General features: G+C 71.7%; 198 protein-coding genes, 1 tRNA gene, 1 other RNA gene and 4 pseudogenes (1 of these 204 running past the window's edge). 97 read left to right on the plus strand and 107 right to left on the minus strand.

Going from position 1 to position 228,197, the window contains the following annotated elements; all coding sequences use genetic code 11:
• Positions 1–146: 146 nt before the first annotated feature.
• The 5 genes from fabF to fasR all read right to left on the minus strand — a co-directional run bounded on the left by fabF (position 147) and on the right by fasR (position 5,121).
• Positions 147–1,409, minus strand: a complete 1,263-nt coding sequence (fabF, locus tag IEZ11_RS00005; RefSeq protein ID WP_189260408.1) for a beta-ketoacyl-ACP synthase II — start codon at positions 1,407–1,409, stop codon at positions 147–149.
• An 85-nt stretch (positions 1,410–1,494) separates the two neighbouring features.
• Complete coding sequence (locus IEZ11_RS00010) at positions 1,495–1,743, minus strand: acyl carrier protein (RefSeq protein WP_046425089.1); 249 nt, start codon at positions 1,741–1,743, stop codon at positions 1,495–1,497.
• Positions 1,744–1,832: 89 nt separating this feature from the next.
• A complete protein-coding gene (locus tag IEZ11_RS00015; RefSeq protein WP_189260409.1) occupies positions 1,833–2,864 on the minus strand; it encodes a ketoacyl-ACP synthase III in 1,032 nt (343 codons plus the stop codon).
• Positions 2,865–2,881: 17 nt separating this feature from the next.
• Positions 2,882–3,826 carry an ACP S-malonyltransferase gene (locus IEZ11_RS00020; protein ID WP_189260410.1) on the minus strand — a complete coding sequence of 315 codons (945 nt, stop codon included), beginning with the start codon at positions 3,824–3,826 and terminating at the stop codon, positions 2,882–2,884.
• Positions 3,827–3,915: 89 nt separating this feature from the next.
• Positions 3,916–5,121 carry a fatty acid biosynthesis transcriptional regulator FasR gene (gene fasR / locus IEZ11_RS00025; protein WP_189260411.1) on the minus strand — a complete coding sequence of 402 codons (1,206 nt, stop codon included), beginning with the start codon at positions 5,119–5,121 and terminating at the stop codon, positions 3,916–3,918.
• 73 nt (positions 5,122–5,194) lie between these two features.
• On the opposite strand from fasR, the gene IEZ11_RS00030 reads away from it, so the two are divergent.
• Positions 5,195–5,848, plus strand: coding sequence for a pirin family protein (locus tag IEZ11_RS00030; protein ID WP_189261072.1), 654 nt, complete (start codon positions 5,195–5,197; stop codon positions 5,846–5,848).
• A gap of 86 nt (positions 5,849–5,934) precedes the next feature.
• Here the strand turns inward: IEZ11_RS00030 and IEZ11_RS00035 are convergent, their stop codons facing one another.
• Positions 5,935–6,759 (minus strand): serine hydrolase domain-containing protein, encoded by an 825-nt coding sequence (locus IEZ11_RS00035; RefSeq protein WP_189260412.1) that lies wholly within the window; start codon positions 6,757–6,759, stop codon positions 5,935–5,937.
• A 194-nt stretch (positions 6,760–6,953) separates the two neighbouring features.
• Positions 6,954–7,424: a GNAT family N-acetyltransferase gene (locus tag IEZ11_RS00040; RefSeq protein ID WP_189260413.1), complete on the minus strand. Its 471-nt coding sequence runs from the start codon at positions 7,422–7,424 to the stop codon at positions 6,954–6,956.
• 97 nt (positions 7,425–7,521) lie between these two features.
• On the opposite strand from IEZ11_RS00040, the gene IEZ11_RS00045 reads away from it, so the two are divergent.
• Complete coding sequence (locus IEZ11_RS00045; RefSeq protein ID WP_189260414.1) at positions 7,522–7,989, plus strand: MerR family transcriptional regulator; 468 nt, start codon at positions 7,522–7,524, stop codon at positions 7,987–7,989.
• A gap of 80 nt (positions 7,990–8,069) precedes the next feature.
• On the opposite strand, the gene IEZ11_RS00050 is transcribed toward IEZ11_RS00045, so the two are convergent.
• The 3 genes from IEZ11_RS00050 to IEZ11_RS00060 form a co-directional block, all read right to left on the minus strand.
• Positions 8,070–8,921, minus strand: coding sequence for a DUF4429 domain-containing protein (locus IEZ11_RS00050; protein WP_189260415.1), 852 nt, complete (start codon positions 8,919–8,921; stop codon positions 8,070–8,072).
• 67 nt (positions 8,922–8,988) lie between these two features.
• Positions 8,989–10,206, minus strand: a complete 1,218-nt coding sequence (locus tag IEZ11_RS00055; RefSeq protein WP_189260416.1) for an alpha/beta hydrolase — start codon at positions 10,204–10,206, stop codon at positions 8,989–8,991.
• 82 nt (positions 10,207–10,288) lie between these two features.
• Entirely contained in the window at positions 10,289–10,957 is a 669-nt protein-coding gene (locus IEZ11_RS00060; protein WP_189260417.1) for a TetR family transcriptional regulator, read from the minus strand.
• Positions 10,958–11,023: 66 nt separating this feature from the next.
• On the opposite strand from IEZ11_RS00060, the gene IEZ11_RS00065 reads away from it, so the two are divergent.
• Together IEZ11_RS00065 and IEZ11_RS00070 are read left to right on the plus strand one after the other, a co-directional pair.
• Entirely contained in the window at positions 11,024–11,275 is a 252-nt protein-coding gene (locus tag IEZ11_RS00065) for a hypothetical protein (protein WP_189261118.1), read from the plus strand.
• Positions 11,276–11,497: 222 nt separating this feature from the next.
• Positions 11,498–11,782 (plus strand): small hydrophobic protein, encoded by a 285-nt coding sequence (locus tag IEZ11_RS00070; protein WP_189260418.1) that lies wholly within the window; start codon positions 11,498–11,500, stop codon positions 11,780–11,782.
• Positions 11,783–11,894: 112 nt separating this feature from the next.
• Here IEZ11_RS00070 and IEZ11_RS00075 read toward each other — a convergent pair whose 3' ends face one another.
• Positions 11,895–12,734, minus strand: coding sequence for a potassium channel family protein (locus IEZ11_RS00075; RefSeq protein WP_189260419.1), 840 nt, complete (start codon positions 12,732–12,734; stop codon positions 11,895–11,897).
• Positions 12,735–12,873: 139 nt separating this feature from the next.
• Entirely contained in the window at positions 12,874–15,621 is a 2,748-nt protein-coding gene (aceE, locus tag IEZ11_RS00080; RefSeq protein WP_189260420.1) for a pyruvate dehydrogenase (acetyl-transferring), homodimeric type, read from the minus strand.
• A gap of 432 nt (positions 15,622–16,053) precedes the next feature.
• Here aceE and IEZ11_RS00085 point away from each other — a divergent pair, with 432 nt between their 5' ends.
• The 6 genes from IEZ11_RS00085 (at position 16,054) to IEZ11_RS00110 (ending at position 20,630) form a co-directional block, all read left to right on the plus strand.
• Entirely contained in the window at positions 16,054–16,491 is a 438-nt protein-coding gene (locus IEZ11_RS00085; RefSeq protein ID WP_189260421.1) for a DUF3052 domain-containing protein, read from the plus strand.
• Between the two features lie 118 nt (positions 16,492–16,609).
• Complete coding sequence (locus IEZ11_RS00090) at positions 16,610–17,068, plus strand: peroxiredoxin (protein ID WP_189260422.1); 459 nt, start codon at positions 16,610–16,612, stop codon at positions 17,066–17,068.
• A gap of 166 nt (positions 17,069–17,234) precedes the next feature.
• Positions 17,235–17,810: a TerD family protein gene (locus IEZ11_RS00095; protein ID WP_189260423.1), complete on the plus strand. Its 576-nt coding sequence runs from the start codon at positions 17,235–17,237 to the stop codon at positions 17,808–17,810.
• 117 nt (positions 17,811–17,927) lie between these two features.
• Positions 17,928–18,503 carry a TerD family protein gene (locus IEZ11_RS00100; RefSeq protein ID WP_189260424.1) on the plus strand — a complete coding sequence of 192 codons (576 nt, stop codon included), beginning with the start codon at positions 17,928–17,930 and terminating at the stop codon, positions 18,501–18,503.
• Between the two features lie 127 nt (positions 18,504–18,630).
• Positions 18,631–19,776, plus strand: a complete 1,146-nt coding sequence (locus IEZ11_RS00105) for a DUF475 domain-containing protein (protein ID WP_189260425.1) — start codon at positions 18,631–18,633, stop codon at positions 19,774–19,776.
• 119 nt (positions 19,777–19,895) lie between these two features.
• On the plus strand, positions 19,896–20,630 hold the full coding sequence (locus IEZ11_RS00110; protein WP_189261073.1) for a TerD family protein: 735 nt from the start codon (positions 19,896–19,898) through the stop codon (positions 20,628–20,630).
• 94 nt (positions 20,631–20,724) lie between these two features.
• Here IEZ11_RS00110 and IEZ11_RS00115 read toward each other — a convergent pair whose 3' ends face one another.
• On the minus strand, positions 20,725–21,489 hold the full coding sequence (locus IEZ11_RS00115) for a TerD family protein (RefSeq protein WP_189260426.1): 765 nt from the start codon (positions 21,487–21,489) through the stop codon (positions 20,725–20,727).
• 177 nt (positions 21,490–21,666) lie between these two features.
• Here IEZ11_RS00115 and IEZ11_RS00120 point away from each other — a divergent pair, with 177 nt between their 5' ends.
• The 3 genes from IEZ11_RS00120 to IEZ11_RS00130 are packed head-to-tail and all read left to right on the plus strand — an operon-like array spanning position 21,667 to position 26,269.
• The gene (locus tag IEZ11_RS00120; protein WP_189260427.1) at positions 21,667–22,839 is read left to right on the plus strand and encodes an HpcH/HpaI aldolase/citrate lyase family protein; all 1,173 of its coding nucleotides are present in this window, start codon (positions 21,667–21,669) and stop codon (positions 22,837–22,839) included.
• Positions 22,840–22,868: 29 nt separating this feature from the next.
• Positions 22,869–25,457: a phosphoribosyltransferase gene (locus IEZ11_RS00125; protein WP_189260428.1), complete on the plus strand. Its 2,589-nt coding sequence runs from the start codon at positions 22,869–22,871 to the stop codon at positions 25,455–25,457.
• Positions 25,457–26,269: an HAD family hydrolase gene (locus IEZ11_RS00130; protein ID WP_189260429.1), complete on the plus strand. Its 813-nt coding sequence runs from the start codon at positions 25,457–25,459 to the stop codon at positions 26,267–26,269. Before IEZ11_RS00125 ends, IEZ11_RS00130 begins: the two co-directional genes overlap by 1 nt.
• Here IEZ11_RS00130 and IEZ11_RS00135 read toward each other — a convergent pair.
• Positions 26,266–26,487 carry an FmdB family zinc ribbon protein gene (locus IEZ11_RS00135; protein ID WP_189260430.1) on the minus strand — a complete coding sequence of 74 codons (222 nt, stop codon included), beginning with the start codon at positions 26,485–26,487 and terminating at the stop codon, positions 26,266–26,268. The genes IEZ11_RS00130 and IEZ11_RS00135 overlap by 4 nt on opposite strands.
• 594 nt (positions 26,488–27,081) lie before the next feature.
• On the opposite strand from IEZ11_RS00135, the gene IEZ11_RS00140 reads away from it, so the two are divergent.
• The 3 genes from IEZ11_RS00140 (at position 27,082) to IEZ11_RS00150 (ending at position 31,856) form a co-directional block, all read left to right on the plus strand.
• Positions 27,082–29,190 carry a transglycosylase domain-containing protein gene (locus IEZ11_RS00140; RefSeq protein ID WP_189261074.1) on the plus strand — a complete coding sequence of 703 codons (2,109 nt, stop codon included), beginning with the start codon at positions 27,082–27,084 and terminating at the stop codon, positions 29,188–29,190.
• 52 nt (positions 29,191–29,242) lie between these two features.
• The gene (locus tag IEZ11_RS00145; protein WP_189260431.1) at positions 29,243–30,538 is read left to right on the plus strand and encodes a polysaccharide deacetylase family protein; all 1,296 of its coding nucleotides are present in this window, start codon (positions 29,243–29,245) and stop codon (positions 30,536–30,538) included.
• A 145-nt stretch (positions 30,539–30,683) separates the two neighbouring features.
• Positions 30,684–31,856, plus strand: a complete 1,173-nt coding sequence (locus IEZ11_RS00150) for an amidase domain-containing protein (protein ID WP_189260432.1) — start codon at positions 30,684–30,686, stop codon at positions 31,854–31,856.
• Here the strand turns inward: IEZ11_RS00150 and IEZ11_RS00155 are convergent.
• Complete coding sequence (locus IEZ11_RS00155) at positions 31,844–32,392, minus strand: DUF4383 domain-containing protein (RefSeq protein WP_189260433.1); 549 nt, start codon at positions 32,390–32,392, stop codon at positions 31,844–31,846. The two genes, IEZ11_RS00150 and IEZ11_RS00155, sit on opposite strands and share 13 nt — an antisense overlap.
• 95 nt (positions 32,393–32,487) lie before the next feature.
• Positions 32,488–33,783 (minus strand): hypothetical protein, encoded by a 1,296-nt coding sequence (locus IEZ11_RS00160; RefSeq protein ID WP_229712748.1) that lies wholly within the window; start codon positions 33,781–33,783, stop codon positions 32,488–32,490.
• A 273-nt stretch (positions 33,784–34,056) separates the two neighbouring features.
• On the opposite strand from IEZ11_RS00160, the gene IEZ11_RS00165 reads away from it, so the two are divergent.
• A tRNA-Val gene (locus tag IEZ11_RS00165) sits at positions 34,057–34,128 on the plus strand.
• Between the two features lie 47 nt (positions 34,129–34,175).
• Here IEZ11_RS00165 and IEZ11_RS00170 read toward each other — a convergent pair.
• Positions 34,176–34,505 carry a DUF8825 domain-containing protein gene (locus IEZ11_RS00170; RefSeq protein WP_189260435.1) on the minus strand — a complete coding sequence of 110 codons (330 nt, stop codon included), beginning with the start codon at positions 34,503–34,505 and terminating at the stop codon, positions 34,176–34,178.
• Between the two features lie 162 nt (positions 34,506–34,667).
• On the opposite strand from IEZ11_RS00170, the gene IEZ11_RS00175 reads away from it, so the two are divergent.
• A complete protein-coding gene (locus IEZ11_RS00175; RefSeq protein WP_189260436.1) occupies positions 34,668–35,243 on the plus strand; it encodes a phosphoribosylanthranilate isomerase in 576 nt (191 codons plus the stop codon).
• 12 nt (positions 35,244–35,255) lie between these two features.
• Here IEZ11_RS00175 and IEZ11_RS00180 read toward each other — a convergent pair whose 3' ends face one another.
• Entirely contained in the window at positions 35,256–36,230 is a 975-nt protein-coding gene (locus IEZ11_RS00180; RefSeq protein ID WP_189260437.1) for a ketopantoate reductase family protein, read from the minus strand.
• A 91-nt stretch (positions 36,231–36,321) separates the two neighbouring features.
• On the opposite strand from IEZ11_RS00180, the gene IEZ11_RS00185 reads away from it, so the two are divergent.
• Complete coding sequence (locus IEZ11_RS00185; protein ID WP_189260438.1) at positions 36,322–36,552, plus strand: DUF2277 domain-containing protein; 231 nt, start codon at positions 36,322–36,324, stop codon at positions 36,550–36,552.
• A 15-nt stretch (positions 36,553–36,567) separates the two neighbouring features.
• On the opposite strand, the gene IEZ11_RS00190 is transcribed toward IEZ11_RS00185, so the two are convergent.
• From IEZ11_RS00190 to IEZ11_RS00205, 4 genes are all read right to left on the minus strand, one after another.
• Complete coding sequence (locus IEZ11_RS00190; protein ID WP_189260439.1) at positions 36,568–37,185, minus strand: DedA family protein; 618 nt, start codon at positions 37,183–37,185, stop codon at positions 36,568–36,570.
• 168 nt (positions 37,186–37,353) lie between these two features.
• On the minus strand, positions 37,354–39,270 hold the full coding sequence (locus IEZ11_RS00195; protein ID WP_189260440.1) for an FAD/NAD(P)-binding protein: 1,917 nt from the start codon (positions 39,268–39,270) through the stop codon (positions 37,354–37,356).
• Between the two features lie 132 nt (positions 39,271–39,402).
• Complete coding sequence (locus IEZ11_RS00200; RefSeq protein WP_189260441.1) at positions 39,403–41,052, minus strand: alkaline phosphatase D family protein; 1,650 nt, start codon at positions 41,050–41,052, stop codon at positions 39,403–39,405.
• A 172-nt stretch (positions 41,053–41,224) separates the two neighbouring features.
• The gene (locus IEZ11_RS00205) at positions 41,225–41,869 is read right to left on the minus strand and encodes an HNH endonuclease family protein (protein ID WP_189260442.1); all 645 of its coding nucleotides are present in this window, start codon (positions 41,867–41,869) and stop codon (positions 41,225–41,227) included.
• A 422-nt stretch (positions 41,870–42,291) separates the two neighbouring features.
• On the opposite strand from IEZ11_RS00205, the gene IEZ11_RS00210 reads away from it, so the two are divergent.
• A complete protein-coding gene (locus tag IEZ11_RS00210) occupies positions 42,292–42,873 on the plus strand; it encodes a TMEM165/GDT1 family protein (RefSeq protein ID WP_189260443.1) in 582 nt (193 codons plus the stop codon).
• A 220-nt stretch (positions 42,874–43,093) separates the two neighbouring features.
• Entirely contained in the window at positions 43,094–43,756 is a 663-nt protein-coding gene (locus tag IEZ11_RS00215; RefSeq protein ID WP_189260444.1) for an HAD-IA family hydrolase, read from the plus strand.
• Positions 43,757–43,938: 182 nt separating this feature from the next.
• Here the strand turns inward: IEZ11_RS00215 and IEZ11_RS00220 are convergent, their stop codons facing one another.
• Positions 43,939–45,006, minus strand: coding sequence for a peptidoglycan-binding domain-containing protein (locus tag IEZ11_RS00220; RefSeq protein WP_189260445.1), 1,068 nt, complete (start codon positions 45,004–45,006; stop codon positions 43,939–43,941).
• Between the two features lie 161 nt (positions 45,007–45,167).
• Here IEZ11_RS00220 and IEZ11_RS00225 point away from each other — a divergent pair, with 161 nt between their 5' ends.
• Positions 45,168–47,204: an MDR family MFS transporter gene (locus IEZ11_RS00225; RefSeq protein ID WP_229712749.1), complete on the plus strand. Its 2,037-nt coding sequence runs from the start codon at positions 45,168–45,170 to the stop codon at positions 47,202–47,204.
• Here IEZ11_RS00225 and IEZ11_RS00230 read toward each other — a convergent pair.
• The gene (locus tag IEZ11_RS00230) at positions 47,197–47,694 is read right to left on the minus strand and encodes a GNAT family N-acetyltransferase (RefSeq protein WP_189260447.1); all 498 of its coding nucleotides are present in this window, start codon (positions 47,692–47,694) and stop codon (positions 47,197–47,199) included. The two genes, IEZ11_RS00225 and IEZ11_RS00230, sit on opposite strands and share 8 nt — an antisense overlap.
• Before the next feature lie 151 nt (positions 47,695–47,845).
• Between IEZ11_RS00230 and IEZ11_RS00235 the strand changes: the two genes are divergently transcribed.
• Both IEZ11_RS00235 and IEZ11_RS00240 read left to right on the plus strand, forming a co-directional pair.
• Positions 47,846–48,493 (plus strand): hypothetical protein, encoded by a 648-nt coding sequence (locus IEZ11_RS00235; protein WP_189260448.1) that lies wholly within the window; start codon positions 47,846–47,848, stop codon positions 48,491–48,493.
• 5 nt (positions 48,494–48,498) lie between these two features.
• On the plus strand, positions 48,499–49,104 hold the full coding sequence (locus IEZ11_RS00240; protein WP_189260449.1) for a hypothetical protein: 606 nt from the start codon (positions 48,499–48,501) through the stop codon (positions 49,102–49,104).
• Between the two features lies 1 nt (position 49,105).
• Here IEZ11_RS00240 and IEZ11_RS00245 read toward each other — a convergent pair whose 3' ends face one another.
• Positions 49,106–49,549, minus strand: a complete 444-nt coding sequence (locus IEZ11_RS00245) for a DnaJ family domain-containing protein (RefSeq protein WP_189260450.1) — start codon at positions 49,547–49,549, stop codon at positions 49,106–49,108.
• A gap of 91 nt (positions 49,550–49,640) precedes the next feature.
• Between IEZ11_RS00245 and IEZ11_RS00250 the strand changes: the two genes are divergently transcribed.
• Complete coding sequence (locus tag IEZ11_RS00250) at positions 49,641–50,030, plus strand: FHA domain-containing protein (protein WP_189261075.1); 390 nt, start codon at positions 49,641–49,643, stop codon at positions 50,028–50,030.
• A gap of 28 nt (positions 50,031–50,058) precedes the next feature.
• Here IEZ11_RS00250 and IEZ11_RS00255 read toward each other — a convergent pair whose 3' ends face one another.
• From IEZ11_RS00255 to proP, 3 genes are all read right to left on the minus strand, one after another.
• Positions 50,059–50,730 carry an O-methyltransferase gene (locus IEZ11_RS00255; protein WP_189260451.1) on the minus strand — a complete coding sequence of 224 codons (672 nt, stop codon included), beginning with the start codon at positions 50,728–50,730 and terminating at the stop codon, positions 50,059–50,061.
• A gap of 111 nt (positions 50,731–50,841) precedes the next feature.
• Positions 50,842–52,002, minus strand: a complete 1,161-nt coding sequence (locus tag IEZ11_RS00260) for a DUF2330 domain-containing protein (protein WP_189260452.1) — start codon at positions 52,000–52,002, stop codon at positions 50,842–50,844.
• Positions 52,003–52,196: 194 nt separating this feature from the next.
• The gene (proP, locus tag IEZ11_RS00265) at positions 52,197–53,567 is read right to left on the minus strand and encodes a glycine betaine/L-proline transporter ProP (RefSeq protein ID WP_189260453.1); all 1,371 of its coding nucleotides are present in this window, start codon (positions 53,565–53,567) and stop codon (positions 52,197–52,199) included.
• A 374-nt stretch (positions 53,568–53,941) separates the two neighbouring features.
• Here proP and IEZ11_RS00270 point away from each other — a divergent pair, with 374 nt between their 5' ends.
• Positions 53,942–55,978: a bifunctional glycosyltransferase 87/phosphatase PAP2 family protein gene (locus IEZ11_RS00270; protein ID WP_189260454.1), complete on the plus strand. Its 2,037-nt coding sequence runs from the start codon at positions 53,942–53,944 to the stop codon at positions 55,976–55,978.
• Between the two features lie 96 nt (positions 55,979–56,074).
• Here the strand turns inward: IEZ11_RS00270 and IEZ11_RS00275 are convergent, their stop codons facing one another.
• Complete coding sequence (locus tag IEZ11_RS00275) at positions 56,075–57,244, minus strand: steroid 3-ketoacyl-CoA thiolase (RefSeq protein WP_189260455.1); 1,170 nt, start codon at positions 57,242–57,244, stop codon at positions 56,075–56,077.
• Between the two features lie 273 nt (positions 57,245–57,517).
• On the opposite strand from IEZ11_RS00275, the gene IEZ11_RS00280 reads away from it, so the two are divergent.
• Positions 57,518–58,753 (plus strand): cytochrome P450, encoded by a 1,236-nt coding sequence (locus IEZ11_RS00280; RefSeq protein ID WP_189260456.1) that lies wholly within the window; start codon positions 57,518–57,520, stop codon positions 58,751–58,753.
• Between the two features lie 108 nt (positions 58,754–58,861).
• On the opposite strand, the gene IEZ11_RS00285 is transcribed toward IEZ11_RS00280, so the two are convergent.
• From IEZ11_RS00285 to IEZ11_RS00295, 3 genes and pseudogenes are all read right to left on the minus strand, one after another.
• Complete coding sequence (locus IEZ11_RS00285; RefSeq protein ID WP_189260457.1) at positions 58,862–59,548, minus strand: YoaK family protein; 687 nt, start codon at positions 59,546–59,548, stop codon at positions 58,862–58,864.
• Positions 59,549–59,669: 121 nt separating this feature from the next.
• The gene (locus IEZ11_RS00290; protein WP_189260458.1) at positions 59,670–60,083 is read right to left on the minus strand and encodes an aggregation-promoting factor C-terminal-like domain-containing protein; all 414 of its coding nucleotides are present in this window, start codon (positions 60,081–60,083) and stop codon (positions 59,670–59,672) included.
• Between the two features lie 336 nt (positions 60,084–60,419).
• Positions 60,420–60,816: pseudogene (locus IEZ11_RS00295) on the minus strand (ECF transporter S component); the annotation flags it as partial.
• 146 nt (positions 60,817–60,962) lie between these two features.
• Between IEZ11_RS00295 and IEZ11_RS00300 the strand changes: the two are divergent.
• Positions 60,963–61,613, plus strand: coding sequence for a phosphotransferase family protein (locus tag IEZ11_RS00300; RefSeq protein WP_189260459.1), 651 nt, complete (start codon positions 60,963–60,965; stop codon positions 61,611–61,613).
• A gap of 108 nt (positions 61,614–61,721) precedes the next feature.
• Here IEZ11_RS00300 and IEZ11_RS00305 read toward each other — a convergent pair whose 3' ends face one another.
• Positions 61,722–62,753 (minus strand): ATP-grasp domain-containing protein, encoded by a 1,032-nt coding sequence (locus IEZ11_RS00305; RefSeq protein ID WP_189260460.1) that lies wholly within the window; start codon positions 62,751–62,753, stop codon positions 61,722–61,724.
• 257 nt (positions 62,754–63,010) lie between these two features.
• Here IEZ11_RS00305 and IEZ11_RS00310 point away from each other — a divergent pair, with 257 nt between their 5' ends.
• Positions 63,011–63,592, plus strand: a complete 582-nt coding sequence (locus tag IEZ11_RS00310) for an XRE family transcriptional regulator (protein WP_189260461.1) — start codon at positions 63,011–63,013, stop codon at positions 63,590–63,592.
• Between the two features lie 199 nt (positions 63,593–63,791).
• Here IEZ11_RS00310 and IEZ11_RS00315 read toward each other — a convergent pair whose 3' ends face one another.
• Positions 63,792–64,859, minus strand: coding sequence for a Strvi_7410 family MBL fold metallo-hydrolase (locus IEZ11_RS00315; RefSeq protein ID WP_189260462.1), 1,068 nt, complete (start codon positions 64,857–64,859; stop codon positions 63,792–63,794).
• A 320-nt stretch (positions 64,860–65,179) separates the two neighbouring features.
• Here IEZ11_RS00315 and IEZ11_RS00320 point away from each other — a divergent pair, with 320 nt between their 5' ends.
• Complete coding sequence (locus IEZ11_RS00320; RefSeq protein ID WP_189260463.1) at positions 65,180–66,637, plus strand: aldehyde dehydrogenase; 1,458 nt, start codon at positions 65,180–65,182, stop codon at positions 66,635–66,637.
• A gap of 9 nt (positions 66,638–66,646) precedes the next feature.
• Positions 66,647–66,880: a ferredoxin gene (locus IEZ11_RS00325; protein WP_189260464.1), complete on the plus strand. Its 234-nt coding sequence runs from the start codon at positions 66,647–66,649 to the stop codon at positions 66,878–66,880.
• Between the two features lie 34 nt (positions 66,881–66,914).
• On the opposite strand, the gene IEZ11_RS00330 is transcribed toward IEZ11_RS00325, so the two are convergent.
• Together IEZ11_RS00330 and IEZ11_RS00335 are read right to left on the minus strand one after the other, a co-directional pair.
• Positions 66,915–67,541: a maltokinase N-terminal cap-like domain-containing protein gene (locus IEZ11_RS00330; RefSeq protein ID WP_189260465.1), complete on the minus strand. Its 627-nt coding sequence runs from the start codon at positions 67,539–67,541 to the stop codon at positions 66,915–66,917.
• A gap of 321 nt (positions 67,542–67,862) precedes the next feature.
• Positions 67,863–68,504: a TetR family transcriptional regulator gene (locus tag IEZ11_RS00335; protein WP_189260466.1), complete on the minus strand. Its 642-nt coding sequence runs from the start codon at positions 68,502–68,504 to the stop codon at positions 67,863–67,865.
• A 220-nt stretch (positions 68,505–68,724) separates the two neighbouring features.
• Here IEZ11_RS00335 and IEZ11_RS00340 point away from each other — a divergent pair, with 220 nt between their 5' ends.
• Genes IEZ11_RS00340 through IEZ11_RS00350 form a run of 3 tightly spaced genes read left to right on the plus strand, consistent with a single transcriptional unit; the run spans position 68,725 to position 72,034 of the window.
• Positions 68,725–70,185 (plus strand): glycosyltransferase family 4 protein, encoded by a 1,461-nt coding sequence (locus IEZ11_RS00340; protein ID WP_189260467.1) that lies wholly within the window; start codon positions 68,725–68,727, stop codon positions 70,183–70,185.
• The gene (locus IEZ11_RS00345) at positions 70,179–70,967 is read left to right on the plus strand and encodes a class I SAM-dependent methyltransferase (protein ID WP_189260468.1); all 789 of its coding nucleotides are present in this window, start codon (positions 70,179–70,181) and stop codon (positions 70,965–70,967) included. The genes IEZ11_RS00340 and IEZ11_RS00345 overlap by 7 nt, the downstream gene beginning before the upstream one ends.
• Positions 70,964–72,034: a prenyltransferase/squalene oxidase repeat-containing protein gene (locus IEZ11_RS00350; RefSeq protein ID WP_189260469.1), complete on the plus strand. Its 1,071-nt coding sequence runs from the start codon at positions 70,964–70,966 to the stop codon at positions 72,032–72,034. Before IEZ11_RS00345 ends, IEZ11_RS00350 begins: the two co-directional genes overlap by 4 nt.
• A 99-nt stretch (positions 72,035–72,133) precedes the next feature.
• Here IEZ11_RS00350 and IEZ11_RS00355 read toward each other — a convergent pair whose 3' ends face one another.
• Positions 72,134–72,427: a hypothetical protein gene (locus IEZ11_RS00355; RefSeq protein WP_189260470.1), complete on the minus strand. Its 294-nt coding sequence runs from the start codon at positions 72,425–72,427 to the stop codon at positions 72,134–72,136.
• A 136-nt stretch (positions 72,428–72,563) separates the two neighbouring features.
• Between IEZ11_RS00355 and IEZ11_RS00360 the strand changes: the two genes are divergently transcribed.
• Positions 72,564–73,130 (plus strand): hypothetical protein, encoded by a 567-nt coding sequence (locus IEZ11_RS00360; RefSeq protein ID WP_189260471.1) that lies wholly within the window; start codon positions 72,564–72,566, stop codon positions 73,128–73,130.
• Here the strand turns inward: IEZ11_RS00360 and IEZ11_RS00365 are convergent.
• The 4 genes from IEZ11_RS00365 to IEZ11_RS00380 all read right to left on the minus strand — a co-directional run bounded on the left by IEZ11_RS00365 (position 73,127) and on the right by IEZ11_RS00380 (position 76,924).
• Positions 73,127–74,137, minus strand: coding sequence for an LLM class F420-dependent oxidoreductase (locus IEZ11_RS00365; RefSeq protein WP_189260472.1), 1,011 nt, complete (start codon positions 74,135–74,137; stop codon positions 73,127–73,129). The two genes, IEZ11_RS00360 and IEZ11_RS00365, sit on opposite strands and share 4 nt — an antisense overlap.
• Positions 74,138–74,233: 96 nt before the next feature.
• On the minus strand, positions 74,234–75,043 hold the full coding sequence (locus IEZ11_RS00370; RefSeq protein WP_189260473.1) for a hypothetical protein: 810 nt from the start codon (positions 75,041–75,043) through the stop codon (positions 74,234–74,236).
• Between the two features lie 145 nt (positions 75,044–75,188).
• Positions 75,189–76,103, minus strand: a complete 915-nt coding sequence (locus IEZ11_RS00375) for an N-acetylmuramoyl-L-alanine amidase (protein ID WP_189260474.1) — start codon at positions 76,101–76,103, stop codon at positions 75,189–75,191.
• 167 nt (positions 76,104–76,270) lie between these two features.
• Positions 76,271–76,924 carry a class I SAM-dependent methyltransferase gene (locus IEZ11_RS00380; RefSeq protein ID WP_189260475.1) on the minus strand — a complete coding sequence of 218 codons (654 nt, stop codon included), beginning with the start codon at positions 76,922–76,924 and terminating at the stop codon, positions 76,271–76,273.
• 323 nt (positions 76,925–77,247) lie between these two features.
• Here IEZ11_RS00380 and IEZ11_RS00385 point away from each other — a divergent pair, with 323 nt between their 5' ends.
• Positions 77,248–78,300 (plus strand): aldo/keto reductase, encoded by a 1,053-nt coding sequence (locus IEZ11_RS00385; protein ID WP_189260476.1) that lies wholly within the window; start codon positions 77,248–77,250, stop codon positions 78,298–78,300.
• 121 nt (positions 78,301–78,421) lie between these two features.
• Here IEZ11_RS00385 and IEZ11_RS51855 read toward each other — a convergent pair whose 3' ends face one another.
• Entirely contained in the window at positions 78,422–78,550 is a 129-nt protein-coding gene (locus IEZ11_RS51855) for a hypothetical protein (RefSeq protein ID WP_268239891.1), read from the minus strand.
• Between the two features lie 2 nt (positions 78,551–78,552).
• Between IEZ11_RS51855 and IEZ11_RS00390 the strand changes: the two genes are divergently transcribed.
• The gene (locus IEZ11_RS00390) at positions 78,553–79,656 is read left to right on the plus strand and encodes an alpha-hydroxy acid oxidase (protein ID WP_189260477.1); all 1,104 of its coding nucleotides are present in this window, start codon (positions 78,553–78,555) and stop codon (positions 79,654–79,656) included.
• A gap of 377 nt (positions 79,657–80,033) precedes the next feature.
• Here the strand turns inward: IEZ11_RS00390 and IEZ11_RS00395 are convergent, their stop codons facing one another.
• On the minus strand, positions 80,034–81,776 hold the full coding sequence (locus IEZ11_RS00395; RefSeq protein ID WP_189260478.1) for an MFS transporter: 1,743 nt from the start codon (positions 81,774–81,776) through the stop codon (positions 80,034–80,036).
• 214 nt (positions 81,777–81,990) lie between these two features.
• Between IEZ11_RS00395 and IEZ11_RS00400 the strand changes: the two genes are divergently transcribed.
• From IEZ11_RS00400 to IEZ11_RS00415, 4 genes and pseudogenes are all read left to right on the plus strand, one after another.
• Positions 81,991–83,190, plus strand: coding sequence for a lipid-transfer protein (locus IEZ11_RS00400; protein ID WP_189260479.1), 1,200 nt, complete (start codon positions 81,991–81,993; stop codon positions 83,188–83,190).
• Between the two features lie 64 nt (positions 83,191–83,254).
• A pseudogene (locus IEZ11_RS00405) lies at positions 83,255–84,759 on the plus strand (MFS transporter).
• A 9-nt stretch (positions 84,760–84,768) separates the two neighbouring features.
• Positions 84,769–85,308, plus strand: coding sequence for a SigE family RNA polymerase sigma factor (locus IEZ11_RS00410; RefSeq protein ID WP_189260480.1), 540 nt, complete (start codon positions 84,769–84,771; stop codon positions 85,306–85,308).
• Entirely contained in the window at positions 85,308–86,072 is a 765-nt protein-coding gene (locus tag IEZ11_RS00415) for a hypothetical protein (RefSeq protein ID WP_229712750.1), read from the plus strand. Before IEZ11_RS00410 ends, IEZ11_RS00415 begins: the two co-directional genes overlap by 1 nt.
• A gap of 21 nt (positions 86,073–86,093) precedes the next feature.
• Here the strand turns inward: IEZ11_RS00415 and IEZ11_RS00420 are convergent, their stop codons facing one another.
• Complete coding sequence (locus IEZ11_RS00420; RefSeq protein WP_189261077.1) at positions 86,094–86,726, minus strand: response regulator transcription factor; 633 nt, start codon at positions 86,724–86,726, stop codon at positions 86,094–86,096.
• A 258-nt stretch (positions 86,727–86,984) separates the two neighbouring features.
• Between IEZ11_RS00420 and IEZ11_RS00425 the strand changes: the two genes are divergently transcribed.
• Positions 86,985–88,556: an alpha-L-arabinofuranosidase B gene (locus tag IEZ11_RS00425; RefSeq protein WP_189260481.1), complete on the plus strand. Its 1,572-nt coding sequence runs from the start codon at positions 86,985–86,987 to the stop codon at positions 88,554–88,556.
• Here IEZ11_RS00425 and IEZ11_RS00430 read toward each other — a convergent pair.
• Genes IEZ11_RS00430 through IEZ11_RS00440 form a run of 3 tightly spaced genes read right to left on the minus strand, consistent with a single transcriptional unit; the run spans position 88,534 to position 91,490 of the window.
• A complete protein-coding gene (locus IEZ11_RS00430) occupies positions 88,534–89,823 on the minus strand; it encodes a sensor histidine kinase (protein ID WP_189260482.1) in 1,290 nt (429 codons plus the stop codon). The two genes, IEZ11_RS00425 and IEZ11_RS00430, sit on opposite strands and share 23 nt — an antisense overlap.
• A 15-nt stretch (positions 89,824–89,838) precedes the next feature.
• On the minus strand, positions 89,839–90,555 hold the full coding sequence (locus IEZ11_RS00435; protein ID WP_189260483.1) for an ABC transporter permease: 717 nt from the start codon (positions 90,553–90,555) through the stop codon (positions 89,839–89,841).
• Positions 90,555–91,490, minus strand: a complete 936-nt coding sequence (locus IEZ11_RS00440) for an ABC transporter ATP-binding protein (protein WP_189260484.1) — start codon at positions 91,488–91,490, stop codon at positions 90,555–90,557. Before IEZ11_RS00440 ends, IEZ11_RS00435 begins: the two co-directional genes overlap by 1 nt.
• Positions 91,491–91,859: 369 nt before the next feature.
• Between IEZ11_RS00440 and chsH3 the strand changes: the two genes are divergently transcribed.
• Genes chsH3 through IEZ11_RS00455 form a run of 3 tightly spaced genes read left to right on the plus strand, consistent with a single transcriptional unit; the run spans position 91,860 to position 94,796 of the window.
• Positions 91,860–92,717 (plus strand): enoyl-CoA hydratase ChsH3, encoded by an 858-nt coding sequence (gene chsH3 / locus IEZ11_RS00445; RefSeq protein ID WP_189260485.1) that lies wholly within the window; start codon positions 91,860–91,862, stop codon positions 92,715–92,717.
• A 37-nt stretch (positions 92,718–92,754) separates the two neighbouring features.
• Positions 92,755–93,831 (plus strand): Zn-dependent alcohol dehydrogenase, encoded by a 1,077-nt coding sequence (locus IEZ11_RS00450; protein ID WP_189260486.1) that lies wholly within the window; start codon positions 92,755–92,757, stop codon positions 93,829–93,831.
• Positions 93,832–93,845: 14 nt separating this feature from the next.
• A complete protein-coding gene (locus IEZ11_RS00455) occupies positions 93,846–94,796 on the plus strand; it encodes a 3-oxoacyl-ACP reductase (protein WP_189260487.1) in 951 nt (316 codons plus the stop codon).
• Positions 94,797–94,939: 143 nt separating this feature from the next.
• Here the strand turns inward: IEZ11_RS00455 and IEZ11_RS00460 are convergent, their stop codons facing one another.
• Both IEZ11_RS00460 and IEZ11_RS00465 read right to left on the minus strand, forming a co-directional pair.
• The gene (locus IEZ11_RS00460) at positions 94,940–95,092 is read right to left on the minus strand and encodes a hypothetical protein (RefSeq protein ID WP_189260488.1); all 153 of its coding nucleotides are present in this window, start codon (positions 95,090–95,092) and stop codon (positions 94,940–94,942) included.
• Positions 95,093–95,187: 95 nt separating this feature from the next.
• Positions 95,188–96,456 (minus strand): hypothetical protein, encoded by a 1,269-nt coding sequence (locus tag IEZ11_RS00465; RefSeq protein ID WP_189260489.1) that lies wholly within the window; start codon positions 96,454–96,456, stop codon positions 95,188–95,190.
• A gap of 187 nt (positions 96,457–96,643) precedes the next feature.
• On the opposite strand from IEZ11_RS00465, the gene IEZ11_RS00470 reads away from it, so the two are divergent.
• Genes IEZ11_RS00470 through IEZ11_RS00480 form a run of 3 tightly spaced genes read left to right on the plus strand, consistent with a single transcriptional unit; the run spans position 96,644 to position 99,541 of the window.
• Positions 96,644–97,483, plus strand: a complete 840-nt coding sequence (locus IEZ11_RS00470; RefSeq protein WP_189260490.1) for a Nif3-like dinuclear metal center hexameric protein — start codon at positions 96,644–96,646, stop codon at positions 97,481–97,483.
• On the plus strand, positions 97,480–98,223 hold the full coding sequence (locus IEZ11_RS00475) for a zinc ribbon domain-containing protein (RefSeq protein ID WP_189261078.1): 744 nt from the start codon (positions 97,480–97,482) through the stop codon (positions 98,221–98,223). The genes IEZ11_RS00470 and IEZ11_RS00475 overlap by 4 nt, the downstream gene beginning before the upstream one ends.
• Positions 98,224–98,242: 19 nt before the next feature.
• The gene (locus IEZ11_RS00480; RefSeq protein ID WP_189260491.1) at positions 98,243–99,541 is read left to right on the plus strand and encodes a bifunctional RNase H/acid phosphatase; all 1,299 of its coding nucleotides are present in this window, start codon (positions 98,243–98,245) and stop codon (positions 99,539–99,541) included.
• On the opposite strand, the gene eda is transcribed toward IEZ11_RS00480, so the two are convergent.
• On the minus strand, positions 99,513–100,151 hold the full coding sequence (gene eda / locus IEZ11_RS00485) for a bifunctional 4-hydroxy-2-oxoglutarate aldolase/2-dehydro-3-deoxy-phosphogluconate aldolase (protein ID WP_189260492.1): 639 nt from the start codon (positions 100,149–100,151) through the stop codon (positions 99,513–99,515). The genes IEZ11_RS00480 and eda overlap by 29 nt on opposite strands.
• Positions 100,152–100,262: 111 nt before the next feature.
• Positions 100,263–101,045, minus strand: a complete 783-nt coding sequence (yaaA, locus tag IEZ11_RS00490) for a peroxide stress protein YaaA (RefSeq protein WP_189260493.1) — start codon at positions 101,043–101,045, stop codon at positions 100,263–100,265.
• 213 nt (positions 101,046–101,258) lie between these two features.
• On the opposite strand from yaaA, the gene IEZ11_RS00495 reads away from it, so the two are divergent.
• Positions 101,259–102,695 carry an RNB domain-containing ribonuclease gene (locus IEZ11_RS00495; RefSeq protein ID WP_189260494.1) on the plus strand — a complete coding sequence of 479 codons (1,437 nt, stop codon included), beginning with the start codon at positions 101,259–101,261 and terminating at the stop codon, positions 102,693–102,695.
• On the opposite strand, the gene IEZ11_RS00500 is transcribed toward IEZ11_RS00495, so the two are convergent.
• On the minus strand, positions 102,682–102,915 hold the full coding sequence (locus tag IEZ11_RS00500; RefSeq protein ID WP_189260495.1) for a hypothetical protein: 234 nt from the start codon (positions 102,913–102,915) through the stop codon (positions 102,682–102,684). The two genes, IEZ11_RS00495 and IEZ11_RS00500, sit on opposite strands and share 14 nt — an antisense overlap.
• Positions 102,912–104,480, minus strand: a complete 1,569-nt coding sequence (locus tag IEZ11_RS00505; protein ID WP_229712751.1) for an FAD-dependent monooxygenase — start codon at positions 104,478–104,480, stop codon at positions 102,912–102,914. The genes IEZ11_RS00500 and IEZ11_RS00505 overlap by 4 nt, the downstream gene beginning before the upstream one ends.
• Positions 104,481–104,527: 47 nt before the next feature.
• On the opposite strand from IEZ11_RS00505, the gene IEZ11_RS00510 reads away from it, so the two are divergent.
• The 6 genes and pseudogenes from IEZ11_RS00510 to rnpB all read left to right on the plus strand — a co-directional run bounded on the left by IEZ11_RS00510 (position 104,528) and on the right by rnpB (position 108,448).
• Entirely contained in the window at positions 104,528–105,148 is a 621-nt protein-coding gene (locus IEZ11_RS00510; protein ID WP_229712752.1) for a TetR/AcrR family transcriptional regulator, read from the plus strand.
• A gap of 89 nt (positions 105,149–105,237) precedes the next feature.
• Positions 105,238–105,654 carry a DUF4260 family protein gene (locus tag IEZ11_RS00515; RefSeq protein WP_189260496.1) on the plus strand — a complete coding sequence of 139 codons (417 nt, stop codon included), beginning with the start codon at positions 105,238–105,240 and terminating at the stop codon, positions 105,652–105,654.
• Positions 105,655–105,757: 103 nt separating this feature from the next.
• Positions 105,758–106,267 carry a TetR/AcrR family transcriptional regulator gene (locus IEZ11_RS00520; protein ID WP_189261081.1) on the plus strand — a complete coding sequence of 170 codons (510 nt, stop codon included), beginning with the start codon at positions 105,758–105,760 and terminating at the stop codon, positions 106,265–106,267.
• Between the two features lie 78 nt (positions 106,268–106,345).
• Entirely contained in the window at positions 106,346–107,113 is a 768-nt protein-coding gene (locus IEZ11_RS00525; RefSeq protein WP_189261082.1) for a helix-turn-helix transcriptional regulator, read from the plus strand.
• A 16-nt stretch (positions 107,114–107,129) separates the two neighbouring features.
• Positions 107,130–107,912: pseudogene (locus tag IEZ11_RS52345) on the plus strand (DMT family transporter); the annotation flags it as partial.
• Positions 107,913–108,030: 118 nt separating this feature from the next.
• Positions 108,031–108,448, plus strand: an RNA gene (rnpB, locus tag IEZ11_RS00540) — RNase P RNA component class A.
• A gap of 70 nt (positions 108,449–108,518) precedes the next feature.
• Here rnpB and IEZ11_RS00545 read toward each other — a convergent pair.
• The gene (locus IEZ11_RS00545; protein WP_189260498.1) at positions 108,519–110,183 is read right to left on the minus strand and encodes a TIGR04141 family sporadically distributed protein; all 1,665 of its coding nucleotides are present in this window, start codon (positions 110,181–110,183) and stop codon (positions 108,519–108,521) included.
• 250 nt (positions 110,184–110,433) lie between these two features.
• Here IEZ11_RS00545 and IEZ11_RS00550 point away from each other — a divergent pair, with 250 nt between their 5' ends.
• A complete protein-coding gene (locus IEZ11_RS00550; RefSeq protein WP_189260499.1) occupies positions 110,434–112,089 on the plus strand; it encodes an N-6 DNA methylase in 1,656 nt (551 codons plus the stop codon).
• 14 nt (positions 112,090–112,103) lie between these two features.
• On the opposite strand, the gene IEZ11_RS00555 is transcribed toward IEZ11_RS00550, so the two are convergent.
• From IEZ11_RS00555 to IEZ11_RS00585, 7 genes are all read right to left on the minus strand, one after another.
• The gene (locus tag IEZ11_RS00555; RefSeq protein ID WP_189260500.1) at positions 112,104–114,239 is read right to left on the minus strand and encodes a UvrD-helicase domain-containing protein; all 2,136 of its coding nucleotides are present in this window, start codon (positions 114,237–114,239) and stop codon (positions 112,104–112,106) included.
• A 30-nt stretch (positions 114,240–114,269) separates the two neighbouring features.
• Positions 114,270–115,517 (minus strand): McrC family protein, encoded by a 1,248-nt coding sequence (locus tag IEZ11_RS00560; protein WP_189260501.1) that lies wholly within the window; start codon positions 115,515–115,517, stop codon positions 114,270–114,272.
• Positions 115,518–115,519: 2 nt separating this feature from the next.
• Positions 115,520–117,346: a DUF4357 domain-containing protein gene (locus tag IEZ11_RS00565; RefSeq protein ID WP_189260502.1), complete on the minus strand. Its 1,827-nt coding sequence runs from the start codon at positions 117,344–117,346 to the stop codon at positions 115,520–115,522.
• A gap of 679 nt (positions 117,347–118,025) precedes the next feature.
• Entirely contained in the window at positions 118,026–120,524 is a 2,499-nt protein-coding gene (locus IEZ11_RS00570; RefSeq protein WP_189260503.1) for an Hsp70 family protein, read from the minus strand.
• A gap of 174 nt (positions 120,525–120,698) precedes the next feature.
• Positions 120,699–121,334, minus strand: coding sequence for a nucleotide exchange factor GrpE (grpE, locus tag IEZ11_RS00575; RefSeq protein WP_189260504.1), 636 nt, complete (start codon positions 121,332–121,334; stop codon positions 120,699–120,701).
• Entirely contained in the window at positions 121,331–121,618 is a 288-nt protein-coding gene (locus IEZ11_RS00580) for a hypothetical protein (RefSeq protein ID WP_189260505.1), read from the minus strand. Before IEZ11_RS00580 ends, grpE begins: the two co-directional genes overlap by 4 nt.
• Positions 121,615–123,360, minus strand: a complete 1,746-nt coding sequence (locus tag IEZ11_RS00585; protein ID WP_189260506.1) for a hypothetical protein — start codon at positions 123,358–123,360, stop codon at positions 121,615–121,617. The genes IEZ11_RS00580 and IEZ11_RS00585 overlap by 4 nt, the downstream gene beginning before the upstream one ends.
• A 647-nt stretch (positions 123,361–124,007) precedes the next feature.
• On the opposite strand from IEZ11_RS00585, the gene IEZ11_RS00590 reads away from it, so the two are divergent.
• Positions 124,008–124,667: a nucleotidyl transferase AbiEii/AbiGii toxin family protein gene (locus tag IEZ11_RS00590; protein ID WP_189260507.1), complete on the plus strand. Its 660-nt coding sequence runs from the start codon at positions 124,008–124,010 to the stop codon at positions 124,665–124,667.
• A 52-nt stretch (positions 124,668–124,719) separates the two neighbouring features.
• Here IEZ11_RS00590 and IEZ11_RS00595 read toward each other — a convergent pair whose 3' ends face one another.
• Both IEZ11_RS00595 and IEZ11_RS00600 read right to left on the minus strand, forming a co-directional pair.
• Positions 124,720–125,352 carry a DUF6879 family protein gene (locus tag IEZ11_RS00595; protein WP_189260508.1) on the minus strand — a complete coding sequence of 211 codons (633 nt, stop codon included), beginning with the start codon at positions 125,350–125,352 and terminating at the stop codon, positions 124,720–124,722.
• Positions 125,345–125,614, minus strand: a complete 270-nt coding sequence (locus IEZ11_RS00600) for a hypothetical protein (protein ID WP_189260509.1) — start codon at positions 125,612–125,614, stop codon at positions 125,345–125,347. The genes IEZ11_RS00595 and IEZ11_RS00600 overlap by 8 nt, the downstream gene beginning before the upstream one ends.
• A gap of 228 nt (positions 125,615–125,842) precedes the next feature.
• Here IEZ11_RS00600 and IEZ11_RS00605 point away from each other — a divergent pair, with 228 nt between their 5' ends.
• A complete protein-coding gene (locus tag IEZ11_RS00605) occupies positions 125,843–126,253 on the plus strand; it encodes a hypothetical protein (RefSeq protein ID WP_189260510.1) in 411 nt (136 codons plus the stop codon).
• A gap of 8 nt (positions 126,254–126,261) precedes the next feature.
• Positions 126,262–128,400, plus strand: a complete 2,139-nt coding sequence (locus IEZ11_RS00610; protein ID WP_229712753.1) for a tetratricopeptide repeat protein — start codon at positions 126,262–126,264, stop codon at positions 128,398–128,400.
• 59 nt (positions 128,401–128,459) lie between these two features.
• Here IEZ11_RS00610 and IEZ11_RS00615 read toward each other — a convergent pair whose 3' ends face one another.
• Entirely contained in the window at positions 128,460–128,963 is a 504-nt protein-coding gene (locus tag IEZ11_RS00615; protein WP_189260512.1) for an ATP-binding protein, read from the minus strand.
• 168 nt (positions 128,964–129,131) lie between these two features.
• On the opposite strand from IEZ11_RS00615, the gene IEZ11_RS00620 reads away from it, so the two are divergent.
• On the plus strand, positions 129,132–130,013 hold the full coding sequence (locus IEZ11_RS00620; RefSeq protein WP_189260513.1) for a helix-turn-helix domain-containing protein: 882 nt from the start codon (positions 129,132–129,134) through the stop codon (positions 130,011–130,013).
• On the plus strand, positions 130,010–130,195 hold the full coding sequence (locus IEZ11_RS00625) for a DUF397 domain-containing protein (protein WP_189260514.1): 186 nt from the start codon (positions 130,010–130,012) through the stop codon (positions 130,193–130,195). Before IEZ11_RS00620 ends, IEZ11_RS00625 begins: the two co-directional genes overlap by 4 nt.
• Before the next feature lie 51 nt (positions 130,196–130,246).
• Here IEZ11_RS00625 and IEZ11_RS00630 read toward each other — a convergent pair whose 3' ends face one another.
• From IEZ11_RS00630 to IEZ11_RS00645, 4 genes are all read right to left on the minus strand, one after another.
• On the minus strand, positions 130,247–131,263 hold the full coding sequence (locus IEZ11_RS00630; protein WP_229712754.1) for an EcsC family protein: 1,017 nt from the start codon (positions 131,261–131,263) through the stop codon (positions 130,247–130,249).
• A gap of 68 nt (positions 131,264–131,331) precedes the next feature.
• Complete coding sequence (locus IEZ11_RS00635; RefSeq protein WP_189260515.1) at positions 131,332–135,522, minus strand: Eco57I restriction-modification methylase domain-containing protein; 4,191 nt, start codon at positions 135,520–135,522, stop codon at positions 131,332–131,334.
• Complete coding sequence (locus IEZ11_RS00640; protein WP_189260516.1) at positions 135,522–138,473, minus strand: DEAD/DEAH box helicase; 2,952 nt, start codon at positions 138,471–138,473, stop codon at positions 135,522–135,524. The genes IEZ11_RS00635 and IEZ11_RS00640 overlap by 1 nt, the downstream gene beginning before the upstream one ends.
• A 49-nt stretch (positions 138,474–138,522) precedes the next feature.
• Complete coding sequence (locus tag IEZ11_RS00645; RefSeq protein ID WP_189260517.1) at positions 138,523–144,894, minus strand: protein kinase domain-containing protein; 6,372 nt, start codon at positions 144,892–144,894, stop codon at positions 138,523–138,525.
• An 884-nt stretch (positions 144,895–145,778) separates the two neighbouring features.
• On the opposite strand from IEZ11_RS00645, the pseudogene IEZ11_RS00650 reads away from it, so the two are divergent.
• A pseudogene (locus IEZ11_RS00650) lies at positions 145,779–146,853 on the plus strand (PP2C family protein-serine/threonine phosphatase).
• Between the two features lie 74 nt (positions 146,854–146,927).
• Here the strand turns inward: IEZ11_RS00650 and IEZ11_RS00655 are convergent.
• The 3 genes from IEZ11_RS00655 to IEZ11_RS00665 form a co-directional block, all read right to left on the minus strand.
• The gene (locus tag IEZ11_RS00655; RefSeq protein WP_189260518.1) at positions 146,928–147,677 is read right to left on the minus strand and encodes an SDR family NAD(P)-dependent oxidoreductase; all 750 of its coding nucleotides are present in this window, start codon (positions 147,675–147,677) and stop codon (positions 146,928–146,930) included.
• Between the two features lie 236 nt (positions 147,678–147,913).
• Positions 147,914–148,936 carry an LLM class flavin-dependent oxidoreductase gene (locus tag IEZ11_RS00660; RefSeq protein ID WP_189260519.1) on the minus strand — a complete coding sequence of 341 codons (1,023 nt, stop codon included), beginning with the start codon at positions 148,934–148,936 and terminating at the stop codon, positions 147,914–147,916.
• Positions 148,937–149,293: 357 nt separating this feature from the next.
• Positions 149,294–149,692: a MarR family winged helix-turn-helix transcriptional regulator gene (locus IEZ11_RS00665; RefSeq protein ID WP_189261084.1), complete on the minus strand. Its 399-nt coding sequence runs from the start codon at positions 149,690–149,692 to the stop codon at positions 149,294–149,296.
• 508 nt (positions 149,693–150,200) lie between these two features.
• Between IEZ11_RS00665 and IEZ11_RS00670 the strand changes: the two genes are divergently transcribed.
• Positions 150,201–151,040: an NADP-dependent oxidoreductase gene (locus IEZ11_RS00670; protein ID WP_229712755.1), complete on the plus strand. Its 840-nt coding sequence runs from the start codon at positions 150,201–150,203 to the stop codon at positions 151,038–151,040.
• Positions 151,041–151,566: 526 nt separating this feature from the next.
• Here the strand turns inward: IEZ11_RS00670 and IEZ11_RS00675 are convergent.
• From IEZ11_RS00675 to IEZ11_RS00680, 3 genes are all read right to left on the minus strand, one after another.
• Positions 151,567–152,256, minus strand: a complete 690-nt coding sequence (locus IEZ11_RS00675; protein WP_189261085.1) for a DUF4142 domain-containing protein — start codon at positions 152,254–152,256, stop codon at positions 151,567–151,569.
• A 535-nt stretch (positions 152,257–152,791) separates the two neighbouring features.
• Positions 152,792–152,923: a hypothetical protein gene (locus tag IEZ11_RS51860; protein ID WP_268239892.1), complete on the minus strand. Its 132-nt coding sequence runs from the start codon at positions 152,921–152,923 to the stop codon at positions 152,792–152,794.
• A 17-nt stretch (positions 152,924–152,940) separates the two neighbouring features.
• Positions 152,941–153,327: a DUF4760 domain-containing protein gene (locus IEZ11_RS00680; RefSeq protein WP_189260521.1), complete on the minus strand. Its 387-nt coding sequence runs from the start codon at positions 153,325–153,327 to the stop codon at positions 152,941–152,943.
• A gap of 77 nt (positions 153,328–153,404) precedes the next feature.
• Here IEZ11_RS00680 and IEZ11_RS00685 point away from each other — a divergent pair, with 77 nt between their 5' ends.
• The gene (locus IEZ11_RS00685; RefSeq protein WP_189260522.1) at positions 153,405–154,115 is read left to right on the plus strand and encodes a type 1 glutamine amidotransferase; all 711 of its coding nucleotides are present in this window, start codon (positions 153,405–153,407) and stop codon (positions 154,113–154,115) included.
• A 97-nt stretch (positions 154,116–154,212) separates the two neighbouring features.
• On the opposite strand, the gene IEZ11_RS00690 is transcribed toward IEZ11_RS00685, so the two are convergent.
• Positions 154,213–154,860 (minus strand): CBS domain-containing protein, encoded by a 648-nt coding sequence (locus IEZ11_RS00690; RefSeq protein WP_189261119.1) that lies wholly within the window; start codon positions 154,858–154,860, stop codon positions 154,213–154,215.
• A 331-nt stretch (positions 154,861–155,191) separates the two neighbouring features.
• On the opposite strand from IEZ11_RS00690, the gene IEZ11_RS00695 reads away from it, so the two are divergent.
• The 4 genes from IEZ11_RS00695 to IEZ11_RS00710 all read left to right on the plus strand — a co-directional run bounded on the left by IEZ11_RS00695 (position 155,192) and on the right by IEZ11_RS00710 (position 159,998).
• Complete coding sequence (locus tag IEZ11_RS00695; protein ID WP_229712757.1) at positions 155,192–156,202, plus strand: ArsR/SmtB family transcription factor; 1,011 nt, start codon at positions 155,192–155,194, stop codon at positions 156,200–156,202.
• A 132-nt stretch (positions 156,203–156,334) separates the two neighbouring features.
• Complete coding sequence (locus tag IEZ11_RS00700) at positions 156,335–156,691, plus strand: hypothetical protein (RefSeq protein ID WP_189260524.1); 357 nt, start codon at positions 156,335–156,337, stop codon at positions 156,689–156,691.
• A gap of 236 nt (positions 156,692–156,927) precedes the next feature.
• A complete protein-coding gene (locus IEZ11_RS00705) occupies positions 156,928–159,273 on the plus strand; it encodes an FdhF/YdeP family oxidoreductase (protein ID WP_373294794.1) in 2,346 nt (781 codons plus the stop codon).
• A 116-nt stretch (positions 159,274–159,389) separates the two neighbouring features.
• Complete coding sequence (locus tag IEZ11_RS00710; RefSeq protein WP_189260525.1) at positions 159,390–159,998, plus strand: hypothetical protein; 609 nt, start codon at positions 159,390–159,392, stop codon at positions 159,996–159,998.
• Between the two features lie 156 nt (positions 159,999–160,154).
• Here IEZ11_RS00710 and IEZ11_RS00715 read toward each other — a convergent pair whose 3' ends face one another.
• Together IEZ11_RS00715 and IEZ11_RS00720 are read right to left on the minus strand one after the other, a co-directional pair.
• Positions 160,155–160,514, minus strand: coding sequence for a MazG-like family protein (locus IEZ11_RS00715; RefSeq protein ID WP_189260526.1), 360 nt, complete (start codon positions 160,512–160,514; stop codon positions 160,155–160,157).
• A 41-nt stretch (positions 160,515–160,555) separates the two neighbouring features.
• Positions 160,556–161,101, minus strand: coding sequence for a DoxX family membrane protein (locus IEZ11_RS00720; protein ID WP_189260527.1), 546 nt, complete (start codon positions 161,099–161,101; stop codon positions 160,556–160,558).
• 122 nt (positions 161,102–161,223) lie between these two features.
• Here IEZ11_RS00720 and IEZ11_RS00725 point away from each other — a divergent pair, with 122 nt between their 5' ends.
• Both IEZ11_RS00725 and IEZ11_RS00730 read left to right on the plus strand, forming a co-directional pair.
• A complete protein-coding gene (locus IEZ11_RS00725) occupies positions 161,224–161,550 on the plus strand; it encodes a nuclear transport factor 2 family protein (RefSeq protein WP_189260528.1) in 327 nt (108 codons plus the stop codon).
• A gap of 83 nt (positions 161,551–161,633) precedes the next feature.
• On the plus strand, positions 161,634–162,695 hold the full coding sequence (locus tag IEZ11_RS00730; RefSeq protein ID WP_189260529.1) for an aldo/keto reductase: 1,062 nt from the start codon (positions 161,634–161,636) through the stop codon (positions 162,693–162,695).
• 28 nt (positions 162,696–162,723) lie between these two features.
• On the opposite strand, the gene IEZ11_RS00735 is transcribed toward IEZ11_RS00730, so the two are convergent.
• Both IEZ11_RS00735 and IEZ11_RS00740 read right to left on the minus strand, forming a co-directional pair.
• Positions 162,724–163,515 (minus strand): ABC transporter ATP-binding protein, encoded by a 792-nt coding sequence (locus IEZ11_RS00735; RefSeq protein ID WP_229712758.1) that lies wholly within the window; start codon positions 163,513–163,515, stop codon positions 162,724–162,726.
• An 83-nt stretch (positions 163,516–163,598) separates the two neighbouring features.
• The gene (locus IEZ11_RS00740; protein WP_189260530.1) at positions 163,599–165,083 is read right to left on the minus strand and encodes an ABC transporter permease; all 1,485 of its coding nucleotides are present in this window, start codon (positions 165,081–165,083) and stop codon (positions 163,599–163,601) included.
• 200 nt (positions 165,084–165,283) lie between these two features.
• On the opposite strand from IEZ11_RS00740, the gene IEZ11_RS00745 reads away from it, so the two are divergent.
• Entirely contained in the window at positions 165,284–166,564 is a 1,281-nt protein-coding gene (locus IEZ11_RS00745) for a D-alanyl-D-alanine carboxypeptidase family protein (RefSeq protein WP_189260531.1), read from the plus strand.
• 240 nt (positions 166,565–166,804) lie between these two features.
• Here the strand turns inward: IEZ11_RS00745 and IEZ11_RS00750 are convergent, their stop codons facing one another.
• Together IEZ11_RS00750 and IEZ11_RS00755 are read right to left on the minus strand one after the other, a co-directional pair.
• Entirely contained in the window at positions 166,805–167,563 is a 759-nt protein-coding gene (locus IEZ11_RS00750) for an SDR family oxidoreductase (RefSeq protein ID WP_189260532.1), read from the minus strand.
• Positions 167,564–167,724: 161 nt separating this feature from the next.
• The gene (locus tag IEZ11_RS00755; RefSeq protein ID WP_189260533.1) at positions 167,725–168,723 is read right to left on the minus strand and encodes a Gfo/Idh/MocA family protein; all 999 of its coding nucleotides are present in this window, start codon (positions 168,721–168,723) and stop codon (positions 167,725–167,727) included.
• Positions 168,724–168,872: 149 nt separating this feature from the next.
• Here IEZ11_RS00755 and IEZ11_RS00760 point away from each other — a divergent pair, with 149 nt between their 5' ends.
• The 4 genes from IEZ11_RS00760 to IEZ11_RS00775 all read left to right on the plus strand — a co-directional run bounded on the left by IEZ11_RS00760 (position 168,873) and on the right by IEZ11_RS00775 (position 173,222).
• Positions 168,873–170,186: a multidrug effflux MFS transporter gene (locus IEZ11_RS00760; protein WP_189260534.1), complete on the plus strand. Its 1,314-nt coding sequence runs from the start codon at positions 168,873–168,875 to the stop codon at positions 170,184–170,186.
• Positions 170,126–171,319, plus strand: coding sequence for a serine hydrolase domain-containing protein (locus IEZ11_RS00765; RefSeq protein WP_189260535.1), 1,194 nt, complete (start codon positions 170,126–170,128; stop codon positions 171,317–171,319). Before IEZ11_RS00760 ends, IEZ11_RS00765 begins: the two co-directional genes overlap by 61 nt.
• Positions 171,316–172,314 (plus strand): small ribosomal subunit Rsm22 family protein, encoded by a 999-nt coding sequence (locus IEZ11_RS00770; protein ID WP_189260536.1) that lies wholly within the window; start codon positions 171,316–171,318, stop codon positions 172,312–172,314. The genes IEZ11_RS00765 and IEZ11_RS00770 overlap by 4 nt, the downstream gene beginning before the upstream one ends.
• A 176-nt stretch (positions 172,315–172,490) precedes the next feature.
• Positions 172,491–173,222, plus strand: a complete 732-nt coding sequence (locus tag IEZ11_RS00775; RefSeq protein ID WP_189260537.1) for a bifunctional DNA primase/polymerase — start codon at positions 172,491–172,493, stop codon at positions 173,220–173,222.
• A 107-nt stretch (positions 173,223–173,329) separates the two neighbouring features.
• Here IEZ11_RS00775 and IEZ11_RS00780 read toward each other — a convergent pair whose 3' ends face one another.
• The 7 genes from IEZ11_RS00780 to IEZ11_RS00810 all read right to left on the minus strand — a co-directional run bounded on the left by IEZ11_RS00780 (position 173,330) and on the right by IEZ11_RS00810 (position 180,969).
• Entirely contained in the window at positions 173,330–174,346 is a 1,017-nt protein-coding gene (locus tag IEZ11_RS00780; RefSeq protein WP_229712759.1) for an SCO2278 family lipoprotein, read from the minus strand.
• Entirely contained in the window at positions 174,279–175,178 is a 900-nt protein-coding gene (gene efeU, locus IEZ11_RS00785) for an iron uptake transporter permease EfeU (RefSeq protein WP_189260538.1), read from the minus strand. Before efeU ends, IEZ11_RS00780 begins: the two co-directional genes overlap by 68 nt.
• A 3-nt stretch (positions 175,179–175,181) precedes the next feature.
• Positions 175,182–176,462: an iron uptake transporter deferrochelatase/peroxidase subunit gene (efeB, locus tag IEZ11_RS00790; RefSeq protein ID WP_189260539.1), complete on the minus strand. Its 1,281-nt coding sequence runs from the start codon at positions 176,460–176,462 to the stop codon at positions 175,182–175,184.
• 10 nt (positions 176,463–176,472) lie between these two features.
• A complete protein-coding gene (gene efeO, locus IEZ11_RS00795; RefSeq protein WP_189260540.1) occupies positions 176,473–177,606 on the minus strand; it encodes an iron uptake system protein EfeO in 1,134 nt (377 codons plus the stop codon).
• A 161-nt stretch (positions 177,607–177,767) separates the two neighbouring features.
• Positions 177,768–178,589, minus strand: a complete 822-nt coding sequence (locus tag IEZ11_RS00800) for a heme ABC transporter ATP-binding protein (RefSeq protein ID WP_189260541.1) — start codon at positions 178,587–178,589, stop codon at positions 177,768–177,770.
• A 326-nt stretch (positions 178,590–178,915) separates the two neighbouring features.
• Complete coding sequence (locus IEZ11_RS00805) at positions 178,916–179,962, minus strand: FecCD family ABC transporter permease (protein ID WP_189260542.1); 1,047 nt, start codon at positions 179,960–179,962, stop codon at positions 178,916–178,918.
• Positions 179,959–180,969 carry a heme/hemin ABC transporter substrate-binding protein gene (locus tag IEZ11_RS00810; protein ID WP_189260543.1) on the minus strand — a complete coding sequence of 337 codons (1,011 nt, stop codon included), beginning with the start codon at positions 180,967–180,969 and terminating at the stop codon, positions 179,959–179,961. Before IEZ11_RS00810 ends, IEZ11_RS00805 begins: the two co-directional genes overlap by 4 nt.
• A gap of 170 nt (positions 180,970–181,139) precedes the next feature.
• Here IEZ11_RS00810 and IEZ11_RS00815 point away from each other — a divergent pair, with 170 nt between their 5' ends.
• From IEZ11_RS00815 to IEZ11_RS00825, 3 genes are read left to right on the plus strand one after another with little or no spacing between them, the layout of a single operon-like run.
• On the plus strand, positions 181,140–182,576 hold the full coding sequence (locus IEZ11_RS00815; RefSeq protein WP_189260544.1) for an HtaA domain-containing protein: 1,437 nt from the start codon (positions 181,140–181,142) through the stop codon (positions 182,574–182,576).
• Between the two features lie 40 nt (positions 182,577–182,616).
• A complete protein-coding gene (locus IEZ11_RS00820; protein WP_189260545.1) occupies positions 182,617–184,134 on the plus strand; it encodes an HtaA domain-containing protein in 1,518 nt (505 codons plus the stop codon).
• 49 nt (positions 184,135–184,183) lie between these two features.
• On the plus strand, positions 184,184–184,858 hold the full coding sequence (locus IEZ11_RS00825) for a PhzF family phenazine biosynthesis protein (protein WP_189260546.1): 675 nt from the start codon (positions 184,184–184,186) through the stop codon (positions 184,856–184,858).
• On the opposite strand, the gene IEZ11_RS00830 is transcribed toward IEZ11_RS00825, so the two are convergent.
• From IEZ11_RS00830 to IEZ11_RS00840, 3 genes are read right to left on the minus strand one after another with little or no spacing between them, the layout of a single operon-like run.
• Entirely contained in the window at positions 184,844–185,119 is a 276-nt protein-coding gene (locus IEZ11_RS00830; RefSeq protein WP_373294796.1) for a hypothetical protein, read from the minus strand. The genes IEZ11_RS00825 and IEZ11_RS00830 overlap by 15 nt on opposite strands.
• Before the next feature lie 4 nt (positions 185,120–185,123).
• Positions 185,124–185,843, minus strand: a complete 720-nt coding sequence (npdG, locus tag IEZ11_RS00835) for an NADPH-dependent F420 reductase (protein WP_189260548.1) — start codon at positions 185,841–185,843, stop codon at positions 185,124–185,126.
• A gap of 37 nt (positions 185,844–185,880) precedes the next feature.
• Positions 185,881–186,960, minus strand: coding sequence for a sialidase family protein (locus tag IEZ11_RS00840; protein WP_189260549.1), 1,080 nt, complete (start codon positions 186,958–186,960; stop codon positions 185,881–185,883).
• A gap of 80 nt (positions 186,961–187,040) precedes the next feature.
• Between IEZ11_RS00840 and IEZ11_RS00845 the strand changes: the two genes are divergently transcribed.
• Together IEZ11_RS00845 and IEZ11_RS00850 are read left to right on the plus strand one after the other, a co-directional pair.
• The gene (locus IEZ11_RS00845; RefSeq protein WP_189260550.1) at positions 187,041–187,640 is read left to right on the plus strand and encodes a hypothetical protein; all 600 of its coding nucleotides are present in this window, start codon (positions 187,041–187,043) and stop codon (positions 187,638–187,640) included.
• 193 nt (positions 187,641–187,833) lie between these two features.
• Complete coding sequence (locus tag IEZ11_RS00850) at positions 187,834–189,123, plus strand: MFS transporter (protein WP_189260551.1); 1,290 nt, start codon at positions 187,834–187,836, stop codon at positions 189,121–189,123.
• Here IEZ11_RS00850 and IEZ11_RS00855 read toward each other — a convergent pair whose 3' ends face one another.
• Complete coding sequence (locus IEZ11_RS00855) at positions 189,124–189,357, minus strand: hypothetical protein (RefSeq protein WP_189260552.1); 234 nt, start codon at positions 189,355–189,357, stop codon at positions 189,124–189,126.
• A 58-nt stretch (positions 189,358–189,415) separates the two neighbouring features.
• Here IEZ11_RS00855 and map point away from each other — a divergent pair, with 58 nt between their 5' ends.
• Both map and IEZ11_RS00865 read left to right on the plus strand, forming a co-directional pair.
• Positions 189,416–190,273 carry a type I methionyl aminopeptidase gene (map, locus tag IEZ11_RS00860; RefSeq protein ID WP_189260553.1) on the plus strand — a complete coding sequence of 286 codons (858 nt, stop codon included), beginning with the start codon at positions 189,416–189,418 and terminating at the stop codon, positions 190,271–190,273.
• A 172-nt stretch (positions 190,274–190,445) separates the two neighbouring features.
• Positions 190,446–191,093 (plus strand): biliverdin-producing heme oxygenase, encoded by a 648-nt coding sequence (locus IEZ11_RS00865; protein ID WP_189260554.1) that lies wholly within the window; start codon positions 190,446–190,448, stop codon positions 191,091–191,093.
• A 9-nt stretch (positions 191,094–191,102) separates the two neighbouring features.
• On the opposite strand, the gene IEZ11_RS00870 is transcribed toward IEZ11_RS00865, so the two are convergent.
• Positions 191,103–191,903: a site-2 protease family protein gene (locus IEZ11_RS00870; RefSeq protein WP_189260555.1), complete on the minus strand. Its 801-nt coding sequence runs from the start codon at positions 191,901–191,903 to the stop codon at positions 191,103–191,105.
• A 138-nt stretch (positions 191,904–192,041) separates the two neighbouring features.
• Between IEZ11_RS00870 and IEZ11_RS00875 the strand changes: the two genes are divergently transcribed.
• Both IEZ11_RS00875 and IEZ11_RS00880 read left to right on the plus strand, forming a co-directional pair.
• Positions 192,042–192,188: a hypothetical protein gene (locus IEZ11_RS00875; protein ID WP_189260556.1), complete on the plus strand. Its 147-nt coding sequence runs from the start codon at positions 192,042–192,044 to the stop codon at positions 192,186–192,188.
• A 35-nt stretch (positions 192,189–192,223) separates the two neighbouring features.
• On the plus strand, positions 192,224–195,508 hold the full coding sequence (locus tag IEZ11_RS00880; RefSeq protein WP_189260557.1) for an AfsR/SARP family transcriptional regulator: 3,285 nt from the start codon (positions 192,224–192,226) through the stop codon (positions 195,506–195,508).
• 16 nt (positions 195,509–195,524) lie between these two features.
• On the opposite strand, the gene IEZ11_RS00885 is transcribed toward IEZ11_RS00880, so the two are convergent.
• Complete coding sequence (locus IEZ11_RS00885) at positions 195,525–196,337, minus strand: ABC transporter permease (protein ID WP_189260558.1); 813 nt, start codon at positions 196,335–196,337, stop codon at positions 195,525–195,527.
• Complete coding sequence (locus tag IEZ11_RS00890; protein ID WP_189260559.1) at positions 196,334–197,341, minus strand: ATP-binding cassette domain-containing protein; 1,008 nt, start codon at positions 197,339–197,341, stop codon at positions 196,334–196,336. Before IEZ11_RS00890 ends, IEZ11_RS00885 begins: the two co-directional genes overlap by 4 nt.
• Positions 197,342–197,483: 142 nt before the next feature.
• Between IEZ11_RS00890 and IEZ11_RS00895 the strand changes: the two genes are divergently transcribed.
• On the plus strand, positions 197,484–197,990 hold the full coding sequence (locus tag IEZ11_RS00895; protein ID WP_229712760.1) for a GNAT family N-acetyltransferase: 507 nt from the start codon (positions 197,484–197,486) through the stop codon (positions 197,988–197,990).
• 183 nt (positions 197,991–198,173) lie between these two features.
• Here IEZ11_RS00895 and panB read toward each other — a convergent pair whose 3' ends face one another.
• Positions 198,174–199,049: a 3-methyl-2-oxobutanoate hydroxymethyltransferase gene (gene panB, locus IEZ11_RS00900; RefSeq protein WP_189260561.1), complete on the minus strand. Its 876-nt coding sequence runs from the start codon at positions 199,047–199,049 to the stop codon at positions 198,174–198,176.
• Between the two features lie 220 nt (positions 199,050–199,269).
• Between panB and IEZ11_RS00905 the strand changes: the two genes are divergently transcribed.
• The 4 genes from IEZ11_RS00905 to IEZ11_RS00920 all read left to right on the plus strand — a co-directional run bounded on the left by IEZ11_RS00905 (position 199,270) and on the right by IEZ11_RS00920 (position 204,277).
• Complete coding sequence (locus tag IEZ11_RS00905; RefSeq protein WP_189260562.1) at positions 199,270–200,868, plus strand: MFS transporter; 1,599 nt, start codon at positions 199,270–199,272, stop codon at positions 200,866–200,868.
• Between the two features lie 117 nt (positions 200,869–200,985).
• Positions 200,986–201,645: a TetR/AcrR family transcriptional regulator gene (locus tag IEZ11_RS00910; RefSeq protein WP_189260563.1), complete on the plus strand. Its 660-nt coding sequence runs from the start codon at positions 200,986–200,988 to the stop codon at positions 201,643–201,645.
• A 210-nt stretch (positions 201,646–201,855) separates the two neighbouring features.
• Positions 201,856–202,908 carry an endonuclease/exonuclease/phosphatase family protein gene (locus IEZ11_RS00915; RefSeq protein WP_189260564.1) on the plus strand — a complete coding sequence of 351 codons (1,053 nt, stop codon included), beginning with the start codon at positions 201,856–201,858 and terminating at the stop codon, positions 202,906–202,908.
• Between the two features lie 148 nt (positions 202,909–203,056).
• On the plus strand, positions 203,057–204,277 hold the full coding sequence (locus tag IEZ11_RS00920; protein WP_189260565.1) for an MFS transporter: 1,221 nt from the start codon (positions 203,057–203,059) through the stop codon (positions 204,275–204,277).
• Between the two features lie 185 nt (positions 204,278–204,462).
• On the opposite strand, the gene IEZ11_RS51865 is transcribed toward IEZ11_RS00920, so the two are convergent.
• From IEZ11_RS51865 to IEZ11_RS00940, 4 genes are all read right to left on the minus strand, one after another.
• Positions 204,463–205,113: a tetratricopeptide repeat protein gene (locus IEZ11_RS51865; protein WP_189260566.1), complete on the minus strand. Its 651-nt coding sequence runs from the start codon at positions 205,111–205,113 to the stop codon at positions 204,463–204,465.
• Positions 205,114–205,268: 155 nt separating this feature from the next.
• Positions 205,269–207,188 (minus strand): S53 family peptidase, encoded by a 1,920-nt coding sequence (locus IEZ11_RS00930; protein ID WP_189261088.1) that lies wholly within the window; start codon positions 207,186–207,188, stop codon positions 205,269–205,271.
• Positions 207,189–207,540: 352 nt separating this feature from the next.
• Entirely contained in the window at positions 207,541–208,173 is a 633-nt protein-coding gene (locus IEZ11_RS00935; RefSeq protein WP_189260567.1) for a DUF305 domain-containing protein, read from the minus strand.
• A gap of 1 nt (position 208,174) precedes the next feature.
• On the minus strand, positions 208,175–208,846 hold the full coding sequence (locus tag IEZ11_RS00940) for a thioredoxin-like domain-containing protein (RefSeq protein WP_189260568.1): 672 nt from the start codon (positions 208,844–208,846) through the stop codon (positions 208,175–208,177).
• Positions 208,847–209,016: 170 nt separating this feature from the next.
• Between IEZ11_RS00940 and IEZ11_RS00945 the strand changes: the two genes are divergently transcribed.
• Positions 209,017–209,463, plus strand: a complete 447-nt coding sequence (locus IEZ11_RS00945) for an Rrf2 family transcriptional regulator (protein WP_189260569.1) — start codon at positions 209,017–209,019, stop codon at positions 209,461–209,463.
• Positions 209,464–209,687: 224 nt separating this feature from the next.
• On the plus strand, positions 209,688–210,212 hold the full coding sequence (locus IEZ11_RS00950; RefSeq protein WP_189260570.1) for a hypothetical protein: 525 nt from the start codon (positions 209,688–209,690) through the stop codon (positions 210,210–210,212).
• 106 nt (positions 210,213–210,318) lie between these two features.
• On the opposite strand, the gene IEZ11_RS00955 is transcribed toward IEZ11_RS00950, so the two are convergent.
• Positions 210,319–211,593: a globin domain-containing protein gene (locus tag IEZ11_RS00955; protein ID WP_189260571.1), complete on the minus strand. Its 1,275-nt coding sequence runs from the start codon at positions 211,591–211,593 to the stop codon at positions 210,319–210,321.
• A 345-nt stretch (positions 211,594–211,938) separates the two neighbouring features.
• On the opposite strand from IEZ11_RS00955, the gene glnA2 reads away from it, so the two are divergent.
• The 3 genes from glnA2 (at position 211,939) to IEZ11_RS00970 (ending at position 215,147) form a co-directional block, all read left to right on the plus strand.
• Entirely contained in the window at positions 211,939–213,300 is a 1,362-nt protein-coding gene (gene glnA2 / locus IEZ11_RS00960; protein ID WP_189260572.1) for a gamma-glutamylpolyamine synthetase GlnA2, read from the plus strand.
• Between the two features lie 131 nt (positions 213,301–213,431).
• Positions 213,432–214,691 (plus strand): hypothetical protein, encoded by a 1,260-nt coding sequence (locus IEZ11_RS00965; RefSeq protein ID WP_189260573.1) that lies wholly within the window; start codon positions 213,432–213,434, stop codon positions 214,689–214,691.
• 114 nt (positions 214,692–214,805) lie between these two features.
• Positions 214,806–215,147, plus strand: a complete 342-nt coding sequence (locus IEZ11_RS00970; RefSeq protein WP_189260574.1) for a hypothetical protein — start codon at positions 214,806–214,808, stop codon at positions 215,145–215,147.
• Positions 215,148–215,175: 28 nt separating this feature from the next.
• Here the strand turns inward: IEZ11_RS00970 and IEZ11_RS00975 are convergent, their stop codons facing one another.
• Genes IEZ11_RS00975 through IEZ11_RS00985 form a run of 3 tightly spaced genes read right to left on the minus strand, consistent with a single transcriptional unit; the run spans position 215,176 to position 218,505 of the window.
• Positions 215,176–216,195 (minus strand): TolB-like translocation protein, encoded by a 1,020-nt coding sequence (locus IEZ11_RS00975; protein WP_189260575.1) that lies wholly within the window; start codon positions 216,193–216,195, stop codon positions 215,176–215,178.
• Positions 216,192–217,604 (minus strand): MFS transporter, encoded by a 1,413-nt coding sequence (locus tag IEZ11_RS00980; RefSeq protein ID WP_189260576.1) that lies wholly within the window; start codon positions 217,602–217,604, stop codon positions 216,192–216,194. Before IEZ11_RS00980 ends, IEZ11_RS00975 begins: the two co-directional genes overlap by 4 nt.
• A 1-nt stretch (position 217,605) precedes the next feature.
• Positions 217,606–218,505, minus strand: a complete 900-nt coding sequence (locus IEZ11_RS00985) for an alkaline phosphatase family protein (protein WP_229712784.1) — start codon at positions 218,503–218,505, stop codon at positions 217,606–217,608.
• 599 nt (positions 218,506–219,104) lie between these two features.
• On the opposite strand from IEZ11_RS00985, the gene IEZ11_RS00990 reads away from it, so the two are divergent.
• On the plus strand, positions 219,105–222,098 hold the full coding sequence (locus IEZ11_RS00990; RefSeq protein WP_189260578.1) for a bifunctional [glutamine synthetase] adenylyltransferase/[glutamine synthetase]-adenylyl-L-tyrosine phosphorylase: 2,994 nt from the start codon (positions 219,105–219,107) through the stop codon (positions 222,096–222,098).
• 105 nt (positions 222,099–222,203) lie between these two features.
• On the opposite strand, the gene IEZ11_RS00995 is transcribed toward IEZ11_RS00990, so the two are convergent.
• Positions 222,204–222,815, minus strand: coding sequence for a TetR/AcrR family transcriptional regulator (locus IEZ11_RS00995; RefSeq protein ID WP_189260579.1), 612 nt, complete (start codon positions 222,813–222,815; stop codon positions 222,204–222,206).
• Positions 222,816–222,993: 178 nt separating this feature from the next.
• Between IEZ11_RS00995 and IEZ11_RS01000 the strand changes: the two genes are divergently transcribed.
• Complete coding sequence (locus IEZ11_RS01000; RefSeq protein WP_189260580.1) at positions 222,994–224,445, plus strand: APC family permease; 1,452 nt, start codon at positions 222,994–222,996, stop codon at positions 224,443–224,445.
• Between the two features lie 47 nt (positions 224,446–224,492).
• Positions 224,493–226,067 (plus strand): amidohydrolase, encoded by a 1,575-nt coding sequence (locus IEZ11_RS01005; RefSeq protein WP_189260581.1) that lies wholly within the window; start codon positions 224,493–224,495, stop codon positions 226,065–226,067.
• Between the two features lie 408 nt (positions 226,068–226,475).
• Here IEZ11_RS01005 and IEZ11_RS01010 read toward each other — a convergent pair whose 3' ends face one another.
• Both IEZ11_RS01010 and IEZ11_RS01015 read right to left on the minus strand, forming a co-directional pair.
• Positions 226,476–227,333: a phosphatase PAP2 family protein gene (locus IEZ11_RS01010; protein WP_189260582.1), complete on the minus strand. Its 858-nt coding sequence runs from the start codon at positions 227,331–227,333 to the stop codon at positions 226,476–226,478.
• Positions 227,334–227,415: 82 nt separating this feature from the next.
• On the minus strand, positions 227,416–228,197 hold the 3' portion of the coding sequence (locus IEZ11_RS01015) for a LacI family DNA-binding transcriptional regulator (RefSeq protein WP_268239893.1). Its footprint extends 241 nt past the window's final position; the window shows 782 of its 1,023 coding nt (coding positions 242–1,023); its start codon lies beyond the right edge, outside the window — the gene reads right to left on this strand; it ends in the stop codon at positions 227,416–227,418.

Genomic DNA, 228,197 nt, shown 5'->3' on the forward strand with positions numbered 1-228,197 from the left:
CGCAGACTCTCCAAATGAGATGGCCTCTTAGGGGCGCGGGGAACTGCGCGACCAGCCCCCACCGGGCGGTCAGCCGACAACGAAACGCACTGTGGCCCGGACTCCATCCGACGGAGTCCGGGCCACAAGCCTCAGTGCAGCGCTTCTCACACGGTTCTGAACGCCAGTACGACGTTGTGGCCGCCGAAGCCGAACGAGTCGTTCAGCGCGGCGATCCTGCCCTCGGGCAGCTGCCGGGCCTCACCCCGCACCACGTCCGCGTTGACCTCGGGATCGAGGTCGTCGAGGTTGATGGTCGGCGGAGCCGTCCGGTTCACCAGCGCCAGGATCGACGCGACGGTCTCGATACCGCCCGCCCCGCCCAGCAGGTGACCGGTCATCGACTTGGTCGCGGAGATGGCCATGTGGTCGACGTCGTCGCCGAACACCTTCCGCAGCGCCTTGATCTCGGCGACGTCACCCTGCGGCGTCGACGTGGCGTGCGCGTTGACGTGCACGATCTCGGCCGGCTTCAGATCCGTGTTGTCGAGCAGGTTCTGCAGCGCGTGCGCGATCCCGTTGCCGGACGGCTCCGGCTGCGTGATGTGGTGCGCGTCGGCCGAGATGCCCTGGCCGACCGCCTCCGCGTAGATACGCGCCCCGCGCGCCTTCGCGTGGTCCTCGGACTCCAGGACGATCACGCCCGCGCCCTCGCCGAGGACGAAGCCGTCACGGCCGGAGTCGTAGGGACGCGACGCGCCCTCGGGGTCGTCGTTGTTCTTGGACATCGCCATCATGTTGCCGAACGCCACGATGGGCAGCGGGTGGATCGCCGCCTCGGTGCCGCCGGCCACGACGACGTCCGCACGCCCGGTGCGGATCATCTCGATGGCGTACCCGATGGCCTCGGCGCCGGAGGCGCAGGCCGACACGGGGGTGTGCACACCGGCCCGCGCACCCAGCTCGATACCGACGTTGGCGGCCGGCGAGTTGGGCATCAGCATCGGCACGGTGTGCGGGGAGACACGGCGTACGCCCTTCTCCTTGAGCACGTCGTACTGGTCCAGCAGGGTCGTGACACCGCCGATGCCGGAGGCGATGACGGTGCCGACCCGGTCGGGGTCGGCGGACGAGTCCTCACCGGCCCTGGCGGTGAAACCGGCGTCCTTCCAGGCCTCCTTGGCGGCGATCAGCGCGAACTGCGCGGACCGGTCCAGCTTGCGGGCCTGCGGACGCGGGATGATCTCGCTCGGTTCGACGGCGATCTGCGCCGCGATCCGGACGGGCAGGTCGGCCGCCCAGTCCTGCTCCAGGAGGCGGACGCCGGACTTGCCGGCGACCAGGGCCTCCCAGAACGAAGCTGCGTCGCCACCCAGCGGTGTGGTTGCGCCGATACCGGTGACGACCACGGTGCGATTGGTCGGGCTCACGGGAATTCTTTCTCCAACGGATACGGGATTCGACGGCGCCACCGCCGGGTGGCGGGGCATTGCAGCCGGAGGCTAGTTAACTGCCTCAGGCCTGGTGCTTGAGGATGTAGTCGGTCGCGTCGCCGACGGTCTTGAGGTTCTTGACGTCCTCGTCCGGGATCTTGACGTCGAAGCGCTCTTCAGCGGCGACGACGACCTCGACCATGGACAGCGAGTCGACGTCCAGGTCGTCGGTGAAGGACTTGTCCAGCTGGACGTCCTCAACCGGGATGCCGGCGATCTCGTTCACGATCTCGGCGAGACCTTCGACGATCTCTTCCTGAGTGGCGGCCATGTCAGGCGCTCCTTCTTAGATGTTCCAGACGGTTGCTGCGGTGTTGCAGTCGGCGTCCCGCACCGGATGCATGATCCGGCACGGAGTGCCTAGGGGAGGGTAACGACAGTGGCGGCGTAGACGAGACCCGCCCCGAACCCGATGACGAGCGCGGTGTCCCCGCTCTTCGCCTCGCCGGTCGCCAGGAGCCGCTCCATCGCGAGCGGGATCGAGGCGGCCGAGGTGTTGCCGGTGGTGCGGATGTCACGGGCGACCGTGACGTGCTCCGGCAGTTTGAGAGTCTTCACCATCGAGTCGATGATCCGCACGTTGGCCTGGTGCGGGATGAAGACGTCCAGGTCGTCCGCAGTGAGTCCGGCGGCGTCCAGTGCCTCCTTGGCGACCTTCGCCATCTCGAACACGGCCCAGCGGAACACCGCCTGGCCCTCCTGCGTGATCGCCGGGAACTTGATGTTGCCCTGTCTGTCCAGCGGGAGCTCGGTTCTGTCGCCGAAGTGGAGACGGTCCCAGGGGACGGTCTGCTTGATGGTCTCGGACTTGTCGCCCTCGGAGCCCCAGACCGTCGGGCCGATCGCCGGCTCCTTCGAGGGGCCGACCACGACCGCGCCCGCGCCGTCGCCGAACAGGAAGGCGGTGGCCCGGTCCTCCAGGTCGGTGAGGTCGCTGAGCCGCTCCACGCCGATGACGAGCACGTACTCGGCGGAACCCTCCACCACCATGCCCTTGGCGAGCGTCAGGCCGTAGCCGAAGCCCGCGCAGCCCGCGGAGATGTCGAAGGCGGCCGCCTTGTTCGTGCCCAGCTTGTCGGCGATCTCGGTCGCGACGGCCGGGGTCTGGCTGAAGTGCGAGACGGTCGAGACGACCACGGCGCCGATCTGCTCGGCGGAGATACCCGCGTCCGCGATCGCCTTGCCGGAGGCCTCGACGGACATCGCCGCCACGGTCTCGTCCGGGCCCGCCCAGTGCCGGGTCTCGATGCCGGAGCGCGATCGGATCCACTCGTCGGACGAGTCGATCGTCTCCAGGATCACCTCGTTGGGCACCACACGGGTCGGGCGGTAGCCGCCGACACCGAGGATGCGCGCGTACGGGGCACCCTTGCTGGGGTTGATCTTCGACATCGCAGTGGGCTCCTAACTCAGCTGTGCTCGGCGATGAGCTCGCGGGCCGCGTCGAGGTCGTCGGGGGTCTTGAGGGCCAGCGTCCGCACGCCGGGCAGCGCGCGCTTGGCCAGGCCGGTCAGGGTGCCGCCGGGGCACACCTCGAGGAGGGCGGTCACGCCGAGTTCCTTGAACGTCTCCATGCACAGGTCCCAGCGGACCGGGTTGGCCACCTGGCCGACCAGCCGCTCCACGATCTCCTCGCCGGACGTGACGGCCTGCCCGTCCTTGTTGGAGACGTAGGTGAACTTCGGGTCGAGGGGCGCGAGTTCCCTGGCGGCCTCGGCAAGGCTGTCGACCGCGGGGCCCATGTGGTGCGTGTGGAAGGCGCCGGCGACCTTGAGGGCGACGACCTTGCGGACCCCCTCGGGCTTGTCCGCGTCGAGCGCGGCGAGTTGCTCCAGGGTCCCGGCCGCGACGACCTGCCCCGCGCCGTTGATGTTCGCCGGGGTCAGACCGAGCTTCTCCAGGTGCGCGACGGAGACCTCCGGGTCGCCGCCGAGCAGCGCCGACATGCCGGTCCTGGTGATCGCGGCGGCCTCGGCCATCGCCAGCCCGCGCCTGCGCACGAGGGTCAGCGCGGCGATGTCGTCCAGGACGCCCGCGAAGGCGGCGGCGGTGATCTCACCGACGCTGTGCCCCGCGACCGCGCCGGGCGCGATGTCGGCGACCGCCGCGGCAGCGGCTGATGTCTGGGTACCGAGTGCCGCGCCGGACACGAGCCCCGCGGCGACGAGCAGCGGCTGGGCGACCGAGGTGTCCCGGATCTCGTCCGCGTCGGCGTCCGTGCCGTAGTGCACCAGATCGAGACCGATCGCGTCCGACCAGGCACGCAGACGGTCCTCGACACCGGGGAGGGCGAGCCAGGGGGTCAGGAAGCCAGGGGTCTGGGCGCCCTGGCCGGGAGCGACGAGTACGAGCACTCTCACACTCTCTCTTGGGGACGGCCACGGCCGCCCGTGGGGACAGGGACGAAGAACACGAGGGGGTTTTGTGGGGCCCCGACAAAATCCTATGGCTGGAGATCTCCATCGACCAGACGCCCCAGGATCAGCGCGATCCGCAGTGTGAAGGCGGATCGTACATCGGACGGTGACCACCCGGTGACGTCAGTCACACGTCGGAGCCGGTAGCGCACGGTGTTCGGGTGAACGAAGAGCATCCGGGCGGCACCCTCCAGGCTGCTCGCCTGCTCCAGATAGACGCTCAGTGTTTCCAGCAGCGCCGAACCGGCTTCTTCCAGTGGTCTGTAGATCTCCTCCACCAACTGCTCGCGCGCGCTCGGATCGCCCGCGATGGCGCGCTCCGGAAGGAGATCGTCCGCCAGCACCGGCCGCGGCGCGTCCTGCCAGGCGGAACACGCCTTGAGCCCCGCGGCGGCGGCCTGCGCGGACCGGGTGGCGGCCAGCAGGTCCGGCACCACCGGCCCCGCCACGACCGGTCCCGCGGCGTACGGCCCGATCAGTGACTTGGCCACGGCCAGCGGGTTGTCGTTGCCGCCCGCGATGACCACCAGCCGGTCCCCGAGCACCCCGGTCAGCACCTGGAGCTTGGCGTGCCGGGAGGCCCGCCGGATCGCCTCGACGGTCAGTTCGCTGTCTCCGTCGGGCGCGGTACCGAGGACGACGCACACATGGTCGGGCGAGTTCCACCCGAGCGCCGCGGCCCTGCTCACCGCTCCTTCGTCCGCCTCGCCGCTCAGCACGGCGTTGACGACGAGCGACTCCAGCCGGGCGTCCCAGGCACCGCGTGCCTCGGCGGCCTGGGCGTACACCTGGGCGGTGGCGAAGGCGATCTCACGGGCGTACACGAGCAGCGCCTCGCGCAGCACGTTCTCGTCGCCCGGGGCCGCGACCTCGTCGATCGCGCTCTCCATGACCTCGATGGTGGTCCGCACCATCTCCACCGTCTGCCGCAGGGTGATCGCCCGGGTCAGCTCCCGCGGCGCGGTACCGAACACGTCCGTCGAGATCGCCTGCGGGGCGTCCGGGTGCCGGAACCACTCGGTGAAGGCCGCGATGCCCGCCTGGGCGACGAGTCCGATCCACGAGCGGTTCTCCGGTGGCATGGCCCGGTACCACGACAGGGTCTCGTCCATGCGTGCGATGGCCTGGGCGGCGAGGCTGCCGGACGACTTCTCCAGCCGCTTCAGGGTCGCGGAGTGCGGGTGGGCCTGATGAGCCGAGGGGTCGGACTTGCGCGTTACGGGTTCGGGCACGGGGACAAGACTGCCTTATCCGGACGGGAGCCTGCGCCGCCGGGTGCCGACTGCGGTCTACCGTGGTGCCGTGATGGACGTCAGGCGCGCGGCGCAGCGCTATCCGGGAGGCGACCCGGCGACCGGGATCGAGTCGTCGCACGCCTTCTCCTTCGGCCCGCACTACGACCCCGACAACCTGCGCTTCGCGGCGGTGATCGCCTGCAACGAGGAGCGTCTGGCGCCGGGCGCCGGATTCGACGAGCATCCGCACAGCCACACCGAGATCGTGACGTGGGTGGTCGAGGGCGAGCTCACCCACCGCGACTCGGCGGGCAACGAGACGGTGGTCCGGCGCGGCGACGTGCAGCGCCTGAGCGCCGCGGGGGGCGTCCGCCACGTGGAGCGCAACGACGGCGAGCTGCCCCTGACCTTCGTCCAGATGTGGCTGGCCCCGGTGCGGCCCGGGGGCGAACCGGCGTACGACATCGTCCGCGGCATCGCCGACTCCACCCCCTACGCCGTCCCGGAGGCCGCCGCGATGCTGCACGTCCGCCGCCTGGGAGCGGGGGAGCGGACGGCGGTGCCGGACGGGGCGTATGTGTACGTGCACGTGGTGCGGGGGGAAGCGCGGGTCGGTGGGGAGGAGTTGGGGCCAGGGGACTCCGTACGGATCACCGGCGCGAAGGACCTGGAGACGTCGGGGATCACGGAGGCGGAGTTGTTGCTGTGGGAAATGGCGGGGTAGCGACGGTCGTTGTCCGGCCGCGGGCGCTCCCGCCACATCCCCCCGCAGCGGCACCCCGCCGGCGCGGGCGAGTGAAACCCCCTGCCTCAGCCCCGCGGCTCCGCCAGTACCGCGTCCGTGAACACCGGCCACGCCTCGACCGCCCAAGGGCCGAACGCCCGGTCCGTCAGTGCGACACACGCCAGCCCGGCGTCCGGGTCGACCCACAGGAACGTGCCCGCCTGCCCGAAGTGCCCGAACGTCCGCGGCGAGGACGAGGAACCCGTCCAGTGCGGGGTCTTGCCGTCCCGGATCTCGAAGCCCAGTCCCCAGTCGTTCGGGTTCTGGTGGCCGTACCCCGGCAGCACGCCCTTCGTGCCCGGGTACTGGACGGTCAGCGTCGCCTCCGCCACCGTCCGCGGGTCCAGCAGCCGCGGCGCCTGCAGCTCCGCCGCGAAACGCAGCAGGTCCGACACCGAGGACACGCCGTCCTTCGCAGGCGAGCCCGCCAGCGACGTCGACGTCATGCCCAGCGGCTCCAGCACCGCCTGCCGCGCGTACTCGGCGAACGGCATCTCCGTCGCCTTGGCGACATGGTCCCCGAGCACCTCGAACCCCGCGTTGGAGTACAGCCGCCGTTCCCCGGGCGGCGCCGTCACCCGGTGCTCGTCGAAGGCCAGCCCCGAGGTGTGCGCGAGCAGGTGCCGTACCGTCGCCCCCTGCGGCCCCGCCGGCTCGTCGAGTTCGACCGCCCCCTCCTCGTACGCGACGAGCACCGCGTACGCCGCGAGCGGCTTGGTGACGGAGGCGAGCGGGAAGCGGTGGTCCACCGGCCCATGGCCGCCCAGGACCGTCCCGTCGGCCCGCACGGCACCCGCGGCGGCGGTGGGCACGGGCCAGTTCTCGATCGACGCGAGGCTGTTCAGAGACATGCCTGCGAGCCTAGGGCCTGTCGTCACATTCCCGTCTGCCTGGCGACGCCATGCACGCACTCTCGCCGCACCGGGCGCGGACCCGAGTACATCCAGTACGCGGGTCCACGCCCGGCACACCGAGAGCACGCACCTGACGCCGCCAGGCCGCCCTTCGGGCGACGACGGGAATGTGACGACAGGCCCTGTGCGGCTCAGAGCCGCAGGCTCATCGTGGGGTCCGGCTTGTGGACGAAGCCGAGGGCGGCGTAGAGGGGCCGGGCCTCGGCGGACGCGGTCAGCATGACCTGCCCCGCGCCCCGCTGCCGGAACCAGGCCAGCAGCTCCTCCATGCACGCGCGTGCGTACCCGCGCCGGCGGGTGTCCGGGTCGGTGGCCACGCTGAAGACGTACCCGGAGCGGCCGTGCGGGCTGTGCGCCTTGCCGATCCGGTAGTCGACGGTCCCGGCGACCAGCGCCGCCAGCGCCCCCGGCCGGTCCGGATGGTCGACGACGAACGCGGCGAAGTCCCCGTCCGGCTCGCCCAGCCTCTCCTCCAGGGCGGGCCGCGCCCCCGCGTGCCATCCTGTGTCGCCGTCCCCGCCGGGCAGCGAGTCGATCATCACCTGGCGCAGCCGCAGTACTTCCGGAGCGTCCTCGGCCGTGGCACGGCGTACGAGAGTCATGCCCCGCACGCTAGCCACCGCCCGGCCCGCTCGTCGCGCGTATTTCTTACACGGTTCCGCTTGCTTCGAGTGCACTCCAAGGCCATAGCGTGGGCGTATGACGGTGATGCAGACAACGACCGCGGCCCCCACCCAGCAGCCCGACCGCGCGCCCGCCGACATCTGTTCCGCCCCACCCCGGCGGCACCCGCGTCCCGAGGGCCAGGACCGCTACACGATCAGCGAGGTCGTCGCCTTCACCGGCCTGACCGCCCACACCCTGCGCTGGTACGAGCGGATCGGCCTGATGTCCCACATCGACCGCTCCCACACCGGCCAGCGCCGCTACAGCAACCGCGACCTGGACTGGCTGGACTTCGTCACCAAGCTCCGCCTGACCGGAATGCCGGTGGCGGACATGGTGCGCTACGCGGAGCTGGTGAGGGAGGGCGAGACGACCTACCCCGACCGCCGGGAACTCCTCGAACAGACCCGCAGGGACGTGGTGTCGAGGATCGCCGAACTGCACGACACCCTGTCGGTGCTGGACCGAAAGATCAGTTTCTACGAGACAGGCGGTAACTGACAGCGCCCCTCGCACTGGCGCCCCGTGGGGCGCGGGGAACTGCGCGAGCAACCCACCACCGCCCGCACCCGAAAGAACTGCTAAAGCTCCGCCAACAACTCCGCCTTCTTCGCGGCGAACTCCTCATCGGTCACCAGCCCCGCCCGATGCAGCTCCCCCAGATGCCGGATCCGCTCGGCGATGTCGGCGGGGTCCCGCCGCCCCGCCGGCGTCGGCACCGCGGCGGCCCCCTTGGCCCGCACCGCCTCCAGCACGGCCGCGGCGAACGGCAGCGACTCGTGCACCGGGCCGTACCCCAGCCCGAACACCACGGTCGCCGGATCCTGGTCGGCCGGGACCGCGGGCGTCGCCGCCGCGAGGTCGCGCCGCAGCAGTCGCAGATGCCCCTCGAAGACCTCCGGCGACCGCCACTCCACCCCCGCCAGGTCGGCGACGGCGAAGCTCTGGTCGCCGGCCTTCCACTTCGCCGTGGACGCGCCCGTCCACGACCACCGGAAGTGCACGGCCCCGCCGTCGAAGGTCGCCTTCCCGTCGTACGCCTTGAACTGGCGGGGTCCCTCGGGCGCGGCCACCAGGAACCTCTCCGCCGGGCCGGAGGCGGTGAGCAGCGGGCGCAGTTCGTCCGCGTAGTACTCGGCGAGGGTCGCCCGCTCGGCCGGAAGCACCAGGCGGTACGGGTCGCTGCCGTCCTTCAGCTGTCCGGCCGCCGCCTCGAACAGCGGATCCGCGCCGGGGCGCGGCTCGGCCCGGAGTACGACCGTGCCCCGCTTCCCCGGCGTGAGCGTCACGCCCGCCAGCGCGGCCAGTGGCACCCGGCGTTCACCCAGGCTCTGGAACAGCTTGGGTGTTCGAATCCCCCGTTCGTAGCGGATGAGCACGGAGTCGGACTCGAACTCCCAGGCAGCATGAAATCCGGCCAGTACGTCACCCATGCGGCTCATCGTATGCGGCACGTGCTTCCCAGTCCCATCCCCGCGCATACCGCACTTCCTGCTGTCTCTACGCGCGTCCGGCCATCAACGTGCCGGACAAACCCGCCCGGCACCCGTCATCGTCGTGGGCGCAGGTCACCGCGCCGTATGCGCCGACCCCGACGTCCGCGAGGTTGCGCAGGCTGTCCGTGCCCGGCTCGAAGTAGCCGGCGTGTCCCTGGGCGTCGCGCGCCGACAGCACCCGGGCACCGAACGAGGAGGAGACGGGGTCGGCGCCGTGGCCGAGTCCGCCGAGCTCCAGGTAGGGGACGTCCTGGATCCAGTCGGTGGCGTCCCGCATCGCCCACACCCGGGCCGCGGTGCCCAGGTGCGAGGCGTTCTCGACGCGCATCCCGGGACTCGCGGCCACCGCTATGTCGGCCACCCGGTCCGGCATGGCGTGCGCGGCCACCCCGCAGACCACCGAGCCGTAGCTGTGGCAGAACATCGACACCGGCGCGTCGCCGGGCAGCGCCCGCAGCAGCGCGTTGAGGCGTACGGCGCCCTGCTCGGCGGCCATCCCGGTCGCCGCGTCCACGCCGAGGCCGTCGGGCGCGGTGTAGTCGGCCCAGGCGATCACCGCCGTGCGGGTCGCCGGGTCGGCCGTGCGCTCCGCCGTGTACAGCGCCCTGGCCATGCCGACCGGCGCGGTGTACTGGCGGTACGTCTTCTGGAAGGTCAGCAGGTCGGTGTCGACACCGGGGACGACGACGGAGATCCGTGCCGCCCTGTCGAGGTCGCCGAACACCTCCGCGACCCGGCCGCTGCCGTCCGGGTCGAAGGCGAGGATCTGCCGGCCCTTCGCCATCAGCGCCTCGTAGCGGTGCATCCGGCGGCCGGCGTCCTGTTGCCCGGCCGCGCTGAGCCGGGGGTCGTGCATACGTTTCTTCTCGACGGCGCGCTGCCGGCCGAGGGCGATGTCGTTGGCGCGGTAGCGCAGTTCGACCGGGGCGCCGTTCATGTTGCCCACGGCGAGCGGGTAGCGGTGCGCGAGCCGGTCGCGCTCCTGCGCGGTCAGCGACGCGAAGAACCGGGTGAGCCGCGCGGGCGACGCCTGCGGGTCCGGCAGGTGCAGGCCGTGGACACTGCCGTGCTCCCACTTGTCGAGGGAGGCCTGGAGGGCGGTGGTCTCGCGGTGCGTGCGCATGGCGGTCCAGCCGGTGGTCGCGAGCATCACGAACACCACGGCCAGGGCGAGCAGTGCGCGCCAGACGTTGAGCGGCGGGGAGGCGTCGAAGGAAGTCACTGGGAGGACACACTAGGAGAACGAAGGGGTCTCGCGGTAACTGAGTGACTGTTATCACGTTTCGGCAAACGTGAGGCCGGTCTCAGGCCGGTGTGGACGGAGCGGCGGCCGGGTGCGGACGGGTTCCGCCCGCGCGCCAGTTCCCGGCGAGCGCCGGCCCCACCTGATCGAGGTAGGACGCGGTGAGTTCGCGGATCGCGGTGGTGCTGAAGTCCTCGCCGACCGACCAGTGCCGCTCGGCGACCCGGATGACGGCGCCGAACACGGCGACCACGAGCCGCGGCCGGGGGTCGGTGTCCGGGTCGACGCCCTCCCGCTCGGCGATGATCCGGGCGATCTCCTCCTCCGTCTCCGCCTGGCGCCGCAGCCGGGCGGCGAACAGGGCCGGGGTCGCCTCGATCATCTTGTACGTGCGCAGGAACAGCTCGACCGGGACGTAACTCTCGATCGCCTGCTCGATGGTGTCCCAGCTGTCCATGACCGACCGGCGCAGCGCGTCCAGCGGGGTCTCCTCGGGCGGGCGCCGGCGCACCGCCTCGACGTAGTGCTCCTCGGTGAGCCGCGGCACGAAGAAGGCCGCGTCCTCCTTGCCGGCGAAGTAACGGAAGAAGGTGCGCTGCGAGACGTCGACGCGGGCGGCGATCTCGTCGACCGTGGTGTGTTCGTAGCCCTGGGTCACGAACAGTTCGAGCGCGGTGCGCAGCAGCGCGTCCCGGGTGCGCTGCTTCTTGCGTTCGCGCAACGTTTCCATGCCTGACAGTTACTGACTAGTGAATTTGTTTGTCAACTGTCAGAGGCTGTCACTAGCCTCGAACGCATGACTGGGCAGACCACGATCGACACGGCGGGATCGGGGGACAGGGCAGCGGCAGCCCCGCCGGACCAGCCGCCGGTCCCCGGCCTGCGCGGCCATCCCTGGTTCACCCTGACAACCGTCGCGGTCGACGCGCAGCTGGCGCAGGCCTCCGAAGCGGTCCAGGTCGGTGTCGCACCGGTCGCGATCCTGGTCGCGCTGCTCACCAAGCGGGGCGAGAACGCGGGTGCCGACGCGGGCGTGGGCCACATCTGAGGCGTCTTCGGGCGGAGTTCACCTATCAGGGTGACTCCGCTAAAGATTCCTCGCCCCCGGCGCGCGCCGCAGGTCACAGTGGGTCAAGTCCTCCGCAGGGCATGGGAGGACGGCGGGCCGCGGCGCGCTGCCGGAGGGGGGCAGCGCGCGGGCAGGCCTGCCGAGGAGGAACGGGGGTACCCGGTCATCGACGCCGAACAGTCCATGCGGACAGAGGAGTTGATGGTGGCGAGCTTCGGGCGACGGACCCGTGGGTACCCCCGTTCACATGGCCGCACAGGCCCATGGGACGGGCTGGACCGCGACACGCTGGGCATCGTCGGCACGATCTGCGCGGTCGCCGGCTTCTTCACGCTGGGGATCGTGCTGGGGCCGGCGGCACTGGCGTGCGGCTGGCTCTCCATGGGCCGGTCATGGAACCCGAAGAGCTCGGTACCGGCACTGGTGGCGGTCGTACTCGGAGCCATCGACACGCTGTTGGCGCTGCTGTGGCTGGGTGGCGTCTAGCTCTGGCGTGCGAGCCGGTGGGGGCCGATCGCGCAGTTCCTCCCCCAGCCTTCGGCTGGGGGTACCCCCAGCGCCCCTTACGGGGCACTGCCCAGCCGTCGGGGCAGCCACATCAGCTCTCTGTCTGCGGGCAGCCGTGCCGCAGGGGCGCCGCAGGGCGGCACGGGTGGGCGCAGCGGCACCCGGCCAGCGCCGGTGAGCGTGGTCCTGCGCCGGCCCCCGCCCCCGCCCCCTCATGCAAAGCAAGCACCTCGGCCCGCAGCGCCCGTACCTCCTCGGTCAGCAGGGCGATCGCCTCCGTCTGCCGCCGCTCCTCCACGTCGTCCTTCTCGAACCGGGCGATGAACCACGTCGCGATGTTCGCCGTCACCACACCGAGCAGGGCGATCCCGGAGAGCATCAGGCCCACCGCGATCATCCGGCCCAGCCCCGTGGTCGGCGCGTGGTCCCCGTACCCCACCGTCGTCATCGTCGTGAACGACCACCACAGCGCGTCACCCAGCGTCCGGATGTTCCCGTTCGGCGAGTCGCGTTCCACCGACAGCACGGCCAGCGACCCGAACATCAGCAACCCGATGACCGTGCCCACGACATACGTGGTCAGCCGGATCTGCGAGGCCATCCGGGCCCGCCGCCCCACCAGCATCAGCGTCGCGACGAGCCGCAGCAGCCGCAGCGGCTGGAGCAGCGGCAGCACCACCGCGCACAGGTCTATCCAGTGCGTCCGGACGAACTCCCGGCGCCGGGGCGCCACCGCCAGCCGGACCAGGTAGTCGAGGGCGAAGGAACCCCACACCGCCCACTCCGTGACCGTGCACGCGGAGGTGAGGACGTGCCCGGCGGAACGGTCCACGATCGGCAGCGCGTAGGCGACGGCGAAGACCACCGCCAGCGCCAGCAACGGCCGTTGGGTGACCTGCTCCCAACGGGCCTGCGCCGACTGTCGTTCCATGTGAGCATCGTAGGCATCATCCGAGCCCCGAAAGCGCCCCGAAGGGGCGCTGGGGGTACCCCCGGCCGAAGGCTGGGGGAGGAACTGCGCGACCGGCTCCCACCGGCCCGCAGTCGCCCACCGGCCTCCTCGCGGAGCGCTACGCGTCGCCGCCCGCCGCGCCCGGGTGCGCCGCCGTGACGTCCAGCAGCTGGTACCGGTCGATGGCCTGCTTGAGCACCGAGCGGTCGAGCTTGCCCTCACGGGCCAGTTCGGTCAGCACCGCGACCACGATCGACTGCGCGTCGATGTGGAAGAAACGGCGCGCCGCGCCCCGCGTGTCGGCGAAGCCGAACCCGTCGGCGCCCAGCGACTGGTACGTGCCCGGCACCCAGCGCGCGATCTGGTCCGGAACCGATCGCATCCAGTCGGACACGGCCACGAACGGACCCTCGGCGCCGCTCAGCTTCTGCGTCACCCACGGCGTCCGCTGCTCCTCCTCCGGGTGCAGCAGGTTGTGCTGCTCGCAGGCCACGGCCTCGCGCCGCAGCTCGTTCCAGGAGGTGGCGGACCAGACGTCGGCCTTCACGTTCCAGTCCTCGGCGAGGATCCGCTGGGCCTCGATCGCCCAGGGGACCGCCACGCCCGACGCCATGATCTGCGCCGGGACCGTGCCCGCCGTGCCCGCGCCGATCCGGTGGATGCCCTTGAGGATGCCCTCGACGTCCACGTCGGCCGGCTCGGCCGGGTGCTGGATCGGCTCGTTGTAGACGGTCAGGTAGTAGAAGACGTCCTCGCCGTGCGGGTGCTCCGCGTCTCCGCCGTACATCCGGCGCAGGCCGTCCTGGACGATGTGGGCGATCTCGTACGCGTACGCCGGGTCGTAGGCCACGCAGCCCGGGTTCGTCGAGGCGAGCAGCTGGGAGTGGCCGTCGGCGTGCTGGAGACCCTCGCCGGTCAGGGTCGTACGGCCGGCGGTCGCACCCAGGACGAAACCGCGCGCCAGCTGGTCGGCCATCTGCCAGAACTGGTCGCCGGTGCGCTGGAAACCGAACATCGAGTAGAAGACGTAGACCGGGATGAGCGGCTCGCCGTGGGTGGCGTAGGCCGAGCCCGCCGCGATCAGGGAGGCCGTGCAGCCCGCCTCCGAGATGCCGTCGTGCAGCATCTGGCCGGTCGGCGACTCCTTGTAGGCGAGCAGCAGGTCGCGGTCGACCGCCTCGTACTGCTGGCCGAGCGGGTTGTAGATCTTCGCACTCGGGAAGAAGGAGTCCATGCCGAAGGTGCGGTACTCGTCCGGCGCGATCAGGACGAATCGGCGGCCCAGCTCCTTGTCCCGCATGAGGTCCTTGAGGAGGCGGACGAAGGCCATGGTGGTCGCGATGGACTGCTGGCCGGTGCCCTTCTTCACGGTCGCGTACGTCTTGTCGTCCGGCAGGGCGAGCGGTGCGGAGCGTACGACGCGGGTCGGGACGTAGCCGCCGAGGCCCTTGCGCCGGTCGTGCATGTACTGGATCTCCTCCGAGTTCCGGCCCGGGTGGTAGTACGGCGGCAGGCCGGACTCCAGCTCCTTGTCGGAGATCGGCAGGTGCAGGCGGTCCCGGAAGCCCTTGAGGTCGGTGACCGTCAGCTTCTTCATCTGGTGCGTGGCGTTGCGGCCCTCGAAGTTCGGGCCCAGCGTCCAGCCCTTGATCGTCTTGGCCAGGATGACCGTCGGCTGGCCCCGGTGCTCGGTGGCCGCCTTGAACGCCGCGTAGATCTTGCGGTGGTCGTGGCCGCCGCGGCCCAGGTGCAGGATCTGGTCGTCGGTCATGCTCGCGACCATGGCGCGCAGCCGCTGGTCGTCGCCGAAGAAGTGGTCGCGGATGTACGCGCCGGACTCGGTGGCGTAGGTCTGGAACTGTCCGTCCGGGGTGGTGTTCATCCTGTTGACCAGGACGCCGTCGCGGTCCTGGGCGAGCAGCGGGTCCCAGGTGCGGTCCCAGACCAGCTTGATCACGTTCCAGCCGGCGCCCCGGAAGACCGACTCCAGCTCCTGGATGATCTTGCCGTTGCCGCGCACCGGGCCGTCGAGCCGCTGGAGGTTGCAGTTGACGACGAAGGTCAGGTTGTCCAGGCCCTCGCGGGCGGCGATGGACAGCTGGCCGAGCGACTCCGGCTCGTCCATCTCGCCGTCGCCGAGGAACGCCCAGACGTGTGACTTCGACGTGTCGGCGATCCCGCGCGCCTGCATGTAGCGGTTCATCCGCGCCTGGTAGATCGCGCCGATCGGGCCGAGGCCCATCGACACCGTCGGGAACTCCCAGAAGTCCGGCATCGAGCGCGGGTGCGGGTAGCTGGAGAGGCCGTCCGGGTACTTCGACTTCTCCTGGCGGAAGCCGTCCAGCTGGGCCTCGCTGAGCCGGTCGAGCAGGAACGCGCGCGCGTAGATGCCGGGGGAGGCGTGGCCCTGGAAGAAGACCTGGTCGCCGCCGAGGCCGTCGTCCTTGCCGCGGAAGAAGTGGTTGAAGCCGACGTCGTAGAGAGAGGCCGAGGACGCGAAGGTGGCGATGTGGCCGCCGACACCGATACCCGGGCGCTGGGCGCGGGAGACCATCACCGCGGCGTTCCAGCGGGTGGCGTTGAGGACCTTGCGCTCGATCTCCTCGTTGCCCGGGAAGAACGGCTCGGCCCGGGTCGGGATCGTGTTCACGTAGTCCGTGCTGCGCATCTCGGGCACCGCCACGCGCCGCTCGCGCGCGCGCTCGATCAGGCGGAGCATCAGATAACGGGCCCGTTCACGGCCGCGCTCGTCGACGGCGGCGTCGAGCGAGTCGAGCCACTCCTGGGTCTCCTCGGGATCGAAGTCAGGAACCTGACTCGGAAGGCCGCCAATGATGATCGGGTTGCGATCGGATCCGGAAGCCACGCTGTTCCTTACCTGTCAGAGGGGCACTGATTCCCTGTTTTTCGCTGTTTTCGCTGTTTCCAGGCGTTTGGCCTGCGCCGCTGTCCATCGTCCCCCCAGGGGCAGCACACGTCATCTCTACCGCGAGGTAACTCGGGACCGGCCAAAACGCAACGATACGCCCGGGGTGTGACGCGCTTGGCAAACTCGTTCGACCGCCGTATGTGAGGATGATTCCGAAAGGAACATTGCGGGCAAAAGGGAGTGGTGTGTGTCACACCGGTCCGCGATACGGTGCCGGGAGTTGCGGCGACACGGCCGGGATCGTCACCGTTTCGGCGGTCTGAACGGCCGGGTACTTGCGCGATCCGTCCCGCCCGTGTGGACTACGGCCAATGCTTCGCGCACGCGCGTGGCTGAGTTCATCACCAAGACATGATCAGGAGGCAACCCGTGAGCGCGACCGCGGACCACGCGGAGGAGCGGACCACCCCTGCCGTCAGGCTGGGGTTCCAGCCAGACCAGGTGGTCCAGGAGATCGGCTACGACGACGACGTCGACCAGGAGCTCCGCGAGTCCATCGAAGACACCATCGGCACCGAGCTGGTGGACGAGGACTACGACGACGTGGCCGACGCCGTGGTGCTGTGGTTCCGTGAGGAAGACGGCGACCTGACGGACGCGCTGGTCGACGCCCTCGGCTACCTCGAAGAGGGTGGCTCGATCCTGCTGCTGACCCCGAAGACCGGCCGCGACGGCTACGTCGAGCCGAGCGACATCGGTGAGGCGGTCACGACCGCCGGTCTCTCGCAGACCAAGAGCGTCAGTGTGGGCAAGGACTGGAACGGAAGCCGGCTGAACACGCCGAAGGCCGCAGCCAAGAAGCGCTGAGCCCCGTCGCCCGAGCCTCGCCGGCGGACGGACCCGTCCGGGTCCGTCCGCCGGTCCGCCGTGATCGCCGCATAGGGTGTTCCCACCCGAACAGCCCCTGACGATGGGATGCAGGACGATGGCGATCCAGGTCGGCGACAAGGCACCCGACTTCGAGCTCAAGGACAACCACGGCCGGACCGTGCGGCTGTCCGACTTCCGTGGCGAGAAGAACGTGGTGCTGCTCTTCTACCCGTTCGCCTTCACGGGCGTGTGCACGGGCGAGCTGTGCGAGCTGCGCGACAACCTGCCCCGCTTCGAGGACCGCGGCACCCAGCTGCTGGCGGTCTCCAACGACTCCATCCACACCCTGCGCGTCTTCGCCGAGCAGGAGGGCCTGGAGTACCCGCTGCTGAGCGACTTCTGGCCGCACGGCGAGACCTCGAGCGCCTACGGCGTCTTCGACGACGCCAAGGGCTGCGCCGTCCGCGGCACCTTCGTCATCGACAAGGAGGGCGTCGTGCGGTGGACCGTGGTCAACGGGCTGCCGGACGCCCGGGACCTGAACGACTACGTGACGGCGCTCGACGCGCTGTGACCCGCCCCCGCCGTGTCCCCTAGGGGTCGATACGGCCGACACCCCGTGATTGTTCGGGGTCCAGGGCCTGCGTGCGGCGGGAACCCGTCACTAGGATCGAATCGTTGATCCGGTATCCGAAGCACGTCCGGGGCTTCCCGCCCCTGGACCACACATGGGAGGACCCGTGGGAGTCAGCCTCAGCAAGGGCGGCAACGTATCGCTGACGAAGGAGGCCCCCGGCCTGACCGCGGTCCTCGTCGGTCTCGGCTGGGACGTCCGGACCACCACCGGCACCGACTTCGACCTGGACGCCAGCGCCCTGCTGCTGAACGCGGCGGGCAAGGTCGCCAGCGACCAGAACTTCGTCTTCTTCAACAACCTCAAGAGCCCCGAGGGCTCGGTCGAGCACACCGGCGACAACCTCACCGGTGAGGGCGAGGGCGACGACGAGGTGATCAAGGTCAACCTGGCCACGGTCCCCGCCGATGTCGACAAGATCGTCTTTCCCGTGTCGATCTACGACGCGGACAACCGCCAGCAGTCCTTCGGCCAGGTGCGCAACGCGTTCATCCGCGTGGTCAACCAGGCCGGCGGCGCCGAGATCGCCCGCTACGACCTGTCCGAGGACGCCTCCACCGAGACCGCGATGGTCTTCGGCGAGCTCTACCGCAACGGCGCGGAGTGGAAGTTCCGTGCCATCGGCCAGGGCTACGCCTCGGGCCTGCGCGGCATCGCCCAGGACTTCGGCGTCAACGTCTGAGCCAGCTGAACGCCCCGGGGCGTTCGAAAGTCCGCACTGTCCGGCGTCGCACCGTTTACGGTCGGCGCCGGACGTGCAGGACAACCGGAGAAGTACCGCTAGGGGAGGACCAGCATCATGGGCGTCACGCTCGCCAAGGGGGGCAATGTCTCCCTCTCGAAGGCCGCACCGAACCTCACCAACGTCATGATCGGACTCGGCTGGGACGCCCGCTCCACCACCGGCGCCCCCTTCGACCTGGACGCCAGCGCCCTGCTGTGCCAGGGCGGGCGGGTCCTCGGCGACGAGTGGTTCGTCTTCTACAACCAGCTCAAGAGCCCCGAGGGCTCGGTCGAGCACACCGGCGACAACCTCACCGGTGAGGGCGAGGGCGACGACGAATCGATTCTGGTCGACCTGGCCAAGGTGCCGGCCAACTGCGACAAGATCGTGTTCCCGGTCTCCATCCACCTGGCCGACGACCGCGGCCAGACCTTCGGACAGGTCTCCAACGCCTTCATCCGGGTGGTCAACCAGGCCGACGGCCAGGAACTCGCCCGCTACGACCTGTCCGAGGACGCCTCCACCGAGACGGCCATGATCTTCGGCGAGCTCTACCGCTACCAGAGCGAGTGGAAATTCCGGGCCGTCGGCCAGGGGTACGCCTCGGGGCTGCGCGGCATCGCGCTCGACTTCGGCGTGAACGTCTCATAGGACCTTCACCCCGATTTGGGGGCCGACCGAGCCATAGGACACCGGCGCCCTCTAGACTCCGTGGTCAACAGTGAGTAAAGCCGAGTACGGCGCGAGCGAGACCCGTACACACACGATTGGGTAGCCAGTGCTTCTGAAAACCTTCGGCTGGTCGTTCGCGATCACCGCGCTCGGACTGGTCGCCGCGGTCTTCTACGGGGGGTGGGAGGCCTTCGGCATCGTGGCGATCCTCGCCGTCCTCGAAATCTCCCTGTCGTTCGACAACGCGGTCGTCAACGCCGGAATCCTGAAGAAGATGAACGCCTTCTGGCAGAAGATCTTCCTCACGGTCGGCGTCCTCATCGCGGTCTTCGGTATGCGGCTGGTCTTCCCCGTCGTGATCGTCGCGGTCACCGCCAAGATGGGCCCCATCCAGGCCGTCGACCTCGCGCTCAACAACAAGGACCGCTACCAGGAACTGGTCACCGACGCCCACCCGGCGATCGCGGCCTTCGGTGGCATGTTCCTGTTGATGATCTTCCTCGACTTCATCTTCGAGGACCGGGACATCCAGTGGCTGCGCTGGATCGAACGCCCCCTCGCCAAGCTCGGCAAGGTCGACATGCTGGCGGTCTGCATCGCCCTGATCGTCCTGCTGATCACCTCCTTCACCTTCGCCACCCACGCCCACCAGCACGGCGGCGGCCACACCGACAAGGCGCAGACGGTCCTGATCGCCGGCATCGCCGGCCTGATCACCTACATGATCGTCGGCGGCCTCTCCGGCTTCTTCGAGGACCGGCTGGAGGCCGAGGAGGAACGCGAGCACGAGGAGGAGGAAGAGGCCGAGCGCACCGGCAAGAAGAAGCCCGCGGTGGTGCTGGCCGGCCAGGCCGCGTTCTTCATGTTCCTCTACCTGGAGGTCCTGGACGCGTCCTTCTCCTTCGACGGCGTGATCGGCGCGTTCGCCATCACCAACGACATCGTGCTGATGGCCCTCGGCCTCGGCATCGGCGCGATGTACGTCCGGTCGCTCACCGTGTACCTGGTCCGCCAGGGCACCCTGGACGACTACGTCTTCCTGGAGCACGGCGCCCACTACGCGATCGGCGCGCTGGCCGTGATCCTGATGGTCACCATCCAGTACCAGATCAACGAGGTCATCACCGGTCTCGTCGGTGTCGTCCTGATCGGCTGGTCGTTCTGGTCCTCGGTACGGCGCAACCAGCGGCTGGCGGAAGCCGAGGGAAAAGCGGGGTCGGACGAGAAGGCTGAGGTCTCGTCCGGGGTCTGAACCGGCTCGCCGGGCCGAAAACGGAGGGTGTGACGCCCTCCTGGACGAGGAACGCTCTGATGGGGGCGGCCGACCGGTCGGCCGCCCCCAGGCGTCGGCAGGAGTTACTGGGGGCGGGAATGGGTTTCTTCGACGGGCTGCTGGGCGGGAAGGCGGCCGAGTTCGACTCGGGCAGCGCCGCGTCCAACTCCATCGAGCTCACCAGGCGGCACCAGACGGTGTCCCTCACGAAGCAGGGCGCGGCCACCGGCAACCTGCGCGTCAACCTGAGCTGGCGGATGCGTACGTCCGACTTCGACGGGGAGCAGCGGGAGAGCCTGTTCCGGCACCCCTTCAAGGCGCTGCGGCCGCCGGAGGTGATCGGGCACGGGCAGAGCATGGTCAACGTCGACCTCGACCTCGGGGCGCTGTACGAGCTGACCGACGGGACCAAGGGGGTCGTCCAGCCGCTCGGCGGCCTGCTCGGGGACGTGAACGCACCGCCGTACGTCAAGCTCAGCGGCGACGACCGGTTCGGGTCGGCGTCCGGCGAGACAATGTACGTCAACCTCGATCACCGGGACGACATCAAGCGGCTGCTGGTGTTCGTCTACATCTACGACCAGACGCCTGCGTTCGACCGCACCCACGCGATCGTCACGCTGTACCCGAGCAACGGGCCGCGCATCGAGATCGGCCTCGACGAACGGCATCCGCAGGCGCGGTCCTGCGCGGTCGTGATGATCGAGAACGTGAAGGGCGAGCTGATCGTCCGGCGCGAGGTGAAGTTCGTGTACGGGTTCCAGGGGGAGCTGGACCGGTTGTACGGGTGGGGGTTGCAGTGGGGGCGGGGTTACAAGACGGCGGATCGTTAGTCCGCCCACGGCGGCTGGGTTGTGCCGTGGGCGCGCGACTGCTGCGCCGTCGTGGTTGCTCGCGCGGTTCCCCGCGCCCCTGAAGGCGCTTCAGCTAGCGCCCGATGAACTGCGGCCCTTGCGGGGGCAGCCGGAAGTCCGTGTTCGGGATCGTCGCCACCGGGATCGGGGCCGGTGGGGGGTAGCCGTAGCCCGACTGCTGGGGCGGTTGCTGGGTGTACGCGGGCTGGGGGTAGCCGTAGGCCGGCTGGGTGGGTACCGAGGTCGGCTGCTCGGGCGGGAGCGGCATGGAGGCCGACGGCTCCTCCATCGGTTCCGACTCGTCCACCGAGATACCGAAGTCCGTGGCCAGGCCCTTGAGGCCGTTGCTGTAGCCCTCGCCCAGCGCGCGGAACTTCCAGCCGTCGCCCCTGCGGTACAGCTCGCCGCAGATCAGGGCCGTCTCGGCGCCGGTCTCCGGCTTGATGTCGAAATGGGCCAGCGCTTCGGCGTCGGGCGACACCGCGTCGTACAACAGGATGCGCAGCGCCGGTACGTGTTCGAAGGGGACGCCGTCCGCGGATGCGACCAGCAGGATTCGGCCGACGCTGGGCTCGACACCGGGCAGATCTGTCTGGATCGTGTCGGTGAGGCCCTCGGCCACCCGCTTCTTGCCGAGCCGCCAGACCTTCCCGGAGGGATGCCGGGGCTGGTTGTAGAAGACGAAGTCCTCGTCGGAGCGCACGCGTCCGTCGGGGCCGAGGAGCAGCGCGGAGGCATCGACGTCCGGAACTCCCTGTCCGGGCGTCCAGCGCAGCACGGCCCGGACCGTGGTGGCTTCCAGCGGGACGTTCGACCCCTTCAGCATGGCGTGCGTCATGCGGTCATCCTGCCCTCTCGGTCCTGGTCACGACAACGCGGGGGGCCTCGCGACCGACACGGGCGGGTTACCTGAAATTCATGCCCGGCGGGAACCCCGGACATGGCTTTGTACGTACTATTACCGGCCACCCTTTACCAATTTCACAGGCTCGGCCCACCACCACGGGGGAGTTTCATGCGTCATTTCGGGCACATCGCCCCTGAGGTGCGGCGGCGTCTCTTTCACCAGGAGCCGTGCGAGTTCACCGCCGACTCGCCCGCCAGGCTGCTCTCCGCGGCCCTGGGGGCCACCCTGTACAGCCCGGCCACCCGGCCGCGGCTCGCCGACGACATCGTCAAGCAGGCCGCGCTCGGCGTGGTCTCGATGGTGCTGTGCCTGGAGGACTCCATCGGCGACGAGGACGTGGCGGCCGGCGAGGAGAACCTCGTCCGGCAGTTCGCGGACCTGGCCGAGCGCGACCGGGCCGGCGTGGAGCTGCCGCTGCTCTTCATCCGGGTGCGGGAACCCGAGCAGATCCCCGACCTGGTACGCCGGCTGGGCGCGAGCGTGTCGCTGCTGTCCGGGTTCGTCTTCCCGAAGTTCACCGAGGAGCGCGGCATCCCCTTCCTCCAGGCCCTGGACGGCGCCGTGCTGCACAGCGGTCGCCGGCTGTTCGGGATGCCGGTGCTGGAGACGCCCGAGCTGATGTACCGGGAGACGCGCGTGGACGCCCTGGAGGGCATCGCCCGCGCCGTCGACAAGTACCGGGACAAGGTGCTGGCGCTGCGCCTCGGGGTCACCGACTTCTGCTCGTCCTACGGGCTGCGGCGGGCCCCGGACATGACCGCCTACGACGTCCAGATCATCGCCTCCGTCATCGCCGACGTGGTGAACATGCTGGGCCGGGCCGACGGCACCGGATTCACCGTGACCGGGCCGGTGTGGGAGTACTTCCGGGTGCCCGAGCGCATGTTCAAGCCGATGCTGCGGCAGAGCCCGTTCCTCGCCGAGCAGGCCGTGGAGCTGCGCGAGCGGCTCATCGAGCACGCCATGGACGGACTGCTCAGGGAGATCTCCCTGGACCAGGCCAACGGACTGCTGGGCAAGACCTGCATCCACCCGTCCCATGTCATCCCCGTGCACGCGCTGTCCGTCGTCAGTCACGAGGAGTTCTCCGACGCCCAGGACATCCTGCGGCCGGAACGGGGCGGCGGGGGTGTACTTCGCTCGGCCTACACGAACAAGATGAACGAGGTGAAGCCGCACCGCGCCTGGGCCGAGCGGACCATGCTCCGCGCCGAGGTGTTCGGCGTGGCCAACGAGGACGTCGGCTTCGTGGAACTGCTCGCCGCCGGGATACCGGGTTGACAGGCCCTTCGGGACGACACAGGGAACGTATGAACATCGCAGCGAACAACGGGGTCTGGTCCGGCAGCTGGGTCGCTGAGCGGCTCGGCGTCGAACTGGTGGGCGACGACGGTCTGACGGCCCTCCTCGGCCTCGCCCTGCGCCGCAACCCCAGACGGGCCCACCTCCTGGTCTCCAACGTGCTCGGCAAGCACGTGCCGCAGTCGCCGTCGGTGGTGTACGGGCACGGCTTCGCCCTCGGCCGACGGGTGCGGGACCTGCTCGGCGAGCGGGAGGCCGGGCGGGCGGTCGTCCTGGGGTACGCGGAGACGGCGACGGGGCTCGGTCATTCGGTGGCGGACGGGGTCGGCCTCGCCCCCTACCTGCACTCCACGCGCCGGCCGGTCGCCGGGGTCGTCCCCGCGGGCGGCTTCGAGGAGTCCCACTCGCACGCGACCTCGCATCTGCTCCTTCCCGAGGACCCTGCCCTGCTCTCCGGAGACGGCCCCCTGGTCCTGGTCGACGACGAGTTCTCCACCGGCAACACGGTCCTGAACACGATCAGGGACCTGCACGCCCGCTATCCGCGGCAGCGGTACGTCGTGGTGGCCCTGGTGGACATGCGGTCGCCGGCCGACGCCGGTCGTCTGACGGACTTCGCGCGCGAGATCGACGCGCGCGTGGATCTGGTGGCGGCGGCCTCGGGGACGGTGAAGCTGCCGGAGGGGGTCCTGGAGAAGGGCCAGGAACTGGTGGCTCGGTACGAGGAGAGTGCCGCGACAGGTGATCGGCCGGGCGCGGCGCCGTCGGGGCCGGTCGCGCAGTTCCCCGCGCCCCTTCCCGGCGTTGCCTCTCAGGCCGACTTCCAGCGCAACCCCCTGGGGGCGCGGGGAACTGCGCGACCGGCCCCCACGCACCCGCAGACACCCGACACCCGCACCACCCCCCACCTCACCCGCGTCGACCTGCACTGGCCGTACGGCCTCCCCGACGGCGGACGCCACGGTTTCACCCCCGCCCACCGAATACGCCTGGAGTCGGCCCTCCCCACCATGGCCGCGAGGCTCGCCGAAGCCCTGCCCCCCGACGCCCGCCGCGTGCTGACGCTCGGTTTCGAAGAGCTGATGTACACCCCTCTCAGGATCGCCCGCGAGCTGGAGGCGCTGGTCACCGCCGAGGTGCGGTACTCCACCACCACCCGCTCGCCCGTCCTGGCCGTCGACGACCCCGGCTACGCGATCCGCAGCCGCCTCGTCTTCCCGGCCCACGACCACCCCGCCGACGGCCCCGGCGAGCGCTACGCGTACAACGTGGCCGGCGCCGGCTTCGACGCGATCGTCCTGTTCGTCGACTCGGCCGGCGACACCCCCGAACTGCACGCCCCGGACGGCCTGCCGGCCCTGCTCGGCGCGCATGCCCCGCACGTCCTGCTCGCGGTTGTACCGTCGTACGTCCCCGCGCTACCCGAAGAGAGCCCCGCCATGCTGCCCGAGCCCCTCCGTGGCCCCGCCTTCTCCTCGTACCCGGCGGAGGACGTCGGCTGGCTGCTCCAGGACCTCTCGGACGTCACGCTGGAGGCGCCGACCGAGGAGCGCGAGGAGGCCATCCAGAGCGGCGGCGCGCACTACGCCGAGTCGCTGCCGGTGGAGTACCAGCCGAGCGAGCAGTACCAGGCCCTGTTCCACGCGGCCCTGGAGACCTCGGCCGCCCGGATCGCGCAGGCCGTCGGGGTCGTCACCGAGACCGTGCTGGCCGAGCGGTCGCCGCGGCCGGTACTGGTGTCGCTGGCCCGTGCCGGGACGCCCGTGGGCGTGCTGATGCGCCGCTGGGCGCAGTTCCGGTACGGCCTGGACCTGCCGCACTACGCCGTGTCGATCGTGCGCGGCCGCGGCATCGACGCCAACGCGCTGCGCTGGCTGGCCGCCCACCACGACCCGCGGGACGTCGTGTTCGTCGACGGCTGGACCGGCAAGGGCGCCATCACCCGGGAACTCGCCGACGCGATCGAGGAGTTCGAGGAGCGGACGGGGGTCTCCGGCTTCGACCCGGAGATCGCGGTGCTCGCGGACCCCGGGTCGTGCGTACGGACGTACGGCACCCGGGAGGACTTCCTGATCCCCTCCGCCTGCCTCAACTCGACCGTCTCCGGGCTGATCTCGCGGACCGTGCTGCGGGCCGACCTGGTCGGTCCCGACGACTTCCACGGCGCCAAGTTCTACCGCGAGCTGGCCGGGGCCGACGTGTCGGTGGCCTTCCTGGACGCGGTCGCCGCCCGGTTCGAGGAGGTCGTGGACGCGGCGGACGGCGCCGTGAAGGAGCTGGCCGTCGCCGACCGCACGCCGACCTGGGAGGGCTGGGCGGCCGTCGAACGGATCAGCGAGGAGTACGGCATCCACGACGTGAACCTCGTCAAGCCGGGCGTCGGCGAGACCACCCGGGTGCTGCTGCGCCGGGTGCCCTGGAAGATCCTGGCGCGGGCCGGGGCGGGCGTCGACCTCGACCATGTGCGGCTGCTCGCCGAGCAGAGAGGGGTACCGGTGGAGGAGGTCGGCGACCTGCCGTACACCTGTGTCGGGCTGATCCACCCCAGGTACACGCGCGGGGCGACCGGCGCCGACGGCCGGGCGGTGAACGTCTGATGCCGGTGCTGGTGGCCAGCGACCTGGACCGTACGCTCATCTACTCCTCGGCCGCCCTGGCGCTGACCATGCCGGACGCGCGGGCGCCCCGGCTGCTCTGCGTCGAGGTGCACGAGAGCCGGCCGCTGTCGTACATGACGGAGACGGCCGCGCGGCTGCTGGCCGAGCTGGGGGACGCGGCGGTCTTCGTGCCGACCACGACGCGGACCCGTAAGCAGTACGAGCGGATCAACCTGCCGGGGCCCACGCCGAGGTACGCCATCTGTGCCAACGGTGGGCATCTGCTGGTCGACGGGGTGACCGACGCGGACTGGCACGCGCGGGTGCTGGCCCGGCTCGCCGACGAGTGCGCCCCGCTGGAGGAGGTGCGGGCGTATCTGACGGAGCAGGCCGATCCGGTGTGGCTGCGCAAGCACCGGGTCGCCGAGGACCTGTTCGCCTACCTGGTCGTGGAGCGGGAGCTGCTGCCCGAGGAGTGGGTGAAGAGCCTCGGGGAGTGGGCGGAGAACCGCGGCTGGACGGTGTCCCTGCAGGGCCGGAAGATCTACGCCGTGCCGAAGCCGCTGACGAAGAGCGCGGCCATGCGGGAGGTCGCGCGCCGGACCGGGGCCGAGCTGACGGTGGCCGCGGGGGACTCGCTGCTCGACGCCGACCTGCTGCTGGCCGCGGACCGCGGCTGGCGGCCGGGGCACGGGGAGCTGGCCGACGCCGGGTGGACCGGGCCGGCCGTCGCCGCGCTGCCCGAGCGTGGGGTGCTTGCCGGAGAGCGAATTCTGCGGGAATTCCTGAAGACGGCCCGTACGGAGAGCTAGCCGCAGCAGCCGCCGCCGCAACAGCCCCCGCCCGAGCCGGCGGGGGCCGCGGACCGGGCGGTCGCGGTCGCCGTTCCGCCCACGGCTACCGCCGACAAGAGCTTTACCGTGTCTTGATGTCCTTCCGGGCATGCTGCGGGAGCGGATGACTCGGCCATGGGGCGGGACAGTTCGAAGGTGTCGTCGCAGGTGCGGCAGCGATACTCGTAGCGGGGCATGAGGGACAGGCTAGCGGCAGTGATGCGGGAGTGATGGGCATCACTTCACCTCAGAATTTCATGAGTGTTCCTTTCTGTCCGATACTTGTGCGGAGATTTTGAAAAGATCGCTGATAATTTGAGCTGGCCGCGAGGAGCCAAAAGACCGGGGGAAGAGGGGGGCTCGTAGCGCCGCGCCCGCCGCGGCCCTGCCACCCGTCGTGTCTGCCTGCGCGCGCAAGACCGAGTGCGAGGGGAGACGCAGTCGTGACGGACGCAACGGAGCGGACGGGCGACCCGGAGGAAGGCCATGACCAGGCCGGATCCCGGAATCGTAAGCCGTTCGAGCCGGACGCGACCTTGCATCTGAAGGTCGACGACCTGCGTGCGGAGCATGCTCTGTGGCAGAAGGGTGACGACGCTCAGCGTGCGCAGGAGGTCGCGCGGCGCAAGGCGGAGGCCCTGTGGAAGGAACTGCGCACCCCGCGGGCGGAGAACTCCGCCGACACCGCCAAGGCGGGTGCGGACCAGGGAGCGCGGCCGAAGAAGCCGGTACCGCCGCGGCATGACGAGACCCTGCATCTGAATGTGGGCGCCCTGCGGGCGGACGTCACGATGCAGATCCGGGTGCCCGAACAACGGCAGCCGGAGCCGGATGCGGCGGGAGCGGGCGGCCGTGCCGAGCGGCGCCGCAGCGCCCGCCCGACGCCGCGGGAACGGGCGCTGGCGGCGACGGCGGCGGTCCGGGCTCTCGTGGGGCCCCGGCTCGCGCCGCTGGCGCCGTACGCCCGCCGTCTCAGACCTGCCTACCCGCGCCCCGGCCGGACCGGCTGGCGCCGCTGGATGCCGTCCTGGCGGCAGTGGCTGGGCGCCTGGCTGGGGAGCATCGGGCTGACCGGGCTGTTCCTCGTCGTCGCCTACGCGGCCACGGACATACCGTCCAACCTCAACACGTACGCCACCCAGCAGGACAATGTCTACTTCTGGTCCGACGGGACGCCGATGGCCCGGACCGGCTGGGTGCAGCGGCAGGACATGCCGCTCAAGGACATACCCGTGGACGTGCGCTGGGCGGTGCTCGCGGCGGAGAACGAGAGCTTCTACTCCGACCCCGGTATCTCGATGAAGGGCATCGCGCGGGCCCTGTACCGCACGGTCGGCGAAGGGGACACCGAGGGCGGCTCGACCATCACCCAGCAGTACGTGAAGAACGTCTATCTCACGCAGAACCAGACCGTGAGCCGCAAATTCACCGAGGCGATGATCTCCCTCAAGCTCGACAACAAGATGAGCAAGGACCAGATCCTGGAGGGGTACCTCAACACCAGCTGGTTCGGCCGTGGGACGTACGGCATCCAGCGCGCCGCCCAGGCCTACTACGGCAAGGACGTCGGCCAGCTCAACGCCAGCCAGGCCGCCATGCTCGCCTCGCTGCTCAAGGGGGCCGGGCTCTACGACCCGACGCTCAGCAAGGCCAACCACCAGCGGGCGGTGGAGCGCTGGTCCTGGATCCTGGACCGGATGGTCAAGATCGGCAAGCTGTCGCCGGCCGAGCGGGCCAAGTACACCAAGTTCCCCGAGCCCATCGCGACCAACAAGGTCTACGACACCGGCAGCCAGAGCGACTACCTGGTCGAGCTGGCGCAGCAGTACGCGAAGAAGTCCGCGCACATCTCGGACAAGCAGTTCGACCTGGGCGGATACCAGATCTACACCACCTTCGACCGGAAGAAGGAGACGGCCCTCACCAAGGCCGTGGCCAAGGCCCGCAAGGAGGCCAAGGCGAGCGACCCCAAGGCGGCCGCGGCCGCCCACTACGGCGCCGCCTCGGTCACGACCGACGGGCGGATCGTGGCCGTGTACGGCGGACCCGACCACCGGACCCAGGGCTACAACGAGTCCAACGCCACCACCGTCCCGGCCGGCAGCGCCTTCCTGCCCTTCGTCTACGCGGCCGGGCTCCAGAACGGCGCCCACAAGGAACGCGGCGGGGCCGCCACCGCCGTGCTGCCCGGGACGCTCTACGACGGCGACGACAAGGTCCCGGTCACCACGCCCGACGGACCGTACTGGGACCGCAGCGGCAAGAAGGTCTTCGCCAAGAACGACGACGACAGGTCCTACGGGCAGATCACCCTGGACAAGGCCCTCGCCCAGTCGGTGAACACGCCGTTCATGCAACTCGGCGTGGACGCCGGACTCGACAAGGTGCGGGCCACCGCGGTGGCCTCCGGGCTGCTCTCCGAGAGCATGGGAGCCCAGGTGCCCGCGCTGTCCATGGGCAGCTCCACACCGAGCGCGATCCGGATGGCGAGCGGCTACGCCACGTTCGCCGCCGGCGGTGACCACACCGAGCCGTACTCCGTCTCCAAGATCACCCGCAACGGCCGCCGGATCGCCGTGGACACCCCCCGGCCGACCCGCGCGGTCCGCGACGACGTGGCCGAGGACGTCGAGCAGGCGCTCACCGAATCGTTCCGTCTGGCCCACCCGACGGCCGCGCTCACCAGCACGGCGGCCGGGAAGGCCGGCAGCACCTACGCCAGCGGCAAGGACACCGCCGCCTGGTACACCGGCACCCTCTCCAAGGTGACGACGTCCGTCGTCGTCTACCGCATCGACCTGAACAAGTCCCTGGAGCCGCTTCCGCTCCAGGGAGTCGCCGGATCCGGCACCGACAACGTCCCGTACTCGCTCTGGGCCCAGGCCATGGGCCTCGACTGACCCCCGAGGCCCCGCAGCTCCCCACGCCACCCACCCGCAGAATGAGCCCCGCATGAAGCCCCGCACGAAGCCGACAGCAGGCGGCCATCGCCGCAAGGCGCCCACCCGTGACCGCCGTCCAGCCCGCCCGGAGTTCGTGACCCTGGCCGCCTTCCTGGTCGTGGCCTCCCTCGTCGCGGGCTATCTGGTGCTCACCAGACAGGACGACACCGCGCCCACCGCGTCGGGGACCACCAAGTCCAGCCCGTCGCCGTCGGCCTCACCGAAGTGGGACGGCAAGACCAAGATCCTCGGTGACGGCTCGACCTCGTACACGGGGCCGCAGAAGGACCAGCTGAAGGCCGTGAAGCTCAAGCCCGGTGAGAAGCCACCCCAGTTCGTGGTGTTCTCCTGGGACGGCGCGCTCCAGGGCGACGACGAGCTCTTCTCGCACTACCGGGAGATGGCCAAGGAGTACAACGCCCATATGACCTTCTTCCTCACCGGCATCTACCTGCTGCCCAAGAGCAAGAAGGACCTCTACACCGGGCCGATGCACAAGCCCGGCGACGCCGCCATCGACTACGCCACCGACGCGCACATACGCACCACCCTGGAGCAGCTCCGCGAGGCGTACGACCAGGGCAACGAGATCGGCACCCACTTCAACGGCCACTTCTGCGAGGCCAAGGGCGGCGGCGACTGGAGCGTCGCGCAGTGGAAGAGCGAGATCGACCAGTTCTTCGAGTTCGTGGAGCACTGGAAGACCAACACGGGCTACAAGGACATCCCGGCCCTGCCCTTCGACTTCAAGCAGGAGGTCGTCGGCGGCCGCGCCCCCTGCCTGGAGGGCCAGCCCAACCTGCTGAAGGCCCTGCAGAAGTACGGCTACAACTGGAAGTACGACGCCAGCTCCCCCGGCGACCTCCAGGTATGGCCGTCGAAGAAGGACGGTCTCTGGAACTTCCCGCTCCAACTGCTGCCGTACAGCGACAACAACCAGGCCCTCTCGATGGACTTCAACTTCCTCTACAACCAGTCCAACGGCGAGGTCGACGGCGACTCCTCGAAGTACGCCGGGTGGGAACAGCAGGCCGTCGACGCCTATATGAACGGCTTCAACCGCGTCTACTACGGCAGCCGCGCCCCGCTGTTCATCGGCAACCACTTCGAGGACTGGAACGGCGGCATCTACATGAAGGCCATCGACCAGGTCATCCCGAAGATATGCACCAAGAAGGGCGTCAAGTGCGTCTCCTTCAAGGAGCTCGCCGACTGGATGGACGCCCAGGACCCGGCCACCCTGGCCCGGCTGCGCACCCTGGACCCGGCCCAGGCGCCCTCGGACTGGTCGAACATCGTGCAGTGAGCGCCCTACCGATTCCGGGCGGGCAGTTCAACTCGGCACGACAGCAAGCGCATTCCAATTGCGCAACCCCCTTCACAGGAGTCACACACGCCGTGCGAAGATGCCGTCGCCCGGTAGAGGTGTACCGGCGTAGAGGGGAACACCATTGAAATCCAGAAAACTGAGCCGTAAGCGCAGCCGTGCGGCCATAGTCACGGCGACGGCCGCTTCGGTCGTCGCCGGGGTCGCCTTCGCGGCCAACTGGAGCGCGGGCGCGGCCGTCGTCGACGACCCGACCGTGGACGCCGCGACCAAGGCGACCTTCCAGAAGCTCGCGGACGCGGTCTTCACCGACCGCACCCAGGCCCTCGTGAAGGGTGCTTCGCAGAAGCAGCAGACGTCCCGCTTCTCCGGCGACGTCCGGCTCTCCAGCACCCAGTCACGCGACGAGGACGCAGCGCTGACCCAGCTGCGCGGCCGCCAGAACCGCATCGCCAAGGCCGGCGAGACGTACAGCGCCGGCAGCACCCAGGTCACGCTCGACGCGACCCGCGTGACCGGCCGCACCGCCAAGGCCGACGTCACCGAGACCACGACGCTGACCTACGCGAAGGCCACCGGCGGCACGCCGAAGAACACCGGCTTCCAGGCCCACCACGAGCTGACCTTCAAGGCGGACCGGCGGGGCACCTGGCAGCTGACGAACATCGAGGACACCGACGAGGGCGGCCTCGCCGTCAACACGCTGTCCAAGCCCTCGGTGAAGGCGCCCGCCACCGGCGACGACGGCAACACCACGCCGGACGCCCCGCGCGCGGCCATCACGCGCAACCCGGTGGCCGTGCCGAAGACGCTCACCGGCGGCACGTACGACTACAAGGCGATGGCCACCTACGCCGAGACGTACTGGAACAACTACAACACGGCCTACCCGAACTACAACAACGAGACGGCCGGCGGCGACTGCACCAACTTCGTCAGCCAGTCGCTCAAGGCCGGCGGCTGGAAGCACGTCCCGGGCTACGTCTACGACTACACGAAGTGGTTCGGCACCGCCGACATCCAGTCCGACTCGTTCGTCGGCGTCAACGAGTGGTCCTGGTTCGCCCAGAACTCCAAGCGGACCACCCCGCTCGCCAACGTCTTCCAGGCGCAGGTCGGCGACGTCATCCAGATGGACTTCGACCGGGACGGCTCGAAGGACCACACGATGATCGTCACGTACGTGGCCAACGGGATCCCGTACGTGACCTACCACTCCAACAACACCTACCGCAGGTCGCTGGCGAGCCTCGTCGCGTCGTACCCGAACGCGTACTACTACGCCTACCGCACCTGATCCGCTGATTCGGCCCGCTGCTCCGCCTCGGGGTGGCGGGCCCGCCAGTAGGGGTTGTCGTGCGGCAGGTTCGTACTGACCCTGCCGTACATCCCGAACACCATCAGCACCAGACCCACCACGAAACTGAACAGCACGTTCTGGATCTTGAAGGCCAGGAAGTCCGAGTCCGTGTCGAGCAGGCCCAGGAACAGGAAGCCGTTCAGGATGAACAGCACGCCGAGGACCATGTTCAGCGTGGACGCGAAGTTCCCGCCGATCACCATCCCGACGAACAGCAGCAGCCCGACACAGATCGACAGCACGCTCAGCGCGCCGTTGGTGTTCAGGCCGATCGCGCTGTTCCCGCCGGTGTCGAAGAAGCCGATGTTGTCGGTGAGCCCGAGGATCCCGAAGGCGAGCAGGAACAGGCCCATCAGGCCCGCCCCGATCCGGTAGACCCGGTTCAGGCGGTGGTCGACGGGCAGTGCCTCGTCGAAAACGATCTGCCGCCGTGAGGTCCCCGGCGTCCCCGAGTGCGCTGCGTGTGAGGCCATCTCCGCCTCCCCATCTGGACTGCGGGCCCTGATCACGGGCCCCGGTTGCGAGCCGCCCTCCCAATATCCGCCCCCGCCGCGGGGACGGCAACGGCTCACGAGTGGCCGGTGCCCCGGTCCTCCCGGATCCGCGCCACCGTCCGCGCGACCGACTGCCGTACCGCTTCCGTCTCGGTCAGGAAGTGCCAGTAGTCGGGATGCCGCCCCTCCAGCGTCCCGACCGCCCGGTCCAGCCGCGCCACCGCGTCGTCCAGCGGCCGCGCGTGCCGCGGATCCGGGCTGGACCGCCCGGTCATCGCCAGCCGCTGCGCGTCCCGGATCGCGAACCGCGTCCGCTCGACCTCCGCCTGCGGATCCTTCTGCACGGCGTTGAGCCGGCCCAGCCGGTCACCGGCGGCGGAGACGGCCTCGTCCGTACTGTTGAGCAGCGCCCGCACCGTCGACAGCAGCGCGGCGGCGTCCGCCCACCGCTGCGCGTCCCGCGCGGCCTGCGCCTCGCGCAGCTTCACCTCGGCCTGCCGGACGTTCTCCGCGGCCTGCTGCGGCACCTGCTGGAGATCCTGCCAGCAGGCGGCCGAGAACCGCCGCCGCAGCTCGCTCAGCACCGGGTCCACCTGGCCGGCCCGGGTGGTCAGCGCCTGTGCGCGGGTCCGCAGGCTCACCAGCCGGTGATCGATCTCCGCGGCCCGCTCCGGCAGCCGCTCCGCCTCGACCTGGATGGCCTCGGCCTCCCGCTGCACCCGCCCGGCCCGCTCCAGCGTCGCCTGCACGCCGTGCTGTCCCGCGCCCTGGTTGAGCCGGGTCAGCTCGGGCGACAGCGCGGCCAGCCGGGCCGCCAGGTCATCGGCCCTGATCGGGGTCCTGCGCACGGCGTCGAGCGCGTTGCTGGCCGCCAGCAGTGCCTGCCGGGCCCGCTCCACGGCGGGCGCCAGCCGCGCCAGCTGCGTCTCGGCCTTGCCGAGCAGCGGCCCGAGCGACTCCCCGAACCGGTCCAGCTGCCCCTTGACCCGCACCAGCTCGTCCTTGGCCCCGGAGAGCTCCCCGCGCGCCCGCGTCGCCGTGGCGGCCTCCAGGTCGTCCCGGTCCAGGTCGTAGGCGTCGATGGCCTGGATGTACCGGTTGCTCACCTCGTCGATCCGCCGCCCCAGCGCCTCGAAGTCGGAGACGGCACGACGGGCGGCCGGCGAGTCGTCGACGGCGGAGATGGTCTCTATCGAGATCCGCAGGTCCCGCTGGGCGGTGTCCAGCTCGTAGAACGCGGCGGCCGCGGCGTCCTTCGCCGCCTGCGCCTCCGCCCGCTGGGTCTCCGCCCGCCCCCCGAACCACCGGCGGGTCCCGCCGCCGGCGAACGCGCCGGGCACCACCAGCACCGCCAGCAACGGAAGGCCCATGAGCCCGAGGACATCCCGAAGCGGCGTACGCCGGGCCCCTGCGGGAGGCGGGTACGACTGCTCGGATACCGCCGAAGTCGCCGATGTCCCCGTCACTTCTCCCTCTCCCGAACCGCGGTGCGCCCTGTGTCCTGGCGGTCGCTGCAATTCTCCCACTGGTGAAGGACGAACACACGGGCCGGTCAGTTCACGGTCGGCGAGACCGGCTGCCGAGGAGCCGGATACGCGTTTGCGGGACAGTGCCCCGGGCAATGTAGGCTGTCGACTCGTCTCGGGTGCGTAGCTCAGGGGTAGAGCGCCTGCCTTACAAGCAGGATGTCGGCGGTTCGAAACCGTCCGCGCCCACGTGACGAGAGGACCCCGGCCGATGCGGCCGGGGTCCTCTCGCGTTCTCAGTCCGTCTCGTGCGTGTGCTTGAGGCGGCTCCGGGCGTCCGTGCGGTCCGGCGCCGTGACCTCCGCCCAGAAGCGGTGGCCGCTGACGAACACCGCCAGTTCGTGCTCGCGGCGGCGCAGTTTCTCCACCTCCGCCTGTTCGTCCTCGGTCCAGCCCGGGGAGGCGGGGCGCTCCACCTTGCGCCAGCCGCCCTCGTCGCTGAACCCGTCCAGCGGCACGACCGACCAGGGGAGCCGCTTCAGCAGGGCCGACAGCTCGGCCCGGACCTGATGCAGCTCCTCCTGACCGGCGAGGAGGTCACTCGGAAAGTCATAGGTCGCAGCCACGCGGCAATGGTACGCCTGTTCGATTTTAGGTGGCGAGTTCGTTCATGGGGTTCGTGTGTTCGAGTGCGGGTGACGGCGCACCGGCAACACCCCGGCGCGAGGACTGGGAAGCTGGAGGACACGATCGCGTTCCCGCCGGGCGGGAGAACGGAGCAGGGACAGATGAGCGGGCAGCGGCAGCCGACGTTCGTGAAGGTGTGCGGACTCACCCAGGAGCAGCAGATCGACTGGGCCGTCGAGCTGGGGTACGACGCCGTCGGGATCGTCGTGACCCCGAAGAGCAAGCGGTACTGCCCGCCCGAGCGGGCCGTGGCGCTCGCCGACCACGCCCGCGGACGGGTCACCGTCTTCGCCGTGGCCCTGACCCACGCCGAGACGGCCGCCGTCGCCGGGCACGTCGACATCGTCCAGATCTACGAGACGGCCGACATCCCGAACCTCGCCCTCGCCTCCGGCGCCCCGCCCGAGAAGCCGGAGGCCCTGCGGTACTTCTTCTACGACGCCAGCGCCGGCAGCGGCGTGTTCGCGGACATCCCCGACTGGGTCGGCGAGGTGCCGGGAAACGTGGTGATCGCCGGCGGCCTCGACGAGCACAACGTGGCCGATGTCGTCGAGAAGTTCGGGCCCTACGGCGTGGACGTCTCCAGCAGTGTCGAGACCGCGCCGGGGGTCAAGAGCCGCGAGAAGATGGCCGCCTTCCTCGCCGCCGCCCGTGCCCCCGGGCGCAACAGCCGCTGACCGCCGCTGACGTCAGGCCTCGCGCAGCTCCCTGACGATACGGGCCGTCACCGGCACGGGTACGCCGTGCCGGTCCGCCGCGCGCAGCAACGCGCCCCCGATCGCGTCGAGTTCGAGGGGCCGGCCGGCCTCCGCGTCGCGTTGCATCGAGGACTTGGTGGCGGGTGGGAAGGCGTCGTACCGGGCCAGCGCGCGGGCCGGGTCGACGGGGGCACCGCAGGCACGGCTGACCGCCGCCGTCTCCGCCACCAGGGACGCCAGTTCCTCGCGGTGCCGGGTGCGGGCCTCACCGAGGGGGAGGCGATAGCGGGTGGTGAGAAGGGCGAGCGGGGCGAGGAACGCCATCTTCGCCCAGAGGACGGTGGTTTCGTCGTCCAGGACGCGGGTGGCCGGGCCGGCCGAGGTCAGGGCCGCGGCCAGGGCCTCCAGCCGGGGGCCGGGGACCTTGGCGCCGGTCAGGTCGATCTCCACGAAGGGGCTGGTGTGTTCGACCAGGCCGGGTGCCGTGCGGGTGGACTCGACGCGGATCACGGACGGGGCCACCCGGTCGGGGGAGTAGCGGGAGCGCAGCAGCGCGGGGTGCTCCACGCCGTTCAGGAACGGCACGAGGAGGGCGTCGCCGAGGGCCGCGGGCGGGATCCGGGTGAGGGCCGCGTCCAGGGCGGTGGCCTTGACGGTGACCAGGCAGGCGTCGACCGGTTCGCGCAGGGCCGTGTCGGCCTCGACGGGGGCCGTGAAGTCGCCGAACAGGGGGCTGCGGACGCGGATGCCGGTGGTGCGGAGCGTGTGTGCCGTCTCCTCGCCCGCCAGGCAGAGGACGCGGTGGCCGGAGCGGGAGAGCAGGGCCGCGAGCAGGCCGCCGACGCCGCCGGGTCCGAGGACGGCGACGGTGCGGAGGGGACGGGGGCCGGGGGCGTTCGGGTTGCCCGTGTTGTTCGGGCTGCTCGTGTTGTTCGGGCCGTCCGGGCTGTCCGGGCTGTTCGGCATGGAGTTGTCCTCTCGTCGGTCGGCCCCGGGAGCGGTGGCCGCCACGGAAGGATCCTCGCAGGAAAGAGGGGGTCTGCGGGAGACTGGGGACATGTGCCGGAGCATCAAGACCCTGCGTCCGCCTCAGCTGGCCGAGGAGGCCACGGAGGACGAGATCCGTGCTGCCGCGTTGCAGTACGTGCGGAAGGTGTCCGGGTTCCGGGCGCCGGCCGCGCACAACCGGGAGGTGTTCGAGCGGGCCGTGGACGCGGTCGCGAAGGCCACCGCCGAACTGCTCGGGGGACTGGAGGTGCGGGGGCAGGGGGCCGCGGGCGGGAACTGAGGCGCGGGACGCGGATTACGCCGGCCGGCGTCTTCGCATCAGATACCCCGCTCCCGCCCCCGCGCCGAACAGCGCCGCCACCGAGACCGCCGTCGCCAGCCAGGTGCCGCCCAGCCACTGGGCGCCCAGGTAGCCGAGGGCGACGCTGTAGACGGCCCAGGTCAGGCCCGCCAGGGCGGACCAGGGGAGGAAGTCGCGGACGCTGCGGTGGGTCGCGCCGGCGCCGAGGGAGACGATCGAGCGGCCGGCCGGTGCGAAGCGGGCCAGTATCACCAGCGCGCCGCCGCCCCGGGACAGGGCCTCGCCGAGACGTTCCTGCGCACTGCTCAGCCGCCGGGAGCGGGCGATCGCGCGGTCCAGGCGGGCCCCGCCGCGCCGGGCCAGCCGGTAGGCGACCAGGTCGCCGAGGACCGACGCGGTGGCCGCGCAGAGGGTCAGTGCCAGGATGTCCGGCAGGACGTGCGGCGGGACCTGTCCGGCCGACGCGCCGGTGCCCGCCGCCGCCGCGGTGGCCGCGGTGATGACCAGCACCCCGCTCGGCAGGACCGGCAGGAACACATCAAGCAGCACGGAGAGGGCCACCATGGCGTATATCCATGGCCCGGCCTCCAGCGAGCCCATGCTTTCCCACACGACGGTTCCCCCGTGATTGTCCTGTTGCGCCCCCCGACGACAGCCATACAGCGTACGCGGGAGGTGTGACAGCAGTGTCACGGGGGCTTTGTGTGTTGGGCAAAGGGTTATCCGCGATGGGTCGGCCGAGGGCCGTGGGGCGGCCCGGCGCCGAACGGTGGCACGGCGTCATACGGCGACCGGTGTGTTCCGTCCGGCCGCCGTCGGACGCCCCGGGGCCGTCTCCGGCCGGGTTTCCGTCTCGGCCGCCGCCGTCCGCAGGACCGCCCGTGCGATCGCGTCGGCGTCCGACAAGGTCACCGAGTCCACGCCCGGCCGGGCCCCCGCCGCGGTCACCCAGTGCACCCCCTCCGTGGGCACCCCGAAGGCGAACCGCCGTGGGTGCGGGCGGCCGTGACGGCCGATGAGGCGGTACGGGCGCGGCGTCACGTCGACGCCGCCGGTCTCGTGGCCGTCCACCGCGTGCGGGCGGCACGCGCCCTCGCGGAGCAGCCCGGCCAGCAGGCCGTCGGCGGTGCGGCGCAGGTCCGGCTCGGGCAGGCGGGCCTCGACGAGGGTGGTCACCCGGACCGCGGAGCCGGGTATCCCCGGGGAGCGGGCCACCCAGGCGCCGTCCGCGCGGTCCACCTCCAGCCCCGGGCCGAGCACGTCCACCACGCCCGCGGCCACCAGCGCGGCGAGTTCCTCGACACGGCGGCGGGGCGGGCCGATGGACAGGAACGCGTTGAGCGGGGTGTACCAGCCGTCCAGGTGGGCCCGTCGGGAGGAGCCGGTCAGGCCGCCGTGGTCGACGATCAGCCGTATCTCGTTGCGCAGGTCGCGCAGTACGTCCAGGGCGGCCTTGAGCGGGCCGCGCGTATTGCCGAGGGCGGCCTGTGCGGCGTCCTCGCGCAGATATCCCAGGAGCCAGGCCCGCCACTGCGCGGGACCGGTGAACTCCCGTTCCCCGTAAGGGCGCTGGAGGCGCTCCCAGGACCAGCGGGCCGGCTCCGGCACACCGTGGGCGTCGAGCACGGCCGTCTCCGCGGGCCGGCCGGCGGCCGCGAGGAAGCGCTCGGTGACGTCCGGGTCGCCGGTCAGGGCCGCGTAGTAGACCGTCTCCACCTCCTTGGCGACCAGGGGCCAGATCTCCGCGAGGAAGTCGGGCGCCGCGCCGCAGTCCGCGCGGGCGCGGAAGCCCGCGATCACCTCGGGGGTGAGCAGCAGCGGGGTGTGGCGGCCGTACGGGCCCTTGGCGTTGTCGCCGCGTGCCTGGTAGGGGACGCCGCGCCGGGAGCCCGCGTACAGGCGGGGCTCGCGGCCGGAGGGGAGGTAGCGCAGGGCGGTGCCGTCGGGTGTGCGGGTGAAACGGCCGCCCCGGCCGGTGGTCAGCAGGGCCAGGTGGTCGAAGAAGTTGAGGCCCAGGCCGCGCAGCAGCACCGGTTCGCCGGGGGCGAGCGGGGTGAGGTCGACGTCGGCCGGGTTGGCGGGCGCAAGGTGCCGCAGGCCGTGCCGGGCGGCGTGGGCGGCGAGCCGGCGTTCGGACGCGGGCGCGGTCACCGGGAGGTGGCCCTGGGCCAGCACCACCGCCGCCAGGCCGGGCAGGGTGCGGCCGTCGTCCAGGGTGAGCGTCTGATGGCCGCCGGGGCCGTCGTCGAGCCGTACGGCACGGGCGCGGTGTGTCTCGACGCGGACCGCCGCCGGTGCCCGGGAGACCGTCCGGGCGAACACCCACTCCAGGTAACGGCCGTAGTGGGCGCGGGTGGGGTAGTCGTCGGGGCCCAGTTCGCCGCCCGCCCACGCGTGCAGGCTGGGGCCGGGCCGGACGGGGCCCGCGCAGTCCACGCTGTCGTCGGTGAACAGGGTGACCTGGCTCGCCACGGTGTTCATCAGCAGCTCCGCCGACTGCGTCGTTCGCCAGACCCGGCCGGGGCCCGGCGGTGCCGGGTCGATCACATGGACCGTCAGGGGCCGTTCCGGGGGCAGCAGTTCGGGGGCGGAGGCGCAGAGGCGTTCCAGGACGCTGGTGCCGCGCGGGCCGGCGCCGACCAGGGCGACGGAGACCGGCACGGACTCCAGGACCGGCTCCTTGGGGGAGGAGGACAAGGACGTGACTCCCGGGCGGGTGGGGGGCGCAGGGCGGGCACCGTCCGCACGGGATGGGGAAGCGGACGGTCCGCCTCATCATGCCGTCGCGGTCGGCGGTTGCCAACGCGCGCCCCACACAGCTCAGTTGCCTCACAGCTGTCCCGCGCTCGCCCCTCCTGGGGTGGTGAGGACGGACTCCTCCACGGTCTCCAGGGTCCCGTCCCGCCGGGCTCGCTCCAGCCGCAGCCGGGCCGAACGGCCGTGCAGCGTCAGTGTCATGAGCTGGTTGCCGAACCACGGCCCGCCCCGCTTCCGCCAGGTCACGGGCGGCCGCGCACAGCGCCCGTGGCGGGCGAACCGCCGTCCGAGGAACCGCGCGAGCGCGCTCCAGCCGAACCGGAAGCCGATCCGGATCGTCGGCGGCACCGAGTTGTGCACGGGGGAGCAGGTGAGTTGCAGCACACGGGAGTCGGGTGCGGCCCCGGCGGGCCACGCGGGCTCGGCGACGTACGCGTGGTGGACGTCCCCGGAGAGTACGCAGACGGAGGCGGGCGCCCCGGGCCCGGAGCCGGTCCGGGCGAACAGGTCGGCCAGCTCGGCGAAGGACTCCGGGAAGGCCGCCCAGTGCTCCAGGTCGGCCGCGCGCCGCAGCCGTTCCCCGAACTCCGCCCAGCGGGAGCCGCGTTCGCCCCGGCACAGGGCCGCGTCCCAGGCCTCGACATCGTGGATCAGGTGCGGCAGCAGCCAGGGCAGCGAGGTGCCGACCAGGAGATGGTCGTACGACTCCCGGTCGTCCAGGGCCTGTTCGCGCAGCCACTCGGCCTCGCCGGGGTCGAGCATGGCGCGGCTCCGCTCGTCCAGCACCCGGGCCGCCCGGGTGTCCACCATCAGCAGCCGCACCCGTCCGAAGTCACGCCGGTAACTCCATCGCGCCGAGGCCGGGTCGGCGTCCGCCGCGGCGGCGAAGGCGCGCAGTTCGTCGGTGCCGTCGGGGACGGCGCACACGGCCGCGTACAGCGGGTCGGCGGCGAGTTCGGCCGGCGAGAGGTTGCCCAGGTGCTGATGGACCCAGTACGACATCAGCCCGCTCAGCAGCCGCTCCTGCCACCAGGGCGTGGCACGCAGGTCGGCCAGCCAGGCCGCGGAGGTGTTCCAGTCGTCGATGACGTCGTGGTCGTCGAAGATCATGCAGCTGGGCACGGTGGAGAGCAGCCAGCGCACCTCCGGGTCCAGCCAGGACTCGTCGTAGAGGCGGGTGTACTCCTCGTAGTCCGCGACCTCGGCGCCGGGCGGGTCCGCGAGGCCGCGGCGGGCGGCCAGCCAGCGCCGGGTGGCCGCCGAGGTCTCGTCGGCGTACACCTGGTCGCCCAACAGCAGCAGCACGTCCGGCAGTCGGCCACCGGCGGCGAGGCGTGCGGCCAGGCTGTCCAGGGCGTCCGGGCCGACCGGGTCGTGGCCGTCGGCCGGCGGAGCGGCCCAGCGGCAGGAGCCGAAGACGACGTCGAGGCTCTCGCCGGCGGCCGGGGCGCGGATCACCGAGGGCGGGAACCGGGAGCCGGGCGGCGGCCACACGCGGGTGCCGTCCAGCAGGACCTCGTACGACGGTGACGTGCCCGGGGTCAGCCCGGTGACCGGGACCAGGGCGTAGTGGTGGCCCGCCACCTGGAAGGTCCGCGCGGTGCCGGCGGCGCCGTCCGCGCAGCGCACCTCGGCGGTGCACGGACGGCTCGCCTCGACCCAGACGGTCGCCGACGAGCCGTCGGTGTACCTCAGCAGCGGTCCCAGGCGCAGTCCGGCCACGATCGCCCCGTCCTCTTCCTCGGTCGGTTGGCCTCTGTAGCCCCGTACGGTACGGAACGACGGAGGCCGGCGGGGAGGTTCCGACGCCGGAAAGAGGGCCCGGAGGAGATCCGGGAAGGGGCGGGGCGTGGCCGGGACGCGGGGAGGCGGGACCCCTTCGGGGCCGGCCGGTTCAGCAGGCGGAGAGGTAGCTGGTGAGCGCGCTCTTCTCGGCGGAGTCCACCGAGAGGCCGTAGTAGTACTTCACCTGGACCCAGGCACGGACGTAGGTGCAGTAGTACGAGGAGAGCGGCGGCATCCACTCGGCCGGGTCCTTGTCGCCCTTGGACTGGTTCACGTTGTCCGTGACGGCGAGGAGCTGCGGGCGGGTGACGTCGTTGGCGAAGGCCTCGCGCTGGGCGGTGGTCCAGTTGCGGGCACCGGAGTCCCAGGCCTCGGCCAGCGGCACCAGGTGGTCGATGTCGACGTCGGAGGCGGCGGTCCAGGTGGCGCCGTCGTAGACGGAGTACCAGCTGCCGCTGGTGGCGGTGCAGGCGGAGTTGGTGACGACGTTCGTACCGTCGCGCTTGAGGATCCACTCACGGGTGTTGCAGGTGCCGCTGATGGTGTCCCAGGTCGGGAACAGGTCGCGCTCGTAGCCGGTCCTGACCTCGGTCGCCACGGTGAGCGAGGCGAGGTAGGTGCGGGCGGTGGAGGCGCTGACCGGGGTGGGGAGGGCGGCGGAGGCGCTCGGGGAGTTGAAGAGTGCGGCAGAGGCTATGAGTCCGGTAAGGGCGGCGAGTATGCTGACGCGTCGACGCGCGTAGAACTTCGGCATGCGAACTCCCTGGTGGGGTGGGGGTGTTGGAGCACGAGCGAGGGAATGCTCGCGCTGCCGTGTTGCCGTGGGGTGAGCGTTCGGTAAGAAGTTAGTGACGTGTGCATGACACGACAAGACGTGCGACGTGACTCACAGGTCGGAGCTCCGGCCTTGGGATCGATGGCGCGGTCACGTACTCTTGGCCGTGTTGAAGGGGAGTAGCTCTTCGCCGGACCGTCGACATACTGCTCAGCCCGTCTGAGCCGGCGCCCGGAGGCGGATCTCGGCCATCTCGGTCAGGGGACCGCCAGCGAGACCTTCGGCAAGCAGTGCACGCCTGTGCCGTACGGCACAGGTGCCCGTGTGTGCTGCCGTGCCGAGGTGTTCGTCTGCGAAGTGCGGTGCTCTCGGTGGGGTGGCTCCCGACCGATTGAGGACCCTTGATCAGCATCACCGTGACGGCGCTCGTCTTCGGCGTCATCTTCCTCGCCGAACTGCCCGACAAGACCGCGCTCGCCGGCCTCGTCCTGGGCACGCGCTACCGGGCGTCGTACGTCTTCGCCGGTGTCGCCGCGGCCTTCCTGCTGCATGTCGTGCTCGCCGTCGCGGCCGGCAGCGTGCTGACCCTGCTTCCGCAGCAGATCGTGCACGCGCTGACCGGCGTCCTCTTCCTCGGCGGCGCGGCCGTGCTGCTGCTGAAGAAGGGCGAGGAGGAAGAGGAGATCCGCAGGCCGGCCGACCAGTCCTTCTGGAAGGTCGCCGGCACGGGGTTCATGCTCATCCTGGTCGCCGAGTTCGGGGACCTCACGCAGATCATGACGGCGAACCTCGCGGCCCGCTACGACGACCCGCTCTCCGTCGGCCTCGGCGCGGTGCTCGGCCTGTGGGCGGTGGCCGGACTCGGCATCGTCGGCGGCAAGGCGCTGATGAAGAAGGTGCCGCTGCGGCTGATCACGCAGATCGCGGCGGTCCTGATGCTGGTGCTGGGCGTGTGGAGCCTGTGGGAGGCGATCGCGGGCTGAGCCGGTCCGCTCCGGTCCGCTCCGGTCCGCTCCGGCCCGACCGGCCGAGCTGAAGAGTCGGTGAACGCTCGGCGAAGGCGGTGGCGGGATCGGCGTTCTGTTTTGTACCGTAGAGAAACAAAGTGGCTCCCGCCCGTTTTCCCTGACCGGCGGGCGGGGCCGCCTTGTTCTCCCCGGCCTGCCTTCGGCCCGCTTTCGGTCAGTGCATAGGAGCTGCCTGATGACGGTCACCGTCCTCACCGCCCGCGCCCTCCTGCTCGACATGGACGGCACCCTCGTCAACTCCGACGCCGTCGTGGAACGCATCTGGCGGCGCTGGTCCGAGCGGCACGGGCTGGACGGCGACGAGGTCATGAAGGTCGTCCACGGGCGCCAGGGGCACGCGTCCATGGCGGTGCTGCTGCCGGACCGGCCGGTGAAGCAGAACCTCGCGGACAACGCGCGGATGCTCGCGGAGGAGACGGCCGACACGGAGGGCGTGGTGGAGGTGCCGGGCGCCGCGGCCTTCCTCGCCTCCCTCCAGGGGCTGCCGCACGCGCTGGTGACCTCGGCGGACGTGGCGCTGTCCACGGCGCGGATGGCGGCGGCCGGGCTGCCGCTGCCCCAGGTGCGGGTGACCGCGGAGTCGGTGGGCGCCAGCAAGCCGGACCCCGAGGGATTTCTGAAGGGGGCGGCGGAACTGGGGGTCGCCCCGGAGGACTGCGTGGTGTTCGAGGACTCCGGCGCGGGGATCGCGGCGGGGCGGGCGGCCGGGATGCGGGTCGTGGGCATCGGGGCGCGGGCGGGGGCGCACGGGCCGGACGTGGTGGTGCGGGACCTTACGGCGGTACGGGTGGAGGCGGCGGCGGACGGCCTGATCCGGGTGCACGTCGGCGTGTCCTGAGGCCGGGGGTCGGGACGCTCACCGGCGCTTGCGGGGTGCCCCCGCGCCCACCCGTGCCGCCCTGCGGCACGCCTGCCCGCGGCTGGGCAGCGTCCCGTGAGGGGCGCGGGGAACTGCGCGAGCAACCCCCACTCACCCGCACTGATCCACGACCGACCGCAACCCCCCTGTCGGCCCACCCCCTACGGCTTCGTCGTCTCCGACTCCAGTGCCGCTCGGGTGGCCGTTCCGTACACCCCCGACTCGTCGGTCAGGATCCCCCGTGACAGCTGGTACGTCCGTACCGCGTCCTCGGTCCTGCTGTCGTAGTGGCCGTCGGCCTTCCCCGTGTAGAGGTTCAGCTGGGCCAGCCGCTGCTGGAGCTCCGTGACCTGCGCCCCGGTGTCGCCGGGGCGCAGGACCTGGGGCGAGGTGGGCTGGGCGGAGGCCGCCGTGCCGGTCGTCGACACCGACTGGGTCGGCGTGGCCGAGCGGGAGGGCGTCGGGGACGGGGCGGCACTGGACGGCGTGGCGGACGCGGAGCGCGTCGCACTCGGGCTCGCGGACCCGGACGGAGTGGCCGGCGCCGCGGACCCCCGCGAGGTCGCCGGCGCCGCGGCCGGGTGCGACGCCGTGCTCGGGGTCACGTCCGGCACGCTCTCCCGTACGTCCGCCGGTGCCGCCTCGTCCCGCGTCGGCGTCGCACGGGCGAACAGACCGCTCGCGACCCCCGCCACCGCGAGGATTCCGAGCACCGCCCCGGCGATCGACAGGAGCAGCACCCACCGGGGCCGCCGGCGCGGCTCCTGCGGAGCTCCCGGCACGGGCCCGGGGCGGGGACCGGCGCCGTGGTCGGAACCGTGGTCGGGACCGTGGTCGGAGCCGGGGGCGTCGGCGGGCGCCGCCCGCAGCGGCACGGTCGCCTCGGCCGCGACCGGCGCGGTCACGGCCGAAGGGGTCACCGGCAGCGGCGCGGTCTCCGGGGCGCCGGCCAGATCGTCCGCCGCGCCGTCGGCCGGGTCGTCGGCGTCGCCCGCGGTGTCCCCCGCGCCGTCGCCCGCTCCGTCCTCGTCGGCTGCGCTCTCGATGGCGACGTACGGCCGGATCCGCAGCGGGTCGAAGTCCTCCGCGGCCGCCTGCTCGGCCGTACGCGCGTCGCGCAGCGCGTCGGAGGCCCGCCGGTTGCAGTCGCAGGAGGGGGAGCCGTCCGGCCCCTTCGGTGTCCCGCACTGCGGGCACTGATGGCATCCGCTCCCGTTCGTGTCCGTCACAGCGGTCCTCCCTCCCCTCACGAACTCCACAGATTATGCAGAGCACCCCCACGTACGTCCCCCGGAATCCCTCGTCTCAGGAGTTCCGAAAAGGACTCGACGGGCCATACCGGGTGACACCGTCCACGATGGAAGATGGCCGAAAGCCCCGGGAGGTCTCGATGGCCCTGGAAGCGACGCACACTCCGGCGAAGGACGCGGAGCGCGTACCCGGCAATGTGCTGGTCCCGATCGGCGCGCTGCTGCTCGGGCTGCTGCTGGCCGCGCTGGACCAGACGATCGTGGCGACGGCCCTGCCGACCATCGTCAGCGACCTCGGGGGGCTGGAGCACCTGTCGTGGGTGGTCACCGCCTACCTGCTGGCCTCCACCGCCGCCACCCCGCTGTGGGGCAAGCTCGGTGACCAGTACGGGCGCAAGAGGCTGTTCCAGCTGGCGATCGTGATCTTCCTCGTCGGATCGGCGCTGTGCGGGACGGCCCGGAGCATGGGCGAGCTGATCGGCTTCCGCGCCTTGCAGGGGCTGGGCGGCGGCGGGCTCATCGTGCTGTCGATGGCGATCGTCGGGGATCTGGTGCCGCCGCGCGAACGAGGGCGCTACCAGGGGCTGTTCGGTGCCGTCTTCGGCGCCGCCAGCGTGCTCGGGCCGCTGCTCGGCGGGGTGCTCACCGAGCAGCTGAGCTGGCGCTGGGTGTTCTACGTCAACCTGCCCCTCGGCGTCGTCGCGCTCGCCGTGATCGCCGTCGCGCTGCGCATCCCGCGCCGCAGCGCCCGTCATGTCATCGACTACCTCGGCACCTTCCTGATCGCCGCCGTCGCCACCTGCCTGGTGCTGGTGGCCTCGCTGGGCGGGACGACCTGGCGCTGGGGTTCGCCGCAGATCGTCGGGCTCGCGGTGCTCGGGGTCGTCCTCGCCGTCGCGTTCGTGGCCGTCGAGCGGCGGGCCGCCGAACCCGTGCTCCCGCTGCAGCTCTTCGGCATCCGCACCTTCACCCTCGCCGCCCTGATCAGCTTCATCGTCGGGTTCGCGATGTTCGGCGCGATGACCTATCTGCCGACCTTCCTCCAGGTCGTGCACGGCATCTCGCCGACCCTGTCGGGCGTGCACATGCTGCCGATGGTGATCGGCCTGCTGCTGTCGTCCACGCTGTCCGGGCAGATCGTCAGCCGTACCGGGCGCTGGAAGGTGTTCCCGGTCGCCGGCACCGGCGTGACCACCATCGGGCTGCTGCTCCTGCACCGGCTCGACGAGTACAGCTCGACCGCCGAGATGAGCAGCTACTTCTTCGTCTTCGGCCTGGGGCTCGGCCTGGTCATGCAGGTGCTGGTGCTGATCGTGCAGAACTCCGTCTCCTACGAGGACCTCGGCGTCGCCACCTCCGGCGCGACCTTCTTCCGCTCCATCGGGGCCTCCTTCGGCGTCGCCGTCTTCGGCTCGGTCTTCGCGAGCCGGCTCGCCGACAAGCTCGCCGACGCCTTCCGGGGCGTGCGGCTCCCGCCCGGCGCCACCCCGGGCTCCCTCAAGGCCGACCCGCGGGGCATCGCCGGCCTGCCGCCCGCACTGCGTCCGGCGGCGCTGCACGCGTACGCGTCCTCGATCACCGACGTCTTCCTGTACGCCGCGCCGGTCGCCCTGCTCGGCTTCGTCCTCGCCTGGTTCCTCAAGGAGGACCGGCTGCGCGGCTCGGTCACCGCGCCGGACGCGTCCGAGACCATCCCGCCCAACCCGGTCCAGCGGTCGTCGTACGACGAGTGCTCCCGGGCGCTGTCCCTGCTCGGCACCCGGGAGGGGCGCCGGGAGGTCTACCGGAAGATCAACGCGCGGGCCGGGCACGCCGACCTGCTGCCCGCCGCCGGCTGGCTGCTGCTGCGGATCCGCCGGTACGGCTCGGTGGAGCCGGGCCGGCTCGCCGAGCGCGGCCCGGTCCCGATGAACGTCGTCCTGGAGGGCGCCCGCCAGCTGGAGGAGCGGCACCTCGCCGACCGCCTGGGCCTCGACCTGACCCTCACCGCCGAGGGCCGCGAGATCGCCGAACGGCTCGCCGGGGCCCGCGAGGAGTCCCTGGCCGAACTCCTCGGCGACTGGTGGACCCCGGACCGGCCGACCGACCTGGACCGCCTGGTCCGCGAACTGACCGACGAACTCTGCGGCACCGAACGCGAGCAGCCGCAGCACCCGGAGGCACGGCGGATCAGCTGACGAGTTCCTTGCGGAACCAGTGCCCGGCGTAGACGTCGTCGTTGTGCGGCCCGGTCTCCGTGTAGCCGAGCCGCGCGTACAGGGCGCGGGCCTCCACCAGGTCGGTGCGGGTGTCCAGGACGACCCGCGCGGCCCCGAGCGACCGGGCCGCCTGCTCGGCCGCCGAGACCAGGAGCGCGGCGCCGCCCCGGCCGCGCAGCCGCTCGTGCACGAAGACCCGGGTGAGTTCGGCGGTGGCCGGGTCCAGGAGCCGTACGCCCGCGCTGCCGGCCGGCTCGCCGTCGTACCGTGCGATCAGCAACTGTCCGGTGGGCGGCGCCAGTTCGGAGCCCGGCCGGGCGGCGATCTCCCGCTCCAGCTCGGCCGGGTCGGTGCGGCGGCCCTCGTGCAGCAGGTACCAGCGGTCGCTGACCTCCGTGTAGTACGCCCGCCACAGGGCGACGGCGGCCGGGGAGCCGGGGAGTTCGGTGGTGGTCGTCCAGGAGGCCATGGGCCGTAGTCTCCGGCGGACCGGGGCGGTTCGCGCAACCGGATATCGGCGGTCCCGGGCCGGCTCCGTCCCGCCGGGCTGTTTGGGCTCCGCCGCGCGGGTCACCCGGAGAGGGAGACGGCCCGTCGGGCCGAGACACCGGAGGGCAACCATGTCCACAGGCTTGATCATCGCCATCGTGATCGTGGCCGCCGTGGTCGTAGTCGCGGCGGTACTGGCCGTACGCTCCAGGGGCAGCGGCCCGCACGGTCTGAAGCGGCGCTTCGGGCCGGAGTACGAGCGGACGGTGGCCCAGCACGGCGGCGACACCGGCGCGGCCGAGCGGGAACTCGCCGAGCGGGTCCAGCGCCACGGCACACTGCGCGAGCGCGAACTGGAGCCGGCGGAACGCGAACGGTACGCGGCCCGCTGGACCACCGCACAACAGCAGTTCGTCGACTCGCCCCGGGAGTCCGTGGCCGAGATCGACCGGCTGCTCGCCGAACTGGCCGCCGACCGCGGCTTCCCGGCCGGTGCCGAGTACGAGGACCAGGTGGCCGCGCTCTCCGTGCACCACGCCGACCACGTCGACGGCTACCGCCGCGTGCACCGCGCCGCCGAGGCGCCCACGGGCGGGTCGCCGCAGAGCCGGGCCGGCACCGAGGAGATGCGGGCGGCCGTGATCGAGGCCCGCTTCCTCTTCGACGACCTGGTCACCCCGTCGTCCCGCGAGTCCGGCCGCCACCGCGCCGGTGTCGGTGCCGACACCGGCGGCCAACTGCCCTGGTCCGCCGACCAGAGCCGTCCGAAGGAGAGTTGACCGACATGACCGACGCCAGGACCGGATCCGGCCGCCGTCCCATCGGTGGCGACGCGTATCCCGGCGGCACAGCGAGGCCGGGACGTGAGGAGAGGAGCGACCGGGGCGACTCCCCTGTGGGCGGTGTCACCCCGGGGCAGGAGGAACCCGAACGCATGGACGACCGGAGCGACCGGGACGATCGGAGCGACCGGAGTGACCGGGACGACCGGAAGGCGCCCGGTCAGACGGTCCTGGCGGCCGACGAGGACCCCGGTCGCGAGACGCCCGCGGGCCGGGACGACCGGCCGGCCGCCGGGCGCGACGACCCGCCGGCCGCGGATCGCGACGAGCGGCTGATGCCGCGGGAGGAGTGCGGGCAGCTGGAACGGCGGCTGGCGCGCGCGGTCACCGGATTCGTCGACGAGCCGCGCACGGCCGTCGAGGAGGCCGACCGGGCCGTCGAGGAGCTCAGCGCCCGCTTGACCGACGCCGTCGACCGGCGCCGCCGTACCCTGCGCGGCAGTTGGCAGTCCGCCGGTGCGGACGGCCCCGGCGCCGCGGACACCGAGCAGCTCCGGCTGGCCCTGCGCGACTACCGCGAACTGGCGGACCGGCTGCTGCACATGTGAGTCACCCGCGCGCCTGCGGCCCCGCGTCCGGTTCCGTCCCGGCCGCCGCCCTGCGCTCCCGCCACTCGCGTACGACCTCCTCGACGTCGTACGGCTTCTTGCCCAGCGGGGGTCCGGGCGGCGGCTTGAACATCATGTCGCGGATCCGGACGTTGATCTCCTCGATGATCCCGCGGACGATCCGCTCCGAGGGCGCCGCGTAGGCGGCCGCCAGCGCGTCCTCGGCCTCCTTGCGCAGGGCGAGCGTCGGCGGCAGCATCGCCAGGCCCTCACGGGCCAACTTCCTTCTGACCCACCACATCTCGTCGTACGACGTGTCCAGGCCGTCGGGCAACGGCTCGCCCAGGCCCGGTAGTCGATCGAACTCGCCGCGTCGCTGCGCGTCCCCGATCTGCTTGTCGACCCAGGACTCGAACGGCACCCCGGGTGGCTTTCGCTCGGTCATGACTCCATTGTGCCGGACGCGGCCCGGCCGGGCGTTTTATCATGCGCCGGAGATCCAGTAAGGATCCATGAATCGCGCAGGGGGAACGCACGTGCTCGAACTCACCATGGCCTCCGTGTCCGGAGAAGCGGGCGAGACGGCCGGAATGCTCATGGCCGACGCGCCCAGCGACCCGGGCGCCGTGCTGCGGGTGGGCCGCGACGCCTCCGTCTGCCGGCTCACCACGCCCGACGACTGGCTGTTCGTCTCCCGGGTGCACCTGGAGTTCCTGTGCGGGGCCGAGGGCGGCTGGCAGGTCACCTGGCTGCGCGGCTCCCAGGACGAGCCGTCCTCCGAGGTGCTGCTGAAGGTCGGGGAGTACGCCCAGGCCATCACGTACGGCGGTACGGTCGCACTGCCCCGGGGCGGCTCCGGCGAGATAGTCGTCCGGGACCGCACCGCCCCGCGCAGCGTCAACGTGGGCTTCTACCACGAGGGTTGAGCAGCATCGCGCGGTCGGGCCGGCCGGGTCAGTCCAGCACCCTCGCCAGCGCGAAGCCGTCGTAGCCCTTGCTGCCGACCGTCTGGATCGCGGTGCCGGTCAGCCTCGGGTGGGCGCCGATCAGCTCGATCGCGGCACGGGTGCCGACCACGTCCGGCTCGCCGCTGGTGGCGTCGACGACCCGGCCGCCGCGCACCACGTTGTCGACGACGATCAGGCTGCCGGTGCGGGTGAGCCGGAGCGCCCACTCCACGTAGTGCGGGTTGTTCGCCTTGTCGGCGTCGATGAAGACCAGGTCGAAGGGGGCCGGGTTCTCGTCGGCGAGCTTGGGCAGCGACTCCAGGGCGGGGCCGACCCGTACCTCCACGATCTTCTCCAGGCCCGCGCGGGCGATGTTACGGACCGCGATCTCCGCGTGCCGGGCGTTGTACTCCAGCGAGATCAGCCTGCCGTCGGCGGGCAGGGCGCGGGCCAGCCAGATGGTGCTGTAGCCGCCGAGGGTACCGATCTCCAGGATGTTCCGGGCGTCCTGGATCTGTGCGAGGAGCTGGAGCAGTTTGCCCTGGCCGGCAGTGACGTTGACGTGCGGGAGCTCGTTCGCCTCGCTCTCCCGCAGGGCCGCCTGGAGCGCCTCGTCGTCCGGTGACAGGTGGCTGGTGAAGTAGAAGTCGACGTCGTCCCAGAGCTGAGAGCCGCTCATGCGTACGCTGCCTTTCGCCTGTTCGGATGGCTGTCCGGTGACAGCTCCCTGGATAGCACTACTGAGGCGGTGGACGCGCCGTTGATCCACCGCCCCGGTGCCGGACGGAACTCAGCCGATCGGCGCAGGGGGCGGCGGCCCGGCCGGCGGCGACGGCGGCTGTGTCGGCGGCGGGGGCGGCGGGGCGGGGCGCCTGGAGCGTCGTACGGCCGTCAGGGAGGCGACCGCGACGAGCAGCAGCAGCGCGGTGCCGATCGTCAGCAGCCACGCCGGGATCCCGGCCGCCTCGCGCAGCCGGTCCGTGTAGACGACCTGCTGGAACGGGGTGTCCGAGGACGCCTGCCGCAGCGTGTGGTCGGCGGAGATCCGGGACGGGTACGGGAACTCCTGGCCGATCGCGGTCAGGTACGGGGTGCCGGCGGCCAGCTGGGCCAGCGCTCCGGCCGGGTGGCTGAGCCGGCCGGCGTAGACGACCCGCGGGCGCTCGCCGCCGATCGCCGAGCGCGGCTCCATGCGGTGCGCGGCGAGCACGTACAGGCCGAGCGACTGCGGGGTGGCCGCGATCCTGGACAACCGCATCGGGTAGACCGGGCGTTCGCTGGCGAAGGCGAGGTGGAGCGGGTCGAGGGCGCCGCGCAGCGCGGTGTCCGTGGTCTCGGGAGCCAGCTTGACCGCGACGTACTCCCAGTGGTCGGTGACGTAGGGCTGGAGGGCGGTGTCCAGACGGGGCGGCATGGGGAAGCCGTTGCTGCGCAGCCAGCCGTCCAGGGCGCCGGAGTCGGTGGCGGTCAGCTGGGCCACGTCGAACGGGCCGAGCCGCTGGCGGTCGACCACGCCGACACCGGGGGCGGTGGCGCCCACGCCGGGCGGCACGCCACCGGTACCGCCGCCGCTGGTGAGCGGCCAGTCGCCGTCCTCGGGCCAGAAGTGGTAGCGGGTGCGGTGCACCGGGGCGGTGAGGGTGTGCAACTGGTCGAAGAGGGCCGGGTCGGAGAGGGTGACGGTGGCACGGTGCGGGACCGGCATGATCCAGGCGGCGCGGTCGGCGTCGCCGTTCACCGTCAGGCGCATCACGATCTGCTCGCGGGTGCCGTCCCAGCGCAGGACGGATTCCTCGCGGCCGACGGTGACCTGCCGGCCGGTGTCGGGGACGAGGGCGCCGCAGGCACAGGCGAAGGCGGGGGCGGCGAGCCAGCCGAACTGGATGCCGGCGAGGACGAGGAGGACCGCGAGCAGCCGTGTGCGTCGGCGAGGTCTCCGCTGGCCGATCATGAACCGATGCCCTCCGCCCTACCGTCGATCAGGACTACAGACGGTATAGCGGAGGGCATGTTTCCTGGGCCTGTTCCGGACAGCCACCGTCTGTCTACCGACGGTACGGGCCGACGGGGCGGATCGTTCGAACGCGCAGGTGAGTAGGGGACGTGCGCAGTTCCCCGCGCGCCGCCGGAGTCGGGGCGCTGTTGTCAGGGCGCTTCCACAGCAGGGGCCGAGCCCGGCAGGGGCTTGCCCGCGGTCTCCGCCATGCGCCAGGCGGCGAAGCCGCCGATCACCGCCGCGGCCATCATGTAGTACGCGGGCATCATCAGGTTTCCCGTCGCGCCGATCAGGGCCGTCACCGCCAGGGGCGTGGTGCCGCCGAACAGGGAGACCGAGATGTTGAAGCCGATCGACAGGGAGCCGTAGCGGACCCGGGTGGGGAACAGGGCCGGGAGGGCGGCGGGCATCGCCGCCGTGAAGCAGACCAGGAGCAGGCCCAGGGCGCCCATGCCGAGGGCGACCGCGAGCAGGCTGCCCTGGCGGATCAGCAGGAGGGCGGGGACGGAGAGGGCCAGGAAGCCCGCGCAGCCCGCCGCGATCACCGGGCGCCGGCCGACGCGGTCGGTCAGGGCCCCGGCGAACGGCTGGACGATCATCATCAGCGTCATCACGCCGAGGACGACCAGCAGGCCGTGCGTCTCGTCGTACTTCAGCTCACTGGTGAGATAGCTGGGCATGTACGACAGCAGCATGTAGTCCGTGACGTTGAAGACCAGGACCAGGGCCATGCACAGGAGCAGGGCCCGCCACTGGCCGGTGATCATCTCGCGCAGGGGGACCTTCGGGCGGGCCCGCTCCGACTTCGCCGCCTCCGCCGCGAACGCCGGCGTCTCCTCCAGGCGCATCCGCAGGTAGAGGCCGATGACGCCCATCGGGCCCGCGATCAGGAACGGGATCCGCCATCCCCAGGACGTCAGGTCGTCGGTGGAGAGCAGCGCCGTCATCAGGGTCACCAGGCCGGCGCCGCCGATGTAGCCGGCCAGCGTGCCGAACTCCAGCCAGCTGCCGAAGAAGCCGCGCTTCTTGTCCGGCGCGTACTCGGCGATGAACGTGGACGCGCCCGCGTACTCGCCGCCGGTGGAGAAGCCCTGCACCAGGCGGGCGGCGAGCAGGAGCAGCGGGGCGCCCACGCCGATCGTCGCGTAGGACGGGATCAGGCCGATCGCGAAGGTGCCCACGGCCATCATGATCATGGTGACGGCGAGGACCTTCTGGCGGCCCACGCGGTCGCCGAGCGGGCCGAAGACCATGCCGCCCAGCGGGCGGACCAGGAAGGCCGCGGCGAAGGCGCCGAACGTGGACAGCAGCTGGGCGGTCGGGCTGCCGGAGGGGAAGAAGACCTTGCCCAGGGTCACCGCTATGTAGCTGTAGACGCCGAAGTCGAACCACTCCATGGCGTTGCCGAGCGCGGCCGCCTTCACGGCGCGCTTCACCAGCGCGGGGTCGGTGACGGTGGGGGCGGGGGCGGCGGAGGGGGCCGTACGGGTGGACGGGGTGACTGCTGTGGCGGTCGCCAAAACGGGGCTCGCCTGCCTCTCGTGGGGGACGGGGACGCGGCCCGTACGGCGCTGGACGGGGCCGGAAAGCGACGATAGGAGTACTTGGGGCCGTTACGTCGCGTACGCGCTTACCTGCATAGTGCAGCTAAATGCGCTGTGTGCAGGCACGTCTGCCCGCTCCCGCGGCCGTATGCGGGGCGCGCACTGTGATCTTTGTCGCGCTCCATGGAGGCAACCTCGCGCCCGCGCGCTGTCGACTTCGTCGCCTTCAGGACAAAAGGTCGGCGGATGTCAGGTGAAGAGGGGGTTGCCTGCGTCTGTGCCGAGAGGGGGTGGGAGCCTCGAAGGGTTCTCAGAGCGAGGTGCGGGACGCGGCGGGAGGCCGGCGAGGCGTGGCGAACGTGGAGCACAACGGGCGACGGGGAGAGGCTTTCGACGGGGCGGAGGCCGGGGCGCGGTTCAGAATGGTCCGGCTCGGCCTGTGGGCGGTGGCCACGATCCTCGTCGTACGGCAGCTGGTCGTCGTCCTCGGTACGCCGAGCGGGCGACGGCTGACGGATCTGGAGACCTGGGTCGGCCCGGACGGCGTCCTGGACGTCAAGGGCTCCCTGTACGACTCCACGCAGTTCACCGGCACCCCCTTCGGCGGGCTGGTGCTCAAGCCGCTCACCAGAGCCGCCGAGCAGACCCTCGGCTGGGGCTGGATCTTCGGCACGCTGCTGCTGGTGGTCGCCCTCGGCCTGGTCGTCGCCCGCGCGCTGCCCCAGCCGGTGAGCCGGCGCACCTCGCTGCTGGCCGCCCCGGTCGCCATCAGCCTGCTGATGCTCTCGCTGCCGGTCCGCAACGCCCTCTGGCTCGGCCAGACCAGCATCATCCCCGTGCTGCTCGTCCTGCTCGGCTGCTTCGCCGCCCGCGGGCAGCGCGACAGCGGGCTGTGCATCGGCCTGGCCGCCGCCCTCCAGCCGGCCGTGCTGCTGTTCGCGCCGCTGCTGTGGTTCACCGGCCGCCGCCGGGCCGCCGTCGCCACCGGCGCGACCTTCGCCGTGTGCACGCTGCTGGCCTGGGCGGCGCTGCCGCACGACTCGTACACCTACTGGGTCCACCACACGGCCGGCGTGGGTCTCGGCGGCGCGGCCGACGCGCTCGCCAACCAGTCGCTGCACGGCGCCCTGTTGCGGTTCGGGCTGAACGGGCCGCTGGAGATCGTCCTGTTCCTGGCGCTCGCCGCGGCCGTGGCCACCCTCGCGCTGCGCCGCGCGGTGCGCTACGCCCGGGACGGGCAGCTGCTGCTCGCGGTCGCGATCACCGGCTGCGCGGTGGTGGCGGTGTCGCCGACCGCCTGGCAGCACCAGCTGCTGTGGGTGCTGCTCGCGGTGGTCGGCCGGGCCGGGCGGCGCACCGCCGACCGGCCGGTGTGGCCGGTCGTGGTCGTCCTCGTGATGACCCTGCCCGCCAAGGCGATGCTGCCGAACCAGTCGCTCTTCGTACCCGTGCGCGACAACACGATCCTGCTCGCCGCCCTGGCCGCGGCCATGGTCGTGCCCTTCCTGTCCCGCACCGCCCCGGAGTTCGCCCGCCCGGTCCCGACGGACTACGCGCAGCCGGTCCCGGCACGCCTGCGGCACGTCCCGCTGGTCCCCGCCCTGCGCCGGGTGCTGACCCGTCCCAACCTCTTCCTCGAACTGGTCGCGACCCGGCTGGTCTACTTCGTCTACCAGCAGATCCGGCTCGCCGCCGCCGGGGACGGCGACGGCACCTCCGGGCGGGCCCGCGCCGAGCGGCACGGGCACCAGGTCCATGACATCGAGCGGTTCCTGCACATCGACATCGAGCACTGGGCCAACCACACCGTGTACGGCATCGGCCGGCTGCGGAGCTTCCTGGACTTCTACTACGAGTCCTTTCACTTCGTGGTCCCGCTGACGATCCTCGCCGTCCTCTACGTCCGCCGCCCGGTCGACTACCGCTGGGCGCGCACCGCCCTCGGCTTCGCCACCGCGTTCGCCCTGATCGGCTTCTGGCTCTATCCGCTGGCCCCGCCCCGTCTGATGCCGGGCCTCGGCATCATCGACACCGTGCACGGCCCGCAGGACTTCGCCAAGCCGGACTACGGCACGCTCACGGAGCTGACCAACCAGTACGCGGCGATGCCCTCGCTGCACTTCGGCTGGGCGCTGTGGTGCGGGGTCGTCATCGCGGTGGTCGCGCCGAAGTGGTGGCTGAAGGTGCTCGGCCTGGTCCACCCCCTCCTCACGGTCTCGGCGATCATCGGCACCGGCAACCACTGGGTGCTGGACGCGGTGGGCGGGGCCGCGGTGGTCGGTGCGGGGTTCGGGGTCGGGTATCTGCTGCAGGGGCCGCGGGCCCTGCGGGGGGCGGGGGCCGACAAGAGGGACCGGGAGCCGGTGACGGTTCCGGCTCCCGGGTGAACGCCCGGACGGTGGTGCCGCGATGCGCCGTCGTTCGGCCGCGGCGGCGTCGTGGCCGGTCGCACAGTTCCCCGCGCCGCTTACGCGTTGAGATGCTCAGAGGCGCTGGATGATCGTCCCCGTGGCCAGGCCGCCGCCCGCGCACATCGTGATGAGGGCGAACTCCTTGTCCGTGCGCTCCAGTTCGTGCAGCGCGGTGGTGATCAGGCGGGCGCCGGTGGCCCCCACCGGATGGCCGAGGGCGATCGCGCCGCCGTTGACGTTGACCTTGTCCAGGTTCTGCTCGAAGACCCGGGTCCAGCTGAGCACCACGGACGCGAACGCCTCGTTGATCTCGACGAGGTCGATGTCCTTCAGGGTCATGCCGGCCTTGCCCAGCACGGTGCGGGTCGCGTCGATCGGGCCGTCGAGGTGGAAGTGCGGGTCGGCGCCGACCAGGGCCTGGGCGACGATCCGGGCCCGGGGGCGGAGCTTCAGGGCACGGGCCATGCGCTTGGACGCCCACATGATGGCGGCCGCGCCGTCGGAGATCTGGGACGAGTTGCCGGCCGTGTGCACCGCCGTCGGCATCACCGGCTTCAGGCCCGCCAGCGCCTCGGCCGACGTGTCGCGCAGCCCCTCGTCCCGGTCGACCAGCCGCCACATGCCCTGACCGGCGTGCTGCTCCTCCTCCGTCGTCGGCACCTGGACGGCGAAGGTCTCGCGCTTGAAGCGTTCCTCGGCCCAGGCGTGCGCCGCCCGCTCCTGCGAGAGCAGCCCGAGCGCGTCGACGTCCTCCCTGCTCAGACCCCGGTTGCGGGCGATGCGCTCGGCGGCCTCGAACTGGTTGGGCAGGTCCACGTTCCACTCGTCGGGGAACGGCTTGCCCGGCCCGTGCTTGGAGCCGGAGCCGAGCGGCACCCGGGACATCGCCTCGACCCCGCAGCTGATCCCGACGTCGATGACCCCGGCGGCGATCATGTTGGCGGTCATGTGCGAGGCCTGCTGCGAGGAGCCGCACTGGCAGTCGACGGTGGTGGCCGCGGTCTCGTACGGCAGCCCCATGGTCAGCCAGGCCGTACGCGCGGGGTTCATGGACTGTTCGCCGGCGTGGGTCACCGTGCCGCCGACGATCTGCTCGACCGCGTCGGCGGGGATGCCGGTGCGGCCGAGGAGTTCTCGGTAGGTCTCGCCCAGGAGGTAGGCGGGATGCAGGTTGGCGAGCGCGCCACCGCGCCTGCCGATGGGGGTGCGTACGGCTTCGACGATCACGGGTTCCGCGGCCATGGGGGCTCGGTCCTCTCCTCGGTCACCCGCGCGGCGCAGGGGCGTCCCGGCCCGGCCCGCCACGCAGAACTAGAACGCGTACTAGTTCTGTGTGCAGTCTGCTGACAGGGCGTCCGCAACCGCAAGGGGGATGCAGGCAATTGGAGTGTCCGTGCCCCTTGCGACTTGTGGAACCCGTTATTACCTTCACGGCAACCGACCCTTTCTGATGGATCGTCAGAAAGTCGTCGGGGCCACATGTCCTGGCTCGTACACGGTGGGAGTGAGTCGCTCATGCCCTGTCCCGCGCTGCCCGACGGGTTCGACCTCACCGACCCCGACCTGCTCCATCACCGGGTGCCGCTCCCGGAGTTCGCCGAACTGCGCCGGGCCGAACCGGTCCGCTGGATCGAACAGCCGCACGGCCTCGCCGGGTTCGCGGACGACGGCTACTGGGCCGTCACCCGGCACGCGGACGTCAAGTACGTCTCCACGCACCCGGAGATCTTCTCGTCCTGGCTCAACACGGCGATCATCCGCTTCGGCGAGCACATGCAGCGGGACGCGATCGACGCCCAGCGGCTGATCCTGCTGAACATGGACCCGCCCGAGCACACCCGGGTCCGCCAGATCATCCAGCGCGGCTTCACGCCCCGGTCGATCCGTGCCCTGGAGGAGCGGCTGCGGGCCCGCGCCGGGGCGATCGTCGAGGCGGCCCGCGCCCACTCCGGCCCCTTCGACTTCGTCACCGAGGTCGCCTGCGAGCTCCCCCTCCAGGCGATCGCGGAACTGATCGGCATCCCGCAGGACGACCGGGCCAAGATCTTCGACTGGTCCAACAAGATGATCTCGTACGACGACCCGGAGTACGCGATCACCGAGGCGGTGGGCGCCGAGTCCGCCACCGAGCTGATCTCCTACGCGATGAACATGGCCGCGGACCGCAAGCAGTGCCCGGCCAAGGACATCGTCTCCACCCTGGTCGCGGCGGAGGACGAGGGCAACCTCAACTCCGACGAGTTCGGCTTCTTCGTGCTGATGCTCGCGGTGGCCGGCAACGAGACCACCCGCAACGCCATCACCCACGGCATGCACGCCTTCCTGACCCACCCCGCCGCCTGGGACCTCTACAAGCGCGAGCGCCCGTCGACCGCCGCCGAGGAGATCGTCCGCTGGGCCACCCCGGTCAACTCCTTCCAGCGCACCGCCACCCAGGACACCGAACTGGGCGGCAAGCTGATCCGCAAGGGCGACCGGGTCGGCGTCTTCTACGCCTCCGCCAACCACGACCCCGAGGTCTTCGCCGACCCCGACGACTTCGACATCACCCGCGACCCCAACCCCCACCTCGGCTTCGGCGGCGGCGGCCCGCACTACTGCCTCGGCAAGTCCCTGGCCGTCCTCGAAATCGACCTGATCTTCAACGCGATCGCCGACGCGATGCCGGACCTGCGCCTGATCGGCGACCCGGACCGGCTCCGCTCGGCGTGGATCAACGGCGTGAAACACCTCCGGGTCAGCACGTCGTAACCCCCTCCGGACGCGGGCCGACGGCTCCCGGCGCCGCCGGCCCGTCCCGAGGGAGGCAGGAGCACCCCTTTCCCTACGCCCCGTTCCTGCCTCCCCCGAGGCGCGAGGTCACTCCCGGCCCGAGGCGATCACGGCCAGCACCCCGGACACGGCCGCCGCGACCAGCAGGGACACCCCCGGGCTGTGGTGGAGGATCAGCCAGGCGCCCAGGGCCGAGCCGGCGAACAGCGCGGTGACCGCGGCCGCCCGGCGCGGGGAGCGGTGGCTGGTGCCGTCGCCCAGCCGGGACTCGGAGAGGAGTCCGGTCAGGGTGGTGGTGAGGACCGTGGTCGCCGTGAGGTCGGGCACGCCCAGCTTGCGGACGTTCGCGTTGCGCAGCCCCATCGCGAAGGCGGTCAGCGCGATCAGGACGTAGGCGGTCGACGGCGCGCCGGACCCGGCGAAGGCGACCACGCCCGTCCCGGCCAGCAGGACCGCCTCCGCGGCCAGGGTCACCCGCATCCACCGGCGGCGGGAGCCGGTGGAGAAGCGGGCCGCGACCCGGCCGCCCACCGCCGCGCCCAGCATGAAGGCGGACAGGGAGGCCGCCGAGCGGGGGACGGAGAAGCCGGGCGTCCCGGCGGCCGCGAAGCCGAGGATCACCACGTTGCCGGTCATGTTGGCGGTGAAGACATGCCCCAGCCCGAGATAGCTGACGGCGTCGATCAGGCCGCTCACCAGCATCAGCGCCAGCAGCACGGCCACCAGCCGGACACCGCGGGTCTCGGGGTCGCGGGGCGGGGTGGCCGTCGTCATCGTTCCTCCGGCGGGTGGGCTGGCTCCGGGCCCAGTGCACCACGTCCGGACATGCGTCGGCACCCTCGCCCAGGAGAGGGGGCGAGGGTGCCGGGGTTCAGGGGCGCGCGGTGCGGCCGGCTCAGTACCAGCCGTTGGCCTGCCAGAAGCTCCAGGCGGCGGTCGGGCTGCCGTAGCGCGAGTTCATGTAGTCCAGGCCCCACTTGATCTGGGTGGCCGGGTTGGTCTTCCAGTCGGCACCGGCCGACGCCATCTTCGAACCGGGCAGGGCCTGGACCAGGCCGTAGGCGCCGGAGGACGAGTTGGTGGCGGAGATGTTCCAGCCGCTCTCGTGCGAGACGATCTTGCTGAACGCGTTGAACTGTGCGGCGTCCGGAATCATCTGGTGCGCGATCGCCTGAGCGGAGGAGGCCGACGTCGTGGCGGCCTGGGCGGGCGCCGCGGTCAGGGCCAGGCCGGCGGCGGCAGCGGCCACGGCGGCGGTGGTGAGGGCCTTCTTCGGGGAAGCGATGCGGCGGATGAAGGACACGGACACGGAGAACCTCGTTCGTCGGGGACAGGGAGTCGCCGTGCTCCGGAACCACCCGTGAGGGCGGTCCGGGTGCGTCGGCGCCGCGGCCCGCTGGGGGCTCGTGGTGCCTGGCGACGTCGTCCAGAGAAGCAGGCCGGAAACCTGTCCGCAATCACCCCTTTTACTAGTGGTGGTCGCATAGGCGTCGATGGTCCGTCGTGTGGCGTGGCTCTCAAGCCGCAGGTCAGGCCGAGTGTCAAAGCGGGCATAACGGAATGATCTGACTACTGTTCCGGATCGTAGGTGACCTGCGTCATGTGGGGTGCTTCACCGGTCCCGTCACCGGACGGGTACGACACCTCACGCCCCGGGGCCGTCGAAGGTGACCGCGGTCTCGAACGCGGCCCTGCGGGTCGCCCGGCGCAGCGCCCGCAGCAGCGCCGGACCGAGGAGGAGGGTGAGGACGACCGTGCACAGGGCCCGGCCCAGGTTCCAGCCCATGGCGGTGGCCAGGCTGTAGGCGAGGAACCGGGACAGTCGGCGGCGGGCCCGGCGTGCGGGTCGAAGGCCAGGTTCGAGGCGGTGCCGGCCGGCAGCGGCCAGCCCGCCAGGTCGACGACCGTCCCGTAGGCGAACGCGGCCAGGGCCCCACCCCGCCGGTGAGCGGCGCCGACGCGAACATGGTGAGCGAGCCCAGGGTGAAGACCAGAACCTGTTCTGGCACAGCGCGAAGAAACAGGAAGCCACGGATTCCCGACCGGAAACCGTGCCGCGTAGCGGCACAGCCACAGGTCGAGAAGGCCAGAATCCTCGGGCTTCAGCCCGAGGAGCAAGTCAACTTGCCGGCCGCCCCGCGGAAGCTGAGAGGGGGCTGTGCGGGGACCGTCTCGTTATGGTCATGCCATGACGGGGAGACTGCTCGGTTCGGGGCGTTCGGCCGATGTGTACGAGATCGACGAGGCGTGGGTGCTGCGCCGCGACCGGGACGGCTGGGGGGACGCGGCCGCCGAGGGCGCGGTGATGACGTACGTACGGGAGCACGGGTACCCGGTGCCCCGGGTGCGGCCGTCCGGGTCCCGTACCGACCTGGTCATGGAGCGGCTGTCCGGGCCGACCATGCTGGCGGCGCTGCTGGCGGGGGAGACCGGCGCGGCGGAGGGCGGTGCGCTGCTCGCCTCGCTGCTGCGGCGGCTGCACGCGGTGCCCGGCCGGGACCCGGCCGACCCGGGTACCCGGGTCCTCCACCTCGACCTGCATCCGGACAACGTGATACTCACCCCCGACGGTCCCCGGGTCATCGACTGGACCAACGCCGAGGACGGGCCGCCCGGGCTCGACTGGGGCATGTCCGCGGTGATCCTCGCGCAGGTGGCGCTGGGTGCCTACCCGTTGGCCCGTGAGCTGCTGACGGCCCTGCTCGCCGATCCGGGCGAACTCACCGAGGAGGGGCTGACGGAGGCCCTGCGGCGGCGGGCGGCGAATCCGACGATGAGCCGGGACGAGGTCGACGTGCTGGGCGAGGCGGGCAGGTTGATACGGGCGATCGCCTTCTAGAACGGCCCGCACGAGCCGCTGCCGGACCGGTCGGGTCTGCCGGGTCGGTCGGGTCTGCCGGGCCTTCCGGTCTTCCGGTCTTCCGGGCCCTCCGTTCTTCCGGTTCCGCTAGGCCGCGTTGGCGAGCGGGGCGATGTCCGCCGACAGGTGGCGGGCCATCCGGCGCAGGGCGTCCGCGCAGTCGTCCGGGGTCTCGCCCAGCGCCACCCAGAGGGCCAGCCGGTCGGCGGCGGTGGCGTGCGGGCCGGCCGTGACGTGGTTGCCGGTGTGCTGGGTGAGGAGCATGCGGTCGGCGCCGGGCTCGTGGGCGGCGTCGGGGGAGAGCTCCAGCTGGTCGAGGCGGCCGGTGGCGGCCGGGTAGGCGAACTGGACCGAGGCCGCCCGCTGCCGGGTGGGCGTCGTGTCGGGCACCTCCCCGGCGGCGAGGGCGGCCGCGGCCTGGGCGAGGTCGACGCCGGTGGCCCGCCTGACGAGGAGCGGGATCAGGTCGCCCGGGAGATGCGGGGCGACGTCGGTGACCCGGGGGCCGCGGTCGGTGAGGGTGAGGCCGATGTGCAGGACGCCCCGGTCGACGCCGAGGGCGTGCACGGTGCGGTCGACGGCCAGGCGCAGAAAACGGTTGTGCAGCAGGCCGTCGTGGGCGTGCACGGTGTGCCGCAGCGGCTGCCGGGCGGGCGCCGGGCCCAGGGTCGTACGGGTGATGGCGGCGATGCGGATCTCGCCGTCGAGGACGACCGTCTCGGCCGAGACGCGGGGTGTGCCGGGGTCGTCGACCGGGACCGTGCGGGCGGCCAGCAGCGCGCGCAGCGCGGACGGGTCGGTACAGGCGGCGGCCGTGCCGGGGGAGGTGCCGGGCAGCCCCAACTGCCCGGCGATCGTGGCGGCGGCGACCGAGTACTCCTGCGAGTGGGTCAGCACGCCGCGGACCCGGTGCCGGGCCGCGAACCGCACCACCGCCGACGCCGTCGCACCGTCCTTGCCGGGGTCCGCCGCGAGGTGACCGGCCAGGCACGGCTGTGCCCAGGCGGGCGGCGCGGCGTCCACCAGCAGCACCGGGCGGACCGCGGCGATCCGCGTCAGCACGAACTCGTCGTACGCACGCCGTCGGCCGGCACCCAGGAGCAGGACGGGCTGTGGCATCGGTTCGCCTCACCTTCTGGGGAGGAGGCGGGGCGGCTGGTCGTCCCGGATGCCGCTCCCCCAAAGGCGGCACCCGGGACGGGTCGGTTCGACCATGGCCTGCTGATGTGATCCTTTCCTGCCGGTCCGTCACATGTCAACGATTGCTGCCCTCTTGCGCAGTGGTCCTTGTCATGTCTGGTGGGCGGGACAGGTGATTCGATAGCCTCGCGTCTGCTCGGCCGACCGACCAACCACGTGTGTCCAGGGGGACCTTGGTGAGTGACGCCCATGCCCCGCTGACCGGCGTGCTGCAACGCCTCGGGGAGCTGACCGGACGCCCGGGGCGGCTGCCGGAGGTGCTCGACGTGGCCGACCTGTCGTACCGCACCGGGATCCCGGTCGGGGTCGTCGCCGAACTCCTCGCCGGCGGCGGCGCGCCCGAGGCGGAGCTCGCCGAACGGGTGCGTCAGCGGCTGGACTTCATCCGCGAGAACCGGCGCCGTCCCGACGGCAAGCGGTACTCGCTGGGCGAGCTCGCGGCGATCGCAGGCACCAGCAGGCAGTGGCTGAGCGAGTGGCGCAAGAGCGGGCTGCCGAGCCTCGAACACACCGACCGGCTGCGGCGGTTCTTCGGCCTGCCGGCCGGCTTCTTCACCGCCGACGAGCCCGAGGCGCTGTACGAGGCGCTCCAGCCGGTGCTCCAGGGACTGGAGGCCCGCGCCGACCCGCTCTCCCGCCTCCGCGACAGCGGCCTGGTCCGGCTGGCGGCCCGCGCCCCGCAGATGAACGCCCGCCAACTGGCCACCCTCGCCGATCTGGCGGAGATGCTCATCACCGCCGAGCCGGCCGTCAACTGAGCTGCGGCCGGGCTGTGTTGACCGCCCCATGGCGCAGCCGCCCACGACCGGCGTCGGCCCGCCGGGCGGCGGCACCGGAACCCGTCCCCGCGGCGGCACCGTAATCCGTCCTCGCGGTGGCACCGGAACCCGTCCTCGCGGTGACCGGCCCGGACGGGCGGCCCGGCCGGGACCGGGGGCGGCGACCGCCGAACGGTTCTCACACCGCCACGTAGGTCACCGGATCGCTCCCTGTCACCGCCTCCGCCCGGCCCAGTTTCACCAGGCGCCGGAGATGGGCCTCGGCCTCCGAGACGGCGATGTTCCGTGAGCCGTACGGGATCTGTTCCCAGGGGCGGTTCCACTCCATCCGTACCGCCAGCTCCCACGGGGTGAGGGGCTGTCGGAGCAGGGTGAGCAGGCCGGCCAGGCGCTCCTCGTGGTGGGCCAGGAGCTCGCGCACCCGTCCCGGTGCGTCGGTGAAGGTGTGCTGGTGGGCCGGGAGCACCTCGGCGGGGGCGAGCCGGCCGACGCGCTCCAGGGAGTCGAGGTAGTCGCCGAGGGGGTCGGTCACGGTCGCGTCGTCGGGGTCCTCGTAGAGGCCGATGTGCGGGGTGATCTCGGGGAGGAGATGGTCGCCGGAGAACAGGCGGCCGTGACCCGGGAGCCGGGCGGGGTGCTCCTCCTCCAGGTGCAGGCAGACGTGGCCGGGGGTGTGCCCCGGCGTCCAGACCGCCCGCAGCCGGCGGCCCGGGAGGCCGAGGAGTTCGCCGGGGAGGATCTCGCGGTCGGGGAGGGCGGGCGCCAGGCCGGGCGGGGTACGGCGGCGGGGTCCGTCGCGCAGCGGCGCCACGTGTTCGTCCGGCGCCCCGGCCGCCGTCAGCTTCGCGGCCATGTACGTGAACCACCGCTCCGGCCGGGTCTCCCGCGCCCGCCGTACGATCGCCGCGTCGGCCGCGTGCATCGCGATCCAGGCCCCGGACGCCTCGCGCACCCGCCCCGACAGCCCGTGATGGTCGGGATGGTGATGCGTGATGACGACCCCGTGCACCTCGCCGACGCCCGTACCGCACGCCTCCAGCCCCGCCACCAGCACGTCCCACGACCCGGGGTCGTCCCACCCGGTGTCGACCAGCACCGGCCCCCGGTCGGTGTCCATCACGTACACCAGCGTGTGGCCCAGCGGATTGTCCGGGATGGGCACGGCGACGGACCGCACACCCCCGCCGAGATCCCGCACCGCGACCTGCGGCCGCACCTCCGCCGACTCGCCCAGACCGTCCGCCATCAGCCTTCCTCCGCCCCCGCCCGGTCCCGCCGGCCCCACGGCCATGACCCACTATAACGAGAACTGATGACACGTCAGATATGGCGTGGGGAAGTTCACCTGGCGCGGCCGTGAACCCGGGTTCCGGGGCGGGGTGCTGCTCGGGCTCCCCGCCGGGTACCGGCGGCCGGACTGGAGGTCCTGGCTCCGGCGGGCGACTTGAGGTGCCCTCCGGAAGCGCCAAAAGTACTGGTGGGAGCCTATTCGTTCCCATCCCTGGCTTAGTTGAACTAGAACTGGTATCAGTTCTGAGACATCGTCAGGAAGGGTGGCGGGGCGCCATGACCGAGTTCCTGGAACACGGACAGTTGTTCATCGGCGGGGAGTTGACCGACCCCCTGGGCAAGGACGTCATCGAGGTGATCTCGCCGCACACCGAGGAGGTGTTCGGGCGGGTGCCGCATGCCTCGCGGGAGGACGTGGACCGGGCGGTGGCGGTGGCGCGGCAGGCCTTCGACGAGGGACCCTGGCCGCGGATGACGCTCGACGAGCGGATCGAGGTCGTCACCCGGATCAAGGACGCGATCGCCGTACGGCACGAGGAGATCGCCCGGGTGATCTCCTCCGAGAACGGTTCGCCGTACTCCTGGAGCGTCCTCGCGCAGGCGCTCGGCGCGATGATGGTGTGGGACGCGGCGATCAGGGTCGCGCGCGACTTCACCTACGAACAGACGCGCGACGGGGTGCTCGGGAAGATTTTGGTGCGGCGGGAGCCGGTCGGGGTGGTGGCGGCCGTGGTGCCGTGGAACGTGCCCCAGTTCGTGGCGGCCGCCAAGCTGGCCCCGGCACTGCTCACCGGCTGCACGGTGGTGCTGAAACCGTCCCCGGAGTCGCCGCTGGACGCCTACATCCTGGGTGAGATCACCAAGGAGGCCGGGCTGCCGGACGGGGTGCTCTCCATCCTCCCGGCGGACCGCGAGGTCAGTGAGTACCTGGTGTCCCACCCGGGCGTCGACAAGGTCTCCTTCACCGGCTCGGTCGCGGCCGGCAAGCGCGTGATGGAGGTCGCCGCCAAGAACCTCACCCGGGTGACCCTGGAACTGGGCGGCAAGTCGGCGGCCGTCGTGCTGCCGGACGCGGACGTGGCCGCCGCCGTCGCCGGCATCGTCCCGGCCGCCTGGATGAACAACGGCCAGGCGTGCGTCGCCCAGACCCGCATCCTCGTCCCGCGCTCGCGCTACGACGAGTTCGCCGACGCCTTCGCGGCCGCGGCGAGCGCCCTGAAGGTCGGCGACCCGCTGGACCCGGCCACCCAGGTGGGTCCGCTGGTCGCGCGCCGCCAGCAGCAGCGGAACCTGGACTACATCCGGATCGGTCAGGAGGAGGGGGCCAAGATCCTCACCGGCGGCGGCCGGCCGCCGGGCCTGGACAGGGGCTGGTACGTCGAGCCCACCCTCTTCGGCGATGTCGACAACTCCATGCGGATCGCCCGTGAGGAGATCTTCGGCCCGGTGATCTGCCTGCTCCCCTACGGCGACGAGTCCGAGGCGCTGAAGATCGCGAACGACTCGGACTACGGGCTGAGCGGAAGCGTCTGGACGGCGGACGTGGCGCACGGCATCGAGGTCGCGCGGCAGGTCCGTACCGGGACCTACTCCGTGAACACCTTCAGCCTCGACATGCTGGGCCCCTTCGGCGGCTACAAGAGCTCCGGTCTGGGGCGGGAGTTCGGTCCGGAGGGCTACGGCGAGTTCCTCGAACACAAGATGATCCACCTGCCGGCCGGCTGGGAGGGGTGAGAGACCGCCATGGGTGACCGCTGGCACGTCGAGGTCGACCGTGCCCTCTGCATCGGCTCGGCCCAGTGCGTCCACCGGGCCACCGGCTCCTTCCGCCTCGACTCCGCCATGCAGTCCCACCCCGTGGACCCGGAGACGGACGCCAACGGCAGGGTCCTCGACGCGGCGGAGAACTGCCCGGTGGAGGCGATCACGATCACCCTGCTGGGCAGCGGGGAGCCGGTGTTCCCGCCGGAGGAGTGACCGGGGGGCGAATGGGGGACCGGCCGGAGGGCGGTCAGCGGGCTTCCAGGGCCGCGAACAGGGACCGGGTGCGGGTGCCGTCCGGCTGCTCCCAGGCGCCGGTGACCTGCCCGACGGCACCGCCGGGCGGTGTGGAGCCGGGGGTCAGTACCCGCGGCAGCCGCAGTACCAGGCCGGTGTCCGGCACGGCGAACTCGGTGCTTCCGTCGGTGTCGACGGGGGCGCCGAGACCGGTGACGGGACCCGCTCCGGCGTAGGAGCGGGCGACCTCCCGGTCGGGGGTGTCGGTGAGGCTCTGCGCCTGTGCCTCGGCGCGGCCCTCGATCAGGGCGAGCAGTCCGGCCGTCAGCACCGGGTCGTGGCAGCCGTCGTAGGCCCAGCGCGGACCCAGCACGCCGTGCTCCATGGTGCCGACGAGGGCGTGCCCGGCGCCGTCGAGCGGGGAACCGCGGTAGGTCAGCGGCACGAGGTAGGCCCCCGCCTCCTCGGTGACCACCATGAACTCGATCCCGACCGCGCCCTCCGGGTCGTCCAGCCGGAATCCGCCGGCCTTCACCAGCTCCGGGGCGGCGGGCCCGTGGTACCAGGGGCGGGTCGGGAGCCAGGCGGCGAGGAGCTCGACCTTGGTGGGCGTGAGGGTGGTGCGGTGGATGAGTGCCATGGGGAGGATTCTGCGATCCGGCGGGGGAGCGCCGCCAGCCGCTTTCCGGCGCCCACTGTCAGGAAAAGTCCAAAAAATCCATCTTGGGGGGTTCTCTTCTGCTCTGGGCGTTCTATGCTGGAAGCAGCCTACGAGGCGAGTGAGGGAGTCCGAGCGGAGTAGCCGACTCTGGCGTGACGCAGATGCAGAAGCATCCGCCGGTGCCGACGTCGACGGTCGGGCTGAGAGGCCGGAAGGCAGCAGTAGGGCCGGACGGCGACCCCCATCACCTGATCCGGACCATGCCGGCGAAGGGAACCCGTCTCGTAGGTCTTCGTGTGCCTACTTCTTCCGCTCCTGCTTCGCGTCCGGCTCCGTCAGGTCGATCAGGCGGCACACCGTCTCGATGTCGATCTTCACCTGGGCGATGGAGGCGCGGCCCGAGAGCCAGGTGATCAGGGCCGAGTGCCAGGTGTGCTCGATCACCCGGACGGCGGACAGCTGAGCGGACGTGGGGTCGGTCAGGCCCATCGCGTCCAGGATGATCGCCGTCGTCTGCCGGGAGACCTGGTCCACCTCGGGGGAGACGCTGCGGTCGGCGAAGGTGAGGGCCCGGACCATCGCGTCGGCCAGGTGCGGCTCCCGCTGGAGGGCGCGGAAGGCCCGCATCAGGGTCTCGGCGACCCGCTCGGATGCCGTCTCGCCCGCCGGCGGCTTCTTGCGCAGCGTGCCGTGCATGTGCTCCAGCTGGTCCTGCATGGTCGCGACCAGCAGATGCACCTTGGACGGGAAGTACCGGTACAGGGTGCCGAGGGCCACCTGGGAGGACTCGGCCACCTCGCGCATCTGCACCGCGTCGAAACCGCCCCGGCTGGCCAGCTGGGCGCTCGCGTGCAGGATCCGGCGGCGCCGGGCCTCCTGTCGCTCGGTGAGCGGCGGGGTGGCCGATCTGGCGCCGATGTCCACCTTGGCTTCCACAGGCATGGGTCCCGTCCGTGACAGTCGGTGAGGGCAGTGCTCAGGGCGAGTGATCACACAGCATGGCAGGGGTTCCCGCCGTGGCGCGAATCACCTGATCCACTGCTCACTCCACCCCTACCTGCCGGTAGATTCAGAGCCTCTTGAACGATCAAGTCTGAAACTTGTTCTAGATTAGCGTCCCGGCGTAACCTCACGGGAAAGTGCAGGGAGAAGGGGGCCCGGAGTGACCGCTGAGGCCAGTCGGGCGGGTGCCGACGAGGAACCCGCCGCCGACGGCGAGCGACCGCTCGACATCGCGCTCCTCACCTATAAAGGGAACCCGTTCTGCGGCGGCCAGGGTGTCTACGTACGGCACCTGTCGCGGGAGCTGGCCCGGCTCGGACACCGGATCGAGGTCATCGGGTCGCAGCCGTACCCCGTCCTCGACGAGGGACACCCCGGCCTCACCCTCACCGAGCTGCCCAGCCTCGACCTGTACCGCTCCCCGGACCCCTTCCGGACCCCGAAGCGGGACGAGTACCGGGACTGGGTCGACGCCCTCGAAGTGGCCACCATGTGGACCGGCGGCTTCCCCGAACCGCTGACCTTCTCCCTGCGCGCCCGCCGCCATCTGCGCGCCCGCGCCGGGGAGTTCGACGTCGTCCACGACAACCAGACGCTGGGCTACGGCCTGTTGGGGGACATCGGCGCGCCCCTGGTCACCACCATCCACCACCCCATCACCGTCGACCGGCAGTTGGAGCTGGACGCCGCCGAGGGATGGCAGCGGCGGTACTCCGTACGACGCTGGTACGCCTTCACCCGGATGCAGAAGCGGGTGGCCCGCCGGCTGCCCTCCGTGCTCACCGTCTCCGGCACCTCCCGCCAGGAGATCGTCGACCACCTCGGGGTCCGCGAGGACCGGGTCCACGTCGTCCACATCGGCGCCGACACCGACCTCTTCGCGCCGAATCCCGCCGTCCCCCAGATACCCGGCCGGATCGTCACCACCTCCAGCGCGGACGTCCCCCTCAAGGGGCTGGTGTACCTCGTCGAGGCCCTCGCCAAGGTGCGGACCGAGCATCCGGCCGCCCACCTCGTCGTCGTCGGCAAGCGTCCCGCCGAGGGGCCCGTCGCGCAGGCCATGGAGCGGTACGGCCTCGACGGTGCCGTCGAGTTCGTGAAGGGCATCTCCGACGCCGAACTCGTCGACCTGGTCCGGTCGGCCGAGGTCGCCTGCGTGCCGTCGCTCTACGAGGGCTTCTCGCTGCCCGCCGCCGAGGCCATGGCGACCGGCACCCCGCTGGTCGCGACGACCGGCGGCGCGATCCCCGAGGTCGCCGGGCGCGACGGCGAGACCTGCCTGGCGGTACCGCCGGGCGACGCGGGCGCGCTGGCCGCCGGGCTGAACCGGCTGCTGGGCGACGCGGAGCTGCGGCTGCGGCTCGGCCGGGCGGGCCGTGAGCGGGTGCTGCGGCACTACACCTGGGCGCGTGCCGCTCAGGGCACGGTGGCCCGCTACCGCGAGGCGATCGCCCGCTCCACGGGCGCGCCGGGCGGCCGGGGCGGCGAGGGCGCCGCCGGGGTCGGCCGCTCCCGTGCCGGGGCCCCAGACCCCGCTGCCTCCTCCGCGCCCCGCAGTACCGGCCGCTCCGCGGCCTCAGCTGGTGTTCGTCACGAGAGTGAAAGCAGGGCCACGTGCTGACTGTCGACTTCTCCCGGTTCCCGCTCGCGCCGGGCGACCGCGTCCTGGACCTCGGCTGCGGGGCCGGCCGGCACGCCTTCGAGTGCTACCGGCGCGGCGCCCAGGTCGTGGCCCTCGACCAGAACCCCGAGGAAATCCGCGAGGTCGCCAAGTGGTTCGCGGCGATGAAGGAGGCCGGCGAGGCCCCGGCGGGCGCGACGGCCACCGCCATGGAGGGCGACGCCCTGGCCCTGCCGTTCCCGGACGAGTCCTTCGACGTCGTCATCATCTCCGAGGTGATGGAGCACATCCCCGACGACAAGGGGGTGCTCGCCGAGATGGTGCGGGTGCTCAGGCCGGGCGGCCGGATCGCCGTCACCGTGCCCCGCTACGGCCCCGAGAAGGTCTGCTGGGCGCTCTCCGACGCCTACCACGAGGTCGAGGGCGGCCACATCCGCATCTACAAGGCCGACGAGCTGGTCGGGAAGATCAAGGAAGCCGGCCTGCGGCCCTACGGCAGCCACCACGCGCACGCGCTGCACTCGCCGTACTGGTGGCTGAAGTGCGCGTTCGGCGTCGACAACGACAAGGCGCTGCCGGTGCGCGCGTACCACAAGCTGCTGGTCTGGGACATCATGAAGAAGCCGCTGGCCACCCGGGTCGCCGAGCAGGCGCTGAACCCGGTCATGGGCAAGAGCTTCGTCGTCTACGCCACCAAGCCGCACCTGCCCGCGGTCTCCGACGGGACCCGGACGACCGAGACGACCGGGGCGGCCGAGACGACCGGGGCGGCCGCCAAGTGACCACCCCCCGGACAGAACACCTCGTCCTGCCCGGGGTCCTCACCGCCGAGCAGGCTGCCGCGACCGTCCGCGGCATCCTCGCCGTACAGCGGGAGGACGGCGCGATCCCGTGGTTCCGGGGGCACCACCTCGATCCCTGGGACCACACCGAGGCCGCGATGGCACTGGACGCGGCCGGGGAGCACGCGGCCGCCGAACGGGCGTACAACTGGCTCGCCCGGCACCAGAACGAGGACGGCTCCTGGTACGCGGCCTACGCCGACGGCGCGCACGACGACGTCACCGACCGCGCCCGCGAGTCCAACTTCGTCGCCTACATAGCCGTCGGCGTCTGGCACCACTACCTCTCCACCGGCGACGACACGTTCCTCGACCGGATGTGGCCGGCCGTCTACGCGGCCGTCGAGTGGGTGCTGCGGCTCCAGCAGCCGGGCGGCGAGATCGGCTGGCGCCGCGAGGACGACGGCACGCCCGCCGACGAGGCGCTGCTGACCGGGAGTTCGTCGGTCCACCACGCGTTGCGCTGTGCGCTCGCCATCGCCGAGCAGCGGGAAGAGGCGCAGCCGGACTGGGAGTTGGCGGTCGGCGCGCTGCGGCACGCGATCCGGCGCCACCCCGAGCGGTTCCTCGACAAGGACCGCTACTCGATGGACTGGTACTACCCGGTGCTGGGCGGGGCGCTGACCGGTGCGGAGGCGGGGGCGCGGATCGAGAAGGACTGGGACCGCTTCGTCGTGCCCGGGTTCGGGGTGCGGTGCGTGGCCCCCAACCCGTGGGTGACGGGCGGGGAGTCGGCGGAGCTGGCGCTGGCGCTGTGGGCGGTCGGGGAGTCCGACCGGGCGCTGGAGATCCTCCAGTCCATCCAGCATCTGCGGGACGCGGAGTCGGGGCTCTACTGGACCGGGTACGTGTTCGAGGACGACGCGGTGTGGCCGCGGGAGCTCACGACATGGACGGCGGGGTCGTTGTTGCTGGCCGTTGCCGCGCTCGGGGGACATGACGCTACGTGTGCGGTCTTCGGGGGCGGCGAGCTTCCTTGTGGGCTTGAGGTGGATTGCTGCGCCTAGTGGGGCGGGGGTTCTGTGCGACGGCGGGTGCGGGTGCGTCGTGGTTGCCCGCGCAGTTCCCCGCGCCCCTTACGGGGCGCTTTCACTGACCGGGGTCGTTCAGTGGCGGTGCATGCGATTGGCCACCGCGTGGCCGATGAACAGGTAGACCACCGCCGCCAGGCCGTAGCCGGCCACCACCCTGGCCCAGGCCTCGTCGAAGGTGAACAGGTCGCGTGACCAGCCGGCCAGCCAGTTGGCCGCCTCGTGGACGAACTGGACCAGGCTGTTCGCCCGGTTCGCGTCCAGCAGGTACATCAGGATCCACAGGCCCAGGATGAGGGCCATCACGTCGGCGACGATCGCCACGACGTTGCCGGCCTGGTTGGGGCCGTTGCGATAAGCAGGGGACATGGGGTCCGGGTTGCCGCGAAACGGTCCTTGAAACCTGAACGGCGCCCTTCTCGAGTGGCGAGGTGCGGCCATCTGGGTGAGGCTGCCGGAGGAAGCACCCGCTCGGGGAGGACATCGAGACTCACGGGAGGACCCCGTGTCCGTACCGATACGGCGCCTCGTCGTCGCGCTCACCCTCTGCTGCGCCCTGGTCGCCGGTGTCACCGCCTGCGCCGGCAGCAGCCGGAGCAAGTCCGTCGACACCGGCATGGTGGCGGTCCCCGTGGCCGACACACCCAGTCCGAGCACGTCCGCGCAGAAGCAGAAGTTCGCCAAGGCGAGGTTCGTCGCCAACGCGGGTCTCGCCGCCGGCGCGACCTACCAGTGGATCGTGAAGCCGTGGAAGGCCGGCAAGTTCAAGAAGGGCGCCCACGGCCGTACCTTCGCCCTGGTCAAGGCGGCCGCCGCGGGCGGGTTCGCGTACAACAGGCTCAAGGCCGCCAAGCGGAACGCCCAGGGCGACCCGCTGCTGTCCAAGGCCATCGCACCGCTGTCCGCCGGGATCGACTCGCTGAAGGACCTGCCGTCCAAGCTCCGCAAGGGCGACGGGGACGCGGCGAGTTCGTTCAACGACATCATCAACCAGGTCAAGGACGCCGGGAAGAGCGCCGGCGCCCCGGTCACCAACCAGGTGCCCTCGGCCGGCCAGCTCACCGGCGGCTAGGAGTTCAGCTCGGCGAGCACCCGCAGGGTGTGCGGGTCCGGTGACAGGGCCAGCAGGTCCGTCACCGGGCCCTTGCGCCACAACTCCAGCCGTTCGGCGATGCGTTCGCGCGGGCCGATCAGCGAGATCTCGTCGGCGAACGCGTCCGGCACCGCCAGCACCGCCTCCTCGCGCCGTCCCGCCAGGAACAGCTCCTGGATCCGCCGCGCCTCCTCCTCGTACCCCATGCGGGCCATGAGGTCGGCGTGGAAGTTGCGGGCCGCGTGGCCCATCCCGCCGATGTAGAAGCCGAGCATGGCCTTCACGGGCAGCAGCCCGGCCGCCACGTCGTCGCAGACCCTGACCTGGGCCATGGGGGCGACCAGGAAGCCCTCCGGCAGGCCGGCGACCGCCGGGCCGTACACCTCGGGGCGGCTCGGCGCCCAGTACAGCGGCAGCCAGCCGTCGGCGATCCGGACCGTCTGGGCGACGTTCTTCGGCCCCTCGGCGCCGAGCAGGACGGGCAGGCCGGGGCGGAGCGGGTGGGTGATCGGCTTCAGCGGCTTGCCGAGACCGGTCGCGTCCGGCCCCCGGTACGGGTGGGAGTGGAAGCGCCCGTCCACCGTCACCGGCCCCTCCCGGCGCAGCACCTGCCGTACGACGTCCACGTACTCCCGCGTCGCGGTCAGCGGCGACCTCGGGAACGGACGGCCGTACCAGCCCTCCACGACCTGCGGCCCGGACAGCCCGAGCCCCAGCAGCACCCGGCCGCCGGAGAGGTGGTCCAGGGTCAGCGCGTGCATCGCGGTCGTGGTCGGCGACCGGGCCGCCATCTGGGCAACGGCCGTACCCAGCTTGATCGTCGACGTCTGCGCGGCGATCCAGGTGAGCGGGGTGAAGGCGTCCGAGCCCCAGGACTCCGCCGTCCACACCGAGTCGTACCCGAGCCGCTCCGCCTCCTGGGCCAGCGGCACATGGTCCGGGGAGGGGCCGCGCCCCCAGTAGCCGAGTGCCAACCCGAGCCGCATGGCCACCTCCTGACGTCACGTCAGATCATCGCGGGGGTGACTGTACGACAACGGCCCCTCACCCGGAAGGGCAAGGGGCCGCAGGTGCCGGGCTGTTCAGCCGCGCTGGATCCCGGAGGTGTCCTGAAGCACGCCACGACGGCCGTCCTGGGTCTGCGCCACCAGGGCGGTACCCCGCTGCTCGACCGCCAAGTACCAGGTGCCGGGCGCCAGTTCGGCGATCGGCGCGGTCGAGCCGTCCTCCGCGAACAGCGGCCGCGGCACCGGGACGGCGAACCAGAACGGCGAGAAGTCCGGCGCCGGCGGCTGCTGCGCGGCGGCCGGGGGCTGCTGCTGGCCGAACGGCTGGCCCGGCTGCGGCTGGGCGCCGTAGGGCTGGCCGGGCTGCGGCGCGCCGGCCCCCGGGTAGCCGTAACCGCCGGGCGGCTGGGCGCCGTAGGGCTGCGGGGCCTGCGGCTTGGGGGCCGGGATCAGGGCCGCCTGGAGGGCCGGGACCAGCGGGGTGGCGACGGCGGCCGCGGCCAGCACCAGGGCCGCGATCAGGCCGAGGATCAGACCGGAGCCCGCGCCGATGTCGGCGGCGTTGAACTCGTCGGAGAACGCGCCCAGCGGGTCGATGGTCGACCAGAACGCGGTCCACACGGAGAACACCGTGAGGCCGACGCCGATCTGGCCCAGGTCGAGGCCGACGAACTTCAGCGGCTGCGGCAGTGCGCGGGCGAGGACGATCAGGACCGCGCCGGCGATGCCGCCGACGTACATGCTCATCACCAGGCCGAGGTTGTCCCAGGCGTTCGGGGCACCGTTGCCGGACTTGTCGAACGTGTCGAGGAACGACGCGACGAACAGCAACACCGCTGCTCCGATGACCGCGCCGTCGCCTCTAGTGAGGGAGCGGATATTCACTTCAGGTCCTTCGTGTGTCGTCTCGTCGGCGGAGGAGGCGTCGCGGGGGGTGTGCCCCTCATCGTGGGAATCGATCGTAGGAATCGTAGGACGGACACTATCCCCCGAACGATCAGGGTGTCCGCCCGGAGGGGCCCGCCGGTGCCTAACCGCGCAGGAAACTCACGATTCCCTCAGACATTCCCTCTGCCGCCTTCTGCCGCCAGGCGCCGCTGGTCAACAGTGCCGCGTCCTTGCTATCGCGCATGTTGCCGCATTCGATGAACACCTTGGGAACCGTTGACAGATTGAGACCGCCGAGGTCCTTACGTACGTCGAGACCGGTGCCGTTGCCTACGTAATTGGACGGTGCGCTGCCCGTGACCTTCGCGAAGTCGCTCTCGATGCGCTCGCCGAGAGTGCGGGAGGTGGCGGCGATCGGGCGGGTGTCGGCGGCGCCCGAGTGCACGGTCGCGGGCAGGATGACATGGAAGCCGCGGTCGCCCTCGGGTGCCCCGTCGGCGTGGATGGAGATGGCCGCGTCGGCGTGCGCCGCGTTGCCGATCTCCGCGCGCTTCGTCACACACGGCCCCCAGGCCGGCCGGTCCCCGTCATGGGTCAGCTTCACCGTGGCGCCCTGCTTCTCCAGCAGCGTCCGCAGCCGGTGCGCGACGTCCAGGGTGAAGCGGGCCTCGCTGTAGCCCGCGTTGGTGGACGTGCCCGTGGTGTCGCACTCCTTCCAGTTCGTCCCGATGTCGACCTTCTGGTTGATCTCGGACGTGTGCTGGAAGTTCCCCGGGTTGTGCCCCGGGTCGATGACGACGACCTTGCCCTGCAGCGGGCGGGCCGCGCTCGGGCTCGCCGTCGGCACCTTGGCGTCGTCGCCCGGGGTCGCCTCCGCCGACCTGGGCGTCGCCGCGTCCGCCTGCCCGGCACCGCTGCCGCCGGGCTTGCCCACCCCCTCGTACACTACCCATCCGAGCAGCGCACCGGGCACCAGCGCGGCAAGACCGACAGCGAGCGGCGCCCGCCGGAACCGGCGCTGCTGCGGGGGATCGAATTCCGGGCCTGTGTACGACACGTCTGCCACCCTAGCCGCCGCCCAGGGCGTCCGCGGTGTCGGCGAGGGCCGTTGGGATGACGGCCCGAACCACACCCGGCCGCGCCCCGCTGCCGCCCGGCCGCGCCCCGCCACACCTCGCTGCCGCCCGGCCCGGCCCGGCCGACACCGGGCCCGGCGTCGGCGTCCTAGATGCCCGTCCCCGTCCGGCGCAGGACGCGCAGCGAGTCGTGGACGGCGGTCTCCGTGAAGGCGCCCGACTCCAGGGCGCGCAGGTAGACGCGGTAGGGGGCCTGGCCGGTGAACTCGTCCTCCGGGTCCGGGAAGACGTCGTGGATGAGGAGGAGCCCGCCCGGGGCCACGTGCGGGGCCCAGCCCTCGTAGTCGGCGGTGGCGTGCTCGTCGGTGTGGCCGCCGTCGATGAAGACGAGGCCGAGCGGGGAGTTCCAGAACGCGGCGACCTGAGGGGAACGGCCGACGACGGCGACGACGTGGTCCTCCAGGCCTGCCCGGTGCAGGGTGCGCCGGAAGGCCGGCAGCGTGTCCATCAGCCCGATCTCCGGGTCGACCGTCTCCGGGTCGTGGTAGTCCCAGCCCGGCTGCTGCTCCTCGCTGCCCCGGTGGTGGTCGACGGTGAGCGCGGTGACCCCGGCCGCGCGGGCCGCGTCGGCGAGCAGGATCGTCGAGCGCCCGCAGTACGTCCCGACCTCCAGCAGCGGGAGGCCGAGCCGCCCCGCCTCGACGGCCGCCGCGTACAACGCGAGTCCCTCGCCGACGGGCATGAACCCCTTCGCCGCCTCGAACGCGGCCAGGATCTCGGGCTTGGGGGCTGCCGCGGTCATGGGGGTCCTTCCACTCGTACGACTCTGACTGCCGCTGTGACGACTGTGCGGTCAGCCATGCTGCCGCACGCCTCTCGCCGGCGGTTCGACCGGGGGTGCGGGGGAGGCGTCGGCGACCCGGTGTGTATCAGCCAAAGTGTGCGAAGCCCGAAGCCGCGCACGGGCAGCGACCGCACTTCCCCGATCGGTCGCGGGGGTCCGGTCCGCCCTCCGGACGTCGGTCGCCGGCCGGTCAACCAGGCGGCCGGATAACGGATTTGAAGTGTGCTCCAAGACCTAGACTGGCGCCTTCGACCCACCCCACCTGTGACGGAGCAACCGGCATGCGCTATCGCGTCCTCGGCAAGACCGGCATCGAGGTCAGCACCCACTGCCTGGGCACGATGATGTTCGGGAGTTCCGGCAACCCCGACCACGAGGACGGCGCCCGCATCATCAACACCGCGCTCGACGCCGGCGTCAACTTCGTGGACACCGCCGACATGTACTCCGCCGGTGAGTGCGAGGAGATCGTCGGCAAGGCGCTCAAGGGGCGGCGCGACGACGTGGTGCTCGCCACGAAGGTGCACTTTCCGCTGGGGGAGGGCCGCAACCGCAGCGGCAACTCGCGCCGCTGGATCCTCAAGGCCGTCGAGGACAGCCTGCGGCGGCTGGACACCGACTGGATCGACCTCTACCAGGTGCACCGCCCCGACCACACCACCGACATCGAGGAGACGCTGTCCGTCCTCGGCGACCTGGTGACGGCGGGCAAGGTCCGGGCGTTCGGCTGCTCCACGTTCCCCGCCGAGGACCTCGTCGAGGCACACCATGTGGCGGAGCGGCGCGGGCTGATGCGGATGCGCACGGAACAGCCGCCGTACTCGATTCTCGCCCGCGGCATCGAACGGGCCGTGCTGCCCACCGCGCAGCGCCTGGGCATGGGCGTGCTGACCTGGTCGCCGCTCGCCTCCGGGTTCCTCTCCGGCGCCCACCGTGAGGGCCGGGCCGTCGACCTCACCACCGGCCGGGCCAGGCTCTCCCCGCAGCGCTTCGACCCCGCCGCCCCCGGCAACGCCGCCAAGTACGCGGCCGTCGAGCGGCTCGTCGCGCTCACCGAGGAGGTGGGCTGCACCCTGCCGGAGCTGGCCGTCGCCTTCCCGCTGGTGCACCCGGCCGTGACGTCGGTGATCATCGGCCCGCGCACGATGGACCAGCTCACCGCGCTGCTCAAGGGGGCCGAGCTGGTCCTCGACGACGAGGTGCTCGACCGCCTCGACGAGATCGTGGCCCCCGGCACCGACCTCTACCGGGCCGACGGCGTCTGGCAGCCCCCGTCCATCACCGACCCCACCGCCCGCAGGCGCCCCTCCGGGGACCGCGCGGCCGCGGGCTGACCCCGGGCCGACGCACGCCGTACGGGGACGGGGACGAGGACGGGGACCGGGCGGCGCGCGCCCGCGGGCGTCGGCCGGTGCACGTGCGGCGCCGCCCGGTGCACGTGCCTGGCTTGTCGGTTCACCGGGCCGCCCCGGAGCTCCCGGCACGCGCCCGGCGGTGACCGTCGGGGGCGGCGCCGGGCGGGCCGGCCGCCTTCGGCACCGCGCAGATCAGCGACACCGCCGCCCGCGGGCGGGGGACCGACATCCATGGACCGTACGGCGAGCGGAGAAGACGTGGTGCTGGCGCTGCACACCTACGAGGCGGCGGCCAAGGAGCGGTTGCCGGGGCCGGTGTGGGACTTCTTCGCCGGCGGCAGCGGCACCGAGTCGATGCTGACGGCGGGGCGGGACGCGCTGGACCGCATCCGGCTGCGGCCGCGCTGTCTGGTCGACGTCTCCCGCTGCGACCCGGGTACCGAGCTGCTGGGTGCGCGGCTGGCCGCGCCGCTGGGCATCGCGCCCATGGCCTACCACCGGCTGGCCCACCCCGAGGGCGAGGTGGCGACCGCACGGGCCGCGGGCGACGCGGGGGCGCTTCTGACGGTCAGCATGTTCGCCAGCCGGACGCTGGAGGACATCGCCGCCGCGGCCACCGGGCCCCTGTGGCTCCAGCTCTACTGGCTCCGGCGCCGGGACCTGATGGCGGACCTGATCCGGCGGGCCGAGGCCGCCGGTTTCCGGGCGCTGGTCCTGACGGTCGACGCTCCCCGGGTCGCGTTCCGCCCGCGGGACGCCGCCAACGGGTTCGCGGTGCCGTCCGGCATCCGGGCGGTCAACCTGGCCGCGGAGGTCATGGCCGCCTCGCACGGCAGCCGGGCCGGGGAGTCGGCCATCGCCCGGCACTCGGCGGAGCAGTTCGACTCCTCTGTCACCTGGGACGACCTCGCCTGGCTGCACGAGGTGTCGTCCCTGCCGCTGGTGCTGAAGGGCGTCCTCACCGGGGACGACGCCCGACTCGCCGTCGAGCACGGGGTCTCGGGGCTGGTCGTCTCCAACCACGGCGGCCGGCAGCTGGACTTCGCCCGGAGCGCCCCGGACTGTCTCACGGAGGTCGTCGACGCGGTGGCGGGAGGCTGCCGGGTCGTGCTCGACGGCGGGATACGGTACGGCGCCGACATCGCCAAGGCCCTGTGCCTGGGCGCCGACGCGGTCATGATCGGGCGTCCCGCCCTCTGGGGCCTCGCCCACTCCGGCACCGAGGGCGTCACGGGCGTCCTGCGCCTGCTCATGGGCGAGTTCGAGGAGGTCATGGCCCTGATGGGGGCACCGACCGTCGCCGACTTCGGTCGATCCGGCATCGCGACACCCTGAGCGCCCCCCTCCCGACCCCTGCCCCCCACATACCCGAGCGACCGGGTGCCCGCGTCCGCGCGTTCGGCCGGTCTGCGGGTCCGCGCGTCCGGTTGGTCTGCGGGTCCGCGCGTTCGGCCGGTCTGCCGGTTCGCGTGCCCGGCGGGTCCACACGTCCGTGCGTCGTTCGCTTTCGTGGCGTGAGATCCCGGGGCTCGGCCGGTGTCGGGCGTCCCGTGCGTCGGTGCGTCGGTGCGTCGGTGCGTCGGTGCGTCGGTGCGGCCGCGCCCGTCTCGCCCCCGCCCGCGGCCGGTACGGCGGTGCCGTGGGCCGTGCCGCGGTGGGCCGTGGGTGCGTGGGCGGGCGCGGTGTTCTCGCGGCCGCTCACGCACCGGGTGTCACGCGCTGACCGTCTCCCCGGGCAGTGCCAGGTCCAGGGCGATGGTGCGGTCGTCCCCGGCGTGGGTGGCCGACGAGGCGAGCGGGCCGTGGCCCGTTGCCTTCGCGGCCAGCACGTACACCCCCTCGGCCGGCACCGCGAGCGCGTACGTGCCGTCCTCCGCGGACAGCGTCGCCCCGGCCTGCCGGCCCCGCCGGTCGATCAGGGTGACCTTGGCGCGGGCCACCGGCACGCCCTGGGCGTCCAGGACACGGCCGCGGAAGCCCCGCAGCGCCTCCTCGGCGTGGGCGAGCGCGACCTCCTCCTCGCTGCTGGCCCGCAGCTGGGTGTGCTGGACCGGCAGGCTCCGCTTCGGCAGGAACACCGCGAGGAGCACACCCACCGCCACCGCGGCCGTCGCGATCAGGAACGAGACCCTGAAGCCGTGCATCGTCGGGACGGCGACGCCGCCCACGTGGTTCGCCGTGTTCGCCAGCACCATGCCGATGACGGCGCTGGAGACGGACGTACCGATGGACCGCATCAGCGTGTTGAGGCCGTTCGCCGCGCCCGTCTCGGACGCCGGGACCGCGCCGACGATCAGGGCCGGCAGGGAGGAGTAGGCGAGGCCGATGCCCGCGCCGAGGACGACCGCGATGACCAGGCTCTGCCAGGCCGCGCTCATCAGGCCGAGGCCGGAGCCGTAGCCGATCGCGATGATCAGCATGCCGAGGATGAGGGTGGTCTTGGGGCCGTACTTGGCGGAGAGCCGGGCGTACACCGGGGCGGTGAACATCATCGTCAGGCCCAGCGGGGCGACCAGCAGGCCCGCGCTGACCATCGACTGGCCGAGGCCGTAGCCGGTGGCCTTCGGGAGCTGCAGCAGCTGCGGCAGGACCAGCGAGACGACGTAGAAGCTGACACCGACCATGATCGAGGCCAGGTTGGTGAGGAGCACCTCGCGGCGGGCGGTGGTGCGCAGGTCCACCAGCGGGGCCGAGTGGCGCAGTTCGAACAGGCCCCACAGGAGAAGGACGGCGACGGAGGCGGCGAACAGGCCGAGCGTGGTGCCCGACGACCAGCCCCAGTCGCTGCCCTTGGTGATGGGCAGCAGGAGCAGCACCAGACCGGCGGACAGGCCCAGCGCGCCGACCACGTCGAAGGAACCCTTCGCGCGCATCGGGGACTCCGGGACGACCAGGAGGGTCAGGGCTATGGAGACCACACCGAGGCCGGCGGCGCCGTAGAACAGGGCGTGCCAGTCCATGTGCTGCGCGACCAGGGCCGCGGCGGGCAGCGCGAGGCCACCGCCGACGCCGATCGAGGAGCTCATCAGGGCCATCGCGGAGCCGAGCTTCTCGCGCGGCAGCATGTCCCGCATCAGACCGATGCCCAGCGGGATCGCGCCCATCGCGAAGCCCTGGAGGGTACGGCCCGCGATCATCGTGAGCAGGTCGCTGGTGAGCGCGCTGACCAGCGCGCCGACCACCATCACGGCGAGGCTCAGGATCAGCATCCGCCGCTTGCCGTAGAGGTCGCCGAGGCGGCCCATGATCGGGGTGGCCACGGCGCCCGACAGCAGCGTCGAGGTCAGGACCCAGGTGGCGTTGCTGGGCTCGGTGCCCAGCAGCTGCGGGAGGTCCTTGATGACCGGAACGAGCAGGGTCTGCATCACCGCGACCACGATGCCCGCGAAGGCGAGGACCGGGACCACGGCCCCGCTCGCGCCCCGGGCGGGCTGGTCGGTCGTCGTGTGCGTCATTGAGTGGGGCCTCCGGGCCGAGAGAGTGACGGGAAGAGCAGGCAGAGAATCGGTACGCGCGCGTCCGCGACGCATAAGTGTCCGGTAAACCTCGTATGCATAGGCAACTATTCCGTTGCTTCGAGCTGCTAACGAATCCTTGACCGTCCCATGGGTTTCTGATCCGCCGTCAGGGTCTGGCCTATTTGTGGAACGTGTTCTAATCTCCCGCGTCATGGCTGCTGTGAAGGCGTATGTCGCCGGGGTCGGGATGACCAGGTTCGAGAAGCCCGAGAGCCGGGACTGGCAGTACTGGGACATGGTCCGGGAGGCCGGCGGCTCAGCACTCGCCGACGCCGGGGTCTCGTACGCCGAGGTGGAACAGGTTCCCGTCGGCTACTGCTTCCAGCCCTCCACCGCCGGCCAGCGCGCCGCCTATGAGCTGGGTCTCACCGGCATCCCCGTCTACAACGTCAACAACAACTGCGCCACCGGAGCGACCGCCCTGATGCTGGCCCGCCAGCTGGTCGAGGGCGGGGCGGCCGACTGCGTCCTGGCCCTCGGCTTCGAGAAGATGAAGCGGGGCGCGCTCGGGAGCGGGGCCGACGGCGGCGACTTCGCGACGTCCCCGGTCGCCCGGCACTACGGCGTCATGGCCGCCCGGCACGGCTTCGAGATGACCCCGCCCACCGCGCAGATCTTCGGCGACGCGGCCCGCGAGCACATGGAGCGGTACGGCACCACGGAGGCGCAGCTCGCCGCCGTGGCGGCCAAGAACCACCGGCACTCGGCCCTCAACCCGTACGCCCAGTTCCAGGACGTGTACGAGGTCGACGACATCCTGGCCGCGCGCACGGTCCACCGCCCGCTCACCAAACTCCAGTGCTCGCCCACCTCCGACGGCGCGGCGGCCGCCGTGGTCGTCTCCGAGCGCTTCGCCGAACGCCGCGGGCTCACCGGCCTGGTCGAGATCGTCGCGCAGGCGATGACGACCGACACCGAGGAGTCCTTCGCGTCGGGCTCGTGCATCGACGTCGTCGGACAGCCGATGTCCCGGGCGGCCGCCCGGCAGGTGTACGACCGCTCCGGCCTCGGCATCGAGGACGTCGACGTCGTCGAACTGCACGACTGCTTCTCCGTCAACGAGCTGCTGACGTACGAGGCCCTCGGCATGTGCGCCGTCGGCGAGTCGGGCAAGCTCGTCGAGTCCGGCGCGACCACGTACGGCGGACGCTGGGTGGTGAACCCCTCCGGCGGGCTCATCTCCAAGGGGCACCCGCTGGGCGCGACCGGTCTCGCCCAGAGCGCCGAACTGGTGTGGCAGCTGCGCGGCGCGGCGGGAGACCGGCAGGTGGCGGGGGCCCGGGTGGGGCTCGCGCACAACATCGGGCTGGGTGGCGCGGCGGTGGTGACGCTCCTGCGACGGGTGGACTAGGGCGTCCGGCCGAGGGCCGGACGGGACGAAAAGCCGATGCAAGGACCGTAACCGGCTTGAGAACATGACGCCCATGCTGGAAGCCGCGGACACCTCACGCATGTCCCGCGGTACCGCGTCCCCCACCTGGCTGGTGGTGTCGCTGGCGTGTGCCGGACAGTTCCTGGTCGTGCTCGACGTGTCCGTGGTGAACGTGGCGCTCCCGTCGATGCGCGCCGACCTGGATCTGAGTTCCTTGCTTTTGCTGGGGGTCCCCCCTCTGGGGGAGGGTGGTGAACGCGTACGCCATCGCCTTCGCCGGGTTCATGCTGCTCGGCGGGCGGGCCGGTGACCTGTACGGCCGCAAGCGGATGTTCCTGGTCGGGCTCGGCCTGTTCACGCTGGCCTCGCTCGGCGGCGGGCTGGCCCAGGACGGCTGGCAGCTGCTGCTCGCCCGCGCCGTGCAGGGTCTCGGCGCGGCGGTGCTGGCGCCCTCGACGCTGACCCTGCTCACGGCGGCCGTGCCGGAGGGGCCGGCCAGGGCGCGGGCGATCGCCACCTGGACGGCGGTCGGCGCAGGCGGCGGCGCGGCCGGCGGCCTGGTCGGCGGGGTGCTGGTGGACGGCCTGTCGTGGCGCTGGGTGCTCCTGACCAACGTGCCGGTGGGCGCGCTGGTCCTCGCCGGGTCCGTGCGGTGGCTGACGGAGAGCCGGACCGGGGACGGCCGGCGGCTCGACCTGCCCGGCGCCCTGCTGGTGACGGCGGGCCTCGGATCCCTGGCGTACGGCATCTCGCAGACCGAGGCGGCCGGCTGGACGGCGGCCCGGACCCTGCTCCGTCGCCGGGCTCGTGCTGCTCGCTCTTTTCCTGTGCGTCGAGGCGCGTACGGCCGCCCCGTTGATGCCGCTGCGGCTGCTGGGCCGGCGGTCGGTGGCGTCGGCCAACGCGGCCATGCTGGTGTCCGGTTCGGCGATGTTCTGCATGTGGTACTTCATGACGCTCTACGCCCAGAACGCCCTCGGCTACACCCCGCTGGAGGCCGGTCTCGCCCTGGTGCCCAGCTCGGTGGCGGTGCTCGTCGGCTCCAAGACGGCGCCCCGGCTGCTGCGGCGGGCGGGGACGCGGACGGTGGCGGTGACCGGCACGCTGGTCGCGGCGGCCGGCTTCGCCTGGCAGTCGACGATGGGCCCGCACGGCGCCTTCGCGACGGCCATCATGTTCCCCGGGATCCTGATGATGCTCGGCGCGGGCCTGGCCGCGACCCCGCTGGCCGCGCTGGCCACGTCCGGGGCGGCGCCGACGGAGGCCGGTCTGCTCTCGGGGCTGGTCAACACCTCGCGCACGATGGGCGGTTCGCTGGGACTCGCGGTGCTGTCGACGATCGCGGCGTCCCGGACCGGCGGGGACGGCGGGGCCGCCGCCCTGACGGCGGGGTACGCCACGGCCTTCCGCGTCGGCACCGGGGTGCTGCTGGCGGGGGCGGTGCTGATGCTGCTGTGGCTGCCGCGCCGGCCGGTCTCCGCGGTCCAGGAGAGTTCTGGTGCGGCGGGCAACGGTCCGGGCGGCTCGGGGACTCCTTCTTACATCTAGGAGGTGCCCATGGGGGAGCGGAAAGACGCTCGGGACGAGGAGTTCCAGAGCTTCATGATCGGCCGCTGGCCGCGGCTGTTGCGTACGGCTTTTCTCCTCACGGGAGAGCAGCACGCCGCCGAGGACCTGGTCCAGACGACGCTGGAGCAGGTCTTCGTGGCCTGGCGCAGGGTCGGCTCGGCCGACGACCCGGAGGCGTACACACGGCGCGTGATGATCAACGCGCATGCGCGCAGGCACCGCAGGAAGCTCAAGGAGTTCCTGGCGCCCAAGGACGACTCGGGCCTGGTGCGCGAGGTGCCGGACACGGGGGACCGGATCGCCCAGGCCGACGACCGCAGCGCCCTGCTCAGGGCGCTCGCCCAGCTGCCGCCGCGGCAGCGGGAGGCGGTGGTGCTGCGCTACTGGGAGGACCTGACGGAGACCCAGACGGCACAGGCGATGGGCTGTTCGGTCGGCACGGTCAAGAGCAACGCGGCCAAGGGGATCGCGAAACTCCGTGCCATACCGGGACTGGCCGACATGGTGACGCAGGGAGGGCGTAACTGATGAGCGCGGACCGGAAGAACCACGACATGACACAGGCAGAGGCGGACATCGCCCTCCTCCTCGCGGACGCCACGGACGGCGTCGAGATCGGCACGGCCCCCGTCCAGGCGGTCCTGCGCGGCGGCCGACGCCGCCGGACCCGCCGGTGGGCGGTGGCGACGGCGACGGCGGTGGTGGTGCTGGCGGGCTCGGCGGGGGCGACACTGGCGGTGACCGGGCTGCCGGGGGAGCACCGGGCTCAGGTCGCGCACCAGGTGAGCGATGTGACGGTGCCCCAGGTGTCGGAGCTGGCGCACGGCACGGACCAGGGCAAGCGCTGGCGGGTCGTGCTCTCCGTCTGGGCGGCGCCGCGGGACCGGGCGGAGGCGGCCGAGCAGCTGAAGGCGATGAGGAAGTTCGGCATCGACGGCGGTGCGCTGCCCCGGCTCGACGAGCTGGTCGGCAAGACGTCGCACTACACGGGCCTGTACTACGGCGACGAGCCGCTGAGGCCCATCATGTTCGACACGGTGACGAAGTGGGAGAAGCTGACCGGGCATGAGCTGGAGTCGGCGGGGGTGCCCCTGACCGAGGAGGACGGCGAGGGTGCGAACCGGCTCGTGGTGGGCATGGTCGCCAGCACCGCCCGGCTGGTCGAGTGCACCTTCGACAACGGCACGAGCCACTTCGCCCGGCCCACCACCGCCGCCGGATCCCCGGTGAGCTGGTACGTCTGCCTGGCGCCCCAGGGGGTCCGGCCCAAGACGGCCGAGGTGGTCAAGTAGCCCGCCGGTCCCCCCTGTGGCTCACAGCCACCCCTGCTGCCGGGCCTCCCGCACCGCCTCCGTGCGGTTGCGGGTGCCGGTCTTGCCGATCGCGGCGGAGAGGTAGTTGCGGACCGTCGACTCCGACAGATGCAGCTTCGCCGCGATGTCGGCGACGGTCGCGCCGTCCACCGACGCCTTCAGCACGTCGCACTCGCGGGCGGTGAGCGGGTTCGGCCCGGCGCTGAGCGCGGCGGTGGCGAGCGCCGGGTCGACCACGGTCTCCCCGGTGAGCACCCGCCGGATCGCCTGGGCCAGTTCCTCCACCGGCCCGTCCTTGACGAGGAACCCGGCCGCCCCGGCCTCCATGGCCCGGCGCAGATAGCCCGGCCGGCCGAAGGTGGTGAGGATCAGCACCCGGCAGTCCGGCGCCTGCTCGCGCAGCTCCGCCGCCGCGTCCAGGCCGCTGATGCCCGGCAGTTCGATGTCGAGGAGGGCCACGTCGGGGCGGTGCACCAGCGCGGCGTCCGTGATCGCGTCGCCCGTCCCGACCTGGGCGACCACCTCGATGTCCGGCTCCATCCCGAGCAGTAAGGCGAGAGCCCCGCGCATCATCCCCTGGTCCTCGGCGAGCAGCACCCTGATGGACTTGGCGGGCCGGTGGTCCCGGGGCATCTCGTTCGCAGGCTCGTACACGGCCCAAGCCTAGCCCCGGGCCTGGCAATTAAAGAGTGGTTATTGTTCCGCGCCGCAGGGCTTGACGGAACTTGACCGTGCTCAAACAATCACCTCTGCAATTCCCGAATGACCGGCGAATGGTCGGTATTTCGACAGCTGAATAGGTTCGGTATTTCGATCGAACAATGTTCGGCATACCGGACAGGACCCGCACCGCCCTACGAGGAACCGAAGAAGAGGTGCATCGTGTTCTCAGTGCCTGTACGAGCCCTGCGCTCCTGTCCGCCGCGCGTCAGGAGAGCCGTACTGTCCGTGCTCGCGGCGTTCGTGACCGTCGCCGCGCTCGTCGTCGGGGCCGGCGCCCCCGAGGCGTCCGCCGCGAGCTCGCTGCCGTGTGACGTCTACGCCGCCGCCGGCACCCCGTGCGTCGCCGCGCACAGCATGGTCCGGGCGCTGTACTCGTCGTACAGCGGCTCCCTCTACCAGGTGCAGCGCGCCTCGGACAGCGCCACGGCCGACATCGGCCTGCTGGCCACCGGAGGCTACGCCAACGCGGCCGCGCAGAACTCCTTCTGCGCCGGTACGACCTGCATCATCACCCGGATCTACGACCAGTCCAGCAAGCACAACGACCTCACCGTCGAGGGCGCGGGCGGGGCCGGCGCGGCCGATGTCGGCGCCCCGGCGGACGCACTGCCGGTGACCGTCGGCGGGCACCAGGTCTACGGCCTGGAGATCTCGGCCGGCATGGGCTACCGGGACAACGCCACCTCGGGAGTCGCCACCAACGGCGCCGCCGAGGGGATGTACATGGTCACCTCCGGCACCCATGTCAACGGCAGCTGCTGCTTCGACTACGGCAACGCCGAGACCAACAACAAGGACACCGGCAACGGCCACATGGACGCCATCAACTTCGGCACCGAGTGCTGGTTCTCGCCCTGCTACGGCTCCGGCCCCTGGGTGCAGGCGGACCTGGAGAACGGGCTGTTCGAGTCCAACCTCGGCTACAGCACCAACTCGTCCAACACCGGCACCGGCGCGATACCCTTCGTCACCGCTTTGCTGAAGAACAACGGCCAGGACCATTTCGCACTGAAATGGGGAAACGCGCAATCCGGCGGTCTCACCACCACATATTCCGGCGGTGAACCCAGCACCAGCAGCGGTTACTCGCCGATGCACCAGGAGGGCGCGATCGTCCTCGGCACCGGCGGAGACAACAGCAACGGCTCCATCGGCTCCTTCTTCGAGGGCGTGATGACGTCCGGCATCCCGACCGACGCCGCCGACGACGCCGTGCAGTCGAACATCGTCTCCGTCGGCTACGGCGGCGCGACCGGCACCACCGGGACCCTCGGCTCCGCCTCGGAGATCTCCCTCCAGGCCACCACGTCCTGCTGCACCACCGACTTCGTCCGCCACCAGAACAACGCCGGCGTGCTGTCCGCCATCACCTCCGGCAGCTCCGCCCTGGACAAGAGCGATGCCACCTGGATCGTCCGCCCCGGCCTCGCGAGCAGCTCCTGCGTCTCCTTCGAGTCGCGCAACTATCCCGGCGACTACCTGCGCCACTACAACTTCAAGATCTACCGGCAGCCCATGGACGGCACCACCACGTACCGACAGGACGCCACGTTCTGTCCGACCACCGGCAAGAGCGGTACGGGCACGTCCTTCGCGTCGTACAACTACCCGACGAAATACCTCCGCCACTACAACTACAACCTCTACATAGCGAGCGACGGCGGGTCCAACGCCTGGGACAGCGCCACGTCCTGGACCGACGACGTGAGCTGGGCCGTCAGCTCGCCGTGGGCGCCGTAGGAGCCGCTGAGGTCAGCAGCTCCAGCGCCTCGGTGGGCAGTTCCGCGGTGACCGTGAAGCCGCCGCGCGGCGCCGGGCCGGCCCTGAGGGAGCCGCCCGCCGCCGCGAGGCGCTCGGTCAGCCCCTTCAGCCCGGTCCCGCCGACGCCCTCCGGACGCGGCCCGTCGGCGGGCCCGGTGGCGGGACCGGCGGCGGCGCCGTTGTCGGCGACGGTGAGGCGGACCCGTTCGGCGTTGCCGTCGACCGTGATCTCGCAGCGGCTCGCGCCGGAGTGCCGTACGACGTTGGTGACCGCCTCCCGCACCACCCAGCCCAGCAGCGCCTCGGTCTGCGGGGCGAGCGGGGCGCCCGAGCGGCCGACCACCGGCTCCACCCCGGCCGCGTCCAGCACCGAGCGGGCCCGGTCCAGTTCGGTGCCGAGGCTGCCCTCGCGGTAGCCGCTGACGGCCTCGCGGATCTCGGTGAGCGCCTGCCGGCCCACCGACTCGATGTCGGTGATCTGGGCGAGCGCCGCGTCCATGTCCCGCGGCGCCAGCCGCCGGGCCGCCTCCGACTTCACCACGATCACCGACATGGTGTGGCCGAGCAGGTCGTGCAGGTCACGGGAGAACCGCAGCCGCTCCTTCTCGACGGCCTGGTGCGCCAACTGCTCGCGGGCCGCGCGCAGTTCCCGTACCGCCTCGGAGAGGCCGAGGATCGCCGCCGTCACCATGGTCGAGATCCAGGTGGCGTACGCGATGTTCAGGCCGCTCCAGCCGTCCCGGGCGGCGGAGACCGCACCGGCGAGCACGGCGACGGCCAGACCGGCCCAGCGCAGCTGCTCGCCCCGCAGCGCCGCGCCCGTCGCCAGGCCCAGCAGCGGGAAGAACAGCAGCCAGCTGCCGCCGTAGCCGCCGCCGAGGCCGCAGGTGACCGCGGCCATCGCGACCAGCGCCACCCGTGTCGAGGGCGCCTGCCGCTTCTCCTTCACGAAGGCGCGGGCCGCCACATAGATGTAGAGGGAGTTGAAGGTGAGCAGTCCCAGGCCGCCGACCCACGGATCGGCGGTCTTGCCCTGGAACAGGTTGGAGAACGCGCCCAGCCCCATCAGCAGCCAGGGCAGCAGGGAGAACGCGGTCGGCGGCGGACCCGGCTGCTCCGGCACCTCGGCGCCGGTCCGGCGCGCCTCCTTCTCCGCGGCCCGGAAGGCCCGCATGTCCGCCTTCCACCGTTCCTGCGCCGCCCGCCAGTCGCGCAGCCGGCAGCGGACTCCTCGCATCCAGTACATCTCTCGCTCCCCCGGTCAGCCGGTCCGTCCGGACCGGCGGTACGACAGCACAGCGTACGAACCGAACGCCAGCAGCCAGAAGGCCAGCACCGCGACCGCCCCGGGCACGGGGGCACGGCCGTCCGCCACCGAGGTGCCGAGCTGGGCGAAGCGGTAGGTGGGCGTGTACACCGAGACCGAGCGCAGCCAGGCGGGGAACAGGGCGACCGGGAACCACAGCCCGCCGAGCACCGCGAGACCGAGGTTGCAGGCCATGTTCGCCACGCCGGTGGTCTGCCCGGTCAGCCGGTAGCCGTTGCCGAGGCCCAGCAGGGTGAACGGCACCGAGCCCAGCCACAGCAGCACCGCGATCGCCGCCCACTGCCAGGCGGCCAGCCGTACGCCGTTGACCAGACCGCCCGCCGCGAGCACCGCCACGATCGCCGGCAGCACCGTCACCGAACCGGTCAGGGCCCGGCCGGCGACGACCTGGCGCGAGGTCATCGGCGTCACCCGCAGCTGCCGCAGCCACCCGATCGCCCGGTCCTCGGCGACCCCGCCCCCGGTGTTCAGCGCGGAGCCGACCGCCCCGTACCCGGCCATCCCGACCATCGCCCCGGTCTTCCAGGTTCCGTCGTCCGCACCGAGGTTGGTGAACAGGAGGTACATCAGCACGGGCATCGCGATCCCGCCGACGACGAATCCGGCGTCCCGCAGGGTACGGCGCACCTCAAGGCGCAGATAGTCCAGCATCACACGGCCTCCGTCGCGGGTGCGGTGAGGGGCGCCGGCTCCGGCTCGGGCGCCGTCAGTGCCAGGAACGCGTCGTCCAGTGACGCCGGGGCCACCTCCAGGCCCCGTATCGCGCCGAGCGCGGCGAGCGCGAGCACCGTGGCGTCCGGGTCGTCGGTGCGCAACCGGGCCCGGTCGCCGCGGACCTCCAGCGAGCGCACCCCGGCCAGCCGCTCCAGGCCGTCCGTCGCACGGCCGGCGAGGTCGACGGCGACCAGGCCGCCGCCGGCCGAGCGCCTGAGCTGCTCACCGGTGCCGTCCGCGACGATCCGGCCGCGGTCGATGACGAGGATCCGGTCGGCGTACCGGTCGGCCTCCTCCAGGTGATGCGTGGAGAACAGCACCGTGTGGCCGCGGCGGGCCAGCCCCCGCATGGAGGCCCAGAACGCGTGCCGTGCCGCCACGTCCAGCGCGGCCGTCGGCTCGTCCAGCACCAGCAGCGCGGGGTTCCCGGCGAGGGCGACGGCGAACCGGACCCGCTGGGTCTGGCCGCCGGACAGCCGGTCCACCCGCCGGTCCGCCAGTTCGGCGATCCCGGCCAGCGCCAGGGCCCGGGCCACCGGCAGCGGCTCCGGATAGCGCCCGGCGACGAAGCCGACCAGCTCGCGCACCGTGACCCGGGGCACGGCCCGCGCCTCCTGGAGCATCGCGCCGACCCGGCCCGCCCGCACCGCCCGCTCCGGCGGCGCCCCGAAGAGCCGGACGCTGCCTTCGTCGGGCTCGGTGAGGCCGAGCAGCAGCGAGATCGTCGTCGACTTGCCCGCTCCGTTGCGGCCGAGGAGGGCGACCGTCTCGCCGCGAGCCACGTTCAGGTCGACACCGTCCACGGCGCGTACCGCGCCGAAGGCCTTGACCGCGCCCGCGAAGGCCACGGCGGCACACTGTGTCTGTGTCATGGGTACGACGCTACGAATCCGGCCCGCCCGCCCGGCAGATCCGCACGTACGGACTTCGACAGGACAAATGTCCCGGGCGTCAGGCGAACTGACACACCGTCAGGAGCCTTCACAAGTCACGGGCGCTGGGCTATACAAGGGGCGCTGGACTGGAACGCGTTCTAGGGAGGGTCCGGCGGATCAGGTCGGCCGCAGGAGACGTCGCCTGCCGGCCGGGCCGAGCGGGATCTGGTGCGGCAGCCGCGCCTGCCAGGGCCCGCGACACCGACGTGATCCGCCGGACACCCCCTGGACCGCCCCGTGGACGACCTCGGTGCGGCCGACGGTGCGGACGGCCGTGCCGAGGTCTTGAGACACCTCAGGAGCCGTATGCCCATCGACGCAGCCAAGGCCCTTGCCGCCGAACCCCGGACCGGGGAGATCAACTGGGAGCGCCGGGACGTCCTGCTCTACCACCTCGGCATCGGCGCGGGCCGACCCGCCACCGACCCCGACGAACTGCGCTACACCCTGGAGACCCGGCTGCACGTGCTGCCCAGCTTCGCCACCGTCGCGGGCGCCGGCTCGCCCGGGGTGATCAGCGGACTGGCCATGCCGGGCATCGACGTCGACCTCGCCAGGGTGCTGCACGGCGGCCAGTCCCTCACCCTGCACCGCCCCATCCCGACCGGGGGTACGGCGACCGCGACCGGCCGGATCGCCGCCGTGTACGACAAGGGCAAGGCGGCCGTGCTGGTGATGCGTACCGAGGTCGCGGACGCCGACGGCCGGCTGTGGACCAACGACGCGCAGATCTTCGTCCGCGGGGAGGGCGGCTGGGGCGGCGACCGCGGCCCCTCGACCCGGGCGGAGCCGCCCACCGGCGAGCCCGACCGGACCGTGGAGCGCCCGGTCCGCGAGGACCAGGCCCTGCTCTACCGCCTCTCCGGCGACTACAACCCGCTGCACGCCGACCCGGACTTCGCCAAGCGCGCCGGCTTCGACCGGCCCATCCTGCACGGGCTGTGCACCTACGGGATCACGCTCAAAGCGGTCGTGGACACGCTGCTCGCCGGGGACGTCGGCCGGGTGCGGTCGTACACGACCCGGTTCGCCGGGGTGGTGTACCCGGGGGAGACGCTCCGGATCCGCATGTGGCGGGGCGACGGACAGGTCCGGGTCGCCGTCAGCGCCGTCGAGCGGGAGGACGCGCCCGTCCTCGCCGACACGATCGTCGAACACTTCTGATCAGTTGGGTAGTTGAGCAGGCGAGGGGAGCCGCACCATGCGCGCAGCCGTACTGCACGAGATCGGCCAGGAGAAGCTGGACGTCCTCGACGACGTCGAGGCGGTGGGATTCGGGCCCGGCAGGGTGCGGATCCGGGTGCGGGCCACGGGGCTGTGCCACTCGGACCTGTCGGCGATGAGCGGGGTGCTGCCGCAGCCGGGCCCGTTCGTGCCGGGCCACGAGGGCGCGGGCGAGGTCCTGGAGGTGGGGGAGGGCGTCACCCGGGTGAAGCCCGGCGACCGGGTGGTCGTGTGCTGGCTCCCGGCCTGCGGGGCGTGTCCCGCCTGCAAGCGCGGCCAGAGCGAGCTGTGTCTGGCCGGTTTCATGAACGCGGGCACCCCCAACTTCCGGCGCTCCGGCGCGGACATCTTCGGCTTCGCGGGCACCGGCACCTTCACCGAGGAGGTCGTGGTCGACGCCGGGTGCGCGGTGCCGATCCCGGACGACGTGCCCTTCGACATCGCCGCGCTGATCGGCTGCGGTGTCACCACCGGGCTCGGCGCCGCCCTCAACACGGCCGACCTGGAGGCCGGTTCGTCGGTCGCCGTGATCGGCTGCGGGGGCGTCGGGATCTCGGCGATCCAGGGCGCGCGGCTCAAGGGCGCGGCCGAGATCGTCGCCGTCGACCCGGTCGAGTCGCGGCGCGAGGCGGCGCTCAGGTTCGGGGCGACGAAGGCGGTCTCGCCGGACGAGCTGCCCGGCGCCAAGCAGGAGGTCACCGCGGGCGAGGGCTTCGACTACGTCTTCGAGGTCGTCGGCAGGTCCGCCACCGCCCGGACCGCGTACGAGAACACCCGGCGCGGCGGCACCCTCGTGATCGTCGGCGCGGGCGCCATGGACGACCACCTCCAGCTCAACATGTTCGAGCTGTTCTTCGACGAGAAGCGGATCCTGCCGTCCATGTACGGCGGCGGGGACGTGGTCCGCTCCTACGAGCGCACCATCGCCCTGTGGCGGGCCGGCCGGATCGACCTGGAGGGCCTGATCACCCACCGGGTGCCGCTGTCGGAGATCAACGAGGCGCTGGACCAGATGCGCACCGGCAGCGCCCTGCGTACCTGCATAGAGATCTGAGGAGGGGCCACCGTATGTCGATGCCGGAGAGGCCGCTCGACGGGCTCAGCGCGATCGTCACCGGCGCGGGCCGGGGCCTGGGCCGTGCCGAGGCGCTGGAACTGGCCCGGCTGGGCGCGGCGGTCGTCGTCAACGACTTCGGACAGCCGGGCCGGGACGGCTCGGGGGCGGCCTCCGCGGCCCCCGCCGAGCAGGTCGCCGAGGAGATCCGGGCGGCGGGCGGCCGGGCGGTCGCCCACACCGGGGACGTCGCCGACTTCGCACAGGCGCGAGACCTTCTCGCACTGACGACAGCCCATTACGGAAAGCTGGACATCCTCGTCAACAACGCCGGCATCCTGCGCGACCGGATGGTCTTCTCCATGACCGAGGACGAGTGGGACTCGGTGATCAGGGTCCACCTCAAGGGCCACTTCAACACCACCCGCTTCGCGGCCGCGCACTGGCGGGACCGGTCGAAGGCGGCGGGCGGCGAGAAGGTCTACGGCCGGATCGTGAACACCTCCTCCGAGGCCTTCCTCGCGGGCTCCGCCGGGCAGCCCAACTACGCGGCCGCGAAGGGCGGCATCGTCGGCCTGACCACCTCCACCGCCCTCGCCCTCGCCAAGTACGGCGTGACCGCCAACGTGATCTGCCCGCGCGCCCGCACCCGGATGACCGAGGACGTCTTCGCCGGGTTCGAGCAGCCCGCCGAGGGACTCGACCCCCTGGCGCCCGAGCATGTCGCCCCGCTCGTCGGCTACCTGGCCGCACCGGCCGCCGAGCGGATCAACGGCCAGCTGTTCGTCGTGCACGGCGGCATGGTCGCGATCGTCGAACGGCCCCGCGTCCAGGCCAGGTTCGACAGCAAGCAGGACACCTTCGGCTACGACGAGCTCGACGCCCTGCTCACCCCGCACTACGCGGACCGGCCGGCGGGGGAGACGTTCGCGGCGGCGGAGGTGCTGGCGCTGAAACGGCAGTAGGCGCAAGGGCGTCAGGCACAGGGACATCAGGCAGCAGGGGAGCAGGGGAGCAGGCTGCAGGGGAGCAGCCAGGAAAGCGGTGGACGGCAAACGACAGCGGCCCCACCCCCGAAAGGGTGAGGCCGCTGTCGTACGTGTCCCCGTCAGGCCGCCGACTCGGCCGGCTCCGGCTTGCGGTGCCGGCCGCTGGGGGCCGTCTCGCTCTCCTGCCCCGAGACATGACCGCGGTGCTTGCCGTGGCCGTCCGTTTCCTGAAGGTCGGCGGACAGCGGCTGGGACGTGCTGGCGTCGCTCATCGGAAGAATTCACCCCGTCAACATGATCTTTCTACAGCGCGCCGAGTTTATCGGGCGTACCGCGGGGCCGATCCAGGCGGGCACGCCGACCGGTGCTAGTTCGTTACAAGCCGGGCCAACGGGGCCTGTTGCAGGGGCACCGGGCGGGCCACCGCAGGCTCCGGAGGATCCGGTTCCGTCGGCTCCCCGGGCGTACCCGACGCCCCGGCAGCCGCGCCGTCATGAACCGGATCCCCCGGGCCCGCGTCCCCCGGCCCCCCGCGCCCCCCGCGCCCCCCGCGCCCCCCGTGCTCCCCCGTCTCCCCCGAGCCCCCCGTCTCCCCCCAGGGCACCGCCACCGCCACCAGCCCGCACGGGACCTCCCCCGTGGCGTACGGCAGCAGCAGCACCCCGTCCTGCGTCCATCTCCCGGCGCCCGCCAACCACCCCTCGGGCGCCGGGAGATGACACATCCTGCGCGCTCTCGGCCGCCAGGCACCCACCCAGCTGCCGAGCGCACCGTCGATCCGCAGCGCCACCCCGCAGCCCTCCGGCACCAGCACCTGCCCGGGTTGCACGGCGAACGGCGTCACCACGCAGTCCGGGCACTCCGGCACCCGCAGGCTCTCCGGGAAGCGCACCGGCAGCGTGCTGCCGAGGACCCCCCAGCCCAATCGTTCCTGCCCGGGGCTGGGCGCGTCCGAGCCGACCAGGATCAGCCCGCTGTCCGGGTCGGCGAGCAGCAGCCGGTCGTCGCTCTCCGCCGCGATCTGGAGCAGCGGCGACACCTCGCCGGCGCGCTCCAGATCGACCACGACCGCCTTGGTCCGGCCACCCAGCTCCCGGTCCAGGGCCAGCATCCGCCCGGCCCGGTCCAGCCAGACCCCGCCCGAGCAGCGCCCCGGCACCACCGCGAGCCGCTCCGGCCCGAAGGCACCGCCCGCCACCAGCCAGACGGTGGAGGAACGCGGCCCCACGGCGAGCGCGTACGCCCGCACACCCCCCGGCGCCGGCGGCAGCAGCCGTAGCGAGGCACCCCCGTCCGGCCCGTCCGGGCACTCCAGTGCGCCCAGCGGCAGCTCACCGGTGCCCGGTCCGGTCGGGTACAGCAGGGCGAAGTGGTGCCGTCCGTCCACCAGCCGGCGGATGAGCACCCGCCCGTCGCCCATCGGCTGCACCTCCGTGCCCGGCTCCTCCGGCTGGTTGCCGGGGAGCGGGACGGCGTACGGCTCGGGGCCGTCCAGCGTCCACCGCTCCGGGAAGCAGGAACCATCCTGCTGAGCCAGCCGGGCCGCGTACGCCCCGTCCACCGTGATGGTGCAGCCCGCCCCCGGCGCGCTGTCTTCCTCGTCCGAGGCCGAGGGTTCGATCGCACAGGCCGTCATCGTTCGGTCACCTCCGGCCACGAAGCTAGTTTTCGCACGCACAGGCGGGGGAGCGGCCGACGGGGGCTTCACACATACGGGTGCACACTCGGCGATTCGCCTGAGGAAACGGGGGCAGGTGTGCTGAGCGTGGCTTCCCGCGGGCGAGCAGGTACGGCCCCGCGGAACAGGCAGGTAGCCTTTCCCCGTGCCCCGTCTGTCAGAAGTCATCGCCGCGCTGGACAACCTGTGGCCCGCCGAGCGGGCCGAGTCCTGGGACGCGGTCGGTACGGTCGTGGGCGACCCCGACCAGGAGGTCACGCGGGTCCTCTTCGCCGTCGACCCGGTCCGGCAGATCGTCGACGAGGCGGTGAAGCTCGGTGCCGACCTGCTGGTCACCCACCACCCGCTCTACCTGCGCGGTACGACGACGGTCGCGGCCTCCCACTTCAAGGGCCGGGTCGTGCACACCCTGATCAAGAACGACATCGCGCTGCACGTCGCCCACACCAACGCCGACACCGCCGACCCGGGCGTCTCCGACGCGCTGGCCGGCGCCCTGGACCTGCGCGTCGCACGCCCCCTGGTCCCGGACCCGACCGACCCGGAGGGCCGCCGGGGCCTGGGCCGGATCTGCGAACTGGACCACCCGGTCACCGTCCGCGAGCTCGCCGACCGGGCCGCCGCCCGCCTGCCCGCCACCGCGCAGGGCATCCGCGTCGCCGGCGACCCCGAGGCCCTCGTCCGCACGGTCGCCGTCAGCGGCGGCTCCGGCGACAGCCTCTTCGACGTCGTACGCGCCGCCGGCGTGGACGCCTTCCTCACCGCCGACCTGCGCCACCACCCGGCGTCGGAAGCGGTCGCCCACAGCCCCCTCGCGCTGCTCGACGCGGCGCACTGGGCCACCGAATGGCCCTGGTGCGAGCTGGCCGCCAGCCAGCTCGACGAAATCTCCGACCGCCACGGCTGGGATCTGCGCGTGCACGTCTCCAAGACGGTCACCGACCCCTGGACCAGCCACTCACCGTCCCTTGGAGCCCCCAACTGAACGCAGCGCCCGCCGACCAGATCCGACTCCTCGACGTCCAGGCCCTGGACGTACGCCTCCAGCAGCTGGCGCACAAGCGGAAGTCGCTGCCCGAGCACGCCGAGATCGAGTCGCTGACCAAGGACCTCACCCAGCTGCGCGACCTGCTCGTGGCCGGGCAGACCGAGGAGAGCGACACCGCCCGCGAGCAGACCAAGGCCGAGCAGGACGTGGACCAGGTGCGCCAGCGCGCCGCCCGCGACCAGCAGCGCCTGGACTCCGGCGCGGTCACCTCCCCGAAGGACCTGGAGAACCTCCAGAAGGAGATCGTCTCCCTCGCCAAGCGCCAGGGCGATCTGGAGGACGTCGTCCTGGAGGTCATGGAGCGCCGCGAGTCCGTGCAGGAGCGGGTCGCCGAGCTGACCGAGCGGGTCGGCGCGGTCCAGGGCCGGATCGACGAGGCCACCGGCCGCCGGAACGCCGCGTCCGAGGAGATCGACGCCGAGACGGCGACCGTGACCAAGGAGCGCGCGGTCGTCGCGGGCTCGGTCCCGGCGGACCTCCTCAAGCTCTACGACAAGCTGCGCGAGCAGCAGGGCGGTATCGGCGCGGCCAAGCTGTACGCCCGCACCTGCCAGGGCTGCCGCCAGGAACTCGCCATCACCGAGCTGGCCGAGGTCCGCAAGGCCGCGCCCGACACCGTGGTCCGCTGCGAGAACTGCCGCCGCATCCTGGTGCGCACCAGCGACTCGGGTCTGTAGGAACTCTTAAGGGGCGTACGTGGCAAGGGAGTTCATCGTCGAGGCGGACGGCGGTTCCCGGGGCAACCCGGGGCCGGCCGGCTACGGCGCGGTGGTCGTCGACGCGGCGACCGGCGAGACGCTGACGGAGGCGGCCGAGTACCTCGGCGTCGTCACCAACAACGTCGCCGAGTACCGCGGCCTGCTGGCGGGCCTGCGCGCGGCGCACGACCTGGACCCGGCCGCCGTGGTCCACGTCCGCATGGACTCCAAGCTGGTCGTCGAGCAGATGTCCGGCCGCTGGAAGATCAAACACCCCGACTTGAAGCCGCTCGCGATGGAGGCGGGCCGCGTCTTCCCCGCGGACCAGGTCACCTACGAGTGGATTCCCCGCGCCGAGAACAAGCACGCGGACCGCCTGGCGAACGAGGCGATGGACGCGGGCAAGCGGGGCGAGCAGTGGTCGGCATCGGCGTCGACGGCTGAGCTGGACGCGGGCGGCACGGACGCGAAGTTGTCGCCGACGGCGGGGACAGCGCCCCGTGAGGGGCGCGGGGCTGAGACATTTGCGGCTCCGCCGCGTGGGCGCGACCAGCCCCCACGCACCGGCACTGTGACGACTGCCGAAGCACCCCACGTCGACTCCCGCGCCGCGCGCAACGTGGCGACAGCGGCCAAGCCCACCGTCGGCTGGGCCTCGTCGCCAGACATGGGCGCCCCCGCAACCTTCGTCCTCCTCCGCCACGGCGAGACCCCCCTCACCCCCCAGAAACGCTTCTCCGGCAGCGGCGGCACCGACCCGGAACTCTCTCCCGTCGGCCTGGAGCAGGCGCAGCGCGCCGCCGAGGCGCTCGCCCGCCGCGGCACGATCGAGACGATCCTCGCCTCCCCGCTCACCCGCACCCGGCAGACCGCCGCGGCCGTCGCCGAGCGCCTCGGCCTCGACGTCACGATCGAGGAGGGCATCAAGGAGACGGACTTCGGCGCCTGGGAGGGACTCACCTTCGGCGAGGTCCGCGAGCGCCACCCCGACGACCTGACCACCTGGCTGGCCGACCAGTCGGCCCGTCCCACCGGCGGCGGCGAGAGCTTCGCCGAGACGGCCGCCCGGATCGCCGCCACCCGCGACAGGCTGGTCGCGGCCTACGCGGGCCGCACGGTCCTGCTCGTCACGCACGTCACGCCGATCAAGACGTTCGTGCAACTCGCCCTCGGCGCCCCGCTCCAGTCCCTGTTCCGGATGGAACTGTCGGCGGCCTCGCTCTCCGCGGTGGCGTACTACGCGGACGGCAACGCGAGCGTACGGCTCTTCAACGACACGTCCCACCTGCGTCCCTGAGCGCCGCCGCGGTCCGGGCCAGTTCCCGGACCCGGGCCCAGTCCCCGGCGGCGAGAGCGTCCGCCGGGACCATCCAGGTGCCGCCCACGCAGCCGACGTTGGGAAGGGCGAGGTACTCCGGCGCGTTCTGCGGGCCGATCCCGCCCGTCGGGCAGAAACGGGCCTGCGGCAGCGGACCGGCGAGCGACCTGAGATACGCCGTGCCGCCCGCCGCCTGCGCCGGGAAGAACTTCATCTCCCGCACCCCGCGTTCGAGCAGCGCCACCACCTCCGAGGCGGTCGACACCCCCGGCAGGTACGGCACCCCGGACGCGCTCATCGCCGTCAGCAGCCCGTCCGTCCACCCGGGACTGACCAGGAACCGCGCCCCCGCCGCGACGCACTGCGTCACCTGCGCGGGCGTGAGGACCGTACCGGCACCGACCACCGCCTCCGGGACCGCGTCGGCGATCGCCCGGACGGCGTCCAGCGCGGCCGGCGTCCGCAGGGTCACCTCGATGACGGGCAGCCCGCCGTCCACCAGCGCCCGCGCCAGCGGCACGGCAGCGGCGGCGTCCTCGACGACGACCACGGGGACGACGGGCGCGAGGTCCAGCACGGAGGAGGGCATGGCGCCATCCTGCCGAGGTGATGCAGGGTGCGCAAAGGCTGTTGCACACGTTGCAACGCGCCCGTCCGTGCCGCACTTCAGCGCACGTCAGCGCGCACGTCAGCGCGTACGTCAGTGCACCTCGGTCACCAGCACATCCAGCGCCCACGCCTGCCCCGCCCTGGCGGGTGCCTCGGCCTCCACCTCGTACCCCAGCTCCCGCAGCGCCTCCACCAGCTCGCCCGGACCGGCCGGCGAGATCCCGGCGGTCAGCAGAGCGCGCACCATCCGCCCCTTCGTCGCCTTGTTGAAGTGGCTGACCACCTTGCGCGTCGGCGCGTGCAGCACCCGCACGGTCGCCGTCCGCGAGGCCACCTCGCCCTTCGGCTTCCAGGCGGCCGCGTACGCCGCCGACCGCAGGTCCAGCACCAGCCCCGTCCCGGCCGCCGCCGGCAGCGCCTCGGCCATCGGCCCGCGCCAGTGCGCGCCGAGCGCGCCGAGACCCGGCAGCTTCACCCCCATCGAGCAGCGGTACGACGGGATCCGGTCCGTCACCCGGACCGCACCCCACAGCCCCGAGAAGACCAGCAGCGACCGCGCGGCCCGCTTCTTCGCGGCCGCGTCCAGGGAGGCCAGGCCCAGGGCGTCGTACAGCACCCCGGTGTAGATCTCCCCGGCCGGCCGGGCGCCCGCCGTCCGCAGCGCCGTGTTCTTCGCGACCTCGCCGCGCAGCCCCTCGCTCAGCCCGAGCACCTCGCGGGCCTTCTCCTCGTCACCGGAGCACAGGTCGACCAACTCGGCGAGCACGGCCTCGCGCGCCGCCGCGAGCCCCGGCAGGGACAGCGACTCCGGCTTCAGCGGGGCACCACGGCCCGAGGACGCCTTGCCCTCCGAGGGCGGCAGCAGGACCAGCACAGGTACTCCTCTTCACCAACGACGTTCACCAATGGCGTTCACCGACGACGGTCACGACGACGTTCACCGACGAGGTTCACCGGTGGCGCCGGTGGCGCCACCAAGGGCGTTCTCGTTCGGCCTTCCCGTTCGGCGTTCTCGTTCGGCGTTCGTCGGCAACGCCTCGCGCCAGCGTAAGGCGCCGGACCGGCGTCCTGTGACTACGCTCGTCCTATGCCCCGCCGCCACATCCGCGTCAAGGGTGCCCCCGAGGCCCCCCTCCGGGCCGCACTCGCCGCGCTCCGGACCGACCTGCACATCCCCGAGAGCTTCCCGCCCGAGGTCCTCGCGGAGGCCGAGGGCGTCGCCAGGTTCCCGGCCGTGCCCGGCCACGACGCGACCGACATCCCCTTCTTCACGGTCGACCCGCCCACCGCCGAGGACCTCGACCAGGCGATGCACCTGTCCCGGCACGACGGCGGCTACCGCGTCCGGTACGCCATCGCCGACGTCGCCGCCTTCGTCGTACCCGGCGGCGCGCTGGACTCCGAGGCGCACCACCGGGTGAACACCCTCTACTTCCCCGACGAGAGGGTCCCGCTGCACCCCGCCGTGCTCAGCGAGGGCGCGGCCAGCCTGCTCCCCGGCCAGACCTGCCCGGCCGTCCTGTGGACCATCGACCTGGACGGGGACGGACGGACCGTGGCCGCGGACGTCCGCCGGGCCCTCGTCCGCAGCCGGGCCAAGCTCGACTACGCGGGCGTGCAGAAACGGATCGACGAGGGCACCGCGGAGGAGCCCGTCGCGCTGCTCAGGGAGATCGGCGAGGCCCGCGAACGCCTTGAGGTGGAGCGCGGCGGCATCTCCCTCAACGTGCCGGAGCAGGAGATCGTCGAGTACGACCACACCTACGAGCTCAGCTACCGCGCCCCGTTGCCCGCCGACGCCTGGAACGCCCAGATCTCCCTGCTCACCGGCATGGCGGCGGCCGATCTGATGCTGGCCCACGGCACCGGCGTGCTGCGCACCCTGCCGGTCGCCCCCGACGGCGCGGTGGCCCGCCTGCGCCGTACCGCGCACGCCCTGCGCATCGAGTGGCCGCACCACGTCTCGTACGCCGCACTGATCCGTTCCCTGAACCCGCACCGGCCCCGGCACGCGGCCTTCCTCCAGGAGTGCACCACGCTGCTGCGCGGCGCCGGTTACACGGTGTTCCGCGACGGTGCCCTCCCTTCGGTCACCACCCACGCGGCCGTCGCCGCCCCCTACGCCCACTGCACGGCGCCGCTGCGCCGCCTCGCCGACCGCTACGCCTCGGAACTGTGCCTGGCGGCGGCCGCCGGCGAGGCCCCGCCCGACTGGGTGCTCATGGCGCTGGACACGCTCCCCAAACAGATGGCCGAGGGCGCGCGACGAGCCGGCACGGTGGAGCGGGAGTGCGTCGACATCGTCGAGGCGGCGCTGCTCAAGGACCGGGTCGGGGAGGTCTTCGACGGGTGCGTGGTGGAGGTCGAGGCCCGCCGGCCGACCGTGGGGAAGGTGCTGTTGCAGCAGCCCGCGGTCATAGGCCGGATCGAGGCCGGCGCCCCCCTCCCACTGGGCGAACGGCTGCCGGTCCGGTTGACCGAGGCCGACCCGGGGACGGCGAAGGTACGCTTCACGCCCGCGTGAGCCGCCGTGCATCGAGCCGCCGTGCATCGAGCTGTCGTGCTTCGAGCCGCCCTACGCGTCCGGTGGCGCCGTCGGCGTGGCAGCGGCCGACGCCCGCCTCCCGTCGCCGACCCAGCGGGCTGAAGTGGGCGATGCGCGCGGCGAGTTCGGGAGTCACCGAGGTCTGCGAGCCGAAGCCGCGCGCCCCCGCGGCAGGATCGAACGGCGGTGTGCCGGTCACACGGCGACGAACCAGCGGTCCAGGGTCTCCTCCAGTCCCTCCCCGCCGTCGCCCTGGCCCGCGGCCCAGGCCACGAACCCGTCGGGCCGGACCAGGAGACCGGTCAGTTCCGGCCGCCCCGGGCAGGCCGCGGTGACGATGTCCACCCGGTCGCCGTACCCCTCCGCGCGGGCGCGCAGTTTCGGGTCGTCGGCGAGGTCGAGGAGCACGGCACGGCCGTCGTGCAGGTGGTCGCCGAGCCTGCTGCCGTCGGCGAGTTCCAGGTCCGGGGCGCTGCGCCCGGTCAGCGGGTGGTCGCCGGGGAGGTCGTAGTGCTGCCAGACACCGGAGATCTGCTTGACGAGATACGTCGTCCCGGCCGACGTCAGCGCGAGATCGGTGACCACCCGGCGCAGGGCGCGGGCGTGCCGGTCGGGGCGCATCACGGCGATCTGGGCGCGGGTCCAGTCGAGCACCCAGGCGCCGATCGGGTGCCGTTCCGCGGTGTAGGTGTCGAGCAGGGTCTCGGGCGCCGTCCCGCGCACCACGGCGGCGAGCTTCCAGCCGAGGTTCATGGCGTCGCCGAGCCCGAGGTTGAGCCCCTGCCCGCCGAACGGCGAGTGCACGTGCGCCGCGTCCCCGGCGAGCAGCACCCGGCCCCTGCGATAGCCGCTCGCCTGCCGGGCGTTGTCGGTGAACCGGGTCGAGGAGTGCACCGCGTGGACGGTCACCTCGGCCACCCCCGACACCCGGCGCAGCGCGGCTTGCAGGTCCTCGGCGGTGACGGGCGCGGCGCGGTCGGCGGGCGGCCCGTCGAACTCGACGGTGAGGATCCGGCCGGGGAAGGGCCCGTTGACGTACGTCCCCACGTCGGTGGTGTTCCAGCCGACCCCCAGCCGCTCGCCCCCGCTCATCTCGACGACCGCCTGATAACCGGTGATCTCCGGCTCGGTCCCCGGGAAGTCGAACCCGGCGAGCTTGCGGACGGTGCTCCGCCCGCCGTCGCACCCCACGAGCCACCCGGTCCGGACGGTGTGGTCACTGCCGAGGCGTACGAGCACCCCCGCGTCGTCGGCGTCGAAGCCGGTCAGCTCCACGCCCCGGCGGACCTCGACACCGAGCCGCTCGGCGCGGGCGCCCAGGATCCGCTCCAGCTCCACCTGCGGGACACCGAGGCCGACGCCGTCGGCGGGGCCGATGTCGGTGAACGCCGGGTCGGAGTCGTCGAACAGGTCACCGCGCATCATGATCCCGGCGAAGTGCCCGGCGAACTTGGGGGGAGTCCGGGGCGCGTCGGCCCCCTGCTCCCGCTTCTGGTCCCCGAGGAAGGCCCGCATCCGCCACCGGTTCCGCTCCCAGGCCGCCGCGAGGTCGGGCAGCAGCCCGCGCCGGTAGAGGGTCACCGCGCCCGCCGTGTTGATCCCGCCCGCCTTGATGGTCTCGTCCACCTCGGCGAGCCGCTCCACGACCAGCACATCCGCGCCGCCGAGCCGCAGCTCGCAGGCGAGGAAGAGCCCGACGGGCCCGCCCCCGGCCACCACCACGTCGTAGTCGTTCTTCTGTGCAGTCTTCATGCTTGCGTTCATGGCTTCACTGTAGTCACTAAAACTTTCGAGCGGCTATAGTTTTCCGTGTGATCGATGAAAACAGGCCAGGGGAGTCCCTGCGGGAGCGCAAGAAGCGGGAGACGCGGCAGCGGATCTCGAACGTCGCGACGGTGATGTTCCGGGAGCGCGGCTTCGACCAGGTGACGGTCGCGGAGGTCGCGCGGGCGGCGGGGGTGTCGGCGATGACCGTCTTCAACTACTTCCCGCGCAAGGAGGACCTGTTCCTCGACCGCATCCCGGAGGCCGTCGCGGCCTTCGCCGGCGCGGTGCGGGACCGTGCGCCCGGCGAGCCCCCGCTGGCGGCGCTGCGCCGGCTGGCCTTCCGGTTCATCGACGCCCGGCATCCGCTGGGCGGTGTGGGCGAGAACTTCGGGGGTTTCTGGCCGGTCGTCGCGGACTCGGCGGCGCTGCGGGCCCGGGCCCGTGAGGCCGTCGAGGAGGTGGAGCGGGCGCTGGCCGCCGCGCTGGCCGAGGCCGGACTCGCCGACCCGGAACTCATGGCGGCCGTGACCGTCGCCGCGTACCGCTCGGTGTGTGTCGCTTCCGTGCGCCGCCAGCTGGCGGGCGACCGGTTCGCGGAGATCGTCGAGGACCACCGGGAGCGGATGGGGGCGGCGTTCGATGCGCTGGAGCGAATGGCGCGGTGACCGCGGCACCGCACCCGCTTGACGGCTAACGCCGTTAGCTCTACCGTCATGGCTAACAGCGTTAGCTGAATTGCCCTCGGGAGGCAGCCATGACCAGCGGCACCACGGACATCACCACCCCCGTCACCACGGTGGTGCGGCGCACGGCGTGGCTGGCGGCCGCCCTGTTCTGGACGGCGTTCGCGGTCCTGGAGGGCGTGGACCACGGCTGGCTCGCCGGCGCGTTCGCCCTGCTCTTCGTGGTCCTCCCGGACCTCACCTTCCTGGTGGCCGTGGACGAGGCGCCCGGGACGGCGAAGGGACAGCTGCCGCCGCGCGCGGTGCCGTACTACAACGCGATGCACCGTGCGCTGGTGCCGCTGGGCCTTCTGGCGGCGTACGCGGCACAGCCCCTTTTCTCCTGGCCGCCGGCGCTCGCGGCGCTGTGCGGCTGGCTGGCGCACATCTCGTACGATCGCGCCTTCGGCTACGGACTGCGGACGAAGGAAGGCTTCCAGCGTGACTGACGCGACTGACGAGACAGGCAGGACTGGCAAGCCCGCCGCACGCACCGCACCCGATGTGCCCGCCGTAGCTCACGTGCCGGCCGCACCCTTTGCTCCCGACCGACTGACGGCGCGGGCGCGGGAGATCGTGGCGGCGGCCCGGGACCTGCTGGAGGAGTCCGGCCCCGCCGTCCTCACCATGCGCACCCTCGCCGACCGCCTGGGCATCAAGGCCCCGTCGCTCTACAAGCACTTCCCCGACAAGCATGCCGTGGAGGTCGAACTCATCGCGCAGATGCTGGAGGAGTCGGCCGCGGCACTGGAGGCGGCGGAGTCCCGCACCCCCGGCTCCCTGGAGGCGCTGGCCGAGGCGTACCGCACCTACGCCCTGGCCCACCCCCACCTCTACTGCCTGGCCACGGAACGCCCCCTGCCCCGCACGCTGCTTCCGGCGGGACTGGAGGACAGGGCCGCTCTCCCCCTCCTGCGGGCCTGCGCCGGCGATCGCGACCTGGCCCGCGCCACCTGGGCGTTCACGCACGGGATGGTGAGCCTGGAGATCCACGGCCGCTTCCCGGAGGACGCCGACCTGGACGCGGCATGGAAACGGGGCCTGCGGACGTTGCACCCTTAGCGCAAGGGGGTGCCGAGGGTGGCTGAACACGCACGGTGGACAAGAGCACGGCTGGGCCGCTGCGGCCCGTCGCTCGACATGCTGACGGCCCGCTTCGACAAACACGTGTACGCCCCGCACACGCACGCCGAGTTCTCGATCGGGGTGTGCGTAGGCGGGTCCGAGGTGATCGCCTACCGTGGCGGCCACATCCGCACCGGCCCCGGTGGGATCATCGTCCTGGCCCCCGGCGAGATGCACACCGGTGGCCCGGCCACCCCGGACGAGGGCTACGCCTACCGCGCCCTGTACGCGGACCCGTCCCTGCTGGCGGACGGCACGCTGGACGCCGTACCGCACTTCCGGGACCCGGTCGTGTACGACCCGGAACTGGTCGTGGCCCTCCGCCGGGCCCACACCGACCTGGTCGCCTGCCCGGACCCGCTGGAGGCCGAGACCCGCCTCCCCTGGCTGCTGACGGCCCTCTCCCGCCGCCACTCCACGGCAAGGCCGGCGAGGGACGAGATCCCCGGAGCCCACGGCATATCCCTCCTGGTCCGGGACCGCCTCGCCGACGAACTCACCACCCCGCCCTCCCTCGCCGACCTGGCGGCCGACCTGGGCCTCTCCCGCTACCAGCTGCTCCGGGCCTTCCGTACGACGATGGGTGTCCCGCCGTACGCCTGGCTGGCCCAGTACCGGGTCACCCGGGCCCGCGCCCTCCTGGACTCGGGCCTGCGCCCCGCGGAGGCCGCCATGCTCGTGGGCTTCGCGGACCAGGCCCACATGACCCGCTGGTTCCGCCGGGTGCTGGGGGTGACCCCGGCGGCGTACCGCAACAGCGTTCAAGACGCGGAACGGTACTGACGGCGAGACTCGCCGTATGACTGCACGCGGCTGGTTCCTGTTCTCCCTCATGGGAGTGATCTGGGGTGTCCCCTATCTGATGATCAAGGTGGCGGTGGACGAGGTGTCCCCGTCGACGGTGGTGTTCGCGCGTTGCGCAGTGGGCGCCCTGCTCCTCCTCCCCCTGGCGATCCGCCAGGGCGACCTGCTGGGCACCATCCGCACCCACTGGCGCCCGATGCTGGCCTTCGCGTGCATAGAGATCATGGGCCCCTGGTTCACTCTCACGGACGCCGAACGCCACCTGTCCAGCTCGACGGCGGGCCTGCTGATAGCGGGCGTACCGATCGTCGGGGTGGTGGCGGCGCGCTACTTCGGCGGCGAGCGGGAGCACCTGGGCGCCCGCCGGATCGCGGGCCTCCTGATCGGCCTGGCCGGCGTGACCGTCCTCACCGTCCCCCACCTCACCGGCGGCGACGCCCGCTCCCTCGCCGAGGTCCTCCTCACGGTCGTCGGCTACGCCACGGCCCCCCTGATTGCGGCGCGCCGCCTGAAGGACGTCCCGACGCTGCAGCTGATAGCGCCGTGCCTGACACTGGCGACCCTGGTCTACGCCCCGGCGGCGGCCGCGACCTGGCCGACTGTGATGCCCTCCACGAACGCGCTGCTCTCCCTCCTCGCCCTGGGCGTCCTGTGCACGGCGGTCGCCTTCGTGGCCTTCCTGGAACTGATCAAGGAGATAGGCCCGACCCGCTCCACGGTGATCACGTACGTCAACCCGGCGGTGGCGGTCGCGGCGGGCGCCCTCTTCCTGGGCGAGAGCTTCACCACGACCATCGCCGTCTCCTTCGCGCTGATCCTGACGGGGTCGGTACTGGCGACGGCGTCCTCTGCACCGAAGAGGCCGGCCCGCCCGGTAACATGGTCCACACGGCAGACGAGCCGGGCGGACGGCCGCGTGGAGTCCCCTTGACGGGGGCTTCCCGAGGAACGTCCGGGCTCCACAGGGCAGGGTGGTGGCTAACGGCCACCCGAGGCGACTCGCGGGACAGTGCCACAGAAAGCAAACCGCCGGGGACCTCGGTCCTCGGTAAGGGTGAAACGGTGGTGTAAGAGACCACCAGTGCCCAGGGCGACCTGGGCAGCTAGGTAAACCCCACCCGGAGCAAGGTCAAGAGGGAGTCCCTTCCAAGGATAGGAAGAGGTCTCCTGCGGGAACGTTTGAGGGCTGCCCGCCCGAGTTCCCGGGTAGACCGCATGAGACCGGCGGCAACGTCGGTCCTAGATGGATGGCCGTCACCCCGGCACCCGCGAGGGCCCGGGGCACAGAACCCGGCGTACAGCCCGACTCGTCTGCCACAACCACCCTGGGCCAAGTCGAATGACCCGGGTGGACCGGCTAGCGCCCCGCGACCGGTTCGGGATCTCATGCAGCTAATGAGAGTCCGCGCTCGGTGGAGATGCCGATGACTTCCACGGTCACACCCCGCGCCGCGAGCGCCTTCGCGGTCTGGGCGATGGTGATCTGGGAGAAGCCGAAGACGGACTCCGCAGTCAGGTTCTCGCGGTTCTTCAGAAGGACGCCCAGAACGATGCGCTTGGGTGTGAAATGGTCCGGGAGCAAGATCTTGCCTCCGCTGAGCCGGGCCACCTTCGTTGTGAACTCCGTACGGACCTGGGCAGACTCCTGGAGCAGTTCCACTGCGACCCTGGCCTGGCTGAAAAGGTGACTCAGCGGACCGGAACCGCCTGCGCGCTTGACGAGGACGAGGGTGCCGTCGGGCGTCAGCAGGTCGCAGATCTCGACCTGGTCCCTGGGGCGGAGCGGGTTGCTGACGTTCCTGGTGTCGAGACAGAGCCAGCCGGGCCGGTCATCAGCCACCCTGTTGTTGTAGGCGTTCTCGGACTCGCCGTCGGCCCAGGCGAGAAGCGAGACGGAGGGCGAGGGAGGGAACAGCGCGGCCACGGTGGCCCGGCACTCTTCCACATAGGCGGATCCGGCCTCGTACCACTCGCCTTCCATGAGGAAGAACCGGCGGGCGCCAAGGGGGATGCCGGTCTCCAACCAAGTCAGCGCGCTGGTGACGGCGAGCGTGTCGGCAGTCCCCGCCCCGCGGTCCTTGGCGAGGGTCACGGTCCCGTCGCGCAGCGCCTTGAGGCGCCGGCCGGGCGGTGTGAGTCGGGCGCGGGTGAGCAGGTAGCCGAGGTCGAAGTCCTCGGACCGCAGGGCTCCGCGACTGTTGATCTGCGTCAGATACGTGGTGGCCTCGGTGTATGCGGTGTGATGTCCGAAGGGAACGGAGATCGAGATGTCTCCGTCGGCCGGATGACCGAGACGGTCGTCCAGGGCCCTGTCGAGGGCGTCGAGCGTCGAGGTGTCGCTGACGGGCACGATGTGATCCACGAACTCCAGCTCACTGTGCGGGATGTCCTCGCGGCAGATCCTCGTGATGGCCCGCAGATCGGCGAGCAGGGCCTCGGGTTCGACTCCGAGTGCGATCCTCAGCCCACGTCCCCCTTGAGCGCTGACGGCCTTGCCGCGGGTGTACCGCGACCGGGTGAGCGGAAGGTCGTCGAGGTAGCCGCCCAGACTGCGCACGATGCGCGAGTGGTCACGGATGCCGAGTAGCGGGACCGGGGCGCCGCCGGGAACGAGGGAGATGTCGGTGCGCGCCTGCCCGAGCGACTTCGACACGGCCCCGCGGATCAGGTTCGGGTCCATCTGCCGGATGGCGAAGGAGAGACCGAAGCGCTGGTCCTTGAGGTGCTCGGGGATCAGCCGGTACCCCTGGTCGCAGCCGATCGCGTACACCGTGCCGTCGACGGCGAGCAGGAGCACGGCGGCGGTACGGCGGATGTTCTCGGCGACCATGATGCCTGTGGTACGCGACATGGGCTCGCACCACGGGGCCTCGGTGTGCTCGATCCCGCAGGTGACGAACACGGAAGGGACGCCGAGTACGTCGGGGAAATGCGGTTCCGCGCCGAGGTTGTCGAGAAGTTCGGCGTCAAGGGCGTTCAGCATCGCATCCGTGGTGGGGGCGACGGTGGGCAGGCGGTAAACGGTGCGTACTTCGGTGTTCGATGCCATGGTGCGCCTCCGTGGGGCAGTGACTGCTGGGTTTCGGGGACGGGTGGGACACGTCGGTGCCTCCGAGGTCGTGACTGGACGGGACATGGGCGGGTGTGTGAGGCGGGCCGGAAGGCCCTGGGCGAGGACATGCCGCACACCGCACCCGGCCAGGGACGGCCAAGTACACAAACTATGTTGCCAAGGTATGTGTACATTGTCAACGTGATTACTCTAGAAACACGATTGGCGGTCCGTGTACGCTAGGGGTATGACGGACAATGCCGCTTCATCGGTCGGCCCTCTGGTCACCGGCTCCGAGATCGCACGGCTGGCCGGAGTGACCCGGGCGGCTGTCTCCAACTGGCGTCGGCGCTACGACGACTTTCCCGCGCCGGCGGCGGGAGCCGCGAACAGTCCGCTCTACGCGCTCGCCGAGGTCCAGGAATGGCTGGACAGGCAGCGCAAAGGCCAGGAGGTTTCACCCGAGGTCGAGTTGTGGCAGGCCATGCGGGCCGCATACGGCGAACAGATGGTCGTCGGTCTGGCGGAGGTGGCCGGGGTACTGGCCGGGGAGCCCGAGGCGGGCATGCCGGACGATGTGGCCGGCCGCCTACAGGCGCTCGCCCGGGCCGAGGCACCCGTCGACCTGGTGAACGGGCTGACCGAACGGTTCATGGACTCCGCTCGACGCGCGGGCTCGGACCAGGTGACTTCCGAGCGCGTGGTGCGTGCCGTGTGCCACTTCGCTCCCCGGCTGTCGGACGACGCCACGGTCTTCGATCCCGCCTGCGGAATCGGGGTGTTGCTCCTCTCCGTCGGCGCCGTGGAGGGGATGCGCTGCCGAGGCCAGGAGATGGATGCTGACAGTGCTCGGTTCGCACAACTTCGCGCCGACCTCCTGGGCCGATCGGGTGTACAAGTCGTGGCGGGTGATTCCCTGCGTGCGGACGAATGGCCGGCACTCAGGGCGGATCTGGTCGTCTGCGACCCTCCCGCCGGCGTGACCGAGTGGGGCCGGGAGGAACTGCTGCTCGACTCCCGCTGGGAACTTGGCACTCCGTCGAAGGCCGAAGGGGAACTTGCGTGGCTCCAGCATGCCTATGCGCATACCGGACCCGGTGGCCACGTTCTCATGGTCATGCCGGCCTCTGTCGCCTACCGCAAGGCAGGCCGCCGCATCCGGGCGGAGCTCGTACGCCGTGGCATCATGCGCCAAGTGGTCGCCCTGCCGCCGGGGACGGCGACCTCCCACGCCCTGCCGATCCATCTGTGGTGCCTGCAGCGTCCCGAGAACCCTGGAAACGCGGACGCCGGCCGTACCGTGCGCATGGTCGACCTGACCGGCAACAGCCCCGACGACGGTCTGGAACCTCGCCCCGACCAGTTCGCCGACGTTCCGTTGATCGAACTCCTCGATGACACCGTCGACCTCACCCCCGGCAGCCACATCAGGGTGCGGCAGCGCGACTATCCAGGCGAATACGCCGCCCTGCGCAAGGAACTGGAGGGCGAGATCCGCCGACTTGCCGCGATCCTGCCCGCGTTCGCGCCGGGCAGCGGACCGGGCTCACTGGACGGCGCCACCACCAGCGTCGCGGATCTCGTCCGCGCGGGCCTCGTCACGTACGAAGGGTCGGAACCTGTCTCCGCCAGCGAACAGCTCGACACGGACTATCTGCAGGGATTTCTGCGCAGTTCCGGCAACACCCGCAGGGCCACAAGTGCCAGCGGGACCTACCGCCTTGACAGCAAGGGATCACGCATCCCGCGCATGGGCATGGACGAGCAGCGGAGGTACGGCTCCGCTTTCCGGTCCCTCTCCGCGCTCGAAGAGGCAATGCGTCGAGTCGGCGAGCTGAGCCGGCAACTCGCCGAAGTCGCGCGTGACGGCCTGGCCACGGGGGCCCTGGCACCGGAGGAGTGAGGGCTGGCGGCTGATCAGGTCGCCTGCGGCAGGAACGGGCTGCGGGCTCCGCTCCACGTCACACTCAGCGCTTCGCGTGCGCGAGTGCAGGCGACGAAGAGGAGACAGCGTTCCCGGAGCAGGTCGGCGTCATGCTGCAGCGTGTCCACTTCGCGTGGCGTGATCTCACGGGCGAAGGGGACCGTGCCCTCGTTCACACCGAGGACGGACACCGCGCGGAACTCCAGCCCCTTCATCGCGTGCATGGTCGCCAGTCGCACCCCCTCGATCCCCGCCGGGATCTGCCCTTTGACCCGCAGCACCGGGACACCGGAGGCCTTCAGCTTCTCCTCGGCCGCGTCGAGAGAGAGATTGAAGCGGGCGCAGACCCCGATCTCCTGCGGTGCCAGGCCCTCGGCGAGCAACGCCTGGACCCGGTCCACCAGTGCCTCGGTCTCCTCCTGCCGAGTCGTGTACCCCTGGGCCTGGGGGCGGCGCCCGTGGAGCAGGGAGCGGTATCCGGCCAGCGAGTCCGTTCCGTCACCCTCCAGAGCGTCGATGGTCACGGGTGCGAGGAGCTGTGCCGACCAGGCTAGGATCTCCTCGGTCGAGCGGTAGTTGACGCGCAACCGGAAGCTGCGGCCGGCCGTGGTGATGCCCAGAGAGGCCAGCGACACCCGGGAGTCGTAGATCCGCTGGTGTGGATCACCCGTGACGAACAGGTCGTCGGGGCCCGACGCCACGGCGGCGCGCAGCACACGCCACTGGGCGGGATGCAGATCCTGTGCCTCGTCGACGACGACGTGGGCGTACGGCGCCGACGCGCCTGCGAGGAGTTCTGCCGCGCGAGAGCAGACCTGCAAGTGGGTGGTCTCGCCGCGGTCACGCAGGAACTGCTCGAACCGCTGCACGCCGTTCCACACCTCCCGACGGCGGGCGGGCCCGAGGCCGGTGCCCCGACCGCGGCGGCTCGCGCCGAGGTAGGCGTCGAGATCCCGGAGGTTCTGGCCGAGAACGACGTGGCGGTACTCCTGGGCCAGGAACCGGGCAGTGAAGGGCAGATCGAGCTGCTTGACGGCCTTCTCCCACAACTGCCGCTGCTCCCGGTCCCCGATCGGTCTGGGCGGCGTCGCCGACTTCGCCCGCACGATGCCGTTCGCGCAGGCGTCGACCGTCGTCACATCGACCCGCGCCAGCAGCGTCTCGTCATCGTCGAGGAGCAGACCGAGCATGTCGCGCAGCCCGGCGGCGAGTGCGTTCGTGTACGTGGTGAGCAGGATGCGGCCGTCCTCGGAGTGGCCGAGGAGGTGCTTCACCCGATGCAGGGCGGCCACTGTCTTGCCCGTCCCCGGGCCGCCGGTGACCTGGGCGGGGCCTCTGTACGACGTGCGGTAGGCGACGCGCCGCTGCGAAGGGTGAAGGAAGACCCGCCAGGCCGCGAACGGCTTCTCCAGGATCTCCTCAAGCTCCCGCGGTCCTGTGACCAGGCGGATGCGTGCGGAGGTGTTGGAGATGACCGTGGCCAGGTCCTCGACCGGTTCGGCGGGCGCGTCGGCGGGCCGACGGACGGCCACGACGTCCCGGTAGACCTCTTCCGGACCGAATCCCTCGGCGAGGTACTGCAACACCTCCAACTGGTCCTCCGGCAGGAGCGTCGAGAACGCGTCCAGCTGTGCCTTGTCCACCAGTGAACGCGCGGCGCGCAGCACCTGGTCGTCGACGCCGAGCTCGCGCAGCGTGCCATCGGAGACGTCCGCGAACAGCAGGCGGGGAGCCGTGCGAGCAGCCGTCTCGTACAGCGGCGTCAGCTCGTCCAGGGCGACCGCGTTGCGCACCTCCAGGGCCCGCGTGGCGGAGTTGGCGCTGTACAGGCGCTTCGTCGCCCAGGCGTAGGCGTCGTCGTGCGGCAGGACCTTGACCAGCAGGAACATGTCGCTGCCGTCATCGGGGGCGAGGACGACACCCCGCCAGAAGCCGGTGATGCGGATGGTGCGTATCCGCCGGTCACGGGCGTTCTCGACGGACTCCAGGTGCAGTCCTTTGTCCGCGTTGAGTTCGGAGACGCTCAGGGCCTGGAACTTTGCCATGGCCTTGCGTACTCCTGCTCGAACCGGCTTCTCCAGCGTGTCGTATCCGTCCCAGAAGCTCTGGGCGAAGGCGAGCCGGGGCATGAGGTCTCTTCCTTTCCGCCTGACGGGGTTTCATGATCGGGGGAGCGGGGTGGGTTCGGCCAGCCGTCCGGCGATCCCCCGGAGGGCGGCGAGCAGTTGTCCGGGGTCGCGGGAGAGGTCGAGGCTGTGCTGGTACAACCGCACTCCCCGTCCGTCCGGTCGTCCCGCCGTTCCGCGTACCTCGTGGAAGCGCTCGGGCTGCCGTCCGGCCGCGTACACCAGGTGCGCCTCGCGCAGACCGAGCACAGTGGCGTAGGCGAGCACCTGGTAGAGGTCGGCGTTGAGGAGTCCGTCGGCCTTCTCGACCTTGTACTTGGCGTCGACGACGGCGACCGGAGTACGCCCGTCGCCGGTGCGCACGACCAGGTCGGGGCGCATCCGGACGAGACCTGCGGTGTCCAGGTGGTGGGCGTCCTGCAACCGCGCGGTCAGGCCGTGCTCGTGAAGGGCCTCGCGCAGGGCGACGGTGACGAAGTCCTCGAACAGCTTGTTCATGTCGAGCAGGAAGCCGTCCACGGCCAGCGGGTCGGATCCGGCCGGCCGGTGTTCTGGTGAGATGCCACGCAGAACGGCCTCGGCGAGTCGTAGTGCGGGCTGGTAGCGGGAGTTCAGGCGTGACGGCTGCCAACACGGCAGCTCCTGCCCGCGTATCAGCGGCAGCGCTTCGGCAAGACGTATCCGCTGATGGGCGAGGCGCCGCCGAACAGGACCTGGAACGCCCGGCAATCGCAGCAACCGCTCGGCGGCGGCGCGCAGGATGCGGTTCTCTGCGGTGTCGGCGGTGTACGCGTCGTAGGCGATCTCCACGGGCGGCGTCCGGCCGAAGTGCCGCCGGATCTGCTCGGCCTCGCGCAGCCGCCCGCGCATGACCGTCGCGGACTCCTCCACCTCCCGGTAGCCCTGCAGAACCCCCTGCCGCAGTGCTGCGTCGATCTGACGTTCCACGGCGTGCGCGAGTGCGGGGACGACATCGTCGTACGCCCCGATGTCGACGGTGCCCTCCCGGCTGTCACGCCAGGCACGTGCGGGGTCGAGGCTGAATCCCAGGAGGAAGAACAGCCGGCTCACAGGGGTCTTGGGTACAATCCGCACGACCGGACCGCCGGGCGTGCGAACGGCGCCGACCCGGCTGCCTGCCCGTAGCAGCCAGTGCCCGTCCCGGGCAGGGTCCGGGGTCGCGCTCTGCAGGATGCCGGAGGCGGCCAAGGCCCGTCCCGCCCCGGCGCCCAGCGGCACGGAGACGGCGGGACCGTACTCGCGCAAGGTCACCTCGGACACGGTCACGGGCGTTGCTCGCGCAGCGAGTCGAGGCCGTAGCGGCCGGCGATGTCGAGGCCCTCGCCGTAATGGTGCTCCTCCAGCAACGGCAGGATCTTCGTGCGCCAGGTCCGGTCGAGGCCGCCGTCGCGGTACACACCCGGCTTCATCAGGTACGACGGGCCGATGGCGAAGTCGCCGTCGTCGATGCGGGCGTTGAGGGCGTCGAGGAGACGGGCGGGCTCCGGATCCCTTCCTTCGCTTTCGAGCCAGCGCGCGAGCAGCCCGGCGGTCGGCTCGGTCCGAGGGGACAGCTCCACGAACGCGAAACGGCGCCGCATCGCCGCGTCGACCAGGGCGATCGACCGGTCGGCCGTGTTCATCGTGCCGATCACGAAGAGGTTGGGCGGGAGCGCGAAGTCGTCCCCGGAGTAGGTCAGACGGACCGACCTCGTCCGGTACTCCAGGAGGAAGTACAGCTCGCCGAAGACCTTGGCCAGGTTGGCGCGGTTGATCTCGTCGATGATCAGGAAGTGCGGGATGTGCCGGTTTCCCTCACGGGAGGCGAGATCGGCGAGCTCCCGGAGCGGGCCCGCTGTCAGCCGGAAGGCCACGTCCCGCGTCTCGGGATCCTCCACGGGGCGGAACCCCTCGAAGAAGTCCTCGTAAGCGTAGGAGGGGTGGAACTGCACGATCTTGACCTGCTCCGGTCCGCCGCCGAAGTGCTCGGCCAGCTTCATCGCCAGGTACGTCTTGCCAGTCCCCGGAGGGCCGTAGAAGACCAACTGCCGCTCATCCAGGAGCAGTTCGCGTATCTCGTCCAGCCAGGCCCGATCGTGGACGAGGAGGTCGGCGGTGAGTTCCGTGGTGATGTCCGGCAGCGACAGCTCCCGTTGGGCAGGCCGTTCGACGGTCGGGTACTCGCCGGTGCCGTCGGCCGCTGCGGGGCCCGCACGCTCCGGACGCCCGACGAGCCCGTCCAGCGCGTCCAACACGCCGGTCAGGTCGACGACATCATGCTGGACGGACAGCTTCTGCTGTATCTCCTCCGGCAGTTCCTCGTACGCGTGGCTCTGCGGCAGCCAGGCGACGGTCCTGCGCAGGTTGGACAACCCGCCCGGCGACGAGGTCTGGACCGCCTCGCCGGTGACCTGCCCGACGTGCAGCCGGCCGTCACCGATGGTGGCCACCGTGTCGTCCACGCGCATCTGCGTCAGAAAGGCGTGCAACTCGTCGACGAGGCCCCGCTTCTGGTTGTACGACGCCGCCCCCTCGTATCCCTCCTCGACGTAGCGGCGCAACGCGCTCTTGGTCGGATCGGTCTCCTCCAGCGGCGGCAGATGGGCGCCCGCGAGCGACACGAAGCCCTCCTTCAGCCACAGCTGCCGCACCAGGTTGTGCCCGGAGACGTTGGAGCCGCGGACCAGCCACGCCTTCCGCGGGGGACGCCAGCTCGTGGACAGGTAGTCGGCGAGCGGATGACCTTCGGCGGTTCGCCAGGACTCCGGGCCGGAAGCGTCGTACCCGCACACCAGTGAGGCGGCGGCCGAGGAGGAGTTGCATTCGACGTCGTGGGTCACCAGCCAACGCGACGGTGCGTCGGGCCGGTCGGTATCGACGGGCGCGTCGACAAGCCCGCCGCTCGCGCGCAGATCCGCACGGACCCGGCGCGCGTGGTCACCGAGACCGGGCCATGCTTCGGCGGCCACGGCCGATCCCTCCAGCAGGAGGAACTTGTGTGTGCCGTTGCCGCCGAACTCCGCGAGCAGATGTCCGCGTGCCTCACCGCCGTCCTTGGGGAGCTTGATGCGGAACTCCGGTGCGCTGGGGAGGCGGTCGGGCTGCGGCATGGAGGACCTTCCGGGGTCGGGCTAGGCCTTGCGCGAACGTCGCCAGCTTACCTGTTGACACTGTCAAGTGACTCGCCTTTCGAGTGGCGAATCTCTAGTGCTATGCGTTGACAGTGTAAACGCACTGTCCATAGAGTGCGGATGTGCCCGGATGGCTCTGCCGGGCGGAACCGGCGGTTTATCGCTGGAGTGGGGGGCGTTATGGGTGGGGAGTCGACGGCCGAGGCCGAAAGACGCACGATCGAGGCAGAGTTGCCGTCCGCCATCGCGAGGCTCGTCAACTCTCTGGCACACGGCGGCCGACGCCTGCACCGACCCCACGGCGGCGACCCTGCGCATGGCGTACCACGTCATGGTCCCCGTGCTCGGGAGCGGCTGGTGCTGGGCTGGCAGGGGAGCGGGCTGCTGCGGCAGCTGGCGGGGCTGGACGGATGGGTGGAGTCGCGGTGACGGGATCACTGCGGCTACGAACATGCGAGGGAGCCGGCCCGGTTCCGGAGCGGTCCGATGCGCGGCGGCCGACGCCAGGGCGCTGCGATCCGCGGAGGGCTCGGTGGTCGTGTTCCCTGCGCTGCCCGCGTAGGTGCAGGTGCGCTCAGCACTGTCGGAGTTCGGTGCGGTACGTGGCGTGCGGTGCAGGGCCGAACGCACCCTGCACCGTGCCGGATTCCGCATCCTGTCACCGCTTGGACGGCAGTACGCTCCCTGCGGCCGAAGGGTTGCTCACCTCCGCGAACTGGCCACGACCCTGTTCGGCGAGGCGCCCGAGGCGTACGAGCTGGGTGTCCTGCGCGGCCTGGTCACCGCGTGCCACCGCATCGCGCAGGGCATCGCGGGCCGCCAGGACCTCCTTGCGGAGGGGCGCCGGGTACGAGTCCTGTTCGGCGAGGCGGATGGTGAGGATCGACCTGCGGACCGTCGGGTCGAGCGTGGTCCAGAGTTCTTCGGACCGCTCCGTGGCAGCCCGCATTGCTTCGACGTCCATGGCCCTGCGTGCGTCCATGACCGCCTCCCTGGCCTGGCGGAGCTCCTCCAACAGCGGTGGTGGCAGCAGCCCACGTCCGCCCCGGGTGGCGACCGTCGCCTGGGCTGCGGCATTTCGGGCCTTCGTGCACAGTTCCAGGATGTCGCGGGCCGAGTCCAGCAGCCCGTCCAGGGAACGGCCCACGGTCTCCCCCTTGCCCAGGGCCTCCAGGTCGCCCATCACCTCGGTGAGCGCGTCACGCTCGGCATGGGTGACTTCCTGGGACCATGCGGCCAGGAACTCGGCGTAGCGGGCGTGGAGTTCGGCCGCCTTCCGGCCGATGGCGGCGGAGACCGGACTGCGCCGGAGCCGGGCTCCGCGCCAGTCGTCGGAGCCGATGCGGTACTGCAGCTCGACGGTCCGGTCTCCGTCGAGCCTTACCTGAAGGGTGAGCGGTACGTCGCCCCGCAGGCTGTCGGTGCGCCCGTGGACGAAGCCGCCGCAGAACTCGTTGCGCTGCGCCGACCGCAGGTGCGGCCCCTCCCACACCTGGAACCGCACCGATCCCTCGCTGCCACCGCGCACCACGAGGTCGTCCACCCGGTGCCATTCGGTCGGGTAGAGCGTGCCGCCCGGGAAGAGGACCTCCACGGTGCCGTCATCGAGTTCGATCCCGATGTGCTGCGCCGTGACCTGTTCGGCGAGAGCGGTGCCGAAGTCGCCGCCGCAGTTGGAGCAGTTGCTGAGACCGACGGCGTTGACCATCCCGCAGCCGGGGCACTTCAGGCCGCCCGCGTCCAGGGGCGCGTCGCAGTCGAGGCAGGCGGTCGCGGGATTGTCGACCCGGCCGCATTCCGGGCACTCCCTGCGGGTGGGCGCCGGAACTGCGGCGCGCAGTCCGGACAGGTCCGTGGTGCACACGGGACAGGCGGCGGTGAGCTCGGGTGCGGGGACATGGCAGGCCGGGCAGTCCACGGTGGCCGTGCCGAGCAGCGGGGTGGCACAGCCGGGGCAGGCGTCCTCGGTGAGGGGAATGCCTTCGACGGTGCAGGCCTCGGCGGGGCAGTCGAGGGTACTGAGAAGGCCGGCCTCCACGGCGGCGCCGTGGGCGACGGCCGTCATGGGATCGACGGTGTGCGACACGGTGTCCTCGCCGAAGAGGTCCTCGAGGTCGCGCCGGACGGCGGGGATGTGCGTGGAGCCGCCGACCAGAAGGACACGCTGGACGTCCTCGGGAAGCGCCTGGCCCTCCTTGAGCACCGACTCGACCGTCACCCGCATCCGGCGCAGGTGCTCGGTGAGGAGCTTTTCGAGGACCGGGCGCCGCACCTCTCCGGACCAGGAACCGCCCTGACGGCCGAGCGGGGCCAAGGTCACCTCGGAGACGTCCCGCGCGGACAGCTCGACCTTCGCGCGTTCGGCGGCGGCCCGGATCCGGGAGGCGTCTCCGTCAGCGCTGTGGTCGCGTCCGCCGAGCTGCTCGCGCAGGTGGCCGTCGAGCAGCGCGTCGAAGTCGGCGCCGCCCAGCAGGTTGTCCCCACCCAGGTTGTCCACCCCGCAGTAACCCGGTCCGATCGTCAGCAGCGACACGTCGAAAGTGCCGCCGCCGAGATCGAAGACGAGCACGGTGGCGTGGTCCCTGGTGCCGTTCTCGCCCGATCTGACGCCGAAGGCGTGTGCGGCGGCGGTCGGTTCCGTCAGGATCTGCGCCACGTGGAAGCCGGCCAGCCGCCCGGCTTCCCGCACGGCGTCGATCTGCGGCTCGGCGAAGTACGCCGGCACCGTGATCACGGCACGCCGGAACGGTGCCCCCGCCGCGCTCTCGGCGTCCTCCTTGAGCCGGCGCAGCAGGATGGCGGAGACCTGCACCGGCGAGAGGTAGTGCTCGCCCAGCCGGATCTCCACGGAGCCGTCGGCGCTCGCCCGGACGGGCGGCGCGTCCTGGGGCCGGGTCTTCAGCGCCTGCTGTACGAGTTCGTCGTCCCAGCGCCGCCCGATCAGCCGCTTCACCTCCGTGATCACGGAACCGGGGTCACCTTTGCGCCAATTGAGGGCTTCGTGCCCGACCAGCAGGGCACCACGGGAGCCGATCCCGAGAGCCGAGGGGGTGGCCTGGTCGCCGTGCCGGTTGGGCAGGACGACGGGCTCGCCGTTGTACATCCAGGCCGTGACGGAGTTGGTGGTGCCGAGGTCGATGCCGAGAGTCCGGTGCATGGAAGGTCGCTTCCTGGTAGGGATGGGGCGACGGACGTAGGACGTGGGAAAGGCGTCTGGCTGTGTGCGGGGCGGGCTGCTCCGTCCCGCCGGGGCGGGACGGAGACCACCGCGCGTCGGCGCCCCTCCCGGGATGCGCAGGGACAGGCGCGCGTGCGGAACCCTGTGACCGGCTCAGTCGCGGCGCCGCCGTCGTCTCCGCCTGGCTGAGGACTTGCGCAACAGGTGCCGTTGGGAGCGGCTGGTACGTCGTGGCTGAGCTCGCTTGACATCGGCCGAGGTCATCCCGGAGGCCGCGGGAGCCAGACCGTCCTCGGCCGCCGGGGCCGGCTCGGATTCCGGTGCGGGGCCCGGCACCGCGACGATCACCTGCGCGGCCCGCAGCGTGGCCGTGCCGAACCGGAAGCCGGTGACCTTCTCCTTCAGCACCGTGCCGCCCGGCACGGAGGGGTCACTTTCCGTGCCGACGACGCGCATCTCCGCCGTATCGACGGCCTTGCCCACCACATCCATCGGCCTGACGTCGTGCCGGGCGAACTCGCCACGCAGCATCACCTGTGCCGCCTCGATTTGCTCCCCCACCGCGACGGCGGCCGAGGCCGCCGCACGGGTGGAGCCCACCTCGTACAGGGCGCCGGCCCGGCGGCGGGTGTCGGCGAGCAGGTCGTCCAGGGGCAGCAGGGAGCTGAGGAGAGCCTGCAGCCGGGCCTCGGCCTCGTCGCGTTTACGGGACAACGCCTCGACCCGGCGCCGCAGTTTGTCGAGTTCGGAGGGCGGGCCGGTGGCAGTGGTCGGGGCGGGTTCGGTCACGGACGTTCCTCGGTGGTGTCGGGCCGGGACAGGGGCGGGGTGAGCATGTCGGCGACCAGGGAGGCGACGGGACCGCGGGATGCCCGGTCGGCCCGGCGGATGGCCTCCTGCCTTCCCTGATCCTTGTGTGCTGCGACGAGAGCCTGCGCCATCTGCCTGCGCAGGACCGGGAGCCGGACGCCCGGTGCGCTGCCGGGGACGAGCTCGTGAAGCGTGGGGCCGAACCAGGGAATCGGGGGTGTGTCAGGGCCCTCGGCTTCCGAGGCCGGCTTGTCGACGGTCAAAAGAGGGTCTCCTGTCCGCAGTCGTCGTCGCGGCGGGGCCGGGGGACGGGCCCGAACAGCAGGCCCTGGTCCGGCAGTCCGGCGCCGATCCGTGCCGCGCTCGCGCGGTCGCGCTGCGCCCGGCCGAGGTCGCCGTCCGCCTCGCGTGCCTTGGCACGGCGCAGGTAGGCCGTTTGCACGGTCTGGTCGAAGCGTGCGCTCACGCCGGTCCGCATCCGGTCCCGAAGGAACAGCTCGATGACGTCCGACGGGGACGCCATGGCCTCCAGGTGCTCGGCGAGGTGCAGCACGGCTTCGTCGTGTTTCTCCCTGACGTGACCCCGGGTCGGTCCGGCGAAGTCGACGGCCGCGCCGAGCAGGTCGACGCGGCGTTCCATACCAGCGCGTGTGCCCGCAGCGCCGGCCGACCGGGCCGCGTCCACCAAGAGATCGACGAGGATGTCGTCGACGCGCTCTTTCCCGTACGGGCCCACGCCACCCACGTGCCGGATCATGCCGCGTACGGCCGACCGTGCCGCCGCCGCATCCCCGCGGGACGCGGCGGTCACGGCCCGCCCGGTGTAGTGGCCTCTCAGCCATGCGCGGGCCGGCGCACAGTCAGGATCACGCCTCAGCAGGCCCCGCACCGCGGTCGCGCGGACCTTCTCCCCGGGTTCCGCTCCGTCGAGCGTCAGGTGCAGGTCCGCCCGCAGATGGTCGTCGAGGCCGGACCTGGCCTCCCGGTCCGTCGGGGACACGACCAGGGCCCGCGCGAAGCGGTTCCTGCTCTGCCGTGGGTCACTGGCGAAGACCCTCTGCCCCTGAAGCACCAGCTCGGCGGTGAGGTCGCCTGCCAGTGAACCGTCCTCGGGCAGCAGCAGCTCGTGCGCCAGCTCCAGCCCCAGGATGCGGGCGATGGGCGAGTTGCCGTGTCCGTTGGAGGTCCGCCCGACGTTCTTCCCCGCGCGGAATACGGTCTTCCGCTCCTCGACGCCGAGGATGTGTCCGAGCCGCGCCGCCGCGCTGTAATCCGTGAGCGCCTCGCTCCACTCCTTGGCCCGCGCCCGGTCCTGGCCTTGTTCCGCGAGGGCCTGGGCGAGCGCGTCGGCGCACGCGCGGTGGTCGGGCGAGTCACCGGCCCAGGTGGCCGGGTCGGGGTGGCGCGCGGTGTAGCTGTCGAGGAGGTCGAGGCGACGGCCGTGGCCCACGAGATGCCGTGCGGCAAGCCCGAGCGGGAGCAGGGCGTCGGGCCCGGCGTCGGAGGGGCTGGAGGGTACGACCGAAGGGGTGACCGACTCGGCCTCCCAGGCGGTCACCCAGGCAGCGAGAGCGTCCCGGCCGCTCCGGACGTCCAAGGAGTGCAGCAGGTCGGTGATGCGCCCGCTGAGATGGCGCCGGCCGTCCTCCCACAGCTCGTCCGGCACCGGAGCGCCGCGCCGCTCGGCGAGCAGCGCGCGGAAACCACCCCGGTCCTCCTCGTCCAGGAGATACGCCCACAGGACGATCGCGAGCGCGGCCGTACCGGCTTCGGCGTGCCGTCCCCCGTCTTCCGCCAGCCTGCGGAGGGCGCTCACCGCGAGGGCGTGGACGACCCCCGTAGCCGCCGTGTGGAGGTCGGAACGGCCGGGGCACCGCCGGACCGCCTCCGGCCAGTCCCCGACCCGCGCGGCCAGCGCGCTGCGGAGCACGACGTACCGTACTGCGACGTCGGTGGTGTCGGGTCCGCCGAACTCCGCCCGGAACCGCTGCAGAAGCGGACGCACGACCGCGAACTCTGCGCGGACGAAGGCATGTTCGGCAGCTTCCAGCAGGTGGTCCGGCGTGGCAGGCCGACTTGATCCACCGGTGTCGTCCCCCCGCACGGTCCGTTGCCCCCCTGAGCGGTCTACGCGGCAACAGTCACCGTAAACAAGTGTGTTGACGACCGCAACACGCTAATGGGCGAGGTGGTCCACCCGCATCGCGCCGCGCAGGGCCGAGATCCCAGCGGACTTGGCTGACCTGTGACTTTCACGATTCCGAGCCCTGATGATTGCAATCTCATTACATTCGACACGAGATGCAAAGCTCCCCTCGCTGGCGTCTACAGAGATGGCAGAGCCCACTTCTCGGCAGATTTCGGGAGGGTCGCTCTCGGACTCCCCGGTTTCGTTTGCCCTCACGTTCACGCCTGTGGTGGCTCCTCGTCGCTCCGGCGCAGGTCTCCCCGGCGAGCGGCTGCCATGGACCGTGCGTTGATCCGCCGGGGGCCTACGCGAGGATTTGGTGGCCTTCCTTCACCACCGGCTGCTGGCCGAGCAGTGGCCGGTCCTCCATCGCCTGGTCAGCCCCTGCATCCGCGAGGTCTGGGAGGACGCCTTCCCTGAGCTGCTCCGCACCGCTCCGGGCGACGCGACCGTGCGACCGTCGCGTGAAGCTCACTCCGCTCCACGAGCGTCTCCTTGCCGACATTCTCGACCTTGGCTCTCCCTATCCTCTGGTCCTCACCGGCGGATATGCCGTGCAGGCCCACGGCTTGGTCGAACGCTTCAGCCGCGACCTGGATGTTGCCACGGAGAACCCCGCCCCGATGGAGGAGATCGTCGCTTCCCTCACAGCCGGACTCACCGTGCGCGGATGGCGGACGACACATGTCCAGACCGCCCCGCTCAGTGGCCGGTTCCTGGTCACCGACCCAGCCACCGGCGAGGAGTGCGAGGTGGACGTCCTGAAGGAGGCATTCTGGGCCCCGCCCGCGCAGACCCCTTACGGTCCCGTCCTCTCCCTCGACGACGTGATCGGCGCCAAGGTCCGCGCCCTCGCCGACCGCGACACCGTCCGCGACCTCATCGACGTCCAAGCGGCTTCCCGTCACCGGTCCACTGCCGGCCTCGAAGCCCTCGGCCGCCGCCGCACCCACGACGAATTCAGTCTGGAGGACCTGCGCGACCGACTCGTCGGCGCGGACTGGTACGAGGACGAGGACTATGCGGCCTACGGTCTCAGCTCCCGGCAAATCGAAGAACTCAAGGCGTGGGCGCTTGAGTGGGCGGAGGACTTGGGCGCGCGGATCCACGAGGAGAACGCCTGACAAGTTGAGTTGCGTCCGCTCGCTTTCCGATCTTCCGCCCTGCCGATCACCGTCAACCGGGAAAACCCGTCTGGGCGCCTGGCCTCTGAGGCGGGGCGAGCGGGGCGATCTCACGGTCGAAGAAAGCATGGAATCCCTCACCGAGCTCGTAGAGCGTGTCGAATCCGAGCGATGTCTCCCGGATCAGCGATCGCTCGGTGAAACAGTTGGCGCCTGCCGCGTTCCCGTCATCGTCGTAGACCACCTCGTACATGGCCGCGTCCCCGAGAATCACCACTTCCGGAACCGGGCGTTCCTTCTCGATGTCCGAGATCTCGCGGGCGTCCAGCACCGTGATGTCGTCGCCCAGCTCCACGCGCACCCGCAGCACGAAGAACTCCCACTGCACGTACGGTGTGATCGGGAACTCCACGACGCGAAGACGGCGGTGCCGGATGCCGAGCTGCGCAGCCTTCTGGAGTTCCCGCGCATAGTCGTCATGTCTCTCGTCGGCGAGGGACAGTGCCCGCGTCCAGTCACCCGCGGCGAAAGCCTCCCAGCTGGCGAAGCCCCGCTCCTTGAAATGCTGCCCCCGTTCGAGCTTGTTCAGGAAGCCGATGCCGCTGTTGTAGACCCGGCCGAAGTCCGCGTGATACGTGGGGCGGTCCATGCGCTCGGAAACACCGCTGGGGAAGGAATCAAACACTGGGGATATCCGGCTTCGCCGCGACGAGCATGTTCCTCGGGATGACCACGAGTCGTTCGTCCGCCCCGATCGACACCCCGTCGGGCAGGTTCGCGCCGAGCGACTGGGTGAGGTCCCGGCCGATGACGGCGATGTCTCCGTTGGCGAGTTCCCAGATGTCCGGGCAGTCGGGGGTACCGGTTGTGTTTCCCAGCTCTTGGGGCGATTTTCCCAGCCGCCGTTTGAAAGTCGTGGCCGGATCCGCTTCCCATGGCCTGGTCACTGGCGTCGCCCCCTCGAACGGTCCGGTGGCGGTACTGTAGCGCCGGACATGCTCGCCTGACCATGTGTTAAGTCCGGCCCGGGGCTGAAATGGCGGCGCGCGATGCCTCCTTGTCTCATCTCGCTCAAGAGTGGAACGATATTGAGCGGGAGAGGGAATCGCGTCGGCGTCTGAGTGGCGTTACTTTTCCGCCACGCTGTCGGAAAAACGAGCGAATGGAGGGGCGCTGTGGACCCGGAGGTGACCTCGCTCGCACAAAGCGCAGGAACCACCTTGGTCACGCTGATGGCGACCGATGCCTGGCAGCGCACGCGCGAGGGCCTCACACAGCTCTGGCGCCGGATGCAACCCGAGCGTGCCGAGATCGTAGCCGCCGAGTTGGAGGCCGGCCGCGAGGATGTCCTGGCCGCCATGGCGGCACATGACCAGGAGACGTTGAACGAACTGCGTCTGCAGTGGCAGGGCCTGGTACGGCGGCTGATCGTCAGCCGGCCTGCCGCCGCGGCGGAGCTGCGCGCGCTGCTGGACGAACTCGATCCCGACGGCACGGCTGCCCGGCGGATCACTCAGCACGCCACTGCTTCCGGCCAGGCCCGGATCTACCAGGCAGGACGAGACCAGCACATCGCCGATCGATGACAGGCGGAATGGACGGTCACGCTGAGGACCGGGGGCGTGTCTACCAGGCGTCAGGTGACCAGCACATCAACGAACACCACCACTACGGCGACACGTCCGGGCCGAGTGGCCCGGACTCGGTCCGCCGCCCGGCGGTCGGGCGGTCTCCGGCCGTGCTGCGCGACCGCACAGAGGTGATGGAACGCCTGCGGGCAGGCGTCGAGGCGGGACGCGGCGGTGACGTCTACGTGCTGTACGGGATGGGCGGCTGCGGCAAGACAGCGGTCGCCTGTGCCTTCTTCCAGGTGGCCACCGGCAACCACGGCCGTGCGGGCCTGTGGGTCAACGCCTCCGACCGTGCGAGTCTGCGCGCCGGCATGCTGGCGGTCGCTGCCGACCGGGGGGCGAGCGACGGTGAACTGCTGGCTGCCCGCAACGGTCTACGTCCCGCGGCCGATCTCGTCTGGCAGTATCTCGACCGCTCCGCCGAGCCCTGGCTGCTGGTCCTCGACAACGCGGACGAGCCGGAGATCCTCCGGGACGGCAGCTGGCTGCGAACCAGCCCACGCGGCACCGTCGTGGTGACCACCCGCCGGGCAGCCGCCCGCTGGTGGCCAGGGGCCGAACTGCAGCACATCGGCGTACTGCCCCGGGAGGACGCCGCACTCGTGCTGTGCGACCTCGCCCCGCACAGCGGTACAGCCGAGCAGGCGGCACAGATCGCGGACCGGCTCGGGCGGCTGCCACTCGCCCTCACGCTGGCCGGCGGCTTCCTCTCCCATCAGGTGCTCGACCCCTGGACGATGGACGCATACGGGCATCACCTCGACGAAGACGAGCGGGTCCAGCTCATCGACCAAGGAGCGGACGCGCTGTCCGAGGCGGATCCGCGGCACCTGGTCGGCCTGACCTGGCAACTGACACTCGACACGTTTGAGGCGCGCGGGCTGCCTGAAGCGGCGGCACTGCTCAGGCTGCTGGCCCGGTTCGCTCCGGAGCCGCTGCCGTTGTCCCTGCTCAACCGTGCCGACATCAGCGGAGTCCTCCCGCGCGCCCGTACCGAAACAGCGCTGAGAGCCCTGCTGGACCAGTCGCTGACCGAACTGGTCGACGTCGGCGTGCGCTCCGTACAGAGCCACGGAGTACTCCTCGACAGCGTGGCGGCGGCGACACCTGTCGAGCGGCTGCCCACTCTCGACGCGACGGCCGTGCGGCTGCTCGGTGCGGCCGTTCCCGCCGTACCCGACGCGGGCCCCCACGATCCGCAACTGCGGCTGCTGGTCCCTCATGTGCTCGCCTTGCTGCGACGCATCGGCGAACCGACGGCACTGGCTGATGCGCTGGCCGTGGCGACGCGACTGTCGGTCGCCCTGCACCGCACCGGCGACTATCTCTCGGCCTGGGAGACCTCCCGTACCGCGGCGGACCTCGCACAGCAGTTCCTGGGCGCGGATCACCGTCTGGTACTGGCCGCCTGTTCCAGAGCCAGCCGGGCACTGTTCCGACTGGGCAGGTATGCCGAGGCCGAGGTGGCGCTCCACAGCGTGCGGGAAACGCAGGAGAGACTGTTCGGGGCCGACGACCCCGCCACCTTGGACAGCGGCTACGGCCTTCAGCTCGTGCTGGCGAACCTCGGCAGACGCGATGAATCGCTCGCGCTTCTCCGGGCCGTCGTCGCAGGCCGCCGTACGGCACTGGGCCCTGCGCACCCGCTGACCCTGCGTGCCCGCGCCAGTCTGCTGGAGATGCTGCCGGCTTCCGAGGTGGTCACCGAAGAAGGTGGCGCGCTGCTGTCACTGCCGTCGGAATGCGCCCGGCTCCTCGGACCCGATCACACGGTGACGCTGGGTGCCCGGCACAACCACGCCTGGGCGTTGTACCTCCTGGGCCGTTTCGACGAGGCCGACGAGGAGATTCAGCTTGCCGCCGAAGCCTATGTGAGGCGTTTCGGCCCCGAGTACCCGATCGTGCTCGCGGCCCGGCAGCTTCTCTCCCGGACCCGGTCCGCGCTCGGCCACGTGGACGTGGGGATCGAGCTGATGACCGACGTCGTCGCACGGCGGGAACGCGGCCTGGGCTCCGAGCACCCCTTCACGGTCGCGAGCCGTGAGCTGCTGAACGCGTACCGATCCGGTCGATGGCGTCCGCCCCAGCCGCCCGGCGGATGACGGCGGGATGCGCGACGGTTCGTTCCGGGGAGCGGGTTTCTCCTGGTGGGCGCGGGCGGTCAGGGAGCCGCAGGCGGCCGGAAACCGGCCTCCTCCAGTTGGGCTTCGACGCCCAGGTCCACGCTGGCGTCGAGGAGTACGGCGCGTACGGTCTTGCCGCTGGGTGGGTGGGGGACGCAGTCCCAGCGGTCGGCGAGGGCGGTGACGAGCGCCAGGCCGCGTCCGCCCGCCCGGAGCCCATCGGCTTCGGCGGCGCCCGTCACGATCTGCGGGTAGAGGTCCCCGCGAGCGTCGCTGACCTCCACGCGCAGGCGCCCGGCCGACGGGTCGAAGACGAGCGTCAGCCGGAAGCAGCGGCCTGGCACGCGGCCGTGGATGACGGCGTTGGCAGCGAGCTCCGCGACCACGACTTCGGCACGCTCCGTGAGGTCGGGCGAGGCGCCCCAGGAACGCAGCTGGTTCACGCCGAGGAGCCGGGCGAGTCGTGTGCCGCGCCGCGTGGACGAGAGGAGCTGGGTGAACGTGTGTGCGGGCGCTTTGAGTTGGGGGGCTGGATGGTTCATGACGCCAGCGTGGTGGCCGGGAACGGGTGGGTGCGACCCTGACGTCCCGTACGCGGAGTCACCGTACGGGCACATGGAGTGGACGGTACGGTCGGATTTCCGTCACGCTGAGCGCGGGGCGACAGCCAAGGGACTGACGTGGTGTGCGGACGGCGAGAGGGGCGGTCCATGGACATCGACGAAGGGGATGCGGACGCGGGCGGGGGCGTGCGGGTGGCGACGGCGGGGGACTGGGAGCGGGAGCCGCACCCGTCGGACAGCCTGCGCACGTTCGGCGCGGTTGTCCAGGCGTTACGCGAACACGCGGGGCTCAGCCGGGCCGAGCTCGCCGCCCTGGTCCAGTACTCCAAGCACACCGTGGAGTCCGTGGAGTTGGGGCGCCGGATTCCGGACGAGGCGTTCGTGGAGCGCGCCGAGGCGGCACTCGGCAACACGGGTGCACTGCGCAAGGCCGCGCGCCATCTGACCCGGGGTGAGGCGGGACTTGCGGCGTGGTTCCGGCGGTGGGCTCGGCTGGAGCGGGAGGCAGTGAGCCTGTCTACGTACGAGTGCAGGCTGGTGCCGGGGTTGTTGCAGTCGGAGGCGTATGCGCGGGCACTCTTCGAGAATCGGATCCCGCTGCTGACGGATGAGCAGTTGGAGGCGCAGGTCGAGGCGAGGATGGAGCGGCAGCGAATGCTGCACGAGCGTCCAACAGTTCCGTTCCACTTCATCGTTGAGGAAGCGGTCCTGCGGCGGAGGCTGGGCGGAACCGAGGTACGGCGCGAGCAACTGAACCACGTTCTGGAGCGCACGTTGCCTCGCAATGTGACGTTGCAGATCATGCCGCTGGAAGCCGAGTACCACTCGTGCATGGATGGGCCTCTGCGCCTACTGGAGACCCCGGAAGGGCGTCGACTCGCATACTCGGAGGGCCAGGAAAGCGGGCGGCTGATTGGCGACGCGAAAGAGGTGAGAGTTCTCCAGCAGCGCTATGACACACTGCGGTCGCAGGCCCTGCACCCCAAAGATTCCCGGGCCTTGCTGGAGCGACTGCGAGGAGAGGCATGAGCACGACGGAACTCGCCTGGTTCAAGTCAAGCTATAGCGGTAGCTCGGGCGACGACTGCGTGGAGGTCGCGATCGCCGAACAGGCCGTCCACGTACGGGACTCCAAGGATGTGAGCCGTCCGGCGTTCGCGGTCGGGCGTGAGGGCTGGCGGTCGTTCGTGCGGTTCGTGGACCACGCCTGAGCGGAACGGCGGACGCGACGGTGGCGGTCTGGTCGGGCGCCACCGCAGTACTCACGTTGCGTCGGGCTGGGGGTCGTCGTCCTCGTCGTCGGTCGTCAGTGCGGCAGGGAGCGGCAGGCCGTACTTCTCGCACAGGAAGCGGGTCTGGCAGTACCGCTGGGCGTCGGCGGCCACCCTGCCGAGGACTGCGGCATTCATGCCCGCGCCGACGAGAATCCCGACGAACGGCACGACCTTGGCAACGTTCTGCACCGGTACCCTGGAGCCGGCCGGGCCGAGCTGCTGCATCAGCTTCTCCAGGGCGGCGACGAGACGGTGGTCGCTGCGGAGTTTCTGCGACCAGTTGACGCGTCCCTTGAGTGCGTGCGCCGCCCGGGCTGTGTCACGCAACGGCTCGGCCTTCGCCGCCTGGGCCATGAACGACCGGCGTACCAGGCGCTGGATGAAGACCTGCTCTTCGGGGTCCTTGGCGTCGTAACCGTACGAGTACGCGATGCGCGAGGCGATCGACGTGCTCAGTACCTGGACGACGAGGATGTCCGCCGTCATCGCGGCGGGGATACCGGCGACGGGGACCAACGCCAGCACGCCCATGGCGCCGCCTTCGAAGGCGCCTGCGGTGCGCCACTTGAGGGTGTTGCGGGTCAGCAGGCGGTCGCAGAACTTGAGGTCCTGCTTCCGTAGTTCGGTGAAGCTGTCGAGTTCGAGCCCCTGCTTGCGGGCGATCTTCTCGACGTTTTTCGGTTCGTTGAGCTCCCTGGCCGACTCGTTGACCAGGTCAAGCAACGCCGCAGCGCCCGCGAGCGCCGGTCGCAGGGCCTTGTCGGCGACCGCGTCGCCCGCGCGCCGCATCGGTTCCGCTACAGCGTCCGGGACGGCGTCGGCAACCCGTCTGGTGGCTTTCCCCGCGACCTCGCCGGTGCGACTGAGCGCGGTGCTCGCCCAGTTGGGCAGGCCACGGCGGTTGTTGCGGCGCTGCCAGTGGTCGTTGAGCTTGGCCCACACCTGTTTGTCGTACTCGCTCATCGCGGGTATTGCGCCGGGGAGTCTGTCGGCGTTGGTGCTCACGGAAGTTCTCCGTTTCGACGGTGGTCCCTGAGGGCCGTGGTGTGGACCTGCTGGCGTTCTCGAACGGGTCAGGATCGGGTGGTGTGCCGGGGGCCGTGGCCGGGAGGTGGGGTGAGGGGGGAGCGGTAGGTGCCGGACTCGCCCTCGGTGAGCGGGGTTTCCAGGGTCAGGCCGGCGGTGGCCATGCGGTCGTACTCGGTGAGGACGAGCCGCTTGGTTCGGTACTCGCCGAACGCGGAGATCTCGTTGTTCTTGAGGCCGCCCGACTCGGACTGGAAGGACTCCAGGATGTAGTCGGTGTCCTCGCGGGAGATGCCGTAGAGGTGGAAGAAGTAGGCGTCCAGCTCGGCGCGCAGTTGGGCGCGGCGGTCGTCGTCCCACTGGAACGGTTCGCCCTCGTCGCCTAGGTCGCGGGCGAGTGGGGTCATGTCGTAGGCGGTGTAGACGAGTTCGAGGACGCGAGGGAGGAGGAAGGGGAGGTGCGGTTCGAGGGTCGTGGGCGTGGGGACAGGGAGCTGTTTCCAGATGAACAGCTTCATATGGGCGTCACTGATCTTCTGTCGGCTCACGAAGTCGAAGATCAGGGACGACTGCGTGGCGATCAGGGCGGCGACCAGCGAGGGTGCGACGCGAGGGAGCATCAGAGGGTAGGTGTGCAGTGTGGCCACGCGCGGGATGAATGCCGGGATCGACGTGCGTTCGTTGGTTGAGGCAGTCACGTCGCACCAGCCACAGAGCCAGTCTCGGTCCCAGTGCGCCTCGGAGAGGCGAACGTTGACGCCGGGTACCTCAACCACTCGACCGTTGCGCTCTGTTGAGATCGTCCCCTTCTGCTGGACCCAGTTCAGAGGCAGGGCCTGACGCGTCGGGTCACGCAGCTCCTTCTCAGGCAGATAGCTCGGTTGGTTCTGCCGGTTCACCGCAGTCAGACTCTTGACGACATCGGCTGCACGGTGGTTGTAGAAGTCGACCATCTTGGCTTCGTACAAAGGCAACATGTGTTCATCACCACGCACAAAGGCATGGCCCTGAAGCTGCCAATCCTCTTCTTCCAACTCGGCGCGGGTGCGGAAGATGTCACCGTCGTTGGCGCTGCGGAAGATGTACTTGAAGGCGATTTTCCACGGGTCGCCGTCTCGCGCTTTCTCGTTCTGTAGTACCGGAAAGCGACGGTAGACCGCTGCCGTGAGGTCTGCGTCCCGTCGGTTGCGGAAGATCGGGAGGGTCCCCGTGTTCGGGTTGATGAGTGCCAGTTCCTCCGGCGTCATCGTGAAGACACAGTTGTCGTCGTCGAGATCGGTGATGTCGGAGAGGAAGAAGCCGAAGCGCGAGGCGGGCACCCCTACGGAGCGGCCCGTGAGGGCGAGCAAGCAGAACTTGTAGCGAGAGTCCACGCTCTCGAACCACTTGCCTCCCTTCGGCAGTGCAGGAGACGTTGGCCGCCGATTCTCGAAGTCCAGCAGCGACGCCAGCGTGCCTCTGCGTACGAAGTCGCCGAACAGGAACTGCCCACCGGCGTTCGTAGCGATCGCGGTCGGGATGATAGAGCCGAAGCGGCCGGTTTGGCTGCACACGGATGAGAAGAGCTCGGTGAACAGCTGATCCGTCTGGAGCTTGGTGACGCCCCCAGCCGTGAGCCCTTGCGCGCACAGGGGGAAAACGCCTGAGTTCGCCGCGAACATGAAGGTCGACTTCAGCGTTCGGCGCGCAACCTGGTAGCGCTCCGCCTCCTCGGCGTTCTCTTGCAGCCATTCCGTGATGCGCTTGCGCATGGCGGTACCCGCCAGTTCCGCGATAGACGGTTGCACCACGCTGAAGTACTTCTTGTCCTCGAACTCGGAACGGTCCCAAGGCGGATTCCCCACCACACAAGAGAACCCCCCAGCCCACCCCGTCCCCGAATCAACGGAACCGGAGCCCGCCCCCGCCGACCCCTCCCCGTCCTCCGGAACCGCAAAAACCTCCGGGAACTCCAAGTGCCAGTGGAAGAAGGCGTACTGGTCCCGCAACCGCACGATCTCGTCGTGGGTCGACTGCGGCGCCGCATCCCCCTCGGGATCCTCCAGCCCCCGGAACACCTTGTGCGTGATGGCCGGCGGCGCCTCCTCGCTCTTGACCCAGACGAACGCCGCACACCACGCGTCCGCGAGATGCAGGGCCCGCAGATACTCGGCAGAGTTCGCCCAGTCCCGGTAGTCGGCCTCCTTGCGGCGGATGTCCTTCAGCTCACCGGCCGGTGCCGCCGTGATCCGGCGCAGCCCGCGCGCGAACGAACCGTTGGCGACCTTCGTCTCCGTCTCGACCTCGAACAGGCCACCCTGGCCCTCGCGTTCATGGGCGTTGCGGGCAAGCAGCTGCCGTGCCCACCCCTCGTCGTCGCCCTCGGCCTTCTTGAACGCCTTGTCGGGGATCCCGTCCCGCATCAGCGCCGGCGTCGCCCCGATCAGGCCGTTGCCGTGCTTGATGTGGGCGTCGAGGAAGCCGAGCGGACGGCCGGGCTCCATCGCCTCCAGCCACAGCGACACCTTGGCCAGCTCGACGGCCATGGGGTTGAGGTCGACGCCGTACACACAGCGTGCGACGACCTCGTGCAGCGCATGGTGCACGGCCTTGTCCGTGGGCTCCGGGTTGCGCTCACGCACCGCGGCCACCCGCTTGGCGATCCGCCGGGCCGCAGCCACCAGGAAATGCCCCGACCCGCACGCGGGGTCGCAGACCGTGAGGGACAGCAGCTCCTCGACGATCGTGTCGGCGGGGTCGGGTCGCCCCTCGGCGCTCGCGCGCTGCTCCCCGCGTTTGACGGCGTCGTCGATGACCGGGTTCAGCGTGGAGTCGAGGAGGGTCTCGGTGAGCGGGGTCGGGGTGTAGTAACTGCCGGTCTTCTTACGGTCGTTGCCGATCCGGTCGACCAGTTCGAAGGTACGGTCGGCCGCGCTGTGCTTCGGTACCAGCTCCAGCAGCGCCTCGTACACGGACCCCAGTTCCTCGGCGCCCATGCGCAGGTAGTCCACGGGACGCCAGCGCGCGGAACCGGCGTCCCGCACGCGGGCCAGGTGCTTGACGGCCTCGAACAAGTGGCGGTTCGCCAGTCGCACCCCCCGCAACGGCTCATCCGCCGGGGTGTCGTTGAAGAGGCCGCCGAGTCCCTTCAGACCCAGCTCGGGGCGGCCCTGTTCAGAGCCCAGCGCCTCGATCAGCAGCTCAAGGGCGCGGTACTGGTCGTCGTGCGCGGTGCCGAGGCGTCGTAGCGCATGACGGCGGAGGCGGGCCGTCGAGAAGTAGCGGGTGAAACGGTCGACGGTCCGCTCGTCCGCGTCGGGGTCCAGCAGGGCGCCCCGGTCCTCGGCCACGAAGAGGAAGATCATGCGGTAGACGAGCCGCAACAGGGCCGTCTGGAAGGCGTGGACGTCCAGGTCGGCGCGGAGGGCGGTGTTGTCCGGGTGGCTCAGGAAGCCGGTGCCGAGGACGGTGAGGGCGGACTGGACGCCGTCGCGGAAGTGGTCGAGGGCGCGGCTGCCGGACTCTATGGCGACCGTCCGCCACTTCTCCAGCCAGCACCCCGAGGCCGTCGTCCCCGCCGCCACCGTGAACCGCGACGCGTGCAGCACGCAGTACAGCAGCACGAACTCGCTGAACAGCTCGCCGTCGAAGATGGCTTCGAGGTCGAAGTCGACGTAGGCGGCCGTGGCGAAGGACGAGGAGTCGCGCAGGAGGCGTACGCGGCGGCCGTTGGTGAGGACCGCCCACAGGTGGGCCTCGGTGCGGTTGAGGCAGTCCTGGACCATGGACTGCGGGGGGACCTGGCCGGGTGCCGGTCGCTTGTCCAGGTCCTGGTTCCAGGGGATGAGGTGGACGAGGGCCGGGCCGTGGCGGTGGGAGACCGGGAAGTGCTTGGCGGGGTCGGAGTCGGCCACGATGCCCGCCGCGCCCACCTCCGTCAGTGCCCCGAAGTCCAGCTTGCGGAAGAGCTGGGCGAGCCAGTCCGTGCCGGCGCGGCCCGTGGGGTCGGCGGCAGGCGCGCCCGTGTTCGGGTCCGAGGGCAGGGCGGCACGCAGGTCGCGCCAGAGGGGCTTGAGGTACTCCCAGGCGCGCTCGGCCTCGTCGCGCACGGGCACCGAGGCGGGCAGGCCGTAGTCGGCGGGCTTGCTGCCCGGTAGGTTCCGGCCCTCGGCGATGCGCAGCAGCATGTCGGCGGGGAGCAGGCCGCCGACCGTGGTGACGGCGGTGAAGGCCAGGGCGGTGCGGGTGGCGGCGGACATCAGGCTTCGGCTCCGGGCGAGAGAGAGACGGGCTGCTGGGGGAGGTAGACGTACACGCCTAGCACGTCGGCAGGCTCCTGCGGGACGACCTTCAGGCCGCGGACGATCTCCTCGTTGGCCTTGCGGACCCGGCGGTGGGAGGCGTCGAGGTCGGCGGCCAGGCGGGTGCCGTACTCGGTGAGGTGCGCGGCGAGATCCGGCAGGCCGTCCAGCGTGCGGGTGATGTGGTTGGTGGCCGACTGCTCGTGGGTGTTGGCCGTCGCGCGGGCAGAGAGGAGGGCGGTGGCCGCGGTGTCGTCCAGCCAGCGGGCGCGGGAGGGCCTGCCCTCGTAGGCGAGGAGGCGGGCGTCCTCGGCGACCACCTGCCGCTCGCCCGTACGGGACGGGAGGGTGAGGTGGAAGCGGTAGCGGACCAGGAGGAGCGTGGTGGTCGTGGTGACCGCGTCCGTCGTCACTACGCCGCAGCGACGGGCCGGGCGAGGGCCCAGGGCGTTCACGTCCAGGGCCGAGTCCAGGACGTACGAGGCGATTGCCCCGATTGCGGGGTCGGTGCGGACCAAGGCCGCCTCGCCGCGGGCGATCGCCGGGGTGGTGCGGAACGGGATCTGGCGGTCCTCCTCGACGAGGCGGTTGCCGAGGGTGGCGGCGAGGGCGTCGCGCAGGCCGGCCGGGGTGCCGCCGACCTGGGCGGTGAAGTCGCCGGTGTCGTCGCGGGGGTCGCGGACCAGGGCGTCCAGGTCACGGAGCGCCTCCAGGGCGAAGCCGCGGACCTCGTCGGCGCCGCCGAGCGCGGCCCGTACGGCGGTGACCTCGCGGGCCACCTCCTCGGGGTGGATGGCGCGCTGGGCGTACTTGGAGCGGGAGGTCTTCTCCCGTTCGGCGGCGGAGTTCCACTCGCGCTCGATGCGCTCGAACGACTCCTGATGGGTGTCCATCTCGAACAGGCTCTCCTGGCTGCCCTGGCGTCCGTGCAGCAGCAGCCACTCCACGACGGCGTCGGTGACGCCGGAGGCGGTCTCGTCGGGGACGGAGACGGAGATGCCCAGGTCCTTCTTGATCTGCCGGTGCTTGGCGAAGAGCACCTCCAGGACCTTGCCGTCGATGCCGTTGTCCTCGCCGAACATGGTGATGACACGGACCTGGTCGCGCTTCTGGCCGTAACGGTCGACGCGGCCCTCGCGCTGGTCGTGGCGGGTCGGGTTCCAGGCCAGGTCGTAGTGGACGACGGCGTCGAAGTGGTGCTGGAGGTTGACGCCCTCGGAGAGGCAGTCAGTGGCGATCAGCACGCGGCGGACGGCGGGGTCGTCGGCGGCCTCCTCGGCGGCCTCGGCGGCGAGCTGCTCGATCCGTTCCAGGCGCTGCTGCGGGGAGAGGGTGCCGGTCACGGCGGCGATCTTCGTCTTCCTGCCGAGCTTGCCGTCCAGTTCCTCGGCGAGGTACTCGGCGGTGGGGATGTAGCGGCAGAAGACGATCGGGTGGTAGCCGTCGGCGATCAGTTTCTTCAGGTGCCCGGTGAGCGCCTTCAGCTTCGCGTCCTCGGCCGGTCCCACCAACTGCGCGGCCCGCTGGGCCAGATCGAGCAGCCGGGCGCCCGCGTCCTCCGTCTCGGCGGCGCCCGGTGCGACGTCCATGCCCTCCAGCCGGTCGTTATCCGCGGAGTCGGAGGCCACCGGGGCGCCCAGCATGTCCGCCTCGTGCGCGGTGCGGGCCGTGGCGGACTCAGAGCGGGTCTTCAGGGTCTGCGCGGCGGCCGCCGGCGAGGAGACCATCGAGCGCAGCAGCGCGATCACGGACCACCAGGCGATACGAGCCTCTCGCCTGCCCTGCGCGTCGGCCGCCTGGACACGGTCCCTGGCGTAGGCGATGGCATCGTCGAGCAGCGCCCGGTAGGCGGGGGTCAGCCTGTACTTCTCGTCCTTCGTCCAGCGGTCGGACGGGAACGCGGTCCGCTCGACCAGGGAGTCGTCGGCGAGGCCGTCCTCCTTGGTCAGGTAGTCGCGGACGTCGGCGCGCTTACGGGCCACGAAGTGCTCGGCCAGCTTCGCGCGCCCCGCCGGGGTCTCCAGGTTCAGCGTCGCCAGTTCGGGTCGCACCAGGCCGAGGAGGTTGCGGAAGGCGGACTCCTTGCCGGAGTGCGGGGTCGCGGTCAGCAGCAGCAGATGGCGGTCGGCGTCGGCGGAGACCCTGCGCAGCAGCTCGTAGCGGAGCTGGTTGGAAGCGGATGAGGCGGCACCCTGCGCGGGGTCGTCGGCGGCCACGCAGGTGTGCGCCTCGTCGACGATCACCAGGTCGGGGCAGTGCCGAACGAAGTCCTCGCGGTGGCGCGTCGACTTGATGAAGTCCGTCGAGATGATCGTGAACGGGTGCTTGTCGAACAGGGACTGGCCCAGCTCCAGGCCGCGCTCCAGGCGTGACACCGTGGAGGCCAGGACCAGTTCGGCGTCGATGCCGAACTTCTCCCGCAGCTCGCCCTGCCACTGCTCGGCCAGCGCCGGGGAGCACAGCACGGCCAGCCGGGTCGCCTCGCCCTGCGCGAGCAGCTCCTTGGCGATCAGGCCCGCCTCGACCGTCTTGCCGATGCCGACGTCGTCCGAGATCAGCAGCCGTACGGTCCGCTGGCGCAACGCCATCAGCAGCGGGACGAGCTGGTAGGCCCGGGGTTCCACGGCGATCGACGCCAGTGAGCGGAACGGGCCCGCGCCCGAACGGAACCCGATGCGCAGGGCCGTGCGCAGCAGGCCGGCAGCGCGCTGGTCGCCCAGGTCGGCCGGGCTCGGCGCCGCGAACTCGGCCGGACGCACGTCCTCGAACGCCGGGAAGACGGCCGCGACGTCGTCCTCGCTCCCGCCTAGCGGGCGCAGTACCAGCATGTCGGGGGCGCTCTCCGGCAGCACCACCCATTCCCGGCCGCGGGCGGCGACCAGCGAACCGGCTGTGTACGTGAGGCTCATGAGATGTCTCGGTTCCTAGAGGTCGGGAGGCCGGGAGCCGGCGAGGCGGTCAACGGAGGTGGAAGTAGGCGGCGTTGTGGTCCGCGATGGCGTCCCAGTCCGCGTCTGTCGGGAAGCGCAGGACGTCCCAGCCGACGTCCTCCAGGCGATAGCCGGCCTCGACGTCGCGCGTGGAGTCGGCCGGGTGTCCGGGAACGTCGATGAACACCGCAAGGTTGGCGCCGTCCAGGTGGAAGACGAGGTCGGGGCATGCGGCCGCCCCGTCGACGAGGACGTTGACCTCGTCCGGCAGCCGGTAGCCCTTCGCCCGCAGCCAGCCGAGCAGGTCGCCCTGCGCGACCAGGGCCGTCAGATCCGCCTCCACCGGCGTCGGTGTCGGCGTTGGTGTCGGTGTCGGCGAGGTGCTGTCGGACGCGGCACCGTCGCTCGCCGCGGGAGCGAGCCTGCGGAACTGTTCGCTGCGGGACTCGCCGCGGTCCTTCCGCTCGGTACGGGCGTGGGCCAGCCGCGCCAGCAGCGGGCGGGCGGCATGGCGGCTCAGCTGGCGATGGTGTGTCTGGTTGGCGTAGGTCAGCAGGCAGGCGTAGCAGCCGCGGGCGCACTCCTCGCCGTCCGCCGGGCCGCCATCGTCCTCGCCGGTCTCCGGGTCGAAGTGGCAGATGTCCAGGGCGGTCCGGGCGGCCTCGGCGAGGGCGTCCGCGTCGTGCTGGATCCGGCGCAGCACACCGGCGCCGCCCTCCGCGGCCTCCGTGAACAGCATGCGGCGGCGCGGGCCGTCGTCCGGCGGCAGCAGCTCCGCGGTCAGCTCGGAGTCCTCCAGTTCGAACGCCGCCTCGATGCCGCGCTCCAGCGCGTACAGGAACGACCACGCGACCGGCTCGGGCTGCGGCTCGTCCAGGGTGACCACGAGGATGTTGCGGCGGTCCTCCACGTAGGGCAGGACTCGCTTCTTGCGGCGTTTCTCGTTGCCGTCCTCGTCGACCACCGGCATGCCGGTGCCCTCGATGGCGTCCGCGGCGGCCCGGTCGTTGAGCCAGCGGCCGTCGCCCAGGTCCAGCCAGTAGCCGTCCAGCTCGCCCTTGTCGCGGACCCGGCCCAGGTTGGTGATCCGGACGGTCGCCGAGTCGCCGTAGTCCAGGTCGAGGACGGGCGCGCCGTCGGAGTCGGCGACATGCGAGGTGAGGCGCCCCTTGCGGGCACCGTGGTCCTGGAACGCGTACGAGGTCTCCAGGCGGAAACCGGCCCGGCGGCGCTCCTCCTCGTCGGAGGAGATCCGCTCCCGCGGCGTGGTGTACACGGTGTGCAGGTGGAGCAGCCCGGTGCGCTTGCCCCGCAGCGTCTCACCGCACATCACGCAGATGTCGGAGCCGGCCTTGACCTCGTAGTGGTAGCCGCAGCCGTCGCAGCGCCGTGCCTCCGCCGTCGCCAGATCACCGGAAGCGTCCGGCGGCAGCTGGACCCGGGTGACCTGGTAACGGGCGCCCTCGTGGTAGATCAGCGCGCCGGGGCCGAACTCTCGGATCGCCAGGAACCGGGGGCGCTGCAGGTAGTCGCCGTCGGCGTTGCGGCGGTTGCCGGAGCGCGGGATGTACGCGGCCAGCGGCAGGCGCGGGAAGCTGTAGCCGGGCAGGAACCCCTCGGACGCCAGATAGCGGTACGGATTGAAGTCGCTCATCACCGACTTGCTGTCGACCGAGCGGTTGAGCAGCAGGTTCGTCTGGGTTTCGGCCTCCCGGCGGCGGCTGCGCGCCCGGCCCTGCTCACCCGGGGAGAGCGTGTGGTCGACGACGCGCTTGTTCTGCTCGTACTGGTCGATCACGGCCGCCCGGAACAGCTGACGCCACCGGTCGAACGAGGCGTCGAACTCCTTCGGGGCCCGCTCGATCCGGTCCTCGATCCACTCGTCGTACCACCAGGTCGTCGCCTCGAAGTCGCTGATCAGCGGAGCGAGGACGGTACGGGCGGTTGCGACCGCGCGGCTGCGGGCGTCCTCGGCCAGGGAGAGATCGCGGATGTGGGGGAGGAGCGGCAGCGGCATCTGCGGGTCGGGACGGTCGTCGCCGTCGGGGTCGTAGGCGACGTCGACGACGTCCGGGACCGCGATGCCGAGCTTCATGCCGGTCTCCGCCAGCCAGATGCCCTGCAGGTGGGAGCGGACCAGATCCTCGTTGGCGAGGTCCAGGCGCGGCGGGGCCACCTGCCCCGACACCATGTCCTGGGATCTGCGGAAGTAGTACTGGTCGTGGCTGTTGCCCGTCGCGCAGTACGTGGTGACCAGCGCCGGCTGGCCGGAGCGGCCCGCCCGGCCCGAGCGCTGCGCGTAGTTCGCCGGGGTCGGCGGCACATTGCGCATCATCACGGCGTTGAGCGAAGAGATGTCCACGCCCAGTTCCATCGTCGGCGAGCAGTACAGCAGGGGCAGTTCGGCGTCACGGAACAACTGCTCGCGCTCCAGCCGGTCCTCCGGGGTGACCTGCGCGGTGTGTTCGCGCGCGTACAGGCCTGACAGCTCGGCGGCCGCGGTCCGGTACAGGTCGCGGAAGAACGGGTTGACGCGCGGGCCCTCGCCGCTGCTGTAGGTGCGCGCCAGCGGGTCGACCGCGCCCCGCTCGCCGTTCCCGGCCCGCCAGATCAGCGCGGCGGCCGACACCCGGTATCCGGTGCGTCGCTGGGCCGCGCGGCGTCGGTAGGCCGGGCCGGACTGCTCGGGGGTCGCGTCCACCTCGCGCACCAGCTCCGCGTCCCGCAGCACCTTCAGCAGGTCCTCGATGACGCTCTGGACGTCGTCCAGGGAACCGGTGGGCGGGCGCAGTTCGGGCATGTTCCGCTGCAGGTACTTGCCGAACTTGCCGCGGGCCGACAGGAACAGCGCGGAGCGCTCCATGCCGGGCCGTGAGCCGTACGGGTAAGCGGTGCCGACGGCCGGACGGTCGCTCTCGCCCAGCACCCACGGCCCGGTCAGACGCTCCTCGCTGGCCCGCTGCAGGGTGTCGAAGTCGTCGCGGAAGTACTGCACGTCGATGGCGAGGGCACGCCGCATGAAGTCGAGCAGCGTACGGGCGATCTCCTCGCGCAGCGCCGGGTCGGCGTCGCGGAGCACGGCGTGGGCGGACCGCCAGCGTTCGGGGTTGGCGGCGAGCCAGCCCAGGTCCTCGTAGTCGATCCGCAGCAGCCCGGTCTGCTCCAGGTTCGGCATCGTGATGCGCCACCCGCGCTCCAGGTCGCGGTAGAGGCGGTATCCGACGACGTCCCGGAAGGCCTTCGTCGCCCGTCGCTCCATGGACGGGGCCAGGTCGGCGCCCGCCGCGTACTCGCGGGGCGTCAGGCCCATCGCCTCGGTGACGGCCTCGGCGAGGTCGTCGTGACGCAGCCCCTCCTCGCCCGACCGGACCGCGGCCTGGTGGAGGGCGCCGCGCAACTGGGTCACCTGGGCGAAGTCGTTGAAGTGCCCGGCCTGCAGCGAGGCGTCCTGCCGGTTGTCGACGAAGGTGAGGAGCTTGCGCGCTTCCTTGCCCAGGCTCTCCTCGGGCACCGCGCGCAGGGACTTCACGATCGACGCGGAGATCAGCGAGGTCGCCGACGAGCGGCCCTCCTGGTCCAGGGTGGCCAGCTTGGCGAAGTCCCGGCCGCGGGTCTGCTCGTAGGAGACCTGGCAGTGCACGCAGAACAGGAACGGAGCGGGGACGAACGCCGCCACCAGCCCCTCACCGGACTCGTTGCCGTGCGCGTCCACGACGACACGCTTGGGCACCCGCGGCTTGTAGGACTTCTTGACGACCGTCACGCCCTGCGCGTCCGGCTCCAGCCATGACTCCGGGAGCCGTCTGTCGTCCACGGCCTTCTGCGGGTCGGCGGGCCACTCGTAGTCCTCCCCGGGCATGCCCAGGTACAGGTAGCCCTCGCCCTCGCGGCCGCCGGAGGCGGAGGTGTCGCGACGCGGTTCGTACCGGAACGCGCCGCCGTCCTCGGTGCGCCAGACGGTCAGGTACTCCTGGCCGCACTCGCGGCAGAACGCCAGCGGGAACAGCGGCTTGCCGTCGCTGCCCGGCTGCTCCAGCTGGTAGGTGCGGGTGAGCGGCCGGGTGAGCGGATCCTCCAGCGTCGTGTAGACGGTGTCGCCCTTGGAGAGGAACTGGTGCAGCCGGAACGCGAACAGCGGCCGCTCCGTCACCGGATGCTTGGCCTGCGCACCCGCCTCCAGGGTCGTGCGGATCGCCTCCCGCACGCTCTCCTCGGCCACCCCCGACCCGGCGGCCAGCTCGGCCGCCGCCGCTTCGACGGTGTCCGGGGCACAGCGGCGCAACCGCCCCGTACCCTCCTCGTGCTCCAGCCCGAAGCGGGACTCCACCCAGCGGGCCAGCGTGTCCTTCGTGAGCGCCTCGTACGAGCGGGGCGCCGCCGGCACCCGCAGCCGTTCGGCGGGCACGGTCTCGGGCGGCTCGTCGGTCGCCCTGACCAGGGTCTCGCCGATGACCCGCTTGGGCAGCACCGTCGTACCGAACAGCCGGCCGGCGACCCTGGCCACCTCGCGCTGCTGGTCCTCCCAGGAGCCCTCGGTGGACATGGTCGCCGAGGTGCCGATGCACTGCAGGGTCGCGGATGCCCGGCAGGCCTCACGTACCCGGCGGATCAGGAAGGCCACGTCCGCGCCCTGCCGGCCACGGTAGGTGTGCAGCTCGTCGAAGACGAGGAACTGCAGCCCGTCGGCCATGCGGATCAGGCTGGACCGGTCGTCCGGCCGGGTCAGCATCAGCTCCAGCATCACGTAGTTGGTCAGCAGGATGTCCGGAGGGTTCCTGCGCAGCTCACGACGGTCCTCGTCGGACTCTTGGCCGGTGTAGCGGGCGAAGGTGACCGGCTCGCGGCCCTTCCCGAACCCGTTGCGCAGGTACTTCTTCAGCTCCTCCACCTGGGAGTTGGCCAGCGCGTTCATCGGGTAGACGATGATCGCGCGTACCCGGCCGCCCGCGCTCGCCCCCGCCGCCTGACGCTCCTTCAGTACCTGGTTAACGATCGGGACGATGTACGACAGCGACTTGCCGGAACCGGTTCCGGTGGTGAGGACGTAGGAGTCGCCCGCCTGTGCGGCCTCGATCGCCTGCCGCTGGTGGAGGTGGAAGGTCAGCGGCCGGCCGTCGGGGCGGAGGGAGGTCTCCTTCTTGCCGGCCTGGAAGATCTCCGCGCACTTGGAGTGCAGCACGCCGTCGCGCACGAGGTCGGTGACCTGGCCGCCGTCCGCGAAGAACGGGTTCAGCGACAGCCAGGGATCGGGCCACTGCGACTTCGCCGCCAGGTCGTCCTCGACGAAGCCGGTGATCCGGGCGTCCCGGATCACCGTCGCGCTCCTGGTGAAGCTCTCGTACTCGGTGATCAGGTCGGTGTGTATGCCGAAGACGTCCATCGTCTCGGGCAGTCGCGGCTGTCTGCGCGGTACGGATACCGGCGCGGCCGCGGCGGGCTCGGGAAGCAGCGCGCGCAGCCGTGCCACCGGGTCCATCACCTGCCAGTGCGGAGCCAGCAGGGCGGCCGTGTCGTCCGGAGCGAGGGCGAGCGGGACCAGTACCTCACGCACCTGGGCGGCGTTCTCCGGCCGCAGCTCGGCGTCCTTCTCCAGGAGGCGGTCCACCAGCCGGACCAGCTCCGTGGGCAGGTCGGGACGGACCAGGGTCAACCGCGGAGGCCGCTCGTGCTGGTGCTGTTCGGAGAGCTCGAAAGGGGTCCTGGCGGAGAAGGGCGGCCGCCCTATCAGAAGCTCGTACAGGATGCAGCCGAGCGCGTAGAGGTCGGCCGCGGCGGAGACCCGTTCGGCACGGAACTGCTCGGGGGCCATGTAGCGGGCCGTGCCGACACTGACGCCCGTGCTGGTCAGCCGCGTCTGGTCGGGATCGTCGACGACCGAACCCATGCCGAAGTCGAGGACCTTGACGGTGCCGTCGCGGGTCAGCATCACATTGGCCGGCTTCAGATCGCGGTGCACGACCCCGGCGGTGTGCGCGGCCGTGAGTCCGGCGGCGATCTGCGCGCCTGTGGCAGCGACCCAGGAGACCGGGAGCTGGGGCTCCTCGTCGATGAGGTCCGCGAGCGGATTTCCGTCCAGCAGCTCCACGGCCAGGTAGGGCAGGCCACTGCCGCCCGGTGCCTGGTCCACACCGCCGTCGATCAGCAGGGTGAGGTTCGGGTGGCCCTGGGAGAGCATGCGCATGATCCGCACTTCACGGCGGAAGCGGTCGATCTCCTTGCCGGATCCCGAGGCGTCGACCGCGATTCCGGTCCGGCCGCGCAGCACGGTCTTGACCGCGACCTCGCGGTGCGAGGAGTCCGGGGCGGCCTGAAGGTCTTCGGCGCGGTGTACCTCGCCCATGTTGCCGCGCCCCAGGATCCCTGTGATCCGGAACCGCCCGGCCACGGTCTCCAGGCTCATTGCCCCTCCCCGTTTTCACCCGTTGCGCACAAGGTGCTACGTCCCGCAAGGAGCGTATACCTTCACCGGTTGACGAGGATCGTTCATGATGTTGACGTTGTCAACAGAACCTTGGGTATTCGGTGTGTCAGCAGTCTAGTGTGAGGCTCTTGTGGAGATGGAGGCGCTTGCCACATGATCTGCGACTTCTGTGTCTGTTGGTCCGGTCGGTGGACGCGTTCGGCTTCCGCGGCGTGTCAACGGCGTCGGTGAGACAGCGGATTTCGAGGATCTCGGGTTCGTGCGGACAGGTTGCGCGCCGGTTCGCCTGCCGCGGTGTCGAAAGCTATGGGCAGAAGCTGCGTCCGGGTGCGGGGTCGGTGAGTGAATGTCCGCCCGCCTCGCGATCGGCGCTGCGTGCGTGTCGGCCGGGGGTGGGCGTTGGTTTCCCACTTAGTCGGAAGATGTGGACTCCGCCGAACTACCCGCCTACTGAACCCTCGATGCCACCTGTCAGAACAGTCCCCATCTGAGGTCTGGGGTCGCGGGGACCCGGAAGGCGCTGGCCGGAGGCTGCTTTTTTGCCGGTCGAGAGGCTCGGCCGACCCCGTAGGACCGTCCCGGCGCGGCGGGCTTCGTCGGCCGGGCAGCGGTGGCCGAACCTGGATCATCCTCATGATCCTTGGCGGACGGACCCTTCGCCCCCTGGGCCTTCTCCAGTGCCGCGTCGGTCACCGACCGGTCGAGGCGGCGGGAGAAGGGCCGTCCGGCGAGATCCAGGACCCGGAACGTGCGCACCCGTGTTCCACCCCCGTCCGCATGCCTGTGTTTGAGGCATGGCTCACACCAGGGCCGTGTCCCGCGTGTCAGCGGGAAAGCGAGTTCTCAACGGAGAGGAGGCTGATGTGCCACGCGATCGGATCGCACTGGCCGAGGTGCTGGCAGCGGTGGAGGATGCCGTGCCGGTGCGTCCTCTCGATGCCGTGGCTCGCGATCTGCGCGAGCGGTTCGGTGCACGATACGTGTCGTTCCTGGCCCTCGACATCGTCGGCCGACGCCTGTTGCGGGTGAGCGAGGAGGCCGCTACGCCCCAGGAGCGCCGCGCTGAAGAGGTCCCTTTCGACGACGGCGCCTACGACGAGGTCCTGCGCGTGCAGCAGACGGTGCGGGTGCCGGAGGGCGAGCGCGGGCACCGGTTGCTCACCTCGCCACCAACCGCGGCGACGCCGTCGGCGTCCTGGAGCTGTTCCTCTCCGGGGCCACCCGGGAAGTACTGGAGCAGGTCGAAGAGGCCGCGCACGCGCTGGCGTACATCATTGTCACCGACCGCCGCTTCACCGACCTCTACCGCTGGGGCACCGCACGACCTCGGTCGGTCTTGCCGCGGAGATCCAGCGCCAGCTCATGCCCTCCGCCCCTTCCTGCGAGGCCCCGGAGTTCGCCCTCGTCGGCGCCCTGGTCCCGGCCGCCGACATCGCCGGTGACACCTACGACTACACCCTCGACCACGACACCCTGCACCTGTCCGTCACCGACGCCATGGGCCACGACGTCAGCGCCGCACTCATGGCCACTCTCTTGGTCAACGCCTCCCGCGACGCCCGCCGTGCCGGGTGCGACCTCGCCGAACAGGGCCGCCAGACCCACGAGGTCCTCCTCGCCCACGGCCGACAGGCCTTCGCCACCGGCCAGTTGCTGCGCATCGCCCTGGACGGCACCAGCTCCCAACTCGTCAACGCCGGCCACCCCTGGCCCCTGCGGCTGCGCGACGGCACGGTCGACGAACTGCGTCCGGCGGTGAACCTGCCATTCGCCAGGCGAGAACGGTCGGCATCCCCGGTCTCATCCGTGACACCGGCGCCGAGGACCCGTGCGAGGTCGTGCGTACTCTGGCCACCGTGGTCACCGACGCCTGGGGCGGCCACCCGCAGGGCCAGCCACCCGCAGGGCCAGCCACCCGTCCTGTGCCTGGACTGGTAGGGCCCGCATGCCCGCAGACCGCCCCGCGCACGCCGCCGCCGACACCCTGAGTGAGGGCTGGCGGGCGGACCTGACTACACCTGCTTGGCGCCGCCGTCGATGAAGATCTCGGTGCCGGTGATGAAACTGGACTGGCCGGTGGCGAGGAAGAGCGCGAGGTCGGCGACTTCCTCCGGTCGGCCCATGCGGCCCAGGGGCACGATGCCGGCGAGGGTCTCCCGCAGCTGCGCGGCCCCTGCCTCGTCCGCGGCGAGACCGTCGAGCCCGGGGGTGGTGATGGGGCCGGGCGAGATGGTGTTGACGCGGATGCCGCGCCCGCTCAGCTCGTTGGCCCAGGTGCGGGAGAAGGCGCGGATGGCGGCCTTGGAAGCGCCGTAGACACCGAAGGCCGGATCGCCGGAGACACCCGCGATGGAACCTGTGAGGATCACGGAGCCGCCGTCGACCAGATGGGGAAGCGCCTTCTGGACGGTGAAGACGGTGCCCTTCACATTGCTGTCGAAGGTGCTGTCGTAGTGCTCCTCGGTCATCTGGTCGAGGGGGGCGAACTCGCCGCCGCCGGCGTTGGCGAACAGGACGTCGATCCGGTGTCCGGCGTCGGCGACGGTGGCATAGAGCCGGTCGAGGTCGGCCAGGTTCGCGCTGTCGGCCTGTACCGGGGTGACGTTGCCGCCGATCTGCTCGGCGGCCTTGTCGAGGGCTTCCTTGCGGCGCCCCGTGATGTAGACGTGGGCGCCTTCCTGTGTGAAGCGCTGGGCCGTGGCCAGCCCGATGCCGCTGGTGCCGCCGGTGATGACGACCGTCTTTCCGTCCAGCTGTCCCATGATGTCTCTCCTGTGTCCGCGGCGGCCTCCTCGGCCGCTAGATTTTTAACTTTCAATCACCCTAGGAATGGGAAGGTGATGCGTCAACTATCTAGATGATACGTCATCTAGTTTCGGGCTCGTTGGCGCTGATGTTTCCGGCTGCTGCGTCACGCCGGGGCGAGGATGCCGCCGGGTTCATCCGCATCCGGCGCCGGACGCGGATGAACCCGGCGGCACCTGCCGTGGCGCCGGCGTCAGCGCCAGCCGAGTTCCGGTGCGACGTGCGTCAGGATGCTGTCGAGGACATGCGCGTTGTAGTCGACGCCGAGCTGGTTGGGCACGGTGAGCAGCAGTGTGTCGGCGGCGGCGACGGCCTCGTCCTCGGCGAGCTGCTTGACGAGCGCGTTGGGCTCGGCGGCGTAGGACCGGCCGAAGATACTGCGAGTGCCGGGATCGATGTAGCCGATCTGGTCCGTCGAGTCGCGGTCCCGGCCGAAGTACGCGCGGTCCCGCTCGTCGACGAGCGGGAAGATGCTGCGGCTGACCGACACCCTGGGCTCGCGGGTGTGTCCGGTGGCGCGCCACGCCTCGCGGTACGCCTCGATCTGCTTGCGCTGCTGGACGTGGAGCGGCTCGCCGCTCTCGTCGTCCTTGAGGGTCGAGCTCTGCAGGTTCATCCCGAGCCCCGCGGCCCAGACGGCGGTGGCGTTCGAGCCGGAACCCCACCAGATCCGGTCCCGCAGCCCCTCGGAGTGCGGTTCGATGCGCAGCAGACCCGGCGGGTTGGCGAACATCGGCCTGGGGTCCGGCTCCGCGAACCCCTCGCCCCTGAGCACCTCCAGCAGTTCCTCGGTGTGCGCGCGGGCGAGGTCGGCGTCGGTTCCGCCCTCCGGCGGCCGGTACCCGAAGTGCCGCCAGCCGTCGACGACCTGCTCCGGTGAGCCCCGGCTGAGGCCGAGCTGGAGCCGGCCGCCCGAGATCAGGTCGGCCGCGCCCGCGTCCTCCGCCATGTACAGGGGGTTCTCGTAGCGCATGTCGATCACACCGGTACCGATCTCGATCCGGCTGGTGCGCGCGCCGATCGCCGCGAGCAGCGGGAACGGCGAGGCGTGCTGGCGGGCGAAGTGATGGACCCTGAAGTGGGCGCCGTCCGCCCCCAGCTCCTCCGCGGCGACCGCCAGGTCGATCGCCTGCAGCAGGGAGTCCGACGCGGAGCGCGTCTGCGAGTGCGGCGATGGCGTCCAGTGCCCGAAGGACAGGAACCCGATCTTTTTCATACCGCTTTCAACAATCGGTGTCCGTGTTCATTCCGCTGGGATCCGGGTGATCCGGGTGATCTGGTGGCCTGGTGGCCTGGTGGCCTGGTGGCCTGGTGGCCTGGTGTGGCCTGGTGTGGCCTGCTGGCCGGGTGGCCCGGTCGGCGCGGAAGTCGCGGCGACTGCTGGCGCGAACCGGTTCCGGTCGCCATGAAGACCCGGGGGCCTTCGCGAACGACCCGGGGCGGAGGACTCGACACCGTGCGTTCCCGGGGCCGGGTCGGCGGCCGATGTCTTGGTTCGTGAGACCTTCCGTCCGTGCCGGCTGCATGCTGAATGAGGTCTCTGGGAACGGTGGGGCCTAGGGGGCGACCCTGATTACTTCGTGTCGATCTTCTCGATGACCGTGTCGGTGATCTCCGCGAGGAGTGTGACCTGGCCGGGCGAGAGGTGGTCGAGGAAGAGTCGCCGGACGTCGTTGACGTGCTGTGGCGCGGCGGCTTCCAGGGCGGCGCGGCCGGCCGGGGTGACCATCATGTATGCCCCGCGTCCGTCGTCGATGCACTCCTCCCGGACGACCAGGCCGCGTTTCGCCATGCGTGTGAGCTGGTGCGACACCCGGCTCTTCTCCCACCCGAGCACCTTCGCGAGTTCCAGCACGCGCAGTCGGTCGCCGGGCGCGCGGGTCAGCTCGGCGAGCACGGGATAGTCGGTCGCGGACAGCCCGAACTCGCTCTGCAGCGTCCGTCCGGCCTGGTTGACCAGCAGGTCGTGCATGCGCAGCATGCCGCGCCAGGCTCGTTCCTCGACAGGGCTCAGCCAGCGGGGTGCTTCCTCCTCCATGGCCACACCCTATGAGAAGGTTGACCCTTCCACCATGTTGCCTGCGGGGCCCCGGACGACTGTCCGTTCCCGGGCGGCCATGCCGTCAAGGCCTCCGCCCTGTGGCCCCTCCGCTGATCACCGGCCGCCGCCTGGGCGTGCTGGTCCTGCTCGCGGTGCTCCTGCCGGTGCGAAAGCGCGGTCGGCTGTCTCGTCGGCTCACGGCGGCGGGCGGGGGCGGCAGCCGACGTCGCGGAGTTCGGTCTGTGTCTGGCGGCCCTCGGGTGCCCGGTCAGATCCGGCTCGAGGGTGCGGCGCGGCCATATATGTGATACATCAACTATATTCATCGCGCAGGACGAAGCGCGAACCTGGCAAGTGAAGGGGGCGAGTCGTCATGCCGAACGCCGTGGTCATGACTGGGTACGGTCCGCCGGATGTCCTGAAGCGGGCGGAGGTTCCCATGCCGCAGCCCGGTGACGGGGAGATCCGGATCAGGGTCCGTGCCGCGGGGGTGGGCCCGACCGACCTGGACATCCGGTCCGGCCGCCTCAGGTTCCCCCTGCCTCCACAGCCCGTGCTGGGTTACGAGGTGTCCGGTGTCGTCGATGCCGTCGGCCCCGGCGTCTCGGGCACGCGCGTCGGTGACGAGGTGGCCGCCGTGCTCTTCGGCCGCGGAGGCTACGCCGAGTACGCGCTGGCCTCGATCTGGGCGCACAAGCCGGAGTCGGTGTCATGGGTGGACGCCGCCGCGCTTCCGAGTTCGGTGGAGGCCGCGGCCGGCGTTCTCCGGCAACTGCGGGTCAAGAGCGGAGAGACGCTTCTGCTTCTCGGCGGGGGCGGTTCGGTGGGCTTGATCGCGACACAGCTGGCGGTCGCCCGGGGCGTGAAGGTCATCAGTGCCGTGGGCGCGCGGGACGAGGACCTCGCCAGGGAGCTGGGAGCATCGCCGGTCCGGTACGGCTCCGGTCTCGTGGCCGCCGTCCGGGCCCTCGGATCCGTGGACGCCGTCTTCGACGCGGCCGGTAAGGGGGCGCTCGCCGACGCCGTGGAACTCGCCGGAGGGCCGCAGCGCGTCATCACCCTGTCCGACCATGCGGCGCCCGAGTTCGGAGTCGTGCTCTCGGTGCCCACGGCGGACCGCGCTCCCGGCGCCCTGGACGAGGGCATGGCCATGCTGGCCGAGGGGCGGCTGCGCATGAAGGGCCGCAGGCCCATGCCGTTGCAGGAGGCAGCCGAGGCGCATCGCCTGCTGGAGAGCGGGGAAGTGCGGGATCGCGTCATCCTCACCCTCGACTCGTGATCCGCCGGCCACGAGCTCTCGGCGCGGAGCGTCCGGTACGGCGGTGAAGGGGCCCCCGCGGGGGGCGTGGGCGGGCCCCGCGCTGGGTCGGATTCCGGCCCCGGCTGTACCGCCCGGCCCGGCGACCGCGAAGGCCTGCGGCGGGCCGGGGCCGCCGCAGGCCGTCACCATCGGACGGTGTCGGGCCGATCCGAGCAGGCCGTTGAGGATGCCCTTCTCGGCAAGGCGGAAGACCAGGCCGCCCACGGGAGCGAGAACGGGGCACAGCCGGTAGCGGCACACCCCGCGCGCGCCAGGCAGGCGGTCAGAAGAGCGGCGAGCGGTGAGCGGTGAGCGGTGAGCGGCGAGCCGACGGTCAGGAAGGCAGCCGTGTCTCCCCAGTAATGGAGCCCCGGCGCCAGCCCCAGCCTCAGCCGGAGTCCCTCGCTGCAACTGAACCGGTGAGGAGTGCCGGCCGGGCCGGGCGGGCTCGCGAGGCGATGGCCGCCGCCCGGCCGGCACGGGCGGCCCGGCTCAGCTCCTCACCTCACCCCGCCGTCGGACTCGGCGACACCGCGCTGTTCGCAGGTGGAGTGAGGACGACCTGTGGCTGGCCCGCGACCGCCGGCGGCGGAGTCAGGTCCTGGGCCGGAAGGCCGGGCGAGGTGGTTTCCTGGGCGAGCACCTGGCCGAAGTCGACCAGGCCGGTCGTCTCCACGACCGCGATGTGGTCCAGGACGGTGTCGTTGGCCTGGTCGGCCAGCCCGCGGACCAGTGAGTTCCTCGTGGTGCTGCGGATGCTCGCGATCGTGGTGAGGAGCTGGCCGTTCGTCGCGCGCACGGTGGTGGCCAGGTCCGTGTCGAACTGCTTGCCGCTTTCCGCGTTCAGCCGGGACTCGAAGCTCTGCTGTTGTGGCGACGGTTGGTTGGGCAGCGTGATGCCCAACTGATTGGCGACATTGCGGCAGGCGGCGTCCAACGCGGCATCCCCGTCGACCAGATGCTCCCCCGCGTTCCTGACCGCCTTCGTCGTCCCCTTCTTCGACGCCTTCTGGCCGACGGGGTACTCCCACAGTCCGGCCGCGCGCACCTTGACCACGAAATCCTGGTCGGCTGCCGTCAGCGGTCCGGTCGCCGGTGTGGCGACGACCCGTTCGGGTGCGCCGCTGACCTTCTGGACTCCGAGCATGGCGGGGTAGAGGAGGGAGCCGAGGGTGAAGCTGAGCGCACCACCCACGAAGAGAGTTCCCGCCGCCTTCCGTGAAACGAGCACCGTGTCTCCTGATCCGGTTCTTCGGATCCCGCACGTACGGACATACGGATGTGAGGGTTCCGCAGAACCTTTAGGGCTCGTCATGGATTCGTAAAGCCGGGCCGGCAGGTTCCCCCGCGGCGTGCGGCCGCGACCCGGGTTGAGGCGTGCGTCTGTCACGAATGTCCGCTCGGTGGTGCGAAGAAGGGCCGTTCGGCCCTATCGGCGGCCCGGGAAGGGACTGTTGGGCCCTATCGGGGCCGGGTGCCTCGCGGCCGACCATGGGGCGGCGACCGGGAGGGGCTATGTCCACTCCCGCACTTCTGGTCCTTCCCGGCTCGCCGACGACACCGACTGACAGGGAGGACGCCGCTCGGGCGACGGGATACAGCAGTCGAGAAACAGTGCGGCTGCGCTGCCGCGTGCCGTTGTCGTGACAGACGGGCATCCGGATGTGCGGCGCGGGCGCGCCCCGGTCTGCCCGCACGCAGTGGGAGGACGGGCGGGTCGCCCGAGACGACTACGCCGTCGCCCCGTCACGTCCGTAGGCGCGTTTGCGGGCCGTGCGGTAGACGGCGTGGCTCGATTTGGTGCGGGTGAGCGTGGCCAGGTCCTCGAAGAAGTTGAGGTAGGCGTAGGGGTCGCCGCGCACCTGACGTTCCGCCAGGGCTACGGGCGTACCACCTCCCAGGTGCGCAGGAGCCGGTAGTGGGTGGCCAGGAAGACCAGGTCCTCGTCGACGACCCGGAAGGCCACCAGGTAGGCGAGCATCTGGTAGAACGCGCACACCCGGTAGACGTCGTCGCGGATGGGCTGTTCGAGGCCGCTGATGCCCTGGTCGGCTCCTGCTCCCGACGCGAGGTCCGCCCATAATCGCTCTTCGCTGTGGACGAACTCGGCCGACCGGCACTCCCTGAAGAGGTCGAGTACGAGCGGCAGTTGGTTGGAGTTGTTCATCAGGCGGATCTGGCGCAGGGTGAGCAGGAGGGTCACCCCGATCGCGGTCGTCGAGAGGAGCAGTGTCACCACGTTGACGAGCAGCGTCACGCTGTCCATCCGTCAAGACTGGCACCGGGGTACGCGGGTGACAACGGTGGGGATGACAAAGCCGAACCGGGATGTGGGGGGAGAACATGGCGACGGCTCTGGTGGTGCAGAACGCCGAGCACGCAGGGCCGGGGCGGTGGGGCCGGTGGCTGGCCGGGAGCGGGGTGGGGGTGGAGGTGGTGCGGGGGTATGCGGGGGAGGAGTTGCCGGGGCGGCTGGAGCATCAGGCGCTGGTGGTGCTGGGTGGGGCGATGCTTCCGGACGACGACGAGCGGGCGCCCTGGCTACCGGGTGCGCGGGCGTTGATGAGGCAGGCGTTGGACGAGGGCGTGCCCGTGTTCGGGATCTGCCTCGGGGGCCAGATGCTCGCACAGGTGGCGGGCGGAGAGGTGGCGGGCGGCTACGGCGAGCCGGAGTTCGGGAGCACCGTGCTGACCTTGCGGGCGGAGGCGGCCGAGGACCCGCTGTTCCGGGGGCTGCCGGAGCGTCCTACGGCGATCGAGAACCACTTGGACGCCATCGTGCGGCTGCCCCCGGGGGCACACTGGCTGGCCGGCAGCGAGCTGTGCCCCTATCAGGCGTTCCGGGTCGGTGACGCGGCCTGGGGTGTGCAGTTCCATCCGGAGACCGGACCGGAGCGCATCGCGCAGTGGCCTGAGGGCCGGGCCGAGCGATATGGAGTGGACCGGGAGGAACTGCGCCGGGCGGCGGTGCGGGACGACGCGGTCGCGGCCCCGGTGTGGCGTGAGGTGGCGCTGAGGTTCGCCGCGTGTGTCAGGGGCTACGGTGCCGCGTAGCAGGCTCACACCTGCGGGTCCACCGAGCGCGGCGGTTCCGACAGGTCCGGTGCCGGGTGGAGTCGGTCGTCCGTGATGGGGCTCGGACTGAAGCGCGTCAGGCCGTTCGGAAGTGGCAGTCGCGGCATTCCTCCAGTGCCGCGAGGAAGGATTTCTGGTCGATGCCCCAGCCGAGCGCCGGCCGGTTCTCCGGGACCCGGAGCCGGACCCGGAGCCGGAGCAGGTGGCCGTACGCCCCGAAGGCCGGGTTGGCCGCGGAACGCACCCGGGAGGCGCGGTGCCGGGGGACGGCAGCCCTGCGACGGTCCAGTGGTACGCGCTGGTCGACGCCCCCGCGCAGGCGCTGCTCGATCTCCTCGACGAGGACGAAGGGGCGTACCCGGGTGCCGAACCGGACGGTCGGGTCGGCGGCGGTGATCAGGCGGCGGACCTTGTGGTCGTGGTCGCGCACCAGGACGTAGCCGGACTGGTGGACCGCGCCGATCCAGTCGAGCAGTTCGTCCGAACGGTCGGCCTCTGCGGCCCCTTGAGCGTGGCAGCCACCAAGTCCGCCTAGGCGTCGGCCATGCGCGCGGCCGATCGACTGCCGGCTGACGACGCCGTACAGACGGCCGTTCGGCCTCAGGACGGGAAGACGGGAAGTCGGCTGCAACCCCCGCAGCACCATGATGGCCATGGCGGTGCTGAGACTGTCGCCCACCTTCACGGACTCCGGCACGCGGTTCGCGGATTCCGGGGTGCTCACCCGGTGGGCGGCAGCCGGTGTCTCCGCCTCCTCGTCCGGCAGTAGGCCGGCCGCCCTGCACGGCGAGCTGGAGCGCGGCCGACGCGAGCGTGCTCCCCGAGAGCCTGGTCACGGCGCTCGTCCCCGACTCGTCCGGTCCCGCGGTCTGGAGCCTGCCGCGCCCGGTGTTGTCTCGGTGGCGGTGTGGCGGTGTGGCGGTGTGGTGGCCGGAGCCCGCCATGTCCTGATATGCATCCCGCCCCCGGCGTCCCCCACGCCACCGCGCGCCTCGGATGGCAGTCTGGTGGCGCGAGAAGGACCGCGCCGACCGCATCTGTGGGGGAACAGGGTTGTGTTACGCGTTCACTTCACCGCTGACGACCTGGCCCGGGTCCAGGTGGCCACGGAGCTCGATCCGTTGTGGGAGACCACGCTCGGCCTGCAGCAGCTGATCCGTCCGGGGCGGGGGACACGCGTCTTCCGGTCCTGGCGGCGGCAGGCCCGCGCTCTGGTCGGGCAACGGCAACTGGCGGAAGCCGTACGGCTGCTGGCGGTGCTGGTGCCCGGCAAGGGTGCCTTCCCGGACTTTCTCAACCCGGGCGCGGCGGCGAACGGACTCGACGCGGGGCTCGACGCGGTGCGGGGTACCCCGCGCGAACGGCTGGGCTGCGAACTGCGGTTGCTGGCGGACTGCGGACCCCAGGGCAGACGTACGCCATTGTGGGTGCGCGACCTCGCGGCCGGTGACCGGGGCCGGATGACCGATCTGACCGACGTCATGCGCGCGGTGCACGGGGTGGTCACCGCCGTGGACTGGCCGGAGGCCGCCGCGCTGGCCGAGGCGGACCGCGTTCTGCGCGCCCGGAGACTGCGGGACAGCGGGGTCCACGGGCTGCTCGGCTCGCTGGGCCCCTTCGCCCGCTGGGAACCCCCGGTGCTGCACGTCGACTATCCGGCTGACCGCGACCTCCGGCTGGCCGGGCGCGGACTGCGGCTCGTTCCGTCGTACTTCTGCTGGCCCACCCCGATCTCGCTGGTCGACCCGGAGCTGGAGCCCGTCCTGGTCTATCCCGTCGACCACGGAGCCCCGGGCGCGGCCGAGGCCGGCCGGCAGGCGCTGCCCACCCTGCTGGGCCACACCCGTGCCCGTGTCCTGACCGCACTGGGCGACACGGCCACCACCGGGGAACTCGCCCGGCTCCTGCGCGTCTCACCGGCCTCGGCGAGCCAGCACGTGCACGCGCTCGCCGCCGCAAACCTGGTGCGCAGCCATCGCACCGGCAACCAGGTCCTGCACAGCCTCACCCCGCTCGGCACCGCCCTGCTCAGCGGTCGCCTGCCCGGCGGCAACGCTCCGACCTGAGGTTTTCGGCGCTCGCTGAAACAACTGGCCTCCCCGGCGCCTCCCAGCCCACCCTGGTGAAGGGCCGTGGACCCCGGCCCCACCGACCGAGGACCTCACGAAGACCTCACGAAGACCTCAAGGGGGACACCCATGTCACTGCGCAAGCTGGCCGCGACCTTATGTGCCACGGCGGCACTGGTGGGCGGATCGCTGATCGGCGCCACCTCGGCCTCCGCCGCGTCGTCGGGCCCCGCGACGGCCCAGCTGACCTGTCCGTACTACTACGTGTGCGGGCAGGCCGCCAACGGCAGCTGGTTCCAGTACTACGACTGCGACTTCGAGTTCCAGCTGCCCAACCTGATCGGCTCCGGGCCCCTCATCAACAACCAGACGCCGGGCACCGTGGCGAAGTTCTACGGCAAGAACCACAACCTCCTGTTCACCTCCACCGCCTATGACTCGCGCACCGTCGACTGGACGCCGGTCTGGTACGTCATCGCCTGCTGAACCGACGCCGACGCCGACGCCGACGCCGACGCCCAGCGCCTACGCGCACACGCGTGCCCGTGCCCGCGGCCCCGCTCCGAAGCCGGGGCGGGGCCGCAGGCCGGGCCGGAAGCGCCCTGCCGTGCGTCTCGCCTGTTCCGCCTCGCCTGGCCTCCCCGGAACACCCTGCCTAGCATGAAAAAGACGCCGCTGCCCTCCCGGCGGTGTGTACCCCGCGCCGGCGAAGGGTGAGAGCCGTGAGCACCTCCCACGACGAGCAGAAGCGGCTGCGGCAGGACGAGGGGGAGCAGGTCGAGCCCCGGATAGGGCCGAGGCCCGAGGGCGAGCCGTTCTTCCATCCGTACCACCATCCGGCCGCCGGCTGGGGCGCCGCCAAGAGCGTCAGCAAGTTCCTGGTGCGGGAGCGTGCGCTCGTCGACGGGCCGCGGGCGATCATGAAGATGAATCACGAGGGGGAGGGGTTCGACTGCCCCGGATGCGCGTGGCCGGACGACACGAAGGGGCTGCGGCTCGATCTCTGTGAGAACGGGGTCAAGCACGTCACCTGGGAGATGACCCGCAAGCGGGTCGGGCGGGAGTTCTTCGCCGCCCACTCCGTCGGCGAACTGTCCGAGTGGAGCGACTTCGCGCTGGAGGACCAGGGGCGGCTGACCGAGCCGATGGTCTACGACGGCGCGTCGGACCACTACCTGCCGATCAGCTGGCGGGACGCGTTCCAGCTGGTCGGACGGGTGCTGCGGGGGCTGGACGATCCGAACCGGGCGGCCTTCTACACCTCCGGGCGGCTCGGCAACGAGGCCACCTTCCTGTACCAGCTCATGGCCCGCGAACTCGGCACCAACAACCTGCCCGACTGTTCCAACATGTGCCACGAGGCCAGCGGCCGCGCCCTCGCCGACTCGCTCGGCACCGGCAAGGGGACCGTCGACCTCAAGGACTGGGACGCCACCGACGCCCTCTTCATCATGGGCGTGAACGCCGCCTCGAACGCGCCCCGGATGCTCACCGCGCTCGCCGACGCCTACCGGCGGGGCGCCCAGATCGTGCACGTCAACCCGCTGATCGAGGCGGCCGCGCGGCGGACCATCATCCCGCACGACTTCGTGGACATGGCCGCCCTGCACCCCACCCGCACCGGGACCCTCGACCTCCAGGTGCGCGTCGGCGGTGACATGGCGCTGCTGCGGGGTATCGCCAAGGCGGTCCTGGACCAGGCCGCCTCCGATCCCAAGGCACTCGACCAGGAGTTCATCGACCGGTACACCAGCGGCTTCGAGGAGTACCGGAAGCTGTGCGAGGCCACGCCCTGGGAGGAGATCGAGCGGCAGTCCGGGATCAGCCGCGCCGACATCCTCCACGCGGCCCGGATCTACCGGGACGCGGACCGCTCCATCTTCAGCTGGTGCCTCGGCGTCAGCCAGCACGAGCACGGCGTGGACACCGTGCGGGAGATCGTCAACGTCCTGCTGCTGCGCGGCAACCTCGGCCGCGAGGGCGCGGGCCCCTCACCCGTGCGCGGGCACAGCAACGTGCAGGGCAACCGGACGTGCGGCATCGACCACCGGCCCGAACCGCAGTTCCTGGACCGGCTCGCCGAGGTGTGCGGGATCGACCCGCCCCGGCGGCACGGGCTCGACACCGTCGGCACCATCCAGGCGATGCAGCGCGGCGAGGTCAAGGTGTTCATCGGCATGGGCGGCAACTTCGCGCTCGCCGCGCCCGACACCCGGGCCACCTACGAGGCGCTGCGCGCCTGCGAACTCACCGTCCAGGTGAGCACCAAGCTCAACCGCAGCCATCTGGTCCACGGCCGGCAGGCGTTGATCCTGCCCTGCCTCGGCCGTACCGAGAAGGACCACCAGCGCCACGGCGTCCAGAGCACCTCGGTCGAGGACTCGATGAGCATGGTGCACCTGTCGGTCGGCATGAAGAGGCCGGCCTCCCCGCACCTGCTGTCCGAACCCGCCGTCATCGCCGGTATCGCCCGCGCCGCGCTCCCCGACAGCGGTACGCCGTGGGCCTGGTACGTCGAGGACTACGACCGGATCCGCGACACCATGGCCCGGGTCCTCGACGGCTTCGAGGACTTCAACCGGCGGGTACGGCTGCCGTTGGGCTTCCGGATCCGGCAGCCCGCGCGGGAACTGGTCTTCCGCACGCCGACGGGGCTCGCCGAGTTCTCCTCGGCGCCGCTGCCCGACGTCGTGCCCGAGCCGGGCACCCTGGCGCTCGGCACCATGCGCTCGCACGACCAGTGGAACACCACGATCTACTCCGACAACGACCGCTACCGGGGCATCAGGAACCTGCGCACCCTCGTCTTCATGAACCCCGCCGACATGCGCGAACGCGGTATCGAGGAGTTCGAACCGGTCGACATCACCAGCACCGCCAAGGACGGCAGCACCCGGGAGCTGAACGGCTTTCTCGCCGTCCCCTACGACCTGCCCCGCGGCTGCGCGGCCGGGTACATGCCCGAGATGAACGTGCTGATCGCCCTGTGCGACTACAGCGAACAGAGCTACCAGCCGCTGATGAAGCACATCCGGGTGACGATCCGCCGGTCCACCGCCGCCGGTTGAGACACCGGTCGGCCCGAGTCATGTCCGCGGGACCTCCCGGGTGCGTAGGCTGTGTGTCACCGCGCGGAGCACATCGACTTCGCCGCGTGGAGCACATCGACGAGAGGTCCGACCGTATGTCCGAGTCACCCGGCACCGAGCTGGCGTCCGAGTACAGCGCGCGGATCGCGCAGGACCTCGAACTCAACGCAGAGAAACAGGACCGCCTCGCCACCGAGATCGCCGCCCTGGAAGCGGAGTTGCGCGCGGTACGGGACAACAGGGCGGTGCTGGAGCGGTTGCAGCATGCGCTCACCCCGCAGGGCACTGCGCCCGGGACCACGACCGCGCCCGGGACCACGACCGTTCCAGGGGCCGCCGACACCGACGCCGACACCGTCGAGGCCGCTGTGCCGCACCAGCGGACCGAGCCCGCGCCGAACCGCCGTGCCGCCGCCAAGCCGGCGCCCGCGGCGCCGAAGCCGAGCCTCGTCGAGGCCGTGCACGCCTACCTCGCCCAGCAGCGGGAGCCGCGGTCCGCGACCGACGTCGCCGAGGCGATCAGGGCCGGTCAGCCCGGCCGCACCATCAAGACGACGGTGATCCGCACGACGCTGGAGAACCTGGTCGCCAGGAACCGTGCCCAGCGCACCAAGCAGGGCCGAGCGGTCTTCTACGTCCTCCCGGCAGCACAGGAGTCACCGGAGCCGCAGGCCCCGGAGGCCGACGCGGACGCCGACGCCTAGACCCAGGTCCAGGCACAGGCACAGGCAGAGGCAGAGGTCCAGGCCTCGGTCCGCACCTGCCGATCCGGGACATGTGTTCCGGACCGGCAGGCTGACATATGTTCGATGCGGACACAGTCGTACGCCGAGCAGCCGTGAGCCGTGAGCCGTGGACAGTCAGCCGGACGACGCGGCCGGCCCCAGCGAGCGTTCCGTCACCCCCGCCAGGTGCCGTTCGAACACCCCCGCCGGGTCCGGTGTCAGTGTGCGCAGCGCCACCAGGGCCGTGATCACCACGTCGCACAGCTCCCCCTGTACGTCCTCCCAGGTGTGGGTGACGCCCTTGCGGGGGTTCTGGCCGGTCGCCCCGATCACCGCCTGGGCGACCTCGCCGACCTCCTCCGTGAGCTTGAGCATGCGCAGGACGAGACCGGTCTCGCCGTCGTGTTTCCGGTTGGCGTCCAGCCAGGTCCAGAGGTCCTCGACGGAGGTCCACAGGTCCGGCGGCTCACAGTGCGGCGTCCGCTGTTGCGTCATGGCCGGTAGCCTGCCCCGCCCCACCCCGCCCCACCCCGCAGCTACTCCTCGAACAGCGCCTCCTGCTCGCCCTCCTTCGCCCGCCGCACCCGCCGGTTCCGCGCGCCGATCACCACCGCCGTCGCCGCCGCCGTCACGCCCAGCGCCGCCGGGACCATCCAGCCCCGGTCGAGGACATGCCCGAGCGCATGGTCCAGGGAGAGCCGGCCGGGGCCCGTGACGGCCAGGCCCGCGGCGGCCAGGCCCAGGGTCGCCGCGTACTCGTAGCCGCCCTCCGCGGCGAAGAAGCCGTTCGGCATGTGCAGGGCGGCCGCGCCCGCCATCGACCCGGCCGCCGCGGCCCCCGCCGCCGGCGTCGCCAGCCCCAGCGCCAGCAGTGTCCCGCCGCCCGCCTCCGCCAGCCCCGCCGCCAGCGCGCTCTGCCGACCGGGCGCGTACCCGACCGACTCCATGAACCGGCCGGTGCCCTCGATCCCGCCCCCGCCGAACCAGCCGAACAGCTTCTGCGCGCCGTGCGCCGCCAGCACCCCGCCGGTCCCCAGCCGGAGCAGCAGCAGGCCTACGTCACGTCGGTCGTAGCAGGTCACGGAAGCTCCCATCGGGGACGGCGGATCACGGGGTTCCACCGTCGCACCCGGGCCACCCGGTCGGCCCGTCCTCGCCGCCGTTCGGGTGGCGGGCCGCCGGGACCGATGTGACGCTGACTGACATGACGATCAAGACAGCCAAGCTCAGCGACCCCGCCGTCCGGGCCTTCGTCACCGCCGTCAACGCCAGCGACCGGGACAGCTTCCGCAAGCTCCTCACCGCGGACGCGACCATGGCCGACGACGGCGACGACCGGAACCTCGACGACTGGATCGACCGGGAGATCTTCTCCTCCAACGGTCACCTGGACGTCGACAACGAGTCCAACGGCGGCCGCTCCCTGCTCGCCCACTACCGCAACGACACCTGGGGCGAGATGGTCACCCGCTGGGACTTCACGGTCGAGGACGACGGCCGTATCTCCCGCTTCGAGACCGGGCAGGCGTAGCGGCAGGGCGGCAGGACGACAGGGCGGCGGGTCCGGCAATTCCCTTGCCTTCGTGTGCGCTTCAACCTCTAGCGTCCTCGACCATGGAAACCGAGAGCAGGGCAACCGAGCGCGACGCGACCCAGAACAGCGCAACCGGGAGCAAGGGAACCGGAGGCATCGGCACCGACGGCACCACCAGGACGCTGGGGCGTTCCGGCATCCGGGTCAGCGCGCTCGGCTTCGGGTGCTGGGCCATCGGAGGCGAGTGGCAGGACGCCACCGGGCAGCCGCTCGGCTGGGGCAGGGTCGACGACGAGGAGTCCGTACGGGCGGTGCACCGAGCCCTCGACCTCGGCGTCACCTTCTTCGACACCGCCGACACCTACGGCGCCGGCCACAGCGAGCGCGTCCTCGGCCGCGCCCTCGGCAAGCGGCGGGACGAGGTCGTCGTCGCCACCAAGTGGGGCAACGTCTTCGACGAGGAGACCCGCACCCTCACCGGCGGCGACGACTCCCCGGCCCACGTCCGCCGCGCCCTCACCGCCTCGCTGCGGCGCCTCGGCACCGACCACGTCGACCTCTACCAGCTGCACCTCTCCGACGCCGACCCGGTCCGTGCCGCCGAACTCCGGGATGTCTGCGAGGAATTGGTCGGCGAGGGGCTGATCCGGGCCTACGGCTGGAGCACCGACGACCCCGACCGCGCCGCCGTCTTCGCCGCGGGACCGCACTGCACGGCCGTGCAGCACACCCTCAACGTGCTGCAGGACGCTCCCGAACTCCTGGCGTTGGCAGAGGAGTCGGAGCTCGCCGCCATCAACCGCAGCCCGCTCGCCATGGGGTTGCTCGGCGGACGGCGGACGGGGGCCGCCGACGGCGACATCCGGAGCAGGCCGCCGGCCTGGCTGCCCGGGTTCGGGGACGGCGACGGCGCCGATCCCGCGTGGGTCGGGCGGATCGAGGCCCTGCGCGAGATCCTCACCAGCGACGGGCGGACCCTCGCCCAGGGCGCCCTCGGCTGGATCTGGGCGCGCAGTCCGCGTACGGTCCCCATCCCCGGTTTCCGGTCCGTCGCGCAGGCGGAGCAGAACGCCGGCGCGATGGCGAAGGGGCCGCTCACCGCCGGGCAGCTGGCCGAGATCGACCTGCTCCTCGGGCGATGAGCGGCCCCGGCCGCTCACTGCCGGTGTGTCAGTAGCCCTGGCCACCCCCGTACTGCTGCTGCACGTACTGCTGCCGGCCGTACTCCGCCGCCTGCTGCGGCTGGGCGTCGTGCCCCGCCGCCTGCTGGGCGTACCGCCGGGCGTCGCCCTGCTCGGTGAGGGTGATCTGGCCGGCCTTGATGGTGGCCAGGCGCGGCGCGCGACGGGCGATGGAGGAGTCGTGGGTGACCATGATGAAGGTCAGGCCGTACTCGTGCCACAGGCCTTCGAGCAGCGCCATGATGTCGTCACGGGTGCCCTCGTCGAGGTTGCCGGTCGGCTCGTCGGCGAGGAGCACCTTCGGCTTCTTCACCAGCGCGCGGGCGATCGCGACGCGCTGCTGCTGGCCGCCGGAGAGCTCCGAGGGGGCGTGCGTGAGGCGCTCGCCGAGGCCCACCGAGCGCAGGGCCTCGGCCGCGCGCTCGCGGCGGTCCGCCGGCTTGATGCCGAGCGGGACGAGGGCCGTCTCGACGTTCTCCTGGGCGGTGAGCGTCGGGATCAGGTTGAACGACTGGAAGATGATGCCGATCTTCTCGGCGCGCAGCCGGGTCAGCTTGGTCTCGCTGACCCGGGCGAGGTCGACGTCGTCCAGCATGACGCTGCCCTCGGACGGGCGGTCCAGGCCGCCGATCATCTGGAGCAGGGTCGACTTGCCGCCGCCGGTCGGGCCCTGGATGACGAGCTGGTCGCCGTCCTCGATGGTCAGGTCGACGCCGCGCAGCGCCTCGACCGTCTCCTTGCCCCGCGTGTAGCGCTTGGTGACTCCGGTGAGTCTGTACATGGGTTCTCCACTGGGTGGTAAGGGGGTGGGGGCGCCGCGTCCCGGGGGGAGTGGAAGCGGCGCCCCGGCTCGGGGGCGGGGTGTTACGCGACGCTGCGCAGGGCGTCGGCCGGGCGCATCCGGGAGGCGCGCCAGCCGCCCATCGCACCGGCGATCAGACCGCCGGTGACCGCGAGGCCGACCGCGAGGCCGATGGTGGTGAGGGAGACGGGCGCGGACAGCGCGATCTCCAGGGTGTTCTGGGTGGCCTGCTGGCCGGGGCCGCCGCCGCCCGGGCCGCCGCCCGCGCCGCCACCGCCACCGGTGCTGCCCAGCTGGGCGGTGAGCTTCGGGCTGATCGCGGTGACCGCGTAGGCCGCGCCGACACCGAGGGCGATGCCGAGGGCGCCGCCGATCAGGCCGTTGACCATGGACTCGCCGACCACCTGGCGGGTCACGTTGCGCGAGGGCCAGCCGAGCGCCTTCAGGGTGCCGAACTCACGCACCCGGCGGGACACCGCGGACGAGGTCAGCAGGGCCGCCACCAGGAAGGCCGCCGCGAGGACCGCGATGGACAGCCACTTGCCGACGCTGGTCGCCAGGCTGGAGGCGGTGGAGAGGGAACCGGAGACGGTGGACGCCAGGTCGGCGGAGGTGGTGACCGTCGTACCCGAGATGTTGGCGGTGATCTCCTTCTTCACGGTGGAGATCTGCTTGGAGTCGGTCGCCTTCACATAGATCGTGGTGACCTGGTTCTTGGCGTCACCGAGGGTCTGCGCGACCTTCAGCGGGACGAACACGTCGGTGTCGGACTCGCTGCTGTCCGGGGTGGCGATGCCGATGACCGTGAACTTGCTGCCGGAGATCTTGAAGGTCGAGCCGACCTTGTACTTCTTCTGCTTGGCGTACGACTTGCTGACCACCGCGACCTTGGCGCTGGTCTGCGCGGAGGTGAAGGTCTTGCCCGTGCTGATCTTCATGGTGGACAGCGGGCCGAGACCCTGGTGGGCCACGTCGACACCGGCCACGGAGTAGCTGTTGACGTTGAAGTTGGCGCCGCCGCCCTGGACCTGGGGCGCACCGCCCGAGCCGCTGCTGCTGTTGCTGCCGCCCGGCTGTCCCTGGCCGCTGCTGGTGCTGCCGGAGCTGCTGCTGCCGGTGGTGCTCTTCGCCTTGCCCTGGGTGAAGGAGCCGTCGACCTTGGTGACGTTGAGGGAGAGCGCTCCGACCGCGCTCTCCACGCCCTTCTGGGCGGCGACCTTGGTGACGAGGGAGGACTTCAGGGCCTGGCCGCCCTGGGTCTGCACCCGGTCCGAACTCTGGGTGGAACTGCTGCTGGACTTGGCGTCGAACTTGAAGTTCGGGCCACCCGAGCTGCCCGAGGTCGGCGCGGTACGGGCCTTGGTGACCGTCATGTCGGTCCCCAGGCCGTACAGCGACTTGAGGACCTTGTCCTGCGCCTGAGTCATGCCGGCCGACACCGAGTTGACCGTGATGACCAGCGCGATACCGAGCGCCAGACCCAGAGCGATGACCAGGGCAGCCTTCTTTCTGCGGCCCAGCTCGCGCTTGAGATAGATGCCAAACATCCCGTTCCTCGAAGGTTCTTGGCGCCCGCTGTGGACGCGAGCTCAAGTTAGGGAGAAACCTTTGAGCCACACTGGGTAAAACATGTGTCAGAGCTGAGAAACGGCGAGGTCTTAGCGAACTTTCATAAGACAGCAAATTCCTGGCCGGGCGAGGGGGTACTGCCGGGTAGCCCCGGTGGCCTGCGGTGTACGGTCCCGGGATGCGCGATTCCTCTCGGCTGACCCGGCGTGCCGCCCTCGGACTGACGGCCGCCGCTCTCCCCCTGTCCGCGGCGGTCCCCGCCTCGGCCGCCACCGTCATAGGCGGCGATCGGCTGGCCCGCGGCGGCATACAGGTGAACGGCGCCACCGGCCTCCCCAGGAAGATCACCGCCCGCGCCTGGCTGCTCGCCGACTGCGACAGCGGAGAGGTACTCGCCTCCTACAACGCGCACCGGCGGCTGGCGCCCGCCTCCACCCTGAAGATGCTGTTCGCGGACACCGTGCTCACGAAGTTCGAGCGGACCGAGCGCTACAAGGTCAAGGACTCCGACATCTCCGACGTCCCGGCCGGCTCCAGCCTGGTCGGCATCAAGCCCGGCATCACCTACACCGTCGAGCAGCTGTGGCAGGGCGTCTTCCTGCGCTCCGGCAACGACGCCGTGCACGTGCTCTCCCACATGAACGGCGGGATCGCGAAGACCGTCGCCGAGATGCAGGCCAAGGCGGCCGACCTGCAGGCCCTGGACACCCATGTGGTCAGCCCCGACGGCTTCGACCACCCGGGCCAGCTGTCGTCGGCCTACGACCTCACCCTCTTCGCCCGGCACGGGCTGAAGGACGACGACTTCCGCGGCTACTGCTCCACGCGGACCGCGGACTTCCCGGCCGGCGGCAAGAAGACCTTCCAGATCCAGAACACCGACCGCCTGCTCACCGGCGCCTGGGGACTCGACGTCTACAAGGGCCTGTTCGGTGTCAAGAACGGCTACACCAGTCACGCCGGCAACACCTTCACCGGCGGCGCCACCCGGGGCGGCCGCACCCTGCTGGTCACCGTGATGCACCCGGCCCCCAGCACCAACGCCGTGTACGAGCAGACCGCCGCACTGCTCGACTGGGGCTTCGGGAAGGGGAGTTCGGCGCGGTCCGTGGGCACGCTGGTCGATCCGCTCAGCGAGGGCGGGGTGAGTGCCGGTCCGTCGCCGACCAAGGGCAAGGGGGCCGCGGGGGCGGCCGGGACGGGGGCGGCCGGTTCGGGCTCGTCCGGCCCGTCGGCGTGGCGGCTCGCGGAGGGCGGGGCGGTGACGCTCGCGCTGCTGGGCGCGGGGGCGTGGGCGCTGCGCCGACGACGGCGGACGTCCGGTGCCGGTGCCGGTGCCGAGACGGGTGCCGGTACCGAGGTGGCTGCCGGTGGGGCCGCCGTCCCCGGGGCGGGTGCCGCCGCCGTCCCCGGCTCGGCCGACGCGCCGGCCGGTTCGGGTGACACCGCGGCGGGCTGACGTCACGCGGCAGCCGCTCCACCCACCGGTGCGTACCCGCAGTCCCGCGCGGGTCCACCCCCACCCCGGTCCGGTGGAACGGCTGCCGCCTCCCCCCTCGGTGTGGTCGGCGGAATGCCAGATCCTCAACTGTGAAGTTCTGGTGGAGAAGAGTTGAGCATAGGCCCGTTACCGGCCGCAATACCGCGGACGTCGGCATTCCGAATGTGCAGGTTGCGGACTGTCCGACTGAACGGCCGTTCAGCCCCGGCCCACGTACGGCATCGCCGTCGCCAACACCGTCGCGAACTGCACGTTCGCCGTCAACGGCAGCTCGGCCATGTGCCGCACGGTCCGTGCCACGTCGGCGACGTCCATCACGGGTTCCGGGGTGATCTCCCCGTTCGCCTGCATCGCGCCGGTCCGCATCCCGGCCGTCATGTCCGTCGCCGCGTTGCCGATGTCGATCTGCCCGACCGCGATGCCGTACGGCCGCCCGTCCAGGGACAGCGACTTGGTGAGGCCGGTCAGCGCGTGCTTGGTCGCGGTGTAGGCGACGGAGCGCGGGCGGGGCGCGTGCGCCGAGACGGAACCGTTGTTGATGATCCGGCCGCCCTGCGGCTCCTGCTCCTTCATCTGCCGGAACGCCGCCTGCGCGCACAGGAACGCCCCGTTGAGGTTGGTGTCCACGACGTGCCGCCACGCCTCGTACGGCAGGTCCTCCACGGCCACCCCGCCGGGCCCGAACGTCCCCGCGTTGTTGAACAGCAGGTCCACCCGCCCGAACCGGTCCACGGCCGCCGCGAACAGCCCGTCCACGTCCTCGGGCCGCGCCACGTCCGTGCGTACGGCGAGCGAGGCGCCCTCGGGCACCAGCGCCGCCGTCTCCTCCAGCGCCGCCGGGCGCCGGCCGGCCAGCGCCACCGACCAGCCGGCCCGCAGGAGTTCGGTGGTCACGGCGCGTCCGATTCCGGAGCCGGCGCCGGTGACCACGGCGATCTTCGGTTGCTTTGTGTTCATGGGGCCGCAGCGTAGGCGCTCCGCTGGGGAGGGCCGCGATATCCGGTCGTCGGGTGTCTGCGGCTGCGTTGTGGCTGGTCGCGCAGTTCCCCGCGCCCCTTCGGGGGCGCTTTGAGTTCGGGGCGCTTTGAGTTCGGTGCGCCCTTTGCTTCGGGGTGCTTTCAGCGCTCGTCCGGGTAGTGGACGCCGATCTGCTCGCGGAGGGTGTCCAGGGTGCGCATCACCGCGAGGGTGCCTTCCAGGGGGACGAGGGGGGACTCCTTCTCGCCGGCCCGCAGGGCGCGCATGACCTCACCGGCCTCGTGCCGGAAGGTGTTGCGCGGGCCGTCGGCCGGGTCCAGGGCGAACTCCTGCGGGTCGCGCCCGTCGCGGTGCAGCACGAAGCGCTCGGGGTTGAAGAAGCCGTCCGGGACGTCGATCCGGCCCTGCGAACCGGTGACCGAGGCGGTGGTGCCGGTGCCGCCGACGATGGAGCAGTGCACCGAAGCGAGAGCACCGCTCTCCCAGGAGAACAGCGCAGCCGTCTGGAGATCGACGCCCTCGTCCGAGAGCACCGCTCGCGCCGACATCCCGTCCGGCTCCCCGAGCAGCAGCTGCGCGAACGACACCGGATACACCCCCAGGTCGAGCAGCGCGCCCCCGCCGAGCAGCGGGTTGCGCAGCCGGTGCGCCGGCGGGAACGGCCCCTCCAGACCGAAGTCCGCCCGCACGGTCCGGACCTCGCCGATCGCCCCGTCCGCGACCAGCGCCGTCAGCCGCCGCACCAGCGGGTTGCAGTACATCCACATCGCCTCCATCAGGAAGCGGTCGTGCTCCTTCGCCAGCGCGACCAGCTCCCCGGCCTCGCGGACGTTCATCGTGAACGGCTTCTCGCACAGCACGTTCCGCCCCGCCGCCAGGCACAGCCCGGCGGCCGCCCGGTGCGCCGAGTGCGGGGTGGCGACGTACACGACGTCGACGTCCTCGTCCCGGGCCAGCGACTCCCAGTCGCCGTACGCCCGCCCGATCCCGAACCGGTCCGCGAACGCCGCGGCCGACTCCGAGGAGCGCGAGGCCACCGCCACGATCTCCGCGTCGGGCAGATCGACCAGGTCCGCCGCGAACGCGGCCGCGATCCCGCCCGTCGCCAGGATCCCCCAGCGCACGCTCTGCTCACCCATCCCGGCCGCCCACCCTCGCTCATGTGTTTCTCGGCAGTCTGTACGAGCTGAGAGCATATGCGGGGGCCATCGGAATCCATCAAGAGCGGACCCGACCGCTGGACCGACGAGGACCGCGAGACCTTACGAAGTACGAAGACGGGGGACACATGCCCGACCAGTCGGCGCCGTCGGCGCCGTCGACACCGGCCGCCCAGGGCACCGCCGCGGCCGCGCCGCACGGCCCTGCCGCCCGCCGTACCGGCTTCCTGCTGGTCCTGGCCCTCGGCGGGCTCACCGCGACGCCCCCGCTGGCGATGGACATGTACCTCCCCTCCCTGCCGGAGGTCACCCGCACCCTGGGCGCCCCCGCCGCGACCGTCCAGCTCACCCTCACCGCCTGCCTGGCCGGGATGGCCCTCGGCCAGCTGGTCGTCGGCCCGATGAGCGACCGCTGGGGCCGCCGCCGCCCGCTGCTCGCCGGTCTCGCCGGCTACGTCGTCGCCACCGCCCTGTGCGCCGTCGCGCCGGACGTCTGGACCCTGGTCGCCTTCCGGCTGGTCCAGGGGCTCGCGGGCGCGGCCGGCATCGTCATCGCGCGAGCCGTCGTACGCGACCTGTACGACGGGGACGCCATGGCCCGGTTCTTCTCCACCCTGATGCTGGTCTCCGGGGCCGCCCCGGTCATCGCCCCGCTGATCGGCGGACAGATCCTGCGGGTGACGGACTGGCGGGGCGTCTTCGCCGTCCTCACGGTCGTCGGGGCGCTGCTCGCCGCGCTGGTCTGGACGCGCCTCCCGGAGACCCTGCCGCCGGCCGGCCGGCACGCCGGGGGAGCGGCCGGGGCCGTCCGCGCCATGCGCGCCCTCCTCGCCGACCTGCCCTTCACCGGCTACATGCTCGCGGGCGGGTTCGCCTTCGCCGCGCTGTTCGCGTACATCAGCGCCTCGCCCTTCGTGATCCAGGAGATCTACGGCGCCTCCCCGCAGACCTTCTCCCTCCTCTTCGGCCTCAACTCGGTCGGGCTGGTGATCGCCGGACAGGTCAACGGAAAGGTGCTGGTCGGCCGGGTCGGCCTGGACAAGGTGCTGGGCGCGGGCCTGGTGGTGACCGTGCTCGCCGCGACCGCGCTGCTGCTGATGGCGACCGGCGCCCTCGGACCGGTCGGGCTCGCCCCGGTCGCCGCCGCCCTCTTCGTGCTGATGTCCGCGATGGGCCTCACCCTCCCCAACGCCCAGTCCCTCGCGCTGCTGCGCACCCGGCGCGCCGCCGGATCCGCGTCCGCGCTGCTCGGGACCTCCTCGTTCCTCGTCGGCGCGGTCGCCTCGCCGCTGGTCGGGATCGCCGGGGAGAGAACCGCCGTGCCCATGGCGATCGTCCAACTGTCGGGGACACTGGTGGCGCTGGCCTGCTTCGTGGGAATGTGCCGTCCCTGGGCAGCACGTGGGAACACCCGTGCGAGGCCGGAGGGAGCAGAGAGCTGAGCGTACCGAGACTGCGCGTCGAGACACCGGAACGGGCCGGTCTCGACCCCGCGGAACTCAGTCACCTCGTCCGCGAGGTGCACGGCCTCACCACCGGTGAGCCGCCCTGGGCGGCCGGGGCCGTGGTGGTCGCCGGACGCGGACCCGTGATCGCGGTGCAGGAGGCGTCCGGCTGGGCCGTGCGCTACTCCGCCTACGACCCCGCGACCGACGCCGGCACCGGACTGCCGCCCGCCGCCCGGGTCCCGATGACCGTCGGCACCCCCTGTGACCTGGCCTCTCTCACCAAGCTGTTCACCGCGGTGGCCGCCGTGCAGCAGCTGGAGCGCGGCACCCTCGGCATCGACGCCCGGGTCGGCGCCTACCTCCCCGACTTCCACGGGACCGTCGCCCACGGCATCACCGTCCGCCAGCTCCTCACCCACACCTCCGGACTGCGCCCCGAACTCCCGCTGTACGAATGCCCCGACGACACGGCCCGCCTCGACCTGCTCCGTGCGGAGGTCCCGAGCAGCGCCCCCGGCGCCTACCGCTACTCGGACCTCAACATGCTCCTCCTCCAGCACGTCCTGGAACGGATCACCGGCCGCCCCCTCGACGTCCTGGTCCGTGACGGCATCACCCGTCCGCTCGGCATGGACGCCACCGACTTCGGCCCCTGTCCCGGCGCGGCGGCCACCGAGGACCAGCGGCGGCCGTGGGCCAAGGCGGACCGGGGGATGCTGCGGGGCGTCGTGCACGACGAGAACGCCTGGGCGCTGGGCGGCGTGGCCGGGCACGCGGGGCTGTTCTCCACGGGCCGGGACCTGGCGGTCTTCTGCCGCGCGCTGCTCGCGGGCGGCGCGTACGGCACCGCGCGCATCCTCGGCCCCGACTTCGTGGACCTGCTGCTGGCCCCGCCCGGTCTGGGTTTCCTGGTGGACCAGCGGTGGTTCATGGGCGAGCTGGCAGGACACGGCGCGGCGGGCCACACCGGGTTCACCGGGACGAGCCTGGTCCTGGACCGGGCCACGGACACGTTCCTGGTGCTGCTGGCCAACACGGTGCATCCGCGCCGCCGCCCTGGCGACAGCGCCCCGCGGGCAGCGGCCGCGACCCGCCTCGCCCGCGCTGTCCATACAATCACCGGGTGAGTCACCCCACCCGCCCCGCCCACTCCGTCTCCCCGGCCGACCGGCTCCGCGCCGCCCTCTCCGACCTCCTCGACGGGCTGCCCCCGAAGCAGGCCGCCGGAGCGGTGGAGCGGCTGATCGCCAACTACCGCGGGGCCACCCCGACCGACGCGCCGATCCTGCGGGACCGGGCGGACGTGGTGGCGTACGCGGCGTACCGGATGCCGGCGACCTTCGAGGCGGTACGGTCCGCGCTGGCGGCGTTCGCGGACGCGGTGCCTGAGGGATGGGCGCCGGGGAGCCATGTGGACGTCGGCGGCGGGACGGGCGCCGCGACCTGGGCGGTGACCGACACCTGGGAGGGCACGCGGCCGGTGACGGTCCTCGACTGGGCCGAGCCGGCGCTGGCCCTCGGCCGGGAGATCGCCGCGGCGAACCCGGTGCTGCGGGACGCCTCATGGCAGCGCTCTCGGATCGGAGCGGCGCTCACCATCGAGAGCACTGATCTCGTCACGGTGTCGTACGTCCTCAACGAGCTCGACGCCGCCGCCCGTACCGCCCTCGTCGACGCCGCCGCGGCCGCCGCGCAGGCCGTCGTCATCGTCGAGGCCGGCACCCCCGCAGGCTACGCCCGGATCATCGAGGCCCGGGACCGCCTGGTCGCGGCCGGCTTCCATGTCGCCGCCCCCTGCCCGCACAGCGCCGCCTGCCCGATCGTCCCCGGCACGGACTGGTGCCACTTCTCCGCCCGGGTCAGCCGCTCCTCCCTGCACCGCCAGGTCAAGGGCGGGTCACTGCCCTACGAGGACGAGAAGTTCAGCTACGTGGCCGCCACCCGCTTCCCGCCCGTCCCGGCACCGGCCCGGGTGGTCCGGCGCCCCCAGATCCGCAAGGGCCAGGTCCTGCTCGACCTGTGCGAGACCGACGAACAGCTGCGCCGCACCACGGTCACCAAACGCCACGGCGACCTGTACAAGGCGGCCCGGGACGCGGACTGGGGAGACACCTGGCCGTAGGACGCGTGGGGCCTGTGGGGCCTGTGGGGCCTGTGGGGCCTGTGGGGCCCGTGGGGTCAGTGAGGGTAGTGAGACCCTCTCGCCTCTGCGAGAGGGTCTCACCCCTCGTACCCTCCTTCGCACCCACTTGGCCCCATAAGGCATCCTGGCCGGACCACAGCAAGGCGAGGCGATAGATGAGCGCGACGTTCGGCGGCCCGAGCGGCCGGCAGGGCAAACTCTCCCGGTGGCTCCGCGGGCGCCGTCCGAAGGACGCGGCCGCCGCCGACGACCCGGGCCGCGCGGCCCTGCTGCTCGCCGCCGCCGGGGCGGGCCTCCCGCTGGCCCCCGCCGCGCATCCCGCGCCCGGCTACGGCTGCTCCTGCGACCGCGTCGGCTGTCCCACCCCGGCCCGGCACCCGGTGTCGTTCGCGTGGCAGACGCAGTCCACCACCGACCGCGCCCAGATCGAGCGCTGGGCCCGGCACCAGCCGCAGGCCAACTTCATCACCGCGACCGGCATGACCCACGACGTCCTGGACGTGCCCCTGGAGGCCGGCCGGCAGGCGCTGGAGCGGCTGCTCGCGGGCGGCGTCGAGGTCGGTCCGGTCGCCGAGAGCGACGACGGCCGCCTGCTCTTCTTCACCCTCACCCGGGGCACCCCCGAGGACGAGGACGAGTGGTGGCCCTGCGAACTGGACTGCCACCCGGAGACCATGGACGAGCACCCGGGGCTGCGCTGGCACTGCCGGGGCTCCTACGTCCTGGTACCGCCCGCCCGGCTGCCCGGCGACGGCGACCGGCGGGTGCACTGGGTCCGCGGCCCCGAGCACCCGCTCCCCGACCCGCTGAGCCTGCTGGAGATCCTCACGGACGCGTGCGCCCGGTACGCGGGCGAGGAGGCCGACCAGGTGGGCGTCGGCTGGTAGGTGCTCTGCGGGAAGCACAGGGTTGGGTTGTCGGTCGTCTGCGGAAGCGTGGGGCTGGGCGCGCAGTTCCCCGCGCCCCTGACGGGGCGCCGTTCAGGGGGCGCTGTTCAGGAACCCTGGGCCGAGGTCAGGCCCTGGATGCGGCCCAGCACCGAGACCTTGCCGGTGCCTGCCGGGTCCAGTGCGACCTGGTTGGAGACGAACTGCATCGTCAGCGACTGCTTGACCTCGCCCTTGGTGAGCGCCTTGACGTCCTGGTTCGGCGTCGGCACGGAGGCGCCCGCGGCCGCCGTCTGCTTGGCGTAGTAGCGGGTGGTGAAGAAGACCATCGCCCCGCCGTCGGAGGTCCGCAGCGCGAGCGGCGCGTAGTCGCCGTCGGTCAGCGGCTCGTCGATGTACTGGGTGGCCAGACCCGGCTTGGTGGACTTCTTGCGGTCCGTGCGCCAGCCGCTGGTGTGCGCGCCGTCCGCGAAGAGGGTGCCGCCGCTCTTCAGGTACCTGACGTAGTCCCGGCTCAGGTCGCCCGGGGCGGCCGCGAACCGGGTGCTGTTCGCCGGTACGGCCTCGGCCCAGCCGTCCTTGTCGGTGCTGAACTTCGGTACGTCGTCCGGCGCGACCAGCGTCAGATACGCCACCTGGAACGGCGCGGAGAGGCTGTTGCGGGTGAAGACCAGCAGCCAGCGGTCGTCGCCGCCCTTGTTGCCGTGCGCGTCCGCGACGAACCAGCGCGGCCAGCCGGCCTTCTTCGGGATGGTGTACGTGACGTCGTCGAACTCCAGCGAGGAATGGCCGGAGTTGCCGCTCGGACTGTTGACGTGCCCGGCCTTCAGCCGCGCGGAGTCGATGTCGGCGAGGGCACCGGTCGTGTAGTCCGCGTCCAGGGAACTGTCGTAGGCCTTGTCGGCCTTGTTGTAGGCGTCCGTGAACTGCCGGAGTGCCTTGGCGGCCGAGGCGCGGGTGGTGGCGGGGAGCACCTCGCGCTCCCCGTGCACCACCACGCATCCGCTCGCCGTCATCGACAGGGCGGTCAGCGAGACCGCCAGGAGCGCGTTCCGGTCACGTCTGCGGAGCCTTCGAGGGCCGCGATCCCTGGTCGTCAGGTGCGTCATCAGGTGCCGTGCCATCAGGTGCCTTCACCTTCCCCTTCCCGGAGCCGAACCCTACCGGGGCGAAGAAGAGTGCGAGCGTCGGGACCAGGTACAGCAGCCACACCGTGACCTGGAACACGGTCGGGTCCGGCTGGAAGTTGAAGACGCCCTTCAGCAGCGTCCCGTACCAGCTGTCCGGCGGAACGGTGTCGCTGATGTCGAAGGCCTGGTTCGTCAGCCCCGGGATCCAGTCGGCCTCCTGGAGGTCGTGGAAACCGTAGGCCAGCACGCCCGCGGCGACCACGACCAGCATGCCGCCGGTCCAGGTGAAGAACTTGGCGAGGTTGATCCGCAGGGCGCCCCGGTAGAACAGCCAGCCGAGGAACACCGCGGTGGCCAGGCCCAGGGCGACGCCGACCAGCGGGCGCGGGGTGCCGTCGCTCGCCGCGTGCACGGAGGCCCACACGAACAGGGCGGTCTCCAGGCCCTCCCGGCCGACGGCGAGAAAGGCGGTGGCGACCAGCGCACCCGTGCCCATCGCCAGGGCCGCGTCCAGCTTGCCGTGCAGCTCGGCCTTCAGGTGCCGGGCGGTGCGCCGCATCCAGAACACCATCCAGGTCACCAGGCCCACGGCCACGATCGACAGCGACCCGCCGAGCGCCTCCTGTGCCTGGAACGTCAGCTCCTGGGAGCCGAATTCGAGCGCGCACCCGAAGCCCATGGCGATGAGGACCGCCACCGCGATGCCGATCCAGATCGGCTTCAGGGCGTCCGTGCGCCCGGTCTTGACCAGGTAGGCGATGAGGATGCAGACGACGAGGGACGCCTCAAGGCCTTCCCGCAGTCCGATCAGGTAGTTGGAGAACACGGATCACGCCCCCTCGGCGGACTCGGCGGACTCGGAGGACTTGGCGGACCCGGAGAACAGGGCCCGGCCCCACCAGTCGTCCGTGTCCCGGACGCCGGGCGGAACCGCGAAGACCGCCGAACCCACGTGCTGGATGTACTCGTTGAGCGCGTCGGACGCCGACAGCCTGCGCTGGAGCGGGATGAACCCCTTGCGGACATCACGCATGTAGGCCAGGAAGAACAGTCCGGCGTCGAGCCGCCCGAGCCCGTCCGTCCCGTCGGTGAAGGAGTAGCCCCGGCGCAGGATGGTGATCCCGCCGTTGGAGTCCGGGTGCGCGAGCCGCACATGGGCATCGGGCTTCATGGCCTTCAGGAACGGCGCGTCGTGCTCCTTGGCCTTGCCGACCGGGGCGCCCTCACCCTTGTCCCGGCCGAAGACGTCCTCCTGCTCCTGGAGCGAAGTCCGGTCCCAGGTCTCGATGTTCATCCGGATCCGCCGCGCGACCAGGTACGACCCCCCGCTCATCCACGCCGGTCCGTCACCGTCCGCGGACCACACGAACTTCTTCAGGCGGTCGGTCTCGGTCCCCGCGATGTTGCGGGTGCCGTCCTTGAACCCCATGAGATTGCGGGGCGTCTGCGCGTCCGGGGTCGTCGACGAGGTCTTCCCGAAGCCGAGTTGGGACCACCGGATGGCGACCTTGCCGAAGCCGATCCGGGCGAGGTTGCGGATGGCGTGCACGGCGACCTGCGGATCGTCGGCACAGGCCTGGACGCAGAGGTCACCGCCGGTGCGGGCGGCGTCGAGGTTGTCGCCGGGGAAGCCGGGCAGATCGACGAGCGCGGCCGGCCGCTGCCCGTCGAGCCCGAACTTCCCGAAGAGGGACGGCCCGAAGCCGATCGTCAGCGTCAGCCGAGACGGCTTGAGTCCGAGGGCCTCACCGGTGTCGTCCGGCGGCGCCTCGGCGAGCCCGCCGTACGCGCCCTCGCCGACGGCCTTGCCCGCGGTCATCCGCCGGGCCGCGGCCGTCCAGTCCTTGAGCAGCTGCACGAACTCGGCCCGGTCGTCCGTCTTCACGTCGAACGCGGCGAAGTGCAGCCGGTCCTGGACGGGCGTGGCGATCCCGGCCTGGTGGGCGCCGTGGAACGGGACGGCACCACCGGTGTCGGCGGCGACCGGGTCGGCGTCGCCGCCGGCCTCGGCCATCGCCACCGCGCCCCCGGCGACGGCGGCCCCGAGCGCGAGCCCGGCCCCGCCCCACCCGATCAGGGACCGACGCGACGGATTGACTTTCTCACCCATGTCCCGCCCCTTACTTGACCACGGCCGCGGCGAGCTTGGACAGCGGCTCCGCAAGGGCGTTGACCGCGTCCGACAGCTCCTTGCGCTGTGCCTCGGTGACCGTGTCGTACGAGACGAAGCCGTCGGAGGTCTTGTCCGTGCGGTACTTGTCGAGCAGCGTGTCCAACGCGGCGAACTGCTTGTCGAGTTCGGCGGCGAGCGCCGCGTCGTTCTTCTGGGCGACCGGCTTGAGCAGCTCGTACGCCTTCTGCGCGCCGTCCACGTTGGCCTTGAAGTCGCTCAGGTCGGTGTGCGAGTAGCGGTCCTCCTCGCCGGTGACCTTGCCGGTGGCGACCTCGTCGAGGAGTTCCTTGGCGCCGTTGGCCATGGAGGTCGGGGTGATCTCGGCCTTGCCGACCCGCTTCTGCCAGTCCGTCAGGTCGGCGAGCAGCTCATCGGCGAGGGCCTGCTGCTCGGCGCCGGCCTTCCTGTCCACCCACAGCGCCTTCTCCAGCGCGTGCCAGCCGGTCCACTTCTGGCCCTTCTCCAGGTCGTTGACGCGGGTGTCGGTCTTGGGGTCGATGTCCCCGAACGACTCGGCGATCGGCTCGGTGGTCTCCCAGCCGACCCGGGAGGGGGCGTAGGCGTCCTTGGCGGCGTCGATGTCCCCGGCCTTGATGGCCTTGACGAAGGTCTCCACCTTCGGGATCGTCGCGTCGGCCTGCTCCTGCGCGTACTCGCGGTAGGCGGCGACGGCCGCGTCCAGCTTCGGGTCGCGCTTGGCGACCGTGCCGCCGGTGACGGTCAGCTTCTGCCGTACGCCGTGCCCCTTCATCCCGGGCCGGCAGGCTATTTCGTACGACCCGGCCTTCACCTCGGCGGTCAGCGTGTACTTCGTCCCCGGGCCGATGTTCTCCTTCTCCGACACGATCCGGTCGTCCGGGAAGAGGATCTCGACCTCGGTGGCCTTGGAGCCCTTGTTCTCGATGGCGAGCGTGACGTGGCCCGCCGGCACGGACTTGGTGGACGTCTCGCACTTCGAGTCGGCGGCGGTGACCTGGATCGCGTCGTCGCCCTTGGCGTCGCTCTTCGCCGTGCAGGCCGAGAGGGCGGTCAGGGCGGCCACGGCGGTGGCGGCGGTGACGGTGAGTCGGACGGCACGCATGCAGGCTCCAAGCGAGGTGGTGTGGTGAGGCTGGCCTAACTTACCTGAGGCTTACCTGACTCATACCCGTCCGGGTGGTGATTCACCAGACACAGAAAGATCACAGACACGGCTTGATATCGACGTCCTAAAACCAACGCCAAGGAAAGGCAAAGGAAAGGTCAAGGGCTGCGTCTCGGGGCGACGACGGCAACTCCCGTCCGCGGATGCGGAAACACCTCGACCGGCTGGTCGTAGACCTCCGACAGCAGCCGCTCCTCGAACACCTCGGCGGGCGGGCCGTCGGCGGCGACCCGGCCGGCGCGCAGGATGGCGACGCGGTGCGCGTAGGCGGCGGCGAGGGCGAGGTCGTGCAGCACCACGACCACCGCGTCACCGGCCCGCGCCCGCTGCCGGCAGAGCCGCAGCACCAGTTCCTGGTGCCTGAGGTCGAGCGCGGCGGTCGGTTCGTCGAGCAGCAGCACGGGCGCGCGCTGTGCGAGCACCCGGGCGAGTGCGACCCGGGCCCGCTCGCCGCCGCTGAGCGCGCCGAACGACCGCTCGGCGAAGGCGGTCACCTCGGTCGCCGCCATCGCCTCGGCGACGGCGAGCTCGTCCTCGTCGGGGTCGGCGCCGCCGTACGGCGCCCGACCCATCTCCACCACGTCCGCCACCGTGAACGGAAAGGAGAGGGCGGCCGACTGCGGCAGCACGGCCCGCCGGAGCGCGAGTTCACGCGCGGACCACTCCGTGGCGGGACGGCCGAAGACCCGCACCACCCCGCCGCCGGGCGCCACATCACCGGCGAGGGCGGCCAACAGGGTCGACTTCCCGGCCCCGTTGGGCCCGACGAGAGCGAGCACTTCCCCGCCCCGGGCGACGATGTCGACACCGACGAGAACGGACCGCCCGCCGAGCCGGACATGCACCCCCTCGCCCTCGGCGAGAACCGCACCGACAGCCGGGGGAGGGGGAGGGCCGGGATTCGGACGGCGGAGTCTCATGAGCGGGGTTCTCCGATCGATCGGCTGCGGTCATTTCGGCACCGCCGGACAACACCGCGGTGGCGCAGCACCGTTGCGGCGGAAAGAGAGCGAGCGGGGCGGCGACAGCGCCCCAAAAGGGGCGCGGGGAACTGCGCGAGCGGCCACGGCGGCGCCGGGCAGTGCCCTGAAAGGGGCGCGGGGAACTGCGCGAGTGGGCACGGCGGCGCCGCACCTGACGACGGACCGGTAGTGCCCTGACAGGGGCGCGGGGAACTGCGCGTGCGGCCACGGCGGTGGTGTGCCCGGCGATGGACCGGTATCCGCCCGCGGCGCGATCCGCATCGTTACGCCCACCCCCCTTGTCGGCGTCGTGTCCTGCGCAGCAGCCAGAAGAAGAACGGGCTGCCGAGGAGGGCCGTGAGGACGCCCAGGGGGAGTTCGGCCGGCGCGGCCACCGTGCGGGCGGCGAGGTCGGCGGTCAGCAGGGCCACCGCTCCCAGCAACGCGCTCCCCGGGACGAGGAAGCGGTGCCCGGGGCCCGCCGCCATCCGCAGAACGTGCGGGACGACCAGCCCCACGAAGCCGATGATCCCCGACACACTCACCGCCGCCGCCGTGAGAAGGGCGATGACCAGTACCAGCGTGAGCCGCAGGCGCTCCACGTCCACGCCCAGGTGCCGGGCCGGGCGTTCGCCGAGGGAGAGCAGGTCGAGACGGCGGGCGTGGCAGGGAGCCAGGGCGAGGCCCAGCAGCGCGCACGGCAGCACCGCCAGCACCTTCGGCCACGTCGCCTGGGACAGGCTGCCGAGCTGCCAGAACGTGATCTGGTTGACCGCCGCCGTGTCCGCGAAGAAGAGGAACAGCCCGATCAGCGCCCCCGCGAACGCGTTCACCGCGATGCCCGTCAGGATCAGGGTCACCACCTCCGTACGGCCCCCGGAACGGGACATCGCGTACACCAGCAGCGCCGTCGCCAGCCCCGCCGCGAACGCGAACACCGACACCGTCCAGGCGCCGAGGAAGTCGAGCCCGAAGGCGATCACGCCCACCGCCCCCACCGCCGCCCCCGAGGAGACCCCGATCACCCCCGGCTCGGCGAGCGGGTTGCCGAACACCCCCTGCATCAACGCCCCCGCGCACCCCAGCGAGGCACCGACGAGCAGCGCCAGCACGATCCGCGGGAAGCGGACGTTCCACAGCACCGACTCGGGGACCCGGCCGAGTGCCGTTCCGCCCAGTCCGGCGCGGTGCAGGACCGAGGCCAGCACGTCCCCGGTGGGGATCGGATACGCGCCGAGCCCCGCCGCCACCGGCACCAGTACCAGCAACGCCGCCACCAGCCCCACCGTGAGCAGCCACCCGGCCCTCGGCCCCGGTCCGCGCCCGCTCACTTCGCGCCGTCCCCGTACAGCTGCGCCACCACCGACTTCAGCACCTGGTCCGTCCGCGGCCCGTAGTTGAGCAGCACCCCGTCCTCCACCGACACCACCCGCCGGTCCATCCCGGCCGGCGTCTGCGCCACCCCCGGGATCCGCACCAGACCGTCGATGCCCCCGACCGACTCAAGTCCCTTCGTCATGACGAGAATCGCGTCCGGCGCGGCCTTGACGAGCGCCTCGGTGGTGAGCGCGGTGAAGTCCTTGGTCAGCCCGGACGCGGCCCCGGCGTCCACGGCCCCCGCCGCCGCCAGCAGCGAGGTGGCCCCCGACCCCCGCCCGCCGATCAGGTACACGGAGGCCGAGCCGCGCAGGTAGAGGAAGGCGACCCGCGGCTTCGTCCGCTCGTGCGGAACCGCCGCGCGCACCACGGCGATACGGTCCTCCGTCCGCCGCGTCAGCCGTTTCCCCGCCGCCGGTACGCCGAGCGCGCCGGCCACCGCGGCGATCCGCGGACCCACGTCGTCCAGCCCCCGCGCCGGGCCGACGAGCAGTACCGGGACGCCCGCCTCGCGGATCTGGTCCATCGCCTCCGCGGGGCCGGTGGTGGTCTCGGCGAGCACCAGGTCCGGCTTGAGGGAGAGCACGCTCTCCGCGGAGACGTCGTGGTTGCGGGTGACGACCGGCAGCTTCGCCGCCTGCCGGAAGGTCGCCGTGATGTCCCGGGCGACGACCCGGTCACCGAGCCCGAGCGTGAACACGATCTCGCTGAGGCTGCCGGAGAGCGGCACGATCCGCCGGGCCTGGCGAACCGTCACCTTCCGGCCGTCGGCGGACGCGACGGTGACCGGGAGCCGCGGCGACGGGGTGCCGGTGAGCGGCTCGACGCGGTTGGCGACGGCGGCCGCCGGTTTCGCGGCCGCGGCCTGCGGTGAGCCTCCGCAGGCGGTCGCCGTCAGGGCGAGGGCGAGGGCGAGCAACGGGACCAGTGCTCCCGCCAGTCGGGTGCGCAAGCGTCGCACGGTCGTCCGTCCGTTTCTCTCGGGTCACCGGTGACCGCTGGGGGCGGCCTGGCGCAAAGCTTAGGTTAGCCTTACCTTAATTCGCTACCGGCTGTCGTACCCGTCGCACTCGCCGTACCTGCCGTACCTGCCGTACCCCGTCATGCCCGTCGTTCCCCGGAGGACCTCCCATGCCCGCGCGCCTTCGTGCCCTGGTCACCGTGTTGTGCGCGGTGGTGCTGGGGGCCCTGCTGCCGGCGGTCACCGCCCACGCCACGAGCCGTACCGTGCAGGGCGGCCGGCTCGACTGGGGCGTCAGGTCGTCCTTCCAGAGCTATGTCACCGGCCCGATCGCGAAGGGGAGTTACTCCCTGACCGGCGGGGCGGCGACCGTCGGCAGCAGCCAGTTCCGCTTCCCTTCCGCGACCGGCGCCTACGACGCCGCCACCGGCGCGTTCACCGCGTCCTTCGCCGGCGGGGTGCACTTCGTCGGCCACCGGGAGAGCGACGGCGGCTACCGGCTGGACCTCACCCTCAGCCGCCCCACCGTCCGGATCTCCGGCTCGGCCGGCACGCTCTACCTGGACGTCACCGGCAAGGCGAAGGGCACCGGGACGGTCACGACGTCCACGCAGGTGCCCTTCGCCTCCCTCGCCCTCGGCGGCCTCGACATGAAGGGCGCCGGCACCGCGGTCGTCCTGAACAACGTGCCCGCCACCCTCACCGCCCGGGGCGCCGAGTCCTTCGCCGGCTACTACCCGGCCGGCACCGCCCTGGACCCGGTGAGCCTGGCGGCGGACGTCGAGCCCGCGAGCACGCCCACCCCCGCTTCGAGCAAGCCGGCCACCGGAAAGGCCACCGCGAATGCCACCGCGAAGGCCAGCCCGAAGGCCGGCTCCATCGAGGACGGTGCCGTCGACTGGGGGGTGCGCCGCACCTTCCGCGAGTACGTCACCGGTGACATCGCCCGCGGCGGTTGGACGCTGACCCGCGGCGCCGAGGACGGCGGCGCCCTCTTCCGGTTCCCGAAGGGCGAAGGGACGTACCGGAACGGCGTGTTGACGGCGAGTTTCGCGGGCGCCGTCCGATTCACCGGCGATCACGGCCTCGATCTGGGACTGAGCGCGGTCAGGGTCGCCGTGGAGGACGGCACGGGCACCCTCTACGCCGACGTCGACAGTGACGCCTTCACCGGCGACAAGGTCCCGCTGGTCACCTTCACCGCCGGGGACCTCACCGCGAAGAAGGGGCTCGCCGAGGTCGCCGAGGCCCCCGCGAAGCTCACCGCCCGCGGCGCCAGGGCCTTCGCCGGGATGTACCGGGCCGGCACCGCCATGGACCCGGTCTCCCTGGCCGTCGCCCTCACCGCCGACGCCACCCTGCCCGCGCTGCCCGACCTGGGCAGCGCGGCCGACGAGACGGAGACACCGGAACCGTCACCGGCCACCGCCTCGGCGCGGCCGGTGGCGAGCGACCCCACCGCCTCCGACGGCGACGGAGCCCCCGTCCTGCCCGTCGTCCTCGCCGCGGGTGCCCTGTCGGCCGCCGCCGCGCTCTTCGCGGTCGCCGTCCGCAGGCGCCGTACCCGCCCGGCGGCCGGGCAGCCCGCCCCCGCCGACGAGGACTGACCCACACCGGCCCATCGCCGGAACACCCACAAGGAGCCACATGCCCGCCACCACCACCAGAAAGCTCGCCCTCGCCGCCGCCGTCGCGGTCACCCTGGGGGCCGGCGCACTCACCGCGGCGACCAGCGCGTCGGCTGCCGAAGTACCGCTCAGCGGCTATGAGTTGACCTGGGGCATCAAGCAGTCGTACCGCACGTACGTCACCACCTACGCGGCCGGTACCTTCACCCCGGCGGGCGGCGCGACCCAGGCCGCGGGCAACGGAGCCTTCACCTTCGGCCAGGGCGACGGCAGTTACGACTCCGACGCGCACACCGTGGACCTCGCCTTCCGGGGCAGCCTGCGCATCGTCTCCCAACTGCACGGCTTCGACCTCACCCTGTCGGACGTCAGGTTCGACAGCGGGGCGGCCGAGATCACCGCGGACGTGACGAAGGACGGCACCACCACGGACGACGTCCCGCTCGCCACGGTCACCGTCACCCGCGCGATGACGGACATGACGACCACCCTGACCAAGCAGGCCGCGGACGTCCTCGGCAGCGCGGGCTACGAGGGCGCGGCCGGTGACCCGCTCACGGTCGCCCAGACGACGACGGAGTCCCCGTCGCCGTCGCCGACCCCGTCGTCCTCCGCGTCGCAGAGCGAGAGCCCGTCCCTGTCCGCGTCCCCGTCCGCGTCCCCGTCCGCCTCGCCCACGACGAGCACCTCCGCTTCCCCCTCCGCAGCCCCCTCCGCGTCCTCCTCCCCCTCCTCCTCCGACTCCGAGGAGACCCCGGCCGGGGGCGACATCGCCGACGGCACCCTCACCTGGGGGGTGAAGGAGTCCTTCCGTACCTATGTCCTCGGCAGCGTCGCGCAGGGGAAGATCACCGTCTCGGGCGGCGCGACCCAGGCCGCCGGCAACGGCGTGTTCGCCTTCCCCCACGCCACCGGCGACTACGACACCGACGCCGGCAGCCTCGCCGCCGCCTTCGACGGCGCGGTCACCTTCAGGGGCCATGAGAGCAACGGCACGTACGGCCTCGACCTCACCCTCGGCGACATCCGCGCGACGCTCGACGCCGGCAAGGGCGAGCTCACCGCCGACGTGACCAGCCTCGGCACCACCACCGAGGACGTCGAGCTGGCCGACCTGAAGGCCGCGTCCGCCGACCTGACCCCCACGGACGACGTCATCACCCTGGACGACGTCACCGCCACCCTCACCGAGGCCGGTGCGAAGGCGTTCGGCGGCTACTACCCGGCGGGCACCGAACTCGACCCGCTCGACCTCTCCGTCGCCCTGACGGACGACGCCCAACTCCCCTCCGGTGACGGCGAGTCGACCAGCACCCCGACCACCAGCACCCCGACCACCATCGGCTCGGACACCGGCGGCTCGGCGAGCGGCGGCACCACCGCCTCCACGACCGGAGGCACCGGAGGCACCGGCGGCGCCCTCGCCTCCACCGGCTCGGCCGTCCCGGCGACCGCCCTCGGCGCGGCGGCCGCGGTCACCGCCGCCACGGGCGCCGGTGTCGTGTACGCGATGCGCAGGCGCCGTACCGAGACGTGACGGCGTCACGGCGTGCCGCCCCGCCTGCGGCGGATGCTTCAATGCCGGAGTGACTGATTACGACGTGCTGCGTGTCTTCTGCGCGGCGAACGGCGGATACGGCAACGAGCTCGGGGTCGTCCGGGACGGCTCCGTGCTGCCCGACCGCGAGGACCGGCAGGCGCTGGCGGCCAAGCTCGGGTTCAGCGAGACCGTGTTCGTGGACGACCCCGAGCGCGGGGCCGTCGACATCTACACCCCCACCCTGCGGCTGCCGTTCGCCGGGCACCCCTGTGTCGGCACCGCCTGGCTGCTGGACGTGCCCGAGCTGGTCACGCCGGCCGGTGTGGTCGGCGCCCGGCTGGACGGGGAGTTCAGCTGGATCGAGGCGCTCCCGGAGTGGGTCCCGCCGCGCACCCTGCGCCAGTACGCCGACGCCGCCGAGGTGGACGCGCTGCCGGTGCCGCCGCCGGGGGAGTGGATCTACGCCTGGGCGTGGGAGGACGAGTCGGCCGGCCGGGTCCGGGCCCGCGCCTTCCCCGGCCGTGACGACGGCATCGACGAGGACGAGGCGACCGGTGCGGCCGCCCTGCTGCTCACCGACCGGCTGGGCCGGGCCCTGAACATCACCCAGGGCAGGGGCTCGCAGATCCTGACCGCACCGCAGCCGTACGGCTGGGTGGAGATCGGCGGACGGGTCTTCCTGGAGGGCCCGGAGAAACAGCCGAGGTCAGCCGGTTACTGAGCCCGCGGCCCGCGCCGCCTTCTCGGCGCGCCCGCGCCGGACGTAGTACCAGGTCATGTTCGACGACAGCCCCGTCAGCAGCACCCAGACGACGCCGATCGCCCAGCTGCCCTGGACGAAGGAGACGACGGCGGCGACGACGGCGAGAACGCAGACGACCAGGGCGTACAAGGCGAGGCGGGGCATAGGAGTCGTTCGCTTTCCGAAGACGTCTTTCCGAAGACGTGAGGACACTGGTGGCCGCCCACCAGTGTCCCCCATCCGCTCAGACGTCCGTGACGCGGAGCCCGGCGTGTGCCTTGTAGCGGCGGTTGACCGAGATCAGGTTCGCGACCAGGGACTCCACCTGGTGGGCGTTGCGCAGCCGCCCCGCGAAGACACCGCGCATCCCGGGGATCCGCCCGGCCAGCGCCTGCACGATCTCCACGTCCGCCCGCACCTCGCCGAGCACCATCACATCCGTGTCGATCTCCTCGGTCTCCGGGTCCTGGAGGAGCACGGCGGAGAGGTGGTGGAAGGCGGCCGTGACCCGCGAGTGCGGCAGCAGTGCCGCGGCCTGCTGCGCCGCGCTGCCCTCCTCCGGCTTGAGCGCGTAGGCGCCCTGCTTGTCGAAGCCGAGCGGGTTGACGCAGTCCACGACCAGCTTGCCGGCCAGTTCCTCGCGCAGTGACTCCAGCGTCTTGCCGTGCCCGTCCCACGGCACGGCGACGATCACGAGATCGCTGCGGCGCGCGCACTCGGCGTTGTCGGCGCCCTCCACACCGTGCCCGAGCTCGTCGGCGGCGGCCTGCGCGCGCTCGGCGGCCCGGGAGCCGATGATCACCTTCTGGCCGGCCCGGGCCAGCCGGTAGGCGAGGCCCTTGCCCTGCGGGCCGGTGCCGCCGAGCACCCCCACGACCAGACCGGAGACGTCGGGCAGGTCCCAGGGATCCTTGGCGGTGGCCTTCCCGGCCGCCGGCTGCTGTGCACTGTCGGTAGAGGTCATGGGCCGACTCTACGTCCGGGCCGACGGCCGCACCCGGTCAGGTGAGCCGGTTCACGGGCACCCGCCGGAAGGTGATCGTCGAGTACGCGCTGAAGTCCCCGGTCTCGTACAGGAGCCCGACGGTGGCCGCGTCGATCCGGGTCAGGTCGGAGTAGGCGGCGGGCAGTCCGTCGACCGTGTACGCGGCCCGCCAGGTGGTACCGCCGTCGGTGGAGACCCGGATCGTCATCAGGGCACGGCTCGCCGGATCGCCCGGCCCGGAGTACAGCAGCACATCCGGATCGCGGAGTTGGAGCACACTGGCCTCGCAGACGGGGGCGGTGAGCCCGGCCTGCGGCCGGAAGGGCCTGACGAGGGTCCTGCCGCCGTCCTCCGAGTGCGCGTCCGCCCGGTTGCCGGGCGCAGGGGAGTCGTTGCGCGTGTTGAAGTAGACGCGTCCGTCGGGCAGTTCGGCCGCCGTGGTCTCGTTGACGTTGATGTACCCGTCGGTGTTCTCGTCGAGGTAGCCGAGGTACCAGGTCTCCCCGCGGTCGTCGCTGAGCAGACAGTGCCCGCTGTTGTACCTGGCCTCGGTGCCGGTGTCCGTCCCGGTGGGCGGCAGGGTGTGGTTGGCGGCCACCACGACCCTCCCCGAGCGCAGCTGGACGGCGTGCCCGGGGGTGGTGGCGTACCACCGCCACCCGGCCTTCTTCACCGACTCGGTGATCTCCCGCGGCGCGGACCACGTCACCCCGTCGTCGTCACTGTGCTGCACCCACACCCGGCGCCCGTCGGCGTCCGGCACCTGCCCGCGCAGGATGGCGTCCTCGGTGGCGGAGGCGGCGCTGCGGACGTGCACGAGCAGGACGCGACCGGTGTCCAGGACGACGGGGGCGGGGTTCCCGGCGAGATCGGCGCCGTTGCTCGCGGCGACCTGCAACGGCCCCCAGGTGCGCCCGCCGTCCCCCGACCGCTTCAGTACGACAGCGATGTGCCCGTGGTCCGCGGCGGAGTTCACTCTCCCCTCGCAGAAGGCGAGCACGGTGCCCGTCCGGGACACCACCACGGCCGGGATCCGGAAACTGGCGTAGCCCTCTTCGCCCCCGCGAAAGGGAATGCTTGCTTCTACGTCGCTCATGGGTCGCGTTCTCCCCGGTTCGGACGAATTCCGGGTGAACTCCGCGTCACGAGTGACCTATTACGGCAGTATGCGATGACATGGACGCTGTACGGGTCGCATTGTTGCGCGAAGTGCTCGCCGGGACCGAGTGGTTGGGGGCGACGCGGAGATTTGCGGGTGCGCTGCGGGGCTCGGTGGTCACGCACGGCGGCGGACTGCTCCTGCTCGGTACCCCGGAGTACGAACCGTGGCATCTCGCCGCGCACCTGATGGACGAGGCGGCGTGGTCCGGTACGCCGGAGCTGGCACCGACCCTGGTACGACACGACGCCCGCCCCACCGACCCGGCGCACCTCGCGGTCGGCCCCGGCCGCATCGAGACGGCCCGCCGGGGCGAGACGCTGCTGGTGGTGGCGCCGGGGGACTCGCAAGCCCTCCTGGAGCGCGTCCACACGGCCCGCCGCGCCGGCGTGACGATCCTGACCCTCTCCACCACCGCCGACGACGCGCTGACCACGATGGCCCACGAGACGCTCACGGTCGCCGAGGGCGCGGAGCTGGACCTGGACACGGTCCAGCACCTGGTGAGCGCGGCGACGGGCGAGAACGGCCCGTCCCCCCGCGGCGGCCGCCGCTTCAGAGACCGCCTGGCCCGCCTGGCGGAAACGGTGACGGCCCCGCCGCCGACCCCCTGGTGACTGCCTTCGGCAGCACCACGGATGCCGACCGCGGGCGCGTAGCGGTTGCTCGCGCAGTTCCCCGCGCTCCTGAAGGGGCCCTACGGCAACGCGTCCTGAAGGGGCGCGGGGAACTGCGCGACCAGCCCCCACGGGCCGCACCCGGGCGAAAAGCGTTTGCCGCCGCCGAGCGCAGCGTTCAGCATGGCCCAGCGTGAACCGCCTCCTCCCCGACCTCACGCCCTGGAAGGCCTCCGCCGACTTCCGGCGGCTGTGGGTCTCCGGTCTGATCAGCAACTTCGGGAGCTTCCTGACGTTCGTCGCGCTCCCCGTGCAGATCAAGGACCTCACCGGGTCCGCCGCCGCCGTGGGAGCCGTCGGTGCCGTCGAACTGCTTCCGCTCGTCCTGTTCGGGCTGTACGGCGGCGCCCTCGCCGACGCCCTCGACAAGCGCGCGCTGATCGTCCGGACCGAGGCAGGCCAGGGACTGCTCAGCGCGGGACTGCTGGTCAACGCGCTGCTGCCGCACCCGGCGGTATGGCCGCTGTACGCCGTCGCGGCCCTGTCCGCCGCCCTCGTCTCGGTCCAGCGCCCGGCCCTCGACTCGCTCCTGCCGAGGATCGTCGCCCACGACGACCTGCCCGCCGCGGCGGCGCTGAACTCCTTCCGCTGGACGGTCGGCGGCGTCGCCGGCCCCGCCGTCGCCGGCCTGGTCGTGGCGTACGCGGGCCTCGGCTGGGCCTACGGCGCCGACCTCGCCACGTTCGTCGTCTCCGTCGTCCTGATCCTGCCCATCGCCGCGTCCCCCGCCGTCCACGAGGCCGCGAAACCCTCCCTCCGCTCCATCGCCGAGGGCGCCCGCTACGCCTGGAGCCGCAAGGAGCTCCTCGGCACCTACGCCGTCGACCTCGCCGCGATGTTCCTGGCGATGCCGCTCGCCGTACTGCCTTTCCTGGCGGACGAGTTGCACGCGGCCTGGTCGCTGGGGCTGATGTACGCCGCCGTCCCGGCCGGAGCCCTCCTGGTGAGCCTCGTCAGCGGCTGGACCTCGCGGGTGCGCCGGCACGGGCGGATGGTGGTGCTGTCCGCCGCGCTGTGGGGCCTCGCGATCGCCGCCGCGGGTGCGGTGGCGAACGTGTGGCTGGTGCTGCTCTTCCTCGTCGTCGCCGGCGGCTGTGACATGGTCAGCGGGATCTTCCGGGGCGCGATGTGGAACCAGACGATCCCCGACGAGCTGCGCGGCCGCCTCGCCGGGATCGAACTGCTGTCGTACTCCGTGGGCCCGACCCTCGGCCAGGTCCGGTCCGGCGGCATGGCCGGATGGCTCGGTGTCCGGGCGTCCGTCGGCGCGGGCGGCCTGCTGTGCACGGGTGCGGTCGGCCTGCTGGCGCTGTGCCTGCCCGCCCTGATGGCGTACGACGCGCGGACCGACGAACACGCCGTACGGCTGCGCGCGCAGCGCGCCCGGGCCGCGAGCGCGGCCGGCACCCCCACCCGGCTCTGATCAGCCCTCGTCCGGGGAGCCGTCCGCCGGCGCGTCGTGCCACTTCGGGTCGTTCTCCCACTGGAGGTTGCGTTCCCGGGCGATCTCCATCGCGTGTTCGGCCTCCGCACGGGTGGTGTAGGGGCCGAACCGGTCCTTGGCGGGGCACTCTGGCCCCTCCTCGACCTTCTGGTGCTGCAGGCAGTAGTACCACTCGCCCGCCTTCGCGACGGTCCGCTTCTTGAACAGGGCCATGACCGGCTCCTTTCGCCATCCACATGTTCCCGCATGCCCGCTGGTTAGACTCGCTGGCATGTCTGGCCAGTCGCTGCTCGTACCAGGGGAGCTCTCTCCCACCCGTTCGGTACCCGGAAACATCCGCCGGCCCGAGTACGTCGGTAAACCCGCGCCGACCCCCTACACCGGGCCGGAGGTGCAGACCCCCGAGACCGTCGAGGCGATGCGCCTCGCGGGCCGTATCGCCGCACGGGCGATGGAGGAGGCCGCGAAGATCATCGCGCCGGGTGTCACGACGGACGAGCTCGACAGGGTGGCGCACGCGTACATGTGCGACCACGGGGCCTACCCGTCCACCCTCGGCTACCGCGGCTTCCCCAAGTCGCTGTGCACCAGCGTCAACGAGGTCATCTGCCACGGCATCCCGGACTCGACGGTGCTGCGGGACGGCGACATCGTCAACCTGGACGTGACGGCGTACATCGGCGGGGTGCACGGCGACAACAACGCGACCTACCTGGTCGGGGAGGTCGACGACGAGAGCCGGCTCCTTGTGGAGCGGACCCGGGAGTCCCTCGACCGGGCGATCAAGGCGGTCCGGCCCGGCCGGCAGATCAACATCATCGGCCGGGTCATCGAGTCGTACGCGAAGCGCTTCGGGTACGGGGTGGTGCGGGACTTCACCGGGCACGGGATCAACTCGTCGTTCCACTCGGGGCTGATCATCCCGCACTACGACAGCCCGCACGCGACGACCGTGATGCAGCCCGGGATGACCTTCACGATCGAGCCGATGCTGACGCTCGGGACGTACGAGTACGACATGTGGGACGACGGCTGGACCGTCGTCACCAAGGACCGCAGGCGGACCGCGCAGTTCGAGCACACGCTGGTGGTGACGGACACCGGCGCGGACGTCCTCACGCTTCCCTGACCCCTGACCCCTGACCCCTGCCCCCTGACCCCTGGTCGGCCGGGCCCGCTCTCCGCTCGGAGGGCGGGCCTTTTTCCGGTACCCTTTTACCGACAGAGTGTCGGTAAGTTTACCGACGAAGCGTCGGTAAGAGCATTGACTTAGGTAAGCCTTACCTTAGAGGATGTTGCCCATGGACTCCTTCTCGACACTCATCCGCACCGCGTCCCACGAGCAGCACGTGGAGGCGGAGACCTCGACGTTCATGAGCGACCTGCTGGGCGGCCGGCTCGGGGTGGCGGCGTACGCCCGCTACACCGAGCAACTGTGGTTCGTGTACCGGGCGCTGGAGAGCGCGGCGGAGCGGCTGGCGTCGGACCCGGTGGCCGGGCCGTTCGTGCGGCCCGAGCTGTTCCGGCTGGCGGCGCTGGAGCGGGACCTGGCGCACCTGCGCGGGCCCGGCTGGCGGACGGGGTGCACGGCGCTGCCGGCGACCGAGGAGTACGCGGCACGGGTGCGGGAGTGCGCCGAGGGATGGACGGGCGGCTATCTGGCCCACCACTACACCCGCTACCTCGGCGACCTCTCCGGCGGCCAGATCATCCGCGACCGGGCCGAGCGGACCTGGGGGTTCGAGCGCAAGGGCGACGGCGTCCGCTTCTACGTCTTCGAGGGCATCGCCAACCCGGCCGCCTTCAAGCGCGACTACCGCGAACTGCTGGACGCGGTGGACGCCGACGACCTGGAGAAGCAGCGCATCGTGACCGAGTGCAGGCGGGCGTTCGCCCTCAACACGGCGGTGTTCCGGGAACTGGGCGAGGAGTTCCCGCTGTCGGCCTGATCCGCGCCGCTACCGGCTGATCGAGCAGAACTCGTTCGACCCCTGCCAGAAGCGGTACAGCTGCTGGCCGCAGTACTGGTCCAGGTCCCCGACGCCCAGGTGGCGCAGCAGCGCGTCGATCACGTCGAAGAACGCGCTGTTGATCGACGGCACCCACAGCAGCGCGAACACGAACAGCAGGCCGAACGGGGCGAACGGCTCCACCTGGCGCTTGATGCTGTACGACAGCCAGGGCTCGATCACGCCGTAACCGTCCAGGCCCGGCACCGGCAGGAAGTTCAGGATCGCGGCCGTCACCTGCAGCAGGGCGAGGAAGGCGAGCGCGAAACGGAAGTCGCGCGGGACGCCGTCCAGGGCGTCCAGCCAGAAGGGTGCGGTGCAGACGGCGGCGAACAGCACGTTGGTCAGCGGTCCGGCGGCGGAGATCAGGCTGTGCCGCCAGCGGCCCCGGATCCGGTTGCGCTCGATGAAGACCGCGCCGCCCGGCAGACCGATCCCGCCCATGATCACGAACAGCACCGGGAGCACGATGCTCAGCAGGGCGTGCGTGTACTTCAGGGGGTTCAGCGTCAGGTAGCCCTTGGCGCCCACCGTGATGTCGCCGCCGTGCAGGGCGGTGCGGGCGTGCGCGTACTCGTGCAGGCAGAGGGAGACGATCCAGGCCGCCGTCACGAACAGGAACACGGCGACCCCGGGCTGCTCGGCGAACCCGGACCAGGTGGCCCACCCGGTGACCGCGGTGACGGCCAGGATCCCGACGAACACGGGACTGATCCGCCGGTCACTGGGGCGGGTGGCGGTGGCGGTCATGGCGGGGGGCTCCCGGGGTGCGTCGGCGGTGGTGGCGTGCGGGGTCGACCGTACAGGTGACAGGTGAAGAACGTCCTGTGGGCGGTCGGAGGTTCCTGTCGGTCGTGACGCTGATTCGGTCGTGGCGCCGATGCCGACGTGCTCTGCGCGACCTGGACGCTCCTGACCCGGCCGGAGGGCGGCACCCGTCGGCGCACGCGGTCCGGCTCCTTCGGCAGGGAGATCACCGTTCCCGTGGCCGACCGGACCCACACCCTCGGCTCCTCGCGGTTCACGCGCATCTGAAACCCACAGGCGGTGTCCGGGCGTCCCCAGGGACAATGGACCCCGTGCGCTACGCGATCCTCGGCACCACCCAGGCACTCCGCCCCGACGGCACGGCCGTCCCCGTGGGCGGGGCACGGCTGCGTGCCCTGCTGACCGTGCTGGCACTGCGGCCCGGCCGCCCGGTCTCCGCCGGGCTGCTGGTCGACGAGGTCTGGGGCGACGAACCGCCCGCCGACGCGAACGGCGCGCTCCAGGCGCTGGTCGGCCGGCTGCGCCGGGCCCTCGGCGCCGGCGCGATCGAGTCCGCCGACGGCGGCTACCGGCTCGCCGCCGCCCCCGACGACATCGACCTGCACCGCTTCGAGCGGCTCACCGGCGAGGGCCTGCGCGCCCTCGCCGACGCCGACCCCGCCAAGGCGGCCACCGTCCTCGACGACGCCCTCGCCCTGTGGCGCGGCCCGGCCCTGGCCGACCTGCCCGACCGCACCGCGGAGGCGGCCCGGGTCGACGTCCGCCGCCTGGACGCCCTGCGCGCCCGGCACACCGCCGCGCTCGCCCTCGGCCAGGCCGAGCAGGCGCTGCCCGAGCTCACCGCCCTGTGCGACGCCCACCCCCTCGACGAGCCCCTCCAGACCCTGCGCCTGCGCGCCCTGCACAGCACCGGCCGCACCGCCGAGGCGCTGGCCGCCTACGACGACGTACGGCATCTGCTCGCCGACCGCCTCGGCTCCGATCCCGGGTCCGAACTGCGCGCCCTGCATGCCGAGTTGCTGGACCCGGCGGCGGAGCCGGCGCCCGCGGAACCGGTCCGGCCCGGCAACCTGCGGGCCCGGCTGACCTCGTTCGTCGGGCGCGAGGCCGACATCAGGGCGATCCGCGGCGACCTGGCGGCCGCCCGCCTGGTCACCCTGCTCGGGCCCGGCGGCGCCGGCAAGACCCGGCTGTCGCAGGAGGCCGCCGAGACCGTCGGCCACGCCGCCCGGGACGGGGTGTGGCTGGCCGAGCTGGCCCCCCTCGACGACCCCGCCGGCGTACCGGAGGCGGTGCTCAGCGCGCTCGGTGCCCGCGAGACCGTGCTGTACGGCGCCGGTGCGGAGGGCATGCGGGCCGCCACCGACCGGCACGACGACCCGGTCGAGCGGCTCGTCGAGCACTGCGTGCGGCGCCGGATGCTGATCGTCCTGGACAACTGCGAGCACGTCGTCGACGCGGCGGCCGACCTCACGGCCCGGCTCCTGGAGCGCTGCCCGGACCTGACGATCCTCGCCACCAGCCGCGAACCCCTCGGCGTACCGGGGGAGTTGCTGCGCCCGGTGGAGCCGCTGCCCGATCCGGTGGCCCTCCGGCTGTTCGCCGACCGGGGCGCGGCGGCCCGGCCCGGTTTCACCGTCGACGCCGACGAGCAGACCGCGGCGGCCTGCGCCGAGATCTGCCGCCGCCTGGACGGACTGCCCCTCGCCGTCGAACTCGCCGCCGCCCGGCTGCGGATGCTGACCCCGCGCCAGATAGCCGACCGGCTGGACGACCGCTTCCGCCTCCTCACCTCCGGCAGCCGCACCGTGCTGCCCCGCCAGCAGACCCTGCGCGCGGTCGTCGACTGGTCCTGGGACCTGCTCGACGCCGGCGAACGCGACGTCCTCGGCCGCCTGTCGGTCTTCGCGGGCGGCTGCGACCTGGCCGCCGCCGAGGCCGTCTGCGGCCCCGCCGCCCTCGACGCGCTCGGCTCCCTCGTCGACAAGTCCCTTGTCGTGGCGGCGCCTTGTCGCGACCAGGGGGCCGAGGAAGGGATGCGCTACCGACTCCTGGAGACCGTCGCCGAGTACGCCGGCGAACGCCTCGACGAGAGCGGCGGGCGGGCCGTGGCCGAGCGCGCCCACCTCACGTACTACCGCGAACTCGCCCGTGCCACCGACCCGTTGCTGCGCGGCTCCGGCCAGCGTGCCGCCCTCGACCGGTTCCAGCTGGAGTACGAGAACCTGCGCACCGCCCTGCGGCACGCCATCGCGGCCAAGGACGAGCAGGAGGCGCTGTGCGTCGCCCACGCGCTGATCTGGTACTGGCAGATGCGCGACCAGCGCATCGAGGCCCGCACCTGGTGCGGTGAGATCATGGCGCTCGGCCCCGACCCGTTCGCCGAGCCCGTCCGTCCCGCCGAACCGGTCTGGCGGCGCTGCACCGACACCCCGCCGCCGTACTCCGGGGAAGTCCTCGCCGAGGCCCGGCGCGGCATCCATCTGGCCCATCTGGCCTGCATGGACACCGAGTTGGACTCCTGGCAGACGCCCGAGGCGCAGGCCAAGCTGCGTGCCGTCACCCAGGTCTACGAACCGGGTCAGCCGCAGACCTGCCGGGTGCCCGGCATGTTCTGGTTCTTCGCCGTGATGCTGACCGGCGGCATGGACCGGCTGCGCGTCATCCTCGACGCCGGCGTCCGCACCTGCCGGGAGACGCCCGGTTTCGAGTGGGAGCTGGCCAACACCCTCCAGATGCGCGCCAACCTGCTCGCCAACCGCGCCAGCTGGGCCCACGACGCCACCCGGGACGCCGACGAGTCCCTGGAGATCTACCGGCGCCTCGGGGACGTCTGGGGCATCGCCGACGCCCTCTCGGCGCGCGCCGAGTCCCGGGAGCGCAAGGGTGAGTACGAGGCGGCCGCCGCGGACTACGAGGCCGCCGTCGAGCGCGCCGAACAGCTCGGTGCGCACGCCCATGTCGCCATGCTCAACGCCCGCCTCGGCAGCGCGCTGGTCGAGACCGCGGAGGCCGAAGAAGGCGAACGGCTGCTGCGCGAGGTCATCGCCCGGAACGAGGGCACCCACAACGAGGCGATGCCCGCGGCCCGGCTCTTCCTCACCATCCGGCTGGTGCTGACCGACCGCGTCACCGAGGCCCGCGAGCAGCTCCGGCTGCTGCGCGAGCAGTTCGCGATCGCGCACTTCGTCGTCTTCGACGCCCTCATCCTCACCCAGGAGGCCTGGGTGGACGCGGTCGAAGGCCTGTACGAGGAGTCCCTGGCCAGGCTGCGGCAGTCGATCCGGTACTCCTCCGACCCGCTGACCCAGGCCATCACCCCGCACATGGTCTCCTACTGCCTGACCATCGCGGCGATCGCCCTGCCCGGCGTCGACGGCGGCACCCGGGTGCTGGACGCGGTCCGCTGTCTGGGCGCCGCCGAGGCGCTGCTGCCGCCCGGCCACGTCTCCAGCGGCTCGGAGCGCGCCATCCGCGAGCGGACCGAGGCCCGGGTCCGTGCCGCCCTCGGCGACGACGCGGCCTATGCGTCGGCGTACGCCGAGGGCGGTGGCCTCTCCCTCGCGGAGGCCACCGCCCTGATCTGAGGTCGTTCGGCGAAGCTCAGTTCTTCGTACGGAACTTGTGGATCGCGTACGGCGCCGCGATCGCCGTGATCCCCACCGACCAGGCCAGCGTCACCCACAGGTCGTGCGCGACCGGGCCGCCGACCATCAGGCCGCGCGCGGCGTCGGCGAGCGTGGACAGCGGGTTGTAGTCGGTGAAGTTCTGCAGCCAGCCCGGCATCGAGTTCGTCGGCGCGAAGATCGACGAGCCGAACTGCAGCGGGAACAGCACCAGGAACCCCATGGCCTGCACGGACTGGGCGTTCTTCAGGACCACGCCCAGGGTGAGGAACACCCACATGATCGAGGAGGCGAACACCGCGGACAGCGCCACGGCGGCGAACAGCCCGCCCCAGTGGGTGATGTGGAACCCGACGAGCACGGCGACGATCATCAGCACGGCGGTGGCGAACAGCATCCGCACCAGTTCCACCGAGATCTTCGCGAACAGCACCGAGCCGCGCCCGATCGGCAGCGACCGGAACCGGTCCATCACGCCGGAGTTGAAGTCCTGGCTGAACCCGGTGCCGACGCCCTGCGAGAGCGTCATGCTCATCATCGCGATCATGCCCGGGATGACGTACTGGACGTATCCGTCCTGACCGCCGCCGAGCGCCTGCCCGATCGAGCCGCCGAAGACGTACACGAACAGCAGGGTGAAGACGACCGGCATCAGCAGCGCGTCGAACATCGACTCCGGGTCCTGCCGGATCCACAGCAGGTTGCGGCGGACCAGGGCTCCGGTGTGCCGCAGGTGCGCGCGCAGCGGGATACGGACGTCGGCGGCCGGGGTGGTGGTGGCGGCGCTCATACGGCGACCTCCTGGCGGTCGTCGGTGGTCTTGGCGTCCTGCGGGGCACTGGCGCGGTGGCCGGTGAGGGACAGGAACACCTCGTCCAGGCTGGGCAGTTCGGTGGTGATGGAGCTGATGGTGATACCGCGGGCGGTCACGGCGCCGACCACCGCGGTCAGTTGCTCGTCGCTGAGGATCGGCACCAGCAGGGTGCCGCTCTCGCCGTCCACGGCGGTACCGGCGAGCCCGGTGATCCCGAGCTCGTCGATCATGGCGGCGAGCGGCGGGGCCTGCAACGGATCGACGGGCCGCACCCGCAGGGTCCGTCCGCCGACCCTCGCCTTCAGCTCCTCCACCTTGCCGCCCGCGATGACCTTCCCGCGGTCCACGACGGTCAGCTCGGAGGCGAGCTGCTCGGCCTCCTCCATGTACTGGGTGGTCAGCAGTACGGTCACCCCCTCGCCGACCATGGCCTTGACCTCGGTCCACACCTCGTTGCGGGTGCGCGGGTCGAGGCCGGTGGTCGGCTCGTCCAGGAACAGCACCTGGGGGTGTCCGATCATCGAGGCGGCGAGGTCGAGCCGGCGCCGCATGCCGCCGGAGTACGTGCTCGCCGGCCGCTTCGCGGCCTCGGTCAGCGAGAACCGCTCCAGCAGTTCGTCGGCCCGAGCACGGGCGTCCTTGCGCGGCAGGTCCAGCAGCCGCCCGATCATGTAGAGGTTCTCCCAGCCCGGCAGCTTCTCGTCCACGGAGGCGTACTGCCCGGTCAGGCCGATCACCCGGCGCAGCTGGCGGGGCTGGCGCAGCACGTCGTACCCGGCGACGACCGCCTCTCCCGCGTCGGGCTGCAGCAGCGTGGACAGGATCCGTACCAGGGTGGTCTTGCCGGCCCCGTTCGGGCCGAGCACGCCCATCACGGTGCCCTGGCGGACGTCCAGATCAACTCCGTCGAGTGCCTTGGTGTCGCCGTAGTGCTTCACCAGCCCCCGTACGGACACGGCGTTGTTGTCGATTCGCGTCATGGGTAGAACCGTGCCAGGCCCCACCGACAAACCACCGACAGCCCACCGACACCGGCCGACAGTCCACCGACAGCCCGCCTACGCGAACGCCGACGGGACCGCCGACGGGACCGCCGACAGGCGGGCGCGTACCGTGCAGGCCGTGACCCCATTCGAGGCCCGGCCCATCGGCACCGGGCGACTGGACCTGCTGCCGCTGCGCGTCGAGCACGCCGAGGAGATGGCCGCGGTGCTCCGCGACCCGGCCCTGCACACCTTCACCGGCGGCACCCCGGACACCGCCGAGGCCCTGCGCTCGCGCTACCGCCGCCTCACCGCGGGCTCCCCTGACCCCGCAGTCTCCTGGCTGAACTGGGTGATCCGGCTCCGCCCCGACTCCTGCCTCACCGGCTACGTCCAGGCGACGGTCACCGATGCCGTCGCGGAGATCGCCTGGGTGGTGGGCACCCCGTGGCAGGGCCGGGGCATCGCCACCGAGGCGGCCCGCGCCCTCGTCGACCGGCTCGCCCGGCAGCGGGTGTTGACGGTCATCGCCCACATCCACCCCGACCACCACGCCTCGGCCGCGGTCGCCACAGCCGTCGGCCTCCGCCCCACGGACCTCCGGCAGGAAGGCGAGATCCGCTGGAGCCGACCCGCGCCGCTCTGACCGCGAACGGCAGCCGGCCCGCCGACGGGGGAAGATCGGCGGGCCGGCCTCGGTGTTTCCGCAGTGGCTCTCGGCGGGCGGCCGTTCTCCGGACCCGGAAGGGGCGCGAGGAACGGCGCGACCGGCCACGACGAAGCCGTCCGACGATCGACGGCCCCTCGCGGCTCTTCCTCGGCGCCGCGCTCAGTGGACGGAGTGCTCCTCCAGCGGGAACGCTCCGCCGACGACGTCCTCGGCGTAGGCGCGGGCCGCGTTGCCCATGACCTCGCGCAGATCCGCGTACTTCTTCACGAACTTGGGCACCCGGCCCGAGGTCAGGCCGAGCATGTCCGTCCAGACCAGGACCTGCGCGTCGGTCTCGGGACCGGCGCCGATGCCGACCGTCGGGATGTGCAGCACCCGGGTCACCTCGGCCGCGAGCTCCGCCGGGACCAGCTCCAGGACGACCGCGAACGCGCCCGCGTCCTGGACCGACTTGGCGTCGCGCAGCAGCTGCTGGGCCGCCTCCTCGCCGCGGCCCTGCACGCGGTAGCCCATCGCGTTGACGGACTGCGGGGTCAGGCCGATGTGCGCCATCACCGGGATGCCGGACTCGACGAGGAGCCGGATCTGTTCGTACGACCGCTCGCCGCCCTCCAGCTTGACCGCGCCGACGCCCGCCTCCTTGACCAGCCGGGTCGCCGAGCGCAGTGCCTGCACCGGGCCCTCCTGGTAGGAGCCGAAGGGAAGGTCGCCGACGATCAGGGCGCGCTGGGTGCCGCGGACCACGGCCGCCGACAGCATGGTCATCTCGTCCAGGGTGACCGGCACCGTCGACTCGTAGCCGAGGTGACAGTTGCCGGCCGAGTCGCCGACCAGGAGCACGGGGATGCCGGCCTCGTCGAAGACGGAGGCGGTCATCGCGTCGTAGGCGGTGAGCATGGGCCACTTCTCGCCGCGTTCCTTGGCGAGGGCGATGTCCCGGACCGTGATGCGTCGCGTGCCCTTGCCCCCGTACAGCGTCCTGCTGCCGTCGGAGGGGCTGTTCTGCACAGTCTGGGCAGCCGAAAGCTGCGTCATGACAACGGCTCCTTCAGTCATCTCGAGGCACCCTGACGGCGTCCCCGGATCCCTCCCATGGTGGCACTTCGTGCCGCCCTCGGCCAGGGGACCTCCGTGTGATCCATCGGTCATCGCCACCCGCCCGCCGGAGCACCGCCGTGTCGCGTTGTGTAAGTTTTGAGTAAAGGACTTCAGATACGAGACGGTGCCGTATTGAAATGGGCCTAGGGTCGTCGGCATGACAACTCCTGCCGACCACGCTCCACCCGGTCCCCGCATACCCGAGGCGGTGCACCGGCGCCGCTGGGCGATTCTCGGCGTGCTGATGCTGAGCCTGCTGATCGTGGTGCTCGACAACTCGATCCTGAACGTCGCCGTCAAGACCATCTCCACCCCGGCCCCGGTCGGCCTCGGCGCCACCCAGAGCCAGCTGGAGTGGGCGATCAACGCCTACACCCTCGTCTTCGCCGGCCTGCTCTTCACCGCCGGCCTCGTCGGCGACCGCCTCGGCCGCAAGAAGGTGCTCATCGGCGGCCTCCTGGTGTTCGGCGTCGGCTCGGCCTTCGCCGCCGAGTCCGGCTCCCCGGACCAGCTGATCGGCTTCCGGGCCCTGATGGCCCTCGGTGCCGCCTTCGTGATGCCCGCCACCCTCGCCGTCCTGATGAACGTCTTCGAGCGTCAGGAGCAGCCCAAGGCGATCGGCATCTGGGCCGGCGGCGTCGGCCTGGCCATCGCCATCGGCCCGATCACCGGCGGTGTGCTGCTCGACCACTTCTGGTGGGGCTCGGTCTTCCTCATCAACGTACCGATCGTGATCATCGCGCTCGTCCTGATGTTCTGGCTGGTGCCCGACTCGCGCGACCCGCGCCCCGGCCGCATCGACCCGGTCGGCGTGGTGCTCTCCGTCGTGGGCCTGGTCCTCCTCGTCTACGGCATCATCAAGGGCGGCGAACTCGCCGACTTCACCGACGCCAAGGTGCTCGCCACCATCGCCGCGGGCCTCGCCGTGCTGGCCGGCTTCGTGATCTTCGAGATGCGCAGCGACCACCCGTCCCTGGACGTCACCTACTTCAAGAACAAGGTCTTCTCGGCCGCCATGGCCGCCATCGCGCTGGTCTTCTTCGCGCTGATGGGCGTGACCTTCTTCTCCGTCTTCTACACCCAGAGCGTGCGCGGCTACTCGCCGCTGCAGTCCGGTCTGCTGCTGCTCCCGCTGGCCGTCGCCCAGATGATCTTCGCGCCGCGGGCCCGGCTGGTCGTGGACCGGTTCGGCAACAAGGCCACCACCGCGGGCGGCCTGGTGCTGATCGCCGCCACGCTGGGCGCCTTCGCCACCTTCGAGGCCGACACGCCGATCTGGATCCTGGAGATCGTCTTCTTCCTGATGGGCTTCGGCATGGCGCACATCATGACGCCGACCTCGGTCGTCATCATGCAGGCGCTGCCCCGCGAGAAGGCCGGTTCCGCCTCCGCGCTCAGCAACACCTTCCGCCAGGTCGGCGGCGCCCTCGGCATCGCCGTGCTCGGCTCGGTGCTGTCGACGTCGTACCGCAACGGCGTCGAGGGCAAGCTCGGCTCGCTGCCGCCGGGGCTGCGCGAGACCGCCGGCGAGTCCATCGAGGCCACGCTCGGTGTCGCCGCGAAGCTCGGGGCGCAGGGCAAGGCCCTGGTCACCCCCGCCAACGACGCCTTCCTGCACGCCATGCACACCACCGCCCTGTGCGGCGCGGGCGTCGCGCTGATCGGCGCCGTGGTCGTGGCCCTCTTCCTGCCGGGCAAGCCGCCGGCCGGTCAGCAGGGCGACCGGGAGCAGGAGTTGGTCGTAGCGGGGGAGTGAACGACCGGACGGACCGGACGGCACCGGCAGGAACCACGGGGGAGACCGCGGGAGACACCACGGGGGGAGGCTTCGGCTGCGGGAGAATTCCCGTAGCCAGTGAGAGGACGGTATGACGTGACGCTCGCCGACAGCGGACCGCGGTCCATGGCCCCGGCACCGGCCCGGGGCCGCCCGCGCAGCGAGGCGGTGGAGATCGCCATCGTGGAGGGCGTGATGAAGCTCCTGGAGGACGGCGTCCCGCTCGCCGAGCTGTCCATCGAGCGGATCGCCCGGACCGCCGGCGTCGGCAAGGCCACCATCTACCGTCGCTGGAACGGCAAGGAGGAGCTCTTCGTCGACGTCATGCGCGCCGCCGAGCCCCCCGACCCCGAACTCCCCGGCACCTCCATGCGCGAGGACCTCGTCGTCCTGCTCGAATCGCTGCGGCAGCGGGGACTGATGAACCGTTCGTCGGCCATCCTGCACAACGTCTACGCCCAGATGAAGAGCAGCCCCCGCATCTGGGACGCCTACCACGCCAATGTCGTCAACCCCCGGCGCGAACTGGGCAGGGAAGTACTGCGCCGGGGGCAGCGCAACGGCGAACTCCGCGCCGACGTCGACATCGAACTGGCCAACGACATGTTCACCGGCCCGATGCTGCTCAGGGCCATCCTGCGCCCGGACGCCGAACTCCCCGAGGGCCTGGCCGAACAGGTCGTCGACACGGTGCTCGCGGGCCTGGGCCCCGTCACCGCACCGGAGCCGGAGCCGGAGCCGGAGCCGGAGCGGTAGCCGTGGCCGCGGTGGTGCGGTCGCGGGCCGAGTGTTCGCGTTTCGTCACAGTCCCCGCCGATCCGACGGCAACCGGAACTCCTCCCGGCTGCTCGTTCGTCCTCGTCTTCCGTACGGCCGTCATGTGACGGCGGGAGAGAAGCCGATCATCCCCTAGGGTCGTGTCCGGGGGAACGACGGTGTGCACGGCAGGTTTGTGAGGCAGGCGGTATGGCGCAGCAGGCGTACATGACGGAGACGGACAACGGCGGCTCGGGACCCGAGCGCCGGGGAGACCGGTTCCGGCGCCTGGTGAACCGCTTGCTGTCCGGCTGGCGCGACGATCCGCGGATCTGGCGCCGGGGCGTCGTCGTCGCCGCGGTGGCGCTGCTCCTCGCCGGGGTGATGCTGCTGCACTCCCGCATCCCCAACGCCGTCGGCAACCTCGGCAGTCTCACCGAGACCTTCCTGCCCTGGCTGGGCCTGCTGATCCCGGTACTGCTGCTGGCCGGCGTCCTGCGCAGGTCGGCGACGGCGCTGATCGCCGTACTGCTGCCGGCGATCGTCTGGCTGAACCTGTTCGGCGGACTGCTCACCGACAAGCAGAGCGCCGGCGGCGACTTCATGGTGGCCACCCACAACGTCAACGCCGACAACCCCGACCCGACGGGTACGGCCGCCCGGCTCGCCGCCTCCGGCGCCGAGGTGCTGGCCCTGGAGGAGCTGACCGCTTCGGCGGTACCGACGTACGAGAAGGCGCTGGCGTCGACGTACAAGTACCACGCGGTCGAGGGGACCGTCGGCCTGTGGAGCAAGTACCGCCTCACCGGGGTCAAGGCCGTCGACATCAAACTGGGCTGGACGCGCGCGATGCGGGCCACGGTCGCCACCCCGGACGGTCCGCTCGCCGTCTACGTGGCCCATCTCCCCTCCGTACGCGTCAAGCTGGACGCCGGCTTCACCGCCCGGCAGCGCGACACGAGCGCGGACGCGCTGGGCGAGGCCATCGTCGACGAGACCCTGCCCCGGGTGATCCTGCTCGGCGACCTCAACGGCACGATGAACGACCGCTCCCTCAACGCCGTCACCTCGCAGATGCGCTCCACGCAGGGCGCGGCGGGCAGCGGGTTCGGGTTCAGCTGGCCGGCCGCGTTCCCGATGGCCCGCATCGACCAGATCATGGTCAAGGGCGTGGAGCCGGAGAGCTCCTGGACCCTGCCGAGGACCGGCAGCGACCACCTCCCGGTCGCCGCACGTGTGAACCTGACCACATCGGGATCGTAGAAACCCCTGGTCGACCCCGCACCAACGGCTTTGTAAGGACAAAAGGACACCGCGCCGTAACCTGGCGGAATACTGGGCCTGGGACACTTTGTTCCGTAGCTGAACTTAGAACGCGCGGAACCCTGCTCCCCGAAAGGCAAAGCCCTTCATGCCTCTGGCCCTGCTCGCCCTGGCCGTCGGCGCTTTTGGTCTCGGCACCACCGAATTCGTGATGATGGGCCTGCTGCCCGACGTCGCCGACGACCTGCACATCTCGATCCCCGCCGCCGGCCATCTGGTCTCGGCGTACGCGCTCGGCGTCGTCATCGGCGCCCCGCTGCTGGCCGCGCTCACCGCGCGCCTGCCCCGCCGCACGGTCCTCATCTCCCTGATGGCCCTGTTCGTGGCCGGCAACGCGCTGTCCGCCCTGGCCCCCGGCTACGACTCGCTGCTGGCCGCCCGCTTCCTGAGCGGTCTGCCGCACGGCGCCTTCTTCGGCGTGGGCGCGGTCGTCGCGACCGGCCTGGCGGCACCGGAGCGCAGGGCCCGCTCGGTCTCCCTGATGTTCATGGGCCTGACCGTCGCCAACATCGTGGGTGTCCCGGTCGCCACCCTCATGGGCCAGCACCTGGGCTGGCGGGCGACCTTCCTGGGCGTGAGCCTGATCGGCGTCGCGGCGATGGCCGCGGTGTTCCTCCTCATCCACCCCGCCCGCACCCCGGCCCCGGCCTCCGGCCTGCGCGGCGAACTCACCGCCCTGCGCTCCCTGCCGGTCTGGCTGGCCCTCGGCACGACGGTCGTCGGCTTCGGCGCCCTGTTCTCCGCGTACAGCTACATCACGCCGATGCTGACGGAGTCCGCCGGGTACGCCGAGACCCGGGTGACCCTGCTGCTCGCCCTCTTCGGCGTCGGCGCCACGATCGGCAACCTGGTCGGCGGCCGTCTCGCCGACCACGCGATGCGCGGCACGCTGTTCGGCGGCCTGGTGTCGATGGTGGCGGTGCTGGTCCTCTTCCCGGTCCTGATGCGCACGGAGTGGAGCGCGGCGCTCGCGGTGGTACTGCTGGGCGTCGCGGCGTTCGTCACCGGCTCGCCCCTCCAGCTGATGGTCATGGAACGCGCGACCGCGGGCCCCTCCCTCGCCTCCTCCGCCAACCAGGCCGCCTTCAACCTCGCCAACGCCGGCGGCGCCTGGATCGGCGGCGTGGCCCTGGCCGCGGGCTTCGGCGTCACCTCCCCGGCGGTGGCGGGCGCGGCCCTGGCCGTCCTGGGCCTGGGCGTCGCGGGCGTGGCGTACGCGGTGGACCGGCGCCACGACGTCCCGGCACCGGTCCACGAGCGGATCGTCGCCTCGCACGTCCCGGACCAGGCGGAGCCGGTCCACTCCTGACCGACACCGACGGTCCCGCTCACACCCGGTCCGGTCCGGGACCGTCGTGGTCCGAGCGGCCCCGGGGCACGGTGGAACGCGACGGACCCCGCTTTCCCCGGCGAGGCGATCGCGCCGGGCCACGCCCGGTCCGCGCGACCGCGGGTCCACGGCCACGAAGTGGCCGCGGGCCTCGGCGCCGTCCGCTACGAGGAGCGGACGAAGGCGCGGGCCTGCTCGATCCACCCCGACACGGCCTTGGCCCCGCACTCCTCGGCGACCGACCGGGCCTCGTCGAGGTGGCGGAACGCCGTCGAGGGATCGCCGGTCTCGGCCGCGAGGTAGGCCAGCGCCACCAGGCCGGCCGCCTCCCCGGGCCGGAAACCGATCTCACGGCGCAGGGCCACCGATTCGGCCAGCCGCTCACGGGCCTGCTCGAAGCGGCCCGCGTCCCTGTCGGCGAAACCCAGGTGGCGGACCGCGTAGGACATCGTCATCCGGTCGTCGACGGACTTCGCCAGCGCGTACGACCGCTCGAAGTACGGTCTGCCGGTGGCGCCGTCGCCCTTGACCACCTGATGCCAGCAGCCGACCCAGAACAACGCGTCCGCCTCACCCGAGGCGTCCCCCAGACGCCCGTACAGCTCGGCCGCGCGCTCGAACAGCGCCAGTTCCCGGCCGTCCTCCTCGCGGTCGTTCAGGAAGCGGACGTGCAGTACCCTGCCCCGGGCCATGGAGAGCGGCGCCTCGACCGCGTCCAGCTCGGCATCGGACCGGTCCAGCGCGGACGCGTCCCCGCCGAACATCGCCGCCTCGAACAACTCACCCGCACGCTCGACCCAGTCCTGCCCCGGCATACGCCAGCCCCTCCCCGTCGGACGATCACAGCGCCGAGGCTATCCCCGCGCCCCGGACGGGGGACGGGAACCGGCCGCAGCACGAAGGGGCGTGAGGTCCGTCAGGACCCCACGCCCCTTCGCCGTTCCGCTCAGCGGTTCACCGCGTCGGCGGATCAGTGCTTGCGGTGCGCCTTCGGCTGGTACGACTCCACGTAGCCGGCCGCCGGGGAACCCACGCCGGTGACGTCGTCGTAGCCCTTCACCGCGGACAGGGAGCTGTCCTTGCCGAGGCTGCGGACCGAGGTCAGCAGGCCGTCGGTGGCGTCGTAGCCGTTGGCGAAGTCGACGCGGGCGACCGCGAGGTCCTTGCCGGTCGGCTTGTCGGTGACGTCGTGGAAGACGCCCTTCTTGCCGTACTTGGCGTAGATCGACGGGTTGGCGAAGCCGATCGCCTTGCCGCCGGCCGCCTCCTGGGCGAGCGCCTGGACCGCCGCGATGGTCGGCGCGGCCAGCGAGGTGCCGCCGATGCGGTACTCGCTGTACGCCTCGGTGCCGTCCGCCTGGGTCTGCGTCTGGCCGACGAGGAAGCCGGTGTTCGGGTCGGCGATCGCCGAGATGTCCGGGACCACGCGGTTGCCGGTGGCGCTGTTGGCCTTCGCGAGGGAGTCCGGGACGACGCCCTTCTGGTAGTAGGGCTCGCCGACCGTCTTGCTGGTGCCGCCGCCCGCGCCCGAGGTGAACGCGCCCGGGAAGTTGGTCCAGCTCTTGCCGTCGGCCGACAGCGAGGCCTTCTCGGTGCCCCAGCCGGTCTCCCACAGGTACGTGTCGCCCTTGCCGACGGCGAGGGAGGTACCGCCGACCGCCGTCACCCAGGCGGAGTTGGCCGGGGTGTCGACCTGCTTCGTCTGGGTGTTGGCGACCTCGTCGCCGTTGTCACCCGAGGAGAAGTAGAAGCCGATGCCCTGCACCGCGCCCAGCTGGAAGACCTGGTCGTAGGCGGCCGCGAGGTCCGGGGTCTGGTTGGCCTCGATGTCGCCCCACGAGTTGGAGACGATGTCGGCGAGGTGGTTGTCCACCACCTTGCTGAGCGAGTCCAGCAGGTCGTCGTCGTAGCAGGAGGCGGCGCCCACGTAGGTGACGTCGGCGTCCGGCGCGACCGCGTGCACGGCCTCGACGTCCAGGGTCTCCTCGCCGTACCAGCCGGCCGCTCCGCACTCCTCGGTCTTGGTGTAGGTGTCCGGCAGCACCTGGTGCAGCTGGCTGGTCTTCCAGGCCTGGTCGCCGTTCTTCTTGGCGTAGGTGCCGGCGTCGAAGGCGATGGTCGGCGAGGCGTACGCGTCGGTGATCGCGACGCGCACGTGCTTGCCGGTGTACTTGCCGGCGCCGTAGGCGGACCGCAGCTGCTTGCCGGTGTAGCCCTTGATCGCGTACGGGATCTTGCCGCCGTACGCGCTCGGCAGCGTGGTCGCGATGTTCGAGCCGTAGTACGAGGAGAACGGCCCGGAGTTCTTGAACACGGAGTCCGGGGGCGGCAGCGTGTCGTCGTGGGTCGCCGTGTGCGGTGCGTTGTCCAGGCCGGTGACGGTCAGGACGGCGTCGCTGACGGCGCTCGGCACGCTCGCCGTCGTCGCCGGGGCGCGGTAGGTCTTCGAGCCCTTGGCGTAGTTGTGCAGCTGGGCGCCGAACGCCTTCTCGGCGGCGGACACGTCGCCGGAGACGGCGATGTAGTGCTGTGTGACCTCGGTGACCGTCAGGCCGGCCGCGGTCAGCCAGGACTTGACGGCCTTCACCTGCGCCTTGGTGGCGCCGTAGCGGGCCTGCACCTGCTTGGCGCTGAGGTACTTGCCGTAGAGCGGCGAGCTGGGGTCGGACACCGCCTTCGCATAGGCCGCGAGGCCCTTGGCGTCCTGGCCGGCCAGGTAGACCCGGGCCTTGAGCTGCGCGCTGTTCGAGGTGGCGCCCTTGTCCGCCTTGGCCGTGGCCCAGGTGGGCTTGGTGCCCTTCAGGCTGTCACGGGCCGGGCTGTCCGCAGCGTGCGCCGCGGGTATGCCGAGCGCGAGCGCGCCGGCGATCATAGGCAGTGTCGCTGCCATACTCACGCTGGCCCGCACCTTGGCACGGTTGGATCTCATACTGCCCCCTGCTATGCGGTTCGTCGCATGGAGTGGTCGGTCGTCCGTGATCACCGGGAGGCCTGCGGCGGAACGGCCCGTGAATGGATCACGCGATGGGGGTCACTCTTTCGGTGAACTGTTCATGCCAGGGGAATGGGAAACCCAAGGAAGTCCCAAGTGGGCGTTGATTAGGGGCTTTTGGTCCGCTTTCGACAGCGCGCAGAACATTACAGATCGGTTGCGATTGTTGCTGAGCGCTTGCGGTGCCGTTAAGTCGACAAGTCCCCCATTTTGTACGGCAGTTCAGTCACGGCAGTTCAGTCACGACCGGTCAGCCGCGCGGCTTGGCGCCCCGCTCCTTCAGCATCTGCTTCATCGTCGCCAGCTCCGACTGCTGCGCGTCCACCATGCCCTGGGCGAGGCTCTTCTCCACCCCGACGGTGCACTTGGCCACGCACCCCTCGGCCATGTGGATGCCGCCCTTGTGGTGGTCCGTCATCAGCTGGAGGTAGAAGATCTCCGCCTGCCTGCCGTTCAGGGTCCCCAGCTTCTTCAGCTCGGCGTCGGTCGCCATGCCGGGCATCAGCGACCCGTCCCCGCGCTCGGGCATGTCGCCCATGCCCATCCACGACATCGGCGGCTTCGCCGACACCTTCGGCAGGTCCCACAGATCCAGCCAGCCCAGCAGCATGCCCCGCTGGTTGGCCTGCGTCTGCGCGATGTCGTAGGCGAGCCGCCGCACTTCCGTGTTCTTCGTGCGGTCCCGGACGATGTACGACATCTCCACGGCCTGCTGGTGATGGACCGCCATGTCCCGCGCGAACCCCGCGTCCGCCCCGTCCGCGCTCGGAACGCTCGGCCCGCCGCCACCGCCGCCGTCCTCCGCGACCGCGTAGGTGATCGCGCCGGCGGCGACGAGCGCCGCCGCCGCGGTCCCGGCGATCCAGCCGATGTGCCTCTTCACGTCACATCGTCCCGCCGGTGCAGGAGGCACCCGGCTCCGGGGTCTGCTTGCCCTGCACGTACGTCTCGAAGAACTTGCCGACCTTCGGGTCGTCGGCGCTCGTCACGCCCAGCTGGTGCCCCCACGCCGACAGCTCGATCGGCGAGGTCTGGTTCGTGTACGGGCTCATCAGCGAGTACGGCGTCTGCTTCACCTTCGCCGCCAGCGTGTCCACGTCGGACTTCTTCGCCTTGTCGGTGTACGTCACCCAGACCGCGCCGTGCTCCAGGGCGTGCACGGCGTTCTCGTCCTTCACGGCCTTGGTGTAGACGTTGCCGTTGCAGTTGAGCCACACCGGGTTGTGGTTGCCGCCGACCGGCGGGTGCATCGGGTAGTCCACGGTCCCCGTGACATGGGTCCGGGAGAGCTTGCCCGTCCAGGTCCGCACCCCGTCGCTGCCGGTGACGAACTTCCCGGAGTCCCCGGAGCTGCCCTTCGCGTCGCTCGCGCTGTCGCTCTTGCCCGACTGCGAGTGGACGAGCACCACACCACCGACCACCAGACCGGCGACCACCACGACGCTCGCGCCGATCACCAGGATCCGGTTGCGCCGGTCACGCGCCTGCTCGGCACGGCGCATCTCCTCTATGCGTGCCTTGCGCGCTGCGTTGTTGCTCTTCTTGGCGGTAGCCATGGGCCGTGTCCTTCTTGGGGGAAAGGGACGTGGAGGATGGGGCCCGCTGATCGTAATGGGGACGATGGGGCGAGTCGTAGGGAGGGCACAGGAAAGAACCGGAAAGTCCCACGATCCGACAGGAAACCGATAATTTGAATGGCGGATGCGTATTACCTACCCTGGCCGGTATGCGGCTGCTGCGCTCCACCGACCTGGCTCTACGCCTTCTGATGCGGCTCGCCGTCGCGGAGGGGGCCAGTCCCACGACCCGTGAGGTCGCGGCGGACATGGACGTGCCGTACACGCACGCCGCGAAGGTGGTCGCCGAACTCCAGCACCTGGGGCTGGTCGACGCCCGGCGCGGCCGGGGCGGCGGGCTCACGCTGACCGGGAAGGGCCGTACCGCCTCGGTGGGCGCGCTGGTGCGCACCTTCGAGGGCGACGGCGACGTCGTCGACTGCGAGGGCGGCGCCACCCCCTGCCCGCTCCACTCCGGCTGCCGCCTCAGGGGCGCCCTGCGCCGGGCCCAGGAGGCGTTCTTCGCGTCACTGGACCCGGTGACGGTGGCGGACATGGTGGCGGCGCCCACGGGGCCGCTGCTGCTCGGTATTTCCAAGGGGCCGGGGCCGGAGTAGCCCGAGCGGCCCGGTCGCGCCCGCCGCGGCCGAGGGCGGCGCATGGCGCCGACCGCCAAGCGGGGGCCATGACTTGCCCACCGCGAGCCATGCTGTGTTCAAACATTCAACAAAGGGATCTTCGCGCCCGGCAAAGGGCTCTACCCGCATAGATGATCCCGGTGCTGTCATGCTCACGACCGCCCGGAATTCCTGCCGGGCACCGCTCCGGGAGATCCCCCCTCATGCCCCGAATATCCCGCTCCCTGGTCACCGCCCTCTCCTCCCTCGCCCTCGCCGCCGCCGGCCTCACGGTCGCCGCAGGCACCGCACACGCGCAGAGCTGCAGCCAGGACTACCTTCCCCTCCCCGACCCCAGCTGCCAGCCCGGTGACTTCAACCCGGACGTCACCCAGTCCACCATCGACTCCACCATCTGCGTCTCCGGATGGACCGCGACCGTCCGGCCCTCCAGCTCCTACACGACCGCGCTGAAGAAAAAGCAGATCGTCGAGTACGGCTACACGGACACCAGTACCTCGGACTACGAAGAGGACCACTTCCTCCCCCTCGAACTCGGCGGTGCCCCGAAGAGCGAGCTCAACCTCTGGCCCGAGCCGGAGTACGGCACCAAGACCGCCGCCAACAAGGACACCGTCGAGAACAAGCTCAAGAAGGCCGTCTGCGCCGGCACCGTCACCCTCGCCGACGCCCAGGACGCGATCCTCACGGACTGGACGACCGCGCTGTCGAACCTCGGCCTGAGCTGATCCCGTCCGCCCGAGAGGGGGCCGGTCCTCTCCTCCAGGAGTGCCGTCCCCCTCTCGGGAGGCCGCCCGCGCACGCGTACCGCAGGCCGGCGGCCCGCCGCGCGGATCAGGCCGCGGCCGCCGCCAGCCACAGGTCCGGCCCGAAGACCTCGTAGTGGATGTCGGCCGGCGAGACGCCCTTGGCGAGCAGTTGGGTGCGTACCGCGCGCATGAAGGGGAGCGGGCCGCACAGGTACGCGCGCGTGCCGGGCGCGGCCTCGATGCCGGAGAGATCCACCAGCCCGGTGTGGCTGCCCGGACCGGCGTCCCGCTCGTAGAAGAAGCGCACCGTGGCGTCCGGCAGCTTCGCCGCGTACGCCTCGTGGTCGGCGCGCAGGGCGTGGTCGGCGGGGGAGCGGTCGCCGTGGACGACGGTCACCGGGGCGCGGTGGCCGTCGGCCGTGAGCGCGGCCAGCATCGCCACCATGGGGGTCACCCCGATGCCCGCGGAGGCGAGCAGCAGGGGCCGATCGCCGACGCCGTTGCCGCCCACGTTCCCGTTGCCGCCCACGTTCCCGTTCCCGCCCACGCTCCCGCTCTCGTTCCCGGTCCCGGTCCCGGTCTCGTTCTCGCTCCGGCTCTCGCCGAGGACGAGGTCTCCGTACGGCTCCGACAGTTCGAGCAGGTCGCCCACGCGCACGCGCGCGTGCAGGTGACGCGAGACCTCGCCGTCCCGCTTGACGCTGAACTGGCGGACGGGTCCGCCCGGCGCGCCGGAGAGGCTGTACTGGCGTATCTGGCGGGCGCCGTCGGGCAGGGTGACGCCCACGGAGACGTACTGCCCGGCCCGGAAGCCGCGCACCGTCGACCCGCCGTCCGCGGGCCGCACCCGGAAGGTCACGACGTCGGCGGTCTCCACGATCCGCTCGACGACCTCCCAGGGCCGCAGTCCCGTCGCGCCGCTCTCCTCGTACAGCCGCTTCTCGATCGCGGCGAGCGCGTTCGCCATCAGCCAGTAGACCTCGTCCCAGGCGGCCGCGACCTCGGGGGTGACGGCCTCGCCGAGCACCTCGGCGATGGCGGCGAAGAGGTGCTCGTGGACGACGGCGTACTGCTCGGGCGTGACGCCCAGCGAGGCGTGCTTGTGGGCGATGCGGCTCAGCAGGGCGTCGGGTCGCTGGTCCGGGTGGTCCAGCAGGTGCGTGGCGAACCCGGCGATGGACCCGGCGAGGGCCTGCCGCTGGGTGCCGGCGGCCTGGTTGCCGCGGTTGAAGAGGTCGCGCAGCAGCTCGGGGTGGGCGGCGAAGAGGCGGGCGTAGAAGCGCTCGGTGATCTCGCCGATCGCCGCGCCGACGACGGGCAGGGTGGCGCGGACGGTGGCGGCGGACGGCTCGGACAGCATCGGGGCTCCTTGTGGCTCGGCCGAACGGCTCGGTGCTCTGTACGCTATTAAAACTTGCATCTGAGATTCAAATTTAAGGGCCGTGGTGTGCGTCACCGTGGTGTCCGTCACCCGGCCGATGCCCGGGAAACCGGACCGGCCATTACGGATGTCGGTGCGAGCAGGCAAGATGGGCGTCAGGGCAGGACACCTGCCGTACGAGAGCCGTTCAGACCGAGGTCGCTCGCGCGATCAAGGTGCGCAACGCGCATGAAATGCTGTTGTGGTGTGATGCTCAGGTGCCCGACCGCCTCCTGCGGGACAGGGAGACAGGCGGCCTGACCAGCAAGGATGGGGAAGCGGAAGATGGACAAGCAGCAGGAGTTCGTGCTCCGGACCTTGGAGGAGCGCGACATCCGGTTCGTACGCCTGTGGTTCACGGACGTGCTGGGCTTCCTCAAGTCCGTCGCGGTGGCCCCGGCCGAGCTTGAACAGGCCTTCGACGAGGGCATCGGCTTCGACGGCTCCGCGATCGAGGGCTTCGCCCGGGTCTACGAGTCCGACATGATCGCCAAGCCGGATCCGTCCACCTTCCAGGTCCTCCCGTGGCGCGCCGAGGCCCCCGGCACGGCCCGCATGTTCTGCGACATCCTCATGCCGGACGGCTCCCCGTCCTTCGCGGACCCGCGGTACGTGCTGAAGCGCGCCCTGGCCCGCACCTCCGACCTGGGCTTCACCTTCTACACCCACCCGGAGATCGAGTTCTTCCTCCTGAAGGACCGCCCGATGGATGGTTCCCGCCCCACCCCGGCCGACAACTCCGGCTACTTCGACCACACCCCGACCAACGTCGGCATGGACTTCCGCCGCCAGGCGATCACCATGCTGGAGTCGATGGGCATCTCGGTCGAGTTCTCCCACCACGAGGGCGCCCCCGGCCAGCAGGAGATCGACCTGCGCTACGCCGACGCGCTCTCCACGGCCGACAACATCATGACGTTCCGCCTTGTCATGAAGCAGGTGGCGCTGGAGCAGGGCGTCCAGGCGACCTTCATGCCGAAGCCGTTCTCCGAGCACCCCGGCTCCGGCATGCACACCCACCTCTCCCTCTTCGAGGGCGACCGCAACGCGTTCTACGAGTCGGGCGCGGAGTTCCAGCTCTCCAAGGTCGGCCGTTCCTTCATCGCGGGCCTGCTGAAGCACGCGGCGGAGACCGCGGCGGTCACCAACCAGTGGGTGAACTCCTACAAGCGCATCTGGGGCGGCTCCGAGCGCACGGCGGGTGCCGGCGGCGAGGCCCCGTCCTACATCTGCTGGGGCCACAACAACCGCAGCGCCCTGGTCCGCGTCCCGATGTACAAGCCCGGCAAGACGGGCTCGGCGCGCGTCGAGGTCCGCTCCATCGACTCCGGCGCCAACCCGTACCTGGCCTACGCCGTCCTCCTCGCCGCCGGCCTCAAGGGCATCGAGGAGGGCTACGAGCTCCCGCCGGGCGCCGAGGACGACGTCTGGGCCCTCTCCAACGCCGAGCGCCGCGCCATGGGCATCGAGCCCCTCCCGCAGAACCTCGGCGAGGCCCTGACCCTCATGGAGAACAGCGACCTGGTCGCCGACACGCTCGGCGAACACGTCTTCGACTTCTTCCTGCGCAACAAGCGCCAGGAGTGGGAGGAGTACCGCAGCGAGGTCACCGCCTTCGAGCTGCGGAAGAACCTGCCGGTGCTGTAGGGCCCGGGTTCGGCAGGTGTCCTGCCGGGGCGACGAGGGGGGCGACGGTCACGGCCGTCGCCCCCCTCGTGCCGGGCGGGCCGACCCGGGAACCGGTCTGCCGGAGGTCCGGGCGCGCCTACGCTGACGTCGTGACCTCGAACCGGCTCGCCGACGAGCTGCTGCTATGGGCCATGGAACAGAGTGAGGGCAGTCCCGCGCGCTGGATGCGCCTCGGCGCATGGCGGCGGAGTCGTGCTCAGGACGTGCCGTCCGACTCGGAGGCCCGACAGGCCGTCCGCTACCTGGAGACGGACGGCTGGGCCCTCGCGCGGGCCGACGTGGAGTTCGCCCTGACCCCAAAGGGGTGCGCGGAGGGCTTACGGCGGCAGCGCGCCGTCCGCGACATCGTGCAGCGCCTGCACCATGCCGAGAACGCCGTGCTGGTATGGGCTTTCGGCAGCCGTGCGGGGCACGGCGACGCGGTTTCGCTCTCCTCGTTCGTCGGCTCGGAGGCGGGCTGCTTCTGGGGCACTCCGCTGACGGACGCGGAGGCGCAGGAGGCCGCGACCGGTCTCGCGGACCTGGGCCTGATCACGCTGATCGAGGGCCCCGAACACCTGGTGCGGCTCACCTCGCGGGGGGAAGCCTGCGTGAAGTCCCGTGAGCATCCTCGTGCCCACGGCCGTGAGAACCGGCCCCAGATGGTCCAGAACGTCTTCGCGGGAGGCGTGGGCGGTCAGGGGGCCAACGTCGCGCAACACCCCGTGGAGCCCGGTGGTGACGGACGGCCGGCGCCGCGCCGTGGACCGTCCTCGGTCACCACCCGACGCCGGCTGGTGGCGGGCTCCGTCACTCTCGCGCTGGCGGCGGTCGGCATCGGCGTGGCCCTGTGGACGAACCTCCCTTCGACGGGCGCGTCGGCCTCACCCAAGGATCCGAAGAGCTCTTCCTCGCCTCCGCACTCGCCTCCGCCCTCGACGCCGCCCTCGACCCCGACTTCGACCCCGACTTCGACCCCGGCTTCGTCCTCCGACTCGTCCGCGGTTCCGCCCCCGGTCGTGCCCTGTGTGGGCACCTGCCGTGACATCAAACTGGGCGGATCCCGCCAGTTCGACATCGAGACATGGGGTGCCGCGGAGAGCGGGGACCTGGAAGCCGCCACCCAGAACCGGGACGACTACCGGCTTCGCCCGCGCGGCGGAGCCCGTCTCGCCCCGTTCCCCGGAGGCGGGGAGCTGGATGCCGCGCACTGTCCGAAGGACCGGGCCGCGTACTTCACCGACACGATCGCGGCTCCGCCCATGATGCGGTTCTGTCTGTTCACCGCCGAGGGCACACGCGTCATGTTCATGCGTCAGGACGCCTACCTGCCGTACCGCCTGTTCCGCGCCTCGGTGCTGACGCGGTGAGTCAACGGCCCGAACGGGAAAGCCCATTTGAGTGTATTCCGGAGATATGCCGGTCCCTTCGCCCTAACATCGGGCGGTGACAGCGGCGCGTTCGCGGACAACGGGAGACCAGCGGTGAGCGACAACCAGAACCCGGCACCGGTATTCACCCAGAACATCTACCGAGGCGGCACGGGAGCACAGGGAATGGAGGTGACCCAGAACATCGGGGCCGCGCCCGCGGATCTCATGAACCTGGTCCTCCAACTGCGCAACCTCGGCAGCCACCTGCGGGACGACCAGCAGGCCGGGTTCGCCGCGGACGTCGAGATCCTGGAGGACCCGGAGCAGCAGGCGACGCCCAGGCTCGGGGCCTGGCAGCGCATCAAGAACGCGTTGGCGCAGGGCGGCGCGAACGTGGCGACGGCCGGCATCGTCGCCGCCGGCGAGCAGATCGTCTCCTCCCTCACGAACTGACCGGGCACAGCGCGGAGTTCGCGACTCCTCAGGGGATGTACGCCGGTGACACCGCCGAGACGCCGATGCGGTGGGGGGTGCCCGTGCCGTTCGCCGGGATCGTGTACAGGTCGGCGCCGTAGTCGCCCGGGAGGGCGTAGACGAGTGTGCTGTTGTTCTTCCAGACCGCCTGGTCGTCCACGCTGCGCGGCTCGGCGAGGGGGGTTTCGCGCATCGTCCTCAGGTCGAGGACGTACAGGCGCCACGGGGCGTCCTTCGGGAGGCCCTGCACCCGTTTCTTGTACGCGATGCGGGTGCCGTCGGGGGAGAGGGACGGGCATTCGACGTCGGTGTGGAGGGTGGTGACCGTGCGGGTGGTGAGGTCGCCTCGGACCAGGTATGTCGTGCCCTTCGTCGCCAGGGTCGCGTAGAAGGTGGCGTCGTCCGACGCGAACGTCACACCCCAGAAGTTGACGTCCGGGGACCGGTAGGGGCGGCCGTCCCTGATGATCCGGAACGTCTCCAGGGACGGGATCAGGGTGCCCGTGCGGGTGTCGGCGATCGCCGTGCGGGTCGAGAAGTTCGTGCCCGCGTACGAGTCGCCGCCCACGAACGCGGTCCAGGCCGCGTAGTGGCCGGTGGGGGAGACCCGGGCCCGGGACGGGATGCCCGGGACGTCGTAGTGGGCCCGTTCCCTCAGGTGCGCGTCCAGGATCAGGGCCCGGTAGGTGTCCGAGACCGGGCCGTGCACGGCTTGCAGGCAGACGCCGGTGCCGGCGGCCGCGTAGAAGCGCAGGCATTTCACGCCCGACGCGGTGCGCGGGCCGGAGGGGTCGTTGGCCGGGACCGTCGCCAGTTCGTCGCGGTGCGGGCCCCAGGCCATGTTGCGGAAGATCATGCGGCCGGGGGTCGTCAGCGTCACCGTCCCCGGGGTGACCTTCGGGCCGCCCGCCCGGGTGTGGTCGCGGCGCTCCGCACGGGCGGAGGCGTGCAGGACGGAGGCCAGGGCCACGGCCGTCAGGACCGCGAGTGCCGAGAGGAGGACCAGGAGGCGGGAGCGGACGGTCATACTGCGGCCTTTCGGAGGGGTCGGAGCGTGAGGGCGTACGCCGCGCACCCCGCCAGGGCCACCGCCGACACGCTCAGCGCCGTACGGTCGCCCCACAGCGTCCACGCCGCCCCGAACCCCAGTGAGCAGGCGAAACGCGCCGCCGCCTGGCCCGTCTGGACCAGCGCCAGGCCCGACGAGCGCAGCGCCTCGGGGACGCTGTCCGACGCGGCCGCCATCAGGACACCGTCGGTCGCCGCGTAGAACGTGCCGTGCAGGGCCAGCACGGCGTAGGGGAGGGCGGTGCCGTGCCAGGACGTCAGCAGCAGCGCGTACGCGAGCAGCAGGGCCGCGTGACCGGTCAGGAAGACGCGCCAGCGGCCCCAGCGGTCGGCCAGGCGGCCCAGCGGGACGGCCAGGAGGAGGAACGCGGCCGCAGTGCCGAGGGGCAGGAGGGCGAACCAGCGGTCCGGGACCCCGAGCCGGCGTTGCAGCAGCAGGTAGACGAAGGAGTCGCTCACCGTCGCGAGGCCCAGGAGCAGGGCACAGACGGTGATGCGGCGCAGGTCGCGGTCGGCGAGGAGGCCGATTGCCGCGCGCAGGGTGGGGCGCGGGGCTGGGCGCGGGGCCGGGGCCGGGCGCGCGCCGGGAGCGGATGCCTCCGTACGGTCGCCGTCCGGTACGGGCTTCGTGCGGTTGCGGTCCGGTACGGGCTTCGTGCGGTCGCCGTCCGGTACGGGCTTCGTACGGTCGACCCCCGGTACGGCCCCGGCGCGGCCGTCGCCCGGTACGAACAGGACCAGGATCAGCACGCCCAGCACCGCCACGCAGAAGCTCACCGTGAACACCGCGTCGTAGCCGTCCACCGTCGCCCGGAGGATGAGAAACGCGGCCAGGGGGCCGAGCAGGGCGCCCGCCGTGTCCATCGCCCGGTGCACACCGAAGGCGCGGCCCCGGGTCCCGGGGGTGCTGGAGAGCGAGATCAGGGCGTCCCGGGGAGCCGTGCGCAGGCCCTTGCCGGTGCGGTCCGCCGCCAGGATCAGGCCGATGGGGGTGAGGGTGTGGGCGATCAGCAGCAGGGGTTTGCAGAGTGCCGAGAGGGCGTAGCCCGCACCGGCCACCCACTTGTGGCGGCCGCCGCCACGGTCGGCCAGATGGCCGCCGGCCAGGCGTACGACCGCCGAGAAGCCGTTGTAGACGCCGTCGAGGAGACCGAAGCCCAGCGGGGACAGACCCAGGCCCGCCACCAGGTACAGCGGGAGGACCGCCGTGACCATCTCGGAGGACACGTCCGTGACCAGGCTGACGGTGCCGAGGGCGAGGACGGTGGGCGCGATCGTGGTGCGGTACCGCCCGGCCGGTGCGGGCCGGGCGGTACCTGCCACGGACGCCGTCGTCGCGGTGTTCGCGCGGCTGTCCGCTACGTACACGTCAGGACGCCCAGATCCCGGTGATGTCGGACGCGGACGCCGCGTTGCCCGCGTGCGCGCTCAGGCCCTGGCCGTCCTCCAGGGTGCGCAGCAGGTCGTAGTGGTCGTAGGTGGTGGCCGAGGTCGAGCCGGCCGTGACCGGCTGGCCGTACAGGACCGTCGGGATGCGGTTGCCGGCCAGCCGGTTGTCCTCGTCCATGGTGACGACGAGGAGGCTGTTGTGGGTCTTGGCCCAGGTCGCGTACGCGCCCAGGTTGTTCTTCAGCCAGGTGTCACCGGTGGACACCGAGCAGTCGTGCATGTCGCTGCACAGGTTCGGGGTCACGAAGGACAGCTGGGGGAGGGTGGAGTAGTCGGTCGGGAACTGGGCGAACGTCTTCGCGGTCGACGTCGGTACGTTGCTGAAGCCGAACCACGGGTTGTGCTTCTGCGCGTAGTTGCCGCTGCTGCACGTGGTCGAGCCCTGGCTGGGCAGGGTCTCGTTGTAGCTGGCCCAGGTGCGGCCGGCCGCGAGCTGCTCGGAGGCGAGGTTGGCCGCGGAGGAGAAGCCGGGCGTGACGCAGCTGTCGTCGGTGATGCCCTGGGTGGAGCCCGAGAACATCGCGTAGTAGTTGGGCTGGCTCGGGTGGGTCTCGGCGTACATCTGGGTCAGGTTGGCGCCGCCGGAGACCAGCGAGTTGATGTACGGGGCGCTGGAGGAGCCGATGACCTGGCTGTAGGCGTGGTTCTCGAAGACCACGACGATCACGTGGTCCGGGGTCGGTACGGCGCTCGCGGCCTGCGCGGACGTGCCGCCGAGCCCGGTCCACAGACCGATCGCGGCCGCGGTGAAGGCGGTGGCGGAGGCCACCGCCGTACGGGCACGGCGCAGCTTCCCAGAACGTGCGGGACTGCCGGACACATCAACCTCCGGTGCTGGGGAAGGGAGGGACTGGTGGCGGTGCGGACTGAGCATGCACACGCCAATAATCCCCGCCCCGACCGCGCTCGGCCAGACAGATGAAGACCCGATGAACTGCTGGACCGGAAGAGCCTGCTCCCCCTTCGTCCGGCCGAACGGCTCGCCCTTGCCGAAACCGAGGACCCCGCGCGGCGTGACGGCGAAGACCGGGGCCCGCCCCGGCCCGTGGTGGAAGTACCCGTCCGGGTTCCCGGCGAGGTTCGCCGCCTTCCGCTCGTCGAGGCCGGTGGCGAAGTGCGGGGCGCCGTCGTGCCACACCGCGACCGGCGGGGCGACGTGCGGGCGCCCGTCCGGGCGTACCGGCGGGATCCAGAACGGCTCGGACCCCGTCAGGATCCTCTCCGCCCCGGACCGGTCGTGGGCCGTTGTGCCCTCGCTGCTGCAGCGGGCGTCCAGCGTGCCCTCGGGCCCGCGCATGATGCCTCCTCGGGTCGCTCACCGGTACGGACCGCGATCCGGCCGGAAACTCATCGGCGCTCGTGCGGGGGTCTCCGGTTAGGCTCGGGCGGGAACGACCTTGATCCGGAGGGAGGCCGCGGATGACGCCGGGGCGCAGGAGCAGTACCTTCACGCGACTGCTGCGGCACGGCTTCACCGATGCCTCCGCGGCCGAGCGGCTGCTGGACAGCGTCGAGCTGGCCGCCGTACGCGACGATCCGGTGCTCCTCGAAGCCCTGGGCGCCACCGCCGACCCCGACCTCGCCCTGCGCGGCCTGGTACGGCTCCTGGAGGCCCAGCCGGGCCCCACCGCCCGCCGGGAGCTGCTCGACACCCTGATAGCGGCCAAGCCGCTGCGGGACCGCCTGCTGGGCGTGCTCGGCGCCTCCGCCGCCCTCGCCGACCACCTCGCCCGGCACCCGCGCGACTGGGAGGCCCTGGTCACCTACGAGCCCCGCGACCTGCACCCCGGCGTCGCGGAGTTCGAACGCGGGCTCGCCGAGGCCGGCGACCCGGTCGCCCTGCGCGTCGCCTACCGGCGCTGCCTGCTGTCCATCGCCGCCCGGGACGTCTGCGGGACGACCGACGTCGCCCAGACCGCCGCCGAACTCGCCGACCTGGCCACCGCCACCCTGCGCGCCGCCCTCGCCCTCGCCGAGCGTGCCGCGCCCGAGGACGCCGCGGCCTGCCGGCTCGCGGTGATCGCCATGGGCAAGTGCGGCGGCCACGAGCTGAACTACGTCTCCGACGTCGACGTCATCTTCGTCGGCGAGGCCGCCGGCGAGCACGACGAGACCAAGGCCCTGCGGTCGGCCACCAAGCTCGCCTCGCACATGATGCGGATCTGCTCCGAGACCACGGTGGAGGGGTCGATCTGGCCGGTCGACGCCAACCTCCGCCCCGAGGGCCGCAACGGCCCCCTCGTCCGCACCCTCAGCAGCCACCTCGCCTACTACCAGCGCTGGGCCAAGACCTGGGAGTTCCAGGCCCTGCTCAAGGCCCGCCCGGTCGCCGGCGACCTCGGCCTCGGGCAGGACTACGTCGCCGCGCTCGAACCCCTGGTCTGGAAGGCCGCCGAACGCGAGAACTTCGTCGCCGACGTGCAGAAGATGCGCCGGCGCGTGGTGGAGAACATCCCGGCCGCCGAGATCGACCGCGAGCTGAAGCTCGGCCCCGGAGGGCTCAGGGACGTCGAGTTCGCCGTCCAGCTCCTCCAGTTGGTGCACGGCCGGGCCGACGCCTCGCTGCGCTCCGGCACCACCCTCGACGCGCTCCAGGCCCTCGCCGCCGGCGGCTACGTGGGCCGCGCCGACGCCGTCCAGCTCGACGACGCCTACCGCTTCCTGCGCTCCATGGAGCACCGCATCCAGCTCTACCGGCTGCGCCGCACCCACCTGGTCCCCGAGGACGAGGCCGACCTGCGCCGCCTCGGCCGCTCGCTGGGCCTGCGCACCGACCCGGTGACCGAGCTGATCCGCGAGTGGAAGCAGCACACCGGTGTCGTACGACGCCTGCACGAGAAGCTCTTCTACCGCCCGCTGCTCGATGCTGTCGCCCAACTCGCCCCCGGCGAAGCAAGGTTGAGCGCCGAGGCGGCCCGGGAGCGCATGGTGGCCCTCGGCTACGCCGACCCCGCCGCCGCCCTGCGCCACCTGGAGGCCCTCGCCTCCGGCGTCACCCGCAAGGCCGCCATCCAGCGCACCCTGCTGCCCGTCCTGCTGGGCTGGTTCGCCGACTCCGCCGACCCGGACGCGGGCCTGCTGAACTTCCGCAAGGTCTCCGACGCGCTGGGCAAGACCCCTTGGTACCTACGGCTGTTGCGCGACGAGGGCGCCGCCGCCGAGAACCTCGCCCGCGTGCTGTCCGCCGGCCGTCTCGCCCCCGACCTGCTGATGCGCGCCCCGGAGGCGGTGGCCCTGCTGGGCGACGGCGACGGGGGCGGCCTGGAGCCGCGCGGCCGGGCCCAGTTGGAGCAGGAGATCCTCGCCGCCGCGGGCCGCGCCGACAACGCCGAGGACGGGGTGCGGGCGGCGCGCGGCGTGCGCCGCCGGGAGCTGTTCCGGACGGCCGCCGCCGACATCGTGGACTCCTACGGCACCGAGACCAAGCCCGCCGAGGCCGACCAGGGCGCCCTGGTCGACCGGGTCGGCGGCGCGGTCTCCGACCTGACGGCGGCGACCCTGGCGGGGACCCTGCGCGCGGTGGTCCGGGACGGCTGGGGCGACACCCTGCCCACCCGGTTCACCATGATCGGCATGGGCCGGTTCGGGGGGCACGAGCTGGGCTACGGCTCCGACGCCGACGTCCTGTTCGTGCACGAGCCGCAGGAGGGCGTGGACGAACGGGAGGCGGCCGACGCGGCGAACAAGGTGGTCGCCGAGATGCGCCGGCTGCTCCAGGTCCCCAGTGCCGACCCGCCGTTGCTCATCGACGCGGACCTGCGCCCCGAGGGCAAGTCCGGGCCGCTGGTGCGCACGCTCAAGTCCTACGAGGCGTACTACCGCCGGTGGTCCCTGGTCTGGGAGTCTCAGGCCCTGCTGCGCGCCGAACCGGTCGCCGGGGACGAGGAGTTGGGCCGCCGGTTCATCGAGCTGGTCGACCCGCTGCGGTACCCGGCGGAGGGGCTCGGCGAGGACGCGGTACGGGAGATCCGGCGGCTGAAGGCCCGGATGGAGTCCGAGCGGCTGCCGCGCGGCGCCGACCCGAAGCTGCACACCAAGCTGGGGCCGGGCGGGCTGTCCGACGTGGAGTGGACCGTGCAGCTGCTGCAGCTGCGGCACGGGTGGGCCGAGCCGGGGCTGCGCACCACCCGGACCCGTCAGGCGCTGGCGGCGGCGCGGGCGGCGGGGCTGCTGGGGACCGAGGAGGCCGCGATACTGGACGAGGCGTGGGTGCTGGCGACGCGGGTGCGCAACGCCGTGATGCTGGTACGGGGGCGGGCCGGCGACACGTTTCCTTCCGAGAGCCGGGAGTTGGCCGCGGTCGGGCGGTATCTGGGGTACGGGGACGGGCATGCCGGGGACATGCTCGACGCGTACCGGCGGACCGCGCGGCGGGCGAGGACGGTGGTGGAGGAGCTCTTCTACGGGGCTTAGGGGGTGGGGGTTTTCGGGGCGGTCGCCGTGTCGTGCCGGCTGCGGGTGGGTGGGGGCTGGTCGCGCAGTTCCCCGCGCCCCTGGGGCGCGTCAAGCGGGGGCGCGTCAAGCGAGGGTGGCCAGTAGCGTTCTCGCGTGGTTCATGAGGCCCGTCAGGCCTACCTCGAAGGCGCGGTCCGCTCGGCCGTCGGCCACCGCCGCCAGGGCCTCCGCCAGGTGCGGGGTCGGGGTCTCGGCGGTCAGCTCCCACATGGTCTCGGGTGCCGCCAGGTCCAGTGTCGAGCCCAGGATCAGGTTCTCCAGGGCTATCAGCAGCGGCATCACGTCCGCCGGGGCGAAGCCCGCGGCCAGCAGCAGCGTGACCGCGCGCTCGTACTGCTCCAGGACCCGGGGGGCCCGCACCGGCGAGGTCATCAGGAGCGGGATCGTCCTCGGGTGCGCGGCGAACGCGGCCCGGTAGGAACGGGCCCAGGACTCCAGCGCGGTGTCCCAGGGGGCCAGGTCCAGGGTCGCCGGATCGATCGCGGCGGCGACGCGTTCGCGCAGCAGCTCGACGATGCCGTCGCGGCCGTCCACATGGTGATACAGCGAACCGGTCTGTGCACCGAGCCGCCTGGCGATCTGCGGGACGCTGAAGTCGCCCTGCTCGTCCACGAGTTGCAACGCGGTCGTGGTGATCCGCTCCCGGTCGAGGAGCGGGGTGCGCGGCCGTCCCATCGGCGTGTTCTCCCCTGAAGGTGTGAAACGGGGCTTCCCGGATGCCCAGGAGGAGGCTACATTGCCGAAACCGAAAGGCTTTAGATTTACGGGTCCGGGGCAGTCCCTGCCCCGGTAGCGCCGGTCATCCCGCACGCCCGGAACCCTCCCGTCCGTCGCGCTCGAAGGGCTCCTCCCCATGTCCGTCACCGCTCGCGAGGAAAGCACGCCGTCCGTCGCGGCGACCCTCCGCTCCGGCTCGCTCGGCACCGCCGACATCGCCTTCTTCGTCATCTCCGCCGCCGCCCCGCTCACCGTGATGGCCGGCGTCGCCCCGCTCGCAGTCCTGCTCGGCGGCATCGGCGCCCCGGCCGGCTACCTCATCGCCGGCATCACCCTCGCCGTCTTCGCCGTCGGCTTCACCACCATGAGCCGCCACATCAGGAGCGGCGGCGCCTTCTACGCGTACATCACCCGCGGCCTCGGCCGCCCCGTCGGCATCGGCGCCGCGCTCCTCGCCCTCATCGGGTACAACGGCATGGAGATCGGCGTCTACGGCCTGCTCGGCAGCGCCGGGCGGGACACCGCGAAGGCCCTCTTCGGCGTCGACGTCCCCTGGCTGCCGATCGCCCTCGCCGGACTCCTCCTCATCGGCTACGGCGGCTACCGCTCCATCGAGTTCGGCGCCAAGGTGCTCGGCGTACTGCTGGTCGCCGAGACCGGCATCCTGGTCCTGCTCGCGGGCGGGGTGCTGGTCAAGGGCGGCGCACACGGACTGTCCGGCGCCTCCTTCGCACCCGGCCACGTCCTCGTCTCCGGCACCGCGGTCGTCCTCGCCTTCGCCTTCGCCGCCTTCACCGGCTTCGAGTCGACCGTCATCTACCGGCGCGAGGCCCGCGACCCCGAGCGGACGGTCCCGCGCGCCACCTACGTGGCCGTGGCCTTCCTCGGCCTCTTCTACGCCTTCTGCGTGTGGATCGTCATCCAGGCCTTCGGCAACGACGAGGTCATCGCGGCGGCCGCCAAGGACCCCGGCGGCCTGTTCTTCTCCGCCATCACCAGCTACGTCGGCGGCTGGGCGGCCGACCTGATGCACGTCTTCATCGTGACCAGCATCATCGCCTCGCTGCTCGCCTTCCACAACGCGATCAACCGGTACGCCCTCGCCCTCGCCGAGGAGGGCGTCCTGGCGAAGTCGCTGGGCACCGTCCACCCGCGGCACCGCTCCCCGTACACGGCCGGCATCGCGCAGACCGTCCTCGGCCTGGTGGTCGTCGTCGGGTTCTGGGCGGCCGGCGCCGACCCGTACAACCAGCTGCTGCTGTGGGTGAACACGCCCGGGATGATCGGCCTGTTCGCGCTCCAGCTGCTCGCCGCGATCGCCGTGCCCTGCTATTTCCGGAAGGTGCGGCACGACGAGGGCACCCTGCGCACCGTGGTCGCCCCGACCGTCGCCGCCGTGCTGCTCGCCACCGCCATAGGCCTGGTCATCACCCACATCGACCTGTTCACCGGCGCGTCCAGCACGGTGAACACGCTGCTGATCGTCATCGCGCCCGCGGTCTTCGTCGCGGGCCTCGGCCTCGCCTGGTGGCTGCGCCGCGAACGTCCCGCCGTGTACGCGGAGTTCGCGGCGGAGCCCGCCGAATAGCCGTACGGAACGCACGGAACGCACGGAACGAAGGAGTTCACCCCGCCATGACCGCCGCCCCCGACCTGATCCTCACCGGCGCCGAGGTCCGCACCCTCGACCCCGCCCGGCCGTCCGCCACCGCCGTCGCCGTCCGTGACGGGGTGATCGCCGCCGTCGGCGAGGAACGGGAGGTACGCGACTGGCGGGGGCCGGGCACCGAGGTCGTGCACCTGGGCGGCGCCCACCTGGTGCCCGGCCTGGTGGACGCGCACAGCCACCCGGTGTGGGGCCTGGACATGGCGACCGGGGCGGACCTGTCGGGGGTCACCGACCTGGCGGGCCTGAAGGCGGCGCTCGCCGGCGCCGCCCGGACCGACGGCTGGGTGATCGGCTACGGCCTCGACCACAACGCGTTCGGAGGACGGCCGGTGGACCGCGCCCTCGTCGAGGACGTCCTCGACGGCGCGCCCGCCTTCCTACGCCTGTACGACGGCCACTCGGCCCTCGCCACCGGCGCGGCGCTGGCCGCGGCGGGGGTGACGGGCGCGCGGGTCTTCGAGCAGCGGTCCGAGGTCGTCTGCGACGCCGACGGCCGCCCCACCGGGCATCTGGTCGAGCACGCGGCGATGCGGCTGGTCGAGTCGCTGATGCCCCGCCCGTCGTACGCGGCGCGCCGGGAGCGGCTCGTGGAGCTGCTGGGCGCGATGGCCGCGACCGGGCTGACCGGGGCGCATGTCATGGACGCCGGGGACGCGGAACTGGTCGGGGCGGTGGCCGAGGAGACCGTCCTGCCGCTGCGGCTGCGCTTCGCGCCCTGGTGCATGCCGGGGATCGACGCGGCCGGGCTGGCTGAGCTGGTGGCCGCGCAGGGGCGGGGCGGGCGGCACTGGGTGGTCGGCGGGGTCAAGTTCTTCATGGACGGGACCGTGGAAGGGGGCACCGCCTGGCTGGAGCACGCGGACTGCCACGGGCAGGGGACCGCGGCGTTCTGGCCCGACCCGGACGCCTACGCCGCCGCCGTGCGCCACCTGCACGCGGCCGGGGTGCGCACGGCCACGCACGCGATCGGGGACGCGGCGGTACGGCATGTCCTGGACGTGGTGGCGGGGCTGGGCGCGGGTGCCGCGGGCCGGCACCGCGTCGAGCACATCGAGACGGTGCCGGACGCCCTGCTGCCCCGGTTCGCGGAGCTGGGGGTGGCCGCGTCGATGCAGCCGCCGCACACGGCGTACACCCGGGCCGACGGTACGGACGAATGGTCCCGGCGGCTGGGCTCGGCCCGTGCCGGGCGCGCCTGGCGCCTGCGTGACCTGCGGGACGCGGGCGCGACGGTCGCGCTCGGCTCGGACTGGCCGATCGCCCACCACGACGTCCGTGCCGTTCTGGCGACGGCCCGCGCCCCGCGCGGCGCCGCGTCGGTCCGGGCGGGCCTGACCGGCCTGGAGGCACTGGAGGGCTGCACGACCCACGCGGCCCGCGCCGCGGGCGAGGCGGCCGTCGCGGGCCGCGTCGCGGTGGGCTGCCGCGCCGACCTGACGGCGTTCGCCCTGGACCCCGTCGAGTCCCCGGCGGACGAACTGGCGGAGGCACCGGTACGGCTGACGGTGACCGGGGGGTACGTGGTGCACCAGGGGGAGTGAGGTCCGGTGGGCTGAGCGGGGTCCGGCACCGCCGGACTCCGCCGCCGTGGCTGAGCACCGTCGCGGCGGAGAGCAAGGTGAACCGTCGGCTCAGGAACAACCGCCGACCCCGGCACAGAACAACTGCCGGTCTCTTGGATCCGTCGCGGCGGAGAGGAAGGCGGACCGTCGGCTCAGGAACGACCGCGGCCGCTGGCACAGAACAGCGGCCGGTCTCTTGGACCAGCCGTGGCGGAGAGGAAGGCGGACCGTCGGCTCAGGAACGACCGCGGCTGCTGGCACAGAACAGCGGCCGGTCTCTTGGGCCAGCCGCAGCGGTGCTCGGCCACCGCGGTGGCTGTCGGTGGTGCCGAACCCGGCGTACGCCCCGGAACCGAGGTCGGCTCCGGCCGTCCGCAGGGGCCTCGCTCAGCCGCCCGCAGGGCTACGTAGCAAGGTCACCCCCGTCGGCTGCCGGGGCAGGGCGTACGGCAGGGCGCCGTACCACAGCCGTACCACCAGGAAGCCGAAGGCCAGGCACAGGGCGCCGCCCACCGCGTCCAGCCAGAAGTGGTTGGCTGTGGCGACGATGACGAGGAGGGTCGTCGCCGGGTAGACGAGGCCCAGCAGGCGCACCCAGGGGACCGACGCCAGGGCGAAGACCGTCAGGCCGCACCACAGGGACCAGCCGATGTGCATGGACGGCATCGCGGCGTACTGGTTGGACATGTGCTTGAGGTCGCCGGAGGCCATCGAGCCCCAGGTGCGGTGGACCGTCACCGTGTCGACGAAGCCGCCGCCGTTCATCAGACGGGGCGGGGCGAGCGGGAACAGGTAGTAGCCGAGGAGGGCGACGCCCGTCGTGGCGAAGAGGGCGAGCCGGGCCGCCGCGTAGCGGCCGGGATGGCTGCGGTAGAGCCACACCAGCACACCCAGCGTCACCACGAAGTGCAGCGTCGCGTAGTAGTAGTTCATCCCGACGATCAGCCAAGTCGCCGAGTTCACGGCGTGGTTGACCGACTCCTCGACGGCGATCCCCAGCCCGCGCTCGGCCCGCCAGATCCAGTCGGCGTTGCGCAGCGCCTGCGCCCGCTGCTCCGGGACGGCGTTGCGCACGAGCGAGTAGGTCCAGTAACTCACCGCGATGAGGAGGATCTCGAACCAGAGCCGGGGGCGGCGCGGTGTGCGCAGCCGGTGCAGGAACCGCTGGTCGTCCTCGCCCGTGACGGTCCGCGGAAGGGTCTGTTGTGCGCGACCTTCCGGCTCTGTCACGGTCGAGTCACTCATAGGCACAGAGTCTGCCAGAAAAGACGTCTACGGCAGATCATCCCAAGGTCGGGTTCACGGTGCATGTCCTACGGCGGGGCGACTACTTCCCGGGTACTGCCGCCGTTGAACCGCGTACCACGAGCTCCGGCATGAAAACGAACTCGCTGTGCGGGGCCGGCGTACCGCCGATCTCCTCCAGCAGGGTGCGCACCGCGGCCTGGCCCATCGCGGGGACCGGCTTGCGGATGGTGGTGAGCGGCGGGTCGGTGAAGGCGATCAGGGGGGAGTCGTCGAAGCCGACCACGGAGACGTCCCGGGGGACGTCGAGGCCGCGCTGCCGTACGGCCCGTATCGCGCCCAGGGCCATCATGTCGCTGGCGCACACGATCGCCGTGCAGTCCCGGTCGATCAGCGCGCTGGTGGCCGCCTGGCCGCCCTCCAGGGTGTAGAGGGAGTGCTGTACGAGCTGCGTCTCGACGGCGTCCGCGGCGAGGCCCAACTGGTCCTGCATCGCCCGCACGAACCCCTCGATCTTGCGCTGCACGGGGACGAAGCGCTTGGGGCCGAGGGCGAGCCCGATCCGGGTGTGGCCGAGGGAGACGAGGTGGGTGACGGCCAGCGTCATCGCCGCCCGGTCGTCGGGGGAGATGAACGGCGCCTGCACCTTCGGCGAGAAGCCGTCCACCAGGACGTACGGCACGCCCTGCGCCCGCAGCCGCTCGTAGCGCTGCATGTCGGCCGTGGTGTCCGCGTGCAGGCCGGAGACGTAGATGATCCCGGCGACCCCGCGGTCCACCAGCATCTCGGTCAGCTCGTCCTCGGTGGACCCGCCGGGCGTCTGGGTGGCGAGCACGGGGGTGTAGCCCTGCCGGGTCAGGGCCT

The organism is Streptomyces fuscichromogenes (assembly GCF_014645815.1).
Classification (GTDB): Bacteria; Actinomycetota; Actinomycetes; order Streptomycetales; family Streptomycetaceae; genus Streptomyces; species Streptomyces fuscichromogenes.

Bases quoted from the DNA above. Each gene is read 5' to 3' on its own strand.
- IEZ11_RS00890 (WP_189260559.1), bottom strand. From the start codon at position 197,341: ATGACGCGAATCGACAACAACGCCGTGTCCGTACGGGGGCTGGTGAAG.
- eda (WP_189260492.1), bottom strand. From the start codon at position 100,151: ATGCCCTCCTCCGTGCTGGACCTCGCGCCCGTCGTCCCCGTGGTCGTC.
- IEZ11_RS00065 (WP_189261118.1), top strand. From the start codon at position 11,024: ATGACTGGGCAGACCACGATCGACACGGCGGGATCGGGGGACAGGGCA.
- IEZ11_RS00745 (WP_189260531.1), top strand. From the start codon at position 165,284: ATGCGCGATTCCTCTCGGCTGACCCGGCGTGCCGCCCTCGGACTGACG.
- IEZ11_RS00245 (WP_189260450.1), bottom strand. From the start codon at position 49,549: ATGACCGAGCGAAAGCCACCCGGGGTGCCGTTCGAGTCCTGGGTCGAC.
- IEZ11_RS00635 (WP_189260515.1), bottom strand. From the start codon at position 135,522: ATGTCCGCCGCCACCCGCACCGCCCTGGCCTTCACCGCCGTCACCACG.
- IEZ11_RS00950 (WP_189260570.1), top strand. From the start codon at position 209,688: ATGCCCCGAATATCCCGCTCCCTGGTCACCGCCCTCTCCTCCCTCGCC.
- IEZ11_RS00120 (WP_189260427.1), top strand. From the start codon at position 21,667: ATGCGTCATTTCGGGCACATCGCCCCTGAGGTGCGGCGGCGTCTCTTT.
- IEZ11_RS00100 (WP_189260424.1), top strand. From the start codon at position 17,928: ATGGGCGTCACGCTCGCCAAGGGGGGCAATGTCTCCCTCTCGAAGGCC.
- IEZ11_RS00995 (WP_189260579.1), bottom strand. From the start codon at position 222,815: ATGGGACGGCCGCGCACCCCGCTCCTCGACCGGGAGCGGATCACCACG.
- IEZ11_RS51865 (WP_189260566.1), bottom strand. From the start codon at position 205,113: ATGCCGGGGCAGGACTGGGTCGAGCGTGCGGGTGAGTTGTTCGAGGCG.
- IEZ11_RS00285 (WP_189260457.1), bottom strand. From the start codon at position 59,548: ATGACGACGGCCACCCCGCCCCGCGACCCCGAGACCCGCGGTGTCCGG.
- IEZ11_RS00615 (WP_189260512.1), bottom strand. From the start codon at position 128,963: ATGAACCATCCAGCCCCCCAACTCAAAGCGCCCGCACACACGTTCACC.
- IEZ11_RS00075 (WP_189260419.1), bottom strand. From the start codon at position 12,734: ATGGAACGACAGTCGGCGCAGGCCCGTTGGGAGCAGGTCACCCAACGG.
- IEZ11_RS00545 (WP_189260498.1), bottom strand. From the start codon at position 110,183: ATGGCATCGAACACCGAAGTACGCACCGTTTACCGCCTGCCCACCGTC.
- IEZ11_RS00865 (WP_189260554.1), top strand. From the start codon at position 190,446: ATGGACTCCTTCTCGACACTCATCCGCACCGCGTCCCACGAGCAGCAC.
- IEZ11_RS00180 (WP_189260437.1), bottom strand. From the start codon at position 36,230: ATGCCGAACAGCCCGGACAGCCCGGACGGCCCGAACAACACGAGCAGC.
- IEZ11_RS00755 (WP_189260533.1), bottom strand. From the start codon at position 168,723: ATGGGTGAGCAGAGCGTGCGCTGGGGGATCCTGGCGACGGGCGGGATC.
- IEZ11_RS00800 (WP_189260541.1), bottom strand. From the start codon at position 178,589: ATGAGACTCCGCCGTCCGAATCCCGGCCCTCCCCCTCCCCCGGCTGTC.
- IEZ11_RS00060 (WP_189260417.1), bottom strand. From the start codon at position 10,957: ATGGAAACGTTGCGCGAACGCAAGAAGCAGCGCACCCGGGACGCGCTG.
- IEZ11_RS00115 (WP_189260426.1), bottom strand. From the start codon at position 21,489: ATGACGCACGCCATGCTGAAGGGGTCGAACGTCCCGCTGGAAGCCACC.
- IEZ11_RS00855 (WP_189260552.1), bottom strand. From the start codon at position 189,357: ATGGCCCTGTTCAAGAAGCGGACCGTCGCGAAGGCGGGCGAGTGGTAC.
- IEZ11_RS00670 (WP_229712755.1), top strand. From the start codon at position 150,201: ATGCCGCAGCCCGGTGACGGGGAGATCCGGATCAGGGTCCGTGCCGCG.
- IEZ11_RS00685 (WP_189260522.1), top strand. From the start codon at position 153,405: ATGGCGACGGCTCTGGTGGTGCAGAACGCCGAGCACGCAGGGCCGGGG.
- IEZ11_RS00280 (WP_189260456.1), top strand. From the start codon at position 57,518: ATGCCCTGTCCCGCGCTGCCCGACGGGTTCGACCTCACCGACCCCGAC.
- IEZ11_RS00780 (WP_229712759.1), bottom strand. From the start codon at position 174,346: ATGGCACGGCACCTGATGACGCACCTGACGACCAGGGATCGCGGCCCT.
- IEZ11_RS00355 (WP_189260470.1), bottom strand. From the start codon at position 72,427: ATGTCCCCTGCTTATCGCAACGGCCCCAACCAGGCCGGCAACGTCGTG.
- IEZ11_RS00040 (WP_189260413.1), bottom strand. From the start codon at position 7,424: ATGACTCTCGTACGCCGTGCCACGGCCGAGGACGCTCCGGAAGTACTG.
- IEZ11_RS00335 (WP_189260466.1), bottom strand. From the start codon at position 68,504: ATGCCTGTGGAAGCCAAGGTGGACATCGGCGCCAGATCGGCCACCCCG.
- IEZ11_RS00680 (WP_189260521.1), bottom strand. From the start codon at position 153,327: ATGGACAGCGTGACGCTGCTCGTCAACGTGGTGACACTGCTCCTCTCG.
- IEZ11_RS00205 (WP_189260442.1), bottom strand. From the start codon at position 41,869: ATGCCGAAGTTCTACGCGCGTCGACGCGTCAGCATACTCGCCGCCCTT.
- IEZ11_RS00570 (WP_189260503.1), bottom strand. From the start codon at position 120,524: ATGCACCGGACTCTCGGCATCGACCTCGGCACCACCAACTCCGTCACG.
- IEZ11_RS00135 (WP_189260430.1), bottom strand. From the start codon at position 26,487: ATGCCCCGCTACGAGTATCGCTGCCGCACCTGCGACGACACCTTCGAA.
- IEZ11_RS00700 (WP_189260524.1), top strand. From the start codon at position 156,335: ATGTCACTGCGCAAGCTGGCCGCGACCTTATGTGCCACGGCGGCACTG.
- chsH3 (WP_189260485.1), top strand. From the start codon at position 91,860: ATGCCCATCGACGCAGCCAAGGCCCTTGCCGCCGAACCCCGGACCGGG.
- IEZ11_RS00045 (WP_189260414.1), top strand. From the start codon at position 7,522: ATGACGGTGATGCAGACAACGACCGCGGCCCCCACCCAGCAGCCCGAC.
- IEZ11_RS00640 (WP_189260516.1), bottom strand. From the start codon at position 138,473: ATGAGCCTCACGTACACAGCCGGTTCGCTGGTCGCCGCCCGCGGCCGG.
- IEZ11_RS00315 (WP_189260462.1), bottom strand. From the start codon at position 64,859: ATGGCGGACGGTCTGGGCGAGTCGGCGGAGGTGCGGCCGCAGGTCGCG.
- IEZ11_RS00885 (WP_189260558.1), bottom strand. From the start codon at position 196,337: ATGAGCGCCGCCACCACCACCCCGGCCGCCGACGTCCGTATCCCGCTG.
- IEZ11_RS00460 (WP_189260488.1), bottom strand. From the start codon at position 95,092: ATGAGCGACGCCAGCACGTCCCAGCCGCTGTCCGCCGACCTTCAGGAA.
- IEZ11_RS00255 (WP_189260451.1), bottom strand. From the start codon at position 50,730: ATGAGCGGCTCTCAGCTCTGGGACGACGTCGACTTCTACTTCACCAGC.
- IEZ11_RS00905 (WP_189260562.1), top strand. From the start codon at position 199,270: ATGACAACTCCTGCCGACCACGCTCCACCCGGTCCCCGCATACCCGAG.
- IEZ11_RS00515 (WP_189260496.1), top strand. From the start codon at position 105,238: ATGACCAGCGGCACCACGGACATCACCACCCCCGTCACCACGGTGGTG.
- IEZ11_RS00430 (WP_189260482.1), bottom strand. From the start codon at position 89,823: ATGTACTGGATGCGAGGAGTCCGCTGCCGGCTGCGCGACTGGCGGGCG.
- IEZ11_RS00385 (WP_189260476.1), top strand. From the start codon at position 77,248: ATGCGCTATCGCGTCCTCGGCAAGACCGGCATCGAGGTCAGCACCCAC.
- IEZ11_RS00665 (WP_189261084.1), bottom strand. From the start codon at position 149,692: ATGCACGACCTGCTGGTCAACCAGGCCGGACGGACGCTGCAGAGCGAG.
- IEZ11_RS00070 (WP_189260418.1), top strand. From the start codon at position 11,498: ATGGTGGCGAGCTTCGGGCGACGGACCCGTGGGTACCCCCGTTCACAT.
- IEZ11_RS00495 (WP_189260494.1), top strand. From the start codon at position 101,259: ATGCCCCGCCGCCACATCCGCGTCAAGGGTGCCCCCGAGGCCCCCCTC.
- IEZ11_RS01005 (WP_189260581.1), top strand. From the start codon at position 224,493: ATGACCGCCGCCCCCGACCTGATCCTCACCGGCGCCGAGGTCCGCACC.
- IEZ11_RS51855 (WP_268239891.1), bottom strand. From the start codon at position 78,550: ATGTCGGTCCCCCGCCCGCGGGCGGCGGTGTCGCTGATCTGCGCGGTG.
- IEZ11_RS00225 (WP_229712749.1), top strand. From the start codon at position 45,168: ATGGCCCTGGAAGCGACGCACACTCCGGCGAAGGACGCGGAGCGCGTA.
- IEZ11_RS00880 (WP_189260557.1), top strand. From the start codon at position 192,224: ATGGACCCCGTGCGCTACGCGATCCTCGGCACCACCCAGGCACTCCGC.
- IEZ11_RS00990 (WP_189260578.1), top strand. From the start codon at position 219,105: ATGACGCCGGGGCGCAGGAGCAGTACCTTCACGCGACTGCTGCGGCAC.
- IEZ11_RS00555 (WP_189260500.1), bottom strand. From the start codon at position 114,239: ATGCCCCGGCTCGCCTTCGCCCAGAGCTTCTGGGACGGATACGACACG.
- IEZ11_RS00125 (WP_189260428.1), top strand. From the start codon at position 22,869: ATGAACATCGCAGCGAACAACGGGGTCTGGTCCGGCAGCTGGGTCGCT.
- IEZ11_RS00420 (WP_189261077.1), bottom strand. From the start codon at position 86,726: ATGCCCCGGGACCACCGGCCCGCCAAGTCCATCAGGGTGCTGCTCGCC.
- IEZ11_RS00035 (WP_189260412.1), bottom strand. From the start codon at position 6,759: ATGTCTCTGAACAGCCTCGCGTCGATCGAGAACTGGCCCGTGCCCACC.
- IEZ11_RS00410 (WP_189260480.1), top strand. From the start codon at position 84,769: ATGGGGGAGCGGAAAGACGCTCGGGACGAGGAGTTCCAGAGCTTCATG.
- IEZ11_RS00140 (WP_189261074.1), top strand. From the start codon at position 27,082: ATGCAGATCCGGGTGCCCGAACAACGGCAGCCGGAGCCGGATGCGGCG.
- IEZ11_RS00155 (WP_189260433.1), bottom strand. From the start codon at position 32,392: ATGGCCTCACACGCAGCGCACTCGGGGACGCCGGGGACCTCACGGCGG.
- IEZ11_RS00940 (WP_189260568.1), bottom strand. From the start codon at position 208,846: ATGGCTACCGCCAAGAAGAGCAACAACGCAGCGCGCAAGGCACGCATA.
- IEZ11_RS00735 (WP_229712758.1), bottom strand. From the start codon at position 163,515: ATGTACAGACTCACCGGAGTCACCAAGCGCTACACGCGGGGCAAGGAG.
- IEZ11_RS00625 (WP_189260514.1), top strand. From the start codon at position 130,010: ATGAGCACGACGGAACTCGCCTGGTTCAAGTCAAGCTATAGCGGTAGC.
- IEZ11_RS00955 (WP_189260571.1), bottom strand. From the start codon at position 211,593: ATGCTGTCCGAGCCGTCCGCCGCCACCGTCCGCGCCACCCTGCCCGTC.
- IEZ11_RS00710 (WP_189260525.1), top strand. From the start codon at position 159,390: ATGTCCGAGTCACCCGGCACCGAGCTGGCGTCCGAGTACAGCGCGCGG.
- IEZ11_RS00775 (WP_189260537.1), top strand. From the start codon at position 172,491: ATGAGCGCGACGTTCGGCGGCCCGAGCGGCCGGCAGGGCAAACTCTCC.
- npdG (WP_189260548.1), bottom strand. From the start codon at position 185,843: ATGACCTCTACCGACAGTGCACAGCAGCCGGCGGCCGGGAAGGCCACC.
- IEZ11_RS00050 (WP_189260415.1), bottom strand. From the start codon at position 8,921: ATGGGTGACGTACTGGCCGGATTTCATGCTGCCTGGGAGTTCGAGTCC.
- IEZ11_RS01000 (WP_189260580.1), top strand. From the start codon at position 222,994: ATGTCCGTCACCGCTCGCGAGGAAAGCACGCCGTCCGTCGCGGCGACC.
- IEZ11_RS00015 (WP_189260409.1), bottom strand. From the start codon at position 2,864: ATGTCGAAGATCAACCCCAGCAAGGGTGCCCCGTACGCGCGCATCCTC.
- IEZ11_RS00565 (WP_189260502.1), bottom strand. From the start codon at position 117,346: ATGCCGCAGCCCGACCGCCTCCCCAGCGCACCGGAGTTCCGCATCAAG.
- panB (WP_189260561.1), bottom strand. From the start codon at position 199,049: ATGACGCAGCTTTCGGCTGCCCAGACTGTGCAGAACAGCCCCTCCGAC.
- IEZ11_RS00415 (WP_229712750.1), top strand. From the start codon at position 85,308: ATGAGCGCGGACCGGAAGAACCACGACATGACACAGGCAGAGGCGGAC.
- IEZ11_RS00300 (WP_189260459.1), top strand. From the start codon at position 60,963: ATGACGGGGAGACTGCTCGGTTCGGGGCGTTCGGCCGATGTGTACGAG.
- IEZ11_RS00030 (WP_189261072.1), top strand. From the start codon at position 5,195: ATGGACGTCAGGCGCGCGGCGCAGCGCTATCCGGGAGGCGACCCGGCG.
- IEZ11_RS00610 (WP_229712753.1), top strand. From the start codon at position 126,262: ATGGACGGTCACGCTGAGGACCGGGGGCGTGTCTACCAGGCGTCAGGT.
- IEZ11_RS00725 (WP_189260528.1), top strand. From the start codon at position 161,224: ATGACGATCAAGACAGCCAAGCTCAGCGACCCCGCCGTCCGGGCCTTC.
- IEZ11_RS00330 (WP_189260465.1), bottom strand. From the start codon at position 67,541: ATGGCACTCATCCACCGCACCACCCTCACGCCCACCAAGGTCGAGCTC.
- IEZ11_RS00450 (WP_189260486.1), top strand. From the start codon at position 92,755: ATGCGCGCAGCCGTACTGCACGAGATCGGCCAGGAGAAGCTGGACGTC.
- IEZ11_RS00845 (WP_189260550.1), top strand. From the start codon at position 187,041: ATGGACGCTGTACGGGTCGCATTGTTGCGCGAAGTGCTCGCCGGGACC.
- IEZ11_RS00130 (WP_189260429.1), top strand. From the start codon at position 25,457: ATGCCGGTGCTGGTGGCCAGCGACCTGGACCGTACGCTCATCTACTCC.
- IEZ11_RS00390 (WP_189260477.1), top strand. From the start codon at position 78,553: ATGGACCGTACGGCGAGCGGAGAAGACGTGGTGCTGGCGCTGCACACC.
- IEZ11_RS00815 (WP_189260544.1), top strand. From the start codon at position 181,140: ATGCCCGCGCGCCTTCGTGCCCTGGTCACCGTGTTGTGCGCGGTGGTG.
- IEZ11_RS00380 (WP_189260475.1), bottom strand. From the start codon at position 76,924: ATGACCGCGGCAGCCCCCAAGCCCGAGATCCTGGCCGCGTTCGAGGCG.
- efeO (WP_189260540.1), bottom strand. From the start codon at position 177,606: ATGCGTGCCGTCCGACTCACCGTCACCGCCGCCACCGCCGTGGCCGCC.
- IEZ11_RS00275 (WP_189260455.1), bottom strand. From the start codon at position 57,244: ATGGCCGCGGAACCCGTGATCGTCGAAGCCGTACGCACCCCCATCGGC.
- IEZ11_RS00945 (WP_189260569.1), top strand. From the start codon at position 209,017: ATGCGGCTGCTGCGCTCCACCGACCTGGCTCTACGCCTTCTGATGCGG.
- IEZ11_RS00455 (WP_189260487.1), top strand. From the start codon at position 93,846: ATGTCGATGCCGGAGAGGCCGCTCGACGGGCTCAGCGCGATCGTCACC.
- IEZ11_RS00730 (WP_189260529.1), top strand. From the start codon at position 161,634: ATGGAAACCGAGAGCAGGGCAACCGAGCGCGACGCGACCCAGAACAGC.
- IEZ11_RS00010 (WP_046425089.1), bottom strand. From the start codon at position 1,743: ATGGCCGCCACTCAGGAAGAGATCGTCGAAGGTCTCGCCGAGATCGTG.
- IEZ11_RS00110 (WP_189261073.1), top strand. From the start codon at position 19,896: ATGGGTTTCTTCGACGGGCTGCTGGGCGGGAAGGCGGCCGAGTTCGAC.
- IEZ11_RS00660 (WP_189260519.1), bottom strand. From the start codon at position 148,936: ATGAAAAAGATCGGGTTCCTGTCCTTCGGGCACTGGACGCCATCGCCG.
- IEZ11_RS00740 (WP_189260530.1), bottom strand. From the start codon at position 165,083: ATGTTTGGCATCTATCTCAAGCGCGAGCTGGGCCGCAGAAAGAAGGCT.
- IEZ11_RS00185 (WP_189260438.1), top strand. From the start codon at position 36,322: ATGTGCCGGAGCATCAAGACCCTGCGTCCGCCTCAGCTGGCCGAGGAG.
- efeB (WP_189260539.1), bottom strand. From the start codon at position 176,462: ATGGGTGAGAAAGTCAATCCGTCGCGTCGGTCCCTGATCGGGTGGGGC.
- IEZ11_RS00870 (WP_189260555.1), bottom strand. From the start codon at position 191,903: ATGACCGCCACCGCCACCCGCCCCAGTGACCGGCGGATCAGTCCCGTG.
- IEZ11_RS01010 (WP_189260582.1), bottom strand. From the start codon at position 227,333: ATGAGTGACTCGACCGTGACAGAGCCGGAAGGTCGCGCACAACAGACC.
- IEZ11_RS00260 (WP_189260452.1), bottom strand. From the start codon at position 52,002: ATGATCGGCCAGCGGAGACCTCGCCGACGCACACGGCTGCTCGCGGTC.
- IEZ11_RS00930 (WP_189261088.1), bottom strand. From the start codon at position 207,188: ATGGCAGCGACACTGCCTATGATCGCCGGCGCGCTCGCGCTCGGCATA.
- IEZ11_RS00655 (WP_189260518.1), bottom strand. From the start codon at position 147,677: ATGGGACAGCTGGACGGAAAGACGGTCGTCATCACCGGCGGCACCAGC.
- IEZ11_RS00920 (WP_189260565.1), top strand. From the start codon at position 203,057: ATGCCTCTGGCCCTGCTCGCCCTGGCCGTCGGCGCTTTTGGTCTCGGC.
- IEZ11_RS00505 (WP_229712751.1), bottom strand. From the start codon at position 104,480: ATGAACGCAAGCATGAAGACTGCACAGAAGAACGACTACGACGTGGTG.
- IEZ11_RS00760 (WP_189260534.1), top strand. From the start codon at position 168,873: ATGCCCGACCAGTCGGCGCCGTCGGCGCCGTCGACACCGGCCGCCCAG.
- IEZ11_RS00305 (WP_189260460.1), bottom strand. From the start codon at position 62,753: ATGCCACAGCCCGTCCTGCTCCTGGGTGCCGGCCGACGGCGTGCGTAC.
- IEZ11_RS00465 (WP_189260489.1), bottom strand. From the start codon at position 96,456: ATGACGGCCTGTGCGATCGAACCCTCGGCCTCGGACGAGGAAGACAGC.
- IEZ11_RS00320 (WP_189260463.1), top strand. From the start codon at position 65,180: ATGACCGAGTTCCTGGAACACGGACAGTTGTTCATCGGCGGGGAGTTG.
- IEZ11_RS00550 (WP_189260499.1), top strand. From the start codon at position 110,434: ATGACGGACAATGCCGCTTCATCGGTCGGCCCTCTGGTCACCGGCTCC.
- IEZ11_RS00975 (WP_189260575.1), bottom strand. From the start codon at position 216,195: ATGACCGTCCGCTCCCGCCTCCTGGTCCTCCTCTCGGCACTCGCGGTC.
- IEZ11_RS00395 (WP_189260478.1), bottom strand. From the start codon at position 81,776: ATGACGCACACGACGACCGACCAGCCCGCCCGGGGCGCGAGCGGGGCC.
- glnA2 (WP_189260572.1), top strand. From the start codon at position 211,939: ATGGACAAGCAGCAGGAGTTCGTGCTCCGGACCTTGGAGGAGCGCGAC.
- IEZ11_RS00915 (WP_189260564.1), top strand. From the start codon at position 201,856: ATGGCGCAGCAGGCGTACATGACGGAGACGGACAACGGCGGCTCGGGA.
- IEZ11_RS00325 (WP_189260464.1), top strand. From the start codon at position 66,647: ATGGGTGACCGCTGGCACGTCGAGGTCGACCGTGCCCTCTGCATCGGC.
- IEZ11_RS00240 (WP_189260449.1), top strand. From the start codon at position 48,499: ATGACCGACGCCAGGACCGGATCCGGCCGCCGTCCCATCGGTGGCGAC.
- IEZ11_RS00840 (WP_189260549.1), bottom strand. From the start codon at position 186,960: ATGAGCGACGTAGAAGCAAGCATTCCCTTTCGCGGGGGCGAAGAGGGC.
- IEZ11_RS00645 (WP_189260517.1), bottom strand. From the start codon at position 144,894: ATGAGCCTGGAGACCGTGGCCGGGCGGTTCCGGATCACAGGGATCCTG.
- IEZ11_RS00160 (WP_229712748.1), bottom strand. From the start codon at position 33,783: ATGGGCCTTCCGTTGCTGGCGGTGCTGGTGGTGCCCGGCGCGTTCGCC.
- IEZ11_RS00400 (WP_189260479.1), top strand. From the start codon at position 81,991: ATGGCTGCTGTGAAGGCGTATGTCGCCGGGGTCGGGATGACCAGGTTC.
- IEZ11_RS00830 (WP_373294796.1), bottom strand. From the start codon at position 185,119: ATGGGGGACACTGGTGGGCGGCCACCAGTGTCCTCACGTCTTCGGAAA.
- map (WP_189260553.1), top strand. From the start codon at position 189,416: ATGTCTGGCCAGTCGCTGCTCGTACCAGGGGAGCTCTCTCCCACCCGT.
- IEZ11_RS00435 (WP_189260483.1), bottom strand. From the start codon at position 90,555: ATGCTGGACTATCTGCGCCTTGAGGTGCGCCGTACCCTGCGGGACGCC.
- IEZ11_RS00215 (WP_189260444.1), top strand. From the start codon at position 43,094: ATGACGGTCACCGTCCTCACCGCCCGCGCCCTCCTGCTCGACATGGAC.
- IEZ11_RS00230 (WP_189260447.1), bottom strand. From the start codon at position 47,694: ATGGCCTCCTGGACGACCACCACCGAACTCCCCGGCTCCCCGGCCGCC.
- IEZ11_RS00440 (WP_189260484.1), bottom strand. From the start codon at position 91,490: ATGACACAGACACAGTGTGCCGCCGTGGCCTTCGCGGGCGCGGTCAAG.
- IEZ11_RS00715 (WP_189260526.1), bottom strand. From the start codon at position 160,514: ATGACGCAACAGCGGACGCCGCACTGTGAGCCGCCGGACCTGTGGACC.
- IEZ11_RS00820 (WP_189260545.1), top strand. From the start codon at position 182,617: ATGCCCGCCACCACCACCAGAAAGCTCGCCCTCGCCGCCGCCGTCGCG.
- IEZ11_RS00235 (WP_189260448.1), top strand. From the start codon at position 47,846: ATGTCCACAGGCTTGATCATCGCCATCGTGATCGTGGCCGCCGTGGTC.
- IEZ11_RS00175 (WP_189260436.1), top strand. From the start codon at position 34,668: ATGAGCGGGCAGCGGCAGCCGACGTTCGTGAAGGTGTGCGGACTCACC.
- IEZ11_RS00090 (WP_189260422.1), top strand. From the start codon at position 16,610: ATGGCGATCCAGGTCGGCGACAAGGCACCCGACTTCGAGCTCAAGGAC.
- IEZ11_RS00145 (WP_189260431.1), top strand. From the start codon at position 29,243: ATGAAGCCCCGCACGAAGCCGACAGCAGGCGGCCATCGCCGCAAGGCG.
- IEZ11_RS00365 (WP_189260472.1), bottom strand. From the start codon at position 74,137: ATGCGGCTCGGGTTGGCACTCGGCTACTGGGGGCGCGGCCCCTCCCCG.
- IEZ11_RS00750 (WP_189260532.1), bottom strand. From the start codon at position 167,563: ATGAACACAAAGCAACCGAAGATCGCCGTGGTCACCGGCGCCGGCTCC.
- IEZ11_RS00620 (WP_189260513.1), top strand. From the start codon at position 129,132: ATGGACATCGACGAAGGGGATGCGGACGCGGGCGGGGGCGTGCGGGTG.
- IEZ11_RS00525 (WP_189261082.1), top strand. From the start codon at position 106,346: ATGCTGACGGCCCGCTTCGACAAACACGTGTACGCCCCGCACACGCAC.